Annotated in this window: 214 protein-coding genes, 3 tRNA genes, 1 other RNA gene, 2 pseudogenes, 1 riboswitch and 1 other annotated feature (2 of these 222 only partly in view); of the genes and pseudogenes, 122 read left to right on the plus strand and 98 right to left on the minus strand. The window is 55.6% G+C overall.

Features of this window, described 5'->3' with window-relative positions; genetic code table 11:
• The 12 genes from garR to AOY23_RS02135 all read left to right on the plus strand — a co-directional run.
• A protein-coding gene (gene garR / locus AOY23_RS02085) for a 2-hydroxy-3-oxopropionate reductase (RefSeq protein WP_054178193.1) crosses the window boundary here: on the plus strand, positions 1 to 427 show its end. The gene continues 464 nt to the left of window position 1, outside the view; 427 of the gene's 891 nt are visible here — the last part of the coding sequence; its start codon lies off the left edge, out of view; its stop codon occupies positions 425 to 427.
• Positions 428 to 522: 95 nt separating this feature from the next.
• The gene (gene garK, locus AOY23_RS02090; protein WP_054178194.1) at positions 523 to 1,668 is read left to right on the plus strand and encodes a glycerate 2-kinase; all 1,146 of its coding nucleotides are present in this window, start codon (positions 523 to 525) and stop codon (positions 1,666 to 1,668) included.
• A gap of 32 nt (positions 1,669 to 1,700) precedes the next feature.
• Positions 1,701 to 2,077: RNase P RNA component class A (rnpB, locus tag AOY23_RS03575), an RNA gene on the plus strand.
• 640 nt (positions 2,078 to 2,717) lie between these two features.
• The gene (gene tdcA / locus AOY23_RS02095; protein WP_054178195.1) at positions 2,718 to 3,656 is read left to right on the plus strand and encodes a transcriptional regulator TdcA; all 939 of its coding nucleotides are present in this window, start codon (positions 2,718 to 2,720) and stop codon (positions 3,654 to 3,656) included.
• Positions 3,657 to 3,759: 103 nt separating this feature from the next.
• Positions 3,760 to 4,749, plus strand: coding sequence for a bifunctional threonine ammonia-lyase/L-serine ammonia-lyase TdcB (tdcB, locus tag AOY23_RS02100; RefSeq protein WP_054178196.1), 990 nt, complete (start codon positions 3,760 to 3,762; stop codon positions 4,747 to 4,749).
• Positions 4,750 to 4,771: 22 nt separating this feature from the next.
• Positions 4,772 to 6,103, plus strand: coding sequence for a threonine/serine transporter TdcC (tdcC, locus tag AOY23_RS02105; protein WP_054178197.1), 1,332 nt, complete (start codon positions 4,772 to 4,774; stop codon positions 6,101 to 6,103).
• Positions 6,104 to 6,144: 41 nt separating this feature from the next.
• Entirely contained in the window at positions 6,145 to 7,353 is a 1,209-nt protein-coding gene (gene tdcD, locus AOY23_RS02110; RefSeq protein WP_054178198.1) for a propionate kinase, read from the plus strand.
• A gap of 20 nt (positions 7,354 to 7,373) precedes the next feature.
• Complete coding sequence (pflB, locus tag AOY23_RS02115) at positions 7,374 to 9,671, plus strand: formate C-acetyltransferase (RefSeq protein WP_054178199.1); 2,298 nt, start codon at positions 7,374 to 7,376, stop codon at positions 9,669 to 9,671.
• Positions 9,672 to 9,685: 14 nt separating this feature from the next.
• Positions 9,686 to 10,078, plus strand: coding sequence for an enamine/imine deaminase (locus AOY23_RS02120; RefSeq protein ID WP_054178200.1), 393 nt, complete (start codon positions 9,686 to 9,688; stop codon positions 10,076 to 10,078).
• 82 nt (positions 10,079 to 10,160) lie between these two features.
• Positions 10,161 to 11,525 (plus strand): L-serine ammonia-lyase, encoded by a 1,365-nt coding sequence (tdcG, locus tag AOY23_RS02125; protein ID WP_054178201.1) that lies wholly within the window; start codon positions 10,161 to 10,163, stop codon positions 11,523 to 11,525.
• Positions 11,526 to 11,830: 305 nt separating this feature from the next.
• Complete coding sequence (locus AOY23_RS02130) at positions 11,831 to 13,162, plus strand: SLC5/6 family protein (RefSeq protein ID WP_054178450.1); 1,332 nt, start codon at positions 11,831 to 11,833, stop codon at positions 13,160 to 13,162.
• Positions 13,163 to 13,192: 30 nt separating this feature from the next.
• Positions 13,193 to 14,503: an L-cysteine desulfidase family protein gene (locus AOY23_RS02135; protein WP_054178202.1), complete on the plus strand. Its 1,311-nt coding sequence runs from the start codon at positions 13,193 to 13,195 to the stop codon at positions 14,501 to 14,503.
• Positions 14,504 to 14,525: 22 nt separating this feature from the next.
• On the opposite strand, the gene AOY23_RS22855 is transcribed toward AOY23_RS02135, so the two are convergent.
• Together AOY23_RS22855 and AOY23_RS02140 are read right to left on the minus strand one after the other, a co-directional pair.
• On the minus strand, positions 14,526 to 14,696 hold the full coding sequence (locus tag AOY23_RS22855; RefSeq protein WP_162838549.1) for a hypothetical protein: 171 nt from the start codon (positions 14,694 to 14,696) through the stop codon (positions 14,526 to 14,528).
• Between the two features lie 25 nt (positions 14,697 to 14,721).
• Positions 14,722 to 15,423: pseudogene (locus AOY23_RS02140) on the minus strand (pirin family protein).
• Between the two features lie 104 nt (positions 15,424 to 15,527).
• On the opposite strand from AOY23_RS02140, the gene AOY23_RS02145 reads away from it, so the two are divergent.
• From AOY23_RS02145 to AOY23_RS02155, 3 genes are all read left to right on the plus strand, one after another.
• A complete protein-coding gene (locus AOY23_RS02145; RefSeq protein ID WP_054178204.1) occupies positions 15,528 to 16,427 on the plus strand; it encodes a LysR family transcriptional regulator in 900 nt (299 codons plus the stop codon).
• A 171-nt stretch (positions 16,428 to 16,598) separates the two neighbouring features.
• The gene (locus tag AOY23_RS02150) at positions 16,599 to 16,940 is read left to right on the plus strand and encodes a helix-turn-helix domain-containing protein (RefSeq protein WP_054178205.1); all 342 of its coding nucleotides are present in this window, start codon (positions 16,599 to 16,601) and stop codon (positions 16,938 to 16,940) included.
• Complete coding sequence (locus AOY23_RS02155) at positions 16,930 to 18,270, plus strand: type II toxin-antitoxin system HipA family toxin (RefSeq protein WP_054178206.1); 1,341 nt, start codon at positions 16,930 to 16,932, stop codon at positions 18,268 to 18,270. The genes AOY23_RS02150 and AOY23_RS02155 overlap by 11 nt, the downstream gene beginning before the upstream one ends.
• A gap of 145 nt (positions 18,271 to 18,415) precedes the next feature.
• Here the strand turns inward: AOY23_RS02155 and AOY23_RS02160 are convergent, their stop codons facing one another.
• The 10 genes from AOY23_RS02160 to AOY23_RS02205 form a co-directional block, all read right to left on the minus strand.
• The gene (locus AOY23_RS02160; protein ID WP_054178207.1) at positions 18,416 to 19,402 is read right to left on the minus strand and encodes a glutathione S-transferase family protein; all 987 of its coding nucleotides are present in this window, start codon (positions 19,400 to 19,402) and stop codon (positions 18,416 to 18,418) included.
• A 79-nt stretch (positions 19,403 to 19,481) separates the two neighbouring features.
• Positions 19,482 to 19,874 (minus strand): DoxX family protein, encoded by a 393-nt coding sequence (locus AOY23_RS02165; protein ID WP_054178208.1) that lies wholly within the window; start codon positions 19,872 to 19,874, stop codon positions 19,482 to 19,484.
• Positions 19,875 to 20,103: 229 nt separating this feature from the next.
• Positions 20,104 to 20,403, minus strand: coding sequence for a YqjK-like family protein (locus tag AOY23_RS02170; protein ID WP_054178209.1), 300 nt, complete (start codon positions 20,401 to 20,403; stop codon positions 20,104 to 20,106).
• Entirely contained in the window at positions 20,400 to 20,798 is a 399-nt protein-coding gene (locus tag AOY23_RS02175) for a phage holin family protein (RefSeq protein ID WP_054178210.1), read from the minus strand. Before AOY23_RS02175 ends, AOY23_RS02170 begins: the two co-directional genes overlap by 4 nt.
• Positions 20,798 to 21,103, minus strand: a complete 306-nt coding sequence (locus AOY23_RS02180; protein ID WP_054178211.1) for an ElaB/YgaM/YqjD family protein — start codon at positions 21,101 to 21,103, stop codon at positions 20,798 to 20,800. The genes AOY23_RS02175 and AOY23_RS02180 overlap by 1 nt, the downstream gene beginning before the upstream one ends.
• A 29-nt stretch (positions 21,104 to 21,132) precedes the next feature.
• A complete protein-coding gene (locus tag AOY23_RS02185; RefSeq protein ID WP_054178212.1) occupies positions 21,133 to 21,501 on the minus strand; it encodes a DUF1090 domain-containing protein in 369 nt (122 codons plus the stop codon).
• A gap of 147 nt (positions 21,502 to 21,648) precedes the next feature.
• On the minus strand, positions 21,649 to 22,032 hold the full coding sequence (gene mzrA, locus AOY23_RS02190) for an EnvZ/OmpR regulon moderator MzrA (RefSeq protein WP_054178213.1): 384 nt from the start codon (positions 22,030 to 22,032) through the stop codon (positions 21,649 to 21,651).
• Entirely contained in the window at positions 22,022 to 22,696 is a 675-nt protein-coding gene (gene yqjA, locus AOY23_RS02195) for a DedA family general envelope maintenance protein YqjA (RefSeq protein WP_054178214.1), read from the minus strand. Before yqjA ends, mzrA begins: the two co-directional genes overlap by 11 nt.
• A 324-nt stretch (positions 22,697 to 23,020) precedes the next feature.
• Positions 23,021 to 23,797, minus strand: coding sequence for a transcriptional regulator ExuR (gene exuR / locus AOY23_RS02200; RefSeq protein WP_054178215.1), 777 nt, complete (start codon positions 23,795 to 23,797; stop codon positions 23,021 to 23,023).
• 124 nt (positions 23,798 to 23,921) lie between these two features.
• A complete protein-coding gene (locus tag AOY23_RS02205) occupies positions 23,922 to 25,220 on the minus strand; it encodes an MFS transporter (protein ID WP_054178216.1) in 1,299 nt (432 codons plus the stop codon).
• A 471-nt stretch (positions 25,221 to 25,691) separates the two neighbouring features.
• Between AOY23_RS02205 and uxaC the strand changes: the two genes are divergently transcribed.
• A complete protein-coding gene (gene uxaC, locus AOY23_RS02210) occupies positions 25,692 to 27,104 on the plus strand; it encodes a glucuronate isomerase (RefSeq protein WP_054178217.1) in 1,413 nt (470 codons plus the stop codon).
• Between the two features lie 18 nt (positions 27,105 to 27,122).
• Positions 27,123 to 28,610, plus strand: coding sequence for a UxaA family hydrolase (locus tag AOY23_RS02215; RefSeq protein WP_054178218.1), 1,488 nt, complete (start codon positions 27,123 to 27,125; stop codon positions 28,608 to 28,610).
• 55 nt (positions 28,611 to 28,665) lie between these two features.
• On the opposite strand, the gene sstT is transcribed toward AOY23_RS02215, so the two are convergent.
• The 4 genes from sstT to AOY23_RS02235 all read right to left on the minus strand — a co-directional run bounded on the left by sstT (position 28,666) and on the right by AOY23_RS02235 (position 32,965).
• A complete protein-coding gene (gene sstT, locus AOY23_RS02220) occupies positions 28,666 to 29,910 on the minus strand; it encodes a serine/threonine transporter SstT (RefSeq protein ID WP_054178219.1) in 1,245 nt (414 codons plus the stop codon).
• A gap of 232 nt (positions 29,911 to 30,142) precedes the next feature.
• Positions 30,143 to 31,114: a TerC family protein gene (locus AOY23_RS02225; RefSeq protein ID WP_054178220.1), complete on the minus strand. Its 972-nt coding sequence runs from the start codon at positions 31,112 to 31,114 to the stop codon at positions 30,143 to 30,145.
• A 278-nt stretch (positions 31,115 to 31,392) separates the two neighbouring features.
• A complete protein-coding gene (locus AOY23_RS02230; RefSeq protein ID WP_054178221.1) occupies positions 31,393 to 32,391 on the minus strand; it encodes a Gfo/Idh/MocA family protein in 999 nt (332 codons plus the stop codon).
• Between the two features lie 73 nt (positions 32,392 to 32,464).
• Entirely contained in the window at positions 32,465 to 32,965 is a 501-nt protein-coding gene (locus AOY23_RS02235) for a M48 metallopeptidase family protein (protein WP_152958359.1), read from the minus strand.
• Positions 32,966 to 33,031: 66 nt separating this feature from the next.
• Here AOY23_RS02235 and rlmG point away from each other — a divergent pair, with 66 nt between their 5' ends.
• On the plus strand, positions 33,032 to 34,162 hold the full coding sequence (rlmG, locus tag AOY23_RS02240) for a 23S rRNA (guanine(1835)-N(2))-methyltransferase RlmG (RefSeq protein ID WP_054178223.1): 1,131 nt from the start codon (positions 33,032 to 33,034) through the stop codon (positions 34,160 to 34,162).
• Between the two features lie 52 nt (positions 34,163 to 34,214).
• Here the strand turns inward: rlmG and AOY23_RS02245 are convergent, their stop codons facing one another.
• Positions 34,215 to 36,236, minus strand: coding sequence for an NADPH-dependent 2,4-dienoyl-CoA reductase (locus AOY23_RS02245; protein ID WP_054178224.1), 2,022 nt, complete (start codon positions 36,234 to 36,236; stop codon positions 34,215 to 34,217).
• 235 nt (positions 36,237 to 36,471) lie between these two features.
• On the opposite strand from AOY23_RS02245, the gene AOY23_RS02250 reads away from it, so the two are divergent.
• Positions 36,472 to 37,317: a YPO3983 family protein gene (locus AOY23_RS02250; protein WP_407829999.1), complete on the plus strand. Its 846-nt coding sequence runs from the start codon at positions 36,472 to 36,474 to the stop codon at positions 37,315 to 37,317.
• Positions 37,314 to 37,787 carry a DUF943 family protein gene (locus AOY23_RS21445; RefSeq protein ID WP_072170901.1) on the plus strand — a complete coding sequence of 158 codons (474 nt, stop codon included), beginning with the start codon at positions 37,314 to 37,316 and terminating at the stop codon, positions 37,785 to 37,787. Before AOY23_RS02250 ends, AOY23_RS21445 begins: the two co-directional genes overlap by 4 nt.
• A gap of 72 nt (positions 37,788 to 37,859) precedes the next feature.
• Here AOY23_RS21445 and lsrK read toward each other — a convergent pair whose 3' ends face one another.
• Together lsrK and lsrR are read right to left on the minus strand one after the other, a co-directional pair.
• A complete protein-coding gene (gene lsrK / locus AOY23_RS02255; protein WP_054178226.1) occupies positions 37,860 to 39,449 on the minus strand; it encodes an autoinducer-2 kinase in 1,590 nt (529 codons plus the stop codon).
• 35 nt (positions 39,450 to 39,484) lie between these two features.
• A complete protein-coding gene (gene lsrR / locus AOY23_RS02260) occupies positions 39,485 to 40,456 on the minus strand; it encodes a transcriptional regulator LsrR (protein ID WP_038155969.1) in 972 nt (323 codons plus the stop codon).
• A gap of 217 nt (positions 40,457 to 40,673) precedes the next feature.
• Between lsrR and lsrA the strand changes: the two genes are divergently transcribed.
• From lsrA to lsrG, 6 genes are read left to right on the plus strand one after another with little or no spacing between them, the layout of a single operon-like run.
• Positions 40,674 to 42,161, plus strand: a complete 1,488-nt coding sequence (gene lsrA, locus AOY23_RS02265) for an autoinducer 2 ABC transporter ATP-binding protein LsrA (RefSeq protein ID WP_054178227.1) — start codon at positions 40,674 to 40,676, stop codon at positions 42,159 to 42,161.
• A complete protein-coding gene (gene lsrC / locus AOY23_RS02270; protein ID WP_054178228.1) occupies positions 42,158 to 43,192 on the plus strand; it encodes an autoinducer 2 ABC transporter permease LsrC in 1,035 nt (344 codons plus the stop codon). Before lsrA ends, lsrC begins: the two co-directional genes overlap by 4 nt.
• On the plus strand, positions 43,193 to 44,185 hold the full coding sequence (lsrD, locus tag AOY23_RS02275) for an autoinducer 2 ABC transporter permease LsrD (protein WP_054178229.1): 993 nt from the start codon (positions 43,193 to 43,195) through the stop codon (positions 44,183 to 44,185).
• 1 nt (position 44,186) lies between these two features.
• Positions 44,187 to 45,200 carry an autoinducer 2 ABC transporter substrate-binding protein LsrB gene (gene lsrB / locus AOY23_RS02280; RefSeq protein ID WP_054178230.1) on the plus strand — a complete coding sequence of 338 codons (1,014 nt, stop codon included), beginning with the start codon at positions 44,187 to 44,189 and terminating at the stop codon, positions 45,198 to 45,200.
• Between the two features lie 11 nt (positions 45,201 to 45,211).
• Positions 45,212 to 46,099 (plus strand): 3-hydroxy-5-phosphonooxypentane-2,4-dione thiolase, encoded by an 888-nt coding sequence (gene lsrF, locus AOY23_RS02285; RefSeq protein WP_054178231.1) that lies wholly within the window; start codon positions 45,212 to 45,214, stop codon positions 46,097 to 46,099.
• Positions 46,096 to 46,392 carry a (4S)-4-hydroxy-5-phosphonooxypentane-2,3-dione isomerase gene (gene lsrG / locus AOY23_RS02290; RefSeq protein ID WP_054178232.1) on the plus strand — a complete coding sequence of 99 codons (297 nt, stop codon included), beginning with the start codon at positions 46,096 to 46,098 and terminating at the stop codon, positions 46,390 to 46,392. Before lsrF ends, lsrG begins: the two co-directional genes overlap by 4 nt.
• Before the next feature lie 41 nt (positions 46,393 to 46,433).
• Here the strand turns inward: lsrG and hpaA are convergent, their stop codons facing one another.
• The 8 genes from hpaA to hpaG form a co-directional block, all read right to left on the minus strand.
• Positions 46,434 to 47,324 (minus strand): 4-hydroxyphenylacetate catabolism regulatory protein HpaA, encoded by an 891-nt coding sequence (gene hpaA / locus AOY23_RS02295; protein ID WP_054178233.1) that lies wholly within the window; start codon positions 47,322 to 47,324, stop codon positions 46,434 to 46,436.
• A 9-nt stretch (positions 47,325 to 47,333) separates the two neighbouring features.
• The gene (gene hpaX, locus AOY23_RS02300) at positions 47,334 to 48,686 is read right to left on the minus strand and encodes a 4-hydroxyphenylacetate permease (protein WP_054178234.1); all 1,353 of its coding nucleotides are present in this window, start codon (positions 48,684 to 48,686) and stop codon (positions 47,334 to 47,336) included.
• 21 nt (positions 48,687 to 48,707) lie between these two features.
• On the minus strand, positions 48,708 to 49,505 hold the full coding sequence (hpaI, locus tag AOY23_RS02305; protein WP_054178235.1) for a 4-hydroxy-2-oxoheptanedioate aldolase: 798 nt from the start codon (positions 49,503 to 49,505) through the stop codon (positions 48,708 to 48,710).
• 10 nt (positions 49,506 to 49,515) lie between these two features.
• A complete protein-coding gene (gene hpaH, locus AOY23_RS02310; RefSeq protein ID WP_054178236.1) occupies positions 49,516 to 50,319 on the minus strand; it encodes a 2-oxo-hept-4-ene-1,7-dioate hydratase in 804 nt (267 codons plus the stop codon).
• A gap of 102 nt (positions 50,320 to 50,421) precedes the next feature.
• Entirely contained in the window at positions 50,422 to 50,802 is a 381-nt protein-coding gene (locus AOY23_RS02315; RefSeq protein ID WP_054178237.1) for a 5-carboxymethyl-2-hydroxymuconate Delta-isomerase, read from the minus strand.
• A gap of 9 nt (positions 50,803 to 50,811) precedes the next feature.
• Entirely contained in the window at positions 50,812 to 51,663 is an 852-nt protein-coding gene (gene hpaD, locus AOY23_RS02320; RefSeq protein WP_054178238.1) for a 3,4-dihydroxyphenylacetate 2,3-dioxygenase, read from the minus strand.
• 1 nt (position 51,664) lies between these two features.
• A complete protein-coding gene (gene hpaE, locus AOY23_RS02325) occupies positions 51,665 to 53,131 on the minus strand; it encodes a 5-carboxymethyl-2-hydroxymuconate semialdehyde dehydrogenase (protein ID WP_054178239.1) in 1,467 nt (488 codons plus the stop codon).
• Complete coding sequence (gene hpaG, locus AOY23_RS02330; RefSeq protein WP_054178240.1) at positions 53,128 to 54,429, minus strand: 4-hydroxyphenylacetate degradation bifunctional isomerase/decarboxylase; 1,302 nt, start codon at positions 54,427 to 54,429, stop codon at positions 53,128 to 53,130. The genes hpaE and hpaG overlap by 4 nt, the downstream gene beginning before the upstream one ends.
• Before the next feature lie 274 nt (positions 54,430 to 54,703).
• On the opposite strand from hpaG, the gene hpaR reads away from it, so the two are divergent.
• Complete coding sequence (hpaR, locus tag AOY23_RS02335) at positions 54,704 to 55,147, plus strand: homoprotocatechuate degradation operon regulator HpaR (protein WP_054178451.1); 444 nt, start codon at positions 54,704 to 54,706, stop codon at positions 55,145 to 55,147.
• Between the two features lie 3 nt (positions 55,148 to 55,150).
• Here hpaR and AOY23_RS02340 read toward each other — a convergent pair whose 3' ends face one another.
• The 4 genes from AOY23_RS02340 to AOY23_RS02355 all read right to left on the minus strand — a co-directional run bounded on the left by AOY23_RS02340 (position 55,151) and on the right by AOY23_RS02355 (position 58,388).
• On the minus strand, positions 55,151 to 55,396 hold the full coding sequence (locus tag AOY23_RS02340) for a putative Se/S carrier protein (RefSeq protein WP_054178241.1): 246 nt from the start codon (positions 55,394 to 55,396) through the stop codon (positions 55,151 to 55,153).
• Positions 55,396 to 56,160, minus strand: coding sequence for a putative 2-hydroxyacyl-CoA dehydratase activator YjiL (gene yjiL, locus AOY23_RS02345; RefSeq protein WP_054178242.1), 765 nt, complete (start codon positions 56,158 to 56,160; stop codon positions 55,396 to 55,398). Before yjiL ends, AOY23_RS02340 begins: the two co-directional genes overlap by 1 nt.
• Before the next feature lie 9 nt (positions 56,161 to 56,169).
• Positions 56,170 to 57,321, minus strand: a complete 1,152-nt coding sequence (locus AOY23_RS02350) for a double-cubane-cluster-containing anaerobic reductase (protein ID WP_054178243.1) — start codon at positions 57,319 to 57,321, stop codon at positions 56,170 to 56,172.
• 140 nt (positions 57,322 to 57,461) lie between these two features.
• Positions 57,462 to 58,388 carry a LysR family transcriptional regulator gene (locus AOY23_RS02355; RefSeq protein ID WP_054178244.1) on the minus strand — a complete coding sequence of 309 codons (927 nt, stop codon included), beginning with the start codon at positions 58,386 to 58,388 and terminating at the stop codon, positions 57,462 to 57,464.
• Between the two features lie 225 nt (positions 58,389 to 58,613).
• On the opposite strand from AOY23_RS02355, the gene AOY23_RS02360 reads away from it, so the two are divergent.
• Both AOY23_RS02360 and metC read left to right on the plus strand, forming a co-directional pair.
• On the plus strand, positions 58,614 to 59,846 hold the full coding sequence (locus AOY23_RS02360; RefSeq protein ID WP_054178245.1) for a dicarboxylate/amino acid:cation symporter: 1,233 nt from the start codon (positions 58,614 to 58,616) through the stop codon (positions 59,844 to 59,846).
• Between the two features lie 39 nt (positions 59,847 to 59,885).
• Positions 59,886 to 61,076 carry a cystathionine beta-lyase gene (gene metC, locus AOY23_RS02365; protein ID WP_054178246.1) on the plus strand — a complete coding sequence of 397 codons (1,191 nt, stop codon included), beginning with the start codon at positions 59,886 to 59,888 and terminating at the stop codon, positions 61,074 to 61,076.
• A 30-nt stretch (positions 61,077 to 61,106) separates the two neighbouring features.
• On the opposite strand, the gene mdtM is transcribed toward metC, so the two are convergent.
• The 5 genes from mdtM to AOY23_RS02390 all read right to left on the minus strand — a co-directional run bounded on the left by mdtM (position 61,107) and on the right by AOY23_RS02390 (position 67,141).
• Entirely contained in the window at positions 61,107 to 62,339 is a 1,233-nt protein-coding gene (gene mdtM, locus AOY23_RS02370) for a multidrug efflux MFS transporter MdtM (RefSeq protein WP_152958375.1), read from the minus strand.
• A 66-nt stretch (positions 62,340 to 62,405) separates the two neighbouring features.
• Positions 62,406 to 63,686 (minus strand): DUF445 domain-containing protein, encoded by a 1,281-nt coding sequence (locus tag AOY23_RS02375; protein ID WP_054178248.1) that lies wholly within the window; start codon positions 63,684 to 63,686, stop codon positions 62,406 to 62,408.
• A 58-nt stretch (positions 63,687 to 63,744) separates the two neighbouring features.
• The gene (yjiA, locus tag AOY23_RS02380) at positions 63,745 to 64,701 is read right to left on the minus strand and encodes a GTPase (RefSeq protein ID WP_054178249.1); all 957 of its coding nucleotides are present in this window, start codon (positions 64,699 to 64,701) and stop codon (positions 63,745 to 63,747) included.
• 10 nt (positions 64,702 to 64,711) lie between these two features.
• On the minus strand, positions 64,712 to 64,915 hold the full coding sequence (locus tag AOY23_RS02385; protein ID WP_003856610.1) for a YbdD/YjiX family protein: 204 nt from the start codon (positions 64,913 to 64,915) through the stop codon (positions 64,712 to 64,714).
• A gap of 72 nt (positions 64,916 to 64,987) precedes the next feature.
• Positions 64,988 to 67,141, minus strand: coding sequence for a carbon starvation CstA family protein (locus AOY23_RS02390; protein ID WP_054178250.1), 2,154 nt, complete (start codon positions 67,139 to 67,141; stop codon positions 64,988 to 64,990).
• Between the two features lie 375 nt (positions 67,142 to 67,516).
• On the opposite strand from AOY23_RS02390, the gene AOY23_RS02395 reads away from it, so the two are divergent.
• Positions 67,517 to 68,368, plus strand: a complete 852-nt coding sequence (locus AOY23_RS02395; protein WP_054178251.1) for a LysR family transcriptional regulator — start codon at positions 67,517 to 67,519, stop codon at positions 68,366 to 68,368.
• A 720-nt stretch (positions 68,369 to 69,088) separates the two neighbouring features.
• On the opposite strand, the gene AOY23_RS22460 is transcribed toward AOY23_RS02395, so the two are convergent.
• Positions 69,089 to 69,421: a hypothetical protein gene (locus AOY23_RS22460; protein ID WP_152958361.1), complete on the minus strand. Its 333-nt coding sequence runs from the start codon at positions 69,419 to 69,421 to the stop codon at positions 69,089 to 69,091.
• 80 nt (positions 69,422 to 69,501) lie between these two features.
• On the minus strand, positions 69,502 to 69,714 hold the full coding sequence (locus tag AOY23_RS02405; RefSeq protein ID WP_054178253.1) for a hypothetical protein: 213 nt from the start codon (positions 69,712 to 69,714) through the stop codon (positions 69,502 to 69,504).
• A 124-nt stretch (positions 69,715 to 69,838) separates the two neighbouring features.
• On the opposite strand from AOY23_RS02405, the gene AOY23_RS02410 reads away from it, so the two are divergent.
• The 3 genes from AOY23_RS02410 (at position 69,839) to tsr (ending at position 72,421) form a co-directional block, all read left to right on the plus strand.
• Positions 69,839 to 70,222, plus strand: a complete 384-nt coding sequence (locus AOY23_RS02410; protein WP_054178254.1) for a putative holin — start codon at positions 69,839 to 69,841, stop codon at positions 70,220 to 70,222.
• Between the two features lie 12 nt (positions 70,223 to 70,234).
• On the plus strand, positions 70,235 to 70,627 hold the full coding sequence (locus AOY23_RS02415) for a M15 family metallopeptidase (RefSeq protein ID WP_200906030.1): 393 nt from the start codon (positions 70,235 to 70,237) through the stop codon (positions 70,625 to 70,627).
• Positions 70,628 to 70,765: 138 nt separating this feature from the next.
• Positions 70,766 to 72,421: a methyl-accepting chemotaxis protein gene (tsr, locus tag AOY23_RS02420; RefSeq protein WP_054178256.1), complete on the plus strand. Its 1,656-nt coding sequence runs from the start codon at positions 70,766 to 70,768 to the stop codon at positions 72,419 to 72,421.
• Between the two features lie 38 nt (positions 72,422 to 72,459).
• On the opposite strand, the gene AOY23_RS02425 is transcribed toward tsr, so the two are convergent.
• The gene (locus AOY23_RS02425) at positions 72,460 to 72,993 is read right to left on the minus strand and encodes a GNAT family N-acetyltransferase (RefSeq protein WP_054178257.1); all 534 of its coding nucleotides are present in this window, start codon (positions 72,991 to 72,993) and stop codon (positions 72,460 to 72,462) included.
• A 37-nt stretch (positions 72,994 to 73,030) separates the two neighbouring features.
• On the opposite strand from AOY23_RS02425, the gene AOY23_RS02430 reads away from it, so the two are divergent.
• Positions 73,031 to 73,843: a GNAT family N-acetyltransferase gene (locus AOY23_RS02430; protein WP_054178258.1), complete on the plus strand. Its 813-nt coding sequence runs from the start codon at positions 73,031 to 73,033 to the stop codon at positions 73,841 to 73,843.
• Between the two features lie 27 nt (positions 73,844 to 73,870).
• On the opposite strand, the gene opgB is transcribed toward AOY23_RS02430, so the two are convergent.
• The 6 genes from opgB to AOY23_RS02460 form a co-directional block, all read right to left on the minus strand.
• Entirely contained in the window at positions 73,871 to 76,162 is a 2,292-nt protein-coding gene (gene opgB, locus AOY23_RS02435; RefSeq protein WP_054178259.1) for a phosphatidylglycerol--membrane-oligosaccharide glycerophosphotransferase, read from the minus strand.
• 219 nt (positions 76,163 to 76,381) lie between these two features.
• On the minus strand, positions 76,382 to 77,119 hold the full coding sequence (dnaC, locus tag AOY23_RS02440) for a DNA replication protein DnaC (protein ID WP_054178260.1): 738 nt from the start codon (positions 77,117 to 77,119) through the stop codon (positions 76,382 to 76,384).
• Positions 77,116 to 77,661 (minus strand): primosomal protein DnaT, encoded by a 546-nt coding sequence (gene dnaT, locus AOY23_RS02445; protein ID WP_054178261.1) that lies wholly within the window; start codon positions 77,659 to 77,661, stop codon positions 77,116 to 77,118. Before dnaT ends, dnaC begins: the two co-directional genes overlap by 4 nt.
• Positions 77,662 to 77,791: 130 nt before the next feature.
• A complete protein-coding gene (locus AOY23_RS02450) occupies positions 77,792 to 78,220 on the minus strand; it encodes an organic hydroperoxide resistance protein (protein ID WP_054178262.1) in 429 nt (142 codons plus the stop codon).
• 96 nt (positions 78,221 to 78,316) lie between these two features.
• On the minus strand, positions 78,317 to 78,790 hold the full coding sequence (locus AOY23_RS02455) for a threonine/serine exporter (protein ID WP_054178263.1): 474 nt from the start codon (positions 78,788 to 78,790) through the stop codon (positions 78,317 to 78,319).
• Positions 78,781 to 79,557 (minus strand): threonine/serine exporter family protein, encoded by a 777-nt coding sequence (locus tag AOY23_RS02460; RefSeq protein ID WP_054178264.1) that lies wholly within the window; start codon positions 79,555 to 79,557, stop codon positions 78,781 to 78,783. The genes AOY23_RS02455 and AOY23_RS02460 overlap by 10 nt, the downstream gene beginning before the upstream one ends.
• Before the next feature lie 431 nt (positions 79,558 to 79,988).
• Between AOY23_RS02460 and AOY23_RS02465 the strand changes: the two genes are divergently transcribed.
• Positions 79,989 to 80,708 (plus strand): helix-turn-helix transcriptional regulator, encoded by a 720-nt coding sequence (locus AOY23_RS02465; RefSeq protein ID WP_054178265.1) that lies wholly within the window; start codon positions 79,989 to 79,991, stop codon positions 80,706 to 80,708.
• Positions 80,669 to 81,352 (plus strand): DNA-binding transcriptional activator BglJ, encoded by a 684-nt coding sequence (bglJ, locus tag AOY23_RS02470; RefSeq protein WP_072170902.1) that lies wholly within the window; start codon positions 80,669 to 80,671, stop codon positions 81,350 to 81,352. The genes AOY23_RS02465 and bglJ overlap by 40 nt, the downstream gene beginning before the upstream one ends.
• Positions 81,353 to 81,364: 12 nt before the next feature.
• Here bglJ and AOY23_RS02475 read toward each other — a convergent pair whose 3' ends face one another.
• Complete coding sequence (locus AOY23_RS02475; RefSeq protein ID WP_054178266.1) at positions 81,365 to 81,823, minus strand: YbaK/EbsC family protein; 459 nt, start codon at positions 81,821 to 81,823, stop codon at positions 81,365 to 81,367.
• Between the two features lie 325 nt (positions 81,824 to 82,148).
• Between AOY23_RS02475 and AOY23_RS02480 the strand changes: the two genes are divergently transcribed.
• On the plus strand, positions 82,149 to 83,492 hold the full coding sequence (locus AOY23_RS02480) for a PTS sugar transporter subunit IIC (protein WP_054178267.1): 1,344 nt from the start codon (positions 82,149 to 82,151) through the stop codon (positions 83,490 to 83,492).
• 39 nt (positions 83,493 to 83,531) lie between these two features.
• Here AOY23_RS02480 and fhuF read toward each other — a convergent pair whose 3' ends face one another.
• Both fhuF and AOY23_RS02490 read right to left on the minus strand, forming a co-directional pair.
• Positions 83,532 to 84,320: a siderophore-iron reductase FhuF gene (gene fhuF, locus AOY23_RS02485; RefSeq protein WP_054178268.1), complete on the minus strand. Its 789-nt coding sequence runs from the start codon at positions 84,318 to 84,320 to the stop codon at positions 83,532 to 83,534.
• Between the two features lie 101 nt (positions 84,321 to 84,421).
• Positions 84,422 to 85,486: a GGDEF domain-containing protein gene (locus AOY23_RS02490; RefSeq protein ID WP_054178269.1), complete on the minus strand. Its 1,065-nt coding sequence runs from the start codon at positions 85,484 to 85,486 to the stop codon at positions 84,422 to 84,424.
• Between the two features lie 254 nt (positions 85,487 to 85,740).
• Here AOY23_RS02490 and AOY23_RS02495 point away from each other — a divergent pair, with 254 nt between their 5' ends.
• Positions 85,741 to 85,980: a DUF1435 domain-containing protein gene (locus AOY23_RS02495; RefSeq protein ID WP_038156033.1), complete on the plus strand. Its 240-nt coding sequence runs from the start codon at positions 85,741 to 85,743 to the stop codon at positions 85,978 to 85,980.
• 34 nt (positions 85,981 to 86,014) lie between these two features.
• On the opposite strand, the gene AOY23_RS02500 is transcribed toward AOY23_RS02495, so the two are convergent.
• From AOY23_RS02500 to rsmC, 4 genes are all read right to left on the minus strand, one after another.
• Positions 86,015 to 86,101 (minus strand) — tRNA-Leu (locus AOY23_RS02500).
• A gap of 30 nt (positions 86,102 to 86,131) precedes the next feature.
• Positions 86,132 to 86,218: transfer RNA gene (locus AOY23_RS02505), tRNA-Leu, on the minus strand.
• Positions 86,219 to 86,246: 28 nt separating this feature from the next.
• Positions 86,247 to 86,333 (minus strand) — tRNA-Leu (locus tag AOY23_RS02510).
• Positions 86,334 to 86,468: 135 nt separating this feature from the next.
• Positions 86,469 to 87,497, minus strand: coding sequence for a 16S rRNA (guanine(1207)-N(2))-methyltransferase RsmC (rsmC, locus tag AOY23_RS02515; RefSeq protein WP_054178270.1), 1,029 nt, complete (start codon positions 87,495 to 87,497; stop codon positions 86,469 to 86,471).
• Between the two features lie 103 nt (positions 87,498 to 87,600).
• On the opposite strand from rsmC, the gene AOY23_RS02520 reads away from it, so the two are divergent.
• From AOY23_RS02520 to AOY23_RS02555, 9 genes are all read left to right on the plus strand, one after another.
• Positions 87,601 to 88,014 (plus strand): DNA polymerase III subunit psi, encoded by a 414-nt coding sequence (locus AOY23_RS02520; RefSeq protein ID WP_054178271.1) that lies wholly within the window; start codon positions 87,601 to 87,603, stop codon positions 88,012 to 88,014.
• On the plus strand, positions 87,983 to 88,429 hold the full coding sequence (gene rimI / locus AOY23_RS02525) for a ribosomal protein S18-alanine N-acetyltransferase (protein ID WP_054178272.1): 447 nt from the start codon (positions 87,983 to 87,985) through the stop codon (positions 88,427 to 88,429). The genes AOY23_RS02520 and rimI overlap by 32 nt, the downstream gene beginning before the upstream one ends.
• Before the next feature lie 16 nt (positions 88,430 to 88,445).
• A complete protein-coding gene (gene yjjG / locus AOY23_RS02530; protein WP_054178273.1) occupies positions 88,446 to 89,123 on the plus strand; it encodes a pyrimidine 5'-nucleotidase in 678 nt (225 codons plus the stop codon).
• Between the two features lie 91 nt (positions 89,124 to 89,214).
• Entirely contained in the window at positions 89,215 to 90,804 is a 1,590-nt protein-coding gene (prfC, locus tag AOY23_RS02535; RefSeq protein WP_054178274.1) for a peptide chain release factor 3, read from the plus strand.
• Positions 90,805 to 91,080: 276 nt separating this feature from the next.
• Positions 91,081 to 91,695, plus strand: a complete 615-nt coding sequence (gene osmY, locus AOY23_RS02540) for a molecular chaperone OsmY (protein WP_054178453.1) — start codon at positions 91,081 to 91,083, stop codon at positions 91,693 to 91,695.
• Positions 91,696 to 91,821: 126 nt separating this feature from the next.
• Entirely contained in the window at positions 91,822 to 91,983 is a 162-nt protein-coding gene (locus AOY23_RS21450; RefSeq protein WP_007373037.1) for a DUF1328 domain-containing protein, read from the plus strand.
• A 114-nt stretch (positions 91,984 to 92,097) separates the two neighbouring features.
• Positions 92,098 to 93,153: a patatin-like phospholipase family protein gene (locus tag AOY23_RS02545; RefSeq protein ID WP_054178275.1), complete on the plus strand. Its 1,056-nt coding sequence runs from the start codon at positions 92,098 to 92,100 to the stop codon at positions 93,151 to 93,153.
• Positions 93,150 to 93,929 (plus strand): TatD family hydrolase, encoded by a 780-nt coding sequence (locus AOY23_RS02550; protein WP_054178276.1) that lies wholly within the window; start codon positions 93,150 to 93,152, stop codon positions 93,927 to 93,929. Before AOY23_RS02545 ends, AOY23_RS02550 begins: the two co-directional genes overlap by 4 nt.
• A 149-nt stretch (positions 93,930 to 94,078) precedes the next feature.
• A complete protein-coding gene (locus AOY23_RS02555) occupies positions 94,079 to 95,356 on the plus strand; it encodes a NupC/NupG family nucleoside CNT transporter (protein ID WP_054178277.1) in 1,278 nt (425 codons plus the stop codon).
• Here the strand turns inward: AOY23_RS02555 and AOY23_RS02560 are convergent.
• Together AOY23_RS02560 and AOY23_RS02565 are read right to left on the minus strand one after the other, a co-directional pair.
• Positions 95,351 to 96,214, minus strand: coding sequence for a YjjW family glycine radical enzyme activase (locus AOY23_RS02560; protein ID WP_054178278.1), 864 nt, complete (start codon positions 96,212 to 96,214; stop codon positions 95,351 to 95,353). The two genes, AOY23_RS02555 and AOY23_RS02560, sit on opposite strands and share 6 nt — an antisense overlap.
• The gene (locus AOY23_RS02565; RefSeq protein WP_054178279.1) at positions 96,186 to 97,724 is read right to left on the minus strand and encodes a YjjI family glycine radical enzyme; all 1,539 of its coding nucleotides are present in this window, start codon (positions 97,722 to 97,724) and stop codon (positions 96,186 to 96,188) included. The genes AOY23_RS02560 and AOY23_RS02565 overlap by 29 nt, the downstream gene beginning before the upstream one ends.
• A gap of 230 nt (positions 97,725 to 97,954) precedes the next feature.
• Here AOY23_RS02565 and deoC point away from each other — a divergent pair, with 230 nt between their 5' ends.
• From deoC to deoD, 4 genes are all read left to right on the plus strand, one after another.
• A complete protein-coding gene (deoC, locus tag AOY23_RS02570) occupies positions 97,955 to 98,734 on the plus strand; it encodes a deoxyribose-phosphate aldolase (RefSeq protein ID WP_054178280.1) in 780 nt (259 codons plus the stop codon).
• Between the two features lie 72 nt (positions 98,735 to 98,806).
• Positions 98,807 to 100,129 (plus strand): thymidine phosphorylase, encoded by a 1,323-nt coding sequence (gene deoA, locus AOY23_RS02575; protein WP_081005581.1) that lies wholly within the window; start codon positions 98,807 to 98,809, stop codon positions 100,127 to 100,129.
• A 54-nt stretch (positions 100,130 to 100,183) separates the two neighbouring features.
• Entirely contained in the window at positions 100,184 to 101,407 is a 1,224-nt protein-coding gene (deoB, locus tag AOY23_RS02580) for a phosphopentomutase (RefSeq protein WP_054178282.1), read from the plus strand.
• Between the two features lie 73 nt (positions 101,408 to 101,480).
• The gene (gene deoD / locus AOY23_RS02585; RefSeq protein WP_054178283.1) at positions 101,481 to 102,200 is read left to right on the plus strand and encodes a purine-nucleoside phosphorylase; all 720 of its coding nucleotides are present in this window, start codon (positions 101,481 to 101,483) and stop codon (positions 102,198 to 102,200) included.
• 58 nt (positions 102,201 to 102,258) lie between these two features.
• Here deoD and lplA read toward each other — a convergent pair whose 3' ends face one another.
• Both lplA and AOY23_RS02595 read right to left on the minus strand, forming a co-directional pair.
• On the minus strand, positions 102,259 to 103,275 hold the full coding sequence (gene lplA / locus AOY23_RS02590) for a lipoate--protein ligase LplA (RefSeq protein ID WP_054178284.1): 1,017 nt from the start codon (positions 103,273 to 103,275) through the stop codon (positions 102,259 to 102,261).
• A gap of 35 nt (positions 103,276 to 103,310) precedes the next feature.
• Positions 103,311 to 103,958 (minus strand): YtjB family periplasmic protein, encoded by a 648-nt coding sequence (locus AOY23_RS02595; protein ID WP_054178285.1) that lies wholly within the window; start codon positions 103,956 to 103,958, stop codon positions 103,311 to 103,313.
• Positions 103,959 to 104,062: 104 nt separating this feature from the next.
• Here AOY23_RS02595 and serB point away from each other — a divergent pair, with 104 nt between their 5' ends.
• From serB to nadR, 3 genes are read left to right on the plus strand one after another with little or no spacing between them, the layout of a single operon-like run.
• On the plus strand, positions 104,063 to 105,034 hold the full coding sequence (gene serB / locus AOY23_RS02600; RefSeq protein ID WP_054178286.1) for a phosphoserine phosphatase: 972 nt from the start codon (positions 104,063 to 104,065) through the stop codon (positions 105,032 to 105,034).
• 9 nt (positions 105,035 to 105,043) lie between these two features.
• Entirely contained in the window at positions 105,044 to 106,426 is a 1,383-nt protein-coding gene (gene radA / locus AOY23_RS02605) for a DNA repair protein RadA (protein ID WP_054178287.1), read from the plus strand.
• A gap of 33 nt (positions 106,427 to 106,459) precedes the next feature.
• Entirely contained in the window at positions 106,460 to 107,692 is a 1,233-nt protein-coding gene (nadR, locus tag AOY23_RS02610) for a multifunctional transcriptional regulator/nicotinamide-nucleotide adenylyltransferase/ribosylnicotinamide kinase NadR (protein WP_054178288.1), read from the plus strand.
• A gap of 47 nt (positions 107,693 to 107,739) precedes the next feature.
• Here the strand turns inward: nadR and ettA are convergent, their stop codons facing one another.
• Entirely contained in the window at positions 107,740 to 109,407 is a 1,668-nt protein-coding gene (gene ettA / locus AOY23_RS02615; RefSeq protein WP_054178289.1) for an energy-dependent translational throttle protein EttA, read from the minus strand.
• A 181-nt stretch (positions 109,408 to 109,588) separates the two neighbouring features.
• Here ettA and sltY point away from each other — a divergent pair, with 181 nt between their 5' ends.
• Complete coding sequence (gene sltY, locus AOY23_RS02620; protein WP_054178454.1) at positions 109,589 to 111,526, plus strand: murein transglycosylase; 1,938 nt, start codon at positions 109,589 to 109,591, stop codon at positions 111,524 to 111,526.
• A 90-nt stretch (positions 111,527 to 111,616) separates the two neighbouring features.
• Entirely contained in the window at positions 111,617 to 111,946 is a 330-nt protein-coding gene (trpR, locus tag AOY23_RS02625; protein ID WP_038155773.1) for a trp operon repressor, read from the plus strand.
• On the opposite strand, the gene yjjX is transcribed toward trpR, so the two are convergent.
• Positions 111,937 to 112,452: an inosine/xanthosine triphosphatase gene (gene yjjX / locus AOY23_RS02630; RefSeq protein WP_054178290.1), complete on the minus strand. Its 516-nt coding sequence runs from the start codon at positions 112,450 to 112,452 to the stop codon at positions 111,937 to 111,939. The genes trpR and yjjX overlap by 10 nt on opposite strands.
• Before the next feature lie 53 nt (positions 112,453 to 112,505).
• Between yjjX and gpmB the strand changes: the two genes are divergently transcribed.
• Positions 112,506 to 113,153, plus strand: a complete 648-nt coding sequence (gene gpmB / locus AOY23_RS02635; protein ID WP_054178291.1) for a 2,3-diphosphoglycerate-dependent phosphoglycerate mutase GpmB — start codon at positions 112,506 to 112,508, stop codon at positions 113,151 to 113,153.
• Positions 113,154 to 113,159: 6 nt separating this feature from the next.
• Here the strand turns inward: gpmB and robA are convergent, their stop codons facing one another.
• Positions 113,160 to 114,029, minus strand: a complete 870-nt coding sequence (robA, locus tag AOY23_RS02640) for an MDR efflux pump AcrAB transcriptional activator RobA (protein ID WP_054178292.1) — start codon at positions 114,027 to 114,029, stop codon at positions 113,160 to 113,162.
• Positions 114,030 to 114,238: 209 nt separating this feature from the next.
• Between robA and creA the strand changes: the two genes are divergently transcribed.
• From creA to creD, 4 genes are read left to right on the plus strand one after another with little or no spacing between them, the layout of a single operon-like run.
• On the plus strand, positions 114,239 to 114,712 hold the full coding sequence (gene creA, locus AOY23_RS02645) for a protein CreA (protein WP_054178293.1): 474 nt from the start codon (positions 114,239 to 114,241) through the stop codon (positions 114,710 to 114,712).
• Between the two features lie 11 nt (positions 114,713 to 114,723).
• On the plus strand, positions 114,724 to 115,413 hold the full coding sequence (creB, locus tag AOY23_RS02650; RefSeq protein WP_054178294.1) for a two-component system response regulator CreB: 690 nt from the start codon (positions 114,724 to 114,726) through the stop codon (positions 115,411 to 115,413).
• Complete coding sequence (gene creC, locus AOY23_RS02655) at positions 115,413 to 116,837, plus strand: two-component system sensor histidine kinase CreC (RefSeq protein ID WP_054178295.1); 1,425 nt, start codon at positions 115,413 to 115,415, stop codon at positions 116,835 to 116,837. The genes creB and creC overlap by 1 nt, the downstream gene beginning before the upstream one ends.
• A 58-nt stretch (positions 116,838 to 116,895) precedes the next feature.
• Complete coding sequence (gene creD, locus AOY23_RS02660) at positions 116,896 to 118,248, plus strand: cell envelope integrity protein CreD (protein WP_054178296.1); 1,353 nt, start codon at positions 116,896 to 116,898, stop codon at positions 118,246 to 118,248.
• Between the two features lie 45 nt (positions 118,249 to 118,293).
• Here the strand turns inward: creD and arcA are convergent, their stop codons facing one another.
• The gene (gene arcA / locus AOY23_RS02665; protein WP_038155765.1) at positions 118,294 to 119,010 is read right to left on the minus strand and encodes a two-component system response regulator ArcA; all 717 of its coding nucleotides are present in this window, start codon (positions 119,008 to 119,010) and stop codon (positions 118,294 to 118,296) included.
• Between the two features lie 95 nt (positions 119,011 to 119,105).
• Here arcA and yjjY point away from each other — a divergent pair, with 95 nt between their 5' ends.
• The 6 genes from yjjY to thrC all read left to right on the plus strand — a co-directional run bounded on the left by yjjY (position 119,106) and on the right by thrC (position 125,373).
• Entirely contained in the window at positions 119,106 to 119,246 is a 141-nt protein-coding gene (yjjY, locus tag AOY23_RS22465; RefSeq protein WP_152958365.1) for a YjjY family protein, read from the plus strand.
• A gap of 401 nt (positions 119,247 to 119,647) precedes the next feature.
• Complete coding sequence (locus tag AOY23_RS02670; protein WP_054178297.1) at positions 119,648 to 120,334, plus strand: tRNA/rRNA methyltransferase; 687 nt, start codon at positions 119,648 to 119,650, stop codon at positions 120,332 to 120,334.
• 208 nt (positions 120,335 to 120,542) lie between these two features.
• Positions 120,543 to 120,611 carry a thr operon leader peptide gene (thrL, locus tag AOY23_RS21460; protein ID WP_072170912.1) on the plus strand — a complete coding sequence of 23 codons (69 nt, stop codon included), beginning with the start codon at positions 120,543 to 120,545 and terminating at the stop codon, positions 120,609 to 120,611.
• Positions 120,550 to 120,666 (plus strand) — a sequence feature (Thr leader region). Its footprint overlaps the gene before it by 62 nt.
• Positions 120,667 to 120,690: 24 nt before the next feature.
• On the plus strand, positions 120,691 to 123,153 hold the full coding sequence (gene thrA, locus AOY23_RS02675) for a bifunctional aspartate kinase/homoserine dehydrogenase I (protein ID WP_054178298.1): 2,463 nt from the start codon (positions 120,691 to 120,693) through the stop codon (positions 123,151 to 123,153).
• Between the two features lies 1 nt (position 123,154).
• On the plus strand, positions 123,155 to 124,087 hold the full coding sequence (gene thrB, locus AOY23_RS02680; protein WP_054178299.1) for a homoserine kinase: 933 nt from the start codon (positions 123,155 to 123,157) through the stop codon (positions 124,085 to 124,087).
• A complete protein-coding gene (gene thrC, locus AOY23_RS02685) occupies positions 124,087 to 125,373 on the plus strand; it encodes a threonine synthase (protein WP_054178300.1) in 1,287 nt (428 codons plus the stop codon). Before thrB ends, thrC begins: the two co-directional genes overlap by 1 nt.
• A 39-nt stretch (positions 125,374 to 125,412) precedes the next feature.
• On the opposite strand, the gene yaaA is transcribed toward thrC, so the two are convergent.
• Together yaaA and AOY23_RS02695 are read right to left on the minus strand one after the other, a co-directional pair.
• Complete coding sequence (gene yaaA / locus AOY23_RS02690; RefSeq protein WP_054178455.1) at positions 125,413 to 126,189, minus strand: peroxide stress protein YaaA; 777 nt, start codon at positions 126,187 to 126,189, stop codon at positions 125,413 to 125,415.
• A gap of 66 nt (positions 126,190 to 126,255) precedes the next feature.
• Positions 126,256 to 127,686: an alanine/glycine:cation symporter family protein gene (locus AOY23_RS02695; RefSeq protein WP_054178301.1), complete on the minus strand. Its 1,431-nt coding sequence runs from the start codon at positions 127,684 to 127,686 to the stop codon at positions 126,256 to 126,258.
• Positions 127,687 to 127,889: 203 nt separating this feature from the next.
• On the opposite strand from AOY23_RS02695, the gene tal reads away from it, so the two are divergent.
• The 3 genes from tal (at position 127,890) to AOY23_RS02710 (ending at position 130,968) form a co-directional block, all read left to right on the plus strand.
• Positions 127,890 to 128,843 (plus strand): transaldolase, encoded by a 954-nt coding sequence (tal, locus tag AOY23_RS02700; protein ID WP_054178302.1) that lies wholly within the window; start codon positions 127,890 to 127,892, stop codon positions 128,841 to 128,843.
• Positions 128,844 to 128,954: 111 nt separating this feature from the next.
• Entirely contained in the window at positions 128,955 to 129,542 is a 588-nt protein-coding gene (mog, locus tag AOY23_RS02705; protein WP_054178303.1) for a molybdopterin adenylyltransferase, read from the plus strand.
• A gap of 112 nt (positions 129,543 to 129,654) precedes the next feature.
• Positions 129,655 to 130,968 (plus strand): MFS transporter, encoded by a 1,314-nt coding sequence (locus AOY23_RS02710; RefSeq protein WP_054178304.1) that lies wholly within the window; start codon positions 129,655 to 129,657, stop codon positions 130,966 to 130,968.
• Here AOY23_RS02710 and satP read toward each other — a convergent pair whose 3' ends face one another.
• Entirely contained in the window at positions 130,969 to 131,535 is a 567-nt protein-coding gene (gene satP / locus AOY23_RS02715) for an acetate uptake transporter (RefSeq protein ID WP_054178305.1), read from the minus strand.
• 291 nt (positions 131,536 to 131,826) lie between these two features.
• Here satP and dnaK point away from each other — a divergent pair, with 291 nt between their 5' ends.
• Positions 131,827 to 133,743 (plus strand): molecular chaperone DnaK, encoded by a 1,917-nt coding sequence (gene dnaK / locus AOY23_RS02720; protein ID WP_054178306.1) that lies wholly within the window; start codon positions 131,827 to 131,829, stop codon positions 133,741 to 133,743.
• Between the two features lie 84 nt (positions 133,744 to 133,827).
• Positions 133,828 to 134,970 (plus strand): molecular chaperone DnaJ, encoded by a 1,143-nt coding sequence (dnaJ, locus tag AOY23_RS02725; protein WP_054178307.1) that lies wholly within the window; start codon positions 133,828 to 133,830, stop codon positions 134,968 to 134,970.
• Between the two features lie 58 nt (positions 134,971 to 135,028).
• Here the strand turns inward: dnaJ and AOY23_RS02730 are convergent, their stop codons facing one another.
• Complete coding sequence (locus AOY23_RS02730; protein WP_054178308.1) at positions 135,029 to 135,487, minus strand: winged helix-turn-helix domain-containing protein; 459 nt, start codon at positions 135,485 to 135,487, stop codon at positions 135,029 to 135,031.
• 358 nt (positions 135,488 to 135,845) lie between these two features.
• Here AOY23_RS02730 and AOY23_RS02735 point away from each other — a divergent pair, with 358 nt between their 5' ends.
• The 3 genes from AOY23_RS02735 (at position 135,846) to nhaR (ending at position 139,958) form a co-directional block, all read left to right on the plus strand.
• Positions 135,846 to 137,675, plus strand: a complete 1,830-nt coding sequence (locus tag AOY23_RS02735; protein ID WP_152958377.1) for a glycoside hydrolase family 18 protein — start codon at positions 135,846 to 135,848, stop codon at positions 137,673 to 137,675.
• Positions 137,676 to 137,828: 153 nt separating this feature from the next.
• Positions 137,829 to 139,004: a Na+/H+ antiporter NhaA gene (nhaA, locus tag AOY23_RS02740; protein ID WP_054178310.1), complete on the plus strand. Its 1,176-nt coding sequence runs from the start codon at positions 137,829 to 137,831 to the stop codon at positions 139,002 to 139,004.
• A gap of 54 nt (positions 139,005 to 139,058) precedes the next feature.
• Positions 139,059 to 139,958 carry a transcriptional activator NhaR gene (nhaR, locus tag AOY23_RS02745; RefSeq protein ID WP_054178311.1) on the plus strand — a complete coding sequence of 300 codons (900 nt, stop codon included), beginning with the start codon at positions 139,059 to 139,061 and terminating at the stop codon, positions 139,956 to 139,958.
• Between the two features lie 64 nt (positions 139,959 to 140,022).
• Here nhaR and rpsT read toward each other — a convergent pair whose 3' ends face one another.
• Positions 140,023 to 140,286: a 30S ribosomal protein S20 gene (gene rpsT / locus AOY23_RS02750; protein WP_049849781.1), complete on the minus strand. Its 264-nt coding sequence runs from the start codon at positions 140,284 to 140,286 to the stop codon at positions 140,023 to 140,025.
• 118 nt (positions 140,287 to 140,404) lie between these two features.
• Here rpsT and AOY23_RS22935 point away from each other — a divergent pair.
• The 8 genes and pseudogenes from AOY23_RS22935 to AOY23_RS02785 form a co-directional block, all read left to right on the plus strand.
• Positions 140,405 to 140,608 (plus strand): annotated as a pseudogene (locus AOY23_RS22935) (DUF2575 domain-containing protein); the annotation flags it as partial.
• Between the two features lie 7 nt (positions 140,609 to 140,615).
• Entirely contained in the window at positions 140,616 to 141,560 is a 945-nt protein-coding gene (gene ribF / locus AOY23_RS02755) for a bifunctional riboflavin kinase/FAD synthetase (protein ID WP_054178312.1), read from the plus strand.
• 30 nt (positions 141,561 to 141,590) lie between these two features.
• Positions 141,591 to 144,407: an isoleucine--tRNA ligase gene (gene ileS, locus AOY23_RS02760; RefSeq protein WP_054178313.1), complete on the plus strand. Its 2,817-nt coding sequence runs from the start codon at positions 141,591 to 141,593 to the stop codon at positions 144,405 to 144,407.
• A complete protein-coding gene (lspA, locus tag AOY23_RS02765) occupies positions 144,407 to 144,907 on the plus strand; it encodes a signal peptidase II (RefSeq protein WP_038155744.1) in 501 nt (166 codons plus the stop codon). Before ileS ends, lspA begins: the two co-directional genes overlap by 1 nt.
• 117 nt (positions 144,908 to 145,024) lie before the next feature.
• Entirely contained in the window at positions 145,025 to 145,474 is a 450-nt protein-coding gene (fkpB, locus tag AOY23_RS02770; protein WP_038155742.1) for an FKBP-type peptidyl-prolyl cis-trans isomerase, read from the plus strand.
• Entirely contained in the window at positions 145,475 to 146,425 is a 951-nt protein-coding gene (gene ispH / locus AOY23_RS02775; RefSeq protein ID WP_054178314.1) for a 4-hydroxy-3-methylbut-2-enyl diphosphate reductase, read from the plus strand.
• A gap of 127 nt (positions 146,426 to 146,552) precedes the next feature.
• A complete protein-coding gene (locus AOY23_RS02780) occupies positions 146,553 to 147,116 on the plus strand; it encodes a glucose-6-phosphate isomerase family protein (protein WP_054178315.1) in 564 nt (187 codons plus the stop codon).
• Complete coding sequence (locus AOY23_RS02785; protein ID WP_054178316.1) at positions 147,109 to 147,879, plus strand: glucose-6-phosphate isomerase family protein; 771 nt, start codon at positions 147,109 to 147,111, stop codon at positions 147,877 to 147,879. The genes AOY23_RS02780 and AOY23_RS02785 overlap by 8 nt, the downstream gene beginning before the upstream one ends.
• Positions 147,880 to 147,912: 33 nt before the next feature.
• Here AOY23_RS02785 and AOY23_RS02790 read toward each other — a convergent pair whose 3' ends face one another.
• From AOY23_RS02790 to AOY23_RS02810, 5 genes are read right to left on the minus strand one after another with little or no spacing between them, the layout of a single operon-like run.
• Complete coding sequence (locus tag AOY23_RS02790; protein WP_054178317.1) at positions 147,913 to 148,731, minus strand: PTS system mannose/fructose/sorbose family transporter subunit IID; 819 nt, start codon at positions 148,729 to 148,731, stop codon at positions 147,913 to 147,915.
• Positions 148,731 to 149,528, minus strand: a complete 798-nt coding sequence (locus AOY23_RS02795; RefSeq protein WP_054178318.1) for a PTS mannose/fructose/sorbose/N-acetylgalactosamine transporter subunit IIC — start codon at positions 149,526 to 149,528, stop codon at positions 148,731 to 148,733. The genes AOY23_RS02790 and AOY23_RS02795 overlap by 1 nt, the downstream gene beginning before the upstream one ends.
• Before the next feature lie 10 nt (positions 149,529 to 149,538).
• The gene (locus tag AOY23_RS02800; protein ID WP_054178319.1) at positions 149,539 to 150,033 is read right to left on the minus strand and encodes a PTS sugar transporter subunit IIB; all 495 of its coding nucleotides are present in this window, start codon (positions 150,031 to 150,033) and stop codon (positions 149,539 to 149,541) included.
• A gap of 10 nt (positions 150,034 to 150,043) precedes the next feature.
• Positions 150,044 to 150,472 carry a PTS sugar transporter subunit IIA gene (locus tag AOY23_RS02805; RefSeq protein ID WP_054178320.1) on the minus strand — a complete coding sequence of 143 codons (429 nt, stop codon included), beginning with the start codon at positions 150,470 to 150,472 and terminating at the stop codon, positions 150,044 to 150,046.
• A gap of 2 nt (positions 150,473 to 150,474) precedes the next feature.
• Positions 150,475 to 152,223, minus strand: coding sequence for a class I mannose-6-phosphate isomerase (locus tag AOY23_RS02810; protein WP_054178321.1), 1,749 nt, complete (start codon positions 152,221 to 152,223; stop codon positions 150,475 to 150,477).
• A gap of 188 nt (positions 152,224 to 152,411) precedes the next feature.
• Here AOY23_RS02810 and AOY23_RS02815 point away from each other — a divergent pair, with 188 nt between their 5' ends.
• Positions 152,412 to 153,419, plus strand: coding sequence for a LacI family DNA-binding transcriptional regulator (locus AOY23_RS02815; RefSeq protein WP_054178322.1), 1,008 nt, complete (start codon positions 152,412 to 152,414; stop codon positions 153,417 to 153,419).
• 134 nt (positions 153,420 to 153,553) lie between these two features.
• Positions 153,554 to 154,375, plus strand: coding sequence for a 4-hydroxy-tetrahydrodipicolinate reductase (gene dapB / locus AOY23_RS02820; protein WP_054178323.1), 822 nt, complete (start codon positions 153,554 to 153,556; stop codon positions 154,373 to 154,375).
• Between the two features lie 84 nt (positions 154,376 to 154,459).
• On the opposite strand, the gene AOY23_RS21470 is transcribed toward dapB, so the two are convergent.
• Complete coding sequence (locus AOY23_RS21470) at positions 154,460 to 154,765, minus strand: hypothetical protein (RefSeq protein ID WP_072170903.1); 306 nt, start codon at positions 154,763 to 154,765, stop codon at positions 154,460 to 154,462.
• A gap of 65 nt (positions 154,766 to 154,830) precedes the next feature.
• Between AOY23_RS21470 and carA the strand changes: the two genes are divergently transcribed.
• The 6 genes from carA to folA all read left to right on the plus strand — a co-directional run bounded on the left by carA (position 154,831) and on the right by folA (position 162,958).
• Complete coding sequence (gene carA, locus AOY23_RS02825; protein WP_054178324.1) at positions 154,831 to 155,979, plus strand: glutamine-hydrolyzing carbamoyl-phosphate synthase small subunit; 1,149 nt, start codon at positions 154,831 to 154,833, stop codon at positions 155,977 to 155,979.
• Positions 155,980 to 155,997: 18 nt separating this feature from the next.
• Entirely contained in the window at positions 155,998 to 159,222 is a 3,225-nt protein-coding gene (gene carB, locus AOY23_RS02830; protein ID WP_054178325.1) for a carbamoyl-phosphate synthase large subunit, read from the plus strand.
• 145 nt (positions 159,223 to 159,367) lie between these two features.
• Positions 159,368 to 159,601: a YgdI/YgdR family lipoprotein gene (locus AOY23_RS02835; protein ID WP_038155712.1), complete on the plus strand. Its 234-nt coding sequence runs from the start codon at positions 159,368 to 159,370 to the stop codon at positions 159,599 to 159,601.
• Positions 159,602 to 159,893: 292 nt separating this feature from the next.
• On the plus strand, positions 159,894 to 160,424 hold the full coding sequence (gene kefF / locus AOY23_RS02840; protein WP_054178326.1) for a glutathione-regulated potassium-efflux system oxidoreductase KefF: 531 nt from the start codon (positions 159,894 to 159,896) through the stop codon (positions 160,422 to 160,424).
• On the plus strand, positions 160,417 to 162,282 hold the full coding sequence (gene kefC / locus AOY23_RS02845; RefSeq protein WP_054178327.1) for a glutathione-regulated potassium-efflux system protein KefC: 1,866 nt from the start codon (positions 160,417 to 160,419) through the stop codon (positions 162,280 to 162,282). The genes kefF and kefC overlap by 8 nt, the downstream gene beginning before the upstream one ends.
• Before the next feature lie 196 nt (positions 162,283 to 162,478).
• A complete protein-coding gene (folA, locus tag AOY23_RS02850; RefSeq protein ID WP_054178328.1) occupies positions 162,479 to 162,958 on the plus strand; it encodes a type 3 dihydrofolate reductase in 480 nt (159 codons plus the stop codon).
• A 33-nt stretch (positions 162,959 to 162,991) separates the two neighbouring features.
• Here folA and apaH read toward each other — a convergent pair whose 3' ends face one another.
• Genes apaH through lptD form a run of 6 tightly spaced genes read right to left on the minus strand, consistent with a single transcriptional unit; the run spans position 162,992 to position 169,758 of the window.
• A complete protein-coding gene (gene apaH, locus AOY23_RS02855; RefSeq protein WP_054178329.1) occupies positions 162,992 to 163,843 on the minus strand; it encodes a bis(5'-nucleosyl)-tetraphosphatase (symmetrical) ApaH in 852 nt (283 codons plus the stop codon).
• Positions 163,844 to 163,847: 4 nt separating this feature from the next.
• Positions 163,848 to 164,225 (minus strand): Co2+/Mg2+ efflux protein ApaG, encoded by a 378-nt coding sequence (gene apaG, locus AOY23_RS02860; RefSeq protein ID WP_049849807.1) that lies wholly within the window; start codon positions 164,223 to 164,225, stop codon positions 163,848 to 163,850.
• A gap of 3 nt (positions 164,226 to 164,228) precedes the next feature.
• Positions 164,229 to 165,050, minus strand: coding sequence for a 16S rRNA (adenine(1518)-N(6)/adenine(1519)-N(6))-dimethyltransferase RsmA (rsmA, locus tag AOY23_RS02865; protein WP_054178330.1), 822 nt, complete (start codon positions 165,048 to 165,050; stop codon positions 164,229 to 164,231).
• Positions 165,047 to 166,030: a 4-hydroxythreonine-4-phosphate dehydrogenase PdxA gene (pdxA, locus tag AOY23_RS02870; RefSeq protein WP_054178331.1), complete on the minus strand. Its 984-nt coding sequence runs from the start codon at positions 166,028 to 166,030 to the stop codon at positions 165,047 to 165,049. The genes rsmA and pdxA overlap by 4 nt, the downstream gene beginning before the upstream one ends.
• On the minus strand, positions 166,030 to 167,316 hold the full coding sequence (gene surA / locus AOY23_RS02875; RefSeq protein ID WP_054178332.1) for a peptidylprolyl isomerase SurA: 1,287 nt from the start codon (positions 167,314 to 167,316) through the stop codon (positions 166,030 to 166,032). Before surA ends, pdxA begins: the two co-directional genes overlap by 1 nt.
• A 54-nt stretch (positions 167,317 to 167,370) precedes the next feature.
• Positions 167,371 to 169,758, minus strand: a complete 2,388-nt coding sequence (gene lptD, locus AOY23_RS02880; protein ID WP_054178333.1) for an LPS assembly protein LptD — start codon at positions 169,756 to 169,758, stop codon at positions 167,371 to 167,373.
• Between the two features lie 223 nt (positions 169,759 to 169,981).
• Between lptD and djlA the strand changes: the two genes are divergently transcribed.
• Positions 169,982 to 170,797, plus strand: coding sequence for a co-chaperone DjlA (gene djlA / locus AOY23_RS02885; protein WP_054178334.1), 816 nt, complete (start codon positions 169,982 to 169,984; stop codon positions 170,795 to 170,797).
• 29 nt (positions 170,798 to 170,826) lie between these two features.
• On the opposite strand, the gene rluA is transcribed toward djlA, so the two are convergent.
• From rluA to araB, 6 genes are all read right to left on the minus strand, one after another.
• On the minus strand, positions 170,827 to 171,486 hold the full coding sequence (rluA, locus tag AOY23_RS02890; RefSeq protein ID WP_054178335.1) for a bifunctional tRNA pseudouridine(32) synthase/23S rRNA pseudouridine(746) synthase RluA: 660 nt from the start codon (positions 171,484 to 171,486) through the stop codon (positions 170,827 to 170,829).
• 11 nt (positions 171,487 to 171,497) lie between these two features.
• Positions 171,498 to 174,404, minus strand: a complete 2,907-nt coding sequence (rapA, locus tag AOY23_RS02895; RefSeq protein ID WP_054178336.1) for an RNA polymerase-associated protein RapA — start codon at positions 174,402 to 174,404, stop codon at positions 171,498 to 171,500.
• Between the two features lie 128 nt (positions 174,405 to 174,532).
• The gene (polB, locus tag AOY23_RS02900; protein ID WP_054178337.1) at positions 174,533 to 176,890 is read right to left on the minus strand and encodes a DNA polymerase II; all 2,358 of its coding nucleotides are present in this window, start codon (positions 176,888 to 176,890) and stop codon (positions 174,533 to 174,535) included.
• Positions 176,891 to 176,967: 77 nt separating this feature from the next.
• Complete coding sequence (gene araD / locus AOY23_RS02905; RefSeq protein WP_054178338.1) at positions 176,968 to 177,663, minus strand: L-ribulose-5-phosphate 4-epimerase; 696 nt, start codon at positions 177,661 to 177,663, stop codon at positions 176,968 to 176,970.
• 44 nt (positions 177,664 to 177,707) lie between these two features.
• Entirely contained in the window at positions 177,708 to 179,210 is a 1,503-nt protein-coding gene (gene araA / locus AOY23_RS02910) for an L-arabinose isomerase (RefSeq protein WP_054178339.1), read from the minus strand.
• 10 nt (positions 179,211 to 179,220) lie between these two features.
• Positions 179,221 to 180,912: a ribulokinase gene (gene araB / locus AOY23_RS02915; RefSeq protein ID WP_054178340.1), complete on the minus strand. Its 1,692-nt coding sequence runs from the start codon at positions 180,910 to 180,912 to the stop codon at positions 179,221 to 179,223.
• Positions 180,913 to 181,251: 339 nt separating this feature from the next.
• On the opposite strand from araB, the gene araC reads away from it, so the two are divergent.
• Together araC and AOY23_RS02925 are read left to right on the plus strand one after the other, a co-directional pair.
• Positions 181,252 to 182,097, plus strand: a complete 846-nt coding sequence (araC, locus tag AOY23_RS02920; RefSeq protein WP_054178341.1) for an arabinose operon transcriptional regulator AraC — start codon at positions 181,252 to 181,254, stop codon at positions 182,095 to 182,097.
• Positions 182,098 to 182,233: 136 nt separating this feature from the next.
• Positions 182,234 to 183,001 (plus strand): DedA family protein, encoded by a 768-nt coding sequence (locus AOY23_RS02925; RefSeq protein WP_054178342.1) that lies wholly within the window; start codon positions 182,234 to 182,236, stop codon positions 182,999 to 183,001.
• On the opposite strand, the gene thiQ is transcribed toward AOY23_RS02925, so the two are convergent.
• The 4 genes from thiQ to sgrR all read right to left on the minus strand — a co-directional run bounded on the left by thiQ (position 182,998) and on the right by sgrR (position 188,064).
• Positions 182,998 to 183,696 (minus strand): thiamine ABC transporter ATP-binding protein ThiQ, encoded by a 699-nt coding sequence (gene thiQ, locus AOY23_RS02930; protein WP_038155672.1) that lies wholly within the window; start codon positions 183,694 to 183,696, stop codon positions 182,998 to 183,000. The two genes, AOY23_RS02925 and thiQ, sit on opposite strands and share 4 nt — an antisense overlap.
• Positions 183,680 to 185,290: a thiamine/thiamine pyrophosphate ABC transporter permease ThiP gene (gene thiP / locus AOY23_RS02935; protein WP_054178343.1), complete on the minus strand. Its 1,611-nt coding sequence runs from the start codon at positions 185,288 to 185,290 to the stop codon at positions 183,680 to 183,682. Before thiP ends, thiQ begins: the two co-directional genes overlap by 17 nt.
• Positions 185,266 to 186,249, minus strand: a complete 984-nt coding sequence (gene thiB, locus AOY23_RS02940; protein ID WP_054178344.1) for a thiamine ABC transporter substrate binding subunit — start codon at positions 186,247 to 186,249, stop codon at positions 185,266 to 185,268. Before thiB ends, thiP begins: the two co-directional genes overlap by 25 nt.
• Before the next feature lie 31 nt (positions 186,250 to 186,280).
• A riboswitch (TPP riboswitch) is annotated at positions 186,281 to 186,373 on the minus strand.
• A gap of 35 nt (positions 186,374 to 186,408) precedes the next feature.
• Positions 186,409 to 188,064: an HTH-type transcriptional regulator SgrR gene (gene sgrR / locus AOY23_RS02945; RefSeq protein WP_054178345.1), complete on the minus strand. Its 1,656-nt coding sequence runs from the start codon at positions 188,062 to 188,064 to the stop codon at positions 186,409 to 186,411.
• Between the two features lie 87 nt (positions 188,065 to 188,151).
• On the opposite strand from sgrR, the gene sgrT reads away from it, so the two are divergent.
• Both sgrT and AOY23_RS02950 read left to right on the plus strand, forming a co-directional pair.
• Positions 188,152 to 188,307, plus strand: coding sequence for a glucose uptake inhibitor SgrT (gene sgrT, locus AOY23_RS21480; protein WP_072011932.1), 156 nt, complete (start codon positions 188,152 to 188,154; stop codon positions 188,305 to 188,307).
• Between the two features lie 103 nt (positions 188,308 to 188,410).
• On the plus strand, positions 188,411 to 189,589 hold the full coding sequence (locus AOY23_RS02950) for a sugar efflux transporter (RefSeq protein ID WP_054178346.1): 1,179 nt from the start codon (positions 188,411 to 188,413) through the stop codon (positions 189,587 to 189,589).
• A gap of 43 nt (positions 189,590 to 189,632) precedes the next feature.
• On the opposite strand, the gene leuD is transcribed toward AOY23_RS02950, so the two are convergent.
• From leuD to leuA, 4 genes are read right to left on the minus strand one after another with little or no spacing between them, the layout of a single operon-like run.
• The gene (leuD, locus tag AOY23_RS02955; protein ID WP_054178347.1) at positions 189,633 to 190,238 is read right to left on the minus strand and encodes a 3-isopropylmalate dehydratase small subunit; all 606 of its coding nucleotides are present in this window, start codon (positions 190,236 to 190,238) and stop codon (positions 189,633 to 189,635) included.
• Positions 190,239 to 190,249: 11 nt separating this feature from the next.
• The gene (gene leuC, locus AOY23_RS02960) at positions 190,250 to 191,650 is read right to left on the minus strand and encodes a 3-isopropylmalate dehydratase large subunit (protein ID WP_054178348.1); all 1,401 of its coding nucleotides are present in this window, start codon (positions 191,648 to 191,650) and stop codon (positions 190,250 to 190,252) included.
• A 2-nt stretch (positions 191,651 to 191,652) separates the two neighbouring features.
• Positions 191,653 to 192,744 carry a 3-isopropylmalate dehydrogenase gene (leuB, locus tag AOY23_RS02965; RefSeq protein ID WP_054178349.1) on the minus strand — a complete coding sequence of 364 codons (1,092 nt, stop codon included), beginning with the start codon at positions 192,742 to 192,744 and terminating at the stop codon, positions 191,653 to 191,655.
• Positions 192,744 to 194,315, minus strand: a complete 1,572-nt coding sequence (gene leuA, locus AOY23_RS02970) for a 2-isopropylmalate synthase (RefSeq protein WP_054178350.1) — start codon at positions 194,313 to 194,315, stop codon at positions 192,744 to 192,746. Before leuA ends, leuB begins: the two co-directional genes overlap by 1 nt.
• Positions 194,316 to 195,105: 790 nt before the next feature.
• On the opposite strand from leuA, the gene leuO reads away from it, so the two are divergent.
• From leuO to mutT, 23 genes are all read left to right on the plus strand, one after another.
• Positions 195,106 to 196,071 carry a transcriptional regulator LeuO gene (gene leuO, locus AOY23_RS02975; protein WP_072170904.1) on the plus strand — a complete coding sequence of 322 codons (966 nt, stop codon included), beginning with the start codon at positions 195,106 to 195,108 and terminating at the stop codon, positions 196,069 to 196,071.
• Between the two features lie 374 nt (positions 196,072 to 196,445).
• Positions 196,446 to 198,170 (plus strand): acetolactate synthase 3 large subunit, encoded by a 1,725-nt coding sequence (ilvI, locus tag AOY23_RS02980; protein WP_054178352.1) that lies wholly within the window; start codon positions 196,446 to 196,448, stop codon positions 198,168 to 198,170.
• 2 nt (positions 198,171 to 198,172) lie between these two features.
• The gene (ilvN, locus tag AOY23_RS02985) at positions 198,173 to 198,664 is read left to right on the plus strand and encodes an acetolactate synthase small subunit (protein ID WP_049849829.1); all 492 of its coding nucleotides are present in this window, start codon (positions 198,173 to 198,175) and stop codon (positions 198,662 to 198,664) included.
• 180 nt (positions 198,665 to 198,844) lie between these two features.
• The gene (cra, locus tag AOY23_RS02990; RefSeq protein WP_054178353.1) at positions 198,845 to 199,849 is read left to right on the plus strand and encodes a catabolite repressor/activator; all 1,005 of its coding nucleotides are present in this window, start codon (positions 198,845 to 198,847) and stop codon (positions 199,847 to 199,849) included.
• A 568-nt stretch (positions 199,850 to 200,417) separates the two neighbouring features.
• Positions 200,418 to 200,876: a division/cell wall cluster transcriptional repressor MraZ gene (gene mraZ, locus AOY23_RS02995; RefSeq protein ID WP_038155647.1), complete on the plus strand. Its 459-nt coding sequence runs from the start codon at positions 200,418 to 200,420 to the stop codon at positions 200,874 to 200,876.
• Positions 200,877 to 201,818: a 16S rRNA (cytosine(1402)-N(4))-methyltransferase RsmH gene (gene rsmH / locus AOY23_RS03000; protein WP_054178354.1), complete on the plus strand. Its 942-nt coding sequence runs from the start codon at positions 200,877 to 200,879 to the stop codon at positions 201,816 to 201,818.
• Entirely contained in the window at positions 201,815 to 202,180 is a 366-nt protein-coding gene (ftsL, locus tag AOY23_RS03005) for a cell division protein FtsL (RefSeq protein ID WP_038155644.1), read from the plus strand. Before rsmH ends, ftsL begins: the two co-directional genes overlap by 4 nt.
• A gap of 15 nt (positions 202,181 to 202,195) precedes the next feature.
• Positions 202,196 to 203,962 carry a peptidoglycan glycosyltransferase FtsI gene (gene ftsI / locus AOY23_RS03010; protein ID WP_054178355.1) on the plus strand — a complete coding sequence of 589 codons (1,767 nt, stop codon included), beginning with the start codon at positions 202,196 to 202,198 and terminating at the stop codon, positions 203,960 to 203,962.
• Positions 203,949 to 205,436 (plus strand): UDP-N-acetylmuramoyl-L-alanyl-D-glutamate--2,6-diaminopimelate ligase, encoded by a 1,488-nt coding sequence (gene murE / locus AOY23_RS03015; RefSeq protein WP_054178356.1) that lies wholly within the window; start codon positions 203,949 to 203,951, stop codon positions 205,434 to 205,436. The genes ftsI and murE overlap by 14 nt, the downstream gene beginning before the upstream one ends.
• Positions 205,433 to 206,791, plus strand: a complete 1,359-nt coding sequence (gene murF / locus AOY23_RS03020) for a UDP-N-acetylmuramoyl-tripeptide--D-alanyl-D-alanine ligase (RefSeq protein ID WP_054178357.1) — start codon at positions 205,433 to 205,435, stop codon at positions 206,789 to 206,791. Before murE ends, murF begins: the two co-directional genes overlap by 4 nt.
• Entirely contained in the window at positions 206,785 to 207,867 is a 1,083-nt protein-coding gene (gene mraY, locus AOY23_RS03025) for a phospho-N-acetylmuramoyl-pentapeptide-transferase (protein ID WP_038155638.1), read from the plus strand. The genes murF and mraY overlap by 7 nt, the downstream gene beginning before the upstream one ends.
• A 2-nt stretch (positions 207,868 to 207,869) precedes the next feature.
• The gene (gene murD, locus AOY23_RS03030) at positions 207,870 to 209,186 is read left to right on the plus strand and encodes a UDP-N-acetylmuramoyl-L-alanine--D-glutamate ligase (protein ID WP_054178358.1); all 1,317 of its coding nucleotides are present in this window, start codon (positions 207,870 to 207,872) and stop codon (positions 209,184 to 209,186) included.
• Positions 209,186 to 210,430 carry a cell division protein FtsW gene (gene ftsW, locus AOY23_RS03035; RefSeq protein WP_054178359.1) on the plus strand — a complete coding sequence of 415 codons (1,245 nt, stop codon included), beginning with the start codon at positions 209,186 to 209,188 and terminating at the stop codon, positions 210,428 to 210,430. Before murD ends, ftsW begins: the two co-directional genes overlap by 1 nt.
• On the plus strand, positions 210,427 to 211,494 hold the full coding sequence (murG, locus tag AOY23_RS03040) for an undecaprenyldiphospho-muramoylpentapeptide beta-N-acetylglucosaminyltransferase (RefSeq protein WP_054178360.1): 1,068 nt from the start codon (positions 210,427 to 210,429) through the stop codon (positions 211,492 to 211,494). Before ftsW ends, murG begins: the two co-directional genes overlap by 4 nt.
• Positions 211,495 to 211,551: 57 nt before the next feature.
• Positions 211,552 to 213,027: a UDP-N-acetylmuramate--L-alanine ligase gene (murC, locus tag AOY23_RS03045; protein ID WP_054178361.1), complete on the plus strand. Its 1,476-nt coding sequence runs from the start codon at positions 211,552 to 211,554 to the stop codon at positions 213,025 to 213,027.
• Entirely contained in the window at positions 213,020 to 213,940 is a 921-nt protein-coding gene (locus AOY23_RS03050; RefSeq protein ID WP_054178362.1) for a D-alanine--D-alanine ligase, read from the plus strand. Before murC ends, AOY23_RS03050 begins: the two co-directional genes overlap by 8 nt.
• Before the next feature lies 1 nt (position 213,941).
• Positions 213,942 to 214,775 carry a cell division protein FtsQ gene (gene ftsQ, locus AOY23_RS03055; RefSeq protein WP_054178363.1) on the plus strand — a complete coding sequence of 278 codons (834 nt, stop codon included), beginning with the start codon at positions 213,942 to 213,944 and terminating at the stop codon, positions 214,773 to 214,775.
• Positions 214,772 to 216,028: a cell division protein FtsA gene (gene ftsA / locus AOY23_RS03060; protein WP_049849838.1), complete on the plus strand. Its 1,257-nt coding sequence runs from the start codon at positions 214,772 to 214,774 to the stop codon at positions 216,026 to 216,028. The genes ftsQ and ftsA overlap by 4 nt, the downstream gene beginning before the upstream one ends.
• Positions 216,029 to 216,136: 108 nt before the next feature.
• Complete coding sequence (ftsZ, locus tag AOY23_RS03065) at positions 216,137 to 217,288, plus strand: cell division protein FtsZ (RefSeq protein ID WP_038155625.1); 1,152 nt, start codon at positions 216,137 to 216,139, stop codon at positions 217,286 to 217,288.
• Positions 217,289 to 217,388: 100 nt separating this feature from the next.
• Positions 217,389 to 218,306: a UDP-3-O-acyl-N-acetylglucosamine deacetylase gene (lpxC, locus tag AOY23_RS03070; RefSeq protein WP_054178364.1), complete on the plus strand. Its 918-nt coding sequence runs from the start codon at positions 217,389 to 217,391 to the stop codon at positions 218,304 to 218,306.
• A 263-nt stretch (positions 218,307 to 218,569) separates the two neighbouring features.
• On the plus strand, positions 218,570 to 219,076 hold the full coding sequence (gene secM, locus AOY23_RS03075; protein ID WP_072170905.1) for a secA translation cis-regulator SecM: 507 nt from the start codon (positions 218,570 to 218,572) through the stop codon (positions 219,074 to 219,076).
• Positions 219,077 to 219,137: 61 nt separating this feature from the next.
• A complete protein-coding gene (secA, locus tag AOY23_RS03080) occupies positions 219,138 to 221,843 on the plus strand; it encodes a preprotein translocase subunit SecA (RefSeq protein WP_054178365.1) in 2,706 nt (901 codons plus the stop codon).
• A 58-nt stretch (positions 221,844 to 221,901) separates the two neighbouring features.
• A complete protein-coding gene (mutT, locus tag AOY23_RS03085; RefSeq protein ID WP_054178366.1) occupies positions 221,902 to 222,294 on the plus strand; it encodes an 8-oxo-dGTP diphosphatase MutT in 393 nt (130 codons plus the stop codon).
• On the opposite strand, the gene yacG is transcribed toward mutT, so the two are convergent.
• The 3 genes from yacG to coaE are packed head-to-tail and all read right to left on the minus strand — an operon-like array spanning position 222,291 to position 223,858.
• Positions 222,291 to 222,485, minus strand: a complete 195-nt coding sequence (gene yacG, locus AOY23_RS03090) for a DNA gyrase inhibitor YacG (RefSeq protein WP_054178367.1) — start codon at positions 222,483 to 222,485, stop codon at positions 222,291 to 222,293. The genes mutT and yacG overlap by 4 nt on opposite strands.
• A gap of 9 nt (positions 222,486 to 222,494) precedes the next feature.
• A complete protein-coding gene (zapD, locus tag AOY23_RS03095; protein ID WP_054178368.1) occupies positions 222,495 to 223,238 on the minus strand; it encodes a cell division protein ZapD in 744 nt (247 codons plus the stop codon).
• Positions 223,238 to 223,858, minus strand: coding sequence for a dephospho-CoA kinase (gene coaE / locus AOY23_RS03100; RefSeq protein ID WP_054178369.1), 621 nt, complete (start codon positions 223,856 to 223,858; stop codon positions 223,238 to 223,240). The genes zapD and coaE overlap by 1 nt, the downstream gene beginning before the upstream one ends.
• 228 nt (positions 223,859 to 224,086) lie before the next feature.
• Between coaE and AOY23_RS03105 the strand changes: the two genes are divergently transcribed.
• On the plus strand, positions 224,087 to 225,130 hold the full coding sequence (locus AOY23_RS03105) for a GMP reductase (RefSeq protein ID WP_054178370.1): 1,044 nt from the start codon (positions 224,087 to 224,089) through the stop codon (positions 225,128 to 225,130).
• A gap of 35 nt (positions 225,131 to 225,165) precedes the next feature.
• On the opposite strand, the gene hofC is transcribed toward AOY23_RS03105, so the two are convergent.
• The 4 genes from hofC to nadC form a co-directional block, all read right to left on the minus strand.
• Complete coding sequence (gene hofC / locus AOY23_RS03110; protein ID WP_054178371.1) at positions 225,166 to 226,368, minus strand: protein transport protein HofC; 1,203 nt, start codon at positions 226,366 to 226,368, stop codon at positions 225,166 to 225,168.
• Positions 226,358 to 227,743 (minus strand): type II secretion system protein GspE, encoded by a 1,386-nt coding sequence (gene gspE / locus AOY23_RS03115; protein ID WP_054178372.1) that lies wholly within the window; start codon positions 227,741 to 227,743, stop codon positions 226,358 to 226,360. The genes hofC and gspE overlap by 11 nt, the downstream gene beginning before the upstream one ends.
• A gap of 11 nt (positions 227,744 to 227,754) precedes the next feature.
• The gene (gene ppdD / locus AOY23_RS03120; protein WP_054178373.1) at positions 227,755 to 228,192 is read right to left on the minus strand and encodes a prepilin peptidase-dependent pilin; all 438 of its coding nucleotides are present in this window, start codon (positions 228,190 to 228,192) and stop codon (positions 227,755 to 227,757) included.
• 191 nt (positions 228,193 to 228,383) lie between these two features.
• Complete coding sequence (gene nadC / locus AOY23_RS03125) at positions 228,384 to 229,277, minus strand: carboxylating nicotinate-nucleotide diphosphorylase (protein WP_054178457.1); 894 nt, start codon at positions 229,275 to 229,277, stop codon at positions 228,384 to 228,386.
• A 140-nt stretch (positions 229,278 to 229,417) separates the two neighbouring features.
• Here nadC and ampD point away from each other — a divergent pair, with 140 nt between their 5' ends.
• Entirely contained in the window at positions 229,418 to 229,981 is a 564-nt protein-coding gene (gene ampD, locus AOY23_RS03130; RefSeq protein ID WP_054178374.1) for a 1,6-anhydro-N-acetylmuramyl-L-alanine amidase AmpD, read from the plus strand.
• A protein-coding gene (gene ampE / locus AOY23_RS03135; RefSeq protein WP_054178375.1) for a beta-lactamase regulator AmpE crosses the window boundary here: on the plus strand, positions 229,978 to 230,686 show its 5' portion. Its footprint extends 146 nt past the window's final position; only the first 709 of its 855 coding nucleotides appear in the window; the start codon lies at positions 229,978 to 229,980; the stop codon falls past the right edge of the window. Before ampD ends, ampE begins: the two co-directional genes overlap by 4 nt.

Consider the following 230,686-nt stretch of genomic DNA (forward strand, 5'->3'; position numbering starts at 1 on the left):
GGCGGGCTCGGTGGTGCATACCGGCGACATCGGCGCGGGCAACGTCACCAAACTGGCAAACCAGGTCATCGTCGCGCTGAATATCGCGGCCATGTCTGAAGCGCTGAGCCTGGCGACAAAAGCGGGCGTTAACCCGGATCTGGTCTATCAGGCGATCCGCGGCGGACTGGCGGGCAGCACCGTGCTGGATGCGAAAGCACCGATGGTGATGGATCGCAACTTCAAACCGGGTTTCCGTATTGATCTGCATATTAAGGATCTGTCGAATGCGCTGGACACCTCGCACGGTGTTGGCGCCCAGTTGCCGCTGACCGCCGCCGTCATGGAAATGATGCAGGCGCTGCGTGCCGATGGTCTTGGCACCGCCGACCACAGCGCGCTGGCGTGCTATTACGAAAAACTGGCAAAAGTGGAAATTACTCGCTAAGCGCGAGAGGCCCGGTAAAGCAGCTTTTACCGGGTCAGCAGCCAGGTCGGAAAAGTAAAACGCCTTTCGGCGTTGTGTGGTAACAGGCTACTACTATGAAAATCGTCATCGCCCCAGACTCGTATAAAGAAAGCCTTTCTGCCACTGAGGTAGCGCAGGCAATAGAAAAAGGATTTCGGGAAATCTTTCCTGATGCACAGTATGTCAAAGTGCCGGTCGCCGATGGTGGGGAAGGTACCGTCGAGGCGATGATAGCCGCCACGCAGGGTACTGCAATGACCGCGCACGTCACCGGCCCGCTGGGCGAACCCGTGGAGGCGATGTGGGGCATTTCCGGCGACGGGCATACGGCGTTTATTGAAATGGCGGCCGCCAGCGGACTGGCACTGGTGCCGCCCGCGCAACGTAACCCGCTACTTACGACGTCGCGCGGAACCGGAGAACTCATTTTGCAGGCGCTGGATCATGGCGCGCAGAACATCATCATCGGTATTGGCGGCAGCGCCACCAATGACGGTGGCGCAGGCATGATGCAGGCGTTAGGCGCGTCGTTGTGCGATGCAAACGGGACGGCGATCGGCTTTGGCGGCGGTTGCCTGATGAGCCTGAATGCGATCGATCTTTCGCAGTTAGATGCCCGGCTGAAAACCTGTTCGATCCGCGTGGCCTGCGACGTGACCAACCCGTTGATCGGCGATCGCGGCGCATCGCGGATCTTTGGCCCGCAGAAAGGGGCTTCCGAGGCGATGATCGCCGAGCTGGATCGCAATCTTGAACACTATGCGGAAGTGATCAAAAAATCGCTGCGCATTGATGTGAAAGAGGTGCCCGGCGCCGGTGCGGCAGGCGGCATGGGCGCGGCGCTGATGGCGTTTTTAGGCGCCGAACTGCGAAGCGGCATTGAGATTGTCACCCAGGCGCTGAACCTGGAAGAGCACATTCATGACTGCTCTCTGGTGATTACCGGCGAAGGCCGTCTCGACAGCCAGAGCATTCATGGCAAAGTGCCGGTGGGCGTGGCGAGCGTGGCGAAAAAATACCACAAGCCGGTGATCGGCATTGCGGGCAGCCTGACGCACGATGTGGGCGTGGTGCATCAGCACGGCATCGATGCGGTGTTCAGCGTTTTAACCAGCATCAGCACGCTGGAGGAGGCGTTCCGAGGGGCATTTGATAACATTTATCGCGCGTCGCGTAATATCGCCGCCACGCTGCGCGTAGGGATGATGACAGAAGGGTGACATTGGCGTGCAAACCCTCTATACTGCGCGCCGAAGCTGACCAGACAGTCGCCGCTGTGTCGTCGTCCTTTCGGGGAGACAGGCGCAGGGGAGGAAAGTCCGGGCTCCATAGGGCAGGGTGCCAGGTAACGCCTGGGGGGCGCAAGCCCACGACCAGTGCAACAGAGAGCAAACCGCCGATGGCCCGCGCAAGCGGGATCAGGTAAGGGTGAAAGGGTGCGGTAAGAGCGCACCGCGCGGCTGGCAACAGTTCGCGGCACGGTAAACTCCACCCGGAGCAAGGCCAAATAGGGGTTCACAAGGTACGGCCCGTACTGAACCCGGGTAGGCTGCTTGAGCCAGTGAGCGATTGCTGGCCTAGATGAATGACTGTCCACGACAGAACCCGGCTTACCGGTCAGCTTCGAACATTTGAAAACCCGCTTCGGCGGGTTTTTCATTTTCCCCTTCAGACTTTTTGCCGCATTTGCGACAAACTCCACAAATCTGTCGTCAACGCATTCTTTCGCAGTTTCTTATTCTGCAGGCCAGCAAAGTAACCTTGAGAATTACCTTAAAATGCCAAAAAAACAGGTGTTACGTTTTTGTTCGCGTTGTTTCGGTTTTGTTGGGTGAATTCATAGCCAAATGATAATGACATATTAACTTGAATGTATATTTAACAATTTTATGTGACCTGTGGCTAATTTAATCGTCGCGGCTGTCATATTTTCTTAGATTATTTTATAAATTAAAAAATAAATGCACTCAAAACCGCTTAGGAATTATACGATAATCGATTGAAATATGGCCTTCTTTCCTTGTTGCAAATATAGTTTCGGCGGTGAGCGTTATTGCCATAAAATAAAGTTATTCCCGCTATTTTTATTGATAAAAGTCAGGCAAAAGTCATTTAGAAAATAATTCAAACAATTGATATTAAAGCATTTAATTGATTTTTTAAACGCGGGATAAACATGTGTTCCGGCAAATTGTGAGTGATCGCACATACCCACGCCTGTTTAATTTAATAGAATTCCGGCCGAAATATGAAATATAGGAAGAGTGACATGGATAATGTTCTTCTGCCAAAGACACAACACCTTGTTGTTTTTCAGGAAGTCATTAGAAGCGGCTCAATTGGCTCGGCGGCAAAACAGCTTGGGCTGACTCAACCTGCGGTCAGTAAGATCATTAACGACATCGAATCCAATTTCGGTATCGAGCTGATGATCCGCAAAAATACCGGCGTAACGCTGACCAGTGCCGGGCAGGTGTTGCTGTCTTACTCGGAGTCCATTACCCGAGAGATGAAGAACATGGTGAGTGAAATGAACAGCCTCAGCTGCAGCAGCGTGGTTGACGTGTCGTTTGGCTATCCGTCACTCATTGGTTTTACGTTTTTGTCCAGCATGATGAAGACGTTTAAAGAGGTGTTCCCGAAAGCGCAGGTTTCGATGTATGAAGCCCAGCTGTCGTCCTTCCTGCCCGCGCTGCGCGACGGGCGGCTGGATTTCGCTATCGGGACGTTAAGTGAAGATATGCAGTTGCAGGATCTTCATGTCGAGTCGCTGTTTGAATCGGAGTTTGCCGTGGTGGCCAGTCAGTCCCGAACATGCACCGGTACGACCTCACTGGAGTCGTTAAAAAACGAACAGTGGGTCTTGCCGGACACTAATATGGGATACTACAAAGAACTGCTCACCACCCTCCAAAGCCATCACATCAGCACCGACAACATAGTAAAAACCGATTCCGTCGTCACTATCTATAACCTGGTTCTCAATGCCAATTTCCTGACGGTGATCCCGTGTGATATGACCGCGCCTTTTGGATCGAATCAGTTTATTACTTTACCCGTTGAGGACGAATTACCCGTAGCACGTTATGCAGCAATATGGTCCAAGAATTACCGAATTAAAAAATCAGCATCAGTATTAGTTGAATTAGCAAAACAATATTCAGCGCAGGATTGCACAAGGCGAAGGCGATTTGCAGAAAGCATTTAATTAATTTTTTTTAAAACAACACCCCCCGCGGAGATCTCTGACTGATCTCCGACGGCCCGGTATTATCTGAATTTAGTGTCACTCTGTATGAGTAGAGGATGAAATGCATATTACATACGATCTCCCGGTCACTCTTGATGATATTCAAACAGCAAAACAAAGACTCGCAGGCAAAATTTATAAGACAGGTATGCCGCGTTCTAATTACCTGAGTGAACGTTGTAAAGGTGAAATATATCTCAAGTTTGAGAACATGCAGCGCACGGGATCTTTTAAAATTCGTGGTGCATTCAACAAACTGAGCTCACTGACCGAAGCCGAACGTCGTAAGGGCGTGGTCGCATGCTCGGCGGGCAACCATGCGCAGGGGGTTTCCCTCTCCTGCGCGATGCTCGGCATTGATGGCAAAGTGGTGATGCCGAAGGGCGCGCCGAAGTCGAAAGTGGCGGCGACACAGGATTACTCCGCCGAAGTGATCCTGCACGGCGACAGCTTCAACGACACCATCGCCAAAGCCAGTGAAATCGTCGAAATGGAAGGCCGGATCTTCATTCCGCCTTACGACGACGCGCACGTGATTGCAGGTCAGGGAACGATCGGTCTGGAAATCCTGCAGGACCTGTATGACGTCGATAACGTCATTGTGCCCATCGGCGGCGGCGGTTTAATTGCCGGTATTGCGACGGCGATTAAATCCATAAACCCGACGATTAAAATTATTGGCGTCCAGTCAGAAAACGTTCATGGCATGGCGGCGTCATTCTATGCCGGTGAAATAACTAATCATCGTACCACCGGCACATTAGCGGACGGTTGTGATGTGTCACGTCCGGGTATTTTACCGTTCGAAATTGTGACTGAACTGGTTGACGATATTGTTCTGGTCACCGAAGACGAAATTCGCGACAGCATGATTGCACTTATTCAGCGAAATAAAGTAATTACCGAAGGGGCTGGTGCACTGGCGTCTGCGGCATTACTGAGTGGTAAACTTGACGATTATATTCAGAAACGTAAAACCGTCAGCATTATTTCCGGCGGTAATATCGATCTGTCCCGCGTTTCACAAATTACCGGTTTTGTTGGTGCTTAATTATTATTGCTAAGGACTCGATATGAGTAACTCAGAAACTATTATTGCCAGCCAGGCAAGGCCCTCGGCTTGGCGAAAATCAGATACGACCTGGACTTTAGGCCTGTTCGGTACCGCTATCGGCGCCGGGGTTTTATTCTTCCCGATTCGCGCAGGCTACGGCGGTTTAATTCCGATTCTTATTATGCTGGTGCTGGCGTATCCGATTGCGTTTTTATGCCACCGCGCGCTGGCGCGTCTGTGTCTGTCAGGGGCGAACCCTTCTGGCAACATTACTGAGACGGTAGAGGAGCACTTCGGCAAAACTGGCGGTGTGGTGATTACCTTCTTGTATTTCTTCGCAATCTGTCCATTGCTGTGGATTTACGGTGTCACCATCACCAACACCTTCATGACGTTCTGGGAAAACCAGTTGGGTTTCGCCGCCCTCAACCGTGGCGTAGTGGCGCTGTTCCTGCTGCTCCTGATGGCATTCGTCATCTGGTTTGGTAAGGATCTGATGGTTAAGGTCATGAGCTATCTGGTCTTCCCGTTCATTGCCAGTCTGGTGCTGATTTCGCTGTCGCTGATCCCTTACTGGAACTCTGCGGTCATCGATCAGGTGAGCCTGAGTGATATCTCCTTTACCGGTCATGACGGCATTCTGGTCACGGTCTGGCTGGGGATTTCCATCATGGTCTTCTCCTTTAACTTCTCACCGATCGTCTCTTCTTTCGTGGTGTCCAAGCGTGAAGAGTATGAGCAGGATTTCGGCAGAGAGTTCACCGAGCGTAAATGTTCCCAGATCATCTCTCGCGCCAGCATGCTGATGGTCGCGGTGGTGATGTTCTTCGCGTTCAGTTGCCTGTTCACGCTGTCTCCGGCCAACATGGCGGAAGCCAAAGCGCAGAACATTCCGGTGCTGTCTTACCTGGCGAACCACTTCGCGTCGCTGTCCGGCACGAAATCCACGTTTGCCACCGTGCTGGAGTTCGGTGCGTCAATCATTGCGCTGGTCGCTATCTTCAAATCGTTCTTCGGCCACTATCTGGGGACGCTGGAAGGTCTGAACGGTCTGATCCTCAAGTTCGGCTATCAGGGCGACAAAACCAAAGTGTCGATGGGCAAACTGAACACCATCAGCATGATTTTCATCATGGGCTCCACCTGGGTCGTGGCGTACGCCAACCCGAACATTCTCGACCTGATTGAAGCCATGGGCGCACCAATTATCGCCTCCCTGCTGTGCCTGCTGCCGATGTATGCCATCCGTAAAACCCCGGCGCTGGCGAAATTTAAAGGCAGAGCGGACAATATTTTCGTCACCATTATTGGTCTGCTGACCATCCTGAATATTGTCTACAAACTGTTTTAATTAACCGAAAAGCTCAGTATCTGGATGAGCGGAGAAGTAAAATGATGGAATTCCCTGTCGTACTGGTCATTAATTGTGGTTCATCGTCAGTTAAATTTTCGGTGATTGATGTAGAAACGCAGGATGTATTGCTGACGGGTATTACAGAAGGTATCAATTCTGAAAAGGCATATTTACGCGTTAATGGAGGTGAGCCGGCATTGCTGGCTCACCAGAATTACGAATGTGCTTTGAAAGCGATTACCTTCGAACTGGAAAAACGCAATTTAATGAACAGCGTGGCCTTAATTGGTCACCGAATTGCTCACGGCGGCAGTATATTTAACGAATCGGTAGTGATCACCGATGAGGTCATTGAACTGATTCGCCAGGTTTCACCCCTGGCGCCGCTGCACAATTTCGCCAACCTGCGCGGCGTGGAATCCGCTCAGCAACTGTTTCCGGGCGTGAAGCAGGTCGCGGTATTTGATACCAGTTTCCACCAGACCATGGAGCCGGAAGCCTATCTGTATGGTTTACCGTGGCGCTATTTTGAGGAGCTTGGCGTTCGCCGCTATGGCTTCCATGGCACATCGCACCGCTATGTCGCGCAACGCGCGCATCGTCTGTTGCGCCTGTCAGAAGAGGATTCCGGCGTAGTGATTGCTCACCTCGGCAATGGCGCCTCCATTTGCGCGGTGCGCAACGGCAAGAGCGTGGACACGTCCATGGGCATGACGCCGCTGGAAGGGCTGATGATGGGCACTCGCTGCGGCGATGTCGATTTCGGCGCCATGGCGTGGATTGCCAGCCAGACCGGGCAGACGCTCGGCGACCTCGAACGGGTGGTGAATAAAGAGTCCGGCCTGTTAGGTATTTCCGGGTTGTCATCCGATTTACGGGTGCTGGAAAAAGCCTGGCACGAGGGGCATTACCACGCACGGTTAGCCATTAAAACATTCGTACACCGTATTGCGCGCCATATTGGTGGACACGCCATGGCGCTGCATCGTCTCGACGGCGTTATTTTCACTGGCGGCATTGGTGAAAACTCCACGCTTATTCGCCAGCTGGTTGTCGAACATTTACAGGTTTTCGGCATCGAACTGGATCATGAAAAGAATCAATTACCGGGCAGTGCCGGTGAGCGAATTATTTCTGCGCCACATTCGCGAATTGCCTGCGCGGTTATTCCTACCAATGAAGAGAAAATGATTGCGCTTGATGCCATTCATTTAGGAAAAATTAACGCGACAGCTGAATACGCTTAATTTCTAAAGAGAGTAATTTCATGAAGGTAAATATCGATACCAGCGATATGCTGTATGCCGACGCCTGGCAGGGATTTAATGGCTCTGAATGGAAACACGACATCAACGTTCGCGATTTTATTCAGAATAACTATACGCCGTATGAAGGCGATGAAACATTCCTTGCTGACGCGACCCCGGCGACCGTTGCGCTGTGGGAAAAAGTCATGACGGGCATCCGGACGGAAAACGCCACGCATGCGCCGGTCGATTTTGATATCAACGTGGCGACCACGATTACTGCCCATTCACCAGGGTACATTGAAAAAGATCTGGAAAAAATCGTCGGCCTGCAGACCGACAAACCGCTGAAACGTGCGCTGCATCCGTTTGGCGGCATCAACATGATTAAAAGTTCGTTCGACGCCTATGGCCGTGAGATGGACCCGCAATTTGAGTATCTGTTTACTCACTTACGTAAAACCCATAACCAGGGCGTCTTTGATGTTTATTCGCCGGAAATGCTGCGCTGCCGTAAATCGGGCATCCTGACCGGGCTGCCGGACGGGTACGGTCGCGGCCGCATCATTGGCGACTATCGCCGCGTGGCGTTGTATGGCATTCGTTATCTGGTGCGCGAGCGTGAACAGCAGTTTGCTGATTTGCAGTCCCGCCTGGAGCGCGGTGACGATCTCGAAGCCACCATCCGCCTGCGCGAAGAACTGTCCGAGCATCGCCGCGCGCTGCTGGAGATCCAGCAAATGGCGGCGAGCTACGGCTGTGATATTTCACGCCCGGCGCGTACGGCGCAGGAAGCGGTTCAGTGGCTCTACTTCGCCTATCTGGCGGCAGTAAAATCACAGAATGGCGGGGCGATGTCTCTGGGGCGTACCGCGTGCTTCCTCGATATCTACATCGAACGCGACATGCGGGCGGGCGTGCTGACGGAAACGCAGGCGCAGGAGCTGGTCGATCACTTCATTATGAAGATCCGCATGGTGCGCTTCCTGCGTACGCCGGAATTTGACTCGCTGTTCTCCGGCGACCCGATCTGGGCGACGGAAGTGATCGGCGGGATGGGGCTGGATGGCCGCACATTGGTGACCAAAAGTGCGTTTCGTTACCTGCACACCCTGCACACCATGGGGCCAGCGCCGGAGCCAAACCTGACCATTCTGTGGTCGGAAGCGTTACCGATCGCCTTTAAGAAATACGCGGCGCAAATGTCGATTGCCACTTCATCGTTGCAGTATGAAAACGATGATCTGATGCGTGCGGATTTCAACAGCGATGACTACGCCATTGCCTGCTGCGTCAGCCCGATGGTGATCGGCAAACAGATGCAGTTCTTCGGCGCCCGCGCCAACCTGGCGAAAACACTGCTGTACGCGATCAACGGCGGGGTGGATGAAAAACTGAAAATCCAGGTCGGGCCGAAAACCGCGCCGTTGATGGATGATGTGCTGGATTTCACCACCGTGATGAACAGCCTGGATCATTTCATGGACTGGCTGGCGGTGCAGTACATCAGCGCGCTGAATCTCATTCACTACATGCATGACAAATACAGCTACGAAGCATCGCTGATGGCGCTGCATGACCGTGATGTTTACCGCACGATGGCCTGCGGTATCGCCGGGTTGTCCGTGGCGGTGGATTCACTTTCCGCCATCAAATATGCGCGCGTAAAACCGGTGCGTGATGAGAACGGGCTGGCTGTCGATTTTGAAATCGACGGCGAGTATCCGCAGTACGGCAACAACGACGATCGCGTGGACAGCATCGCCTGCGATCTGGTCGAACGGTTTATGAAGAAAATTAAAGCGCTGCCGACGTATCGTAACGCGGTGCCGACGCAGTCGATCCTGACCATCACCTCCAACGTGGTGTATGGGCAGAAAACCGGCAACACGCCGGATGGTCGCCGCGCCGGTACACCGTTTGCACCGGGCGCGAACCCGATGCACGGTCGTGACCGCAAAGGGGCGGTGGCCTCGCTGACCTCGGTCGCCAAACTGCCGTTTACCTACGCCAAAGACGGGATCTCCTACACCTTCTCTATTGTTCCGGCGGCGCTCGGCAAAGATGACGGCGTACGGAAAACCAACCTGGTCGGTCTGCTGGATGGCTACTTCCATCATGAAGACGCCACGGTCGAAGGCGGGCAGCATCTCAACGTCAACGTCATGAACCGCGACATGCTGCTGGATGCTATCGAACACCCGGAAAACTATCCCAACCTGACGATTCGCGTGTCGGGTTATGCGGTGCGTTTTAACGCACTGACGCGCGAACAGCAGCAGGATGTCATTTCGCGCACCTTTACCCAGGCGATTTGAAAAAGGAAATGAACATGAAAAAAGTGATTGAAACCACGCGCGCGCCGGGGGCCATTGGCCCCTATGTGCAGGGCGTTGATCTCGGCGCGATGGTCTTTACGTCCGGTCAGATCCCGGTGGATCCGGAAAACGGCACGGTGTCGGATGACGTCGAAGTACAGGCCCGGCAGAGTCTGGAAAACGTGAAAGCCATCGTGACTGCGTCCGGCCTGAGCGTGGGAGACATTGTGAAAACCACCGTCTTCATCACTGACCTGAATGATTTTTCAGTTATCAATGAGGTCTATAAGCAGTTTTTTGATGAGCACGATGCGGTATATCCGACGCGCAGCTGCGTGCAGGTGGCTCGCCTGCCGAAAGATGTGAAGCTGGAAATTGAAGCGATCGCTTTTCGCGGTGAACGCTAGACACGCGTCAGCCTGCAGGCCGTCACCGTGACGGCCTGTCCTGAAGTCGGGTTTCCCCATACTTTTTGAGCGGGTGCTGAAGATGATTAGCTCATTCGACATTTTTAAAATTGGCATTGGACCCTCCAGTTCTCACACCGTTGGCCCGATGAACGCGGGCAAACAGTTTATTGATGAACTGGAAAGCCTGGGATGGCTTTCGCAAACCGGACGCATCAGCGTTGATCTGTATGGTTCACTGTCTCTGACCGGCAAAGGCCATGCCACCGATACCGCGGTGATCATGGGGCTGGCGGGCAACAGCCCGCAGGACGTCAAAATTGACACCATTGCGGGATTCATTCAGCAGGTGGCCCGCAGCGGGCAACTGCCGGTGGCGAACGGCAAAGCACTCGTCGCCTTCCCACTGCCGGAAAGCGTGGCGTTCCACAATACCGTGCTGCCACGGCATGAAAACGGTATGCGGATCACCGCCTGGCGCGATAACGAGCCGCTACTGGAGAAAACCTATTACTCCATCGGCGGCGGGTTTATCGTCGAGGAGTCGCAGTTCGGCCAGAACCATAACATCGAACAACCGGTGCCGTACCCCTTCAGCTCAGCCAGCGAACTGCTGTCGTTGTGTAAACTGCACGGCTTGTCCATTTCCGGACTGATGATGCAAAACGAACTGGCGCTACGTAGCAAAGAGGAGGTTGACGCGGGGTTTGAGCGCATCTGGCAAACCATGACCACCTGCATTGAGCGCGGGATCAACACCGAAGGCGTCCTGCCCGGTCCGCTGACGGTGCCGCGTCGTGCCGTGGCGCTGCGGCGGATGCTGGTGTCGAGCGATCGCGTCTCGCAGGATCCGATGAACGTGATCGACTGGATCAACATGTTCGCGCTGGCGGTCAGTGAAGAGAACGCTGCGGGCGGACGTGTCGTCACCGCGCCGACAAACGGCGCCTGCGGGATCGTCCCGGCGGTGCTGGCGTACTACGATAAATTCCGCCGGACGGTGAACGCCAATTCCGTCTCGCGCTATTTCCTCGCCGCTGGCGCCATCGGCGCGCTGTACAAAATGAACGCCTCGATTTCTGGCGCCGAAGTGGGCTGTCAGGGTGAAGTGGGCGTGGCCTGTTCAATGGCGGCGGCCGGGTTAGCCGAGCTGCTGGGCGGCAGCCCGCAGCAGGTGTGCGTGGCGGCGGAAATCGCCATGGAGCATAACCTCGGACTGACCTGCGATCCGGTGGCTGGTCAGGTGCAGATCCCCTGCATCGAGCGTAACGCCATCAACGCGGTGAAGGCGGTGAACGCCGCACGAATGGCGCTGCAACGCACCAGCGAAGCGCGGGTGTCGCTCGATAAAGTCATCGAAACGATGTATGAAACCGGCAAAGACATGAACGACAAATATCGTGAAACCTCCCGTGGTGGTCTGGCGATAAAAGTGGTGTGTGATTAAATCGATAAGCCCGGCTGTTGATTCCTGCTCTGGCCCTGGTGTTTTACCGGGGCTTTTTTCTGCCTCGTCATCCTGAATGTGATATCTCTCTCATTTCTATTCTGCGTAGTAATTTTTTCTCCTTTTGTTGTTCATATGGCAATTTTATTTCTTTAAAAGGCCATATGAATAAAAATGTTGTGAATTTTTTCTCCGTTGTCGGCGGTATGATTTTTCACAATAAAACCAGAACTCGCCTGCAGTTACGTACCGAACATCGCATCGAAATAATTAAAAAAACTTCTACCTACACAAGCGAGAACGTAATGGAAACGGCTTCAAACAGCAGCGTAATACTGGACGATACATCGCCTGCCCGGCTGGCAAATATGACGGAAAGCGAATGGCGGGAAGCGATAAAATTCGACAGTACCGATACCGGCTGGGTCATTATGAGCATCGGGATGGCTATCGGCGCAGGGATTGTTTTTCTTCCGGTTCAGGTTGGTCTGATGGGGTTATGGGTATTTTTACTCTCTTCGGTGATTGGCTACCCGGCAATGTATCTTTTTCAGCGGCTTTTTATTAACACCCTGGCGGAATCGCCGGAATGCAAAGACTACCCGAGCGTGATCAGCGGCTATCTGGGTAAAAACTGGGGAATACTGCTCGGCGCACTTTATTTTGTGATGCTGGTGACCTGGATGTTTGTTTATTCCACCGCCATCACCAACGACAGCGCTTCCTATTTACATACCTTCGGGGTGACGGACGATTTGCTGTCTGACAATCCCTTTTACGGCCTGGTCTTGATTTGCATCCTGGTGGCTATTTCGTCACGCGGTGAGCAACTGCTGTTTAAGGTATCGAGCTTTATGGTGTTGACCAAATTGCTGGTTGTCGCCGCGCTGGGGCTGTCAATGATCGGCCTGTGGCATTTGCATAATATCGGTGCGCTGCCGCCGATGGGGCTGCTGATTAAAAACGCCATTATTACGTTACCGTTTACCCTGACGTCGATTCTGTTTATTCAGACCTTAAGCCCGATGGTGATCTCCTATCGTTCGCGCGAAAAATCAGTCGCCGTCGCGCGCCATAAGGCTTTGCGGGCAATGAATATTGCGTTTGGCGTACTGTTTGTCACCGTCTTTTTCTACGCTGTGTCGTTTACGCTCGCGATGGGGCATGACGAGGCGGTGAAGGCTTACGAACAGAATATTTCCGCGCTGGCGATTGCCGCGCAGTTTATCAGCGGTGACGGTGCGGCGTGGGTCAAAATCGTCAGCGTTATTCTCAATATTTTTGCTGTCATGACTGCTTTCTTCGGCGTTTATCTGGGCTTCCGGGAAGCGACGCAGGGCATCGTGATGAATCTGTTACGCCGCAAATATGCGACGGAAAACATCAATGAAAAAGTCGTTCAGCGCGGGATCATGCTGTTCGCCATTCTGCTGGCCTGGAGCGCCATTGTGCTCAACGCGCCGGTGCTGAGTTTTACCTCAATTTGTAGCCCTATTTTTGGCATGGTGGGTTGCCTGATCCCGGCATGGCTGGTTTACAAAGTGCCTGCGTTACATAAATACAAAGGCGCCTCGTTATTGCTGATTATCGTGACGGGTTTGCTGTTATGCGTCTCGCCGTTCCTCGCATTCTCCTGATGCATATAAATACGTACTAAGGTTGTGATTATGTTGAGCCCTGAAAAACAGTCATTGTGGAAAAAACTCATCTGCGCCGTGCAGAAAGAAGTAAAACCGGCGCTGGGGTGTACCGAGCCGGTTTCACTGGCACTGGCCTGCGCCACCGCGGCGGCGCAGCTGGACGGGCGCGTGGATCGCATTGACGCCTGGGTGTCGCCAAACCTGATGAAAAACGGGATGGGGGTGACGGTGCCGGGTACGGGCATGACCGGGTTGCCCGTCGCGGCAGCGCTCGGGGCGATCGCGGGTGATGCCGACGCCGGGCTGGAAGTGCTCAACAAAGCCACAGCGGAGGACGTTGCCCGCGCCCGACAGATGCTGGAAAGCGGTGCGGTGCGCGTGATGCTGGAAATCCCCTGTGACGAGATCCTCTCTTCGCGGGCGAAAGTGTATGCGGGCGACATGTGGGCCAGCGTCACCATTGCGGGCGGGCATACCTGCATTACCCGCATTGAAAAGCAGGGCGACGTGCTTTTCGCACTCGATGACGCGGTGCCTGCGGAAGAAGAAGCATGTCCGCTGGAGGTGCTGGAACAGACCTCATTGCAGGACATTTTTGAATTTATCAATCAGGTGCCGTTTGAGGATATCCGTTTTATTCTCGATGCCGCGCATCTTAACGACGCCTTATCGCGTGAAGGGTTGCGCGGGCAGTGGGGCTTACACATTGGCGCGACGCTGGACAGGCAATGCCAGCGCGGGCTGATGACCCGCGATCTGTCGAGCGACATCGTTATCCGCACCAGCGCCGCATCGGACGCACGGATGGGCGGCGCGACACTGCCCGCCATGAGCAACTCCGGCTCCGGTAATCAGGGCATCGCCGCGACGCTGCCGGTCGTGGTGGTGGCGGAACATTTCAACGCCAGTGAAGAGAAACTGGCCCGCGCGCTGATGCTGTCGCATCTCTGCGCTATCTACATTCATTTCCAGTTACCACGACTGTCAGCGCTGTGCGCCGTCACCACGGCGTCAATGGGCGCGGCGGCTGGCATGGCCTGGCTGGTGGACGGGCGTTATGAAACGCTGGCGATGGCGATCGGCAGCATGATTGGCGATCTCAGCGGCATGATTTGCGATGGCGCGTCAAACAGCTGCGCGATGAAAGTCTCGACCAGCGCGTCAAGCGCCTGGAAAGCGGTGCTGATGGCGCTCGATGATACCGCCGTGACGGGTAACGAAGGGATTGTGGCGCATGATGTCGAACAGTCTATTGCTAACCTGTGCGCGCTGGCGCGTCAGGCGATGCAGCAGACTGATCTGCAAATCATTGAGATAATGGCGAAGAAGGCGTCTTAAGGCACAGGTCTGAACTGACCCCTCAGGCCAGTTCAGTCTCCTGGATCAGACGGATTTCGGCTTCGGCGACGATCGCTTCCAGTTCGCTCAGCATATCTTCATAGCCGAAGGCGACCGGGACGGCGACGTTGCCGTTCTCTGCAGGGGCGCTGATGATGTCAGGCGCCGTTTTAGGCTGTCGTTTTTTGCTCACGTGCATCTTCCGCTGTTGCTTCTGTCTATACCGGTAAATCTATCAGCAAAGCGCGAAGCGGCGTATCTGCGACCAGCGTTATGTTAGCTTCGTCACGAATAAAAGCGCCGTCGCCGCAGGTCAACGACTGTTGCTCTTTTTACATACATTGGGCGTGGACGGTGCCGTGAATTGACTGCAAATAAGCGCGCGGGCCGTGGAGCTGGAAGCTCAACTGCTCGCCCTTTGCAATATCAATATGATGGATCCACACCTGCTGGCGTAGCATCAGGCTACCGTTGCTGCCATCGGGTGACGCCAGCAATTGCGTGGCGACATTATCGAGGCTGACTTTCTGCATCAATGGGTTTTCCCGCTCCGGGCAGGCGTCCAGCCATAGCTGCATCCGGGTCAGAGAATGCTCTTTGCTCAGGTTGTGCTCGCTGTAGCTCACGCCGGGTTGCGTGGCGATGAGCAGCGCTTCACCGGCTTTCGCCTGGACATGGTTGCCATCGCTGTCACGGTACTCTGCTTCACCTTCCAGAATCAGGTTCAGAATATCGACTTTCGGGTAGGAGCGCGGCTGGAATGACGCACCGGGCGCCAGCACTTCCTGATTCAGTACACGCAGGGAGGCATAGCCCAACAGCTTCGGGTCAAAGTAGTGTCCAAAGGAAAAAGTGTAACGTGCCTGCAGCCAACCGAAATCGGCTTTGCCACATTGACTGGCGGTACGGGTAGTAATCATAGTTCTTGACCTCTCTTTACTTCCTTTTATGTTAAGGGGCTGGACGCTGCATTGTTAGCCAGATATTCTGCCAGGTATGTTCAAATTTACTGAATGAGAGTGCGATGGCTAAAGAAAGAGCATTGACGCTGGAATCGCTGAGGGTGATGGACGCGATCGATCGCCGTGGTAGTTTCGCCGCCGCCGCGGATGAGCTGGGGCGCGTACCTTCCGCACTGAGCTACACCATGCAAAAGCTGGAAGAAGAACTGGATGTGGTGCTGTTCGATCGTTCCGGTCACCGGACGAAATTCACCAACGTCGGTCGTATGCTGCTGGAGCGTGGGCGCGTGTTGCTGGAGGCCGCCGATAAACTGACGACCGATGCGGAAGCGCTGGCCCGTGGCTGGGAAACCCATTTAACCATCGTTTCCGAGGCGCTGGTCCCGACGGCGGATCTGTTCCCGCTGGTCGACAGACTGGCGGCGAAAGCGAACACCCAGATGGCGATCATCACCGAAGTGCTGGCGGGTGCCTGGGAGCGGCTGGAGCAAGGAAGGGCGGATATCGTTATCGCCCCGGATATGCATTTTCGTTCGTCGTCTGAAATCAACTCACGCAAACTCTATTCGGTGCTGAATGTTTATGTCGCCTCGCCGGATCACCCGATTCATCAGGAGCCGGAGCCGCTTTCAGAGGTTACGCGGGTGAAGTATCGCGGCGTGGCAGTGGCGGATACCGCCCGCGAGCGCCCGGTTTTAACCGTACAGTTGCTCGATAAACAGCCGCGTCTGACGGTCAGCACCATTGAAGACAAACGCCAGGCGCTGTTGGCCGGGCTGGGCGTCGCGACGATGCCGTATCCGCTGGTGGAACAGGATATCGCCGACGGGCGGCTGCGCGTGGTGAGCCCGGAATACACCAGCGAAGTGGATATCATCATGGCCTGGCGACGCGACAGCATGGGCGAAGCCAAATCCTGGTGCCTGCGCGAAATCCCCAAACTTTTCGCCGCGAAAAAATAGCAATAAAAAAGCATCGAAAAATGTAATGCCAGTCAGTAAAGCAACTGACTGGCTGTTTTATGTGGCTTTTCTGATGATATGCCATTGCAGCCAGGTTATGTCTGTTTGAAAAATAGTCTAATGCACCTTAAAATGAGCATTAAGTCTTTAGTGCGTGTTTTAAGGTGCAATATGAAGCGTACACAGCAGGATTTATTACCTTCTGATTTAAGCCGCCAGCTATCTGAGCTGGGCTATGTTCTGGCGCAAAGTCGCATTGCGCGAAAAATGCCGCAGGCAGAAGTCGCGGTGCGCGCCAATATCAGCCGTAATACCGTCAGTCGGATAGAGAATGGTGATGCAGGCGTCGCTATCGGTCAGATTCTGCGGTATCTCAGTGTTGTTCGGCCCGGCGCAACGCTTGCCGATGTTATTGGGAAGAAGGATCACGCCGTACAGGCGGTTAAGCGTCTTCAACGTCCCCGGCGCGCACGACCACTGAGCAACAAGGAGTTGGAAGAATATGATTTCTGAGAGCGCGTTGCTGGTACATGCATTTTTACCTGGCGCAACGGAGTCTGTCCCGGCCGGAAAATTGCATTTACAGGAAGATGGTGCTGACCTTCTGGCCTCGCGTTTTGTCTATGGCCTTAAATACCTGAAAAGAAACGGAGCAATTGAAATCGATCCTGTTGGGCTGGGTATGTTGCAGGGCCAACAGGTAGCAAAACAGGCGCTATTTGCGCAGGAGTCAACACTGTTTGGTGGGATCCGGGATGCCGCGCCAGATGCCTGGGGACGCCGGGTTATTGAAGCTAAAAAACGTGTTCCGGCGAACTCATTACCTGAATCGGTATATCTGCTGGAGGCCGGGCCAAACCGGACGGGGGCTTTGGATATCACCCATGATGGGCTGCCATCCAGAGATCTTGATACCTCCACGGATATAAAATTCCTGGGATACCTGTTTGATGCCGCGGAGAGAATCGAGAATGGCGCGCCTTTACCTGCCAACCTGCATGGGATATTTGATGCGGGTTCCAGTATGGGGGGGATGCGGCCAAAAGCGACGGTGGTTGTAGAGGATGAGAGCCATTGGCTGGCGAAGTTCTCTTCCCGTACCGATCGCGGATTTTGCTACCCGGCAATCGAACACGCGACGTTGCGTCTTGCTGATGCGGCGGGGCTTCACGTCCCTGAAACGCGTCTTGAAGAGATTGGACCGGGGCGTTTCGCCATGCTGATCAAACGTTTTGACCGCGTGGGTCAGGGAGACAATACCGGCAGGCGTCATTTTGTCTCCGCGCTCACCTTGATGAACATTCACGAAATGGCTTCGGTCGAAAGCAGTTATGCGGAACTGGCGGATGCGATGCGCAGACATCTCGGTGCTGACAATCTCTCAGACGACCTGCGGGAGCTATTCTGCCGAATGGTATTTAATATCCTGGTTAATAATGATGATGATCACCTGCGTAACCATGGTTTTGTGCTGATGGAATCACCAGCACAGGATCCAGTGAGAGGGGCTCAGGAACCGCAGGGCGATGTTGCTTTGGCATGGCGAATCAGTCCGCTTTATGACGTGGTTCCTCGTCCGGTGCATTCTCATCATCGTCGACTTCACTTAGGGGTTGGTGCAAATGGCAAAGAAGCCACGCTGGGTAATGCCGTTTCCTGGTGTGAGCGCTTTGGATTAAGCCGTGCTGATGCTAGTGCAGAGATTGATCGAATCTGGCGAGTGGTCAGGGAGTGGCGTAACCATTTTGAGGCATGCGGTGTAACAGGAGGCGATATTGATGCCGTAAGTTCTGCGTTTTTGCACGCCCGTTATTTGGGAGGAACTGATGTTGGAATTACTTAACTGCACCTTAAAACGTGCATTAACCGAATAGTGCGCGTTTTAAGATGCATTAAGTGAGTTTAAAAAATGGCAAAGTAACACTCAGGGTTGACTTTGCCAAAAATATCAACTGATCGGCATTACATCGAAAGATGCCCTTTTGCTTTTACCGGAACCGGCTGTCGCGGCCGTGAGGCTCGTTGAGATCCTGCCACGGGCCGATGGAGATAATTCCCGTCGGGTTAATGGTCTTGTGGCTGCGATAATAGTGGTTGCGGATATGGGCGAAATCGACCGTTTCGGCAATTCCCGGTATCTGATAGATATCGCGCAGGAAACCGTACAGGTTCAGATAATCGCTGATGCGATGCTTGTCGCATTTAAAATGGGTGACATACACCGGATCAAAGCGTACCAGCGTGGTCCACAGGCGAATGTCCGCTTCCGTCAGGCGATCACCAGTCAGATAACGATGCTGGCCGAGAATTTGTTCGATACGTTCCAGCGATTCAAACACCTTCGTCACGGCTTCATCGTAAGCCTGTTGGCTGGTGGCGAAACCGGCTTTATAGACGCCGTTATTGACGTTGTCGTAAATCCAGCTGTTCAGCTCATCGATCTGGCTGCGTAATTCTGTCGGGTAGTAATCCCCCGCTTTCGCGCCCAGACTGTCGAATGCGGTATTGAACATACGGATGATTTCCGCAGATTCATTGCTGACGATAGTGTGGTTCTTTTTATCCCACAGTACCGGCACGGTGACGCGCCCGGTGTAGTGCGGGTCGGCGTGCAGATAAAGCTGATACAGAAATTCATGCTGGTACAGCGAATCGCCGGTCGCTGCCGGGAAATCGTCATCAAATGTCCAGCCATTTTCCAGCATCAGCGGGTTCACCACCGACACTGAAATAAACGGCTCCAGCCCTTTCAGTTTGCGCAGGATCAGCGTGCGGTGCGCCCACGGGCAGGCAAGGGAAACATAAAGATGATAGCGATCTTTTTCGGCGGCAAAACCGCCCTCGCCGGTCGGGCCGGGAGCGCCATCCGCGGTCAGCCAGTTGCGAAAGGCCGAAACGGAACGTTTGAAACGTCCCCCGGTTGATTTTGTGTCATACCAGGTGTCATGCCAGACGCCGTCAATCAGTTGTCCCATAACAATCTCCTTTCTTGATTCGCGGATAGCCAAAGCGAGGAGAACGCTCCTCGCCTTGAACTTTATTCAGTATAAGCGCTTACCACTTTTTGTTCAGCGCACGGTCGATGCTGATAGCGCCCGGACCGGAGATAGCCAGCAGCAGGAAACCGCCTGCGATGGTCAGGTTTTTCATGAACATCAGCGAGTTCACGCCTTCCGCAAAGTTGCTGTGGAACAGCAGGGCGGTCAGGATGGTGAAGATGGCCGTGATCAGCGCCGTGGTACGGGTCAGGAAACCGAACAGAATCGCCAGACCGCCGCCAAACTCAAGCAGAATGGTCAACGGCAGCAGTGCGCCCGGAACACCCATGGCTTCCATGTATTGTTGCGTGCCGGCATAGCCAGTGATTTTTCCCCAACCTGCGGTGATAAACAGGATCGGCATCAGAATACGCGCTACCAGAACACCAACATCTTCTAATTTTTTCATTTTACTCTCCAGAAAACCCCATGGGCGGCTGTGTTGATTTAGTGTGCAATTTCGCGGGGATACCGCGTTGTTGCTGTCGATGGAGGGGAGTGTAAACGTGACGAAGATCGAATGTAAGCAAGGAAAACTGTCGATCTCTTTCAAAGAATCTGAGCAACCGGAACGGCGTGCATAAAAAGGCCCGATAAGCGATGCGCTATCAGGCCTGAAGGGGAAGGGCTGAGGGGTTTTAGCCGCGCAACTGCTGCTCGCGCACGGTGGCTTTGATGAGACGCCAGGCGCTCCAGATGCCGAGGCCGCGTTTCGCCCAGCGCACCAGGAATCGCGGATGGCGAACAGTCCAGATGGTTGCGACGCTGCTGCCGACCAGTATCCATGAACGCAGGTTTAACACTGTGTTCCAGCCGCGATCATAACTGTGAGTAGCATCCAGCCAGTCACGGCGGCTGGCGGACAGGTCCAGCCGCTGTTGCTGAATGCGACTCAGCAGCCGCGCTTTGCGCCGCTGAAGCTCCAGTTTGTGACTCATGATCTTTCATCCTCAAGCAGTTCACGATCGTTCGCCAGCTCTTTGCGCGTATGGCGCAACAGCGTGGAACGACGTGCTTTGCGAAGGGTCCAGATCCCGCCGATGAGCGCGGCCAACAGCAGAACGACTGTCGTGGCGATCATGGCATTCAGGCGATATTGCGGATCGATGGCCCAGATCACCAGCACCATCAGACTCATCAACCCAAACGCCGCGAACAGCATGGTCAGTCCAAGCATCAACAGCATCTGGAAGAGATTGGCCTTCTCCTCTTCCAGCTCGAGCACCGCCAGTCGCAGACGGGTTTCGACCATCTCGACCACCAGCGTGACGATGCGCTGTCCAATGCCCAGAATGCTTTTGCCGGGGCCTTGTGCGTGTGGTTCAGCCATCATCAGCGACGCGTCAGCAGAACGCCCAGCACCACCCCAACCGCTGCGCCGATGCCGACGCCCGTCCACGGGTTATCACGCACGTATTCGTCGGCGCGGGCCGCGGCTTCGCGGGTCTGTTTGGCGATGGCATCTCCGGTTTCCCCAAGACGATGGCGGCTGTCGTGTAAAGCCCGCTCTGCTTTGCTGCGCAGCTTGCTGATCTCTTCTTTCGATTTATCGCTGGAGGAGTTCAGCACTTCTTCCAGGGTATCCGCCAGGGATTTCAGTTCAGCACGTAGATTTTCTGCAGTGGTATCTTTAGCCATGATGCTCTCCTGTTCGTCGTTCCATTAAATCAGTAATCACGCGACTCCAGCGCTTTCAGCTCGTCCTGCGCCTCGTTGAGTTTGCGTTCACGTTTGTCGATTTTGTCCGCATCGCCTTTCTGTTTAGCTTCATTCAGTTCCTGCCGACGCTCAGCCACTTCATCCTTCTGTCTGGCGATTTTTTTCTGATGATCAGCAAGCACCTGACGATCACTACAGTGAGCATTCACCTCGTTCAGCGCTTTTTTCAGGCCGTTGATCCTGTTCTGGTTGTGATGCTTTTCGGCATAGCTGATTTCACGCTGTATATTCTGTGCCTTTTCCTGACAGGGAGAAGCAGCCCAGGCACCTGCGCTAAGAGAGACGAGTGCTAATGCAATGACGATGCGGTATTTCATGTCTGAAACCTTCCATTGTTATGGGCCGTTTTACGACATAGCCCGTTCCAGTGAATCAATGACTTCTGGCGTCTTCCGCATACAAAGCATAGTAACTATACGGTAAATCACCAAAAAACAGGGTGCGTTTCGGAATCCTCTAAGGAATCAGCCGAGACGGTGTGCGTTATCACGCAGGCGGGAAATCCACAGCGACGCGGGGGTGTCATCGTCCAGTTGCGCCACGATATACCCCTGTGGCAATGAGCGATCCAGCACCTCTTTTGCCGCGCTGCTTTGCGCTCTGGAATCAAATTTAATCAACAGGGTATCGTCTTTTGGCGTGATGCTTTTGAAGCGAATGCCGTTGGCGTCAAGGTGATGCCAGATGAAAAAACCGTCCGGCATACTGGCGCCCTGACCCGACGGGCGAATCGCCAGCGTCGATTCACGATGCTGGAGCGCCGCCCATACACAGATGGCGAGCAGGAGCAGAATGACGGCGCCAGTCCCGAGGGAAAACCAGCGCAGCGTGTGACGGTTAATCACCATGATTGGCCAGTTTTCCGTATTTCTTTTTCCACAGGACGATCAGCGAACCGAGCAGACCAATAACCAACAGCACCACCGGCAGCAGCATCAGACAGGACATCAGCGCGTCTTCGTACTTCTGGAATACCGGCGTTTTGCCCAGCGCGAAGCCGAGCGTGGTCAGAATCAGCACCCACAACAGGCCGCTCATCCAGTTAAAAAACTGGAAACGGGCGCTGCTGAGACCGGACAGCCCGGCGATGGTCGGCAGCAGGGTGCGGACGAAGGCGATAAAACGGCCAATCAGCAGGGCGGAAAGGCCATGTTTATGGAACAGATGGTGCGCGCGCTGGTGGTAATGCGCGGGCAGATGGGAAAGCCAGTTTTGTACAATTCGCGTATTGCCCAGCCATCGCCCCTGAATATAACTGAGCCAGCAGCCGAGACTCGCGGCGACGGTCAGCAGAAGGATGGTGTGCGGATACCCCATCGCGCCTTTGGCGATCAGCACGCCAACCAGCACTAATAAACTGTCGCCAGGCAAAAAGGCGGCAGGCAGTAACCCATTCTCAAGGAACAGGATCATAAACAGCACAAAGTAGAGCATGCCGATCATGGAGGGATTCGCCAGAGTTTCGAAATCCTGGTTCCATAACGCATGCAATAATTGGGTAAATAGTTCCATTCAGGTTTCCCGGTACATCGATTAACGTCGCGTTTGAACGCGGTTTCAGGATTCGGCGACATCGTCATTTTAATTATGGTCGCAGCAACGCGTTCCAACTAATCCATGTTTTAGGTCTGAGCCAGCAAAAACTGCCTCAAGGAACGACAAAAAGCATCTAATTGTAACAAAGCTACTCAAGTCTCGTCAGAGATTTTGCAGTTTGTTGAGGATAGATTTTGCGGGTTGTGGGGGAACGTGGCGAGGGTATTTACACAGGCTGACATTATTTATATTTAACTGACGCGCAAGGCACAGCGGCGTGCGCGTCAGTCAGTAAATGGTTTATTTTACGCCGCTGGTCGCGGTATCGAGATGGACCACCGGATTTTCCGCGAACAAGTAACGGTCGGCATTGAATTCAAAGTCATCGCTGGTCTCGTTAAACAGCATCAGCTTGGTGTTTTCCAGATGCTGCCACATCGCCAGTTTCGCCGCGTGCGGATCTTTACGAATCAGCGCCTTAAGGATTTGATCGTGATCGTCGCACCAGTTATCAACGGTGCGCAGATCGATGTGATCGTGCAGTTTTTTCCAGTACGGGTTATGAACGCGCTGAGTCCACATTTTTTCAACGATAGCGGCCAGAGCGGTGTTCTGGGTAGCGAGCGCCACCTGCACATGGAACTGGAGATCCCATTCGGAGTCGCGGAAGCATTTCTCTTTGCGCGCATTCTCCTGGATTTCCATCAGTTTCATGATGTCCTGCTTGGTGACCTGCGTGGCGGCAAATTCGGCGATATTGCTTTCAATCAGCTGGCGCGCCTGCAGCAGTTCGAAGGGGCCGTAGCTGGCGAATTCAAGGGATTCGTCCGGCGCCTGGTAATATTTAGGCTGGCTGGAAATCACGTGGATCCCCGAGCCTTTACGCACTTCGACGTAGCCTTCAACCTCAAGCATGATAATCGCTTCACGCACCACCGTTCGGCTGACGTTTTTCTCATCGGCAATAAAACGTTCAGCAGGCAGCTTATCGCCAACCAGATAAACTCCTTGCTCAATGCGGCTTTTTAGCTCGGCAGCGAGTTGTTGATACAAACGGCGTGATTCTGTGACTTCCATATGCGCTCCAGGCAAGGTACGGCACCATTGATTTGTTATACCACTTTTGTTGCCTGTGCTCCATTATTCTTGTCACGAAAAAGCCGTCATAAAGACGGCTTTTGTCGGGAAAACGCTGCGTTCGCTAGCTTTGCGTCGCGGTATCTCCCACACCACTATTCGGAGTTTCCGCCGCTGGTCTGTTTTGCAGCACCGTCCAGATCACCAGCGCACCCAGCAGATCAAACACCGCCAGCACAGCAAACAGCGGGCTGAAACCGATGGTATCCGCCAGCGCACCGACCACCAGTGCGAATAGCGTACTGGCTGTCCATGCCGCCATACCGGTCAGGCCGTTAGCGGTCGCCACTTCGTTACGACCAAAGACGTCGGAAGACAGAGTGATTAATGCGCCTGACAGCGACTGGTGAGCGAAGCCACCAATACACAGCAGCATAATCGCGACGTACGGGCTGGTGAACAGACCGATCATGCCTGGGCCAATCATCAGCAGCGCGCCCATGGTCACCACCATTTTACGGGAGACGATCAGGTTGACGCCAAACCAGCGCTGGAACAGCGGCGGCAGATAACCCCCGATGATACAACCGAGATCCGCAAACAGCATGGGCATCCAGGCGAACATCGCAATCTCTTTCAGGTTAAAACCATACACTTTAAACATGAACAGCGGGATCCACGCATTGAACGTCCCCCATGCGGGTTCTGCGAGGAAACGCGGCAGGGCGATACCCCAGAACTGACGGGTGCGCAGGATCTGCCACGGCGACATTTTCTTCGCATTGTTGGTCTGGTGCTGTGCTTCCTGACCATTGATAATGTACTCGCGTTCTTCTGTGGATAATTTTTTCTGATCACGCGGGTGTTTGTAGAAAATCAGCCATGACATGGCCCACGCAAAGCTCAGCACACCAGAGATGATGAATGCCATCTGCCAGCTATGCATCACAATCGCCCACACCACCAACGGCGGCGCAATCATCGCACCAATAGAGGAGCCGACGTTGAAATAACCCACCGCGATCGAACGTTCTTTTGCCGGGAACCATTCAGACGTGGCTTTCAGACCTGCGGGGATCATTGCCGCTTCCGCTGCACCGACCGCACCACGCGCCAGTGCCAGGCCACCCCAGCTGCCTGCCAGTGCTGTCGCGCCGCAGAAAACGGCCCAGAAAACAGCAAACATGGCGTAGCCAATTTTGGTGCCGAGAATGTCCAGCACATAGCCAGCAACCGGCTGCATAACGGTGTACGCAGCAGAGTAGGCTGCAATAATGTATGAATACTGCTGGGTAGAGATGTGTAGCTCTTCCATCAGCGTTGGCGCTGCGGCCGCCACAGTGTTACGGGTCAGGTAACCCAGCACGGTGCCCAACGTCACCAGTGCGATCATGTACCAACGTAACCCTTTAATTTTACGCATGTAAAACCTCATCGTTATGTTATATCCGCATCCTGCGCGACCATCATCCATTCCAGGGCGAAGGAGGTGATGTAACGGTGGGCGAAGCCGAAAAAAAATCCGGTACGGCCCGAACCTTGCCATCAGTGCTTGTGCTTAATTCGGTATCCGTACCGGTGAGTCCGATCAAAGACGTCTCGGAAATGCATTCCGTCGGCTTATATGTTGCGACGGCAGAACGATAACTTGTCATACAACTTTAAAAGGTGAGTGACATCACAAATGCTGGAATCTTAATGTGGTCTTTCAGCATGGCTCTGCAAGCCAGAGCTGGCGCGGCTTGCCATGCAAATTACCACTTTCGGAGTGGTTTTTTTGTCAGGGTTTATTGATCTAACTCACGAAAAAATTCTCTGGCGCTGGAAATTGGTGTGATAACTTTGTCAGCATTACAGATAAATATCTGACGCACTCGTTTAGAGGAAGACGCAAATGATGCCGTTTATGACTGAAGATTTTCTGCTTGATACCGAATTTGCCCGCCGTCTGTACCATGACTACGCGAAAGACCAGCCGATTTTCGATTATCACTGCCATCTGCCGCCGCAACAGGTCGCGGAGAATTATCGCTTCAAAAACCTGTATGACATCTGGCTGAAGGGCGATCACTACAAATGGCGCGCGATGCGCACCAACGGCGTGCCGGAGCGCCTGTGCACGGGCGATGCTTCCGATCGTGAGAAGTTTGACGCCTGGGCCGCGACAGTGCCGCACACGATCGGTAATCCGTTATACCACTGGACGCATCTCGAACTGCGTCGTCCGTTTGGTATTACAGGTAAGCTGCTTTCGCCGTCCACCGCGGACGAAGTCTGGAATCAATGTAACGACCTGCTGGCACAGGACAAATTCTCCGCCCGTGGGATCATGAAGCAGATGAATGTGAAGATGGTCGGCACGACCGATGATCCTGTTGATTCGCTGGAACATCACGCGGCCGTCGCCAAAGACAGCAGCTTTGACATCAAAGTGCTGCCGAGCTGGCGTCCGGACAAAGCCTTTAACATCGAACTGGCGACCTTCAACGACTACATGCACAAACTGGGTGAGGTCTCTGACACCGACATCCGCCGCTTTGCCGATTTGCAGACCGCGCTGAGTAAACGTCTGGATCACTTTGCCGCCCACGGCTGTAAAGTGTCTGACCACGCGCTGGACGTGGTGCTGTTCGCCGACGCGACCGACGCAGAGCTGGACAGCATTCTCGCCCGCCGTCTGGCCGGTGAAACACTTAGCGAGCACGAAGTCGCCCAGTTTAAAACTGCCGTGCTGGTCTGGCTGGGGGCAGAATATGCCCGTCGCGGCTGGGTGCAGCAGTACCACATCGGTGCGCTGCGCAACAACAACCTGCGTCAGTTCAAGCTGCTGGGGCCGGACGTGGGCTTTGACTCCATCAACGACCGCCCGCTGGCGGAAGAGTTGTCAAAACTGCTCAGCAAACAGAACGAAGAAAACCTGCTGCCGAAAACCATTCTCTACTGCCTGAACCCGCGCGATAACGAAGTGCTGGGCACCATGGTCGGCAACTTCCAGGGCGAAGGTATGCCTGGCAAGATGCAGTTTGGTTCCGGCTGGTGGTTTAACGATCAAAAAGACGGTATGGAACGTCAGATGACGCAGCTCGCGCAACTGGGTCTGCTGAGCCGCTTTGTTGGCATGCTGACTGACAGCCGCAGTTTCCTTTCCTATACCCGCCATGAATACTTCCGCCGTATTCTGTGCCAGATGATTGGCCGCTGGGTTGCTGCAGGTGAAGCACCGGCGGATATCCAGCTGTTGGGTGAGATGGTGCGTAATATTTGCTTTAACAATGCGCGTGATTACTTCGCCATTGAACTGAACTAAGCCCTGAGGTTGGTTGATATGCAATACATTAAGATCCATTCGCTGGATAACGTTGTTGTCGCGCTGGCTGAGATGGCCGAGGGCACAGTGGTGACGGTTGACGGGCAGACAGTAACGCTGCGTCAGGACGTCGCCCGTGGCCACAAGTTTGCGCTGCGTGAGATAGCGAAAGGGGAAAACGTCATTAAATATGGTCTGCCGATTGGTCATGCGTTGATGACTATCGCGCCCGGGGAACATATTCACTCCCACAATACGCGAACCAATCTGAGCGATCTGGACGAGTATAGCTATCAACCTGAAACGCTGGCGGCCATTGCGCCGTCGGCGGATCGCGATGTGCAGATCTACCGTCGCGCCAGTGGCGATGTCGGCGTGCGTAACGAACTGTGGATCCTGCCGACGGTGGGCTGCGTTAACGGTATTGCGCGGCAGATCCAGAACCGCTTCCTGAAAGAAACCCACGATGCCGAAGGCACCGATGGCGTCTTTCTCTTCAGCCACACCTATGGCTGCTCGCAACTGGGCGACGACCATGTGAATACCCGAACCATGTTGCAGAACATGGTGCGTCACCCGAATGCGGGCGCGGTGCTGGTGATTGGTCTCGGTTGCGAAAACAACCAGGTCGATGCGTTCCGCGAAACGCTGGGTGAGTACGATCCTGAGCGCGTGCACTTCATGGTATGCCAGCATCAGGACGATGAAGTGGAAGCAGGGTTAGAACATCTGCATCAGTTGTACGAAGTGATGCGTCACGACGTGCGTGAGCCGGGGAAACTCAGCGAACTGAAGTTTGGTCTGGAATGTGGCGGCTCTGACGGGCTGTCCGGCATCACCGCCAACCCGATGCTGGGCCGTTTCTCCGACTATTTGATCGCAAACGGCGGCACCACCGTGTTGACGGAAGTGCCGGAGATGTTTGGCGCTGAACGCATTCTGATGAGTCATTGCCGTGATGAATCCACGTTTGAAAAAACGGTCACCATGGTGAATGACTTCAAACAGTATTTCATCGCCCATAATCAGCCCATTTACGAAAACCCGTCGCCGGGCAACAAAGCCGGTGGCATTACCACGCTTGAGGAGAAATCCCTCGGCTGCACGCAAAAAGCGGGCTCAAGCGAGGTGGTTGACGTGCTGCGTTATGGCGAGCGCCTGAAAACGCGCGGTCTGAATCTGCTGAGCGCGCCAGGCAACGACGCGGTAGCGACCAGCGTATTAGCGGGAGCCGGCTGCCATATGGTGCTGTTCAGTACCGGTCGTGGCACGCCGTACGGCGGTTTTGTCCCAACAGTAAAAATCGCCACCAACAGCGAGCTGGCGGCGAAGAAAAAGCACTGGATCGATTTTGATGCCGGACAGTTGATCCACGGTAAACCGATGGCGCAACTACTGGAGGAGTTTGTCGATACGATCGTTGATTTCGCTAACGGCAAACCAACCTGCAATGAGCGGAATGACTTCCGCGAACTGGCGATCTTTAAGAGTGGTGTAACACTTTAAATCTGTTGCCGGGAAAATGTAGGCCGGGTAAGCGTTAGCGCCACCCGGCTTTTTCTTAGCTACGTAATGCGTTTTTCGCCAGACGCTCATCTTCCGCCATACAGGCCGCTGCGGTGAACAGCACATCTGTCGATGAGTTCAGCGCGGTTTCGCAGGAATCCTGCAGTACCCCGATGATAAAGCCAACCGCCACGACCTGCATGGCAACATCGTTCGGAATACCGAACATGTTACAGGCCAGCGGGATCAGCAACAGTGAACCACCCGCCACGCCGGACGCGCCACAGGCACACAGCGACGCCACCACGCTCAACAGCAGCGCCGTCGGGATATCCACCGGAATATTCAGCGTATGCACCGCCGCCAGCGTCAGCACGGTGATTGTGATAGCCGCGCCCGCCATGTTGATGGTCGCACCCAGCGGAATGGAAACGGAGTAGGTATCGCGGTCCAGATTCAGCTTTTCCGCCAGCGCCATGTTGACCGGAATGTTGGCCGCGGAACTGCGGGTGAAGAAGGCATACACGCCACTTTCACGCAGACAGGTAAGCACCAGTGGATACGGGTTGCGACGAATACGCCAGAACACCAGCAGCGGGTTGATCACCAGCGCCACCAACAGCATGCAGCTTACCAGTACCAGCAGCAGTTGCGCGTAACCCCACAGCGCGTCGAAACCGGTAGTCGCCAGCGTCGATGACACCAGCCCAAAAATACCAATCGGCGCGAAGCGAATCACCAGTTTCACCATGAAGGTAACGGCGTTCGACACGTCGTTCACCAGGTTTTTGGTGGTTTCGTTACCGTGGCGCAGCGCAAAGCCCAGGCCAACGGCCCACACCAGGATCCCAATATAATTGGCGTTCAACAGCGCGTTGATCGGGTTTGCCACGGTGCTCATCAGCAGGTCACGCAGCACTTCCACAATGCCTGACGGCGGCGTGATGTCGCCCGCGCCGGTGGAGAGATGCAGCTCTGACGGGAACAGGAAACTGAACAGCACGGCGGTCAGCGCCGCGGAGAAGGTTCCCAGCAGATAAAGAAACAGGATCGGGCGAATACTGGTTTTCTGGCCCTGCTGGTGGTTGGCGATGGACGCCATGACCAGCATCAGCACCAGTACCGGTGCAACGGCTTTCAGGGCGCCTACGAAAAGCGTACCCAACAGGCCTGTCGCTTCTGCGGCAGGTTTAGAGATCAAGGCCAGCAGAATACCGAGCACCAGACCAACGAGGATTTGTTTGACCAGGCTGCCTTGCGCGAGGCGCTGCAGTAGACCCTGAGGAGCGGATTGCGTCATGAATTGTTCCTTGAAAGATGTTGCGTTCCATCACGGTACGTACTCTTTTGTTACGTTTATGTCCGGATGTAAACAAAGGTGTTTGCCTGGTCGAGTATAAAGAAAGATTTCAGGGCTGAAAGCGAGAAATTCTGGATTTTCTGCTTATGTCTAATTTTTAAAACTGCGGGATTGCCATCGCGCGCTATGCATGCAGGGCCCGGCGGCATGATGCTACCGGGCCATGTAGTGCTTATTGGTTAAGCGACTTTTTATTATCATTCAATCGGTTAACGATGGCGTTAATCATTAGCGTACCGATAAGAATACCGCCCACCACACCCAGCGAAACGGCGATCGGGATGTGGAAGAAATCGACAATCAACATCTTGATGCCGATAAACACCAGGATCACCGACAGGCCGTATTTCAGCATGGAAAACCGCTCCGCCACGCCCGCCAGCAGGAAGTACATCGCACGCAGACCGAGGATCGCGAACAGGTTTGAGGTCAGCACAATGAACGGATCGGTAGTGACAGCGAAAATGGCCGGGATGCTGTCGACCGCAAAAATCACGTCGCTCAGCTCCACCAGAATCAGTACCAGCAGCAGTGGCGTGGCGTACAGCAGACCGTTTTTGCGCACAATGAAGTGTTCATTCTCGATCTTATCAGTCAGACGCAGGTGACTGCGTAGCCAGCGCACCAGCGGCTTGTCGCCAATCCCTTCGTTATCTTCTTTCGCCAGCGCCATTTTTACGCCGGTAAACAGCAGGAAGGCACCGAAGATATACAGCAACCATGAGAACTGCGAGATAAGCCAGCTACCGGTGAAGATCATGATGGTTCGCAGCACGATCGCGCCCAGCACGCCATACACCAGTACGCGGCGCTGCAACGCGGCAGGCACGGCGAAGTAGCTGAAGAGCATCAGCCAGACAAAGACGTTATCCACCGCCAGCGCTTTTTCGATCAGATAGCCGGTCAGGAAGGCCAGCGCCTGCGGGTCAGCCACCTCACGCCCTTGCGTCGTCGCCAGATACCACCAGAACGCGGCATTAAACAGCAACGACAGCGTAACCCACAGCATTGACCAGCCTGCCGCCTGCTTCATCGACATAGCGTGCGGGCCGCGGCGCCCCTGAAGCAGCAGGTCGATAGCCAGCATAACCACCACCACCATGGCGAATCCGCCCCATAACATCGGTGTGCCGACACTATTCATAAACTTTCCTTTCTCTTACATGCAAAAAAAAACGGCTACCGTCGAAAGACGATAGCCGTTGTACTGTTTTTGCACGGACCTCGCCTTTCGGCAAGGTCTCACTTACAACAAGAAAACCGGATAGTGCGATGTGGCTTTCTTGTTGCCCGGTAACCGGGTGTGGTTTTACACACCGTAATGACGATCCACCGGCAAGGAAGTTACTCCCCTTTGCTCGTTACAAAGTATTACAGGCCATTGATTCCGTCAATGGCCTGTAACAACCCATTTACTCAGCTTTACGCCAGCACGTCGACGCTCAGATCGTCCGCCGGGAATTTGACCCCAGTCTGACGACGAATTTCCGTCAACAGCTTCGCCGTGGTACGGCTGACGGCGAGTCCCGGGTGATTCACCTCACCGGTTTCGACCAGGCGGGCAAAGGTTTCTGCTTCGTACAGCATCGTATTTATGTGCTGTGGCTGCGTCAGATCCTGCGCTTTTCCGCCGCGCGGAATAAAGCTCAGCTTCTGACATTCAGAAATTTTCTCGATCACCAGTGAGCCTGCTTCGCCCTGGATTTCGCTCGGTTGCACGGAATCGCTGACTTTCGAGTGGTGCAGGGTGACGTCAAAATCGCCATAGTGGAGAACGACGGTGCCGTGCGCATCCACACCGCTCTCGAGCAGGGTCGCGCTGGCCTGAACGCTATGCGGCTCACCCCACAACGCCACGGCGGAAGCGAGGCAGTAGAAACCGATATCCATGATCGAGCCGTTGGAAAACGCCGGATTGAAGGTGTTCGGATTCTCGCCGTCCAGATAACGCTGGTAGCGTGAGGAATACTGGCAGTAATTCAGAAACGCTTTGCGCAGCTTGCCCACTTTGCTGAGGGACTGTTGCAGCGTCAGGAAATTCGGCAGGCTGGCGGTTTTGAAAGCTTCAAACAGCACCACCTGGTTTTCGCGCGCCAGGGCGATGGCACTTTCGACTTCACGCAGATTCGAGGCCAGCGGCTTCTCGCAAATCACATGTTTTTTATGGCTCAGAAACAGACGCGTCTGGGGATAGTGCAGCGAGTTCGGACTGGCAATATACACCGCGTCAATCGCATCGCTCTGCGCCATCTCCTCAAGCGAGGTGAACAGATGTTCAACAAGGTAATCGTTCGCGAAAGTCTGCGCCTGTTCAAGGCTGCGGGAATAGACGGCGGTGAGCTTGTATTTGCCGGTTTCATGGGCGGCATCGACGAACTGTCGGGTGATCCAGTTCGTTCCAATGACAGCAAAACGTATCATAAACGTTCACGTACTCCGTAGCTGGGGATCTTTTGTCACTGTAGCATGCAATGATGACAAAACGAGTGCGCTATCACGCAGAACGATTTAATGAAAGGTGTGTCAGCCACAGCCGGGTATCAAATTCCAGCTGATGGTACTGCGGCTCCATATAGCAGCAGAGCTGGTAAAACGCCTTGTTATGATCCTTTTCTTTCAGGTGCGCCAGCTCATGCACCACTATCATTTTTAAGAAGGCTTCCGGCGCATTGCGAAACACAGTGGCGACGCGGATCTCCGCTTTTGCTTTCAGCTTACCACCCTGCACGCGCGACACGGCGGTGTGCAGGCCGAGCGCATTTTTCAGCACGTGGATTTTGTTGTCATACATCACTTTGTTGACCGGCGCCGCACCGCGCAGGAACTGATTTTTCAGATCCTGGGTGTACTGGTACAACGCTTTGTCCGTGGTGATGTCATGATGACCCGGATAGCGTTTTTCCAGCACCTCGCCGAGGCGGTTCTGGTCGATAAGCGTTCTGACCTGCGTCAGCAGGGATTCAGGGTAACCCTGCAAGTAAGTGAGCATAATAATAAAAAGGTTTACATATGTGGGTAATTAAGCGATAAAACGCGCGAATTTTAGCATCCCGGAGGGGCGATGAGCCAGGCAGAGTTAAACGGTGAGTTTTTCACGTTAGATCGTTTTCCACCCAATGTGGAGGATCCATCGTTACAGGCGTGGGACGCCGCCGATGAGTATCTGCTCCAGCAGGTGGGCGACACCGGGGGCCTGACGCTTATCCTCAATGACAGTTTCGGCGCGCTGGCCTGTGCGCTGGCTGAACGCCATCCGGTCAGCATTGGCGATTCTTACATCGCTGAACTGGCGACCGGCCACAATCTGCGGATGAACGGCATTGATGAGTCCAGCGTAACATTTCAGGACAGCCTGTCGCCGCTGCCATCTGCACCAGCACTGGTACTGATTAAAGTACCGAAGCAACTGGCACTGCTCGAACAACAACTGCGTGCTCTGCGCGAGGTGGTGACCCCGGAAACCCGCATCATCGCCGGAGCGAAAACGCGCGATATCCATAATTCCACCCTGGCGCTGTTCGAAAAGATCCTCGGCCCGACCACCACGTCGCTGGCATGGAAAAAAGCCCGGCTGATCCACTGCACGTTCAGTGCGCCAGCGCTTAAAGAGGCGTCAGACATTTTCAGCTGGCCGCTCGACGGCACGGATTTCACGATTCATAACCATGCGAATGTCTTTTCCCGCAGCGGGCTGGATATCGGCGCGCGGCTGTTCCTGCAGCATCTGCCGGAAGGGATTGACGGGGAGATGGTGGATCTAGGCTGCGGCAACGGCGTGATTGGCCTGCAGTTGCTGGCGAAAAACCCGCAGGGGCGCGTGCTGTTTGTCGACGAATCTCACATGGCGGTGGCGTCGAGCCAGCTGAATGTTGAGCGTAATCTGCCAGAGGCGATCGCGCGCAGCGAATTTATGGTCAACAACGCGCTGGCGGGCGTCGAACCGGACCGTTTCGACGCGGTGTTCTGTAACCCGCCGTTTCATCAGCAGCATGCGATTACCGATCATATCGCCTGGCAGATGTTCAACGATGCCCGCCGTTCGCTGAAATATGGCGGGGCGCTGTACATCGTCGGCAACCGTCATCTGGACTATTTCCGCAAGCTGAAGCGCGTGTTTGGCAACTGCACCACTATAGACACCAACAACAAGTTTGTGGTGCTGAAAGCGGTGAAAGTACGCAAGACGCGCTAGAATTGCGTCTCCAGTAGGCCCGGTAAGCGAAGCGCCACCGGGCAAAATGCCCTTAAATCTCCAGCGCCAGTTTCGTTCCCTGTGCAATCGCCCGGCGCGCGTCCAGCTCCATCGCCACGTCGCAGCCGCCGATCAAATGCACCCTTTTGCCTTTCTCACGCAGCGGCTGCGCTAACTGGCGTCGCGGTTCTTGCCCGGCGCAGATCACCACATGATCGACCGCCAGCAGTTGCGGTTCGCCGCCGATCAGCACATGCAGCCCGTCGTCGTCGATCTTCTGATAACTGACCGCCGGGATCATTTTCACCCCGCGCGACAGCAGGGTGGTGCGGTGGATCCAGCCGGTGGTTTTACCCAGACCCTCACCCGGCTTACCGGCTTTGCGTTGCAGCATCACGATCTGTCGCGGGCTTTTCGGCAACTGAGGCCCTTCCGGGCGCAGTCCGCCCGCAGTGTTCAGACTGGTGTCGATTCCCCATTCCACGCAGAATTCCGCAATGTTCTGGCTGGTGGGCTCACCCGGCTGGCTTAAATACATCGCCGTATCGAAGCCGATACCGCCACAGCCGATGATCGCCACGCGCTGCCCGACCGGGGTTTTATCGCGCAGCACGTCGAGGTAACTCAATACTTTCGGATGATCAATGCCGTCAATTTCCGGGATCCGCGGTTCGATGCCGGTCGCGAGGATAACCTCGTCAAACATCCCCAGTTGATCAGGCGAAACGGTGCGGTTGAGCTGCACATCCACGCCGGTGATGTCGAGCATCCGGCGGTAATAGCGCAGCGTTTCGTAAAACTCCTCTTTGCCGGGGATCTGTTTGGCGATATTAAACTGACCGCCAATTTCCGCCGCGGCGTCAAACAGGGTCACCTGATGGCCACGCGCAGCGGCATTCACGGCAAACGCCAGCCCCGCCGGGCCTGCGCCGACCACCGCCAGCAGCTTGCGACGCATCGTTGGGTGGACGGGCATTTTCGTTTCGTGACAGGCGCGCGGATTCACCAGACAGGAAGTGACTTTTCCGGCAAAGATCTGATCGAGACAGGCCTGATTACAGCCGATACAGGTGTTAATTTCATCGGCACGATCCTGTTGCGCTTTGCTCAACAGTTCGGCATCCGCGAGGAACGGGCGCGCCATCGACACCATATCGGCATCGCCTCGCGCCAGAATATCGTCCGCCACCTGCGGATCGTTAATGCGGTTGGTGGTGATAAGCGGGATCGACACGCTGCCTTTCAGCTTGCGCGTTACCCAACTGAACGCCCCGCGCGGCACCGGCGTGGCGATAGTGGGGATGCGGGCTTCGTGCCAGCCAATGCCCGTATTAATGAGCGTGGCCCCCGCCGCTTCCACCGCACGCGCCAGCTCGACAGCTTCGGCAAAAGTGCCACCACCCTCGACAAGATCGAGCATCGACAGGCGGTAGATAATAATGAAATCCTCACCCACCCGCTGGCGAACCGCACGGACCACTTCCACGGCAAAGCGCATCCGGCGCGGATAATCACCGCCCCATTCATCAGTGCGCTGGTTAGTGCGAGCGGCGAGAAATTCGTTAATCAGATAGCCTTCCGACCCCATCACCTCAACGCCGTCATACCCCGCTTCGCGGGCGAGCTGCGCGCAATGCGCAAAGTCTTCAATCAGTGTCAGGATTTCATCGTGTGTGAGCTCATGAGGTTTAAAGCGGTTTATCGGTGCCTGAATCGCAGAAGGCGCTACAGGATGCGGCTGGTAGCTGTAGCGCCCGGAGTGCAGGATTTGCAGCGCGATTTTGCCGTCTTCCTGATGTACCGCGTCAGTAATGAGACGGTGATGCGGCAACTGGCTGGCATCGTTAAGCACTGCGGCACCCTCCATCGTCACCCCGGAAAGCGTCGGCGCAATGCCGCCAGTCACAATCAGCGCCACACCATGACGCGCGCGCTCAGCATAAAACGCCGCCAGCCGCTCCGCACCGTCCGGGCGTTCTTCCAGACCAGTATGCATCGAGCCCATTAACACGCGGTTTTTAAGCGTAGTGAAGCCCAGGTCAAGCGGGGCGAATAGCGACGGATAGCGGCTCATAAACGTGTCCAGTATGTAAAATTATTGTTATGTGGTCGGATGAGTTACTAATTTAGCCAGTCGCAGGCAAAAGGGAAAACAGGGGAGGTTGTGATTGTGATGGGAATCAAAGAACTGATCCATCAGGGTGACGTCCTGAAGAATGTGACAATGTGCGTGTTTTTTGCAGGCTGTTTATTCTACTGTTTTGCGCTGACTATTCGTAACCTATTGATTATTAATAAGGTAAATGGAAGTGGTAAATGATTTCAGCGCATCAATGTATCTTCCTGATACTGTCTTTGAAACGGTGAAAAGCTTCAATGATTCCTCTGCCAACGACATGCAGTGTGGTGATATGAGCGATCAGGATCTGTTTTCGCTTGGTCTGAGAGATATATCAGCAAAAGTGGATCCTTACCGCCTGATTCGCTACGACATTCCCGACACTACTCCTGTCGATGGGATTTCATGGGCAACGGTACGGGGTACAAAAATATCCTATGAAGAATGTGTCGATATTTTATTTGCCGAAATGAAAGCGCTTTCGCAATTATTTTCTTTTCAGGGTGAATATAAAATGGTTATTGGAGAGTTGATTGACCATTTCAGATATGGGAATGGTAGTGGATTTTATAGCCAGCGGTTGAATTTAGCGTTCCATGACAGGATAAATAAATTCACTCTTAATAACCCACTTGCAATTATGAAAGATACGATTCAAAAACACTTTGATTCAAACGGTTCAGTTTACCCTTCAGATCTTATGCATGAAATGAAGATAAGACTGTTTGGTTCAATGCTTAATAAATTTAACGAAAATGAAGACAAGATTAATGGTCTTGGGATTAGTATCCATGATATTGCGGCCCAAAAAATAACGCTTGTAAATCTGCAAAAATACGCAATGGGGTGGGCTGCTACAATATATTTCGATGCTCAGGATCATTTTGGACTTGATGTGTCAGATATTAAAGATAACTTCTACAGGCAACTTCGATTTTTCCGTATATGGTTTTTTCTGCAGCGGCATAGAGATTTTGCATTCAAGCCTTTTTTTACGAATTTTTATTCGGTAGAAAGGGTTGGGAATTACTTATGAAAAACAAATTCTCATTTGTTATGTTATGCTTGTTCCTGACAGGAGGGTTTTATAATTTATGGACACTACGCCCTGTTAAAATACTTTATGTATATTCGGATGCGGGTTGGACGGTGACTATGGTGGTGGATCATTTACCGTGGACCGACAGAGATAAAATTGGTTGGTACCTGGCTCATCGGGAAGAGATGAAACGCAAATATCCATTATTTGATGATACATGGCATACCTATAATATTATGGGCGTTGGCAATGGATTCACCAATTATGATAGCAGCCCTGATGAGGATTTGCTGTGTTTTCCGACTATAAAAAATGATAATAGTTGTATTGCGAGAAATTATCTTTTAATCATCAATGAATATACAGACAGTAATACCCGTTTATATGTGCCTGATAGTGATGTTGTGTATCAACTTACTTCAGAAAATAAGTTAGAAGTTGTTCCTCCTCCTGATGGATCGGGATGATTATTTCGATGAAAAATAAACCCTGGAAATAATTTTGTAGGCCGGATAAGCGCAGCGCCATCCGGCATTTGTTCACCGCGCAGCTAAAGGTTCCGCGCGCACTAACCCCGGTGCCTGCCACATCGACGTGGTCAGGCCGCTGTCTACCAGGCCCAGTTGTTCGGTGTAGACTGCCTGCCATTTCTGCATCATGCCGTCATACAGTTCACGATGGGTGGGATTGGGTGTAAATTCCCGGCTCCAGCTTACCAGCCGTTCGCCGGTGGAGGCCATGTCGCTGAACATTCCGGCCCCCGCGCCTGCGGCTATTGCGCAGCCCAGCGCGGTGGCTTCTTTCACTTCGGGAACGCGCACCGGCAAACCAGTGACGTCGCTTAAAATCTGGCTCCACAATGCGCCTTTGGCACCGCCACCGGCGAAGACGAGACTGTCAAACTGCACGCCGGAGAAGCGGGAGATCTGCGCCAGGTTGCAGGCGGAGACGATAGCGGCGTTCTCTTCCAGTGCACGGAACAGCGTCGCTTTGTTGCATTTTTCCGGGTCGATGGAGAGGTTAATAAACGACGGCGCGGCGTGATACCACTGCTTAAAATGCATCGCGTCGGAGAAAATCGGCATCACGCCATGGGAGCCTGCCGGCACGCGGCTGGCCATCTCTTCCAGCAGTGAATAGGTGTCGACGCCGAGCCGTTCGGCAATCAGTTTTTCTTCCGCACAGAATGCGTCGCGGAACCAGCGCATGGTTAAGCCAGTGAAAAAACTGATCGACTCCGCCTGTGCCATGCCCGGGATCACGTGCGGATTGACGCGAATATTCATGTCCGGATCGGTACGCACCTGCGGCAGGTTCACTACCTGCTGCCAGAAAGTGCCGCCGAGGACGGCAGTTTGCCCGGCGCGTACCACGCCCAGCCCCAGACAACCCAACTGCACATCGCCGCCGCCCATCACCACCGGGGTGCCTTCCCGCAGGCCGCTTTGCTGCGCCGCTGCTTTGGTCACGGCGCCGAGTACGGTACCGGTCTCTTTCACCGGTGAGAGAATGTCCGCGCGCAGCCCGGCCATATCCAGCAGCGCCGGACGCCAGTCACGGGTGAAGAGATCGAGCATGCCGGTGGTGCCTGCATTGGAAGGGTCAACTGCCAGTTCGCCGGACAGCTTCGCCGCCAGCCAGTCGCTGATCATCGTCACCGTCGCCGCCTTGCGGTAAATATCGGGGCGATGGTGCGCCAGCCACAACAGACGCGGCATGGCGCTCAGCGCCAGCGTCTGACCGGAGACGTCATACACTTCGGATTCAAAACGATAGTCATGGATCTCTTTTAGCTCCGCCACTTCACGGCTGGCGCGGGCATCGACGTTAGCACAGGCCCAGATGGCATCACCGTTGCGGTCATAGAGCACAATCCCTTCGCGCATCGAGCAGCAGGCGACGGACTGAATATCTGCCGCCGTCAGTCCGGCTCGCTCCAGTGCCTGACGCACGCACTGACAGGCCAGCTGCCAGTTGGTATCAAGATCGAACTCCATCGAGCCGGGGACGTTCTCCACGCTCAGGTGCTTCCACTCGGCCTGTCCAACGGCAATCTGCCGACCATTCAGGTCGAAGATCACGGCGCGAATGCTGCCTGTCCCTGCATCTAACGCTAAAAGGTAACTCATGACCAACGCCTCGCTATGTTTGCGCGGCGGCGCAGCTATTGCGCCAGAGCCAGTACCGCGCGGGCTGTCATCTCTTCCGTCACCAGGCCATTGATACGGCGACCCTTCAGTGCGGCATAAATCGCTTCTGCTTTTTCTTCGCCTCCGGCGACGCCCAGGATGGTGGGTAACTGCGCCAGCTCATCAAGGGTTACGCCCAGTAATTCGCGGTGGATCTCTAATCCTTCCACCTTTTCCCCTTCGGCATTAATGAAGTAGCCGAGGATGTCGCCTACCGCGCCTTTGCGGGCATACATCAGTTGTTCGCCTTCGCTGATATAACCGGAGCGCAAAATGGTGGCGTCACGGCGCTGATTCACCGAGCCGATGCCGACGACGGCAACGTCCGCGGCGGTGGCGGCGAGGATCACATCCTGAACGCTCGACTCGTGCTTGAGGATGTTTGCCACCTCAGCCGATGACACGCGCAGCGGGGCAGGGATCATGCTGACGTTACAGGCCGCGTCGAGCTGGCCGATGCCAGTCATATACGGGCCAACGCCCCCGGAGAGCGTCACCAGGCGCACCTGTTGCGAGCCGATAAACCCGCTCAAATGTTGCAGACAACTCATGGTCGCTTCGCCAAAACCGACAGCGAGCAACTGGTCCGGTTGCAGGACGCCCATCAGCGATTGTGCAGCACCAATACCCAGACGAACGTTCATTGCCGGGGTGTTCAGCGCAGGGAGAACGCGGGTGATCTTCAGACCAAACCGTTGTTGAAGTTCGGTTTCCAGCGACAGGCAGCCCTCGTAGCGGGAGTTGATCTGTACGCGGATCACCCCGGACTGACGGCCTTTTTCCAGCAGGCGCGAGATTTTCAGTCGTGGCAGTCCGAGACGCTCGCCGATGTCATTCTGCGTTAAGCCATCGTGGTAGTAACACCAAGCCACCCGCGCCACCAGCTCTTCTTCCGCCAGCGCCAGGCCAGCAAAACGTCCCTCATCCATTGCTCTTTTTTCGCTCATAACTGAACTCTTATAAAAATTTAGATCATATGTTCATCATTGTGCGCGCAGAAAGTGTGAACCGCGTGGCAAAAGTGAACTTTTGGCGAGAAGTTAACCATTCCTGAGACGCTAATGGCTAAAAGTGTGATCGCCGCACGATAATAATTATAGATCCCCGACTACGATTTTGAACATTATTAAATTAAAAAATCATTTGTTCAAATGCGGAGCGATGATGACCCCACTGATAGAAGCGAAAGCTATCCGAAAGGCGTTTTCAGGTGTGCCGGTCCTGAAGGGCATTGATTTCACATTGCTTTCGGGTCAGGTACATGCGCTGATGGGCGGCAACGGCGCCGGAAAATCGACGTTGATGAAGATCATCGCCGGTGTCGAAACACCAGACAGCGGCGAGCTCAGCATCAATGGCAAAGCCTTTTCCCGCCTGAAACCCGGTCAGGCCCACCAGTTGGGGATCTATCTGGTACCGCAGGAGCCGATGCTCTTTCCCAACCTGACCGTGCGGGAAAATATTCTCTTCCGTCTGCCCCGTACCGCCAACACCGACACGTTGCTCGCTGAAAAGCTGCAACAGCTTAACTGCCAGCTCAATCTACAAGCCGCGGCCAGCACACTTGAGGTGGCTGATCAGCAGATGGTTGAGATCCTCCGCGGACTGATGCGTGAGGCACAGATCCTGATCCTCGACGAACCTACCGCGTCGCTGACACCAGGGGAAACGGATCGTCTGTTCAGCCAGATCCGCGCATTGCAGGGGCTGGGCGTGGGCATTGTGTTTATCTCCCACAAGTTACCGGAGATCCGCCAGCTCGCCAGCCACGTTTCGGTGATGCGCGATGGGGCGGTGGTCCTGAGCGGCGAGACGGCGCAATTCGACAATAATGCGCTGATCGCCGCCATGACCCCGGCCAGCCGCGAGCATGCGCTCAGCGATACGCAAAAACTGTGGCTGTCGTTGCCCGGCAACCGCCGCACGCAGGCACAGGATTTCCCGGTGTTGCGGGTGGAGGATCTGACCGGTGAAGGGTTTATCGATCTCAATCTTGAGGTGTATGCCGGGGAGATCGTCGGGCTTGCCGGGCTGGTCGGCTCCGGCCGTACTGAGTTTGCCGAAACGCTTTACGGGCTGCGTCCGGTGCGCGCGGGCAGGATCTGGCTGGAAAATCAGGAGATCAACCGCGAATCCACGGCGGCTCGTCTGGCGCGCGGTCTGATTTACCTTCCCGAAGACCGCCAGGTCTCCGGGTTGTTTCTTGATGCGCCGGTCCGCTGGAACACCGTGGCGCTGAACGAGCCATCCGTCTGGCAGCAGCGTCAGCGTGAATCGGCCGTGGTGGATCGCTATCACCGGGCGCTGGGGATCAAGCTCAACAGCACCGAACAACCGCTGCGGACGCTCTCCGGCGGCAACCAGCAAAAAGTGCTGCTGGCGCGTTGTCTGGAGGCGAACCCATTACTGCTGATTGTCGATGAGCCGACGCGCGGCGTGGATGTCTCCGCCCGCGCCGATATCTACCAGTTGCTGAAAAGCGTGGCGGCGCAGAACGTTGCTGTGCTGATGATTTCCTCGGATCTGGATGAGTTCCCGGGGCTGGCGGATCGGGTGCTGGTGATGCATCAGGGCGTGCTGAACGGTGAACTGTCGCAACAGGCGATCAGCGTCGATCGCATGATGGCGCTCGCGTTTGGAGGTCATGCATGAAAACGTTGTTTAAAAACCGCGAGCTGAGCGCGTTCCTCGCCATTCTGGCGCTGTTTGCCGTTCTGGTGGCGCTGAACCCGGCGTACTTCAGTCTGCAGACGTTGGGCATGATTTTCGCCAGCAGCCAGATCCTGGTGTTGCTGGCGCTCGGCGCCACGATGGTGATGCTGACGCGCAATATCGACGTGTCGGTCGGCTCTACCGTCGGCCTGTGCGCGATTGCCGTCGGGGTGGCGCTGAACAGTGGTTACAGCCTGCCGCTGGCGATGGGCTTTGCCCTGGCGATTGGCGCGGTGGCTGGGGCGTTTAACGGCCTGCTGGTGGTCGGGTTGCGGGTGCCCGCGATTGTCGCCACCCTCGGCACGCTCGGTTTGTATCGCGGCGCCATGTTGCTGTGGACGGGCGGGAAATGGATTGAAGGATTACCGGCCAGCCTGAAATCGCTGTCGGAGCCGGTGGCGCTGGGGATTTCCCCTCTCGGTTACCTGGTGTTGTGTCTGGTGGCCCTCGGCGCGTGGGTGCTGTCGCGCACCGCCTTTGGCCGTGATTTTTACGCGGTCGGCGATAACCTCGCTGCCGCCCGTCAGCTCGGCGTGGCGGTCAACCGTACGCGGATGCTCGCCTTTACCCTCAACGGCATGCTGGCAGCCTGCGCCGGGATTGTCTTTGCCGCACAAATCGGTTTCGTACCCAACCAGACCGGCAGCGGGCTGGAGATGAAAGCCATCGCCGCCTGCGTGCTCGGCGGGATCTCCCTGCTCGGCGGCACCGGCACGCTGATTGGCGCGTTTCTCGGCGCCTTCTTCCTGACGCAAATCGACACCGTGCTGGTGCTGTTCCGCTTACCCGCCTGGTGGAACGATTTCATTGCCGGGCTGGTGCTGCTGGGCGTGCTGGTGCTTGATGGTCGCCTGCGTCAGGCGCTCACGCGACACCAGCGGGCGCTGAAATACAGCCGTTTTCAGCCCGGCAACAAAGGCGGGAAAAAGGTTTCCCCCTTTCCAAAGCGTAAAAACAGAGAGGTGGCGTAAATGAAGCTTAACTGGGAAAGCGCGCTACTGATCCTGTTGGTGCTGGAGATCCTGTTGTTCGGCGCCATCAACCCGCGGATGCTCGACATCAATATGCTGCTGTTCAGCACCAGCGATTTCATCTGCATCGGTATCGTCGCGCTACCGCTGACGCTGGTGATCATCAGCGGCGGGATCGACATTTCGCTTGGTTCGACGATTGGCCTGTGCGCCATTGCGCTGGGGGTGATGATGCAGTCGGGATTGCCGATGAGCCTTGCCGTACCGCTGACGCTGCTGCTGGGGCTAGTGTGCGGCTTGTTTAACGCGGCGCTGATCCATTACACCGGCATCAACCCGCTGGTGATCACCCTCGGCACACTCTATCTCTACGGTGGCGGCGCGCTGCTGCTTTCCGGCATGGCCGGAGCGACCGGATATGAAGGCATTGGCGGCTTCCCGGACAGCTTCACCGCGTTCGCCAATCTGACCGTGTTTGGCCTGCCGGTACCGCTGGTGATGTTCGCGCTGATTACCCTCTTTTTCTGGGTGATTACCCACCGCGGTCGCTTTGGCCGCCATCTGTTTCTCATCGGCCAGAACCCACGGGCGGCGCGCTATGCCGCACTGTCGGTGAACGGCATGCCCTACGCGCTGTACGGCATGGTGGGCGTGGCGTCGGCGATTGCGGCGCTGGTGATGGTCTCCTATTTCGGCTCGGCGCGTTCGGATCTCGGTCGCGACCTGCTGATGCCTGCGCTGACAGCCGCGGTGCTGGGCGGGGCGAATATCTACGGTGGTTCAGGTTCTGTGCTGGGTACGGCGCTGGCAGCGTTGCTGGTGGGGTATCTGCAACAGGGTTTACAAATGGTCGGCATCCCCAACCAGGTGTCGAGCGCGTTGTCAGGTGCGCTGTTGGTGGTGGTGGTGATGGGACGCTCGCTGAGTCTGCACCGTGAATGGGTGCGCACGGCATGGCGTCGGGTTATCTCGCGAAAAACAATCGGAGCATGAGATGAAAGCAAAACTGATGGTGCAACTGAGTGCGCTGGCGCTGGCCATGAGCGTGGCAACCGCCCAGGCCGCAGATCGTATCGCCTTTATTCCAAAACTGGTGGGGGTAGGGTTCTTTACCAGCGGCGGCAATGGCGCGAAAGAGGCGGGGAAAGCGTTGGGCGCGGATGTGACCTACGACGGCCCGACCGAGCCGAGCGTGTCCGGTCAGGTGCAACTGATCAATAACTTCGTCAACCAGGGTTACAACGCCATTATCGTCTCCGCCGTGTCACCGGATGGCCTCTGCCCGGCGCTTAAGCGCGCCATGCAGCGCGGCGTGAAGGTGCTGACCTGGGACTCAGACACCAAACCGGAATGCCGCAGCATTTATATCAACCAGGGCACGCCGGAACAACTGGGCGGCTTGCTGGTCGACATGGCGGCAAAACAGGTCACCAAACCGGCGGCAAAAGTCGCGTTTTTCTACTCAAGCCCGACAGTGACCGATCAGAACGCGTGGGTAAAAGAGGCGAAAGCCAAAATCGCCAAAGATCACCCGCAATGGCAGGTGGTGGCAACGCAGTTCGGCTATAACGATGCGACGAAATCGCTGCAGACCGCCGAAGGGATCCTGAAAGCGTATCCGGATCTGGACGCCATCATCGCCCCGGACGCCAACGCGCTGCCCGCCGCGGCACAGGCGGCAGAAAACCTGAAGCGTGAAGGGGTGGCGATTGTCGGTTTCAGTACACCGAATGTCATGCGTCCGTATGTTGAACGCGGCACGGTGAAAGCCTTCGGTCTGTGGGATGTGGTACAGCAGGGCAAAATTGCGGTCAACGTCGCCGATCATCTGCTGAAAAAGGGCGATCTTAACCCTGGCGACAGCGTTGAAGTGAAAGACATCGGTACGCTGAAAGTCGAGCCAAACAGCGTACAGGGTTATCAGTATGAAGCGAAAGGCAACGGCATTGTGCTGCTGCCGGAGCGGGTGGTGTTCACCAAAGAGAACATCAATAACTACGATTTCTGATGGGGGAGAAGATGGCTGATTTAGACGACATCAAAGACGGGAAAGATTTTGGCATTGGTACGCCGCAGAAAAACGCGCTCTACACCCTGAAAGGCTGCGGTTCGCTGGACTGGGGGATGCAGTCGCGACTGGCGCGTATTTTTAACCCGAAAAGCAACCGAACCGCGATGCTGGCGTTCGATCATGGCTATTTTCAGGGGCCAACCACCGGGCTTGAGCGTATCGATCTCTCCATTGCGCCGCTGTTCCAGGAAACCGACGTACTGATGTGTACGCGCGGCATTCTGCGCAGCCAGGTACCCGCGGCGACCAACAAACCGGTCGTGCTGCGCGCGTCGGGCGGTAACTCGATTCTGACCGAGCTGTCCAACGAGTGCGTGGCGGTGGCGATGGAAGATGCGTTGCGCCTCAACGTGTGTGCGGTGGCGGCGCAGGTCTATATCGGCAGCGAACACGAGCATCAGTCGATCAACAACATCATCAAACTGGTGGATGCCGGTAACCGTTACGGTATGCCGGTACTCGCGGTCACCGGTGTGGGTAAGGAGATGGCGCGCGATGCCCGCTATTTCTCTCTCGCCAGCCGTATCGCTGCGGAAATGGGCGCGCAGTTCGTGAAAACTTACTATGTGGAAGAGGGCTTTGAAAAAGTCACCGCCAGCTGCCCGGTGCCGATTGTGATTGCCGGTGGTAAAAAACTGCCGGAACACGAGGCGCTGGAAATGTGCTGGCAGGCGATCGATCAGGGCGCTTCCGGGGTGGATATGGGACGCAACATCTTCCAGTCCAGTGCGCCGTTGTCGATGCTGAAAGCGGTGAAAAAAGTGGTGCACGAGAACATGAGCGCCCGTGAAGCGTTCCAGTTCTGGCAGGAGGAAAAACAGGGAGAAGGCAAATGAATGTGACGCTGGTGGAAATCAACATTAAACCGGAACGGGTGGACGAATTTCTTGCGGTATTTCGCGCCAACCATGAAGGCGCGCTGACGGAGCCGGGCAACCTGCGTTTCGACGTATTGCAGGATCCCGAGGTCAACACGCGCTTTTACATCTACGAGGCCTACAAAGATGACGCGGCCGTGCTGGCTCACAAGAAAACCCCGCACTATCTGGCCTGCGTGGAAAAACTGGAAGCGTTGATGTCCGAACCGCGTAAAAAACGGAGCTTTATTGGATTGTTACCGGAAGTGTAGTGATTCCCTTCACCTGACCCTCTCCTCCGGGAGAGGGTTTCCTACGACACCGGCACCTGTTTTGCGCGATACGCACTCGGCGAGCAGCCCGTCAGGCGGTTAAAGAAGCGGGCGAAATAGGCCGGATCTTTAAAGCCCAGTTGCCAGGCGATTTCATTTACCGCGCTGTCGGAGAACAGCAGCAGTCGTTTGGCTTCGCGCATTTGCCGGTCGAAGATCAGCCGCTTGGGCGGGCGGTTGGCGAAACGACGACAAATATCGGTCAGCCGCGATTCAGTGATGTGCAGTTCACGGGCGTAATCCGGCAGCGTCCAGTGCTGGTGGTAGTGCACGTCAATCAACTGAGTGAATCGCTGGAACAGCTTCAATTCGCCACGCATACCGCTGGCGGCGTGGTCGTCGAGTTTCGCATTACGCAGCAACAGGGTGAACACCGCCTGCGCCAGCAACACAAGCGTGTGCTCGCGCCCCGGCAGTCCGGCGGTGGATTCCCGTTTAATCAATTGCCAGTAATGTGCCAGCGCCGCCAGCTCTTCGGGCTTATCGGCGAGCGACAGGCAGATCCCCGGCAGGCCGAACGTTTCCCGCGTGCCGGGGTAGAGCACTTCCAGCAGCGGCCAGACCAGATCTTCGCGTACCGTCAGTACGTGACCGTCGCTGTCCGATTCAGTGATAAACGCGTGCGGTACCGACGGCGGCGTCAGCACAAACAACGGCGCCTGCACCGAATAGCGATGATCATCAAGTTGTAGCTCAATCTGCCCGGTATCAAGAAAGTGCATCTGAAAAAACTGGTCGTGGCGATGTGCCTGCATGTCGCGGCCAAAAAAGGCCGCCATGCGGGCAAACGACTGATAATGCACATCTTCACTGCCCAGACTTTCATCGTAATCTTTACTGATGTCGATGTTGGCGATGGTCGGCTGGCACATGGCGGCTCCTTAGTGGATCTTCTGTGGTGCCATGCCTGCTGCACGTTGATGGCTTTCCCGCTGCGTCATCGGAATGCGCGTCAGCACCAGCGCCCCCACAATCAGCAGACCGGCAACGAACCACAACCCTGAACTGAAGCTGCCGGTCGCATCACGCAGAATACCAATTAGCAACGGACTGACGGAGGAACCCACGTTACCGATGGCGTTGATCACCGCCAGTGCCACTGCGCGGGACGACAGGCTAATCACCTGATCCGGCGTGGTCCAGAATATCGCCATGGCGGTAAACGATCCGGTTGAGGCCATAATGATACCCAGCAACTGGATCAGGCTGTGATCGGTGGCCGAGGCCAGCAGCCATCCCGCTGCGGCGAACAGATAGGGCAGGATGGTGTGCTTTTTTCGCTCTTTTAACCTGTCCGAACGACGGCTCCACCAGATCATGCCGAGGATAGTGCAAAACTGCGGAATAGCCGCCAGCAGACCAATCACAATATTGCTGCTGCCGGTGTTAAAGCTTTGCAGGATCTGCGGCGTCCAGATGTTGATGGCGCTGAGCGTATTGGTCAGGCAAAAATAGGCCAGCGTATAGAGCAGCACGGCGGGCGTCAGCACTTCGCGCAGGGTGGAGCGCGCCGCGAACGACGGCGAAACCGCCACTTCCTGTTCGCGGGCGATCATTGTTTTAAGCGTCTGTTTCTCCTGCTCATCGAGCCAGGTCGCCTGATCCGGCGTATCGTTGAGGAAAAACCAAGTCACCACGCCGAGCACGACAGACGGTAATCCTTCCAGCAGGAACAGCCATTGCCAGCCTTTCAGATTCCACAGTCCATCGAGCGCCAGAATATAGCCGGAGAGGATCGAACCGAGCATCATCGTCACCGGCATGGCGATCATAAACAACGCGTTGGCGCGGGCGCGGTGATAAGCCGGGAACCACCATGTCAGGTAGACCAGGATGCCTGGCAAAAAACCGGCTTCCGCAATGCCCACCAGCATGCGCAGGATGTACAACGTATGCGGGCTGGTGGCGAACATCGTGCAGGTCGACGCGATGCCCCACACCACCATGATCCCGGCTATCCATCGGCGTGCGCCGACTTTGGCCAGCATGATGTTGCTCGGGATCCCGCACAGCACATAGGTGACGTAAAACAACGTCGCCGCCAGGCCAAACATGGTGGACGTCAGACCCAGATCTTTGCCCATCGTCAGCCCGGCGAAGCCGATGTTAATGCGATCGAGAAACGAAAAAACAAACAGAATAAAAAGAAAAACGATCAAACGACGGAACAGCTTATTAATAACGCGATGCTCAACAGCTTTATTATCATTAGTTTGCAGGGTAGAGGTCGTCATGATGCGCTCCACATCGTACGGTTAGTAGACGGATTTATTGTTATTGCCTGACATAACCGGTGTATCGATAAAACGCGCCGCTAACGCTTCAGCGGCGCGGGCGAGCAGTGTGGTATCCACACCGACGGCGACAAACAGCGCGCCGAGTTCAAGGTAACGTTTTGCCATCGCTTCATTAGCCATCAGAATGCCCGGCGCTTTGCCGGCGCTCAGGATCTGCGCGATGGCGCGCTCAATGGCGGCCTGCACTTCAGGATGCTGCGGGTTACCGGCAAAGCCCATGTCGGCGCTGAGATCCGCCGGACCGATAAACACCCCGTCCACACCATCAACGTCGAGAATTTGCGGCAGGTTTTTCAGTGCTTCCCGGGTTTCGATTTGCACCAGCACGCACATGGCGTCGTTGGTGTGTTGCAGATAATCCGGGATGCGGTTCCAGCGTGATGCCCGCGCCAACGCACTGCCCACACCGCGAATCCCGGCGGGCGGATAACGGGTGGCGCGAACTGCCAGCCTGGCTTCGTCAGCGTTTTGTACCATCGGCACCAGCAACGTCTGCGCGCCAATATCCAATAACTGTTTGATCTGTACCGGATCGTTCCACGACGGGCGCACCACCGGCTGGCTGCGGTATGGCGCGACCGCCTGCAACTGAGTTAATACCGTCTGTACATTGTTGGGCGCATGTTCTGCGTCGATCAGCAGCCAGTCAAAACCGCTACCGGCTAACAGTTCGGCGCTGTAGCTGCTGCATAATCCCAGCCACAGGCCGATTTGCGGGCGACCCGCTTTCAGTGCGTCTTTAAAGGCGTTATTCATGCGCATCTCCTTACACAAAGCGGCAACTGATGGCGCCCATGTTGCCGTAATCGACATGGAAGGTATCGCCCTTACGCGCCGGTACCGGGCGGGTAAACGAACCGCCGAGAATGATCTGCCCGGCTTCCAGTTGTACGTCGTGCGGCGCCAGTTTGTTGGCCAGCCACGCCACGCCGTTGGCCGGGTGATTCAGCACGCCCGCGGCGACGCCGGTCTCTTCAATGACGCCGTTGCGATAGAGCAGTGCGGAGATCCAGCGCAGATCCAGTTCGTCAGGTTTAACCGGACGACCGCCGAGGATCACTCCGGCGTTGGCGGCGTTATCGGAGATGGTGTCGAACACTTTGCGCGGGCGCTGGGTTTCGGGATCGACGTTGTGGCAGCGGGCGTCGATCAGCTCCAGCGCCGGGATCACGTAATCGGTGGCGTTGTAGACGTCGAACAGTGTGCAGTTGGGGCCGCGCAGCGGTTTCGCCAGCACAAACGCCAGCTCGACTTCGATGCGTGGCACGATAAAACGATCGGTCGGAATGTCGCTGCCATCATGAAAAAACATGTCGTCAAGCAGCGCGCCGTAATCCGGTTCGCTGATCTGCGAGCTGGCCTGCATCGCTTTGGAGGTCAGGCCGATTTTATGCCCCTTCAGCACACGCCCTTCGGCAATTTTGAGGTCAACCCATTCACGCTGTACGGCATAGGCGTCTTCAATGGTGATGGTCGGGTAATCGAGCGAGATCGCACGGATTTGCTCACGCTGTTTTTCGGCCTGATTCAACCGCCGTGCGATCAGGGTTCGGGTCTGTTTATCGAGCATAGAGATTCCTGTGGCAGTGCCGGATGGCGCGTTGCTTATCCGGCCTACATTCGAAGCCGTTGTAGGCCCGGTAAGCGCAGCGCCACCGGGCGAGAAAGTGTGCTACTTAAACAAGGCGTGCACGTTGTTCTGCTTGTAATTCAGTGTCGGGTGCAGCTCTTCGATTTCGAAGGAGAGCGCCAGATAGCGGCTCGCCATCAGTGCGGCAAAATGGGCGTTTATCAGCGCGAACAACTGCTCGCCAACCTGCTGGCGGCTCTCCAGGCTGCGGCCTGCACCGATTTTCAGTGTCATGTGAACGAAGGCATAGTCATGCTTGCCGTCGGCCATTTGCCAGGTATCGAGCCACAGCGCGCGGCTGCGAATACCGCCGATCGGGAAAATGCCGGTGGCGGCGAGCGCGTCGTTCACTTTGGCGAACAGACCCGGTAAGTCGGCCTGCTCGCGAATGTTCTCGGTACATTCAGCGATAAAATGCGGCATGATTTTTCCTTACGCAGACAGCGGGAAAACGGCGTTCACCTGCCCGGTGCCGGAGCTGGGGAACAGGTCGGTGATGAACTCCACCTTGCCGTCGTAGTTATCCCAACCCAGCAGGCCGAGCAGCATCACGGTGTCGTGCATATTGCCTTCGCCGTAGCAGTAATCGGCGTATTCCGGCAGCATGCTGCAGAACTCCTTAAATTTGCCCTCGCGCCACAGCTTCACCACGCGTTCGTCCATCTGGCGGTCGAATTCACGGGTGTAGCTGTTCATCCCTTCTTCCGCGCGCTGGTCGTCGATGAACCGGTGCGACAGCGAGCCGCTGGCGAGCACCGCCACGGTACCGTCGTACTTTTCGATAGCGCTGAGAATGGCCTCGCCCAGTTTGCGGCTGTCGGCAAAATCATGAACGGTACAGAACGCCGAAATCGAGATCACTTTGAAATGCCGGTCGCTGTTCATGTAACGCATCGGCACCAGCGTGCCGTACTCCAGCTTCAGGCTCGGGATGTTGTGCGCTTTGGCGCGCACGCCACGCGCAATGGCTTCGTCGGCGATAAGCTGGCCGAGTGCCGGGTTGCCGTCGTATTCGTAGGTCAGATCGCGGATAAAATGCGGCAGTTCGTTGCTGGTGTAGACTCCCGCAAAATGTTCCGCGCAGTTGATGTGATAGGCGCTGTTGACCAGCCAGTGGGTGTCGAACACGATGATGGTATCGACGCCCATTTCGCGGCAGCGCTTGCTGATCTCTTTATGCCCGTCGATTGCCGACTGACGGCAGCCGTGGTTTTTCCCCGGCAGCTCAGAAAGATACATCGACGGAACGTGAGTGACTTTGGCGGCTAACGCTAACTTTCCCATCTCAGACTCCCCATTTGGGGATCGGGTGATCACCCATGGAAATGCAGACATTTTTCATTTCGGCGAACACTTCAAAGCTGTATTCGCCCCCTTCGCGCCCGGTACCGGACGCTTTCACGCCACCGAACGGCTGGCGCAGGTCGCGCACGTTTTGCGTATTAACGAACACCATTCCGGCTTCAATACCGCGCGCCAGGCGCAGCACTTTGCTGACGTCCTGGGTCCAGATGTAGGAGGCGAGACCGTACTCCACGTCGTTCGCCAGCCGCAGCCCTTCGGCTTCGTCTTTGAACGGCAGCAGGCAGGCCACCGGGCCGAAAATCTCTTCCTGCGCCACGCGCATGCGGTTGTCGACATCGGCCAGCACCGTCGGGCGCAGGAAATTGCCGCCTTTAAGATGTGCAGGCAGATCGGTCGGTTTGTCCGGTCCGCCCGCCAGCAGCGTCGCGCCTTCTTCAATGCCGAGGCGGATGTAGCCGGAGACTTTGTCCCAGTGCTGCTGGCTGATAAGCGCCCCAACCTGGGTGTTCGGATCAGTCGGGTCGCCCACTCGCAGACGGTTGGCGCGTTCGGCAAAGCGCTTCACAAATTCCGGGTAGATGCTTTGCTGAATGAAAATGCGCGACCCGGCGGTGCAGCGTTCGCCGTTGAGCGAGAAAATGGTGAACAGCGCGGCGTCCAGCGCACGTTCGATGTCGGCGTCTTCAAACACCAGCACCGGCGATTTGCCACCCAGTTCCATTGAGTATTTTTTCAGTCCGGCGTTTTGCATAATGCGGCGACCCGTCGCGGTGCCACCGGTGAACGACACGGCGCGGACATCGTGATGACGGACCAGCGCATCGCCCGCCGTGGCGCCATACCCCTGCACCACGTTCAGCACACCTGCCGGAATGCCTGCTTCCAGCGCCAGCTCGCCCAGACGATCAGCGGTCAGCGGCGACAGCTCAGACATTTTCAGCACCGCGGTATTGCCGAGCGCCAGGCACGGCGCGACCTTCCAGGTGGCAGTCATAAACGGCACGTTCCACGGCGAGACCAGCGCACAGACGCCGACCGGCTGCACCAGGGTGTAGTTCAGCATCTTGTCGTCGACCGGGTAGGTTTTGCCGTTCATCTGCTGGCACACTTCGGCGAAAAACTCGAAGTTGTGCGACGCACGCGGGATCAGCACGTTTTTGGTCTGGTGGATGGGCAGTCCGGTGTCAGCGGTTTCCATCGCCGCGATGTCCGGCACGTTTTCGTCGATCAGTTCGCCGAGGCGACGCATCAGGCGTGCGCGCTCTTTCATCGGCAGATTGGCCCATGTCGGGAACGCCGCTTTTGCTGCCGCCACCGCCTCGTTGATTTCCGCTTCTCCGCCGGACGCCACCTCAGCCAGTACCTCGCCGGTGGCCGGATTGATCGAGTGGAAATAGTCGTTACCGGCGACGTTTTTGCCGTTAATCCAGTGATTTATCTTTTTCATTTCAGCGTCTCCTCATACGTCTGCTGGCTGATAATGCGGTTGACCAGGCGGCCCACGCCTTCCACTTCCACCACCACTTCGTCGCCCGGCACCACGTCAGACAGCCCTTTCGGCGTGCCGGTGGCGATCATGTCGCCCGGTTGCAGCGTCATAAAATCGCTCAGGTACGCAATCAGGAAGGGGATGTCGAAAATGAGATCAGCCGTGGTGCCCTGCTGGCGCAACTCGCCGTTAACCCAGGTGCGCAGGGTCAGGTTATGCGGATCGGGAATCGCGGATTTATCGACGATCCACGGGGCGATGGGCGTCAGCGTGTCGCGGCTTTTCACCCGCAGATTCGGGCGGTAATAATTTTCCAGGTAGTCGCGGATGGCGTAGTCGTTGCAAAGGGTGTAACCGGCAACGTAATCCATCGCCGTCTCACGACTGACGTGGTGAGCCGTTTTGCCGATGACCACCACCAGTTCGGCTTCGTAATGCATGTAATCAACGTTGTCCGGGCGTACGGAGACCTGGTTGTCGCCGGTAAACGAGTTGGCGGCTTTGATAAAAATCAGCGGCTCTTCCGGCGGCTTAAAATCCAGTTCGCTGGCGTGATCGGCATAGTTCAGACCGAGCGCAAACAGCGTGCCGTTGGGGTGCGGACGTGGCTCAACAGTGCGAACATCCGTGATGTCGCGTTCGTCCACCACCGGGTTTTCCAGCGGCGGAAAGCCTTCGGCGAGAATGCGTACGCGATCGCCAGGCTTAAGCGCCACACGCTGTTGCGGCGTGCCGAGCAGAATGGCGTCGCCGGGTTGCAGGGTGGCGAACTCACTCAACGCGCAGAGCAGTTCCGCGGCATTGCGCTGTAAATCCGCCGTGCTCCAGCGGTCCGCTTCACGGCCGTTGATGTCAGTAATGATGGTCAGATTGTCGACGTTGTTAAGCGCTGTCATTTCACCCAACGGGCAGAAACCGTCACGGCACTTCGCTTTGATCGCCGGGCGGTAAAAGCTCTCTTCCGGCAGGCTGACCTCGTTGGCCAGCGCATAACCCGCGATGTACTCCGGCGCATCGGCGACGCTTACTTTGCTGGCGGTTTTACCGACGATCAGCGCGACAGTGGCGCCGCTCAGCACCGTTTCACCCACAGGATGCGGGATCGCCTCGCCGCCACGGATCACCGTGTTGTGCGGTTTGATAAACCACACCGCCGTTTTTGGCGGCGCGTTGTAAGGGGCTTGCCGGAATGCCTGCTGCCAGGCGTCAATCTGGCTGCGATGGTTGAGCGCAACGGCAAAAACAGTGCCTTTCATTCACCACTCCTCAAATCCGTTCTGTTAATTCATTAATATGTTAATGATCATCTTTTATGCCGCTGGCCTCTTTTTGGCAACTAAAGGTGAATGATTTGTGATCTGTTTAACGAAAAATTTACATGCGAAAAGAGTAGTCGTTATTTTTCAACGGATTAATATTTTTTTTCATAAATCTGGTACACTTCTCAGCCTGAAGCAGGCTGCTGAAAAAAGCACCGTTGCTGAATTATTTACTTATTAATGATGGCTGGAATTTTACGGGATGGCAGCAATGCATGACTCGTTAACCATTGCGTTGTTACAGGCGCGGGAAGCGGCGATGGGCTATTTTCGCCCGATCGTCAAACGGCATAACCTTACCGAGCAGCAGTGGCGCATTGTCCGCGTGCTGGCGGAAAACCCGTCGATAGATTTTCACGACCTGGCGTTTCGCACCTGTATTTTGCGCCCGAGCCTGACCGGCATTCTGACGCGCATGGAGCGCGATGGCCTGGTGTTGCGCCTCAAGCCGGTGACCGACCAGCGCAAGCTGTATGTGTCGCTGACCAAAGCGGGTTATGCGTTATACGAACATGCGCAATCGCAGGTGGAAGAGGCGTACCGGCAGATTGAAATGGCGTTTACGCCGGAGAAAATGCAGCAACTGACCGCGCTGCTGGAGGAGTTTATCGCGCTGGGCAACCCGCAGGCTGCCGAACGCGATGAAGAGGAATAACGTTCACACTGCCGGAAACTGCGCGACGGGGTGAAAATGCTCCTCGTCGCAACGGTAAATGCTCTCCGTCAGGCCGGGGATTACCCAGCGCGTGGGATCTTCACCGTGCAGATGAATACACAAACCACAACCGCCGCGCAGACCGCGCGGAATATCCTTCACCGTAAACGGCTCGCCAGCTTCCTGCAGTTTTTTGCGGGTCTGAACCACGCCGAGCGTTGAGTGAAACAGCAGAATGTAATGCGCCATTATCGCCCTCGCTGCCGCTGACCAATCAACGCCGCCCCTATCGCCCCGGCAAACTGCGCGTCGGGGTGGGTATTAACGTCCGCGCCCAGATGCGTGGATAGCATTCGCGTAAATGCCTGGCAATGGCTGACGCCACCGGTAAACAGCACCGGCCCCTGTGATGTCAGGCGCGAGATAAAGTTGGCGCTGCGCCGCGCCATGGCGTTGATCACACCCGCCAGAATCGCTTCGGGCGCAATGCCTGCCGAGCGCAGGCTTATCACCTCTGACTCAGCAAACACCGTGCACATGCTGGTGATGGCGTGGGGCTCAATGCCCGCGACCAGTGCATCCAGCTCCTCGACACTGGCGCCCAGCGTGCGGGAAATGACGTCAAGAAAACGCCCGGTACCGGCGGCGCATTTGTCGTTCATCAGAAAATCGGTAAGGTTGCCGTCCTCATCCAGTTGAATGACTTTGCTGTCCTGGCCGCCAATATCAATCACCGTGCGGGTGTCCGCCATCAGCAGACGAGCGCCGAGACCGTGACAGGAGATTTCGGTCACCTGTTTGTCGGCAAAATCGACCAACTGGCGCCCGTATCCTGTGAGCGTCAGAAACGGGCGTTCCGCGAGATCGTCGCTCAGCTCATGCCACGCCTGTTCTATCGCCAGCGCCGGGCGAAAGGGCGTCGGGCAGAGGAAGCGCCGCAGCAGGGTATTCCCCTCCAGCAGCACGCCCTTGGTGGCGGTGGAGCCGGAATCTATGCCTACCGTCAGTGACATTCCCGCTCCTTACAACATTTCAATGAACGCGGCGACACGCGTGCTGAGCTGACCGATATCGGCGGTGGAGTAATCCGTCTCGATAGCCATGTAGGGAATGTTGTGCTGCTGACGGACGTGACGTTTGATCGCCAGCGATTCCACGGCGTAGGTGTGGCAGGCCTGCAGGATCACGTCGATCACGCCGTCCGCCTGATATTCCTCAACCATCTGGCTCAACAGGGTTAATCGCTGAGTATTTGGCGACAGGCACGAGCAGCCGATCGCCAGATATTTATCCGCCAGCGCTTCCCAGACATCGCCCGTTTCCGCCACGTTGCGCTCAGTGGCTTTGGCGCCAGTGCAGTTTTCATAACCGACCACCCAGCCGCCGTTGTCCTCAATAGCGCGCACCACTTTTTCCGCCGCGCCGCCAATCGGGCAGCCGGTGATGAGGATGCGTGGACGGGCGTCGAGCCGTTTCCCGGCCAGCCAGTCGGCTTTCACCCGGGCGGTCATCGTGTCCAGTTCGGTAATCAGCGCTTCTTTGTCAAAACGGAAGGTGGCGCCGTAGACCACTTTCAGCAGATCGACGCCGCTCAGCGCGGGTGGATTGAGCTGACCGAGGCGATAGAAATCCGCCAGTGCGCGGCGTTCACGGTTTTTCAGCACAATGGCGTCGCGCAGCGCAGACTCGTCAATCGTCGTGCCGAAACGCGCTTCAACGGCCTGTTGCAGACGGCGCATTTCCGCTTTCCACAGCGCGCGCGAGGCGGCATCGTCAGCGCTGTTAGGCAACTGCATGACGTGAACCGGTTTGAAGTCTGCCATGTACTCGTACATCTTTTTCTTGCCGTCGCAGGTGGTTTCGCCGACCACCAGATCAGAAAAGTAAAAGTAGGGGCATTTGTCGGTCTTGCCAAAACCGTAACTGCTTTTAATCAACGGGCAGAGGTTGCGCGGGAGATCTTTTTCCGCTTCTTCGATGGTTTCATCGGATGTGGAGCACAACGAAACCACCACGGCGCCTGCGGCCATCGGGATCTCCTGCGGCATAAACGTGCAATAAGTGCCGACCAGCGGAATACCGCGATCCTTCAGTTCCATAACGGTGAGAAAGCCTTTCTGGCGAGCTTCTGAGAATTGATCGAACAGGGCGGGTAATTCGGTGATGAGTGACATGCTTTTTCCTTCCCCGTAACACGGGAGATGATGAAAAGAGCAAACATTATAACCTTAACTAATTTGTGGTTATGTTGATCTGCGACGGGATTCAGAAAACAAAAAAAGCCGCTGAAAACAGCGACTTTTTATTTCCGTTCTCACCCCGGTATCCAGCTGTCCCAGGCGGGGATCGGCGCCAGTTCTTCTACCAGGAAATCGATAAACGCGCGCACTTTGGGGTTGCTGTATTTGCTGGGGAAATAGAGTGCATAGAGTTCATGGGTTTCGCAGGTGATATTGCCGTCCAGCATCAGCGGGGTGATTTCCTCTTTCTGAATATGATCGCCAATCAAATAGGTGGGCAGATACGCGACGCCTTGATCTTCGAGCACGGACTTCAACAATACCAGACTGCTGTTCGCCTGAATGGGCATCCGTACTTTCAACTGGTGCAGCCGATCCTGCTCGTCCGCCACTTTGAGCACTGGCGTCAGACCCGGGTAAACCAGACAGTCGTGTTCGACGAGATCAACACGCCGTTGCGGGATGCCTTTTTTACGCAGATACCCTGGCGACGCACAATACGCCCACCGGATGGGCGCGAGTTTACGCATGGCATAGTTTTGCGGCGGCGCCATGGAAATTCGCAGGGCGATATCGTAATCCGCTTCATTCAGGTTCACAAAATTGTCATTCAGATCAATATATAAATTCACGTCCGGACACAGGCTGCGGAATTTATCCACCAGATTGACCAGTCGCGCGTATCCGAAAGCAATCGAGCAGGTAATGCGTAATTCTCCCTGCGGATTCTGATAATAACCGGTGGTGGTATTTAACGTTTCATCAAATTCTTTTAGTAATTTATTGGCGCGATTAAAAAGATATTGCCCGGCGTCGGTAAGGGTAATGCTTCTCGTTGTGCGTTTAATTAACGTAGTACCCAGAATATCTTCCATTGCGGTCAGGCTTTTACTGACGGCGGAGGGGGAAACATTTAATTGTGAGGCCGCTTCAGATAATCCGCCACATTCGACAATCCTGACGAAAAATTCCAGATGCTTTAGCGAAATGGGGGTGCTCATTGTTTCCTTCCATTCACAAGTGATTTGCGAAAACGGTACGAATCGCCCGTTACAATCCCATTTGAAACATGCAACTATTGAATCACAGGAAATGAGTTCCTGACAAAATGAAAATATGACAACTTAAGTGAAGTGCGTCACAAAATAAAAGGAAGTCGCATCAGAGATAATAAAAGTGTGAATGTTATCTCAGTTCATAATATTTAAATTAAAAAGGTGCCTGTTATGTGGTCACGACTCGAACCCTACAGATCGTCCATTATTTTATTACTGGCTTTGATTGCCGGCGGCATTCTGGGAATTTACGCGCCAACGTTTGCCGCAAAACTACAACCCCTGGGGCAAATTTTCCTTAACCTGTTATTTATGATCATCGTCCCGCTAGTGGGTATCAGCGTGATGTCATCCATCGCCAGAATGACCGACCTGAAACGTCTGGGTCGTATTATGGCGATTATTTTTATTGTCTCGATCGCCATGGCGCTTATTCCGGCGGCAGGGATTGTCGCGCTTGCATTGTGGTACAACCCGGCGCAGGGCGTGACGATTGACCTGTCGAAAACCGTGGAAGCGGGCAGCGGCAAGATGGATTTTGTCAGCATGATCACCACCCATGATTTCGTTGGGCTGTTCTCAAAATCCAACATTCTGGCGCTGATTGTGATGGCGATTATCGCCGGGATCGCGATTGGTCAGTCTGAAAATGCGGGCCGACGCATCGCTTCGCTGCTGGAAGATGCCAACACGGTGATCATGAAAGTGGTTTCCATCATCATGACGGTCGCGCCCGTCGGGTTGGGCTGCTACTTCGCCGCAACGATGGCCAGTCAGGACTCCGGTATTCTGCTCACCTTTGCCCGCGCCATCATTCTGTTTATGGCGGCGACAGTGATCTACTACGTGCTCGGCTCGATTGTCTATTCCTGGATTGGCGGCGGCATGCCTGCGGTGAAAGCCTTCTGGCGCAACGCGATCCCTCCTTCCGTGACCGCGCTGGGCACCTGTTCTTCTCTCGGAACGCTGCCGGTCACCATTCGCGCCGGTAAAGCGATGGGGATCAACCCGGAAATCGTCGATGTCTCTCTTCCGTTACTGGTGAACCTGAATAAGGGCGGCGTGGCGATGATTGCGGCACTGAAAATCGTCTTCATCTACTCGGTGCTGGGGATGGAATTCACCACGGAGACCTTCTTCCTCACCATGCTGATTGCCGTGCTCTCCGCGATTATCGTCGGCGGCGTGCCTGGCGGCGCGTTCCTCGGTGAGATTTTCATCGTCACCACGCTGGGGTTGCCGATGGAGACCATACCGATGCTGGTGGTGCTCGGCACCATTACCGATGCGCCTGCCACGCTGATTAACGTTATTCACGATTTGAATGCGGCGCAAATCATCGAACGCTTCACCGGCAAAAAACAGCCTGCTTCTGAAGCCTCTCAGACGGCCGCAGCAGTATAAATTTCCCAAACGGATTAAAAGGATGTCACAGGAGACGTTATGAAAGATTCCCTCAGACTCGAAACACAGTTAGTGATCGCCGGGCGCGATAAACGCTACACCCAGGGCGCGGTTAACCCGGTGATCCAGCGCGCCTCTTCGCTGGTGTTCGATTCGGTGAAAGAGAAGAAATTCGCGACCGCCAACCGGGCGAACGGTGAGCTGTTTTACGGGCGACGCGGAACTTATACCCATTTTGCTTTCCAGAAAGCGATGAGTGAACTGGAAGGGGGTGTCGGATGTGCGCTGTATCCGTGCGGCGCGGCGGCAGTGACCAATGCGATTCTGGCGTTCGTTGCGAGCGGCGATCATATCCTGGTGACCGGTGCAGCGTATGAACCTACGCAGGATTTTTGCACGAAGATCCTCAGCAAGTTTAACGTGGAAACAACGTACTACGATCCGATGATCGGTGCTGGCATTGTCGATCTTATCCGTCCCAATACCAAAGTGGTGTTTCTGGAATCGCCCAGTTCGATCACCATGGAAGTCCAGGACGTACCGGGGATGGTGAAGGCGATCCGCGCGGTTAACCCGGAGATCGTCATTATGATCGACAACACCTGGGCGGCGGGCGTGCTCTTTAAAGCGCTGGATTTTGGCGTCGATATTTCGATTCAGGCAGGCACCAAATACACCATCGGCCATTCGGACGGGATGCTTGGCACGGCGGTATCCAATGCCCGCTGCTGGGATCGTCTGCGGGAAAACTCCTACCTGATGGGTCAGACGCTGGATGCCGACACCGCTTACAACGGCAGCCGTGGCCTGCGTACGCTGGCGATTCGCCTCAGGCAGCACGAGGAGAGCAGCATCGAAATCGCTCGCTGGCTGATGAACCGGCCGGAAGTGGCGCGCGTTAATCACCCGGCGCTGGCGCAGTGCCCAGGGCATGAATATTTTCAGCGTGATTTCTCTGGCAGTTCCGGGTTGTTTTCCTTTGTGCTGAAAAAGCGCCTGAGTGACGAGCAACTGGCGCATTTCCTCGACAACTTCACGTTGTTCCACATGGCCTATTCCTGGGGCGGTTTTGAGTCGCTGATTCTGGCAAACCAGCCGGAAGAGCTGAACGAGATCCGTCCGGCGGGGGCAGTAGACTTCACCGGCACGCTGGTTCGGGTGCACATCGGGCTGGAGGCAGTGGAGGATCTGATTGCTGATCTGGATGCCGGATTCGGGCGTATCGCTTAAAAAAATGGCCCCGCGTTGTGGGGCCTGTTTTTATTTCTCCGTCGCCGGAAGCGACGCATTATGCTGCCGGACGCGTCGCAGCAATCCTGCCAGCGCAAACACCACGGCAATCCCCGCGATTACTGCCAGCAGATGGAACGGGATCCGTCCGCCGTTAAACCACAGCCAGCGGGCGCCCTCAACAGCCAATGCCATTCCGCTCAGAATAGTGATATTCAGTGAGGCGGACACCGTGCCTTTCGGCAGATCGTTTGAGAAGAGCGTAAAGCGGAACAGCGTAGGGAAAATCAGCCCGATGCCGAATGCATACAGGCTGGTGCCGGTGACCGACCACAGCCAGACGTGCGGCCACAGCAGATTGCCGGCGATGAGCAGCAACAGACCGAACAGCTGGATGGGGATCGCCCGCCAGATGAACCGCGGCTCGGTGGGATCTTTCACGAATCGCGCTACCACCATGTTGGCGACAATCACCGCGCCGAACACCGGCACCTGCGCCCAGGCGAACTCTGCGGTCGTCATGCCGCCTGCGTCGATCAGAATGACCGGCGACACCGCCACCCATGTCATCATCGGAATGTAACTCAGGGTGATCACCGCCGCGCCAAGCTGGAAAACCCGGTTGCGAAAAACATTGCGGAAATCGCGCAACACGCCGCTCACGCTTAACGGTACGACGCCCCGTTGCACGGTTTCCGGCATCGCCAGCAACAGGCCGAGCCAGCCCAGAAAACCGAGGAAAGCGATAATGCCGAACAGCGCTTTCCAGTGCATAAAATGCATCAGCGCCGCGCCGGAGAGCGGGCCGATGACTGGCGCAATCAGCACGATCGAGGTGATGATCGCCATCAGCTTAATGCCCTTCGTCTGACCGAACGCTTCCTGGATGGTCACGTAGCCGACGGTGGCGATAAAGCAGATGCTGGTGCCCTGCACGAACCGCGCCACCAGAAACTGCTCCATGGAGGTGGTAAACAGCGTGGCGGTGCAGGCGAGGGTAAAAATCAGCGCGCCGGTGATGAGCACCGGACGGCGACCAATCCTGTCCGAGAGCGGTCCGAGCAGCCATTGCAGCGCCATGCCGCCCGCCAGATAGAGGCTGACAGACGCCGGGGCGAGACTGACATCGGCGTTAAAATCACGTACCACATTGATAATGCCTGGCTGGATTAAATCCGTCGTCAGATAAGCGGCAAAATCATAAATAATCAACGCCATCGGAAAGAACAGCGTGGCGGCATGGCGACGAAAAAAAGACAACATCCATTGCATAAAAAACGTACTCCTTGTGCGGGGAAAACAGCCAGGGCGGGATCTGTTGCGGTTTTTTTACCCGACCGGTATGGCGATCAGCGCAGGAATTTGTGATACCAGCCAGAGAATCAACCCGATACTGCCGCCGACCAGTGTCCCGTTAATGCGAATAAACTGCAAATCTTTGCCGATGTTGAGTTCGATCTGCTGCGACATCTCGCGGGCATCCCAGCTTTTAACGGTATCGCTGATGTGGCGGGTGAGGAAGGCGGCGAAGTCCGGCGCGGCGCGGCGGGCAGCTTCCTCAAGGTGCTCATTCAGCGAGGTGCGCAGTGCGCTATCCGCCACCAGCGTTTCGCCAAACCATTGCCCGGCTTCGGCGACGCGCTGCCGGACGCGGGAGTCTTCGGTGTTGAGATCATCCTTCAGCCAGCGACGCAGATCAGCCCACAGTCCGCCGAGATAGCCGTTAAACGCCGCATCGTTTTTCAGGTAACGCTTGATGTCGTCGGCGCGCTGCGCCAGTTGCGGATCGCTTTTCAGCGACTCGATAAGCCTCAGTACCGCGCGGTCAAACGCCTGGCGAATCTGGTGCGTGCTGTCGACGGTCACTTCATCCAGCAACGTATCCACTGCTTCAGAGACCAGTTCGGCACTGTGCTCGCCAAGCCATTCGGTGGGTAACACTTTGGCTTTCAGCGGATGCTCAGTTTGCAGCCAGTGGACAATCTGCTTCGCAATAAAACGCCGCGTGCTGTCGCGGTGGATCAACACCATCAACTGGGCGATCAGCGCGTCCAGCAGCGTCTGATGGCGGTTATCTTTGGTCATGCTTTCGAGCATCAGGGCGCTGGTGCCGGTGAGATCCACTTTGTCGATCGCCTTATGCACCGCGCGTTTCAGCAGGCCCTGAATGCGCGCATCGTCGGTCAGTTCGAGAAAACCGCCCATTACGGTCATCAGATGATGCCCGACTTTCTGCGCGTTTTGCGGCTGGCTGAACCAGGTACCGATCATCATCGCCGGTTCGTGGCGCTGGATCAGCGTCACCAGCGATTGCGTATCGAGAAACTCTTCCTGCACGAAACGGCCGAGATTGTCGCCAATCCTGTCCTTATTGCGGGGAATGATCGCCGTATGGCGGGAGATAAAGGGAATAGGGATGCGACGAAACAGCGCGACGACCGCGAACCAGTCAGCCAGCGCGCCGACCATAGCCGCTTCTGACATCGCTTTGAGCGCGCTCACCCACCAGGCCGGTGGCAGAAATAACGTCGTGACAAAAATCGCCGCCGCTACCAGCAGCAGCGACAGCGCCAGCCGCCGGGCGCGTTTGAGTTCAGCTAATTTATCCATCCGGTAAGCATAGAGCGCCGCAGGGAATTTTTGTAGTGACGGCTTCGGTGCTCACATCCTACTTCTTCAGCCCGGCAAAGGCGGCGCGGATTTCGTCTTCCGGCAACTGGACGCCGATAAACACCAGCGTGCTGTGCGGTGTTTCGTCGCCCCACGGGCGGTCCCAGTCGGCGCTGTACAGGCGCTGAACGCCCTGAAACAGCAGGCGGTTTGGCTCGCCATCAATCCACAGCATGCCTTTGTAGCGCAGCAGTTTATCGGCAAACGACAGCAGCAGATTTTCCATCACTCGCGATACGTCGCTGATATCGACCGGGTAATCCAGTTCGACCACGATGGAGGCGATGTCGTTTTGCTTGTCAGCGATAAAGTGGAAACGTGGCGTCGGTTGCACGACGTTCTCTTCCAGCATAAAGCCGTTGGTATCGAACAACAGTGCGAGGTCGATATCGCCGTGTGTCACGGTATACACTGGCGCGCGGGCGTTAATGCGCGCAATGCGCTCACGCAGTTTTTCGCTGTCGCCTGCGACGTCGGTTTTGGTCAACAGAATGCGGTCTGCATAGCCGATTTGCGACTGCGCGAGCGTGAACTGATTCATTTGCTCATTGGCGTGGACGGCATCCACCAGCGCGATCACGCCGTCCAGCAGGTAGCGCTGGCAAAGGATTTCATGGGAGAAAAAGGTCTGAATGATTGGGCCGGGATCGGCCATGCCGGTGCACTCAATCACCAGCCTGTCGAAGTGGATGTCGCCGCGATCGAGGCTGTCGAGCAGATCCAGCAGCGCGTCTTCCAGTTCGTTAGAGCGACTGCAGCAGATGCAACCGTTGGTCAGGGTTTTGATCTGCGTGGCGCGATCGCCGATGAGCTGATCGTCCACCGACACTTCACCAAATTCGTTTTCGATAACAGCGATTTTGTAGCCGTGCTGTTCGTTGAGGATATGGCGCAACAGCGTGGTTTTGCCCGCGCCGAGAAAGCCGGTGAGCAGGGTGACTGCAACAGGTGTCATGTTCTCTCCTTTAGCAACAGCGTACGCCGCCTTCTCCACTCCCGCCGTAGCGCGCTTCCTGACGCTCGCGGAAGAATTCGGTGTAGGTCATATACGGTTTGTCCGGATGGTTGGTCTTCATGTGCTCGACATAGTTGTCGTAATCCGGGATACCAATCAGCATCTTTGCCGCCTGACCGAGATATTTTTTGGCTTCACCTAAGTTACCAAACATTTTGCCATCCTGATAAGAAAAAGCCCGGTGGCACTACGCTTACCGGGCCTACAGAGACTGACGATTACCGTATCAATGGTGTGAAGAGGTCTTCACGCCGCCTTCCGGTACCGGAACGTATGGCGTCTCTTTATCAGTACGCGCGTCGATAGCGCGTGCTTTCAGCCACGTTTTGATACCGTAGAAGATGATGCTGTACACCACCACCAGGAACAGAATGCTCAGACCCGCGTTGGTGTAGTTGTTCACCACAATGTGGTTCATGTTAGCAATTTCCTGCGCGGTGAGGTTTGCGCCGCCAGCAGCAATCTTCTCTTTGTACTGGTTAGCCATGAAGAAGAAGCCTTCCAGCGACGGGTTGGTGCTGAACAGTTTCAGACCCAGCGCCCAGGAGGTGCAGAGCAGCAGCCACAGCGCCGGTAGCACGGTGACCCAGACGTATTTGGCGCGTTTCATCTTCACGAGGACGACGGTGCCGAGCACCAGCGCGACGGCAGCCAGCATCTGGTTAGAGATACCGAACAGCGGCCACAGGCTCTTCACGCCACCCAGCGGATCGACCACGCCCTGATACAGCAGGTAACCCCACAGGCCAACACAGCCCGCGGTGCCCAGCACGCCAGCCACCAGCGAGTCGGTTTTCTTCAGGAACGGCACGAAGTTGCCGAGTAAGTCCTGCAGCATAAAGCGACCCGCACGGGTACCGGCGTCCAGCGCGGTCAGGATGAACAGCGCTTCAAACAGAATACCGAAGTGGTACCAGAAGCCCATGTCCGCCATCGGCAGCACTTTGTGGAATACGTGAGCGATACCCACGGCCAGTGTCGGTGCGCCACCCGCACGGTTCAGGACGGACGGTTCGCCAATGTCCTTCGCAGTCTGCATGATCTGCTCAGGTGAGATCACGAAGCCCCAGGAACTGACAGTCGCGGCCGCATGGGTACTGACGTCTTTCAGCTGTGCCAGAATCATTGCGGCGTTGTCACCACCCATTTCATGCAGGTTTGGCATGGTGATGCCAAGGCCCGCAGGCGGGGTGTTCATCGCAAAATAAAGACCCGGTTCGATGATCGATGCCGCCACCAGCGCCATGATCGCGACGAAGGATTCCATCAGCATGGCGCCGTAACCGATAAAGCGGGCGTCGGTTTCGTTTGCCAGCAGTTTTGGCGTGGTGCCGGAGGCGATCAGCGCGTGGAAGCCAGAGACGGCGCCACAGGCGATAGTGATAAACAGGAACGGGAACAGAGCCCCTTTCCACAGCGGACCAGTACCGTCGATGTACTGGGTTACCGCAGGCATTTTCAGATCCGGGTTGAGGATCACGATGCCGAGCGCCAGACCGACGATCACGCCGATTTTCAGGAAGGTGGCGAGATAGTCACGCGGCGCCAGAATCAGCCATACCGGCAGCAGCGCGGAGATAAAGGCGTAGCCCACCAGCGCAAAGGTGATGGTGGTGTCTTTAAAGGTCAGCGCCGGGCCCCAGTACGGGTCGTGCGCAATCACGCCACCAAACCAGATGGAGGCGACCAGCAGCACAATACCAATCACCGACACTTCACCCACGCGGCCCGGGCGGAGAAAGCGCATGTAAATGCCCATGAACAGCGCAATCGGCACGGTCGAGCAGACGGTGAACACGCCCCACGGACTTTCCGCCAGCGCTTTCACGACAATCAGCGCCAGCACCGCGAGGATGATTATCATGATCAGGAAGCAGCCGAACAGGGCAATCGAGCCCGGTATGCGACCCATCTCTTCTTTGACCATTTCGCCAAGTGACGAACCGTTACGGCGCGAGGAGATAAACAGCACCATAAAGTCCTGCACCGCTCCCGCCAGCACCACGCCCGCCAGCAGCCAGAGCGTACCCGGCAGGTAGCCCATCTGCGCCGCCAGCACCGGACCCACCAGTGGGCCAGCACCGGCAATGGCCGCGAAGTGGTGACCAAACAGCACGTAACGGTTGGTTGGCACGTAGTTCAGGCCGTCATTGTTAATGACCGCCGGTGTTGAGCGGGTTGGGTCGAGCTTCATCACCCTCTGGGCGATGTACAGACTGTAGTAGCGATAGGCCACCAGATAAACCGATACCGAGGCGACGACTATCCACAGTGCGCTGACGTGTTCACCGCGGCGTAGCGCCACGACGGACAAACAGAAAGCGCCGATGATCCCGAGGATGGCCCAGGGTACGTGCTTAAGAAATTTTTTCGTATCCATAGTGAGACCTGGTTTTTATAAATGAAAATTGGATCAGTACTTGTTGTTGGGGAGGTAGTGACGGTAATGCACAGGCGATCTTGCCAGAAAGAACAGCGGCTACCGGTGGGGAAAAGGGTCAGTGGTCGTATGGCGCCTTAAGCGGTTGTGTTTATGAATAAGCGGTTGAGTAAAATCTTAACAGTGGTTTATTTTGTGATAGGTGTCACGTATTTTTAATATATCGGCTTAGGCATGAAAAGCCGTATTTGATTTTAATCAATTATGTAACTTTTCATAAAGTGAACAAGATTGTCTCTTTTTTAGCACATTGTTGAAAGTGAATCAGTGTCTTATATTGTATTAAGTATACAAACACGAATTAAAGAGCGACCTATGGGATATCTGCTGTCGAAAAAAATGCGTTATTTTATGGTAACGATGGAGTTAAGAAATTTCGCGAAAGCAGCAGAAGCGCTCTGCATTACGCGATCACCACTGAGTAAAGTGATATGTGAGCTGGAAGATTACCTCGGTGGAATTCTGTTTAAGAGAAAATACAATGAGTTAGAGCCCACAGAACTGGCCTGGGAATATTATAATAAATTTCGCTCTGTTTACACGCAGCTTATGGATCTGGAAAACGAGATTCAGAATAAAGAGATGGCGAAAGAACTGACGATTTTATTCGACGTGACGTTTCCGGAACTGGTCTTTAAACATATCGTGATGGTCATTGAGTCCTCTGGCCTGAAGGCGCGTTGTGAGAGAGGCGTGGTCGACCCGGCGGACATTAATAATCTTCGCTATAACGCAAACTGCATTATCTTTTCATTGCGCGACATTTCGTTGTCCTACTCGGTACAGCGCGATGAGTGGTTCAGCGGAAATTTAGTGCTGCTGGCGCCAAAAGATCGTGATCCAGAAAGCGCAATGAAATTGTTCGTCTGGAAAGATGCCAATGTGCATTATTCAAAAGAAATCTTCAAAAATTTACTGGCGGATAAATTCAGCAATATTGAATTCATCGAACATAACTGGGAATTTCTGAGTATGCTGTATAATATCCATTCGGGGAAAGGATGCTGCATCATGACAGAAAAATTCGCGACTTTGTTTAGAGTGGATGGCGTTGACATTATTCCGCTAAAAAATGTGAATTTAAAAATCCGAGCTTATCACTGTCTCAAACCTGAGTATGCCAATGAGAAAGAGAAAGTCAAAGGCATACTCAACGCCTTCATTTAATGCGCGGCTTCACATCAGTCGCTAACAAACAAACAGTGCAGGAGAGGGTTCAGGTAACTCTTCTGCCCGTTCTCAAACTCATAGACAAAGTTGAGTCTATGATCATAGGCCGGGATGGAGACAATCTGGCTATTTTCTAATTTGAAAATAAACGCCAGAACGTCCCTGTCTAGATCGTGGCCTGACATGTCCAGAAACAGGCCAAAATATCGATTGTTAATAAATATCTTCTTGTGTTTGGCGAGAGATATTGCGCTTGTTTCATAATATTCTGAAATTGAAATCATCGTTTTCTATATCCAGTAATTATTATTGGGACGGCAAGGAAATTGTAGCATAAGCTGTTGATTATGATCGATTTTTAAGTATCTATCACTATGCTTCATGTAAGCTATTGAAAAAGATCAAATTATTTATAATAACGTAAGTATTACTGCTCCTTTATTTAACAACAATACTTAACGATGTGTTTGTGAGTGACTTCATGAAAAAGAATAGCGCTGGAATGGCTGTTTCACATAACCCTATGAAGAACGTGAATATTTATTGAGAAACATAACGGGATGGCTGATGACTATCAGTCCTGGTCTCGTTAGTGGTTGTTGTTAAGGATTATCGTGGTAGGGAAAGACGCTATGAGGATATACAAGCTCAGCAGGAAATTTTGCGGAAATGAGTACGCACGGGTAACCATTTCCGGCTAAATGTATTATTGGTTAATTATAGTTTCGGGTTATTAAGACCTGATAAAGGCAATAATTCATCCATCAGTTTATCGGCTCCGGCGATACTTCGCTTGAAGGCCATATGCCGACCATAGGCGACGCGAGGTAATTCGTGAAACTCCAGTGAACTGCCTCCTGATGCCCCCATTTCACTCGTGCTGGCTTGTGCGACTGAATTTCCGCCTTCGAGTAGCGTTTCGCTGTAATTAACATTGATTTCGCCGCTACTCTCGTTGAGTGCGGTTCTGTTAGCTTTGCGAGACAACCCGCGCAGTTTGTTGCGAATTTTTGGAGCGACGGCTTCTGCTGTACCCACTGCAGCCGCCACGCCGGATACCCACACTGAGCACAGTGGGTATCAGCCAGGTAATCAACCCATGACCACTGGGATCGGTGTTGTTAATCGGGTCAGTCCAGCTTAAAGGCAACGTTGGGGTTCTTTGTGCGATTACTGAAGTAGAAGTACTCAATGACATAATCGAAATTGCCTGCCTTTAGATTGGCTTGCAGTGCTGTATGATTCGGCTCGTACACCTCGCAATAGGCTCCGGCATTGCCTGCGACCAGATATTTGAGGCTGCCACCATCTTTGTTATTAATCACAGTTAATGCTTTTTTCACTTTCAGGAAATAGATCGAAAAAAGTTAACTGTGTTTGTTTTTTGCTCAATCTGTATTCTTGCCCGATTTTAGAATTTCCTTAAGCAAAAGGTTCTTCGATTTATTTCTTTTTTTGAGGTGGTTTATGGTCAGTGAAGAGAGAGTACTGGCGGCTTTATCGCTGGTGGAGAAATATGTTATGCAGACTGAGGTTACGACCTTTAAAAGCCCGCACATTATTATGGCGGCGCTTGCCGGAAGTATTGTTTTTACCGTGACGGCAAAAGATTTCAATACTAAAGCACGTCTGGCGTTATTTACTGCGTCTTTTATTGTCGGCGTATTATCAGCCCATTTTGTCGCTGGACTAGTAGGCGTCCTGCTTCAGGACTTTCTGAAAATTACCCTGGAGGTTCCCGATACCATCGGTGCGTTAATTGGTGCCGTGGTGTCCGTCCGTCTTTTGAGTTTTTTCTGTGAAAAACCTGAAAAGACAACATCCATTTTTGATCTGCTGAAACGCAAATAAGTTATTGAGGTTATTATGCAAAGCTTTAAATTTAGTACTCGCAGTGTGAAAAATCTGCAGGGTGTGCATCCGGATCTGGTCGCTATTTGCCAGAAAGCGCTGGATCTGACATTGATTGATTTCGGTATTACCGAAGGTCTGCGCACTATCGAAAAACAGAAAGAGATGGTAAAAACCGGTAAATCGCAAACGATGAACAGCCGTCATCTGACTGGACATGCGATTGATGTTTTCGCTTATCCGACGCCAGCAGGCTCCTGGGATTTCGCCGATTATGAGCTTATTTCCAACGCCTTTAAGCAGGCGGCGAAAAGCCTCGGGCACAGCATTGAATGGGGCGGTGACTGGAAAACCCTAAAAGACGGTCCGCATTTTCAGTTAACCTGGAGCGAATACCCTGCCTGACCTTCGCGATCGTCTCTTTCCGCCAGCGGGAGAGAGGCGACCGTCTTTTCCTTCCCCGCATTTCCAGCACGAATACCCGTAAAGTTTTTCCTCCTCAGGCCGAAAATACCGTCATCTGTCGAAAGGAAAGAGAAAAACATGTTAAACCGTATCAGGATTGTCACCAGTCTCGTACTGGTGCTTATGCTATTTGGACTTTTGCAACTGACGTCAGGCGGGCTGTTCTTTAACGCGCTCAAGCATGACAAAGAGAACTTCACCGTATTGCAGACCATCCGCCAGCAGCAGTCTACGCTGAACGCCAGCTGGGTGGCATTGCTGCAGACCCGTAACACGCTGAACCGCGCGGGCATCCGTTACATGATGGATCAGAGCAATATCGGCAGCGGCGCGACCGTCAAGGATCTGATGCAGATCGCCTCGAAATCTCTGGTGGAAGCGGAAAAACGCTGGACTGAATATGAAGCGCTGCCGCGCGATCCACGGCAAAGCGAAGCCGCTGCACTGGAAATCAAACGTAATTATGATATCTACCATGGCGCGCTGGCGGAGCTGATCCAGCTGTTGGGTGCAGGTAAAATCAACGAGTTTTTCGATCAGCCAACCCAGGGCTACCAGGACGGTTTTGAGAAACAGTACGTTAATTACCTGACGCAGAACGATCAGTTGTATGAAATTGCGGTTAACGACAGCAGTAACTCTTATTCGCAGGCCATCTGGGTGCTGATTAGCGTGCTGATCGTCGTTATGGTGGTGATCATTGCGGTCTGGCTGGGTATTCATAAAACGCTGTTGGGGCCGCTGAACCGTCTGATCGGCAGCATTCGTCATATCGCCAGCGGCGATCTGGTGAAACCCATCGATGTGGAAGGCACCAACGAAATGGGGCAACTGGCGGATTCTCTGCGTCATATGCAGAGTGAACTGGTACGCACCGTGGGTGAAGTGCGTCACGGTGCAGATGCTATCTACAGCGGCGCCAGCGAAATCTCCATGGGCAACAACGATCTCTCTTCACGTACGGAAGAGCAGGCCGCGTCTCTGGAAGAAACTGCCGCGAGCATGGAACAACTGACGGCAACCGTGAAGCAGAACGCCGAGAATGCGCGTCAGGCCAGCAATCTGGCGCTGAGCGCGTCCGAAACGGCGCAGAAGGGCGGCAAAGTGGTGGATAACGTGGTGCAGACCATGCGCGACATCGCTGGCAGCTCACAGAAAATTGCTGACATTATCAGCGTCATCGACGGCATCGCCTTCCAGACCAACATTCTGGCGCTTAACGCGGCAGTTGAAGCAGCGCGTGCCGGTGAGCAGGGGCGTGGTTTTGCGGTGGTGGCCGGTGAAGTTCGTAACCTCGCGCAGCGCAGTGCGCAGGCGGCGCGTGAGATTAAGAGCCTGATTGAAGACTCCGTCAGTCGTGTGGATGTGGGTTCTACGCTGGTCGAAAGCGCCGGTGAAACCATGGATGAGATCGTCAATGCGGTGACCCGCGTGACTGATATCATGGGCGAAATCGCCTCCGCGTCCGACGAGCAGAGCCGAGGCATTGACCAGGTGGGTCTGGCCGTGGCTGAGATGGATCGCGTGACGCAGCAGAACGCCTCGCTGGTGGAAGAATCCGCTGCTGCGGCTGCCGCGCTGGAAGAGCAGGCAAGCCGTCTGACGCAGGCCGTCGCGGTGTTCCGTATTCAGCAGCAGGCGAAACAGACGACACCCGCGAAATCGCTTCCGGCACCGGCGCAACTGAAAAAAGTGGCAGTGACGGACAACGGCGACAGCTGGGAATCCTTCTGATTGACTGACCGATGCCCGGCGGCATTTGCCCGCCGGGTCTACACATTACGGCGCATGGCGCACCGCAATTCTCGCGGTATCCCATGCGCCGTTTCGTTTTCGCGTTTTGCCGCCAGCCCTGGCGGTAATGCCGCATCATCGATAATCTCAAAGCCCAGCTTCGCATAGAATGGCGCATTCCACGGCACCTCGCGAAAAGTGGTCAGCGTTAACGCCGGATAACCCGTGTCACGGGCGTGGTCGCTGATGAAGTGCAGAAAGCGACGGCCAATGCCTTTCCCCTGCCACGCCTGATGCAATGAAAATTCGGCGATATACAACGCGTCATCCAGCGGCTCCGTCAGTAAAAAACCGATTGGCTGTTGCTGATGGATGGCTACCCAGCTTTGACCGTGCTCTGCAAACTGGCGATGCGTTGCCGCGTCCACAATGTCGTCCTGTGCCAGCCAGGCCAGCGACGGAATGGTTAAAAACGTTTGCGCCGCCGACCGCTCAATCACGGGAAGCGCGGGGACATCATCGTTTTGCGTACGACGAAACAGTATCGCTTCCTGAAAGGTGTTAGTTTTCATCGTGTAAGCCTGTCCTTGTTGAATTAAGGAGAATTCTATGCCAGTTACCGCCGTCCCGGCGATCCGTTTTAGCTGCGAACAGCTTACCGCCATGCTTGGCGACTGCTTCGAAGGCTACAGCATTCCTTTTTCATTACCGGTTCCGGTGTTTGCTCAGCGCTTTGGCTCGGAAGGGCTCAGTCTGGTGGATTCCTGCGTCTGGATGGACGGCGATAATCACGTTGCTGTGGCGATCATCACCCGACGCGGGCAGTCGGCGCGGCTGGCGGCGTTTGCCATTCGTCCGGCGTACCGCGGCAAAGGGTTTGGCAAAAAACTGCTGGCGCCACTGATGGCAGCGCTGAGTAACGAGGGCGTGCAGGAGATGTGGCTGGAGGTGATCAGTGATAATCAACCCGGCGTGGCGCTGTACAAATCGCTCGGCTTCACTATAACGCAAGGGTTGTTTGGTTATCAGGGGATGCAGCCGGGTCAGGTTACTGCGCGGTCTCTGAAGGAAACCGAGGTAATGCCGCTGGTGCGTACGTTGATGTCGGCATCGAAAGAAAGATTGCCGTGGTTGATGGATCCGGCGACGTTTATCACTCTGCCGTGCCGCGCGTTTGTGCATCAGCAGGCCTGTGCGGTGGTCTCATTTCTGGCGGATAAACCGCAGTTGCGGATGATTTATGTCGCCCCGGAATGGCGTCAGCGCGGGCAGGGGCGCGAGATGTTGCGGGCGTTGAATCAGCAATTCCCGGCGCTGGCGACGGTGGTGTCGGTGCCTGAGTCGTTTGCCACGCTGTTTGCTTCGGCGGGATACATGACGATGCCGATCAGTCAGTATGAAATGCGGGCGGCGCTGATATAAAAAAGGGGAGCGTTTGCTCCCCCGGTTTTACCCTTCGGTTTTCACCACTTTAATTTCCACCATACCGATCCCCAGCTTGCGCGGCGAATGGCCGAGGATATTGCCCTCGTTGGTGGATTGCGGATCCGGCGGCACAATCTGCAGCAGGTTGCTGCGCGACGGGTTTTCAAAATGCAGTGTGGTGGTGGTGAGCGTGTTGCTGAGTGTGAGTAACTGCTCGCTATCACCGACGCGTACCGGAATCGGTTTGTTGGCGTTCGGCCCGAAGGCTTTCGCGGTGATCACCAGGTCGAATTTTTCCGGCAACGGCGCGTTGTATTCAATTTTCACGTCGTCACCGAGCTGCGCGTTAGACCAGCGGCCCCACAGTTCCGGGCGTGAAATACCGCTGAACTGTTTCACCTCTTCGGGGGCGCCCGCCACGTTGAAGATAAAGCTGTCGGCTTTGTAGCGAATGTTGTCGTCGACGATTTTCAGCGTATCCACGTTACCTTTGTAGCGCGTCATGTCGATAACCGTATCTTTAAACGCGGTTTTGCCTTTCCACTGCGCTTTGTCGACATGCTGGACTTTCTGCTCGCCGCCCAGTTGCCCCTGCGAGACGCACCAGTCGGTCGAGAGCGCCATCTCCGACGCCCACAGCTGGCCCATCTTGTAGCAGCGATCGATCCAGACGAAGTTATCGCGTGGGGCGAAATCCGCCAGCTGGTAGCGCAGCGGGGCGGAATATTCGCTTTCCGGCAGCGGCTCAACGCGGGAATCGGAGACGCGCAGCAATAGCGGCAGGCGGAAATGGGTGCCGGAGAAGGCGATCATCCCTTTATCCGTGTCGATGGTGAAATCTTTCATCTCTTTCGGGAAATTCCACAGGCGGATGATGTCCGGCTTCCACGCCAGCACTTTCTCTTTCATGTTCAGGAACACTTCAGACAGCGACTGGCCGGACAGGCTGCTGCGCCCGAGGCCGATAAAGTTATCGCCGCCGAGGATATCCAGCACCGTCGCGCCGTTATCCATGGTGCTGCGCTTAGTGCCCACTACTTCCTGTTGCGGCTGATCGCCACGAATGATGAAAAACAGATTATTGCGATCCTGCTTGTTGAGCTGATCCCAGGCGGTATTTTTCATCGCCAGATGATCCGATGACACCACAATCACCGTATTTTTGAACCACGGCGACGCTTTGATCTTGCTGATCAGCGCGGCGACGTGCTCCTGACTGCAACTGACGGCGCTGAACGACTGGTTAGCTTTGCCGTTGATGTCGTAGCGTTTGCGCTGGCAGGTGCGCGAGATAAAACCGTCCGGGTGGTGAGTATCCACCGTCAACGCGAACAGCGAAAAACGCTTGCCCGAACGGGAAAGTTCCTCGAATTTCTTCCAGGTTTCATCCAGCACGGTATCGTCGTAAAAACCCCAGTCGTTGCGATAGTTCGGGTCATCGACCACGGTTTTCAGCTCTTCCGCGCCGTACAGGTTGTCGAAACCGTGGGACTTCAGGAATACGTCCTTGCCCGCGAAACGCAGGTTGGCGCCCTGCACGAAGTAGTTTTCATAGCCGGAATTTTTCAGGATATCGCCAAGGCAGATATTCTGCGGGAAAAAGCTGGAGACGGAGGCCGAGGCGTTACCTTCGAACGGCGCAAACAGAGGAATGCCGCACTGCGACGCCACCATGCCTGCGATGGTGTAATCCGTGCCCGGCAACTGGGTGGTATGGCTGAAATCGATGCTGTCGTCTTTCTGTTTATTCAGCTCCGGCGCCAGATCCGGGAAAGCCGTGTTGTCGAAATAGGTGCGCTCAAGGCTTTCGCCGTAGATGTACACCAGGTTCAGTTTTGGATTGGGGATCGTTTTCGACGGCTCTTTGTAGTACGCGGCAAAGTCCGGGTCGCCATCGCGGGACTGCGACTTCACCAGCTCGCTGAGCTGATGAAACGCCGGGCTGGCATCAACGGAAGCCAGCGCCAGTAGCAGCGCCGCCAGGCTGTAACCAAAATGGTGAGGAAGATGTTGGCGGCGGCGTAAAAGCCAGCCCAGCGCGCCAAAAACCAGCACCAGCGCCACAATCAGCCCGGCACCCGGAAGGATATATTTGCTGATACCCGCGCCGGTCAGGCTGTTGGTGAGGGTGTAGAGCACAGCGTCGTTAATGCCGTCGCCGGTAAAATAATCGCTGGCATACAGCGTGATATTGAGCACGATGAACAGACCGAGCACGGTCAGGGTGGCGGCAAACCACCAGCGGTTACGACCCGCTTTCCAGGCATAAATGCCCGCAGAAGCAAGAAAAAGAGCGATGGATAGCAACTCTGACACAACGCACCCTCAATAGCGCCAGCCGCACGCTGGCCAGTCAGCACAATTTTCCGAGTCACACTTTAATTGTACCGTCACCTTAGTGCAATTTTACTGTCATCGAATTGTGCTGTGGTTCAGAATTGGTTTAGAAAAGATCTTTTTTGATCGGGCTCACACCCGGCGGGATGGGAAAAGGGGAGGCACGTCTGAGCACGGTGAGGCTCAGACGCGTTGTTATTAATACTCTTTACCGGTGACGCGCGGGCGGAAACTCGGCCAGTCGAAGGTGACGAACAGGCTGTTGCCGAGGCGCATGCGGTCCATCACGCGCTCACCTAACAGGCGGGTCATTTCCTGTGAATTATGGTTGCTCAGCATGCCGGTAGGGCGTTTGGAGGAGGAGCGACGATCGACGATCTGGTTGATGATCACCTGCTCATAACGGGATTCGTTCTGCATGCCGATCTCGTCGATCACCAGCAAATCCACATTGCTGAGATCGCTCAACAACTGCTCTTCGCTGACATCGCGATTGCCAAAGGTGCCTTTCATGGCGGACATGATATCGGCCACAGTGATGATCAGCACCGATTTGCCCCGCAGCAGCAGCTCGTTACAGATGGCCGCCGCAAGATGATTTTTGCCGGTGCCGGGTTTGCCGGAAAAGATAAAGCTGGAGATGCTGTCGTTAAATTCTTCGACATACTGGCGCGCCAGATTGAGCGCATCCAGTTGTCCCTGGCATTCCACCGTGTAGTTATCAAAGGAGCAGTTCTGATGCAGCGGGCGAATACCCGAGCGGTTAAACGTGCGCTGCATTTTCATCGCCCGGTTTTCACGGGCGATGGCCGCTGAGCGAATTTCCCCCTGCGCTTTCTGCCAGGCGAGCAGTTCTTCCCCGGTTTTAAACGCGGGTTCAATATGCGCGGGCATCACCTTTTGCAGGCGTTTCATTAAGTCGCCAAGGTTTTTCATTTTGCTCCCCTGAATCCAAACGGAATCGATTTATCCGGCTCTGACATCATGCTGTTATCGCGGGGCGGTTGTCCACCGCTGCTGGCGCGGCCTGTCTGAATGCTGCGGGCCAGCTTTTGCTGCCATTGCACGTGGTGGAACACTTTTCCTTCCGCCTGCCAGTAGGTGATGAACGACGCCAGCTCTTCCGGCGTCGCCGGGGCGCTCAGCGCAATGCCCCACAGTGCGGCGAGACGCGGAAAATCGTCATCAGGACGCCAGTCGGGATACATGGCGAATTTCCCCATCGGCACGGCAACCGGCACCGGCGCGGGGTCGGCAAACAACTGCGCATCCAGCGTGACATCGCTACCGGGGCGCGACAACTTTTCTTCCAGCGCCAGCAACTGCGCCAGACGTTCAGGCGTCAGCGCATAAAACGCGGGGGCGTTATTGGCGAAAACCGCAATGGCGCCGCCTTCAGCCTGTGCCAGTATCGTGGCGTGATTATCCACTAAGGCGTCAATACCGATGACCTCGGAAGTCAAAATACGAGAAGTCATATCACCATCTCAACACAGAAAGATAACGGAGAAGACGCGGAGAGTCCGCAACTGAATACTGGCACATAGTAGCACAGAGAGAAGGGGAACCGGCACACCCTCTCTGTGCGAGAGGGTGGCGGGAAGAACGTCAGGCGATGATATTCAGGGTCACATCGATATTATTGCGGGTGGCGTTGGAGTACGGGCAAACGATATGCGCGGCATCCACCAGTTTTTTCGCCTCAGCTTCGTCCATGCCAGGCAGATGAATATTCAGTTTGGCTTCAATACCAAAACCGGTCGGCAGCGGTCCGATACCCACTTCGCCTTCAATAAACGCGTCTTTGGGTATGGCGATTTTGTCGCGCCCGGCAACGAATTTCATTGCCCCGAGGAAGCAGGCGGAATAACCCGCGGCGAACAGCTGTTCCGGGTTGGTGACTTCGCCGCCTGCGCCGCCCATTTCTTTCGGCACGCCCAGTTTCACGTCTAACACGCCGTCAGAGGAGACAGCACGACCATCACGCCCTCCGGTCGCTTTAGCTTTGGCGGTGTAGACCACTTTTTCTAATGACATAACAGGTTCCTCATTGCATGTTGAACAGAAGATCGATCCCATTTTTATGGATTGTTAACATGTAATGATAGTCCCTGTGTGCGATGCTGCCGCCCGTCAGACGCGCGGACGTTTCCGGTAAAGCCATAGCCCAGGCACGGAAAGCCCGATGGACAGGGCGCCGACGATGGATGAGGCTTTCAGAAAATTACTGATTAAAAGTTCCATCAGCTCAGGCGAATAGCCAAAGTGGCTGATTTTCACCGCTGACACCATCGCGGTATACGCAGAAATACCGGGGAACATCGGGATCACCGCGGCGACGGTAAAAATTTTCGGATGCGCGAGATACCAGCGGGACCACTGAATACCGATGCTGCCAACCAGCATCGATGACACAAACGTGGACCACTCGATGTTAAACCCGGCGGTCATCATTACCATGCGTGAGCTGTGACCAATCGCCCCCAGCAGTGCGCACCAGGGTAGCGCGCGTTGTGGCACGTTGAACACCAGCGCGAAACCCACGGCGGGGATCGCCGACAGGACGATGTCCTGCGCCAGTGCGAGCAGAAAATCAATTACGCCCATCCCGGAAGCCCCCATAACGTCATCGACATCACGACGCCAATACAGGTCGCCAGTGTCAGCAGGCTGGCAATCGCCCAACGCGCCAGACCGGTGTTGATGTGCCCTTTAAACATATCCGCCACCGCGTTAATCAATGGAAAACCGGGGACGAGCAGCAATACGCTCGCCGCCATCGCAATGGTCGGCGTATGCGCAAAAAGGGGAAGTCGCAGCAGCAACCCCGAGACAGTGGTGGCGACAAAAGCGGTAATACAGAAGCTGATTTGCGGATGGATGGCGTGTTTGGTCAGAAGTCTGCGGGCGTACATTGCGACGGTACTGGCGAAGAAGGTAATCACCGCGCCATCCCAGCCGCCGTTGTTCAGCTTACAGAAACAGGCGCAGGAGAGACCCACCATCAACACCACCAGCCAGCCGGGGTAACGTAGTGGGCGAATATTCGCAAAGCGCTTTTCAACGTCTTTATAGTCCAGCAGGTTATGCTCGGCCATGATGACGATGTGCTGTACCTCCGTGACGATGTGCATGTTAATGCCGCGATCGGTATTTTTGCGGGTGGAGGTCAGACAATGCCCGTCTTTAATCGTGGCAAGGACGATGGCATTCGCGGAAATCGCGCTTTCCACGCTGTCCATACCGAGCGCCAGCCCCAGACGGGTGGATAGTTCTTCGACCAGCGCGCTTTCCGCGCCGTGCTGCAATAAAAAAAGGCCGCACTGGATACACAAGCGCGTGACCTGTCGCTGTTCATCTTGCTCAACTTCCATGACTCACTCTGCCGTCAGGCGCGCTGGGGAGGTGCGCGCAATGGAATACTTTTACCTGAAGCGCCGCAGACGGTCTTCTGGTTGAGATCAAACAATGTGCAAAAAACGCGGTTGTGCCATGACGGAACACGTCTTATCCGCAATAAACGCATCTTTTACACTTTCCCTTAATATATATCGGCTGAGAATTAACTGACAAATGAGGATATTTAATTTTACTAATTATCGTTTTTATATTTTCTAATCCGTACACGATTAATTTTTTATCCCCGATGTGAGATAGTGCCTGGGCGATTCTCTCAGAGATTCAGCCATTATTTTATTTATTCACTAAATAAATGATTCATTGCACATGTTGTGCAATGTGTTGTTCTTCTTTTCTGGTTATATGTCCTTAATGTTGCAAAAAATGTGCGGGAGGCGGAGATTTTATGCGAGCGGGATGCTGCAATTACGGAATTATTATTAGTAAATCACCGGTCGTTCAGGTGGGGCTGCACGGCATTATTCGTGACAACTTACCCGACTACGAAATGACGTACTGTGGCTCACACGAGGAACTGACGCTGCTGCAACTGCGGCGCGCCATGCTGGTGGTGGTTGAGCTGACGGGCGATAGCCATCAGGCGCGCAGCCTTTGCGCCCAATATTATTCGCTGATTTCCCAGTACCGGGACATCCACTGGGTTTTCCTGGTATCGCGCACCTGCTACCCCTTCGCGGTGGAGTATTTGCTGCGCCCGGAAAGCACGTTGCTGTCTGATGCGGAACCGGTGGAGCAACTGGCGCGGGTGTTTCGTGGCGGACTGGCTTCTGCGGAACGGATCAGCCAGACGCTGCTCAGCCCTGCGGAAACAGACGAATACGATGATGACGAGCAGGACGTCCTGACGATTTCCGAACGCAAAGTGTTGCGTCTGCTGGCAAAGGGGTGGTGCATCAACCAAATCGCCTCCCTGTTGAAGAAAAGCAACAAAACCATCAGCGCGCAGAAAAATAGCGCCATGCGCCGTCTGGCTTTGCGCAGTAATGCGGAAATGTACGCATGGATTAACAGCTCGCGAGGAATGAAGGAGCTGAATTTATTCGCTGTTTATGGAGAACAGGAAGAATGGAAAATGACGCACACCAGCGACATGTCGCTATCGTAGAACGCTGTACTTTGACCGAAGCGGGTCTTTGCCATTTATTCCACCAGTCATCCGATGGCCGTTACGTTATCCATCTTTTTCGTACGGTTGAGGCTCTCAACGCGGCGCTGGCCCGACAACCGTTCTGGGCCGTCATTTACTCGCTCTCCGGGGGGCGAGAGTTGCGTCAGGAAAGCTTGCTGTGCCTGAACGCCGTCTCACAATCACACCCCGAGACGAAACGCATTGTGCTGACCAATAACGCCGACGAAGCGCTGCTGATCCGCCATCTGTCTCCCTCGGGGTTGCATGGCATTTTGAGTAAATCAGAGTCGGTCGCCTGGTTAAGCGAGCGGCTGCTTGCGCTGCTCAACGGCACGCGTCAGGAGAGCGACGACGATCTTAACCAGTGGGTCATGAGTCACAATGGTTGTCTGAGTCCGACGGAGCTCGCCATTCTGCGCTATATGACGTACGGCTATTCGATGCCGGAAATCGCCACGCAACTGGCGCGTAATATCAAAACGATACGCGCGCATAAGTTTAATGCGATGGCCAAGCTGGGCGTAAATTCTGATATGGGGCTGTTAAGCGCGGCCGATATCATCATGCATTTACCCGCCAGCAACGCGGAAGGTCCACGCGGTCTGGCGGCTAAACTTTAACGCTCTGTCAGCTTACAGGCAGACGTCAATCCAGGTGGCGTGTGTCAGTTCCGCCATCCGCTCTGGCGAAATCCGCACCGCGCTGTGGATGCCACCCGCGGCGGGCAGCACTTCCTGATACTGTCTGAGGGACACATCACAGTAGACCGCGAGCGGCGTTTCCAGGCCGAAAGGGCAGACGCCGCCGACCGGATGCCCGGTACTGGTGACGACTTCGTCGCTGCTCAGCATGCGGGCTTTTGCGCCAAACGTTGTTTTTAGTTTTTTGTTATCCAGCCGGGCATCCCCTTTCGCCACCACCAGGATCACCTGATCTTTCACTTTCAGGGACAGTGTTTTGGCAATCTGACCGGGCGCGACATGATGAGCGGCGGCCGCGAGAGCGACAGTGGCGGTACTCTGGTTGAGTTCTATAATTTCAATTTCGGGGGCGTGTTCAGCGAAAAATTGCCTTACGGACTGCAAACTCACGTTTTTATCTCCATAAAAAGGTTATCGCAAATCTGGCACAAGCGGATAGTCGCTGTAAATATCCGTCGTAATAATTCCATAACATGCCGATTTCTCGATCCTCTTCACAATCGCTGCAACCGGTTACAGTAACCGGTTGCAGTCAGCGCCGCGGCGATTAATACTCATTCTGTAACTTCCTCTGTAATCACATAATTAGAGCCGTGTATGAAACGTAACCTACTGAGCATTACCGCCGGGTGGTCCGGCGTGCCAGGCAGTTCACCGCATGGCAATAAACTATTAATCGCTGTGCTACTGCCTATGGCCTGTCAGGAGAGCTGCTATGTCTGCTAACCATGCTGCGTTTAATCTGATATTCCGGTTTGTTGAAAATTACGTCAGTCCCGTCGCCGGTCGTATTTCGTCCCAGCGCCATGTCATGGCGATCCGTGACGGCTTTATTTCCGCGATGCCATTCATGATTGTGGGTTCCTTCCTGTTGGTCTTTGCCTATCCGCCGTTTTCCCCGGACACCACCTGGGGTTTCGCCCGCGCGTGGCTGGATCTGGCGAAAGAGTATGAAGGGCGCATCCTCACACCGTTCGATATGACAATGGGGATCATGTCCATTTATATTTGTGCTGCCATCGCTTACAACCTCGGCAAGCACTATGAAAAATCGCATCAACTTGATCCCTTCATGTGCGCCATGCTGTCGATTATGGCGTTTTTGCTGGTGGCCGCGCCGAAAACCAACGGTACGCTGCCGGTAGACAGCCTCGGCGGGACGGGGATTTTCACCGCTATTCTGGTGGCGCTCTATTGCGTGGAAATGATGCGTTTCCTGCGCGTGCGCAATATTGGCATTCGCCTGCCGGACCAGGTGCCGCCGATGATCAAAAACTCTTTTGATTTGCTGATCCCGGTGCTGGTGGTGGTGTTGACGCTGTACCCGTTGAGTCTGCTGATTCAGAGCCAGTTTGGCATGCTGATCCCGCAGGCCATCATGGCTATCTTTAAACCGCTGGTCGCCGCGGCCGATTCGCTGCCAGCTATTTTACTGGCGGTACTGATTGGTCACCTGCTGTGGTTCGCGGGCATCCACGGGGCGGCGATTGTCTCCGGTATGCTGCAGATGTTCTGGCTGACCAACCTGGGTATGAACCAGACCGCACTGGCGCAGGGCGCGCCGCTGCCGCACATCTTTATGGAAGCCTTCTGGACCTTCTTCATCGTGGTTGGCGGTTCCGGCGCGACGATGGGGCTGGTGATCTGTTACCTGCGCAGTCGCTCGGTACATTTACGATCCATCGGTCGTCTGAGCGTGGTGCCCAGTATTTTTAATATCAACGAACCGGTCATTTTCGGTACGCCAATCGTCATGAACCCGGTGTTCTTTATTCCGTTCCTGTTAGCGCCAATGATCAACGCCATCATCGCCTGGGCCGCGATGAAACTGGATCTGATTGGTCGGGTAATTTCCGTGGTGCCCTGGACGGCGCCAGCGCCGATTGGCGGGGCGTGGGCATTAGGCTGGGATTTCCGTGCGGCGATTCTGGTAGTGATTCTGGCCTGCGTGTCCGCAGTCATTTATTACCCGTTCTTTAAGGTTTATGAGAAACAACTGCTGGCGCAGGAAGACGCCGAAGCACAACGTGCCGAAGAAGAGAACCAACAGGCGGCATAAACGAGATATCCGGCGGCAGGGTGGCTGCCGGGTGTTGGGTTATTTCAGCGTACAGTCACCGCACTGCTGGACATCCGGCAGGCGGTAACGCTGGCAACAGGTGCGGCGAACCAGCAAACCGTCGCGCGGTACAACGGTGCGCCAGAGCGGGTTGTCCTGCCCGTCAGAGAGCTGTTTTTCAAAGAAGCAGCGATGACGCAGCGTATCAAGCAATGCATCACCCAACAGAGTTTTCATTTCCCCCAGATACCAGTGGATCAGATAACCGGTATTGCTCCAGATAAGCTTCGCGTTAATCTCACCGGTGGCTGCCAGCGCATCAACCACGGGCATCAGTGCGCGCGTGATCAGCGTCTCCAGACGATCGGCAGGCGATAACAGGCTGGTGAAACGATCGTGGTGCACGTCAATCCAGAAACAGGCCGCACGGCCGGTCTCATGAAATTCGACATGGAAATGTTCCGGGGCGAGCGAGAGAGTCTGCTCTTCGGTGAGTAGCGCCAGCATCAGCGGCGGTACCAGCAGGCCGATGTACCATTGCGCCCAGAGCGAAATCAGCGGTTTGTTTTCGCGGGTGAGCGTCGGCTGGTTACGGTAAATATGGTCAGAATAGGTCGCCAGCAGGGAGCTCAGTTCGCCAGGGCGAGTCCACTGCGCCAGGGTTTTCGCCTGATGCGGCGGCGTTTCATCAAGACGGATGAAATCCAGCAAATGCGGGCGCAGTTCGGTGATTTTTTCCCGCACGGAAACCGCCAGCGCGCTTTCCGGTGAAGGAAGTGGCGTTCGCCAGATGATGTCGGCTGCGAGGGTCGCGGAACGAAATGCCATAGGATTGCTGGATACAAATCTAAATGATAATGATTGCCAATCCTAGCTATAGATAATAACAATCGCAAGGCTTTTATCGCCAGCGCGTGACGGGGCTGTTGTCACGCGGGGGTGAACTGCTCGCTGGTGAGGATACTGTTGCGACCCAGGTGCTTGGCTTCGTACAGCGCCCGGTCGGCATTTTCCAGCGCGAGATTCACGTTGTTGGCAATCAACGGCGCGATGCCAATGCTGATGGTCACGTTAGTCGCCACGCTCTCATTGAACATATGCGGGATTTTCAGATCGTATACTTGTTGGCGGATCCGTTCGGCGGTACGCATCGCGCTCTGCGCGTCACTTTGCGGCAGCAGCACCATAAACTCTTCCCCACCGTAGCGGGCGACGATATCCCGGGAACGCACCGCGTCGCGGATCGCCGTAGACACGCGGATCAGCGCCTTATCGCCCATCATATGACCGTAGTGATCGTTATAGGCTTTGAAATGATCGATATCGAGCAACATCACATAGTGATCTTTCGCGTTCTGTGCCAGTTGCTCATCCAGACGGTGTTGCAGCCCGCGGCGGTTGTACAGGCCGGTCAGCGGGTCGAGCATGCTGAGATCGTTGAGCGTTTCGCGTTCAGCAATAAGCTGATACATCAGCTGCTGGGCAAACTTGTCATAACGTTTCTGAATCACGCAATGGATGGAAACGCCCACCAGCGGCAGAGCAAAGCAGTAGAGCATACGGACCCACTGCTCACCGTGGCTGACAATCAGACAGATAATGACCACGGGCAGCGAATTCAGCGTAAAGGCTCTGATGTTATTAGAAAAAGAAATGGTTCCAATAAAGAGAATCGTTAATAACGCGATGATCACATAACTGGTATTATTCGTCGGAAGCTCGAGCGTTTTTACCCCGACATGCCACGCCCATAAACAACCTGCTGCTAACGATATCAATAAAATGTTTATTTTCTTTTGTGGAAAGCGCCAGTGGCATAACAATATCACGCCGCTGCCTACAGCGATCACGATCACCGGCAGGGTGCTGCTGTACAGGCTATAGAGCGGGCTCAGCAGAGAAAAGAACGCTGAAAATAAATTAAGAAATAAAAATAACCGCAGGGAGAGCTGATATTTTTTGGTGCGCAGTGATTGCCAGGCGTGTGCTGTCATAGAATATATCGTTTATTAATCTGAATATTAAAAAATCCACGGCGCCAAAGATGAAGAAAGCCGCCATGCAAATAAGAGGCATGGCAAAACATTAGAGAATCAAATGTATTTTTGTCAGGTGCACAATTTATCACCTTCATGAAGAACTGTCATTACCGCTAACGAAAAGTTAAGCAGCATTGCATCTTAAACTGACAAATGATAAAAATTATCATATGCTATTGGTTATCATTATCGGTGTGAGAGGCAAAACCATGTTGCAGCGCGCATTAGGAAGTGGTTGGGGCATGCTGATCCCGGGAGGCATCATCGCCGCGCTCGGGTTTGCGGATCTTTCTGCGGAGACCTGGCGTGGGCTTATCGTCGTGGGGTTACTGCTGACATCGTCGATGATCTGGCACCACAAGCTGCGCCATTACGTTCTGTTGCCGTCGTGCGTCGCGCTGATTGGTGGCATGATGCTGATCATGCTGAATATGAAACTGCTGGGATAAAACATAAGAAAGGAAAAGCAGGAGATAAGATAATTGGTGCGAGGGGGGGGACTTGAACCCCCACGTCCGTAAGAACACTAACACCTGAAGCTAGCGCGTCTACCAATTCCGCCACCTTCGCACAGTCATCTTATTGTGAATATCGCCTCGTTGGTGCGAGGGGGGGGACTTGAACCCCCACGTCCGTAAGGACACTAACACCTGAAGCTAGCGCGTCTACCAATTCCGCCACCTTCGCACAGTGCGAGCGATATTTGCGTGGTTTATGGTGCGAGGGGGGGGACTTGAACCCCCACGTCCGAAAGGACACTAACACCTGAAGCTAGCGCGTCTACCAATTCCGCCACCTTCGCATACCATCGACTCTATGAAAGAATCGTTACCACGGAGGCGCATTCTAGTGGTTTTCCGCTATTCGTCAATAGTTAATTACCGGGGTTATGCCGATCGCTGCAAAAATGGGCGATCGGCCCCGTTACGCTGAAACCTTACTTTTTCGCCTGACGGGTCATGATGGCGCGGTAAACTTTGAAGCGCCCGGTCTGGGCGATGACCTCGTGAAAACCAAAGGTTTCGTCCAGCACCTTCGGGTAAGGAAGGAAGGCGTTGGCGACAATGCGCAGCTCGCCGCCGCTGTTCAGATGACGCACCGCACCGCGAATCAGCGTTTGTGCGGCATCAAGGCTGGTCTGCAGGCCATCGTGGAACGGCGGGTTGGAGATGATCATGTCAAAGCGACCGTTCACTTCAGAGAAAACGTTGCTGGCGAACACGTCGCCTTCAATGCCGTTTGCGCTCAGGGTCGCTTTACTGGCTTCCACCGCCGGTGCGCTGACATCGCACAGCGTTAAGCGCACTTTCGGCGAGTGGCTGGCGAGTGCCGCGGCCAGTACGCCTGCACCACATCCGATATCCAGCACTTTGCCTTTGGTATGCGGCGTCAGTGTGGAGAGCAGCAACTGGCTGCCGACGTCGAGACCATCACGGCTGAAAACGCCCGGCAGGGTTTTAATCGTCAGATTTTCGAGGTGATATTCTCCCCAGAAAGCGTTAGCGTCGAACGCAGGTTGGGTTTCGAGACGGCCGTGATACAGACCACAGCGTCGTGCGCTGTCGATTTTGCCGAGCGGCGCGACCCCGGCCAGCATCTGCTCGGCGCTGCGTACGCCACTGCGGTTTTCACCGACGACAAAAATATCGCTGCCCACTGGCAGCAGCGACAGTAGGTTCATCAACTGGAACTGCGCTTCGGGCTTGTTTTTTGGCCAGTAATAGACGAGCGTATCGCAATCCGCCACATCGGCCGCTTCCGCCACCAGGCTAAAGCGAACGTTATCGCCCATCTGGCGGTTCAGCACCTGCCAGTGGTGAAACTGCTGGGTATGCGCGCGGCTGGCGGCGGTTTCAAGGCGTGCGGGGAGATCATCCTGCAGATCACCGGCAAACAGAATACGGCGTTGTTCGAAATCATCACTGTGACGCAGCAAGACTTCACTTGCCGGGGTAAAAGCAGACATGGCTAAATCCTCAATTAACGACGGCGGCGATTATAGTGGTTTGTTGGCGCAAGTTCGACGAATTTGCTATATTTCGGCGCCTGACAGACAGGAGAATGGCGTGATGACATCCCGACGAGACTGGCAATTACAGCAACTGGGTATTACTCAGTGGTCGCTGCGTCGCCCGGGCGCGTTGCAGGGGGAGATTGCGATAGCGATCCCACCGCATGTGCGGCTGGTGATGGTGGCTGAAACGCTGCCCGATCTCGCGGATCCGTTCATCGGCGATATCCTTCGCGCGTTAATGCTCTCACCCGATCAGGTGTTGCAGCTGACGCCGGAGCGCGCTGAAATGCTGCCGCAGGGCAGCCGCGCCAACAGTTGGTTGCTGGGCGCGTCCGCCGCCGTTTCGCTGGAGGGGGCGCAGGTCTCGACGCCTGCATTCGATGAATTACGGGCCAGTGCGGAAGCGCGCATGGCGCTATGGCAACAAATTTGTGCTCATGAACATGATTTCTTCCCTCAGCACGGCTGATTTACCCCGCGCGTGGCAGATTGAAAAACGCGCTCACGCCTTTCCGTGGAGCGAACAAATCTTTGCCAGCAATCAGGGCGACCGTTATTTCAATCTCAAACTGGAAACGGAAAACGAGATAGCGGCATTTGCGATCACTCAGGTCGTGCTGGATGAAGCTACCCTGTTTAATATCGCGGTGGATCCCGCCTACCAGCGCCGCGGGCTGGGGCGGACGCTGCTGGAATATTTGATCGACGCGCTGGAAAAACGCGGCGTCGTCACGCTGTGGCTGGAGGTTCGTGCGTCTAACGTCGCCGCCATCGCACTCTATGAAAGCTTAGGCTTCAACGAGGCGACCATTCGCAAGAACTATTACCCCACCGCAGAAGGACGCGAAGACGCCATTATTATGGCTCTGCCAATAAGTATGTAAGACACAAGGTGATACGATGAAGTGGGACTGGATTTTCTTTGATGCCGATGAAACGCTGTTTACGTTTGACTCTTTTACCGGCTTACAGCGGATGTTTCTCGACTATAGCGTGACCTTTACCGCCGAAGATTTCCAGGATTACCAGGCCGTCAATAAACCGCTGTGGGTCGATTATCAGAATGGCGCGATCACGTCGTTGCAGTTGCAGCACCAGCGCTTTCAGGACTGGTCTGAGCGCCTGAACGTGCCGCCGGGCGATCTCAACGATGCGTTTATGAACGCCATGGCGGAGATTTGCGCGCCGCTGCCGGGTGCGGTTTCGCTGCTCAATGCCCTGCAGGGCAAGGTGAAAATGGGGATCATCACCAACGGTTTCACCTCGCTACAGCAAATCCGGCTGGAGCGTACCGGGCTTCGCGATCACTTTGATTTACTGATCATTTCCGAAGAAGTGGGCGTCGCGAAACCGGATCCCCGCATCTTTGATTACGCGCTGGAAAAAGCGGGTCATCCCGATCGCTCTCGGGTGCTGATGGTGGGCGACACCGCGGCGTCAGACATTCTCGGCGGTATCAATTCCGGTCTCGCGACCTGCTGGCTGAATGCCCATCATCGCGAACAGCCGGAAGACATCCAGCCGACGTGGACGGTCAGCACCTTAAATGAACTGGAGCAACTCCTGTGTAAACAATGATTGTCTGACCTCCGGTCTTGAGTAAAATAGCCGCATTTTTCGATTCTCGTGCGCGGCCTGACGCCGTGTGCTTACACAGAAGACTTTAACTATGACGTTGTCTCCTTATTTGCAAGAGGTGGCGAAACGCCGCACTTTTGCCATCATCTCCCACCCGGATGCCGGTAAAACGACCATCACTGAAAAAGTATTACTGTTCGGACAGGCCATTCAGACGGCGGGTACGGTCAAAGGCCGCGGCTCCAGCCAGCATGCGAAATCCGACTGGATGGAGATGGAAAAACAGCGTGGTATTTCTATCACCACGTCTGTAATGCAGTTCCCGTATCACGACTGCCTGGTCAACCTGCTCGACACGCCGGGGCACGAAGACTTCTCGGAAGATACCTATCGTACGCTGACCGCGGTGGACTGCTGCCTGATGGTTATTGATGCGGCGAAAGGTGTTGAAGACCGGACCCGTAAGCTGATGGAAGTTACCCGTCTGCGTGATACGCCGATCCTGACCTTCATGAACAAACTCGACCGCGACATTCGTGATCCGATGGAACTGCTGGATGAAGTGGAAAACGAGCTGAAGATTGGCTGTGCGCCGATCACCTGGCCTATCGGCTGCGGCAAGCTGTTTAAAGGCGTTTATCATCTCTACAAAGATGAAACCTACCTCTATCAGACCGGTAAAGGCCACACCATTCAGGAAGTGCGCATCGTCAAAGGGCTGAACAACCCGGATCTCGACAAGGCCGTCGGTGAGGATCTGGCGCAGCAGTTGCGTGATGAACTGGAGCTGGTGCAGGGCGCGTCCAACGAATTCGACAAAGAGCTGTTTCTGGCCGGGGAAATCACACCGGTCTTCTTTGGGACCGCGCTGGGTAACTTCGGCGTTGATCATATGCTCGACGGTCTGGTGGAATGGGCACCTGCGCCGATGCCGCGTAAAACCGACACCCGTGAAGTGGAAGCCAGAGAAGAGAAATTCACCGGCTTTGTCTTTAAAATTCAGGCCAACATGGATCCGAAACACCGTGACCGCGTGGCGTTTATGCGTGTAGTGTCCGGGAAATACGAAAAGGGCATGAAGCTGCGTCAGGTGCGGACGGGCAAAGACGTGGTGATTTCCGATGCGCTGACCTTTATGGCGGGCGACCGCTCGCACGTTGAAGAAGCGTATCCGGGCGACATCATCGGTCTGCATAACCACGGCACCATCCAGATTGGCGATACCTTCACCCAGGGTGAAACGATGAAGTTCACCGGTATTCCGAACTTCGCGCCGGAACTGTTCCGCCGTATTCGCCTGAAAGATCCGTTAAAGCAGAAACAGCTGCTGAAAGGGCTGGTTCAGTTGTCGGAAGAGGGCGCGGTACAGGTGTTCCGCCCGATTTCCAACAACGATCTGATCGTTGGCGCGGTCGGTGTGCTTCAGTTTGACGTGGTGGTTGCGCGTCTGAAGAGCGAGTACAACGTTGAGGCGATTTACGAGTCCGTCAACGTGGCGACCGCACGCTGGGTGGAATCCACCGACGTGAAGAAATTCGAAGAATTTAAGCGTAAGAACGAAATCCAGCTGGCGCTCGATGGCGGCGACAATCTGACTTACATCGCGCCGACGATGGTTAACCTGAACCTCACGCAGGAGCGTTATCCTGACGTGCAGTTCCGCAAAACCCGCGAACATTAATCCTTCCCGCCAGGCACGGCGCCCGCTGTGCCTGGTTATTTCCAGTTTTATTAATCCCTTGCAGATTGTTCTTAAATCCCCTCGCATTGCGCAATTGTGATCTATATTTAACATTGTGATGACAAATTCACTGGTTTAATACCCTAATCAAATCGTGTTTAGTAGCTTGTTAAACCATCGAATTTTATCATCGCGACATTAACAGCTGACCAGAGGCGCAATTTTGCGGCTCAGCAACAGCCTGGCTGATTGCGAGCAAACCACAGGACAGGAGCGATCATAATGATAAAACTGAAAAATTCGAAAACTCTGCTGGCAGTGATGCTGGGTACTGCCGTGATGAGCGGTTCCGCGCTGGCTGAATCAACGACCAGCAAAGCGGAATCCGCTGCCGATAGCGCAGGGCAAAAAATCGACAGTTCGATGAATAAGGTCGGAAATTTCATGGATGACAGCGCAATCACGGCGAAGGTGAAAGCCGCGCTGGTCGATCATGAATCGATTAAGAGTACCGATATCTCCGTTAAGACTGAGAAGAGCGTCGTCACCCTGAGCGGGTTCGTTGAGAGCCAGTCTCAGGCCGAACAGGCGGTGAGCGTCGCCAAAGGTGTTGAAGGCGTTGCTTCCGTCAGCGACAAACTGCACGTCCGCGACAGCAAATCACAATCGGTGAAAGGCTATGCGGGTGATGCGGCGACCACCAGTGAAATCAAGGCCAAACTGCTGGCTGATGATGTCGTTCCGTCGCGCAAAGTGAAAGTTGAAACCACCGATGGCGTGGTGCAACTGTCCGGGACCGTTGAGTCTCAGGCGCAAAGTGAACGCGCGGAAAGCATCGCCAAAGCGATCGATGGCGTGAAGAGCGTCAAGAACGATCTCAAAGTGCAGTAATTAGTTCTCAGAATATGCGCCCCGGACAAGTGTGTGGGGCGCATGTACCACAAGAAAGCGATCTACTGTGAGTCGCCTGAGCACTCATAGCCACGTATGACACTTACTATGGTAAAGGAGAATCGTATGTTTCGTTGGGGCATTATCTTCCTGGTTATCGCATTAATTGCCGCCGCGCTGGGCTTTGGTGGCCTGGCCGGTACAGCGGCAGGTGCGGCGAAAATTGTCTTTATCGTCGGTATCATCCTGTTCCTGGTGAGCCTGTTTATGGGACGCCGGCGTCCATAGCACACGTTAATCTGTTGTAACAAAAGCCAGTCCTTGTGACTGGCTTTACTGGTTTAAGGCGAGAAAAAACTGCGTTATGGTGAAGGAATAACAACACAAAACAGGAAGGCAGAGGTGGGGCAGCGAATTCCCGTAACGCTTGGCACGATTGCGCCATTAACCGTGAAGTCCTTTCAGCCGGGGCCGCTGGCGCTGGTGTGTGAAGGCGGCGGTCAACGCGGTATTTTTACGGCCGGGGTGCTGGATGAGTTTATGCGCGCGCAGTTTAACCCCTTCAACCTCTACTTTGGCACTTCCGCCGGGGCACAAAACCTTTCCGCTTATTTGTGTAACCAGCCGGGGTATGCCCGCAAGGTGATCACCCGCTATACCACCTCCCGCGAATTCTTTAATCCGATGCGCTTTGTGCGTGGCGGCAATCTTATTGATCTCGACTGGCTGGTGGCTGAGACTGCCAGCAAAATGCCGCTGGCGATGGACTACGCTGCCGGGCAGTTTGAACTTGGCAAAGCGTTTTATATGTGCGCCTGCCGGGGTGATGATTACACGGCCAGTTATTTTTCGCCGACCAGTAAAACATGGCTGGATCTGATCCGCGCTTCCAGCGCCATCCCCGGGTTTTACCGCAGTGGCGTATTGCTGGATGGCGTTAATTATCTCGATGGCGGAATCAGCGATGCCGTCCCGGTACAGGAGGCTGCGCGACGTGGCGCGAAAACCATTGTTGTGATCCGCACCGTCCCGTCGCAAATGTATTACACGCCGCAGTGGTTCAAACGGATGGAACGCTGGCTGGGCGACAGCAGCCTGCAACCGCTGGTGAATCTGGTGCAGCAGCATGAAACCTCTTATCTCGCCATGCAGAAGTTCATTGAGAAGCCGCCAGGCAAGCTGCGGATTTTCGAAATTTATCCGCCGAAACCGCTGAACAGCATGGCGCTGGGCAGCCGCCTTCCGGCGCTGCGCATGGACTACAAAACGGGTCGCTTATGTGGGCGCTACTTTTTAGCGACAGTGGGCAAACTGCTGGCAGAGCAACCGCCGCTGCATCGCTATAAGCCGCGCATTGTTGTTCCGGCGCCAGTGGCAAATGAGACGCTGGCGGTTCCGCCGTTGCTGGATATCCCGCAGGCCAACGATGCGAGCTTTGATAACGAGGATCTGGCGTGACTTACCGTTTTATCGACACCCACTGTCATTTCGATTTTCCGCCGTTTACCGGCGACGAAGCGCGTAGCCTGCGGCGCGCTGCGGAGTCGGGCGTCGGCAAAATCATCGTGCCTGCAACGCAATCGTCCCGCTTTGCCGGGGTGCTGCGGCTGGCGGAACAGCACGAGCCGGTGTACGCCGCGCTGGGGCTGCATCCGATCGTCATTGAACAACATACCGATGCCTGCCTGGCGTCGCTGGAATCGCTGCTGGCTTCCCGGCCTGAAAAGCTGGTCGCCGTCGGTGAAATTGGTCTTGATCTTTACCGCGAAGATCCGCAATTCGCGAAGCAGCAGGCGCTGCTGGATGAACAGCTGAAACTGGCGAAGCGCTTTGATTTGCCGGTTATTCTTCACTCGCGCCGTACGCACGATAAGCTGGCGCTGCACCTTAAGCGCCACAACTTACCGCGAACCGGCGTGGTGCATGGGTTTTCCGGCAGCCTGCAACAGGCCGAACGGTTTGTCTCTCTCGGCTACAAAATTGGCGTCGGCGGCACCATTACTTACCCGCGGGCCAGTAAAACGCGGAATGTGATCGCCCGGTTGCCACTCAGCGCACTGCTGCTGGAAACCGATGCCCCCGACATGCCGCTGAATGGCTTTCAGGGGATGCCGAACCGCCCTGAACAGGCGGCCCGCGTATTTACCACCCTGTGCGAATTGCGCCCCGAACCGCCGCAAATCATTGCTAATACATTGATTAGTAACACGGAAGCGTTATTCGCTGGCCTATGAGCGCTTTGTTAAAGTGATGTAGATCTCATTCTCAAGTATTGATCGCATATTGTTGCGTCAATTATGTGAGATAAGACAAGCAGGATTGTAACGGATCGTTATAATCGGCGGGTTCGCTGATAACACAATCCAATCTACAGGGACTCTGTATGCAAATCCTCATGGGACTCGTTGGCATGGTGGCGCTGCTTGCTATCGCTGTGCTCCTCTCCAGTAACCGAAAAGCCATTAATCTGCGTACCGTGCTGGGCGCATGGTTAATTCAGGTCGGCATCGGTGCGTTGATCCTCTATGTACCTGCCGGACGTCGTGTGCTGCTGGCCATGTCTGAAGGCGTGGCGAATGTCATCGCATACGGCAATGAAGGGATCAGCTTCCTGTTTGGCGGTCTGGTTTCTGACAAAATGTTCGAACTCTTTGGCGGCGGCGGTTTCATCTTTGCCTTGCGCGTGTTGCCGGTCATTGTGTTCTTCTCGTCACTTATCGCCGTGCTGTACTACCTCGGCATTATGCAACTGGTGATCCGCATCCTCGGCGGAGCATTGCGTGCAGTGCTGAAAACATCGCGTACCGAATCGCTTTCCGCTACCGCAAATATCTTTGTCGGGCAGACTGAAGCACCGCTGGTGGTACGTCCGTATATCGCGACCATGACCCGTTCTGAGCTGTTTGCGGTCATGTGTGGCGGGCTGGCGTCCGTCGCGGGCTCGGTGCTTGCCGGGTATGCGCAGATGGGCGTACCGCTGGAGTATCTGATTGCCGCGTCGTTTATGGCGGCGCCGGGTGGTCTGTTGTTTGCCAAAATCATGTTGCCGGAAACTGAAACCCCGAACGATGCGCCAGACCTCGACACGCAGGGCAACGATAGTGATCGTCCGTCTAACGTGCTGGATGCTGCCGCATCCGGGGCGGCGTCAGGTATGCAACTGGCGCTGAACGTGGGTGCTATGCTGCTGGCGTTTGTTGCGCTAATTGCCCTGTTGAACGGGATCCTCTCCGGCATTGGCGGCTGGTTTGACTATCCGCAACTTTCCATGCAATTGCTGCTTGGCTGGCTATTTGCGCCGATCGCCTGGCTCATTGGCGTGCCGTGGCATGAAGCCACTGTTGCCGGGTCATTTATCGGTCAGAAGCTGATCATCAACGAGTTTGTGGCTTACATGAACTTTGGTGAATACCTGAAAGAGGATGCTGCCGTCGCGGCGGCGGGTCTGCAGGTGATTTCCGCTCACACCAAAGCCATCATCTCTTTTGCGCTGTGTGGTTTTGCTAACCTGTCGTCTATCGCCATTCTGATTGGCGGCCTGGGCAGCATGGCGCCAAACCGTCGCCATGATATTGCCCAACTGGGGCTGAAAGCCGTGGCGGCGGGAACGCTCTCCAACCTGATGAGCGCCACTATCGCCGGGGTGTTCCTCGCACTATAAGTACAGCGCCGGGTGGATAAGCCGCGTTATCCCCCTGGCCTGCAGCGCGTCGGCCAGCGCCTGAATGTCGTCTGGCCGGGCGCTACGCCAGTTTTTCGCCTCGCCAGATACCCCATGTGTATGAAACGCATTAAGGCGCACGGGCACGTCGCCCAGCGTAGCAATAAACGCGCTCAGCGGTTCAATCGATGACAGATAATCACTGTATTCCGGGATCACCAGCAGGCGCAGTTCGCTCAGCCGCTGATGCTGTGCGAGCCAGCGGATACTGGCTTTGATTCGCGCATTGTCGCGCCCGGTCAGCCAGCGGTGGCGATCATCATTCCAGGCTTTGAGATCCACCATCACGCCATCACACACCGGGTGCAGTTTTTCCCACCCGGAAAGGCTCAGTTCGCCATTGCTGTCGATAAGACAGGTCAGATGGCACAGAGCTGGCGTCTGCTTAACACGCTGAAACAGGGTTTCCACAAACGGAAGCTGAGTCGTCGCTTCACCGCCGCTGACGGTGATCCCTTCAATAAACGGCTCAGCAGCAGCGATGTGATTGATGACAGTTTCCACATTGATGTTTTTCGCCATCGGCGTGACTTGCTGCGGGCACAGTTGCAGGCAGGTGTCGCACTGCTGACAACGTGATTCCTGCCAGACCACCCGGCCCGCCTGCAGGGAGAGGGCCCCGTGCGGACAGTGCGCCACACATTCTCCGCAATCATTACAGCGGCCGATGGTCCACGGATTGTGGCAGTTCCGGCAGCGTAAATTACAGCCCTGCAGGAACAGCGCCAGACGGCTCCCCGGCCCGTCAACGCAGGAAAAGGGAAGGATTTTACTGACTAAAGCGCATCTGCTGCTCATGGCTGATCACCCGCGGTTGTCGTTCCAGGATCCGCGTATTGCGCGCCGCTTCTTCACCGAGCCAGGTGGTATTACTGCGGGAGCCTTCAGCGCGGTATTTCTCAAGGTCTGACAGGCGCACCATATAACCCGTGACGCGTACCAGGTCATTACCACTGACGTTCGCCGTAAACTCGCGCATACCGCATTTGAATGCCCCGAGACACAGTTGCATCACCGCCTGAGGATTGCGTTTAATGGTTTCGTCGAGGGTCAGAATGTCGCTGATCCCGGCCGGATACCAGGCATGATGCGGCGCAACAGTGCGCAGATGGGTTACCGGATCCGGCTCATCGCCATAAGGCAATCGCGCGCCCGGCGTGGTGCCAACGTCAGAACTGATGCCGGACTGTGCATGGAGCAGGGCGCGCTGCTGCCAGCCATATTTCACCGGCGTATTTTCAACGAACGCCGCCAGTTGCGCGCTGATGCGGTAACCCAGCGCATTGGCCGTCTCGTCTTTACCGTAACGCCCGGCAAGGCCCTCTTTTTCGCACAACACGTTGACCGCTTCGGCCAGGGAATAGATGCCAAACATCGGCACAAAACGGTCAGGGTCGATCAGCCCTTCGTGCACCAGGAAGCTATGCTCAAAGAAGTGTGATTGCTGATAAAGAAATTCACAGCGGGCATCAATCACGGCGATTTGCTGCTGGCAATACCAGGGCAACGTGCGGGTGAAGAAATCATCAATGGAGTTGCTGCGCAGGGCAACCTGTTGCAGATTCAGGCGCACCAGCGTGCTGCCACCACCTGCCAGCGGCAGCGAGTTGTAACAGCTGACCACACCATACTGGCCTTTTGTGAAAATTTTATCATTTTGCGGGCCATTGGCTATGTGCGGCTTACTGCACTCGCAGATATTTTTTGCCACCTGCAACAGCAGATCGTCCGGGGTGATTTGTGGATCGTAGATAAAGGTCAGATTCGGCGCCGTCTGCTTCAGCTCTGCGTCCGCCCGCAGAATGGCACGCGTCACCGGCGTGTCGGCAGGGCCGATGTTCACGTGTGTAAAGGCATCCGGCAGGGTTCTGTCGAGATAGCGCCAGAAACGTTTTATTCGAATATCGATCGCGTCTTGTGTTAGAATTCTAACATATGGTTGCAGCAACGTATCAAGATGACCGAGATAGACCGGTAATGACGTGACGGAAGGGACGTGGTGGTAAAGGATCGTCAGAAGCGACAGCGCGTCATCCAGATCCTGCGCGCCTTCCAGCTCCAGCCATTCTGAACCGTTCGCCAGAAAGCGTTCGTAATCAGGCAGAACGTAGCGTGGTTTAAACGGTGCGTGGCCTTCGAACATATCGCAGATCACCCCGTCATCCAGTGCCGCGCGGGCCTCTGCCGGAAGGGCCGGGTAGGGCAGCGCGTTTTCCGCCTCCAGCGCTAAAAAATGGCGTTTTTGTTCGGGGGATAAACGTAAGCTGGTCACAATCTGCTGGCATCGTTGCTCAAAAGAGTCAGACATAGCGGTTCCTCAGACGCATGGGCGATGGGGAGCATTGTAGGAAAAAGGCCTGGCGGGACTTTTGATCCAGTTCCGCCCAAAGGGCAATAAATAGTGATCTGCATCGCGTTATGAAAATGCAATGATGAATGTAAGTTTCACTAACTGTGATGAAGATCGATGTGTAATAGTGGGTCAGTGTTAGAATTATCACAGACCCGCATGGTGAAAATTGAAATCCGGAGATAAACATGACCGACTTAACTGCAAGCAGCCTGCGCGCGTTGAAACTGATGGACCTGACCACCCTGAATGAAGACGACACCGATGCGAAAGTGATCGCCCTGTGTCATCAGGCGAAAACGCCAGTGGGCAACACCGCGGCTGTCTGCATCTACCCGCGTTTTATTCCTGTGGCGCGTAAAACCTTAAACGCGCAGGGCACGCCGGATGTGCGTATCGCGACCGTCACTAACTTCCCGCACGGTAACGACGACATCGACATTGCGCTGGCGGAAACCCGCGCGGCTATCGCTTACGGTGCTGATGAAGTGGATGTGGTTTTCCCGTATCGTGCGCTGATCGCAGGCAACGAACAGGTCGGTTTTGATCTGGTGAAAGCCTGTAAAGACGCCTGTGCGGCGGCAAACGTACTGCTGAAAGTGATCATCGAAACCGGTGAGCTGAAAGAAGAAGCGTTGATCCGCAAAGCGTCTGAAATTGCGATCAACGCCGGGGCTGATTTTATCAAAACCTCTACCGGTAAAGTGCCGGTGAACGCCACCCCGGAAAGCGCGCGCATCATGATGGAAGTCATCCGCGATATGGGCGTACAGAAAACCGTCGGTTTCAAACCGGCGGGCGGCGTACGTACCGCGGAAGACGCACAGAAATTCCTGGCGATTGCCGACGAACTGTTCGGTGCTGACTGGGCGGACTCCCGCCACTACCGCTTTGGCGCGTCCAGCCTGCTGGCAAGCCTGCTGAAGGCGCTCGGTCACGGTGACGGCAAAAGCGCAAGCAGCTATTAAGCCTTAATTGCCGGGTGGCGCATTGCTTACCCGGCCTGCAATGGCCTTCTACTCTTTCCCCTGGGGGTTACCTTGTTTCTCGCACAAGAAATTATTCGTAAAAAGCGTGATGGTCACGCACTCAGCGATGAAGAAATTCGCTTTTTCATCAACGGTATTCGCGATAACACCATTTCGGAAGGGCAGATTGCCGCGCTGGCAATGACCATCTTCTTCCACGATATGACCATGCCGGAACGTGTCTCGTTGACCATGGCGATGCGAGATTCAGGAACCGTGCTGGACTGGAAAAGCCTGAACCTCAACGGTCCGATTGTGGACAAACACTCCACCGGCGGCGTGGGCGACGTGACGTCTCTGATGCTCGGCCCGATGGTTGCGGCCTGTGGCGGCTACATCCCGATGATCTCCGGGCGCGGCCTGGGGCATACGGGCGGTACGCTCGATAAACTGGAAGCGATCCCGGGGTTTGACATTTTCCCGGACGACAACCGTTTCCGCGAGATTATTAAAGACGTCGGTGTGGCGATTATCGGCCAGACCAGCTCGCTGGCACCGGCGGACAAACGTTTTTATGCCACCCGCGACATTACCGCGACGGTGGATTCCATTCCGCTGATCACCGGGTCGATCCTCGCCAAAAAACTGGCGGAAGGGTTGGATGCGCTGGTGATGGACGTGAAAGTCGGTAGCGGCGCGTTTATGCCGACCTACGAACTTTCAGAAGCGCTGGCGGAAGCGATTGTTGGCGTCGCCAATGGCGCAGGCGTACGCACCACGGCGCTGCTGACTGACATGAACCAGGTGCTGGCCTCCAGCGCCGGTAACGCGGTTGAAGTGCGTGAAGCGGTGCAGTTCCTGACGGGTGAATACCGCAACCCGCGCCTGTTTGACGTCACCATGGCTCTGTGCGTTGAGATGCTGATCTCCGGCAAGCTGGCGAAAGATGACGCCGACGCGCGTGCAAAACTGCAGGCGGTGCTCGACAACGGCAAAGCGGCAGAAACCTTCGGTCGCATGGTGGCGGCACAGAAGGGCCCGACTGATTTCGTGGAAAATTATGGTAGCTACCTGCCGACAGCAACGCTGAGCAAAGCAGTCTACGCTGATACTGAAGGGTTCGTGAGTCAGATGGATACCCGCGCGCTGGGTATGGCCGTCGTGTCGATGGGCGGGGGACGTCGTCAGGCGTCTGACACCATCGACTACAGCGTCGGCTTCACAGAGATGGTACGTCTGGGCGATCGCATCGACGGACAGCGTCCGCTGGCCGTGATCCACGCGACAGACGAAACCCGCTGGCAGGAAGCGGCGAAAGCCGTAAAAGCGGCTATTAGCGTTGGTGAAAAAGCACCAAAAGAGACACCCACAGTCTATCGCCGCATTACCGAATAACGATATACTGATCTGATCGCTTTTTTGCAGCGCATAGAGTACGGAGAAAGATTGATGAAACGTGCATTTATTATGGTGCTGGACTCCTTCGGCATTGGTGCTACTGAAGATGCCGACCGCTTTGGCGACGTGGGTTCAGACACCCTCGGCCATATCGCGGAAACCTGTGCCAGAGGGGACGCTGACAACGGCCGTAAAGGTCCGCTGAATCTGCCGAACCTGACCCGTCTGGGCCTGGCGAAAGCCCATGAAGGCTCAACCGGTAAAATCGCTGCGGGCCTTGATGGCAATGCGGAAGTCATTGGCGCGTACGCCTGGGCGCACGAGCTCTCTTCCGGTAAAGATACCCCGTCGGGGCACTGGGAAATCGCCGGTGTGCCGGTGCTGTTTGACTGGGGATACTTCTCCGATCAGGAAAACAGCTTCCCGCAGGAACTGCTCGATAAGCTGGTGAAACGCGCGAATCTGCCGGGTTACCTCGGTAACTGCCACTCTTCCGGGACGGTGATCCTCGACCAGCTCGGCGAAGAGCACATGAAAACCGGGAAACCGATTTTCTATACTTCCGCAGACTCGGTGTTCCAGATTGCCTGCCACGAAGAGACCTTTGGCCTCGACAGACTGTATGAACTGTGCGAAATCGCCCGCGAAGAGCTGACCGAAGGCGGCTACAACATTGGTCGTGTGATTGCGCGTCCGTTTATCGGTGACAAACCGGGCCACTTCCAGCGTACCGGCAACCGCCACGATCTGGCAGTAGAGCCGCCTGCACCGACCGTGTTGCAGAAACTGGTCGACGAGAAAGACGGCCAGGTGGTTTCGGTGGGTAAAATCGCCGACATTTACGCTAACTGCGGCATCACCAAAAAAGTGAAAGCCACCGGACTGGACGCGCTGTTTGACGCCACGATCAAAGAGATGAAAGAGGCGGGTGACAAGACCATTGTCTTCACCAACTTCGTCGATTTCGACTCCTCCTGGGGTCACCGTCGCGATGTCGCGGGCTATGCCGCCGGTCTGGAACTGTTCGACCGCCGTCTGCCGGAGCTGATGGAACTTGTCGGTGAAGATGACATCCTGATCCTGACCGCTGACCACGGCTGCGATCCGACCTGGAAAGGCACCGACCACACCCGTGAGCATATTCCGGTGCTGGTTTACGGCCCGAAAGTGAAAGCGGGCTCTCTGGGCCACCGCGAAACGTTTGCTGATATCGGTCAGACGCTGGCGAAATACTTTGGCACGTCTGCCATGGAATATGGCAAAGCCATGTTTTAAGGTCATTGCGATTTTGTAGGCCGGGTAAGGCACAGCCGCCACCCGGCATAAATAACTCATAAGGGAATTAAGAATGGCTACCCCACACATTAACGCAGAAATGGGTGATTTCGCAGACGTCGTACTGATGCCTGGCGATCCGCTGCGTGCGAAGCATATTGCAGAAACGTTCCTCGAAAACTTCCGCGAAGTGAACAACGTTCGCGGCATGCTGGGCTACACCGGTACTTACAAAGGCCGCAAAATCTCCGTGATGGGCCACGGCATGGGTATCCCATCCTGCTCCATCTACACCAAAGAGCTGATCACCGATTTCGGCGTGAAGAAAATCATTCGTGTGGGTTCCTGCGGCGCGGTGCGTCCGGATGTGAAACTGCGTGATGTGGTCATCGGCATGGGTGCCTGCACCGATTCCAAAGTGAACCGCCTGCGTTTCAAAGATCATGACTTTGCTGCTATCGCGGACTTCGGCATGGTGCGTAACGCGGTAGATGCAGCGAAAGCGCTGGGCGTTGATGCCCGCGTCGGCAACATCTTCTCTGCCGACCTGTTCTATACGCCGGACCCGACCATGTTTGACGTGATGGAAAAATACGGCATTCTGGGCGTGGAAATGGAAGCAGCGGGTATTTACGGCGTGGCGGCGGAATTCGGTGCGAAAGCACTGACCATCTGCACCGTGTCCGACCATATCCGTACTCACGAACAGACCACGGCGGCTGAACGTCAGACCACGTTCAACGACATGATTAAAATCGCGCTGGAATCCGTTCTGCTGGGCGATAAAGAGTAGTTTTAGTGTCAGTGCCGGGTGGCGGCTTCGCCTTACCCGGCTTACTGGTCAACGCTTTTTACCGCACGGCCCCGGCAATCCACGCCGATAACTCCCGCAACTCGTTTTCCTGCTCCGGAAAATCACCTAATAGCGCATCGCACTCCTGTTGCAGCATATCTGCCCGGTAAAGACAGCCCTGCAACCGTGCCGCCAGCGCTTCTAACGGCGCCGGGTTAAGGCTGTCGGTAAACACCTGCGTCCGGGTGATGTGACCTTTCTCGACATCAAAATGCAGTTCGACGCCGCCCCAGGTAAAACGCTCATCCAGCAGATGCGAAAACGCGGGCGCCTGACCGAAGTTCCACTCCCAACTGCTCTGGCGGGCAAAGGTCTCAGCGAAATTAGGCAGATCGGGCGTCTTGTCCGGGGAGATGATTTCCGCGTCCACGCGCTCACCGTAGTGGGCGAAAAAGGCCTCGGTCACTGCCTGGCAAATCTGTTCGTGGGTGATCCCCGGCAGCAATTCGATAAGATTCGCCACACGACCGCGCACAGAGGTTATCCCCTTCGCCTGCAGCTTTTTCTTATCAGGATTCAGGTAGTTGGCCAGTCGGCTGAGATCCGCATTCAGCAACAACGTGCCGTGGTGAAAGCCGCGATCTTTGGTTTCCCGGTAAGCGGAGCCGGAGACTTTGCGATCGCCGTCCGGCGTTTTGACCACCAGATCGTTACGCCCGGAGGCATCCGCTGTCACGCCGAGCGCGTTGAGGGCGTCGAGCACGATAGCGGTGGAAATGGTTTTATCGTATTCCGGTTTCCCCGCCATAAAGGTAAAGCAGGTATTACCGAGATCATGGAACACCGCGCCGCCGCCACTGCTGCGACGCGCCAGGCGCACGTTATCTTCTTCCATGCGCCGTGTGTTGCACTCTTTCCACGGGTTCTGCGCGCGACCAATGACCACGGTATCGGCGTTGCGCCACAGGAACAGCACCCGCTGAGTGGCGGGCATCTGGCGGAAAATACACTCTTCCACCGCAAGGTTAAACCAGGGATCATAAGAGTCTGAAATAAGCAGACGGAGCGTCGACATGGCAGATTTCCTTTCTGAAACGAAATCTGATTCTATCATCCTTCTTTCTTCTCGCTCTCATCCTCTTCCGGCACCGACTTGTTGGCGGTGAGCAGGAAAGGGGACTGCTGCCAGCGGGTACGTTTGCCGCGCAGCAACGTACGCGCCAGCACCACGCCAATCGCCAGTGACAGCAACAGCATCAGCCGAAGAATATTGGTGGTGTTATCCACCTGACGGGCTTCCGTCGGCAGCGTGTGGGTATCCAGCGTCAGGCGCAGATAGCCGAGCGGGCCGTTTTTGCCCTGTACCGGCTCGACAATTTGTTGATTGAAATAGCCGCCCGCTTTTTTGCCATCCAGCGCCAGCCGGTCGCGCACGTCGACGCCTTCCCCGGCACGGGCCACGAGATCGCCCTCTCCGTCGTAGACGCCCGCATCAAGAATGCGGCTTTCCGTCGTCAGTTGCGTCAGCAAATGGGTGATCTTTTTTTCATCCGGATTATCCGTTCGCATCAGCGGCGCCAGATTCTGCGTCACCTGGCGGGCCAGCGTCCGCGCCAGCTCTTCCATCTGCGGATTACGCTGCCGCTGGTGGTTCTGGCTGAACCAGGACGCCCCCTGCATCAGGGCAACCAGCAGGGCGAGACATATCAGAACGATCACGGCGCGATGCAGCCGGAATTTCAGTTTTGCGCGAACCATATTCCACCTTTGAAAATTTGCAGCTTAATGTTGCCAGAAGCGCTGGTTACAAGGTAGCCTCATGCGTTATTTTCCTTACCTGTTTGTTGATGCGTGGAGCTGTAATGCCGAACAGTCTGACCTGGTGCGATCTCCCTGAAGACGTCTCTCTGTGGCCCGGATTGCCGCTTTCATTAAGTGGCGATGAAGTGATGCCGCTTGATTATCATGCTGGCCGCAGTGGCTGGCTGCTGTACGGCCGCGGCCTGAATAAAGAACGTCTGACGACCTATCAGAGCACGTTAGGGGCGGCGATGGTGATCGTCTCCGCCTGGTGCGTGGAAGATTATCAGGTCATCCGCCTGGCCGGTTCGCTGACGCCACGCGCCACGCGTCTGGCTCACGATGCCGGGCTGGACGTCGCGCCGCTGGGTAAAATTCCACACCTTAAAAGCCCAGGCCTGTTGGTGATGGACATGGATTCGACGGCCATTCAGGTTGAATGCATCGACGAAATCGCCAAACTGGCCGGTACCGGCGACATGGTGGCGGAAGTCACCGAGCGCGCCATGCGCGGCGAGCTGGATTTTGCCGCCAGCCTGCGCAGCCGTGTGGCCACGCTGAAAGGGGCCGACGCCGCTATTCTACGCCAGGTTCGTGACGATTTGCCGTTGATGCCGGGGCTGACGCAATTAGTGCTGAAGCTACATGCGCTGGGCTGGCATGTGGCGATCGCGTCCGGCGGCTTTACCTTTTTTGCTGAATACCTGCGCGATAAACTGCATCTCAGCAGCGTGACCGCCAACGAACTGGAAATCATCGACGGCAAGCTCACTGGTCACGTGATTGGTGATATCGTCGATGCGAAGTATAAAGCCAATACCCTGAAGCGTCTGGCGGCAAAATTTGAAATCCCGGAAGGGCAAACGGTCGCCGTGGGTGATGGCGCCAACGATCTGCTGATGATCAAAGCCGCCAGTCTTGGCATCGCCTACCACGCTAAACCGAAAGTTAATGAACAGACGGAAGTGTCCATCCGTCACGCTGACCTGATGGGGATCTTCTGCATTCTCTCCGGCAGCCTGAATCAAAAGTAAGAGGTCTCTGTGGCGAAAGCACCGAAACGCGCATTTGTCTGTAACGAGTGTGGTGCGGATTATCCGCGCTGGCAGGGGCAGTGCAGCGCCTGCCATGCCTGGAACACGATCACCGAAGTGCGTATTGCCGCTTCGCCCACGGTGGCGCGTAACGAGCGTCTGAGCGGCTATGCGGGCAGCGCTGGCCCGTCGAAAGTGCAGAAGCTGTCAGACATCAGCCTGGAAGAGCTCCCGCGCTTCTCCACCGGTTTCAAAGAATTTGACCGCGTGCTGGGCGGCGGCGTCGTGCCGGGCAGTGCGATCCTGATTGGCGGTAACCCCGGCGCGGGGAAATCCACGCTGCTGCTGCAGACGCTGTGTCGCCTCGCCGAGCAGATGAAAACCCTGTACGTCACCGGCGAAGAGTCACTGCAACAGGTGGCGATGCGCGCGCACCGTCTCGGCCTGCCAACGGCAAATCTGAATATGCTGTCCGAAACCAGCATTGAACAAATCTGTCTTATCGCTGACGAAGAACAACCGCGCCTGATGGTCATCGACTCCATCCAGGTGATGCATATGGCCGATATCCAGTCATCGCCCGGCAGCGTGGCGCAGGTGCGTGAAACCGCGGCTTATCTGACGCGGTTTGCCAAAACGCGCGGCGTGGCGATCGTGATGGTCGGGCATGTGACGAAAGACGGCTCGCTGGCCGGGCCGAAAGTGCTTGAGCACTGCATCGACTGTTCCGTGTTGCTCGACGGCGACGCCGATTCCCGCTTCCGTACGCTGCGCAGCCATAAGAACCGCTTTGGCGCGGTGAATGAGCTGGGTGTATTCGCCATGACCGAGCAGGGGTTGCGCGAAGTCAGCAACCCGTCGGCGATTTTCTTGAGCCGTGGCGATGAAGTCACGTCCGGCAGTTCGGTGATGGTAGTGTGGGAAGGCACGCGTCCGCTGCTGGTCGAGATTCAGGCGCTGGTGGATCATTCCATGATGGCTAACCCGCGCCGCGTGGCGGTGGGGCTGGAGCAGAACCGACTGGCGATCCTGCTGGCGGTGCTGCATCGCCACGGCGGCCTGCAAATGGCCGACCAGGACGTTTTCGTCAACGTGGTCGGCGGCGTGAAAGTCACCGAAACCAGCGCTGATCTGGCACTGCTGCTGGCGATGGTTTCCAGCCTGCGTGACCGACCCTTACCGCAGGATTTAGTCGTCTTTGGCGAAGTCGGTCTGGCGGGCGAAATTCGTCCGGTACCGAGCGGTCAGGAGCGTATTTCCGAAGCGGCAAAACACGGTTTCCGTCGGGCGATCGTCCCGGCCGCCAACGTGCCGAAAAAAGTCCCGGAAGGGATGCAAGTCTTTGGTGTGAAAAAACTCTCTGATGCGTTAAGTGTCTTTGACGACTTATAATACAAAGCACAACTTCAACTCAGAGGGGCATTCATGTCGTCATTTGACTATCTGAAAACCGCCATCCGTCAGAAAGGCTGTACCCTGCAGCAGGTGGCGGATGCCAGCGGCATGACCAAAGGCTATTTAAGCCAGCTGCTGAATGCCAAAATCAAAAGCCCCAGCGCGCAAAAGCTGGAAGCCCTGCACCGTTTTCTGGGGCTTGAGTTTCCGCGTCGTGAGAAAAACATCGGCGTGGTGTTTGGTAAGTTTTATCCGCTGCATACCGGTCATATCTACCTGATCCAGCGCGCCTGTAGTCAGGTCGATGAGCTGCACATCATCATGGGTTATGACGACACGCGCGACCGCGCGCTGTTCGAGGACAGCGCCATGTCCCAACAACCGACAGTATCTGACCGTCTGCGCTGGTTGCTGCAAACTTTTAAATATCAGAAGAACATCCGTATTCATGCCTTCAATGAAGAGGGAATGGAGCCCTATCCACACGGCTGGGACGTCTGGAGCCGGGGCATTCATGCCTTCATGGAGGAGAAAGGGATCACGCCGAACTGGATCTACACCTCCGAAGAAGCGGACGCACCGCAGTACCTGAAGCATCTGGGCGTTGAAACGGTGCTTATCGATCCGAAGCGTACCTTCATGAACATCAGCGGCGCGCAGATCCGTGAGAACCCGTTCCGCTACTGGGAATACATCCCGACGGAAGTAAAACCGTTTTTCGTGCGCACGGTAGCGGTGCTGGGGGGCGAGTCGAGCGGTAAATCGACGCTGGTGAACAAACTTGCCAACATCTTCAATACCACCAGCGCCTGGGAATATGGTCGCGATTATGTCTTTTCGCATCTTGGTGGCGATGAGATGGCGCTGCAGTATTCTGATTACGACAAGATCGCGCTCGGTCATGCGCAATATATTGATTTCGCGGTGAAATATGCGAATAAAGTCGCGTTTGTTGATACTGATTTCGTCACAACGCAGGCGTTCTGTAAAAAATACGAAGGGCGCGAACACCCGTTTGTGCAGGCGCTGATTGATGAATACCGTTTCCACCTGGTTATCCTGCTGGAAAACAACACGCCGTGGGTGGCGGACGGTCTGCGCAGCCTCGGCAGCTCGGTTGATCGCAAAGAGTTTCAGACGCTACTGGTGGAGATGCTCAACGCCAACAACATTGAGTTTGTGCATGTGAAAGAGCCGGATTACGACGGGCGTTTTCTGCGCTGCGTGGAGCTGGTGAAAGAGATGATGGGCGAGCAGGACTGAGACAGACATGCCGGATAAGCGTAGCGCCATCCGGCATGTCGCGTTAATTACTTCGCAATACGTTTGTACTTGATACGCTTCGGCTCCAGCGCATCGGCGCCGAGGGTGCGTTTCTTGTACTCTTCGTACTCGGTAAAGTTACCTTCAAAGAATTCGACCTTACCTTCGTCCTGGTAATCCAGAATGTGGGTCGCGATACGGTCGAGGAACCAACGGTCGTGCGAGATAACCATCGCGCAGCCTGGGAACTCCAGCAGGGCGTTTTCCAGCGCGCGCAGGGTTTCGATATCCAGGTCGTTGGTTGGTTCATCGAGCAGCAGTACGTTACCGCCCACCTGCAGCAGTTTCGCCAGATGCAGACGACCACGCTCACCACCGGACAGTTCACCGACGCGTTTACCCTGATCAGTGCCTTTGAAGTTAAAGCGACCAACGTAGGCGCGGCTCGGCATTTCAGTGTTGCCGATCTTCATGATATCCAGACCGCCGGAGACCTCTTCCCATACGGTTTTGCTGTTGTCCATGCTGTCACGGAACTGATCAACCGAGGCCAGCTTCACCGTTTCACCGAGGGTGATGCTGCCGCTGTCCGGCTGTTCCTGACCTGACATCATGCGGAACAGCGTGGATTTACCCGCGCCGTTCGGACCGATGATGCCGACAATCGCGCCTTTCGGTACCGAGAAGCTCAGATCGTCGATCAACACGCGATCGCCGTAGGACTTACGCAGATTGCTGACTTCCACGACTTTGTCGCCCAGACGGGTTCCCGGTGGAATAAACAGTTCGTTGGTTTCGTTACGTTTCTGGTATTCAGTGTTGTTGAGTTCTTCAAAGCGAGCCAGACGCGCCTTGCCTTTCGACTGACGGCCTTTCGCACCCTGACGTACCCACTCCAGCTCTTTCTCGATGGATTTACGGCGAGCCGCTTCGGCAGAGGCTTCCTGCGCCAGACGCTGGTCTTTCTGCTCCAGCCAGGACGAGTAGTTGCCTTCCCACGGAATGCCTTCGCCACGGTCGAGTTCGAGGATCCAGCCTGCGACGTTATCCAGGAAGTAACGGTCGTGGGTAATCGCCACCACGGTGCCTTCGAAGTCGTGCAGGAAGCGTTCCAGCCAGGCCACCGACTCGGCGTCGAGGTGGTTGGTCGGTTCGTCGAGCAGCAGCATGTCTGGTTTTTCCAGCAGCAGGCGGCACAGCGCCACTCGGCGGCGCTCACCCCCGGACAGGTTAGCGATTTTCGCCTCCCACTCCGGCAGACGCAGCGCATCAGCGGCGCGCTCCAGTTGCACGTTCAGGTTATGACCGTCGTGCGCCTGGATAATTTCTTCGAACTTACCTTGCTGCGCGGCGAGCTTGTCGAAATCGGCGTCCGGTTCAGCGTATTTCGCATACACCTCGTCCAGACCCTTCAGCGCATTCACCACCTCGGAAACCGCTTCTTCTACGGATTCACGCACGGTATGCTCGGGATTCAGCTGAGGTTCCTGCGGCAGGTAGCCGATTTTAATGCCAGGCTGCGGACGGGCTTCGCCCTCGATATCAGTATCGATGCCCGCCATAATGCGCAGCAGGGTGGACTTACCGGCGCCGTTCAGGCCAAGGACACCGATTTTTGCGCCAGGGAAGAAGCTCAGCGAGATATTTTTCAAAATATGACGTTTCGGCGGAACCACTTTGCCGACACGATGCATGGTATAAACGAATTGAGCCACGTTGGACTTCGCCTCTTTTATTTTGATCAGAAGTTTTCAAAGGCGAAGTGTAGCCTTTTTCGCTGGCTAAGCCCAGCAAGGTAAAAAAGTGTCCGGAACATGGCGAATTCGGTAATGTCTTATTAGCATAAAAGAGGTCCTGAGCGGCACGATGCTGCATTTTTATATTGAGGAAGAGCTTGTGGAAAGAGCCAAAAACCTGGCCTGGCGTTTGCTGGCCGCCAGCGTCTGCCTGCTGACGGTAAACAGCCTGGCGCATGCCGATTCACTGGATGAACAGCGCAGCCGCTATCTCCAGGTTAAACAGGCATGGGATAACCGGCAAATGGATGTGGTGGCGCAACTGATGCCCACGCTGAAAGACTACCCGCTGTATCCCTATCTCGAATATCGTCAACTCACTGACGATCTGATGAACGAACCCGCGATCACCGTGACCAATTTTGTCCGCGCCAATCCGACGTTACCCCCGGCGCGTACGCTGCAAAACCGCTTTGTGAATGAACTTGCCCGCCGTGAAGACTGGCGTGGACTGCTGGCTTTCAGCCCGGAAAAACCAGGTACCACGGAAGCGCAATGTAATTACTACTACGCCAAATACAGCACCGGGCTGACACAGGACGCCTGGAACGGGGCGAAAGATCTGTGGCTGACCGGCAAGAGCCAGCCGAACGCCTGCGACAAGCTGTTCAGCGCCTGGCGCGCGTCAGGAACCCAGGATCCGCTCGCCTGGCTGGAACGTATTCGCCTGGCGATGAAAGCGGGCAACACCGGGCTGGTGAAAGCGCTGGCGGCACAGATGCCGGGCGACTATCTCACGATGGCGGCGGCGGTAACCGATCTCGCGAGCAACCCGCAGAACGTACTGACCTTCGCCCGCACGACCGGTGCGACGGATTTCACCCGCCAGATGGCGGCGGTCGCCTTTGCCAGCGTGGCGCGGCAGGATGCGGAAAACGCGCGCCTGATGATCCCGTCGCTGGTGCAGGCACAACAGCTCAATGACGCGCAGACGCAGGAACTGCGCGACATCGTGGCGTGGCGTCTGATGGCCAATGACATCACCAGCGAGCAGGCGCGCTGGCGTGACGACGCCATTATGCGTACGGAATCCACCTTGTTGCTGGAGCGCCGTGTGCGCATGGCGATTGGGTCCGGCGATCGCCGCGGCCTGAATACCTGGCTGTCGCGGCTGCCGATGGAAGCAAAAGAAAAAGACGAATGGCGCTACTGGCAGGCGGATCTGCTGATGGAGCGCGGACGTGACGCTGAAGCGAAAGAGATTTTACATTCGCTGATGCAACAGCGTGGTTTCTACCCGATGGTCGCCGCGCAGCGGCTGGGTGAAGATTACCCGCTTCGCGTGGAAAAGGCGGAGGGTACCATTGCGCCACTGCTGGTCAACGGTCAGGAAATGGCGCGGGTGCGCGAACTGATGTTCTGGGGGCTGGATAACACCGCCCGCAGCGAATGGGCCAACCTGGTCAGTAGCCGGACGAAAAACGAGCAGGCGCAACTGGCGCGTTATGCCTTTGACCGGGACTGGTGGGATCTTAGCGTCCAGGCGACGATCGCCGGGAAACTGTGGGATAACCTGCAGGAGCGCTTCCCGCTGGCCTACCGGGATCTGTACGTGCGCTATACCAGCGGCAAGGACATTACACAAAGCTATGCGATGGCGATTTCGCGTCAGGAGAGCGCCTGGAACCCGAAAGTGCGTTCGCCGGTCGGCGCGACGGGTCTGATGCAACTGATGCCAGCGACAGCAGCCCATACGGTGAAAATGTTTAACATCCCCGGTTATAGCAGCCAGAGCCAGTTGCTTGACCCGGAAACCAATATCAATATCGGCACCAGTTATCTGCAATACGTCTATCAGCAATTTGGGAATAACCGTATCTACGCCTCTGCCGCGTACAACGCGGGCCCGGGTCGCGTGCGGACGTGGCGCAGCAACAGCGCGGGTCGCCTTGATGCGGTGGCGTTTGTCGAGAGCATTCCGTTCTCAGAAACCCGCAGCTATGTGAAGAACGTACTGGCTTATGACGCCTACTATCGCTACTTCATGGGTGACAAACCGGTGATTTTGAGTGATTCAGAATTCCGCCAGCGTTACTGATTCGAAGCGAGTATGTTATGCTTTGTACTCGTTGAAGAGTACAAATAGTGGGCAGCACTCTCGCTGCCCACCCTGACATGGTGGCCTGACATGAATCAGCAATCCCCTTATTCAGCGGCGGTGACCGAACAGCGTAATCAGGAATGGCTTCGTTTTGTGGAACTGCTTCGCCAGGCGTACAGCGCCGATCTGCATCTTCCGCTGCTCAGCCTGATGATGACCCCCGATGAACGCGAAGCGCTGGGCACCCGAGTGCGCATTATTGAGGAACTGTTGCGCGGCGAAATGAGTCAGCGCGAGCTGAAAAGCGAGCTTGGCGCGGGCATTGCCACCATCACTCGTGGGTCGAACAGCCTGAAATCCGCGCCTGCCGAGCTGCGTCAGTGGCTCGAACAGACGCTGCCACACACTCAGCGATAAACCGCGTTGTGGAACGGGCTGAGCGCCAGTACCACGGCCTGATGGTAAACGCTGCTGCGAGTCAGGGTGCCAGCGGTAAACACGCCAATGGCGCCTTCTTTGCGGCCAATCTCGTCAATGCCGGTGTAATGTGACATCACCGGCCCCAGCGCCTCACCGGCGAGCACTTTCTCCAGAATGACCTTTGGCAATGGAAGCGTGGCGGAACGCGCTTCGCCGCGCTGCTCGCGGTTATCGATCACCACCCAACTGAAGGTGCTGCCCTCGTCGATACCGGCTTCAATCGCCACCCAGAAGTCAGCTTCCGGGCGCGCAAGACGGGCATTGTCGACACGATTACGTGCGCCAGCGCGTGTTTCGTCACTCCCGAGCGGCTGTTCCGGCACGCCGCTCTCGACGGAGATAGCCTCAATATGGCAGGATCCTTCGCCGAAAATCCCGGAAAAAGCGGCAAGAATCGCCTGAATTTTGGCGGGATTGGTGGTTGCTGAGACAACATAGTGCATAATCAGGATATCATTACAAAGAAATTGTCATCGCAGTATAACGGATAAAAAGCATGTTACAGGTATACCTTGTTCGCCACGGTGAAACGCAGTGGAACGCCGAGCGACGCATTCAGGGCCAGTCCGACAGTCCGCTGACCGAGAAAGGTGAGCAACAGGCCTGGCAGGTGGGTGAACGCGCCAGAACATTAGGCATCACTCATATCATCTCCAGCGATTTAGGGCGTACGCGCCGCACGGCTGAGATCATCGCCGAAGCCTGCGGGTGTCCTGTTACGCTGGACGCCCGCCTGCGTGAGCTGGACATGGGCGTGCTGGAAAAGCGCAGAATTGAATCGCTGACCGAAGAGGAAGAGGGCTGGCGTCGCCAGCTGGTCAACGGCACGCCGGACGGCCGCATTCCTGATGGCGAGTCGATGCAGGAGCTGGGCAACCGCATGCAGGCGGCGTTGCTTTCCTGCCTCGAACTGCCGGAAGGGAGCCGTCCGTTGCTGGTCAGCCACGGTATGGCGCTGGGCTGCCTGGTCAGCACCATCCTCGGGCTGCCGGCGTATGCCGAGCGTCGCCTGCGCTTACGCAACTGTTCGATTTCCCGCGTGGATTATCAGCAGAGCCCGTGGCTGGCGTCAGGATGGGTAGTAGAAACCGCAGGGGACGTTTCGCATCTTGATGCCCCTGCGTTGGATGAGCTACAGCGTTAAGACCGGTTAGCGGCGTACGGGGATCAGGTATTCGCAGCGCAGATGAATGGGCGCTTCCTGTCCCTTTACGTCGTCTTCAGGATAGAAACGTTCGATATCCAGACCCCGGCGACGCGTCAGGTTGAGCATCGGCATGCAACTGCCGTACACCGTCAGGATAAATTCCTGCAGCCCGGTGCCCAGGCCGTCGTAGGTGAACATCACATATTCACCACCTTCCAGCACAACCGGATGGGTATTCTGTACGTGCCCGTTTGCCATCTCCGGCGTCAGCGCGGTGGTGTAGAACACCTCCTGCTCGTCGTCTTTATCCTGGCTTGGACGCGGTTCATGTAAACCGTACAGCATCGGCGGGACAGACGGCGTATTGCTGAGGAATTCACGCCAGAACTGAATGCGCATCTGATGGCGGAAATCGGAGATCTCTTCCAGTTTGCAGGTATAGCTTTGGGTGACGCCGACAAGACGTGTTTCCGGCAACGTCAAAAACTCATACTTCGGCATCGTGAATTCGCCAAGACGCAGCGGCGGACGTATGCCGAACGCGCTCCAGTCCGGCGAACGGCGATACAGCGCGGGCGTCTGGTTGAACTGTTTTTTGAAGGCGCGGGTAAAGGTTTGCTGCGAATCGAAGCGGTACTGTAAGGCGATATCAAGGATCGGACGCGCCGTCAGGCGCAGGGCAACGGCGGATTTGGACAGACGGCGCGCGCGGATATAGGCGCCAATAGCATGGCCAGTCACGTCCTTGAACATCCGCTGCAAATGCCACTTGGAATATCCCGCCTTGGCTGCCACATTATCCAGTGACAACGGTTGATCCAGGTGGCCCTCCAGCCAGGAAAGGAGATCGCGAATAATTCCTGCCTGATCCATATAAATTCCTCGTCCTTAATCGCAGATACCTGATGATAAGGTAGCGGATAATAGCATTGTTTGATGTTTTAGCATTCAGTGTTTTTTTTGTTCTTAAGTGCGATTATGGAGATAATTCGGGCATAATATTCCTAACACTGTGATCTCTATATATTTTCTGCTGAAATGTTGAATAGTTGCGCAGCTAAAATTTTAAAAATGGTAACAATATGAAATATAAGAGTTTGATCGTAGCAATAATACTTTGCGTTATGGGCCAGGCCGCGCAGGCGGAACAGATAGGTTCCGTCGATACCGTCTTTAAGATGTTTGGCCCGGACCATAAGATTATTGTCGAAGCGTTTGATGACCCTGACGTTAAAAATGTCACCTGTTACCTGAGCCGCGCCAAAACCGGCGGTATTAAAGGGGGATTAGGGCTGGCAGAAGATACGTCTGACGCGGCAATTTCCTGCCAGCAGGTCGGGCCCATAGAAGTCAGCGACAAGATTAAAAACGGCAAAGCGCAGGGAGATGTGGTTTTCCAGAAACGGACTTCCCTGGTCTTTAAAAAACTGCAGGTGGTACGTTTCTTTGATGCCAAACGTAACGCGCTGGTCTACCTGACTTACTCAGACAAGGTCGTCGAAGGCTCACCGAAAAACGCGCTCAGTGCCGTGCCGATCATGCCGTGGTCCAGATAACGGAATAGTGTATGGAACAACCCCTGATCTGGCTGGTTGAGGATGAAATCGCCATTGCCGATACGCTGATGTATATGCTTCAGCAGGAAGGTTTTCAGGTAAAAGCATTCGAACGCGGCTTACCTGTGCTGGACGCGGCGCGACAGTCGCTGCCGGAACTGGCGATCCTCGATGTGGGGCTGCCGGATATCAGCGGGTTCGAGCTGTGTCGGCGGTTGCTGGCGCAGGCGCCGGGTCTGCCGGTACTGTTTCTGACTGCGCGCAGTGATGAAGTCGACAAGCTGTTGGGGCTGGAAATCGGCGCCGATGACTATGTCGCGAAACCCTTTTCGCCACGCGAGGTGTGCGCCAGAGTGCGTACCATTTTGCGCCGTCTGCAAAAGTTCTCGACGCCGCCGCCAGTGGTGCGTATCGGCCAGTTTGAGTTGAATGAAGCGGCAGCGCATGTCGACTGGTGCGGGCAGCCGCTGCAACTGACGCGCTACGAATTCCTGCTGCTGAAAACGCTGTTACAGTCGCCCGGGCGCGTTTTCTCCCGCCAGCAACTGATGGACAGGGTCTGGGGCGACGATCAGGAAAGTTTCGATCGTACCGTGGATACCCACATCAAAACGCTGCGCGCCAAGCTCCGCGCGATCAATCCGGATCTCTCGCCGATCAGCACCCATCGTGGTCTCGGCTACAGCCTGGGGTTGCACTGATGCGGATCGGGATGCGGCTGTTGCTGGGGTATTTCCTGATTGTGGCGATTGCCGCCTGGTTTGTGTTGTTCATCTTCGTTGAGGAGATCAAACCGGGCGTGCGACGCGCTACGGAAGGCACGCTCATCGACACCGCGACGCTGCTGGCCGCACTGGCGCGGGAGGATTTGCAATCCGGCGATCCGGCACACGGCAGGCTGGCGAAGGCATTCAATGAATTACAGGACCGTCCGTTCCGCGCGAATATTGGCGGTATCAATAAAGTTCGCAACGAATATCACGTCTACATGACGGATGAAAACGGCATTGTGGTGTTTGATTCCGCAGGCAAGGCTGTCGGGCAGGATTATTCCCGCTGGAACGACGTCTGGCTGACGCTGCGGGGGAAATATGGCGCCCGCAGCACCGCGCGCGATCCCGCCGATCGCGACAGCTCGGTGATGTATGTGGCGGCGCCGGTGATGGAAAACCGCCGTATCATTGGCGTGATTTCGGTGGGTAAACCGAACAGCGCAATGGCACCGGTGATCAGGCGCAGCGAGCGCCGCATGCTGTGGGCGGGCGGCGCGTTGCTGGGTATCGCGCTGCTGGTCGGTGCGGGCATGGTGTGGTGGATCAACCGTTCGATCGGCAAGCTCTCGCGCTATGCTGATTCGGTCACGCAAAATAACGCGTTGCCGTTACCGGATGTGGGCAGCAGCGAGCTGCGTAAGCTGGCGCAGGCGCTGGAGAGTATGCGGCTGCGTCTGGAGGGCAAGAATTACATCGAACAGTATGTCTACGCCCTGACCCATGAACTGAAAAGCCCGCTGGCCGCCATTCGCGGAGCCGCGGAGATCCTCAAAGAATTGCCGCCGCCGGAAGTTGTCACCCGGTTTAGCGAAAATATTCTGGTGCAAAATACGCGCATGCAGTCGCTGGTGGAGAAACTGCTGGCTCAGGCGCGGCTGGAGAATCGTGCTGACATCCCGCAACTTACCGTCGACATTGAACCGCTGTTTGCGCGTCTTGCCCGGTCACGCAGCGTGGCGCTGGAAGCGAAGGCGATAACGCTCCAGTGCGATATCTCCGCGAGCGAGGTGACTGCCGAGGAAGATCTGCTGGAGCAGGCGCTGGGGAATCTGCTGGATAACTCCATCGACTTTACCCCGGAGGGAGGAACCATCACGCTGCGCGCCGAAACGCAGGGTGACGAGGCCTGGCTCAGCGTTACCGACACCGGCAGCGGGATCCCGGATTATGCCCTTGAGCGCATTTTTGAACGCTTCTATTCTTTGCCGCGTGAAAATGGTCAGAAGAGCAGCGGGCTTGGGCTGGCATTCGTTCAGGAAGTGGCGCGTCTGCATCAGGGCGACATCCGGTTGACCAACCTGCCGGAAGGCGGCGTCAGAGCAACGCTGCGACTTCACCGTCCCTTCACATAACTTCAAATTCTCCCCACATAGCCCCGATATCCTGCCAGCATCAAAAAAGGAGAAGGCTATGTTTAAATCCCCCCTGTTTTTCAAAATTGCCACCCTGATAGGGTGCGTCGGTCTGTTACTGGTGCCATTGATGATGGTGAGTGATCTGGTGGTGGAGCGCGCCAGCTATCGTTCTCTGGTGGAAGACAGTTTGCGTCAAAGCACCAGCGGACCACAAAAGCTGATTGGCCCGTTGATTGCCATTCCGGTAAACGAAATTTACACCGTGGTTGAGGACGACAAAAATGTGCTGCGTAAGCGTTCGTATTTCCGCTACTGGCTGCCGGAATCCCTGACCGTTGAGGGGCAACAAAACGTCGAGTCCCGGGAGATTGGCATCTATGAAGGGCAAATCTGGCATTCCGCGCTGACGGTAAAAGCGCAGTTCGATCGCAGTAAGCTGGATGCACTGACCCAGGCGGAAGAGAATGTGACGCTGGGCGAACCGTTTCTGGTGATGTCGGTGGGTGATTCACGCGGGATTGGCGTGGTCGAAGCACCACAATTGAACGGAATGCCAGCCATGGTTGAGCCAGGCAGCGGGCTCTACAGTAATTTACCGGGATTGCATATGCCGCTTTCCCCGGCGATGCTCGACGCTAAAACGTTGTCACTGTCGATGACGTTAAATCTGAACGGGACGGGGAGTTTTTCCGTCGTTCCGATCGGGCGCAACAGCGAACTGGCGCTGACCAGCAACTGGCCGCATCCAGGATTCCTCGGCGATTTCCTGCCTGTTCAGCGTGAGATCACTGACAAAGGGTTCAACGCCCGCTGGCAGAGCAGCTGGTTTGCGACGGATCTGGGCAGTCAGTTTGACCGTGACTACCGCGTTGACTGGGACGCGCTGCCCGCGTTCAAAGTCTCGGTAGCCACTCCGGCGGATCAGTATCAGCTGACGGACAGGGCAATCAAATACGCGATTTTGCTGATTGCGCTGACGTTTATGGCGTTCTTCGTGTTCGAAACCCTGACGGCGCTGCGTCTGCACCCGATGCAGTATCTGCTGGTGGGGCTGTCGCTGGTGATGTTCTATCTGGTGCTGCTGGCGTTGTCTGAGCATATCGGCTTTACCGGCGCGTGGATCACCGCCAGCCTGACCGGGGCGTTCATCAACGGAATTTACCTGCAGGCGGTGCTGAAAGGGTGGCGTAACAGTCTGCTGTTCACCGCTGCGCTGCTGGCGCTGGATGGCGTGATGTGGGTGCTGCTGCGTTCCGAGGACAGCGCGCTGCTGCTGGGCACCGGCGTTCTGCTGGTGGCGCTGTGTGCAGTGATGTTCCTGACGCGTCATTTCGACTGGTATTCGCTGTCGAAACCCAAAGCGAAACCCGCGGTGCCTGAAGGCGATGAGTTACGCGTGTGGAAATAAAAAAAGGCGCCATCTGGCGCCTTTCTTCTTAATGTAAATGCAGGATTATTCCTGTAAGTCACCGCAGAAACGATAACCTTCGCCGTGAATGGTGGCGATAATTTCCGGGGTGTCCGGCGTGGATTCGAAGTGCTTACGAATACGGCGGATGGTGACATCAACGGTACGGTCGTGCGGTTTCAGCTCACGGCCAGTCATTTTCTTCAGCAGTTCAGCACGTGACTGAATCTTGCCCGGGTTTTCACAGAAGTGCAGCATCGCGCGGAATTCGCTACGCGGCAGTTTGTACTGATCGCCATTAGGGCTAATCAGCGAACGGCTGTTGATATCCAGCTCCCAGCCGTTGAATTTGTAGCTTTCAACGCTGCGGCGCTCTTCGCTCACGGTACCGAGATTCATGGTACGGGAAAGCAGGTTGCGGGCACGGATAGTCAGTTCGCGTGGGTTAAACGGCTTAGTGATGTAATCATCGGCGCCAATCTCAAGGCCGAGGATCTTATCGACTTCGTTGTCACGACCGGTGAGGAACATCAGCGCGACATTCGCCTGCTCGCGCAGTTCGCGCGCCAGCAGAAGACCATTTTTCCCGGGGAGATTGATATCCATGATCACCAGGTTGACGTCATTTTCAGATAGGATCTGATGCATTTCCGCGCCATCGGTCGCTTCGAAAACATCGTAGCCTTCTGCTTCGAAAATACTCTTTAACGTGTTGCGTGTTACCAACTCGTCTTCAACGATAAGAATGTGCGGGGTCTGCATGTTTGCTACCTAAATTGCCAACTAAATCGAAACAGGAAGTACCAAAGTCCCTGACCTGCCTGGTACATGTCGCAAATTAACATGAACGGCGTAACATGACTAAAGTACGTAATTGCGTTCTTGATGCACTTTCCATCAACGTCAACAACATCATTAGCTTGGTCGTGGGTAGTTTCCCTCTGGACCCGACAGTGTCAAAAACGGTTGTCATCCTAACCATTTTAACAGCAACATAACAGGCTAAGAGACACAGGACACCCAATAAAACTACGCTTCGTTGACATATATCAAGTTCAATTGTAGCACGTTAACACTCTAGTGAAATCCTTGCAGCAAAATGCTATCGGTTATCACAATTTTTCAACATTCTAACTAGTTGCACTGGCTAACTAATTAAGCGGACAACACCAATCCGTGGTTTTCGGAATTTCTGACAATGTCATTAGTAAACATAGGGATATATCGCTTCTGTTAACATTATATCCCGGAATACACTGAGATAATAGTTTAGCGTTTTTTATATGTTAAGAAACGCTATTTCAGTGATTTTTGTTGCAATTATGTAAATTCGCGCTGCGCAATATGTTGAGCTACATCACATTTTTAACGCGGTGTAAAAAACGCAGAGAACGGAAAAATGCATTTATCCATCGTGCTGGTGGCTCCAGCAAGAGCAGAAAATATTGGCGCGGCCGCAAGGGCGATGAAAACCATGGACTTCCACGATCTCCGCATCGTCGACAGCCAGGCGCATCGCGAACCTGCCGCACAGTGGGTCGCGCACGGTTCCGGCGATATCCTAGAAAATATAACCACTTATGCCACGCTTGCCGACGCGTTGCAGGGTGTGGATTTCACCATTGCCACGACAGCGCGCAGCCGGGCGCGCTTTCACTACTACGCAACGCCGCAGGAACTTGTCCCGCTTTTGCAGGAAAAATCGCAGTGGATGCGCCATGCTGCGCTGGTGTTCGGGCGCGAAGATTCTGGTCTGACCAACGACGAATTGGCGCTTGCCGATGTACTCACCGGCGTGCCAATGGCGGCCGATTACCCGTCATTAAATTTGGGCCAGGCGGTAATGGTGTATTGCTATCAGCTCTCCGCATTGACGCATAATTCATCAGCGCCGGTAACGTCTGGCGATGAAAATCAGCTTCAGGCATTACGTTCGCGCGCACAGGAGTTGCTCGAACGTCTTGGCGTGGCGGACGACGTCAAACTGGCCGACTGGTTGCATCAACGTCTGGGGCTGCTTGAACAACGCGACACGGCAATGTTGCACCGTTTGCTCCATGATATTGAAAAAAATCTCACAGCGTAAAATGTTGCTGAATTGTGTCTGTCTGGCGATATGGTCTGTCTGCAAGACATGATTTCGCACAATGCGGTTAAATATCAGGTGAGACTCAGCGGAAACTGAAGTGATTACGGAACGTGACAAATCTAAAAATTCGTTGACTTGGGCAGGCAGATACTTTAACCAATATAGGTACTGCACAGACAGATAACTATACAGAGCACACAACAACATGATTCGCATCAGCATGATGACCACCATTATCACCACCACCATTACCACAGGTAACGGTGCGGGCTGACGCGTACAGAAATAAAGAAAAAAGCCCGCACCTGAACAGTGCGGGCTTTTTTTTCGACCAAAGATCAAGGGGTATGACCATGCGAGTGTTGAAGTTCGGCGGTACATCAGTGGCGAATGCGGAGCGTTTTCTCCGGGTTGCCGATATTCTGGAGAGCAACGCCAGGCAGGGGCAGGTAGCCACCGTGCTCTCTGCCCCGGCCAAAATCACCAACCACCTGGTGGCGATGATTGAAAAAACCATTGGCGGCCAGGACGCTCTTAACAATATCAGCGACGCCGAACGCATTTTTGCCGAACTTCTCCAGGGCCTTGCCGATGCCCAGCCAGGATTTCCGCTGGCACAACTGAAACTCTTTGTCGAACAAGAATTCGCTCAGATTAAACACGTTTTGCATGGTATCAGCCTGCTCGGGCAGTGCCCGGACAGCGTGAATGCGGCGATCATCTGCCGTGGCGAAAAACTCTCTATCGCGATTATGGCGGGCCTGCTGGAAGCGCGCGGTCACAACGTGACGGTGATCGACCCGGTGGAAAAATTGCTGGCGGTCGGGCATTACCTTGAATCGACGGTTGATATCGCGGAATCCACACGCCGTATCGCCGCAAGCCAGATCCCCGCCGACCATATGGTGCTGATGGCGGGTTTCACGGCGGGCAATGAAAAGGGCGAACTGGTGGTGCTGGGGCGTAACGGCTCCGACTACTCTGCGGCGGTGCTGGCGGCCTGCCTGCGCGCCGATTGTTGTGAGATCTGGACGGATGTCGATGGCGTTTATACCTGCGATCCGCGCCAGGTGCCGGATGCGCGCCTGCTGAAATCGATGTCTTACCAGGAAGCGATGGAGCTTTCCTATTTTGGCGCCAAAGTGCTGCATCCGCGGACGATCGCGCCGATCGCCCAGTTCCAGATCCCCTGTCTGATTAAAAATACCGGCAATCCTCAGGCGCCGGGAACACTGATCGGCGCCAGCCGTGACGAAGACGGTCTGCCGGTGAAGGGGATTTCAAACCTCAACAACATGGCGATGTTCAACGTCTCGGGGCCTGGCATGAAAGGCATGGTCGGAATGGCGGCGCGCGTGTTCGCCACCATGTCGCGCGCACGCATCTCCGTTGTGCTGATTACCCAGTCCTCCTCTGAATACAGCATCAGCTTCTGCGTTCCACAGGGCGATTGTGCCCGCGCGAAAAAGGCGATGGAAGATGAGTTCTACCTTGAGCTGAAAGAGGGCGTGCTGGAGCCGCTGTCGATCATGGAACGTCTGGCGATCATCTCCGTGGTGGGTGACGGTATGCGTACCCTGCGCGGGATCTCTGCCAAATTCTTCGCGGCGCTGGCCCGCGCCAATATCAACATCGTTGCCATTGCCCAGGGCTCGTCGGAGCGTTCTATCTCCGTGGTGGTTAACAACGACGATGCCACGACGGGCGTGCGCGTGACGCACCAGATGCTGTTCAATACCGATCAGGTAATTGAAGTGTTTGTGATTGGTGTCGGCGGTGTCGGCGGCGCGTTGCTGGAGCAGCTTAAACGTCAGCAAACCTGGCTCAAGAACAAGCATATCGATCTGCGCGTTTGCGGCGTGGCGAATTCAAAAGCGCTGCTGACCAGCGTGCATGGCCTGAATCTGGAAAACTGGAAGGGCGCGCTGGCCGAGGCGAAAGAGCCGTTCAACCTCGGGCGACTGATTCGGCTGGTGAAAGAGTACCATCTGCTGAACCCGGTGATCGTCGATTGTACCTCCAGTCAGGCGGTCGCGGATCAATACGCGGATTTCCTGCGCGAAGGTTTCCACGTGGTGACGCCGAACAAAAAGGCGAACACCTCTTCCATGAATTATTACCATGAGCTGCGCCAGGCGGCAGCAGGTTCACGGCGTAAATTCCTCTATGACACCAACGTCGGCGCCGGGCTGCCGGTCATTGAAAACCTGCAAAACCTGCTGAACGCGGGCGATGAGCTGCAGCGTTTCTCCGGCATTCTGTCAGGATCGCTGTCGTTTATTTTCGGCAAACTGGACGAGGGCATGAGCCTCTCTGCGGCCACGGCGCTGGCGCGTGAAATGGCTTATACCGAGCCGGATCCGCGTGATGATCTGTCCGGCATGGACGTGGCGCGTAAACTGCTGATCCTCGCCCGTGAAACCGGACGCAGTCTCGAACTCAGCGATATCGTGGTGGAACCGGTTTTACCGGCAGGATTTGACGTGACAGGCGATGTCGACAGCTTTATGTCGCGCCTGCCATCACTGGATTCTGCCTTTGCGGCGCGCATTGAAAAAGCGCGTGATGCCGGGAAGGTCCTGCGCTATGTTGGCAACATTGAAGAAGATGGCGTCTGCCGGGTGAAAATCGCGGAAGTCGACGGCAACGATCCGCTGTACAAAGTCAAAAACGGCGAAAACGCGCTGGCCTTCTACAGCCACTATTATCAGCCGCTGCCGTTGATCCTGCGCGGTTATGGTGCGGGCAATGACGTGACGGCGGCCGGTGTGTTTGCCGATCTGCTGCGCACCTTATCATGGAAGTTAGGAGTTTAAGATGGTGAAAGTCTATGCCCCGGCCTCCAGTGCCAATATGAGCGTGGGGTTTGATGTGCTTGGCGCGGCCGTGACGCCGGTCGACGGTACGCCGCTCGGCGACAATGTTTCCGTCGAGGCCGCAGATCATTTCAGTCTGATCAATGCGGGCCACTTTGCCAGTAAGCTGCCGGCTAATCCGCAGGAAAACATCGTCTGGCAGTGCTGGGAGCGCTTCTGTCAGGAGATTGGCAAAACAGTGCCGGTGACCATGACGCTGGAAAAAAATATGCCGATCGGCTCGGGTCTTGGCTCCAGCGCCTGCTCGGTGGTGGCGGCGCTGGTGGCGATGAACGAATACTGCGGTAAGCCGCTGAATGAACACCGCATGCTGGCGCTGATGGGCGAGCTGGAAGGGCGTATCTCCGGCAGCATTCATTACGACAACGTCGCGCCGTGCTATCTGGGCGGCATGCAGTTGATCCTCGAAGAGGGCGGCATTATCAGCCAGCAGGTGCCAGGCTTTGATGAGTGGTTGTGGGTGCTGGCCTATCCGGGCATTAAAGTGTCGACCGCCGAAGCGCGGGCGATTTTACCGGCGCAGTATCGCCGCCAGGATTGTATCGCCCACGGGCGGCACCTGGCGGGTTTCATTCACGCCTGCTACTCACGCCAGCCGCGACTGGCGGCGGCGTTGATGAAGGACGTGATTGCCGAGCCATATCGCACCAAACTGTTGCCGGGCTTCGATGCCGCACGACAGGGCGTCGCGGAAATTGGCGCGCTGGCCTGCGGGATTTCCGGTTCCGGGCCGACGCTGTTTGCGCTCTGTGATAAACCGGAGACCGCGCAGCGGGTGGCTGACTGGCTCAGCAAACACTATCTGCAAAATCAGGAAGGCTTTGTTCATATTTGTCGGCTGGATACAGCGGGCGCACGCGTGGTGGAAAATTAATGAAACTCTACAACTTAAAAGATCATAACGAGCAGGTCAGTTTCGCCCAGGCCGTGACGCAGGGGTTGGGCAGAAATCAGGGGTTATTCTTTCCGCATGATCTGCCGGAATTCAGCCTGACGGAAATCGATGAGATGCTGAAGCAGAATTTCATCACCCGCAGCGCCAAAATTCTCGCCGCGTTTATCGGTGATGAGATCCCACAGGAGTTGCTGGAAGAGCGCGTACGCACCGCGTTCGCCTTCCCGGCGCCGGTGAAAAAAGTGCAGGAGGACGTCGGTTGCCTCGAACTGTTCCACGGCCCGACGCTGGCATTTAAAGATTTCGGCGGGCGCTTTATGGCGCAGATGCTGGGCCATATCAGCGGCGATAAGCCGGTCACCATTCTGACAGCGACTTCTGGCGATACGGGCGCGGCGGTCGCACACGCCTTTTATGGCATGAAAAATGTGCGCGTGGTGATCCTCTATCCGCGCGGCAAAATCAGTCCGTTGCAGGAAAAACTGTTCTGCACGCTGGGCGGCAACATTGAAACGGTAGCCATCGACGGTGATTTCGATGCCTGCCAGGCGCTGGTGAAACAGGCGTTCGATGATGAAGCGCTGAAAAAAGCACTGGGGCTGAACTCGGCAAACTCAATCAACATCAGCCGTCTGCTGGCGCAGATTTGCTACTACTTCGAAGCGGTGGCGCAGTTGCCGCAAGAAGCGCGCAACCAACTGGTGATCTCGGTGCCGAGCGGCAACTTTGGCGATCTGACCGCGGGTCTGCTGGCGAAATCGCTGGGGCTGCCGGTGAAGCGTTTTATCGCTGCCACCAACGTCAACGATACGGTGCCGCGCTTCCTGAAAGAGGGCGAGTGGAAACCCAATGCGACGCAGGCCACGCTGTCCAACGCGATGGACGTCAGCCAGCCGAATAACTGGCCGCGCGTGGAAGAGCTGTTCCGCCGTAAAATCTGGCGTCTGAAAGAGCTGGGCTACGCCACGGTGGACGACGAAACCACCAAAGCGACGATGCGTGAGCTGAAGGCGCTGGGCTACGTGTCAGAACCGCATGCCGCGGTGGCCTGGCGTGCGCTGCGTGATCAGTTAAACCCCGGCGAATACGGACTGTTCCTCGGTACGGCGCATCCGGCGAAATTCAAAGAGAGCGTGGAAGCGATTCTGGGTGAGCCGCTGGCGCTGCCGAAAGAACTGGCCGAACGTGCGGATTTGCCGCTGCTGTCGCATAACCTGCCTGCCGATTTCGCGGCGCTGCGTCAGTTGCTGATGAGCAAAGCGTAATCACTGTCCCCGGCAGTCAGCGCGCTGCCGGGGTTTTTTTTACTGCTGTTCGTGGCGTTTGAACACCAGTTCGCCGTTTGCGGACGCGTCCCCGTCAAAGAAATATCCTTCACTGTTAAACCCGGTTAACTGCTCTGGTTTCGTCAGGCGGTTTTCGATGATGTAACGGCTCATCAGACCGCGCGCTTTCTTGGCGTAGAAGCTAATCACTTTGAATTTGCCGTTTTTCTCATCGAGGAAAACAGGTTTGATGATGCTGCCCTTCAGCAGTTTCGGCTTCACGGATTTAAAGTACTCGTCTGAGGCAAGGTTAATGACGATGTCGTCGCCTTGTGCGTTCAGTGCCTCGTTGAGTTTGCTGGTAATGGTATCGCCCCAGAACTGGTAGAGATCTTTCCCCTTCTTATTTTCCAGGCGGATGCCCATTTCCAGACGGTAGGGTTGCATCAGATCCAGCGGGCGCAGCACGCCGTACAGACCGGAAAGCATTCGTAAATGCTGCTGAGCAAAATCAAAATCGGCGTCGCTGAATTTCTCCGCCTGCAGGCCGGTGTACACATCGCCTTTAAACGCGAGGATCGCCTGGCGCGCATTCTGCGGCGTGAAATCCGGGTGCCAGTCATGGAAACGGGTGGCGTTGAGATCGGCGAGCTTGTCGCTGATGCCCATCAGCCTGGCAATCTGCGGCGCAGAAAGCTTCCGCGCTTCACGGATCAACTGCTGAGAGTGATCCAGCAGTTCTGGCTGAGTATAGCGGTCGGTCGCCAGCGGGCTTTGATAATCGAGCGTTTTAGCAGGTGAAATAAGAATCAGCATATCCAGTCCTTGCAGGCATTTTTGCAGGATTTTAACAAAAAACGCCTGCGAAGTGATCAATGACAGCTATTGGCGCGGCGTATCATCCCAGCTTTCCGGCGCCAGTTGCTGCTGGATATCGGGGTAGCGCGCCGGATTAAACACCGGCCGCACGCCCAGTTTACGCTGGCGCAGGTAATCGCTGGCGATAATTCTCACCACTGGCGACAGCAGCAGGATTGCCGTCAGGTTAGTGATTGCCATCAGCGCCATAATCACATCGGCCAGTTGCCAGACGACAGGCAGGCTGAGCAGCGTTCCGGCCATCACCATCAGCAGTGTGACCGCTCGCAACAGCCAGATATTTCGCGGCGTGTGCAGCCGCAAAAAGAAGAGATTATTCTCGGCATACAGGTAGTTGGCGACGATGGAGGTAAAGGCAAACAACGTCACCACGAAGGCGACAAAACTGGCACCCCAGTTCCCGATCAGATCTTCCATGGCATGCTGCACGAGCGTGATCCCGGCAATGCCACTCAGCGATGTTTCATGGCCTGCCAGCAGAACCACCATCGCGCTGGCCGTACAAATCACCATCGTGTCGACGAAAACGCCGATCATCTGCACAATCCCTTGTGCCGCCGGGTGGGGCGGGAAAGAGGCTGCCGCGGCTGCCGCATTCGGGGTGGAGCCCAGCCCGGCTTCGTTAGAGAACATGCCGCGCTGGATACCGCTGGTCAGCGCCTGGCTGAGGGTGTAACCGACCGCGCCCGCCGCCGCTTCCTGCCAGCCAAAGGCGCTGCGAATGATGCGCTCGAGGATAACGGGCAGTTGTTCCACATGCCACAGGCTGATTATCACGCTGGCGATAACCCAGATCAGCGCCATACACGGCACCATCCACTGCAACAGCCGTGCGACGCCACGCAGGCCGCGTATGATGCACAGCAGCGTGAATGCCACCAGTCCGAGGCCCGTTGCAAAGGTCGGAAGCTCAAAGGCATAGCTGACTGCCAGCGCGACCGAATTGGCCTGAACGGTATTGAAAATCATCCCGTAGGCCAGCAGCAGGAATACAGAGAAGAGGACGCCCATCCAGCGCATACCGAGGCCGCGCGCCATGTACCACGCTGGCCCGCCACGGAACTGCCCCTGGCTGTCGCGCTCTTTATAGAGCTGCGCCAGCGAACATTCGGCAAAGCTGGTAGCCATCCCGATGATGGCGGAAACCCACATCCAGAAGACTGCGCCCGGGCCGCCTGCGGTGATAGCGAGCGCAACGCCTGCGAGGTTTCCGCTACCCACACGCGCTGCCAGACTGGTACAGAGCGCCTGAAACGAGGTCAGACCACCCTCCTGTGGACTGAAACTGCCTTTCAGACTTTTCCCGAATTGTCGGACATAGCGGAACTGAATATAGCCAGTCCGCCATGTGAACCACATGCCTGCGCCGAGCAACAGGTAAATCATTACCGAGCCCCAAAGCATGTCGTTGATAAAAGAAAGAAAATCAGGCATTAAACGTCCTCTTGTACATGCCGACTTACTGAAGTAAGCGCTACTATTTTCGGGATAATCCCTTATCTCTCATAAGATTAATCGTCCTAGTTTATCATACTCTGCGGTCTTTCACGGTCCAGGTTGCGCTGACCCCACGTCGTGTTATCATCAAGAAAGACCGATTACATCCCCCTAACACGCTGTTTAAAGAGATACACAATATGACGGATAAATTGACCTCCCTGCGTCAGTACACCACCGTAGTCGCTGACACCGGAGATATTGCCGCAATGAAGCTTTACCAGCCTCAGGATGCGACAACGAACCCTTCTCTGATCCTGAATGCGGCGCAGATCCCTGAATATCGCAAACTGATCGACGACGCGGTTAACTGGGCGAAAAGCCAGAGCAGCGATCGCGCTCAGCAGGTGGTTGATGCCACCGACAAACTGGCAGTGAATATTGGTCTGGAAATCCTTAAGCTGATCCCGGGCCGTATCTCTACCGAAGTTGACGCGCGTCTTTCTTATGACACTGACGCCTCTATCGCCAAAGCGAAGCGTTTGATCAAACTGTACAACGACGCGGGCATCGGTAACGACCGCATTCTGATCAAACTGGCGTCCACCTGGCAGGGCATTCGCGCCGCTGAGCAGCTGGAAAAAGAAGGCATCAACTGTAACCTGACGCTGCTGTTCTCCTTCGCGCAGGCGCGTGCTTGTGCCGAAGCGGGCGTTTTCCTGATCTCTCCTTTCGTTGGCCGTATCCTCGACTGGTACAAAGCCAACACCGACAAGAAAGAGTACGCACCGGCAGAAGATCCGGGCGTGGTGTCTGTAACGGAAATCTATGAGTACTACAAACAGCACGGTTATGAAACCGTGGTGATGGGCGCAAGCTTCCGTAACGTCGGCGAGATCCTCGAACTGGCGGGCTGCGATCGCCTGACTATCGCCCCGGCGCTGCTGAAAGAACTGGCAGAAAGCGAAGGCGCGATTGAGCCGAAACTGACCTTTAAAGGTGAAGTGAAAGCGCGTCCGGCACGCATCACGGAATCTGAGTTCCTGTGGCAGCACAACCAGGATCCGATGGCTGTCGACAAACTGGCGGACGGTATCCGTAAGTTTGCCGTTGACCAGGGCAAACTGGAAAAAATGATCGGCGAACTGCTGTAATCATGTCTGGCGTGACCGGCTCCCGGTCACGCTACCTTTTCTCAAACCTGTCTGTCTTCCCCCTCAACGTGTATCATTCCGCATAACGGTTTTATTGTTAACGGAACACATATGAACACCTTACGCATTGGCTTAGTTTCCATTTCTGACCGCGCCTCCAGCGGTGTCTATCAGGATAAAGGCATTCCGGCACTTGAAGCGTGGCTGGAAAGCGCGCTGACGACGCCGTTTGAGGTGCAGACGCGACTCATTCCTGACGAGCAGGCCATCATTGAGCAGACACTGTGTGAGCTGGTGGATGAAATGGGTTGCCATCTGGTGCTCACCACTGGCGGCACCGGCCCGGCGCGTCGTGACGTAACGCCTGACGCGACGCTGGCGGTTGCTGATCGTGAAATGCCTGGCTTTGGCGAGCAGATGCGCCAGATCAGCCTGCATTTTGTGCCGACGGCGATCCTCTCCCGCCAGGTCGGGGTGATCCGCAAACAGGCGCTGATCCTCAATCTGCCCGGGCAGCCGAAGTCGATTCAGGAGACGCTCGAAGGGGTGAAAGCAACGGATGGCAAGGCGGCGGTGACAGGGATTTTTGCCAGCGTTCCGTATTGCATTCAACTGCTGGATGGGCCGTACGTGGAGACCGATCCGCAAGTGGTAGCAGCTTTCCGCCCGAAAAGCGCACGTCGCGAAACAATCTCCTGAATACCAGTTTTTTGTGACATAACCTGTGCATGTCATGGCGCATTAACAGCGTTACGGTATATTAACATTTCATTTACACTACCGATAACTCTGGCTGAACAAACGGTCCGCTATGACACTGCACGCACGCCCTCTGAATCGACAGGATTATAAAACCCTGACACTGGCCGCCCTTGGCGGTGCGCTGGAGTTTTACGACTTCATTATTTTCGTCTTCTTCGCTGCGGTTATCGGTGAGCTGTTCTTTCCGGCGGATATCCCGGAGTGGCTGCGTCAGGTGCAGACTTTCGGCATTTTTGCTGCCGGTTACCTGGCCCGGCCGTTGGGCGGCATCGTCATGGCCCATTTCGGCGATCTGGTCGGGCGCAAGAAGATGTTCACGCTCAGTATTCTGTTGATGGCCATCCCGACGCTGGCGATTGGTCTGCTGCCAACGTATGTCACGGCGGGGCTTGTCGCGCCGTTATTATTGCTGCTGATGCGTATTCTGCAGGGTGCGGCTATCGGCGGCGAAGTGCCCGGTGCGTGGGTGTTTGTGGCTGAGCATGTGCCGACGCGCCGCATTGGCATCGCCTGCGGCACGCTGACCGCCGGGCTGACCGTGGGGATCCTGCTCGGTTCGGTCGTGGCGACGTTGATCAATACCTCGATGACCCAGCAGGCCATTCACGACGGCGGCTGGCGTATTCCTTTCCTGCTTGGCGGCGCCTTTGGCCTGGTGGCGATGTATCTGCGCCGCTGGTTGCAGGAAACGCCCATTTTTATCGAACTGCAGGAACGTAAAGCGCTGGCGGAAGAGATGCCTGTGAAAACGGTGGTGACGAAACACCGACAGGCGGTGGTGATCTCCATGCTGCTTACCTGGCTGCTGTCCGCCGGAATTGTAGTGGTGATTTTAATGTCGCCGGTGTGGCTGCAAAAACAGTACGGTTTTGCCCCGGCATTAACGCTGCAGGCCAACAGTATTGCCACCATCATGCTCTGTTTCGGTTGTCTGATCGCGGGCTTCGCCGCGGATCGCTTCGGCTCGGGGCTTACGCTTATCGTCGGCTCATTATTGTTGATCGGCGCGAGCGGGGCGTTCTATCACGGGGTCGGTACGCATCCTGAACTGCTGATGCCGCTGTATGGCCTGGTCGGGCTGTGCGTGGGTGTGGTGGGATCGGTGCCTTATGTGATGGTGCGGTCGTTCCCGGCGGAAGTGCGTTTCACCGGTATCTCGTTTTCCTACAACGTGTCGTATGCGATTTTTGGCGGTCTGACGCCGATTGCAGTCACCATGCTGATGGTCGTGTCGCCGCTGGCACCTGCGTGGTATGTGCTGGCGTTGTCGCTGATGGGAATGGGGATTGGATTCTGGTTACGGCGGGATAACTACCGTCTGCGTGGCCCGGCAAGCGAGGCGCCGCCGGGCACAAACGGCTAATTAGTGTTTCTCACCAATCGGCAGTACGGTGCGGCCGTACTGCGCGTTCAGCACTTCACCCATCGCCAGATAAATCGCGCTCGCTCCGCAAACGATACCCACCCAACCGGCAACGTGAACAATGCTCTCGCTATCTGCCAGATGACCCACTGCCAGCAGCGCAAACAGTACCGTCAGGCTCAGGAAAACGAACTGCAGCATGCGCGCGCCGGTCAGCGTTCCAAAGAACATGAACAGCGTGAACACGCCCCACAGCCCGAGGTAAACGCCGAGGAAATGCGGGTTCGCCGCATCGGTCAGGCCCATTTTCGGCATCACCAGGATAGCGACCAGCGTCAGCCAGAACGAACCGTAAGACGTGAATGCCGTTAAGCCAAAGGTATTGCCTTTTTTATACTCCAGCAGTCCCGCGAAGATTTGCGCGATACCGCCGTAAAAAATGCCCATTGCCAGGATAATGCCATCAAGCGGGAAAAGACCGATGTTATGCAGGTTCAGCAGAACCGTGGTCATGCCGAAACCCATCAGACCCAGCGGAGCCGGATTAGCCAACGTTGTGTTGCCCATAATTCCTCAAAAATCATCATAAAATGGTGAAATATCAATTCCCCTCGCCACTCCTCGGGCTGCGGGGCGCGGCATCATAATCAGGCCCACAAAGTGTGTCCATGATCTCACTGCGGGTAATTTAAAATATTTTCACCTGACCCCTTGATGCCCGGCGATGCGACCCCATCTAGTAGTCAACCGCAGTGGTGAACCTGAAAAAAAACGATTCAGGGAGCTTGAAACCGCACGTTTCGCCCTTATTACAGGTTCACAACCACATGTTGACGAATTTTTAGTGGAGACGTTTAGATGGGTAAAATTATTGGTATCGACCTGGGTACAACCAACTCTTGTGTAGCGATTATGGACGGCACGACGGCACGTGTGCTTGAGAACGCCGAGGGCGATCGCACCACGCCTTCTATCATTGCTTATACCAACGATGGTGAAACTCTGGTTGGTCAGCCGGCTAAACGTCAGGCAGTGACGAACCCGCAAAATACGCTGTTCGCGATCAAACGCCTGATTGGCCGTCGCTTCCAGGACGAAGAAGTTCAGCGTGACGTTTCTATCATGCCGTACAAAATCATCGGCGCCGACAACGGCGACGCATGGCTTGATGTGAAAGGTCAGAAAATGGCACCGCCGCAGATTTCTGCTGAAGTGCTGAAAAAAATGAAGAAAACGGCAGAAGATTACCTGGGTGAACCGGTAACTGAAGCGGTTATCACCGTACCGGCGTACTTTAACGATGCTCAGCGTCAGGCAACCAAAGACGCTGGCCGTATCGCGGGTCTGGAAGTCAAACGTATCATCAACGAACCGACCGCCGCCGCACTGGCTTACGGTCTGGATAAAGAAGTTGGCAACCGCACTATCGCGGTTTACGACCTCGGTGGTGGTACCTTCGATATCTCTATTATCGAAATCGACGAAGTTGATGGCGAAAAAACCTTCGAAGTGCTGGCAACCAACGGTGATACCCACCTTGGTGGTGAAGACTTCGATACCCGTCTGATCAACTATCTGGTCGACGAATTCAAGAAAGATCAGGGCATTGACCTGCGTAACGATCCGCTGGCGATGCAGCGTCTGAAAGAAGCGGCTGAAAAAGCGAAAATCGAGCTTTCTTCCGCTCAACAGACCGACGTCAACCTGCCGTACATCACTGCAGATGCGACCGGTCCGAAACACATGAACATCAAAGTGACTCGCGCGAAACTGGAAAGCCTGGTGGAAGACCTGGTTAACCGTTCCATCGAGCCGCTGAAAGTGGCGCTGCAGGATGCTGGCCTGTCCGTATCTGACGTGCAGGACGTGATCCTGGTCGGTGGTCAGACACGTATGCCGATGGTGCAGAAGAAAGTGGCTGAGTTCTTCGGCAAAGAACCGCGTAAAGACGTTAACCCGGACGAAGCCGTGGCTATCGGTGCTGCGGTTCAGGGCGGCGTACTGACCGGTGATGTAAAAGACGTGCTGCTGCTGGACGTTACTCCGCTGTCGCTGGGTATCGAAACCATGGGTGGCGTGATGACCTCGCTCATCAACAAAAACACCACCATCCCGACCAAGCACAGCCAGGTGTTCTCTACTGCGGAAGACAACCAGTCTGCGGTGACCATCCATGTGCTGCAGGGTGAGCGTAAACGCGCTGGCGATAACAAGTCTCTGGGGCAGTTCAACCTGGACGGCATTAACCCGGCGCCGCGCGGCATGCCGCAGATCGAAGTCACCTTTGACATCGACGCTGACGGTATCCTGCACGTTTCCGCGAAAGACAAAAACAGCGGCAAAGAGCAGAAGATCACCATTAAGGCTTCTTCTGGTCTGAACGAAGATGAAATCGAAAAAATGGTTCGCGAAGCGGAAGCTAACGCTGAGTCTGACCGTAAATTCGAAGAGCTGGTTCAGACCCGCAACCAGGGTGACCATCTGCTGCACAGCACCCGTAAGCAGGTTGAAGAAGCAGGCGACAAACTGCCGGCTGATGATAAAACCGCTATCGAGTCTGCACTGACCGCGCTGGAAACTGCGCTGAAAGGTGAAGATAAAGCCGACATCGAAGCGAAAATGCAGGCACTGGCGCAGGCTTCCCAGAAACTGCTGGAAATTGCTCAACAGCAGCACGCCCAGCAGCAGGCGGGTGGCGCTGACGCTTCTGAGAACAACGCGAAAGACGACGACGTTGTCGACGCTGAGTTCGAAGAAGTGAAAGACAAAAAATAATCGCCCTTTGAACGGGTAAAGACTGGCACGGGCGAAGAGGTTTCCTCTCCGCCCGTGCTCGCATGTTAAGGGCAATGAAAAGAGATGGCTAAAAGAGACTACTACGAGGTTTTAGGCGTTTCCAAAACCGCGGAAGAGCGTGAAATCAAAAAGGCGTACAAGCGCCTTGCCATGAAATTTCACCCGGACCGTAACCAGGGTGATAAAGACGCTGAAGCCAAATTTAAAGAGATCAAGGAAGCTTACGAGATCCTGACCGACGATCAGAAGCGCGCCGCGTATGATCAGTACGGCCATGCCGCGTTTGAACAGGGCGGTATGGGCGGCGGCGGATTCGGCGGCGGTTTTGGCGGTGGCGCTGATTTCAGTGACATCTTCGGTGACGTGTTTGGCGACATTTTTGGCGGCGGACGTGGCCGTCAGCGCGCAGCACGCGGCGCGGATTTGCGCTACAACATGGATCTGACGCTGGAAGAAGCGGTGCGCGGCGTCACGAAAGAGATCCGTATCCCGACGCTGGAAGAGTGCGACGTTTGCCACGGCAACGGCGCGAAACCTGGCACCCAGCCGCAGACCTGTCCGACCTGTCACGGCTCCGGCCAGGTGCAAATGCGCCAGGGCTTCTTTGCGGTACAGCAGACCTGTCCGCACTGTCAGGGTCGCGGTACGCTGATCAAAGATCCGTGCACCAAGTGCCACGGTCATGGTCGCGTTGAGAAATCCAAAACGCTGTCGGTGAAAATCCCGGCGGGCGTGGACACCGGCGATCGTATCCGCCTGAGCGGTGAAGGTGAAGCCGGTGAGCATGGCGCACCAGCAGGCGATCTGTACGTTCAGGTACAGGTAAAACAGCATCCGATCTTCGAGCGTGAAGGCAACAATCTGTACTGCGAAGTGCCGATTAACTTTGCCATGGCTGCGCTCGGAGGGGAAATCGAAGTACCGACGCTGGATGGCCGCGTGATGCTGAAAGTGCCGCATGAAACGCAGACCGGCAAACTGTTCCGCATGCGCGGTAAAGGTGTGAAATCCGTTCGCGGCGGTGCGCAGGGTGATCTGCTGTGTCGCGTGGTGGTGGAAACCCCGGTCGGCCTGAATGAAAAGCAAAAACAACTGCTGAAAGATCTGCAGGAAAGCTTTGGTGGCCCGACGGGTGAGAAAAACAGCCCGCGCTCCAAAAGCTTCTTCGATGGCGTGAAAAAGTTCTTCGATGATTTGACGCGCTAAACGCAGAGCATGCCGAATAAAACCCGAAAGGCATATACCTTTCGGGTTTTTTTATTCATTAACTCGCTGAAATAGCCTGAAATAAACCCACCGTTGCCAGTAATGAAAGCAGGCAAAGCAACGTGGAAATCAGTACCGTCTCTGATTTGATTTTCTTCTCTTTTGCCAGAGACTGTGGCGCTGCAATCGCAGCAATGAGTATTTCCTGATTCACCCGGATACCCATGCGCGGAACCGTAATAATAAAATCATTGATACCTACATCACGAAGGTCTTTACGCAACAGATAGAGCAACTGGGTCAGATTGGCATCGGTAATAAACTGACCGCGAGTTCCCCATAGTTCAGTGGTGATGGTTCCTTTATCGATCACTTTTTCTGCACGTTTTTCAATCAAGAAGCTCAGGCAGCGTGCACGCATTGGCGTCATTTTTATCTTTTTGGCATTTTCCTGATTTTCAATTTCCAAACTGTCTTCGCTAAAAATACAATTTTCGTTGAGTATATAGCGGCTCATAGCAATACCTTAATCAATAAATGATGTGATAAATAATGACACAGCCAATGATTTCTTCTGACTATTTCATGAGCAACATTGTCTTTTTTTTGAAATAATGGAATATATAATATATAAAAAACACTCCATCTCATTGATATTTATATTTTTTATGATTTTTTTATTTTAAATTTAGAATGATTTATATCTTATTTCTACTATTATTTAGAGGTATCGTATCGAATGATATAAATTGAGTTCATCAGCGCGGTAGCCTGTGTTTTATTGTTATTACTCTTGATTACCCTGATTTCTGAAATCGTGGGAGTGTATGTCCACAGCACATCGCTGTTCACATTCGACGAAAATTCACGAGGTAATTAGAATGTCTAAATTAATTAAAGGCGACAGCCACACTGAACAAAGTAATGCTGTAGACGGTTTTAACCCTGCTACTGAAACTGAAAAATATAGCTATACTTCCGCTCGCGTTGCGACGCCTGTGTATAACCGCTACAAGAAAGCCAACAAGCCGAAAGTATTTGGTTATTACACTGACTGGTCTCAGTATGACGGTCGTCTGCAGGGCCAGGATACGCCGGAAAGCCGCGGTCGCGGTTATGATCTGGCGAATGTTGCGCCTACCGCTTATGACAAAATCATTTTTGGTTTCCTGGGTATCGTTGGCGATCAGGGCGAAAAACAGTCTACCATCAATAACGCCGCTTCTCAGACCGGCAAAGTCACGAACGAGCCGACCTTCCTCGACCCGTGGGGTGATTTTCAGTCCAATGTAAACTGCAACCTGAAAGACAGCGGCTGGGATGTTGATCCGAAAACGGTGACTGAATCCAACACGCATGGTCTGCTGGGCGGTCTGCGCGATCTGCAGGCGAAAGCCAAAACCATGGGGCATGATCTGGTACTCTCCATGAGTATCGGCGGCTGGACCATGAGTAACGGTTTCCACGAAATGGCGAAAACCGACGCGTCCCGTAAAGTGTTTGCCGCAGGCGTCGTGAAACTGTTCAAACAGTTCCCGATGTTCAGCGAAGTGGATATCGACTGGGAATACCCGAACAACGCTGGTAACGGTAACCCGCATGGCCCTGAAGATGGCGCGAACTATGCCATGCTCATCAAAGAGCTGACAACGCAGCTGAATGCGGCAGGCCGCAGCGATGTGAAAGTGTCTATCGCCAGCTCCGCCGTGGTTGATGTGCTGGGCTACTCCAACGTGAAAGCGCTGATGGACGCCGGTCTGTATGGCATCAACGTCATGACCTATGACTTCTTCGGTACGCCGTGGGCGGCAGAACTGACTCACCACACCAACCTGACCCCGCTGAGCGAAGGTGGCTGGAGTGTTGAAGCGGTGGTTGATTATCTGATCGCCGAAGGTTTCCCGTCAGATCGTATCAACATCGGTTATGCCGGTTATACCCGTAATGCCCGCAACGCAGAGATCACCTCTTTCTCTCCGCTGAAAGGGACTTACAACCCGGGCCAGGGCACTACGATTGGTACCTTCGAGTCTGGTTGCACCGAATGGTATGACACTATCTATAACTACCTGGATCTGGAAAACCAGAAAGGTCGTAACGGCTTTAACGTCTATACCGATAAAGTGGCCAATGCTGACTTCCTGTTCAACCCGAACACCGGTGTCTTCATGTCTCTCGATACCCCGCGTTCTGTCAAAGTGAAAGGCGAATATGCAGCGGAACGTAACCTCGGTGGTCTGTTTACCTGGACTATCGACCAGGACAACGGCGTACTGCTGAACGCGGCGCGTGAAGGTCTGGGTTATGAAATGGAAAGTGAAGTGGTGGATATGGCGCCGTTCTACTTTGAAGGGATCAACGCGGCTGACGAAGATGACGCTTCTGCTGAAGAACCGGTGGTGCCGGATGAAGATCCGATTGATGTTGAGCCGGTAGATGACGAACCCGTCGACGACGAGCCCGTCGACGACGAACCCGTTGATGACGAGCCGGTAGATGATGAACCGGAAGAAGACGATACTCCGGTATCTGTCGGCGATACCTGGGATGCTAATACCATCTACTACGGTTTTGACGCGGGCAGAGAAGGTGAGATCGTGACTTACAAAGGTCGCACTTATCAGGCTCAGTGGTGGAGCCAGGGTATGGAACCTGATCTGAATTGCGGCGAAGGTCAGCCGTGGCACGATTTAGGGGCGATTTAATCTCTCGCGAATTCCTTCCTGCAAAAGACGCTCATTGAGCGTCTTTTTTCGTTTTTTACGAATTATTAAGCAGAAATAAGCTGCTTTTTTCGAGTCAATCAACCCGGTATCCTTTCCATTATTCTGTTTTATCGAAGTGAATCGGGATTTAGCATGAAATATCTACATCGTTTTTTTAACAGCGATGCGTCCGGCGGCATCGTCCTTATTATTGCCGCCGTACTGGCGATGCTGCTGGCGAACACCAGTGTGACCAGCGGTATTTATCACTCATTTCTGGAAACCCCCGTGCAGTTGCGGGTGGGCGCGCTGGAAATCAATAAAAACATGTTGTTATGGATTAACGACGCCCTGATGGCGGTGTTTTTCCTGCTGATTGGCCTTGAGGTCAAGCGTGAACTGTTGCAGGGATCGCTCGCCAGTCGCCGTCAGGCCGTGTTTCCGGTGATTGCCGCGCTGGGCGGCATGCTGATGCCCGCGCTGGTCTATCTGACGTTTAATGCGCAGGACCCGATTGCCCGCGAAGGCTGGGCGATCCCGGCCGCGACGGATATCGCGTTTGCGCTGGGTGTGCTGGCGTTACTCGGCAGCCGGGTGCCGTCAGCGCTGAAAATCTTTCTGATGGCGCTGGCGATTATCGACGATCTTGGGGCGATTGTGATTATCGCGCTGTTTTACACTAACGATTTGTCGCTGTTGTCACTGGGCGTTGCCGCGGCGGCAATTGTGGTGCTGGTGGCGTTGAACCTGAGCGGCGTGCGTCGGACGGGCATCTATATTCTGGTAGGTGCGATTCTCTGGACGGCGGTGCTGAAATCCGGCGTTCACGCGACGCTCGCCGGGGTGATTGTCGGTTTCCTGATCCCGTTAAAGGAAAAGGCCGGGAAGTCACCGGCGAAGCAGCTTGAGCACGTTCTGCATCCGTGGGTCGCGTTTTTGATTTTGCCGTTATTCGCCTTTGCCAACGCCGGGGTTTCTCTCAACGGCGTAACCCCCGAAGGGCTGACGTCGCTGCTGCCTTTAGGCATTATTGCGGGTCTGTTTATTGGGAAACCGCTGGGCATTGGTTTATTCTGCTGGCTGGCGCTGAAGCTGAAATGGGCGAACTTGCCGGAAGGCACCACCTGCAGGCAGATCCTGGCGGTGGGCGTGCTGTGCGGAATCGGCTTCACGATGTCGATTTTCATTGCCAGCCTGGCGTTTGGCGGTGTGGCACCGGCGCTGATTAACTGGGCGAAACTGGGCATTTTGATTGGCTCCATTGCCTCGGCTGTTGTCGGTTATTGTCTGCTACGCTTCCAGATGCGTGGCGACGTCAGAACCGCCTGAATGAAAAAGAGCCCTGCGGGGCTCTTTTCACGACATTGATCAGGGAGCGAAAGCATGTCTCATATCAATTACAACCACCTCTATTATTTCTGGCACGTTTATAAAGAGGGATCTGTCGTAGGCGCGGCAGAAGTCCTTTACCTGACACCGCAAACCATCACCGGGCAGATCAAAGCGCTCGAAGAACGCCTCCAGGGGCGCCTGTTCAAACGCAAGGGCAGGGGGCTTGAGCCGAGCGAACTGGGGGAACTGGTGTTCCGCTACGCGGACAAAATGTTCACGCTCAGCCAGGAGATGCTGGACATCGTCAACTATCGCAAAGAGGCGAATCTGTTGTTTGACGTCGGCGTCGCGGACGCGCTGTCGAAACGGCTGGTGAGCGGTATTCTGGATGCCGCCGTGGTGGAAGATGAACAGATCCACCTGCGTTGCTTTGAATCCACGCACGAGCTGCTGCTGGAGCAACTCAGCCAGCACAAGCTGGACATGATTATCTCCGATTGTCCCATCGACTCCACGCAGCAGGAAGGGCTGTTTTCGGTCAAAATCGGCGAGTGTAGCGTCAGTTTCTGGAGCATGAGCCCGCCGCCGCAAAAACCGTTTCCGGCCTGCCTCGAAGAGCGGCGCCTGCTGATCCCGGGGCGGCGTTCCATGCTGGGCCGCAAGTTGCTGAACTGGATCAACACGCAGGGGCTAAAAGTGGAGATCCTCGGCGAGTTCGACGATGCCGCGCTGATGAAAGCCTTTGGTGCCGCGCACAATGCTATTTTTGTCGCACCGACGCTGTATGCCAGCGATCTCTACGCCGATGAAAACATTGTCGAGGTGGGGCGCCTGGACAATGTGATGGAAGAGTATCACGCCATTTTTGCTGAGCGGATGATTCAGCACCCGGCGGTGCAGCGCATCTGTCATCGTGACTACAAGTCCCTGTTTACGCTGCCGAAACGCTGAATGACAGGCATAAAAAAACCCGCGCTAAGCGGGCTTTTTTACAAAGCGGACAACACGCAGGCAATTAAGCCAGTTTGTTGATCTGAGCAACCAGGTTCGCCTTATGACGAGCCGCTTTGTTTTTGTGGATCAGACCTTTAGAAGCCTGACGGTCCACGATTGGTTGCATTTCGTTAAATGCTTTCTGTGCAGCAGCTTTGTCGCCAGCTTCGATAGCTGCGTATACTTTCTTGATGAAAGTACGCATCATAGAGCGACGGCTAGCGTTGTGCTTGCGAGCCTTTTCAGACTGAACGGCGCGCTTCTTAGCTGATTTGATATTAGCCAAGGTCCAACTCCCAAATATGATCTATATGGACAATTCAAAGGCCGAGGAATATGCCCTTTTAGCCTTCTTTTGTCAATGGATTTGTGCAAATAAGCGCCGTTAATGTGACGACACTTGATTACGTAGTGATGGCGCAGGATTCTAACAGCTTGCGCCTGCCGAATACAGCTTTTCTGGCACAAAAATCGCAGCATAACGGCAGTTTTTCTCGCCATAACCGTCAAGGTTGATGAAATCCTTATCTCTTTCTGTTGCGGAGTGTAATCGCGGGTTAACCTTGACTGCTGTACAAGGTATACTCGGACGATTTTCACTGTTTTGAGCCAGACATGAAGCTGATACGCGGCATACATAATTTGAGTCAGGCCCCGCACGGGTGTGTGCTGACCATTGGTAATTTTGACGGCGTGCATCGTGGGCATCAGGCGTTGCTGCAACGTTTACGCGAAGAAGGCCGTGAGCGTGGCGTCCCGGTGGTGGTCATGATTTTTGAACCGCAGCCGCTTGAGCTTTTTTCGGCGGAAAAAGCCCCCGCGCGTCTGACGCGCCTGCGTGAAAAACTGCGCTATCTGGCCGAAAGCGGCGTTGACTATGTGTTGTGCGTTCGCTTCGACCGTCGTTTTGCCGCCCTGACGGCACAAACGTTTATCAGCGATCTGCTGGTAAAACGTCTTGGTGTACAGTATCTCGCCGTAGGCGATGATTTCCGCTTTGGCGCGGGTCGCCAGGGGGATTTCGTGTTATTACAAAAGGCGGGCGCGGAGTTCGGCTTCAGCGTCACCAGTACGCAAACCTTCTGTGAGGGGGGCGTGCGTATCAGCAGTACCGCGGTGCGTCAGGCGCTGGCGGAAGACGATTTGCTCCAGGCAGAGAAATTGCTGGGCCATCCTTTTGTTATTTCTGGCCGCGTGGTGCATGGCGATGAGCTTGGGCGCACCATCGGTTTCCCGACGGCGAACTTACCGCTGCGCCGTCAGGTCTCCCCGGTAAAAGGGGTGTATGCGGTGGAAGTCGCAGGATTAGGCAACACGCTCCTGCCTGGCGTCGCTAATATTGGCACCCGGCCCACGGTGTCTGGCGTACGTCAACAGCTCGAAGTACATCTGTTAGACGTTGCAATGGACCTCTACGGTCGCCATATAGATGTATTACTGCGTAAAAAGATACGCAATGAACAGCGATTCGCGTCGCTGGATGAACTAAAAGCGCAGATTGCGCGTGATGAATTAACCGCCCGTGATTTTTTTGGGCTATCCACCCGGCGTAATGCCTGAACGAGTTTTAAATACGGAACCGAGAATCTGATGAGTGACTATAAATCGACCCTGAATTTGCCGGAAACAGGGTTCCCGATGCGCGGCGATCTCGCCAAGCGCGAACCGGGAATGCTGGCGCGTTGGACCGATGATGACCTGTACGGCATCATCCGTGCGGCGAAAAAAGGCAAAAAAACCTTCATTCTGCATGATGGCCCTCCTTATGCGAATGGCAGCATTCATATTGGTCACTCAGTCAACAAGATTCTGAAAGACATTATCGTGAAGTCCAAAGGACTCGCGGGCTATGACTCGCCGTATGTGCCTGGCTGGGACTGCCACGGTCTGCCTATTGAACTGAAAGTCGAGCAGGAATTCGGTAAACCTGGCGAGAAGTTCACCGCCGCTGAGTTCCGCGCCAAATGCCGTGAATACGCCGCAGGCCAGGTTGATGGCCAGCGCAAAGACTTTATCCGTCTTGGCGTGCTGGGCGACTGGTCGCATCCGTACCTGACGATGAACTTCAAAACCGAAGCCAACATCATCCGTGCGCTGGGCAAAATCATCGGTAACGGCCACCTGTTGAAAGGGGCGAAGCCGGTGCACTGGTGCGTGGACTGCCGTTCTGCGCTGGCAGAAGCGGAAGTCGAATACTACGACAAAACGTCTCCGTCTATCGACGTGGCGTTTGAAGCGGTCGATCAGGACGCCATCAAGGGCAAATTCGGTCTGCCTGGCGTCAGCGGTCCGATCTCTCTGGTGATCTGGACCACCACGCCGTGGACCTTACCGGCAAACCGCGCGATCTCCCTGTCAGCGGAGTTTGACTATGCGCTGGTACAGGTTGAAGGTCAGGCGCTGATCCTGGCGAAAGATCTGCTGGAAAGCGTGCTGAAACGCGCGAATATCACCGATTACACCGTGCTTGGTACTGTCAAAGGCGAAGCGCTGGAGCTGATGCGCTTTAAGCACCCATTCCTCGATTTCGACGTACCGGCGATCCTCGGCGATCACGTGACGCTGGAAGCGGGTACCGGTGCGGTACATACCGCTGGTGGTCACGGTCCGGACGACTACAGCATCAGCCTGAAATACGGTCTGGAAATCGCTAACCCGGTCGGCCCGGACGGTTCCTTCCTGCCAGGTACCTACCCGGCGCTGGATGGCATCAACGTCTTCAAAGCGAACGACATCATCGTTGATATTCTGCGTAACAGCGGCGCGCTGCTGCATGTGGAAAAACTTCAGCACAGCTACCCGTGCTGCTGGCGTCACAAGTCGCCGATCATCTTCCGTGCCACCCCGCAGTGGTTCGTGAGCATGGATCAAAAAGGCCTGCGCGCGCAGTCGCTGGCGGAAATCAAAGGCGTGCAGTGGATCCCGGACTGGGGCCAGGCGCGTATCGAATCAATGGTTGCCAACCGTCCTGACTGGTGTATCTCGCGTCAGCGTACCTGGGGCGTGCCGATGTCGCTGTTCGTGCATAAAGAAACGCAGGAACTGCACCCGCGCACGCTGGAACTGATGGAAGCCGTGGCGCAACGTGTTGAAGTCGACGGTATCCAGGCGTGGTGGGATCTCGACCCGCGCGACATCATGGGTGATGACGCCGACGTTTACGAAAAAGTACCGGATACGCTCGATGTGTGGTTCGATTCCGGATCCACCCACGCGTCCGTCGTGGACGTGCGTCCGGAATTTGCCGGTCATGCCGCGGATATGTATCTGGAAGGTTCTGACCAGCATCGCGGCTGGTTCATGTCCTCACTGATGATCTCCACGGCGATGAAAGGCAAAGCGCCGTATCGCCAGGTGCTGACTCACGGTTTCACCGTCGATGGTCAGGGGCGCAAAATGTCCAAATCCATCGGCAACACCGTGAGCCCGCAGGATGTGATGAACAAACTGGGCGCGGATATTCTGCGTCTGTGGGTGGCGTCCACCGACTACACTGGTGAAATGGCGGTCTCTGATGAGATCCTCAAGCGTGCTGCCGACAGCTATCGGCGTATCCGTAACACTGCGCGTTTCCTGCTGGCGAACCTGAACGGGTTTGATCCGGTAAAAGACATGGTGAAACCGGAAGAGATGGTGGTGCTGGATCGCTGGGCGGTGGGCTGCGCGAAAGCGGCGCAGGAAGACATCGTGAAAGCGTACGAGTCTTACGATTTCCACGAAGTGGTGCAGCGCCTGATGCGTTTCTGCTCCATCGAAATGGGCTCGTTCTACCTCGACATCATCAAAGACAGACAGTACACCGCGAAAGCCGACAGCGTCGCGCGTCGCAGCTGCCAGACCGCGTTGTTCCATATTGCGGAAGCGCTGGTGCGCTGGATGGCGCCGATCATGTCCTTCACCGCTGATGAAATCTGGGGCTACCTGCCGGGCTCTCGTGAGAAGTATGTGTTCACTGGTGAATGGTACGACGGGCTGTTTGGCCTGGCGACAACCGAGCCAATGAACGATGCTTTCTGGGATGACCTGCTGAAAGTCCGTGGTGAAGTGAACAAGGTTATCGAACAGGCGCGTGCTGATAAGAAAGTGGGCGGTTCTCTGGAAGCGGCGGTGACGCTGTTTGCCGAACCGGAACTTTCTGCGAAGCTCACCGCGCTGGGTGATGAATTGCGATTTGTCCTGTTGACCTCCGGCGCGAAAGTTGCGGATTATGCCGGGGCGACGGCAGACGCTCAGCAGAGCGAACTGCTGAAAGGGCTGAAAATCGCCCTGAGCAAAGCCGAAGGTGAGAAATGCCCGCGCTGCTGGCATTACACCACCGATGTCGGTCAGGTGGCGGAACACGCAGACCTCTGCGGACGCTGTGTCAGCAACGTCGCCGGTGACGGTGAAAAACGTAAGTTTGCCTGATGAGTAACTCTGTCTGTTCTACCGGACTGCGCTGGCTGTGGGTGGTCGTCGCGGTGCTGATTATCGATTTAGGCAGCAAGTACCTGATCCTCCAGAATTTTGCGCTGGGGGATACCGTCTCGCTGTTTCCGTCGTTGAATCTGCACTATGCACGCAACTATGGCGCGGCGTTCAGCTTCCTCGCCGACAGCGGCGGCTGGCAGCGTTGGTTCTTTGCTGGTATCGCTATCGGCATTTGCGTGGTGCTGACGGTACTGATGTACCGCGCAAAAGCCACGCAGAAGCTGAATAACATCGCCTACGCGTTAATTATCGGCGGGGCGCTGGGCAACCTGTTTGACCGACTGTGGCACGGCTTTGTTGTCGACATGATCGATTTCTACGTCGGCGACTGGCACTTTGCGACCTTTAACCTCGCCGATACCGCCATTTGTATCGGCGCGGCGCTGATTGTGCTGGAAGGTTTTTTGCCGAACGCGGCCGCGAAGAAACAAGCGTAAGCAGAAATGCCGGGTGGCGCTATGCTGACCCGGCCTACAGAATGACGGCCTGACGTAGGCCCGGTAAGCGAAGTGCCACCGGGCAAACCGATGAGGCAAAACCACAGGCAAATTTGAATGTCTAAATCCGTACAGAGCAATAGCGCCGTGCTGGTGCATTTCACGCTGAAACTCGACGACGGTTCAACGGCCGAGTCGACCCGCAGCAATGGCAAACCGGCGCTGTTTCGTCTCGGCGACGCGTCGTTGTCAGAAGGGCTGGAACAGCACCTGTTGGGGCTGAAAGAGGGGGAGAAAAAATCCTTCTCGCTGGAGCCGGATGCCGCCTTTGGCGTTTCCAGCCCGGACCTCATCCAGTATTTCTCGCGCCGCGAATTTATGGATGCTGGTGAGCCGGAAATCGGCGCGATTATGCTCTTTACCGCAATGGATGGCAGCGAAATGCCTGGTGTGATCCGCGAGATTAACGGTGATTCCATTACGGTGGATTTCAACCATCCGCTGGCAGACCAGACCGTCCATTTTGATGTTGAAGTGCTGGAAATCGATCCGGCGCTGGAGGTTTAAATGCAGATTCTGTTGGCCAACCCGCGCGGTTTCTGCGCCGGTGTAGACCGCGCTATCAGCATTGTGGAAAACGCGCTGGCAATTTACGGCGCGCCAATTTACGTCCGTCACGAAGTGGTGCATAACCGCTACGTGGTCGACAGCCTGCGTGAACGCGGGGCGATTTTTATCGAGCAGATCAGCGAAGTGCCGGACGGCGCGATCCTGATTTTCTCTGCACACGGAGTTTCGCAGGCGGTACGCAACGAAGCGAAAAGCCGCGATCTGACCGTGTTCGACGCCACCTGCCCGCTGGTGACCAAAGTCCATATGGAAGTTGCCCGCGCCAGCCGTCGTGGTGAAGAATCGATCCTCATCGGCCACGCCGGACACCCGGAAGTGGAAGGGACGATGGGCCAGTACAGCAACCCGGAAGGGGGCATGTACCTGGTGGAATCCCCGGACGATGTCTGGAAACTGGACGTCAAAAACGAAACCAAACTGTCGTTTATGACTCAGACCACGTTGTCAGTTGATGATACCTCGGACGTGATTGACGCCCTGCGTCAGCGTTTCCCGAAAATCGTCGGCCCGCGCAAAGACGACATCTGTTATGCCACTACCAACCGTCAGGAAGCGGTGCGCGCGCTGGCGGAACAGGCTGATGTCGTGCTGGTGGTCGGCTCGAAAAACTCCTCTAACTCCAACCGTCTTGCCGAACTGGCGCAGCGGATGGGCAAAACCGCCTTTCTTATCGACGACGCGACCGACATTCAGGAAAACTGGGTGAAAGGTGCAAACTGCGTTGGCGTCACGGCTGGTGCCTCGGCACCGGATATCCTGGTACAGAACGTGATTGTCCGTTTGCAGGAACTGGGCGGCGGTGAGGCGGTTCCGCTGGAAGGCCGCGAAGAAAATATCGTTTTCGAAGTGCCGAAAGAGCTGCGGATGGACATCCGCGAAATCCAGTAATTCCCTTTCCTGAAAGACAACAGTCACCCTCGTGGTGACTGTTGTGGCAAAGCGTCGATTCCGTCACAAGGTTAATCGATTAATCTGCTATGCTTGGTTTGTTGTTCTCCTCGGGCCGGAGAAAAACATGAAACCTGTTCTGTCTCAGCCGCCGCATGTCGACTGGCTGGCGGGGGCGTTTTCGCGCACCCCGTTACTTCGCAAAACTACCCGTCTCGCCGATCTCCCCGGCGTCTTCGCTGATCTTTCCGGCTGGCAGCATGCCGATCCCCAACACATTGTTTATGACGTTGAAATGCTGGATACCCCGTCCGGTTCGGGAGAGCTGTTTACGGGCGTGACCCACCTTTACCCCGGAAAAGTCGGTAACGAATATTTTATGACCCGCGGTCATTTCCACGCCCTGCGTGAACAGGGGGAAGTCTATTTTGGCCTGCGCGGTGAGGGTTTGCTGTTGTTGCAGGATGAGCAAGGAGAGATGCGCCTCGAACCAGTGTCCGCCGGTTCGGTGCACGTCATTCCGGGTTATACCGCGCATCGCCTGATCAATACCGGCACGGAGATCCTCTCGGCGCTGGCGGTCTGGTCGTCCACCGCCGGGCACGATTATGCCGCGCTGGCAGGCGGATTCGCCTGGCGCGTGGTGGAAGACAGCCAGCAGGTACAGGTCAGGGAGGTGCAGAATGGCTGAATACGGCCTCGACATGACCATCCATCACCAGCCGATGGGCTTCAGTTATGGCGATGATGTCACCGGCCCGATGCCGGAGATCCGCTCTCTCGATCAGATCCGCCCGTCGCTGCGCGATCCACAGTGCGACGGGCCTCAGGAGGTGTATGCCATTGCGATGGACGTGGCGCGCATCCAGGATCGTGAAGAGCTGCAAAAACGGATGCTGCTGTTTGGCGTGGTGACTTACGCCGCCGGGCAACTGGGCGAAGAGCCGATCCGCAGCCAGGGGCATGTGCATCGCATCAGCCAGCACAGTGGCTGGTCGCCACCGGAGCTGTATGAAATCTGGCAGGGGAAAGCGATTATCTACATGCAGGAATATGTTGAGGATGATCCGGGGCGCTGTTTCGCGGTGATCGCCGGGCCGGGAGACAAAGTGCTGGTGCCGCCGGGCTGGGGCCATGCCACCATTTCCGCGAGCCCGGACGAGCCGCTGACCTTCGGCGCCTGGTGCGATCGGGAATATGGCTTTGAGTATGACGCGGTGCGCGCGCATAAAGGGCTGGCGTGGTATCCGCTGGTGCAGGAATCGCAGATCGTCTGGCTGCATAATCCGCATTATGTGCCAGGCCGGTTACAGGTGATAGCCCCCCGGCAGTATGAGGAGTTTGGCATTACATCGGCACCGATTTACCAGCAATTCATCGACGATCCCGCCCGTTTCCAGTTCATTTCACGGCCGGATAAAACCGCCGCGCTGTGGCAAAACTTCCATCCCTGACAGACCGGGGCGTGCGCCCCGGTTTTACTGTGGTTACCCGGCAAACAATCCACTGGCGACGCCAATCGCCGCCAGTACCAGCAGCAGAAGCATCGCTTTCACCGGCGACACGCCACGTTTCGCCATCAGATACCAGGTCCCCAGCACCACCACCAGCGGCAGCAGTTGCGGGAAGATACCGTCGAGCATCTGCTGAACGTGAATATTGACGCCGTCTTTAGTGATGAATTCCAGTCCGGTGCCAAGCTTCACGTAGCTCGCCGCCACGCCGCCCATCACGAATACCCCGAGCAACGACAGCGCTTCACGCAGGCGGGTGGATTTGCTGCTCACCAGGATTTCCACCGAGCCGGAGCCCATCTCGTAGCCTTTTAAAAACAGATACCAGGAGCCGGGGACGATGATCGCCAGCCAGGCGACGATATAAAACAGCGGGCCTAAGATGCTACCGCCTGCCGCCAGCGCCATCCCGATACTGAGCAGAATCGGGATCAGCATGCCAGGGATCATTGAGTCGCCGATCCCGGCGAGCGGCCCCATCAGGCCGACTTTCAGCGTGTTAATGGTGTCACCGTCGACAGGCTCGCCATTGGCCTTTTTCTCTTCCAGGCCCAGTGCCATCCCGTTCACGATGGCACCGATTTGCGGCTCGGTGTTGTAGAAGGAGGCGTGGCGGCGCAGCATTTCGGTGCGCCCGGCGGCATCCGGGTAGAGTTTGCGGGCGACAGGCAACATGCTCAGGCAGAAGCCGAACGATTCCAGACGCTCGAAGCTCATCGAAGACAGGTTGTGCATCATCCACGCGCGCCAGCAGCGGCGCAGATCTTTACGGGTCAGTTTACGCTCTTCCATCAGAATTCATCCTCATCATCAGCCACCGGGGCAGAAGGCGCAGTCTGAGGCGCTTCCGGTTTATAGTTGTAATGAATCAGCGCCAGCAGCGCGCCGACAATCACCAGCGCGACCATGTTCAGCTTCAGGAAAACGATGCACACGAAGCCCACGAGAAAGTAGATCAGCATGGTGTAGTTTTTAATGATTTGCTTGAGCAGAATCGCAATACCCACCGCTGGCAGAATGCCGCCCAGCACGTTCATAATGGAAAGCACCACTTTCGGCAGGCTGTCCATAAACTCGCTGATGTACTGTGCGCCGAAATACACCGCGATAAACGTCGGCACAAAACGCAGCAGGAAGTTGGTGGCTTGCGGCCAGATGGCGCTGTTGAGGTAAATACCGCGTTCGTCGCCACGCTCCAGCGCGGTATCGGCGCGGTGGTTCCAGAAAGAGTTCAGTACCATCATGGCGTTGAACAGAATGGTTCCCGCGATACCGATGGTCGCAGCCAGCGCCACCGCCACTTCCGGCCCTTTGCCGGAAAGAATGCCCAGCGCAATGGCCGGAAAGGCCACAAAGTTAAGATCGGCAGGCATCGAGCCGCCGGGGGTCACCATGGCGATATACACCGCCTGCACCGCCACGCCAATCATGATCCCGGTTTTGATATCACCGAGGATCAGCCCCACCAGCATGCCGGAGACCAGCGGGCGGGTGATGAGATACCAGCCGCCCGTCAGGCCAAACAGCCAGGGACTACTGAGCGCGCCCAGATAGCAGAGCACGCCAATTAATGCCGCTTCGATAAACATCGTCTGCTCCTTATTTCATTTTTTGTCGGGCGTCCTGCCAGCTGTAATGACTGGCATCCGGTACCAGACGGAATTCAATGTGATGACCATGCGCGCTTAACCAGTCGAAAGCGGCGATTTCTCCGGCATTGACTGACTGGTTGGGACCGATGGTGACCGTGTCAGCGCGGGCGCTCATCGGGCCAACGTTGATTTTGCCGTTGCTGTTTTTGAGGCTGATGCCTGCCTGTTCTATTTTTTGCAGCGTGACCGGTGACTTGCCGATGACGAAATAGCGCTTGTCGCTGGCAATGACTTTGGGCAGTTTCTCGATCGCGGTGGCAGTATCAAACAGCCACACTTTGGTATCAGACACCGCCCCTTTCATCACCGAAGAGAGCAGAGGATCGGCCGCGACGGCATCATCTATCGCCACGATGCCATCGCAGGGCAGCTCTTTGGCCCAGCGTGTGACGAGCTGCCCATGAATGACGCGGTCGTCAATACGTACAAATGAAATGCTCATAATGGGCTCCTTAAAAATCGTCAGACTGGGCGCTGGCGTTGATTTCGGCCACCACCAGAGTCGGTTGCGTCAGGGCGAGCAATTGCGCCGCGGCTGCGTTAACGTCCCGAAAATCCAGTATCTCGTCGGTCTGCAGCAGCATCGGAAGATTGACGCCGCCAATGACACTTACCGGCGGCGACACCTCAGGAGAAAACGCATACTGGCAGGCGACGTTCCACGGCGTACCGCTTTGCATATCGCACAGCACCAGTACGCCGTCAGCGCCCTGGCTGGCGGTAGTCAGCACACGGGCGAAATCCTGTTTAAAGCCTTCAATGCCGGTTTCGCCCGTCAGTGTCACCGTAAAAACGTGCGGCAATGCGCCGTACACCATTTCGGCGCTCTCCCGCATCGCCGTTGCCAGCGGGCCGTGCGAGGCCACCATCACATGAATCATTGTTATCCCCTTACCCAGGCTTTTACTGTCGCCAGTTGCTGACCAGCCCCTTTACCCCACGGCGTGATGCGATATTCGCCCACGCTCGCCGGAATGATGAACGTCTCGGCGTAATGCACCACAAAAGGCTCGAAAGCGCCGTTCGGGCTTTCAACTCGCGCTTCCGCGCCCTCCACCAGATTGAGGACGTTCACACCGCCGTCAGTATGGTGGGTGACCGGGCCGGTAAACCAGTGGCGGCGCGTTTCAATAAATTCGCGTTCGTGCAGCCCGGTTCGTTCTTCGCGCCAGTCGTCGCCCTCCGCCAGCACGTCAATGCGGTTCACCAGATGCTGATGCACCCACTCGGTATCGCGCTGCCAGTCGATGACCTGCTCGCCGTGATCGAGATGTACCGGGCGCGGCAACCCGTCGAGGCCGAGGCGTCCCCAGTCCCAGAGCTTGAAGGTGAAAATGTACGGCGTGGCGCTGATCTCCAGCACCATCGTACCTGCGCCGGAACAGTGGACGGTTCCCGCCGGGATCAAAAAGTGGTCGTGTTTGCAGGCCGGGATTTGATTAACGAAACGCGCGTCGTCAAACGCTTTTTCGCCCCGCGCCGCCTGGCGCAGATCATCAAACATCGCCTGCGGTTCAGTGCCACTGCGTACCCCGAGATAGACCACCGCGCCGGGCTCCGCGTCGAGAATGTAATAACTCTCGTCCTGGGTGTAGTGCATGCCAAACTGCTGCTGAATGTATTCCGTCAGCGGATGCACTTGAAAACTCAGATTTTGCCCGCCAATGGTGTCGAGAAAATCAAAGCGAATCGGAAATTCCGCGCCGAAGCGGGCGTGGACTTTTTCGCCCAGCAGTGTGCGGGGGTGCAGCAGCACCAAATCCAGAGAGGGGATCTCGATCCGCACGTCGCCAAACCGCATCAACAGGCTGTTTTCCTCGGGCACGCAGTCAAAACACCATGCGTAGTTGGGTTTCATGGGATCGAGATCGAATTGTTGTTTCATCCACTGGCCGCCCCAGACGCCGGGGTCGAAGAACGGCACGACGCGGAACGGGCGACGGGTGAGTTGTTCCAGCCCGGCACGCAACGCCTCGCCGCTGACCATTGCTGGCGCATTCGCCACGGTGGTATCCAGCAGGTAATCGGCGCGCTTAAGCAGCGGGGTTTTATGGCGATCGAACACCCGCCATTCGATGAAAAAGGCGCGCTTGTAGCGGCGCAGGATATCTTCGTTGTAATTTTCCACGCCCCAGTTGCCCAGTTCGCCGCTGCGCATCCGCAACTGAATCTCCCAGCGCGGCAAATCGGCATACACCAGCACGTCGCCGGGGTGCACCAGGGCAGCGCCCGGCCCACAGACAATCACCAGCGCTTCCGGAGCGCTCTGTACTTGTTTTTGCAGGTCGGCGAGGGCCTGAGGGTCGAAAAACTCAGGCAACTGGTGGCAGGAGAGCACGCCGAAAACGCGATCGTCAGTCAGGTTGCGGGCCAGCAGGGCATGTAACGCCTGCTCGTCCCGGCGCGCGTTCTCCGCGTTGATCCAGCGGGCGGTACTGAATTCAGCCCGCAATGCCTGCTCCAGCTCTTCGAGCCGGACGCCAGGATAGCAGTCGATCACCAGCACGGTTTTCGTTTTCCCGGCAATCCGCTGGCGAAGTTCAGCGATAATCGCGTCCCAGCCGCGGCAGGCGTGGTGATCGTAGCCCTGCACGGTCACTTCAGGGTATTTATCGTAAGTGGTCTTTTTCATTAGCGAACTCCCTCTGCGTTAAATTAAGATTAATCGATTAACCTCAATGTGGAAGAGTGGTTAACGCGATTAACCTGTCAAAACCCGCAGGAAATGGCCTCCTGAAACAGAGAGTGTGAAGTGCTTCACAAGGAAAAATGCAATTTACAGGTTATTCGATTAATCTGGAGGGGACGAAGGAGGAAGTTATGACCACAGTGACGCTGGCGCAGGTCGCCGGGATAGCGGGAGTCTCAACGGCCACGGTATCGATGGTGCTGCGCAACCGCGGGCGTATCTCGCAGGCCACCCGGGAACGGGTGCTGAAGGCGCTGGATGAATCCGGCTACGTCTACAACCAGACCGCCGCCAACTTACGCAACCGCAGCAGCAATCAGGTCGGTTTGTTGCTGCACGACATCACCAACCCCTTTTATGGTGAGATGACGGCAGGGTTAAGCCATGAAATGGAACGCCATGAGATGTTGCTGTTTCTGGCCAACAGCGAAGAGTCGGAAGAGCGGCAGCAAAAGTTTGTTGATTCCCTGATGCGTAATAACGCCTGTGGCATGGTGCTGTGCGCCGCCCGGGAAACTCCGCAGGCGTTTTTTGATGGGCTCAAGCGGCGCAATATTCCGGCCATCATGGTGGTGCGCCCGTTAAACGATCCTGATTTCGATTTTGTCGGTACTGATAACTTTCTCGGTACCCAGATGGCGACCGCGCATTTGCTGCGACTGGGGCACCGCCATATCGCGTTTATTGGCGGCAGCCTCAATTCCGGCACCCGTTCGCAGCGTATTGGCGGTTACACCAGTAAGTTGCTGGAGAGCGGCATTTCGCCCAATCCTGACTGGATTGTCACCTCGCAGGCCAGCCAGAGCGACGGCGCGCGCGTAGCAGAAATGCTGTTCAGCCAGTACCCGCAGATCACCGCTGCCGTCTGTTATCAGGACATCGTCGCGCTGGGCGTCATGCAGGCGCTGCGCAAAATGGGGCGGGAAGTGGGGCGCGATTTTGCGCTGGTGGGCTTTGATGACATCACCGAAGCCGCGCTGGTGCAACCGGCGCTGACCACCGTTTCGGTGGCGGCAAAAGAGATTGGCCGTAAGGCGGGAGAGCTGCTTTTCAGTCGGATTCAGGGCAATGATGAGCCGCCGAAACGCATTATTCTGCCACCGGCCCTGGTGATCAGGGAATCCTGTGGTTTTCGCTGAGAGTGATGTTTTTTACTGATATCTCCCGTCACATAACGTTAAATTCTAATTACTGGCGTTTTCAGATGGCGGCCCCGGCGGAGGCTGGTTACTCTGAAAAACGGTTTACCTGAAATCAACACAAGAGAATAGATATGCATGATGCACAAATCCGCGTCGCCATTGCGGGCGCGGGCGGACGTATGGGGCGTCAGTTAATTCAGGCGGCGGCACAACTGGATGGCGTTCAACTGGGCGCGGCGCTGGAGCGTGAAGGATCTTCCCTGCTGGGAAGTGATGCGGGCGAACTGGCGGGCACGGGCAAAACCGGCATTATCGTGCAAAGCAAACTGCAGGCGGTAAAAGACGATTTTGATATTTTTATCGATTTCACCCGCCCGGAAGGCACACTGGCGCATCTGGCGTTCTGCCGGGAAAACGGCAAGGGGATGGTCATCGGCACCACCGGCTTTGATGACGCCGGAAAACAGGCCATTCAGGATGCGGCGCGGGATATCGCCATCGTATTTGCCGCCAATTTCAGTGTTGGTGTCAACGTGATGCTCAAGCTGCTGGAAAAAGCGGCAAAGGTGATGGGCGATTACACCGATATTGAAATCATCGAAGCACACCATCGTCATAAAGTGGATGCGCCGTCAGGTACGGCACTGGCGATGGGCGAGGCCATTGCCCACGCGCTGGATAAAGACCTGAAGGACTGTGCGGTTTACAGCCGGGAAGGGCACACGGGTGAGCGCGTTGCTGGCACCATCGGTTTCGCCACCGTCCGCGCGGGCGACATTGTCGGTGAACATACCGCGATGTTTGCTGATATCGGCGAACGCATTGAGATCACCCATAAGGCGTCCAGCCGCATGACTTTCGCGAATGGCGCGGTTCGTTCGGCATTATGGCTGAAAGGCAAGAAAAATGGCCTTTTTGATATGCGCGACGTGCTAGATTTGAATAATCTGTAAGGGTTTGTACCGTTCGTGATGTGGTATTAGCAGTCATAAGCAGTTGATTGCGTAGGGCAATAGTTTTATTGCCCTTTTATTTTTCTAGTTTTGTTTCTCTTTTTGCATTAACCGCTTATTACTCTGTGTTTTCTTTCCTATTTGTGTTGATGAATTGTAAATTTTGACCAGATGGTCTACTTTTTTACTTTCTGTCGGCATGAATGACATTCTTTTTGTCGCGCAAGCGTTTTCTGTGTGAAGTTTGCTGATCATTTTGCCTGTTAAAAGCGGATAACTTGTCCAGTGGCGCAAAATAACACGCAAAATTGGTGTTTTGAGTTGACTTTTACCCCCCGAATCTCCAGAATGCCGCCGTTTGCCAGAAATTCGCGGGCAGCAGATTTGCATTGATTCATCCGGTAGTTGTGAATTAATATGCAGATAAAGTGAGTGAATATTCTTTGGAGGGTGTTTTGATAAAGTCAGCGCTTTTGGTTCTGGAAGACGGAACCCAGTTTCACGGTCGGGCCATAGGGGCAACGGGCACGGCGGTTGGGGAAGTCGTTTTCAATACTTCAATGACCGGTTATCAAGAAATCCTCACTGATCCTTCCTACTCCCGCCAAATCGTCACTCTTACTTATCCCCATATCGGCAATGTCGGCACTAACGCCGCTGATGAAGAATCCTCTCAGGTTCATGCGCAAGGTCTGGTCATTCGCGACCTGCCGCTGATTGCCAGCAACTTCCGCAACACCGAAGACCTCTCGTCGTACCTGAAACGCCATAACATCGTGGCAATTGCTGATATCGATACCCGTAAGCTGACGCGTTTGCTGCGCGAGAAGGGCGCCCAGAACGGCTGCATCATCGCCGGTGATAACCCTGATGCCACGCTGGCGCTGGAAAAAGCCAACGCGTTTCCGGGCCTGAACGGCATGGACCTGGCGAAAGAAGTGACCACTGCTGAAAACTACAGCTGGACGCAAGGCAGCTGGACGCTTGCCGGCGACCTGCCGGAAGCGAAAAAAGAAGACGAGCTGCCGTTCCACGTCGTGGCCTACGACTTCGGTGCCAAGCGCAACATCCTGCGTATGCTGGTGGACAGAGGCTGCCGCCTCACGGTGGTTCCGGCGCAGACCCCGGCGGAAGAGGTGCTGAAGATGAACCCGGACGGCATTTTCCTCTCCAATGGCCCTGGCGACCCGGCACCGTGCGATTACGCTATCGCCGCGATTAAACAGTTCCTCGACACCGATATTCCGGTCTTTGGCATCTGCCTCGGCCATCAGTTGCTGGCGCTGGCGAGCGGTGCGAAAACTGTCAAAATGAAGTTCGGCCACCACGGCGGCAACCACCCGGTGAAAGATATCGACAACAACACGGTGATGATCACCGCGCAAAACCACGGTTTTGCGGTGGACGAAGCGTCGATGCCTGCCTGCCTTCGCGTCACGCATAAATCGCTGTTTGACGGTACCCTGCAGGGGATCCATCGCACCGACAAACCGGCGTTCAGCTTCCAGGGTCACCCTGAAGCCAGCCCGGGCCCGCACGATGCGGCGCCGCTGTTCGATCACTTTATCGAACTGATTGAGACCTACCGTAAGACCGCTAAATAATCAGGAGCTGAGAGAACCATGCCAAAACGTACCGATATTAAAAGCATCCTGATCCTCGGCGCTGGCCCGATTGTTATCGGCCAGGCCTGCGAATTCGACTACTCCGGTGCCCAGGCGTGTAAAGCGCTGCGCGAAGAGGGTTACCGCGTCATTCTCGTCAACTCCAACCCGGCGACCATCATGACCGACCCGGAAATGGCTGATGCCACCTACATCGAGCCGATTCACTGGGAAGTGGTGCGCAAAATCATTGAGAAAGAGCGCCCGGACGCAGTGCTGCCGACCATGGGCGGCCAGACGGCGCTGAACTGCGCGCTGGAGCTGGAGAGTCAGGGCGTGCTGGCGGAGTTTGGCGTCACCATGATTGGCGCCACCGCTGATGCGATTGATAAAGCCGAAGACCGCCGCCGTTTCGACGTCGCCATGAAAAAAATCGGTCTCGACACCGCGCGTTCTGGCATCGCCCATACGATGGAAGAAGCACTGGCTGTGGCGGCTGACGTGGGTTACCCGTGCATCATCCGTCCGTCCTTTACCATGGGCGGCACCGGTGGCGGTATCGCTTACAACCGTGAAGAGTTTGAAGAGATCTGCGAACGCGGTCTCGATCTTTCCCCGACCAACGAGCTGCTGATTGATGAGTCGCTGATTGGCTGGAAAGAGTATGAAATGGAAGTGGTGCGCGATAAGAACGACAACTGCATCATCGTCTGTTCCATCGAAAACTTCGACGCCATGGGCATTCATACCGGTGACTCCATCACCGTCGCCCCGGCGCAGACCCTGACCGACAAAGAATATCAAATCATGCGTAACGCCTCGATGGCGGTACTGCGTGAGATCGGCGTTGAAACCGGCGGGTCGAACGTACAGTTCGCGGTGAACCCGAAAAACGGTCGCCTGATTGTGATCGAAATGAACCCGCGCGTTTCCCGCTCTTCGGCGCTGGCCTCCAAAGCGACCGGCTTCCCGATTGCCAAAGTGGCAGCGAAACTGGCCGTGGGCTACACCCTCGACGAACTGATGAACGACATCACCGGCGGTCGCACTCCGGCGTCGTTTGAGCCGTCCATCGACTACGTCGTGACGAAAATTCCGCGCTTCAACTTCGAAAAATTCGCTGGTGCCAATGACCGCCTGACCACCCAGATGAAATCGGTCGGGGAAGTGATGGCGATTGGCCGTACGCAGCAGGAATCAATGCAGAAAGCGCTGCGTGGTCTGGAAGTGGGCGCCACCGGTTTCGACCCGAAAGTGAGCCTCGACGACCCGGAAGCGCTGACTAAAATTCGTCGCGAGCTGAAAGACGCGGGCGCCGAGCGTATCTGGTACATCGCCGATGCGTTCCGCGCCGGGCTGTCCGTTGACGGCGTATTCAACCTGACCAACATTGACCGCTGGTTCCTGGTGCAGATTGAAGAGCTGGTACGCCTGGAAGAGAAAGTGGTGGATGTCGGCATCAACGGCCTCGACGCTGATTTCCTGCGCCATCTGAAGCGCAAAGGCTTTGCCGATGCGCGTCTGGCAAAACTGGCGGGCGTGCGCGAAGCGGAAATCCGCAAGCTGCGCGACCAGTACGACCTGCACCCGGTCTACAAACGCGTCGACACCTGTGCGGCGGAATTCGCCACCGATACCGCGTACATGTACTCCACTTATGAAGACGAGTGTGAAGCGAACCCGTCTGTCGACCGCGAAAAAATCATGGTCCTCGGCGGCGGCCCAAACCGTATCGGCCAGGGCATTGAATTCGATTACTGCTGCGTACACGCCTCGCTGGCGCTGCGCGAAGACGGTTACGAGACCATCATGGTCAACTGTAACCCGGAAACCGTCTCCACCGACTACGACACCTCTGACCGCCTGTACTTCGAGCCGGTCACTCTGGAAGACGTGCTGGAAATCGTCCGCATCGAGAAGCCGAAAGGCGTCATCGTGCAGTATGGCGGCCAGACGCCGCTGAAACTGGCGCGTGCGCTGGAAGCGGCGGGCGTCCCGGTAATCGGCACCAGCCCGGATGCCATCGACCGTGCCGAAGACCGCGAGCGTTTCCAGCATGCGGTTGAACGCCTGAAGCTGAAACAGCCTGCCAACGCCACTGTTACAGCCATTGAGCAGGCCGTTGAACGAGCGAAGGAAATTGGTTATCCGCTGGTGGTGCGTCCGTCTTACGTGCTGGGCGGCCGTGCGATGGAAATCGTCTACGACGAAGCGGATCTGCGCCGCTACTTCCTGACAGCGGTCAGCGTTTCCAACGACGCGCCGGTACTGCTGGATCACTTCCTTGACGACGCGGTTGAAGTGGACGTTGACGCCATCTGCGACGGCGAAACGGTGCTGATTGGCGGCATTATGGAGCACATTGAGCAGGCGGGCGTGCATTCCGGCGACTCCGCATGTTCGCTGCCCGCGTACACCCTGAGCCAGGAAATCCAGAACGTGATGCGCCAGCAGGTGCAGAAACTGGCCTTCGAACTGCAGGTGCGCGGTCTGATGAACGTGCAGTTTGCGGTGAAAGACAACGAAGTGTACCTGATTGAGGTCAACCCGCGTGCGGCGCGTACCGTGCCGTTCGTCTCCAAAGCCACCGGTGTTCAACTGGCGAAAGTGGCGGCGCGCGTGATGACAGGCAAGACGCTGGCTCAGCAGGGCGTGACCAAAGAGGTCATTCCGCCGTACTACTCGGTGAAAGAAGTGGTGCTGCCGTTCAACAAATTCCCGGGCGTTGACCCGCTGTTAGGGCCGGAAATGCGCTCTACCGGGGAAGTGATGGGCGTGGGCCGTACCTTCGCCGAAGCGTTCGCCAAAGCGCAGCTTGGCAGTAACTCGACGATGAAGAAAAACGGTCGCGCGCTGCTCTCTGTTCGCGAAGAAGACAAAGAGCGCGTGGTGGACCTGGCAGCCAAGCTGCTGAAGCAGGGCTTTGAGCTGGATGCCACCCACGGCACGGCGATTGTGCTCGGTGAAGCCGGTATCAACCCGCGTCTGGTGAACAAGGTGCATGAAGGGCGTCCGCACATTCAGGACCGTATCAAGAATGGCGAGTACACTTACATCATCAACACCACCGCAGGGCGTCAGGCGATTGAAGACTCCAAACTGATTCGCCGCAGCGCGCTGCAGTACAAAGTGCATTACGACACCACGCTGAACGGCGGTTTCGCCACCGCTATGGCGCTGAACTCCGATGCCACTGAGAAAGTGGTCTCCGTTCAGGAAATGCACGCGCAAATCACCCGCTAAGTAATCCCCCCGGCGGCAGGTGTTCGCCGGGGTTTCCCCGATTGCCCCTCTTCAGAGTGTTCTGGTTTTCCCGCTTGATAGCGTCAGCTAGCCTAAAATGATTAGACAGATCATTATTTTTAACGCAAAAGCAGGGGGAAACACCATGCGTAATACACTATTGATCAGTTCTGTTCTGGCTGCTGCGGCGCTGTTTACTGTGGCGGGTTGTTCGTCAAATCAGGCGATGAAAACCACCGACGGCCGTACGATTGTGACCGACGGTAAACCGCAGGTGGATGACGATACCGGTCTGGTCTCGTACAAAAATGCTGAAACCGGCCAAACGGAACAAATTAACCGCGATCAGGTTAAAACCATGGGTGAACTGGACAATTAACCCTGTGCAGTGGCGTTTGCCACTGCATTCTTTCGTTTGACGACACAAATCACCTTGTGGCTTCTTTATTATTTTTCCAATAACCTTACTGATCCCTAATAACCTTGCCGGTCGCGGCTGCCAGGGCCAGCGTCTGGTCAAAGGGAAGAAAATCTGCTCCGCATTCTATTCCCGCCTGAGACCCCTCATCTGACAAAAGAGGTGGTCTGTAACAACGCGACGCGCTTTCATGTCGTTTTCAGCGGCAATCGCTTATGATTAACATCATGCGTTAAAGCCAGCTGAGAAAGTCATGATTCTAATTATTTATGCCCATCCTTATCCGCATCATTCGCATGCGAATAAACGGATGATTGAGCAAATCAGGGAGCTCGACGGCGTCGAAATCCGTTCGCTTTATCATCTTTACCCCGATTTTAATATCGATGTTGCTGCCGAGCAGGAGGCGATTTCCCGCGCTGACCTGATCGTCTGGCAACATCCGATGCAATGGTACAGCATCCCGCCGCTGCTCAAACTGTGGATCGACAAAGTCCTCTCTCACGGCTGGGCCTACGGTCACGGCGGCAAGGCGCTGCACGGTAAAAGCCTGATGTGGGCGGTGACCACCGGCGGCGGTGAAAGCCATTTCGATATCGGTTCCCATCCCGGGTTTGACGTGCTGGCGCAGCCGTTGCAGGCGACGGCGCTTTATTGTGGCCTGAAATGGTTGCCGCCGTTTGCCATGCACTGCACTTTTGTCTGCGACGACGAAACGCTGCAGGCGCAGGCGCGACACTTCAGACAGCGGCTCATCGACTGGCAGGAGGCGCATCATGGATAGCCATACGCTGATACAGGCGCTGATTTATCTGGGGTCGGCGGCGCTGATCGTGCCGATTGCCGTCCGTCTGGGGCTGGGATCGGTGCTCGGGTATTTAATTGCCGGTTGCATTATCGGCCCGTGGGGGCTGCGTCTGGTGACGGATGCGGAGTCGATTCTCCACTTCGCGGAAATCGGCGTGGTGCTGATGTTGTTCGTCATCGGCCTGGAGCTTGATCCGCAGCGGCTGTGGAAACTGCGCGCCTCGGTGTTTGGCGGTGGCGCGTTGCAGATGGTCGCCTGTGGCGTGCTGCTCGGCGGCTTCTGCATACTGCTCGGCCTCGACTGGAAAGTGGCGGAACTGATCGGCATGACGCTGGCACTCTCCTCCACGGCTATCGCCATGCAGGCGATGAATGAACGTAACCTGACCCTGACGCCCATGGGGCGCGGCGCTTTTGCGGTTCTGCTGTTTCAGGATATCGCCGCCATTCCGCTGGTGGCGATGATCCCGCTGCTGGCCGCCAGTGGCGCGTCAACGACCCTTGGCGCTTTCGCGCTGTCGGCGCTGAAAGTGGCAGCGGCGCTGGTGCTGGTGGTTCTGCTGGGCCGCTACGTGACCCGTCCGGTGCTGCGCTTTGTTGCCCGCTCGGGTCTGCGGGAAGTGTTCAGCGCCGTGGCACTGTTTCTGGTGTTTGGTTTCGGCCTGTTGCTTGAAGAGGTCGGACTGTCAATGGCGATGGGCGCGTTTCTCGCCGGTGTGCTGTTAGCCAGCTCGGAATACCGTCATGCGCTGGAAAGCGATATCGAACCGTTTAAAGGGCTGCTGCTGGGGCTGTTCTTTATCGGCGTCGGCATGTCTGTTGATTTCGGTACGCTGGTGACGCATCCGCTGCGGATCCTTATTTTGCTCGCCGGATTCCTGCTGATTAAGCTGCTGATGTTGTGGCTGGTGGCGCGTCCGCTGGGTGTACCGAAAGCGCAACGCCGCTGGTTTGCCGTGCTGTTGGGGCAGGGCAGTGAGTTCGCCTTTGTGGTGTTTGGTGCGGCGCAAATGGCGAATGTGCTGGATCCCGAATGGGCCAAAGCACTGACGCTGGCGGTAGCGCTGTCGATGGCGGCGACGCCAGTCCTGCTGGTACTGCTGAATCGTCTTGAGAAATCCGGTAGCGGCGAAGAGCGCGAAGCCGATGAGATCGACGAAGAACAGCCGCGCGTGATCATCGCGGGATTCGGGCGTTACGGGCAGATTGCCGGTCGTTTGCTGCTCTCCAGCGGCGTGAAAATGGTCATTCTCGACCACGATCCCGACCATGTGGATACCCTGCGTAAATTCGATATGAAAGTCTTTTACGGCGACGCGACGCGGGTCGATTTGCTCGAATCGGCGGGAGCGGCGAAAGCCGAAGTGTTGATTAACGCCATTGACGATCCGCAGGCCAGCCTGCAACTGACGATGCTGGTGAAAGAGCACTTCCCGACGCTGAAAATCATCTCCCGCGCCCGCGATGTGGATCATTACATTCAGTTGCGCCAGGCGGGCGTGGAAGCGCCAGAGCGTGAAACCTTCGAAGGAGCGCTGAAGTCCGGTCGCATGACGCTGGAAGCGCTGGGGCTTGGCCCGTACGAAGCGCGCGAACGTGCTGACCTGTTCCGCCGTTTTAATGAACGGATGGTGGAAGAGATGGTGGACATTGCAGAAGAGGACGATGCTTCCTTTGCCGCCGCGTATAAGCGCACCAGTGCGATGCTGACCGATATTATCAATGAAGATCGCAATCATCTGTCGATTATTCAGCGCCACGGCTGGCAGGGAACGGAAGAGGGGAAACATACCGGTAAGGCAGAGGACGAACCGGAAAGCAGACCGACTGCCTGACGTAAAAGTGTGATGTTACGCACACTTTACGGCTAACGTTTTGTTTCTTAACCACTGTAATGCTGGCGGTCCATTTCCGGGACGTGGACTCGCCAGCAAATTGAGAATTTTTCGCTTTCTTTACCCTGGCGCCAGTCGACGAAAGATTTTGCTTTCCGTATAGTGGCGGCAATTTTTTGCATCCGGGAAACTTTCAATGATCAGTCTGATTGCGGCGTTAGCGGTAGATCGCGTAATTGGTATGGAAAACGCCATGCCGTGGAATTTGCCAGCCGATCTCGCCTGGTTCAAACGTAATACCTTAAACAAGCCGGTGGTAATGGGTCGCCTGACGTGGGAATCCATCGGTCGTCCATTGCCAGGGCGCAAGAACATTGTCATCAGCAGCCAGCCGGGCACTGACGACCGCGTGCAGTGGGTGAAATCGGTGGATGAGGCCATCGCCGCCTGCGGTGACGTTGAAGAGATCATGGTGATTGGCGGCGGGCGCATCTACGCGCAATTCCTGCCGAAAGCCCAGCGGCTTTATCTGACGCATATTGACGCTGAAGTGGAAGGCGATACCCATTTCCCGGATTACGATCCGGATGAATGGGAATCGGTCTTCAGCGAATTTCACGACGCCGATGGCCAGAACTCGCACAGCTACTGCTTCGAGATCCTGGAACGTCGTTGAGGAATCTCCCTCTCCCGGCCGGGAGAGGGGTCATTATGAGGCGACGGCTTCGTCGTCTTCACCCAGATCCATCTGGCGATTCGACGGCTGTATGAAGTACGCTTTGTCTTCCCAGCGCAGGCAGGTCAACACGCCACCCCAGCAACAACCGGTATCCAGACCGTAAATCCCTTCCGGCGTCCCCTGGCCTTCCAGCGACGCCCAGTGACCAAACACCACGCTGTATTCATCCGTCACCGGCCCTTTCAGGGCAAACCACGGTTTCAGCGGCGCCGGAACATTTTCCGGCGACTCTTTGCTGTACATGTCTAACTGCCCGTTAGGGAAGCAATAGCGCATGCGGGTCAGGGCATTGGTGATGAAACGCAGCCGCGCGAGACCGCTCAGCTCCGGCGACCAGTGGTTGGGCAGGTCGCCATACATCGCATCCAGGAAGAAGGGGTAAGAATCGCTGCGCAGCACCGCTTCTACGTCGCGGGCACACAGCTTTAGCGTGTCGATATCCCACTGCGGCGTGACGCCCGCGTGGACCATCAGTAGCTTCTTCTCTTCATCGATTTGCAGCAACGGCTGGCGACGCAGCCAGTTAATCAGCTCGTCGGCGTCTGGTGCTTCCAGCAACGGCGTCAGGCGGTCTTTCGGCTTGTTGCGGCTGATCCCGGCAAAGATAGCCAGCAGGTGCAGATCGTGGTTACCGAGCACCATACGCACGCTGTCACCGAGCGATTTAACAAAACGCAGAACTTCTAACGAACCAGGGCCACGAGCAACAAGGTCGCCAGTCAGCCAAAGGGTGTCACGTTCAGGTGAGAAATCTACCTGTTTCAACAATGAGATCAGTTCATCGTAGCAACCATGAACGTCACCGATTAAGTATGTCGACATTGTATTAGTGAATTTGAGTTGGTACAGCCAGACGGAATACGGGAATGTCTATCTGGAAGGCGTTCCCGTGTAAATCGACCATCTCATAATGGCCTTGCATGGTGCCCAGTGGCGTCTCGATGACGGCGCCGCTGGTATATTGAAATTCTTCGCCAGGGGCGATATGCGGCTGTTCGCCGACGACGCCTTCGCCCTGGACTTCGGTTTCACGACCGTGGCCGTTGGTGATTAACCAGTAACGGCCCTGAAGCTGGACAGACGATCGCCCCAGATTGCGGATGGTGACGGTATAAGCGAAAACGTAGCGGTCTTCGTCCGGGGAGGACTGGGATTCGATGTAGACGCTTTGCACCTGCACACAAACAAGGGGCTTATCGTTCATACTTTAGCTCTCTTTCGTGGGGGCATTGTCGGTCAGCCAGTTTGCCAGCAGGCAGTACTGCGCGACCGAAATATTCTCGGCGCGCATGGCCGGATCGATTCCCAACTCAGTCAGAACCTCAACGCTGAAGACATTCCCCAGACTGTTGCGGATCGTTTTACGGCGCTGGTTAAACGCTTCGGTGGTGATGCGGCTCAGGGCGCGCACCTCTTTCACCGGATGCGGCATTACCGCGTGAGGTACCAGACGCACCACGGCGGAATCCACCTTTGGTGGCGGCGTAAACGCGCCAGGCGGCACTTCCAGCACCGGGATAACCTGACAGTAATACTGCGCCATGACGCTTAATCGACCATACGCCTTACTGTTTGGTCCTGCAACCAGACGATTAACCACCTCTTTTTGCAGCATGAAATGCATGTCCGCAATCGCATCAGTATAGCTAAACAGGTGGAACATCAGCGGTGTGGAGATGTTATAGGGCAGGTTGCCAAAGACGCGCAGCGGTTGACCCAGCTCCTGCGACAGCTTACCGAAGTCCATGGTCATGGCGTCCTGCTGGTAAATCGTCAGCTTCGGCCCGAGGAACGGATGCGTTTTCAGGCGTGCCGCCAGGTCGCGGTCAAGCTCGATAACGGTGAGTTTATCCAGCCGTTCGCCGACCGGTTCCGTCAGCGCCGCGAGACCCGGGCCGATTTCAACCATCGCCTGGCCTTTCTGTGGATTGATCGCCGAGACGATACTTTCGATCACAAACTGATCGTTGAGGAAGTTTTGCCCGAAACGTTTACGGGCTAAGTGGCCCTGATGGACTCGATTATTCATTGAGAGTTAACAATCATTTTGATGGCGAGATTAAGCGCCGTAATAAAACTGCCGACTTCCGCTTCGCCTTTGCCCGCCAGATCAAGCGCGGTGCCGTGGTCAACGGAAGTTCGAATAAAAGGTAGACCCAGCGTAATGTTTACGCCACGGCCAAAGCCCTGGTATTTTAGCACGGGCAGGCCCTGATCATGGTACATTGCGAGCACGGCATCCGCATGGTCGAGATACTTCGGCTGAAAGAGCGTATCGGCAGGTAGCGGACCGCTCAGGTGCATTCCCTTCGCGCGCATCTCTTCAAGCACCGGAATGATGGTGTCTATCTCTTCCGTACCCATATGGCCGCCTTCACCGGCGTGTGGATTCAGACCGCACACCAGCACGTGCGGCTGCGCAATACCAAATTTGTTTTGCAGATCGTCATGCAGAATGGTGATCACGTCGCGCAGCAGATCCGGCGTGATGGCGTCGCTGATGGCTTTCAGCGGCAGATGCGTGGTCGCCAGCGCCACCCGTAATTCTTCGGTCGCCAGCATCATGACCACTTTGCTGGCCCGCGAACGTTCTTCAAAGAACTCGGTATGGCCGGTAAACGCGATCCCCGCATCGTTGATGATCCCCTTATGCACCGGGCCGGTGATCAACGCGGCAAACTCGCCGCTCACCGCGCCATCACAGGCGCGCGCCAGTGTTTCGACCACATAGGGGCCGTTGAGCACGTTGAGCACACCAGGTTCCGTGGGAGCATGCAGGGCGACAGGCAGAAGGGTTAGCGTGCCCGCGCGCTGCGGGCGTGCGGGTTGCCCGGGGGAATAGGGCAGGAGCGTCAACGGCAAACCGAGCGTTGCCGCCCGGTTTATCAGTAAATCGCCATCGGCACAAACGACCAGCTCGACCGGCCAGTCGCGTTGTGCGAGCTGGGCGACGAGGTCCGGGCCAATCCCGGCAGGTTCGCCGGGAGTGATTACGACACGATATGTCATTAGTTGCTCAGAATTTTCACATACGCGCTGGCGCGTTGTTCCTGCATCCAGGTGGCGGCTTCTTCCGCAAACTTACGGTTCATCAGCATGCGGTAAGCGCGGTCTTTCTGCGCCGCGTCGGTTTTATCAACGTTGCGGGTATCCAGCAGTTCGATCAGATGCCAGCCGAAGGAAGAGTGAACCGGGCCGCTCATCTGGCCTTTGTTCAGTTTAAGCAGCGCATCACGGAACGCCGGATCGTACATATCTGGCGCGCCCCAGCCCAAATCGCCGCCCTGGTTAGCCGAACCGGGATCCTGAGAGAACTCTTTCGCCGCGTCAGCAAAACTGGTTCTGCCGCTCTTGATATCCGCCGCGATTTGTTCAAGCTTCGCACGTGCCTGGTCGTCGCTCATGATTGGCGATGGCTTCAGCAGGATGTGGCGGGCATGCACTTCGGTGACCGAAATGCTTTGCGACTGACCGCGCAGGTCATTCACTTTCAGCACGTGGAAACCGACGCCGGAACGGATAGGGCCAACCACATCGCCTTTCTTCGCGGTGCTCAGCGCCTGAGCGAAGATAGACGGCAGTTCCTGAATACGACCCCAACCCATCTGGCCGCCTTTCAGCGCCTGCTGGTCAGCAGAATATGTGATCGCCAGTTTGCCGAAGTCCGCGCCGTTACGCGCCTGATCGACAATAGAACGCGCCTGCGTTTCGGCTTCGTTGACCTGATCGGAGGTCGGGTTTTCCGGCAGCGCGATCAGGATATGGCTCAGATTCAGCTCTGTGCTGGCATCGTTCTGGTTACCCACCTGCTTCGCCAGCGACTCAACTTCCTGCGGCAGCACGGTAATGCGGCGACGCACTTCGTTGTTACGCACTTCAGAGATGATCATCTCTTTGCGGATCTGGTTGCGGTAGGTGTTGTAGTTGATCCCGTCATAGGCCAGACGGCTGCGCATCTGATCCATCGACATATTGTTCTGTTTGGCAATATTGGCGATCGCCTGATCGAGCTGCTCGTCAGTGACCTTGACGCCCATTTTCTGGCCCATCTGCAAAACAATCTGGTCCATAATCAGACGTTCGAGGATCTGATGGCGCAACGTGGCGTCATCCGGCAACTGTTGCCCGGCCTGACCGGCGTTAAGTTTCACCGATTGCATCAAACCATCAACGTCGCTTTCCAGCACGACGCCGTTATTGACGACGGCAGCTACTTTATCGACAACCTGCGGGGCCGCGAAGCTGGTATTCGCTATCATAGCGAGACCGAGAAGCAGCGTTTTCCAGTTCTTCATACTTTTTCCATTTTTACCCGCCCTAATGGCGGTTTTCGTTGCAAATTAATGTCATTACAAGGAACTACGGTACGGCAGAATATTCGAGCGCAGCATCTGCTGTGTGCCCAGGCCGTAGTTGGAGCTGAGGCCACGGAGCTCGATGTTGAAGCCAATAACGTTGTCGTATTTGCTCTGGTTGTTTTGTGAATCCCAGCCGTTAAGTTTGCGCTCGTAACCGACGCGGATCGCATAACAGCAGGAGTTGTACTGCACGCCCAGCATCTGGTCGGCAGGTTTGTTTGTATTGGTGTCGAAGTAGTAAGCGCCGACGATTGACCAGCGGTCAACCAACGGCCAGCTTGCCACCGCGCCCACCTGAGAAATCCCGTCTTTGTACTGGGCAGACTCCCAGGTCAGATCTTGCGGGTTTTTCGGTAACGTCGCCTGGATATATTCCGGGCTGGCGTAGCGATAGTTAAACTGAATCAGACGGTCTTCATCACGACGATATTCAATGGTCGCGGAGCTGTTGGCGATATTGTCCAGACGGGTATCGTACTGTACACCGCCACGCAGACCCCAGCGATCGGAGATGCGCCAGTAAGTATCGCCCGCCCACACCAGCGAGCCGGTTTTATTGTCTTTTTCCCAGTTGATATTGTCATCACCGGTACGAGACTCGGTGAAATAGTAAATTTGACCTACTGAAACGTTAAATTGTTCAACGGCAGCGGCATCATAAACGCGAGTTGTGACGCCGGTCGTGACCTGGTTGGCTGACGCGATACGGTCGAGACCACCGTAGGTGCGGTCGCGGAACAGGCCGCTGTAGTCAGACTGCAGCAACGAGGAGTCGTAGTTATTGATATTGCTCTGGTCTTTATACGGCACGTACAGGTACTGCACGCGCGGTTCCAGCGTCTGGGAATAGCCTTCTTCCCAGTTCATGTCACGTTCAAAGACCATTTTGCCATCGGCTTTAAACTGCGGCAGTACGCGACTCACGGACTCATCAAGCTGGTTGTTTATGTTGTCGCTGTTTCCGTTCCATGTTTCGAGGTTGCTCTGCTGGTAGTGCGTCGCCATCAGCTTGGCCTCGGTGTTGAGGCTGGCCCACTCGTTCGACAGCGGCAGATTGATGACCGGCTCGAGGTGAACTCGGGTCGCTTCCGGCATGTTCGATTGGGTATTCACAAAGTGAACCGCCTGACCGTAAATGCGCGTGTCGAACGGCCCGACATCGTTCTGGTACCAGTTGACGTCCAGTTGCGGTTCCGCAGAATAGCTGCTACGGGACGAACTGCTGAACACCTGGAATTGCTTGGTCGACACCGTGGCGTTGAAGTTCTGCAACGCATAGCCGACGCTGAATTTTTGCGTCGCGTAGCCATCGGTACTGGAGCCATATTTTGAATCGAAATTGTTAAAGTAGTCGGAGTCGCTGACTTTGGTGTAGTCGACGTTGAAGCGCCACACCTGATCCATCACGCCCGCATGTCGCCAGTAGAACAACCAGCGGTGCTTGCTGTCTTCGCCCGGATGCTGCCCGGCGTTGTATTCGTCCTGATACACGCTGTCCGAAGGCAGATAATCAAATTCGACCAGACCTGAACCGGCCTGCGTCAGATAGCGGAATTCGTTCTGCCACTGGATATTGCCGCGTTTGTGGATGTAGTGCGGCGTAATGGTGGCATCGAAGTTCGGCGCGATGTTCCAGTAATACGGAAGATAAAACTCGAAATAGTTGGTGGTGCTGTACTTCGCGTTAGGGATCAGGAAGCCTGAACGACGCTTGTCACCCACCGGCAACTGCAGATAAGGGCTGTAAAAGACCGGAACCGGACCGAGTTTAAAACGCGCGTTCCAGATTTCCGCGACCTGCTCTTCGCGGTCATGAATGACTTCGCTACCCACCACGCTCCAGGTATTCGACCCCGGCAGACAGGAGGTGAACGTGCCGTTATCCAGAATGGTATAGCGGTTTTCGCCACGCTGTTTCATGACGTCAGCGGTACCACGCCCCTGACGCCCCACCATCTGGTAATCGCCTTCCCAGACGTTAGTGTCTTTGGTGTTCAGATTCGACCAGGCTTTCGGACCTTTCAGGATTACCTGATTGTCGTCGTAGTGTACATTGCCCAGTGCGTCGACCGTGCGCACAGGGTCAACCTGGCCTTCTGCCTGTTTCTGATGAAGCTGGATCTCATCCGCCTGCAGGCGACTGTTCCCCTGATTCACATCGACATTGCCGGTAAATACCGCGTTATCGGGGTAATCCCCTTTTGCATGATCGGCATTAATAGTGACCGGCAGATTGTTCGTATCGCCTTGCACCAGAGGACGGTTATAACTTGGTACGCCCAGCATACATTGTGATGCGAGATCGGCAGCCAGACTCTGCTGACTGTATAAAGCGCTGGCAATCATGGTCGCCAGTAGGGTGGGAATACGTTTTTTCATACGTTGTATTTGTTGTTCCGTCATCTGTGGCATTGCTGGCAAACGGTCAGAGACTAACGTACTCATCATCATGACGCTAGTCTTTATCCTCGCCATCGGCATCCAAATGATGCTGTATATATGTCCGTTTCACGCCGGAGGTGTTAGGCACCGTGTCGAATGACGAGTATGATAATGCAAATTTTAGCCGCTGGCATGACGAATTGGACGATTTGGGGAGTATATGCAGTATTGGGGAAAAGTGATTGGTGTTGCTATCGCACTGATGATGGGTGGCGGCTTCTGGGGTGTCGTACTCGGTTTTCTGGTCGGACACATGTTCGATCAGGCTCGCGCACGCAGATTACATGGTTTTGCTAATCAGCAGGCACGCCAGTCGTTATTCTTTGCGACCACCTTTGAAGTCATGGGACACCTGACCAAATCGAAAGGTCGCGTCACCGAAGCGGATATCCATATCGCCACGCAGTTAATGGATCGCATGAACCTGCATGGCGAATCCCGCGAGGCGGCACAGCAAGCGTTTCGCGTCGGCAAAGCGGATAATTATCCGCTGCGGGAAAAGATGCGCCAGCTGCGCAGCGTCTGTTTTGGGCGCTTTGATTTAATTAGGATGTTTCTGGAAATTCAAATCCAGGCCGCTTTCGCGGACGGTAATTTGCATCCGAACGAGCGCGAGGTGTTGTATGTCATCGCCGACGAGCTCGGGATCTCCCGCCAGCAGTTTGACATGTTCCTGCGCATGATGCAGGGCGGCGCTCAGTTTGGTGGCGGCTATCAGCAGCAGTCGCAGGGCGGCGGCTGGCAACAGGCCCAGCGCGGGCCGACGCTGGAAGATGCCTGCAACGTCTTAGGCGTGAAACCAACGGATGATAACGCCACGATCAAACGCGCTTACCGCAAGCTGATGGCGGAACATCACCCGGATAAGCTGGTGGCGAAAGGTTTACCGCCGGAAATGATGGAAATGGCGAAACAAAAAGCGCAGGAAATTCAGAAAGCGTACGAACTGATTAAAGAGCAGAAAGGGATTAAATAATTCTCACGCCCCGGCAAAGGGGCGTGCATTCAGAAATCGACCGGCGCTTTAAACGTCATGCTGTTGCCGTAGGCCGGATGGGTGATCGTCAATGTTTCCGCATGCAGCAGCAGACGCGGCGCCATCGCCAGCGCTTGCGGAGACGCGTAGAAGCGATCGCCAAGAATAGGATGCCCGAGTGCCAGCATATGCACGCGCAGCTGATGGGAGCGCCCGGTTATCGGTTTCAGCACCACGCGGGCGGTGTTATCGCTCGCATATTCCACCACCTCATACCCGGTTTGCGCCGCTTTCCCCGTTTCATAACACACCTTCTGCTTTGGCCGGTTCGGCCAGTCGCAAATCAGCGGTAAATCCACGATCCCTTCGACGTTTTCAGGGTGCCCCCACACGCGCGCCACATACTGTTTTTTCGGCTCGCGTTCGCGGAACTGGCGTTTCAGCTCGCGTTCCGCGTTTTTGGTCAGGGCGACGACAATCACGCCACTGGTCGCCATATCCAGACGATGCACTGACTCCGCCTGCGGATAATCACGCTGAATGCGGGTCATGATGCTGTCTTTATGTTCGTCCAGGCGGCCGGGCACGGACAGCAACCCGCTGGGCTTGTTGACCACCATGATATGGTCATCCTGATAGAGGATGACCAGCCAGGGCTCGGTTGGCGGATTATAGTTTTCCATTCCCATAGGGGCTCCTGTTACTGGTGCGTTACCACAACCAGACGCAGCGCATCCAGACGCCAGCCAGCCTGTGACAGGCTTTCCAGCACCTGCTGACGGTTGCTTTCGATCGCCGCCAGTTCGTCGTCACGGATGTTCGGATTGACGGCTTTCAGCGCTTCCAGACGCGACAGTTCAGCGCTCAGCTTATCATCCGCTTCGCGACGGGCCGCATCAATCAGCGTGCGGGCGGCTTTTTCCACCTGAGCTTCACCCTGTTGCAGGATCGCATGCACGTCCTGCTGCACGGCATTCACCAGCTTGCTGCCGGTATGGCGATTCACTGCGCTCAACTGACGGTTGAAGCTTTCAAACTCCACCTGACCGGCCAGGTTATTGCCGTTCTTATCGAGCAGCATACGCACCGGCGTTGGCGGCAGGAAGCGGTGAAGCTGCAACTGTTTCGGCGCCTGCGCTTCGACGACGTAAATCAGCTCCAGCAGCAGTGTTCCCACTGGCAAGGCTTTGTTTTTTAACAGCGAAATGGTGCTGCTACCGGTATCGCCGGAGAGGATCAGATCAAGACCGTTGCGGATCAGCGGGTGCTCCCAGGTGATGAACTGCGCGTCTTCACGGGACAGCGCGACGTCACGCTCAAACGTGATGGTGCAGCCATCTTCCGGCAGGCCAGGGAAATCCGGCACCAGCATGTGATCGGACGGCGTCAGAACAATCATATTCTCGCCGCGATCGTCCTGATTGATGCCGATAATGTCGAACAGGTTCATGGCGAAGTTAATCAGTCCGGTATCGTCATCCTGCTGTTCAATGCTCTCCGCTAACTGCTGCGCTTTTTCGCCGCCGTTGGAATGAATTTCCAGCAGGCGATCGCGGCCCTGCTCCAGTTGCGCTTTCAGGGCATCATGCTGTTCGCGGCAGGATTTGATCAGATCGTCAAAACCGTCGCTCTCTTCCGGCGCCGCCAGATAGCTAATCAGCTGGCTGTAAACGCTGTCGTAAATCGCCCGACCGGTCGGGCAGGTGTGCTCGAATGCATCCAGGCCTTCGTGATACCAGCGTACCAGTACTGACTGGGCGGTTTTTTCTAGATACGGAACGTGGATCTGAATGTCGTGCGCCTGACCGATACGGTCAAGACGCCCGATGCGCTGCTCCAGCAGATCCGGGTTAAACGGCAGATCGAACATTACCAGGTGGCTGGCAAACTGGAAGTTGCGGCCTTCAGAACCGATTTCGGAACACAGCAGCACCTGCGCACCGGTATCTTCTTCGGCAAACCAGGCGGCAGCGCGGTCGCGCTCGATAATCGACATCCCTTCGTGGAAGACGGCAGCGCGAATGCCTTCACGCTCACGCAGCACCTGTTCCAGCTGGAGCGCTGTGGTGGCTTTGGCGCAAATCACCAGTACCTTCTGTGAACGATGGCTGGTCAGGTAGCCCATCAGCCATTCGACGCGCGGGTCGAAGTTCCACCAGGTGCCGCTGTCACCTTCAAATTCCTGATAGATCTGTTCCGGGTAGAGCATGTCGCGGGCGCGCTCTTCAGCACTTTTTCGCGCGCCCATGATGCCGGAGACTTTAATCGCCGTCTGATACTGTGTCGGCAGCGGCAGTTTAATCGTATGCAGTTCGCGTTTCGGGAAACCTTTCACGCCGTTGCGGGTGTTACGGAACAACACGCGGCTGGTGCCGTGTCGGTCCATCAGCATGGTGATCAGCTCCTGACGCGCGTCTTCGGCACCGTCGCGATCGCTGTTCGCCATCTGCAGCAACGGTTCAATATCCTGCTCGCCAATCAGATCGCCAAAGGTATTCAGTTGTTCGTCATTCAGACGCGTGCCCGCCAGCAGCAATGCAACGGCATCGGCGACCGGGCGATAATTTTTCTGTTCGGCGACAAACTGGGCGAAGTCGTGAAAACGGCCTGGATCCAGCAGGCGCAGACGGGCGAAGTGGCTTTCCATCCCGAGCTGTTCAGGGGTTGCCGTCAACAGCAGCACACCCGGTACACGGGCAGCCAGTTGCTCAATGGCCTGATATTCACGGCTCGGCGCAGCTTCGCTCCACACCAGATGGTGGGCTTCATCGACCACCATCAGATCCCATTCGGCGTCGCACAGGTGTTCCAGACGCTCTTTATTACGGCGCACGAAATCGAGAGAGCAGATAACCAGTTGTTCAGTCTCAAACGGGTTGTCAGCATCGTGCTGAGCTTCGGCGTAGCGTTCGTCGTCAAACAGCGCAAACCGCAGGTTGAAGCGACGCAGCATTTCGACAAGCCATTGATGTTGCAGGGTTTCCGGCACGATAATCAACACGCGCTCGGCGGCACCAGACAGCAATTGCTGATGCAGCACCATCCCGGCTTCAATGGTCTTGCCGAGACCGACTTCATCCGCCAGCAGTACACGCGGCGCGTGGCGACGGCCGACGTCGTGGGCGATGTGCAACTGATGCGGGATCAGGGATGTGCGCTGACCGCGCAGACCGCTCCACGGCATCCGGTACTGCTCGCTCTGGTATTTACGGGCACGGTAGCGCAGGGCGAAGCGATCCATCCGGTCAATCTGCCCGGCGAACAGGCGATCCTGCGGTTTGCTGAACACCAGTTTGCTGTCGAGCAGCACTTCGCGCAGTGTGACGTTGGTTTCCTGCGTGTCCTGGCGGGTACCGATATAGGCCAGCAGGCCTTTTTCTTCAATAACTTCATCAACGAGGAGCTGCCAGCCGTCGTGGCTGGTGACGGTGTCGCCCGGGTTAAACATGACGCGGGTGATAGGGGAGTCGTTGCGTGCGTACAGACGGTTTTCACCTGTCGCCGGGAAAAGAAGGGTCACCATGCGCGTATCCAGCGCTACGACGGTTCCTAATCCCAGTTCGCTCTCTGTATCGCTAATCCAGCGTTGACCAAGTGTAAAAGGCATAAGTGTTCGGCTCTATCTTTAATTGCAGGCAATAGTTCATCACCGTCGGTACTGCTGACGGTAATCAAAATTGGGGCCAGGAATGGAAAGGGCGCTATGGTACTGGAAGCCGATGACTTAGTCACCTGTCAAAACAGCCCCATTTGCCCTGTCAGTATTGTAGCAAAGTCGTCGTCGACGAAAGGGAGTATTCCATCCGCAACGGGTTGTAATTGTTTTGACAAATAGTGCTCATAATCGAGCGGCGACTGCTGATAGGCCACTGGCTCAGGGCCGCTGGTCGTCCAGACGTACTTGATGGAGCCGCGACGCTGATACTGCAACGGGCGGCCCAGTCGGGCGTTGTGTTCATCCGCCTGTCGCGCCGCGCGCACATGTGGCGGCACGTTGCGCTGATACTCTGCCAGCGGACGCCGGAGCTGCTTACGGTAGACCAGCTGTTCGTCCAGCTCGCCAGCCATCAGCTTATCGATCGTTTCACGAATGTAGTCGCGATAAGGTTCATTGCGGAAGATGCGCAAATAGAGCGTCTGCTGGAACTGCTGCGCCAGCGGCGTCCAGTCAGTGCGCACGGTTTCCAGCCCTTTAAATAGCATGCGCTGGCTGTCGCCTTCCTGAATCATGCCCGCGTAACGCTTTTTACTGCCGGTTTCGGTACCGCGAATGGTTGGCATCAAAAAGCGACAAAAATGGGTTTCGAACTCCAGCTCCAGCGCGCTGGTCAGCCCCTCTTTTTGCAGTTCCGTTTCCCACCATGCATTGACATGTTTCACCAGTTGCTGGCCGATCTGTGCCGCATCTTCTTCCGTATGCGCGCGTTTGAGCCAGACGAAGGTGGAATCGGTATCGCCATAAATCACGTCATAACCCTGCGATTCGATCAGCGCTTTTGTCTGGCGCATGATCGCATGGCCGCGCATGGTGATCGACGACGCCAGTCGCGGGTCAAAAAAGCGGCACGCGCTGGTGCCCAGCACGCCGTAAAAGGCGTTCATGATGATCTTCAGCGCCTGTGACAGCGGCTTGTTTTTATGCTGTTTCGCCTCGTCCCGGCCGTGCCAGATCTGGCTGACGATCCCCGGCAGACAATGCTTTTCTCGTGAAAACCGAGCACCGAGAAACCCTTCCGTACTGTGCTCAGGATCCGGCTGCGCCATCCCCTCGACTAACCCGACAGGATCGATGAGAAAGGTGCGGATAATGGACGGGTACAGACTTTTGTAATCAAGCACCAGCACCGAATCATAGAGACCGGGCCGTGAATCCATCACATACCCGCCGGGACTGGCCTGCGGCGGCACTTCACCCAGATTGGGAGCGACATACCCCAGGCGGTGCATGCGCGGAAAATAGAGATGGCTGAAGGCGGCGACAGAACCGCCGTGACGATCGACCGGCAAACCATTGACGGTGGCGCGTTCCAGTAAAAACGGCATGATGTCCGTTTTATGGAAAATGCGCGTGACCAGTTCACAGTCTTTCAGGTTATAAGTGGCCAGCGCGGGTTTATCTTCGGCGAAACGGCGGTCAATTTCATCCATCCTGTCCCACGGGTTATCGATGGATTTGCCTTCGCCGAGCAGTTCCTGGGAAACGGCTTCCAGAGAAAAGGAGGAGAAGCTCCAGAACGCCGATTTCAGCGCTTCGATGCCGTCGATAATCACCCGTCCATCGGCCTGGGCAAAGAATACGCCATTTTTAAAACCGTGTTCCCGCCACTCGATTTCGCTGCCATTGCGGCCCAGCAGAAGCGGGACGCGGTAACGCTCGGCATGCTTTTGCAGAACGCGTAAATCGAACTGCACCACGCTCCAGCCGATAAGAACGTCCGGATCGTGTTCGGCAAACCAGGCGTTAAGTTTTTCCAGCAGTTGCGGGCGGCTGTTGACATATTCCAGCCGGAAATCCAGCCCGGATGGATCGCCATTTTGCGGGCCGAGCATATACACCGTGCGCTGGCCGCAGCCTTCGAGCCCGATGCAGTAGAGCTCGCCGTGACGGTTGGTTTCGATATCCAGCGAGACCCATTTCAGCGGCGGGCGATAGTGCGGACTGGGTTTCATTCGGACGTTGACCAGCGCATCACCACGCGCCTCGCCTTCGACCCAGACCGGCGCGGTAATAAACCGCTCCATCAGAAAACGTTCCGGCGGACGAATGTCGGCTTCATAGACCGTTACGCCGTTTTCGCGCAGCAGTTTGTCGAGGCGCATCAATTGACGGTGGGAGCGACAATAAAGCCCCATCACCGGCTGACGGTGGAAATCTTTGAGTTCTAGTGGTGCGAGACGCCAGCCGTTTTCGCCGCGCAAGAGCTGGTTTACTTTTTCACTCAACCGGGCAGGGATGAACGCCACTGATTCCTGTGGCGGCAGCGTCACTTTCAGCGGGCCATGATCCGTCGCCAGCCAGAAATCAACTTCTGTGCCCTGTGGGGTATCCCGCCAGTGACGGGTGAGTAAAAAACCTTCTCGCGCCTGCGCCACGCTGCATTCTCATAAAACAAAACCAGGCGTTAGTATAACCTGGTTCAGTGTAATGCGCTGTGTTTTTATACAGGGTTTTACTGCCCGTAATACGCCTTTGCGCCATGCTTACGCAGATAGTGTTTATCCAGCAGCGTTTGCTGCATATCTGGCAGTTGTGGCGCTAACTGGCGGCAGAAAATGCCCATGTAAGCGACCTCTTCCAGCACGATGGCGTTATGCACGGCATCTTCCGCGTTTTTCCCCCATGCGAACGGGCCGTGGGAGTGCACCAGCACGCCAGGCATCTGCGCGGGGTCGAGACCGTGTTGTTTAAAGGTTTCGACAATCACGTTTCCGGTTTCCCATTCGTACTCGCCGTTAATTTCCGCATCGGTCATTTTGCGGGTGCAGGGGATAGCGCCGTAAAAATAGTCGGCATGGGTGGTGCCGGTTGCCGGGATGGGCAGTCCGGCCTGCGCCCAGATGGTGGCGTGGCGGGAGTGGGTATGCACGATACCGCCGATGGACGGAAACGCGCGGTACAGCAAACGATGGGTCGGGGTGTCTGACGACGGTTTTTTTCGTCCCTCAACCACTTCACCGCTTTCCAGGCTGACGACGACCATATCCTCCGCGGTCATCGCGCTGTACTCGACGCCGGAAGGCTTAATGATAAATACGCCATGTTCGCGATCGACCGCGCTGACATTGCCCCAGGTCAGGGTCACCAGATTGTGTTCCGGCAGCGCCAGATTGGCCTCCAGCACCTGCCGTTTCAGTTCTTCAAGCATTGTGCGCTCCTTGTGCCGGTGGCGCAGCGCCACCGGTGAGGGGGTTAGCGTTTGCTGCCGTAATACACTTCATTCCAGCGCAGCGCGTCCTTAAAGGCGGGCAGGCGAGTGTCGTTATCAATCACCGTCAGTTCGATGTCATGCAGTTCGCTGAACTGACGCATATCGTCCAGCGTTAACGCATGACTGAACACGGTGTGGTGTGCACCGCCCGCAATGATCCACGCTTCTGACGCGGTATTGAGATCCGGATGAGCCTGCCACAGCGCGTTAGCGACCGGCAGTTTCGGCAGATCGTGCGGGGTTTTGACGGTTTCGATAGTGTTGACCAGCAGGCGGAAGCGATCGCCCAGATCAATAAGGCTGGCGACAATGGCCGGGCCGGTTCTGGTGTTGAAGATCAGACGTGCCGGATCGGCTTTCCCGCCAATGCCAAGGTATTGCACATCAAGAACTGGTTTTTCAGGGGTGGCGATGGTCGGGCACACTTCCAGCATGTGCGAGCCGAGGACCAGATCGTTGCCGTTGTCGAAGTGATAGGTGTAATCCTCCATAAAGGAGGTACCGCCCTCAAGACCCGTTGCCATCACTTTCATGATGCGCAGCAGCGCGGCGGTTTTCCAGTCGCCTTCACCGGCGAAGCCGTAGCCCTGTTGCATCAGGCGCTGTACCGCGAGACCCGGCAGTTGTTTCAGGCCATGCAGATCTTCAAAGGTGGTGGTAAAGGCATGGAATCCGCCCTGCTCCAGGAAGCGTTTCATACCGAGTTCGATACGTGCGGCATCCAGCACGTTCTGGCGTTTATCGCCGTTGATTTGTGCCGCAGGCGTCAGGCGATAAAGGCTTTCGTATTCATCGACCAGCGCATTGACGTCGCCATCGCTGATGGCATTCACCACCTGCACCAGATCGCCCACCGCCCAGGTATTCACCGAGAAACCGAACTTGATCTGCGCGGCGACTTTATCACCGTCTGTGACCGCCACTTCGCGCATGTTATCGCCGAAACGCACCACTTTCAGATGACGGGTATCCTGTTTCGAAACCGCCTGACGCATCCACGCGCCGATTCGCTGGTGGGCCTGTTTGTCCTGCCAGTGGCCGGTGACCACGCTGTGCTGCTGGCGCATCCGCGCGCCGATGAAGCCGAACTCACGGCCGCCGTGCGCCGTCTGGTTCAGGTTCATAAAGTCCATGTCGATGCTGTCCCACGGCAGCGCGGCATTAAATTGGGTATGGAACTGCAACAGAGGCTTGTTGAGGATGGTCAGCCCGTTGATCCACATTTTGGCTGGCGAGAAAGTGTGCAGCCAGACCACCAGACCCGCACATTTGTTGTCGTGGTTGGCCTCGCGGCAGATCTGCGTGATCTCATCCGGCGTGGTGCCGAGCGGTTTAAGTACTAATCTGCAGGGCAGTTTTGCTTCCGCATTCAGGGCGTTGACCACATGCTCAGCATGTTGCGTGACCTGGCGTAGCGTTTCGGCGCCGTAAAGGTGCTGACTGCCAATCACAAACCACACTTCATAGTTATTAAAAATCGTCATGTTGAAATCCTTACTGGGTCAGGGCTGCCAGAGAAACGGGTTGAGTCGGAAGGTAATGCTGTTCTGCGCTGACCGCCCATTGCTGGTAGCGCTGGTAAAGCTGTTCGAAGCGTTGAGCCTCCTGCGGGCGCGGCTGAAGCGTACTTTCAACCTGGCTCGCCATTTTCTGTTGCGCGGCAGGGATATCCGCATACACGCCCGCCGCCACGGCGGCGAAGATCGCCGCGCCCAGCGCGCAACACTGATCGGATGCGACAATCTGCAGCGGACGGTTCAGCACGTCGCAGCACACCTGCATGATGACCGGGTTTTTCCGCGCGATACCGCCCAGCGCCATCACGTTGTTCACCGGGATCCCTTGAGATGTGAAGCACTCCATAATCGCTCTCGCGCCGAAGGCGGTTGCCGCAATCAGCCCGCCGAACAGCGCGGGAGCGTCGGTCGCGAGATTCAGATCAGTAATGACCCCTTTCAGACGCTGGTTGGCGTTAGGCGTACGGCGACCGTTAAACCAGTCGAGCACGACCGGCAGGTGTTCAAGAGAGGGGTTTTTCGCCCACGCGGCGGTCAGCGCAGGCAGCAGCTGTTTCTGACTGGCTTTGATTTCACTTTTCAGTTCAGGATGCTGCGCTGCCAGTTGCTCCAGCGGCCAGCCGAGAATGCGACCAAACCAGGCGTAGATGTCACCGAACGCGGATTGTCCGGCCTCCATACCGATAAAATCAGGCACCACGCTGCCATCCACCTGACCGCAGATGCCTTTCACGGTACGTTCGCCGACGCTGTGCTTATCGGCAATCAGAATGTCACAGGTGGAGGTGCCGATGACTTTCACCAGCGCGTTAGGCTGCGCACCCGCACCGACGGCGCCCATGTGGCAATCGAAAGCGCCGCCGGAAATCACCACGTTTTGCGCCAGGCCAAGGCGATCGGCCCACTCGCGGCTCAGCGTGCCGACCGGCACATCCGCGGTGTACGTATCAGTAAACAGCGGCCAGGCGAGATGCTGATTGAGGCATGGGTCGAGGGCATCAAAGAAACTTGCTGGCGGCAGTCCGCCCCAGCTTTCATGCCATAACGATTTGTGACCGGCGCTGCAACGGCCGCGGCGAAGGGCCTGCGGCGCGGTGGTGCCGGAAAGCAGGGCAGGCACCCAGTCGCACAATTCCACCCATGACGCGGCCGCGCGGGCAACGTCGTGATCCTGCCGGGTGACATGGAGGATTTTGGCCCAGAACCATTCGCTGGAATAAATACCGCCAATATAGCGGGAATAGTCGATGTTCCCTGGCGTATGGCACAGACGGGTGATTTCCTCGGCTTCTTCGACCGCAGTATGATCTTTCCACAGCACAAACATGGCGTTCGGGTTGTCGGCGAACTCCGGGCGTAACGCCAGTACTCGGCCTTCGGCATCTACCGGCGCAGGCGTGGAGCCGGTGCTGTCGACGCCGATGCCGACCACGTCCCGACGTTGTGCTTCGCTCAGCTCGGAGAGCACATTTTTCAGCGCACTTTCCATCGCCTCGATGTAATCGCGCGGATGATGGCGAAACTGGTTATTTGCCGCATCGCAATAGCGCCCCTCCTGCCAGCGCGGATACCACTCAACGCAGGTGGCGAGTTCTTTTCCGGTGGCGCATTCCACCGCCAGCGCGCGCACTGAATCACTACCAAAATCGAGGCCGATTGCTATTGCCATCGTGTAACTCCATAGAGAAAAACGGGTATGGAGAAACAGTAGATAGCGTGACTGAAAAGAGTCAGGTTGGATTCGCTAATCTTATGGACTAAATCGCTATGGGGTTGCAAAGTGTGATGTCGTGCAAATATTCAATGTGGACTTTTCTGCCGTCTTTATAGACACTTTCGTTACCCGCCAAAATGCGCCTGATTGCCGCTTCTGATGAAAAAAATGTTGAATGGAGCGGGTCTGGAAGTATCCAGCCATCGGCAACCCGGCGTAAGCGTCAGTACCGTTAACAGAAAATTCAATATGGACAATTGGTTTCCCACAATGTCCTCTGGGAGTGCTGGAATTATGGCTGAAACGCAAAACGATCCCCTGCTGCCGGGCTATTCGTTTAATGCTCATCTGGTGGCGGGTTTAACGCCCATTGATGCGGATGGTTACCTCGATTTTTTCGTCGACCGGCCGCTGGGAATGAAAGGCTATATCCTCAATCTGACGATCCGCGGCGAAGGGGTGATTAACAATCACGGCAAACAGTTTGTCTGCCGCCCCGGCGACATCGTCCTGTTTCCCCCTGGCGAAATTCACCACTATGGCCGACACGCTGACGCCAAAGAGTGGTATCACCAGTGGGTTTATTTTCGGCCGCGCGCCTACTGGCACGAATGGCTGAGCTGGCCAACCATCTTCGCCCAGACCGGGTTTTATCGCCCGGACGACGCCCATCAGGCGCGCTTTGCTGAATTATTCGGTCAGATTATTGATGCCGGGCAGGGCGCCGGGCGTTACTCCGAACTGCTGGCGATCAACCTGCTGGAACAGCTGCTGCTGCGGCGGATGGCGGCGATCAACGAATCCCTGCTCCCGCCGATGGATAACCGGGTGCGCGATGCCTGCCAGTACATCAGCGATCACCTGGCCGATCCCCATTTTGAAATTGCGCGCGTCGCCCAGCATGTTTGCCTGTCACCGTCGCGGCTGTCGCATCTGTTTCGCCAGCAACTGGGCGTCAGCGTGTTGAGCTGGCGTGAGGATCAGCGCATCAGCCAGGCGAAACTGTTGCTCAGCACCACCCGCATGCCGGTGGCAAGCGTAGGACGCAATGTCGGCTTTGAAGATCAGCTCTATTTTTCACGGGTGTTTAAGAAATGTACGGGTGCCAGTCCGAGCGAGTTTCGCGCAGGCTGTGAATAAGCCGCCAGGCAGGGAGATGTGAGGACGCGCAGGGGCGCTATGGTGTATTATTTTGTTACAGGAAAGTAACGACATAGCTTGACTCATCACCGGGTCCCTTTGAGAATCCCTGACTCCCTAAACTACCGGACGCGTTATGCAGGCACTGCTGGAGCACTTCATTACCCAATCAGCGATCTGGTCGCTCATCGCCGTCGCGCTGGTGGCTTTTCTTGAGTCGCTGGCGCTGGTCGGGCTGATCCTGCCGGGCACGGTGATGATGGCGGGGCTTGGCGCGCTGATCGGCAGCGGCGAAGTCAATTTCTGGCAGGCGTGGATGGCGGGTATCGTCGGTTGCCTGCTCGGTGACTGGATTTCGTTCTGGCTGGGGTGGCGGTTTAAAAAGCCGTTACATCGCTGGTCCTTCATGAAAAAGAACAAAGCGCTGCTCGATAAAACCGAGCACGCGCTGCATCAGCACAGCATGTTCACCATCCTGATCGGCCGTTTTGTCGGGCCGACGCGCCCGCTGGTGCCGATGGTGGCAGGCATGCTGGATCTGCCCGTCTCTAAGTTCGTGTTGCCCAACATTATTGGTTGCCTGTTCTGGCCGCCGCTCTATTTTATGCCGGGGATCCTGGCGGGGGCGGCGATCGATATTCCGTCCGATGTGCAAAGCGGCGGTTTCAAGTGGTTGCTGTTGCTGACGGCGGTGCTGCTGTGGCTGGCGGCATGGCTGTGCTGGCGGCTGTGGCGCAGCGGCAAATCGGGCACTGACCGCCTGAGCCATTACCTGCCCCGCACTCGCCTGCTGTGGCTGGCGCCATTGCTGTCAGGCATTGGCGTAGTGGCGCTGGTGGCGGCGATCCGCCATCCTTTGATGCCGGTTTATTTCGATATTCTGACCCGCGTCGTCAGCCGCTAACGGGCGATCCCGAGGAGCGACGAGGCGCTGGCTTTTCCGCTCAGTAAATCGTCCGTTGCGCCATCCCAGGCAATGCGCCCGTCGGCAACCACCAGCGAGCGCGGCGCGATCCGCGCGGCATCTTCCACACTGTGCGATACCATCAGCAACGTAATCTGCTGGCGCTGGCAGACGTTGCCGACCAGCGTCAGCATCTCCTGACGCAGCGCCGGATCGAGGGCGGAAAACGGCTCATCGAGTAACAATACCGGCTGCTCGCGCACCAGACAGCGCGCCAGTGCCGCACGCTGACGCTGACCGCCGGAGAGCTCGCCCGGCAGCCGTTCCAGCAACGATTCAATCCCCATCTGACCGGCAATCACCTCCAGCTTACGCTGCTGTTCGGCCGTCAGTCGCAGCCCCGGGTTTAACCCAAGACCAATGTTTTGCCGCACGGTCAGATGGCTGAAAAGATTATTTTCCTGAAACAGCATCGACACCGGGCGGCGTGAAGGAGGCGTGTCAGTATGCGGCTGATTTTCGATAATAATCGACCCTCGCACAGGCGTGAGAAAACCGGCGATTAAATTCAGTAATGTGCTTTTGCCCGCGCCGCTTGGCCCCAGCACCGCGACCTGCTCACCCTGCTGTACGGAGAGCGTGAAGCGCATCGGCAGATGCTGATAAAGCCAGGTGACATCATTCAGTTTTAACATCGCGCCCCGGTAGTTTTTCAATGACAGTAAACAACAGAAAACAGAGGATCAGCAGCAACAGGGCGGTGACGGCCCCGTCCTGGCTGCGGTAGGCGCCAATCTGCTGATAAAGATAATAAGGGAGCGTGCGGAATGTCTCGTTGCCGAACAGGGCCACAACGCCGAAATCGCCGATCGACAGGACGCAGGCAAACGCCAGCGCCTGGGCGACAGGGCGTTTCAGCGCCCGCAGTTCGACGATCCGCAAACGGGTGAATCCGCTGAGCCCCAGCGACTGACACAACGTGTTATACCGGGCGGTCAGGTCGCGCATCGGCGTTTCCAGCACTTTCAGGGCATACGGAATGGCCATCAGCGCGTTGGTGAAAATCACAATGCCGTCGGCAGATTCCGGCAGCCCCACTGTATTGTTGAGCAGCAGGAAGAAACCGGTCGCCAGCACGATCCCCGGCATCGCCAGGATCAGCATACCGCTGAGCTCCATCGCCTGCCCGGCCAGCGCATGGTTGCGAATGCGCAGCTCGCGGCTGCTCCACAGCAACATCAGGGTGAGAATTACGCACAATACGCCCGCCGACAGGGCGATACGCAGCGACGTCCACAGCGCGTGCCACATCACCGGCTGCGCCAGCACATCCAGTACGTTGCGGTTAAGCCCGTCGATAATCACCGCGAAGATCGGCGGCAGCAGAAGCAACAGCGCGAGAACGATCAGCGTGGTGTCGGCGATCCGGCTCCACAGCCGATCGTCCGGATCGCGCCAGCCGCTCAGTTGCGAGTGACCGACGGCGATCGCTTTGCTCAGGCGCTGGCTCAGTAACACCAGCCCCAGACAGCAGATCATCTGCAACACCGCCAGCATCGCCGCGCGTCCGGGATCATAATCAAAATTCAGCGCCTGATAGATCGCCAGTTCGATGGTGGTGGCCTGTGGGCCGCCGCCCAGCGACAGCACGGTAGCAAAACTGGCAAAGCAGAGCATGAAAATCAGCGCTGCCACAGGCGGGATTTGCCGCCGCAGCCAGGGCCATTCCACCAGACGGAAAAAATCCCTGCCGCGCATACCGAGCTGTGCGGCAATCTGCCGCTGCTCGCCGGGTATCTGCTCCAGCGCCTGAAGCAGCAGGCGGGTCGCCATCGGCATGTTGAAAAAAATGTGCGCGAGCAGAATGCCCTGCAACCCGTAAGGCGAGAACGTCCATTCCCAACCCGCAGCGTGAAACAGCCCGGTCAGCCAGCCCTGACGGCCATACACGCTGAGGATGCCGAACACCGCCACCAGCACCGGCAGGATCAGCGTCATCGCGCATAATCGCAGCAACGCGGCACGACCGGGGAAGCGCCGCCGGTACAGGGCACGAGCAAGAAAAATCGCTGGCGTGACGGACAGCACAGCAGACAGAAACGCCTGCCAGAACGAAAAACGCACCACGTGCCACAGATAGCTATCCTGCAGCAATTGTAACCAGGAGGCAGCGGGCGCATTCAGCCATAGCGCAAAAAAGGCCGCCAGCGCCACGGCGACCATAATAAACGCCGCCGTGAGCCCTGGAAGTAACCAGCCGGGAATTACTGGCTGACGGCGCGTTGCCATGCGCTGATCCACTGTTGACGCTCAGTTGCGACCTGTTGCGGCGTGAATTGCAGCGTGGTCTGCGGTTTCACCAGTTGGTCAAAACCGGCGGGCAGCGTGACATCCGTGACCGGATACATCCAGTTGCCGGTCGGGATCGCCTTCTGGAAGCCCGGCGACACCATAAATTTCAGGAACTGTTCTGCCAGTTGCGGCTGTTTGCCGGAAGCGGTGCGCGCCGCCACTTCCACCTGCAGATAGTGGCCTTCCGTAAATGCTGCTGCGGCGTAGTTGTCTTTTTTCTCTTCGATAATGTGATACGCCGGAGAGGTGGTGTAACTCAGTACCAGATCGCTTTCGCCTTTCAGGAACAGGCCGTAGGCCTCACTCCAGCCTTTGGTCACCGTGACGGTTTTCGCCGCCAGTTTCTGCCAGGCGTCCAGCGCTTTATCACCGTAGACTTTTTGCATCCACAGCAGCAACCCCAGCCCCGGGGTGCTGGTGCGCGGATCCTGGTAGATCACGCGCCATTTCTGACTGCTTTCGACCAGTTCTTTCAGGCTTTTCGGCGGGTTTTTCAGCTTGTTTTTGTCATAAACAAACGCGAAGTAGCCATAATCGAATGGCACGAAAGTGTCATCATGCCAGCCGCCCGGCACTTTCACGCTTTGTGCCGGAACGCCGCTTTTCGCGAACAGTCCGGTTTGCGTCGCCGCGGCCAGCAGGTTGTTATCAAGGCCCAGCACCACATCCGCTTTGCTGTTTTTTCCTTCCATCCGCAGGCGGTTAAGCAAGGAGACGCCATCTTCCAGCGTGACGTATTTCAGTTCGCAGTTGCAGTCGGCTTCAAAGGCTTTTTTGACCGCCGGGCCGGGGCCCCAGTCAGCGGAGAAAGAGTCGTAGGTATAAACGGTCAGTACGGGTTTGGCGAAAACGGGCGCGGCAAGCAGCGCCAGCAATGGCAGACATTTTTTTAACACTTTGCACCTCAAAGAAAGAGTGGCAAAGGATTTTGAGCAGAGCCTCAAATCCCTTCGCCGGCGTTATCCGGATCAGGTTCGACGGGTATTTTCTCAGCCTGTTTCAGCACCCCGTTGAGAACGCCTTAGTGTAATGATTTTGTAAGTATTCTGAAAGTATCAGGGCTCCGGTGGCGCAAACCAGGCCGATTTAAAGTCGAACCAGCCCAGCGTGTTCATGCGTACTCCGCGCATACTGCGCTGGCCCTGAATCATTAACCAGTGATGAATCAATGGGATAATGGCCCGCTGTTGCACCAGTTGCTGGCTCCAGTGCGCCTGATTCATTTCCCCTGCGCGCCAGCGCGCGGCTTCTTTGTCCCATTCGGCGGGAATACAGTTCTGAAACAGCGGCACTTCAAAAAGATGGGCGAACAGGGAGAAATCCAGCGGCAGCGTGAAGTTTGCGCTGTTGAGCCACATGTCGCTCACCACCTCGCCACGGTGCCACTCTTCGTAATCCAGCTCCTGAATCTCAAGCCTGACCTGATGCTGCGCCAGCAGGTGCGCCATGATATTGGCGATGTAGTGATGCTCAATATGTTCGCGGTAATAGCTGAGCGTCAGCACTTCAAGCCCGGCCGGTTTTTCGCCTTTGGCAGGGCGGGCGTGATGCCAGCGGGGCAGCATGCCGTACGCCGGAAACCAGTAGCCCTGATATTGTTCGTCAGCGTGATAAACCAGGCTGGCGGGAGAGAGGATCTGGCTTATCCATTGCCGTACATCCTGACGCGCGCCTTTTCGCGACCGCGCATCAAACAGCATGTAGTAACACCCTTCTTCCAGACGGCTTTCGACGGCTTTTTCGCCCTCGGTCGGCCCTTCCAGCGTCAACCCGCAGGTCAGCTCTTCGCTGATTTCCGGCAACACCCAGACGTTAACTTCGTCGATCAACGCCCGGTAGCCAAAGTAATCATCAAAAGCATGGATCTTAAGCTGGTTCTGGTTGTTGCGGGCGACGGCGTAGGGGCCAGTACCAACCGGAATTGAGGAGAAATGGGGCAGCGACTCCCACTCTTTCGGCAAAACCATCGCCGGGATATGCCCCAGTAGCCAGGGAAGCCAGCGGTCAGGCTGTGACAGATGAATGTCCAGCGTCCAGGCGGTGGGGGAGACAATCTGCGTGATATGGGAATAGAGCGGCAGCGTGTTGATGCGCTGAAGCGAGGTAATAACGTCGTCGATGTCCAGTTCGCGTCCATGATGAAAATGGATGCCGGGACGCAGAAAGAAACGCCAGTGCAACGGCGAAAGCTGTTGCCAGTGGTGCGCGATATCCGCTTCCAGTTCCCCGTTTTCCTCATTTATGCGCGTCAGGGCGCTGAAAATCTGCCTCGCGATATGGGTTTCCGAGCGGCGCAGCGGTGTGCCGGGCAGTAAATTGCGCATGGGGCGGTAGTACAGGACGCGCAGAATATGCCTGCCCTGACGAAAACTGCGCCCGAGGTGTGACACCAGCATCTGGCGGACAGTGGCTTTATCTCCGACCAGTTGCACGAGCTGATCGATGCGATCCTGCTCCAGCAGATCTTCTGCCCGCTGCTGCTGTAAGGCCAGCCCGGTATAGAGGAACGTCAGTCGTGAGCGTTTGCCGCGCCCGGCTTCCGCTTCCCACGTCAGCCAGCCGCGTTCTTCCATAGTGTTCAGTAGTGTGCGCATGTGACGGCGCGAACAACTGAGTAATTCAGCCAGTTCATTAAGCGTGGTTTCCTGCGATTTACCGTCGCAGCACTGCCATAAGCGAATGAACTGTTGTTGCAAGCGAGCAGAAGACATAAAAGGGGAACTCCTGACAAAAACTCAGCAATTTATTAATCCCTATATTAAGCCAATAATGGTCTTCGATGAAGCGAGGAGGTGATTATGCAGGAGTCATCCACACGCCAGTTTTATCGCCAGTATTTTTTGGCGACGCAGGGAGCGTCATGGCTGGCCCGCCAGGTAGCAGGAGCGCGGTTGAAAATGCTCGAAGAGCTGATGCAGTGGGAAGTTACAAAACCGACTTCTGATTCTCATTGACTTGCCCTTATCATGTGTGACTGAGTATTGGTGCTACATTGCCACGCCAGCAGATGTATTCTGCTGGCTTTTTTCGTACCCCTTTTTCGGTTAAGGATGATCCATGCTGTGGTTATTGACGATGGGGCGACGCCTCAACGGCGTCTATGCCGCTTTCATGCTGGTGGCATTTATGATGGGCGTTGCGGGGGCATTGCAGGCACCGACGCTGAGTCTTTTTCTGAGCCGCGAAGTGGGCGCGCAACCATTCTGGGTCGGTCTGTTTTATACCGTTAACGCCATCGCCGGGATCCTGGTCAGCCTGTGGCTGGCAAAACGTTCCGACAGCCACGGCGACCGCCGCAAATTAATCCTGTTTTGCTGCCTGATGGCCGTCGCAAACGCGCTGTTGTTCGCGTTTAATCGTCATTATCTGACGCTGATCACCTGCGGTGTGTTGCTGGCGTCGCTGGCGAATACCGCGATGCCGCAGCTGTTCGCGCTGGCGCGGGAATACGCGGATAACTCGGCGCGTGAGGTGGTGATGTTCAGTTCAGTGATGCGCGCCCAGCTGTCACTGGCATGGGTGATTGGCCCGCCGCTGGCATTCATGCTGGCGCTGAATTACGGCTTCGCCATCATGTTTTCCATCGCTGCCGCTATTTTCGCGCTGAGCCTGGTGCTGGTAGCCGTGGTACTACCGTCGGTGGCGAGAGTGGAACAACCAGCCGACGTCGCCGTGACGCAAATCAGCGGCTGGAACGACAAAAACGTCCGCATGCTGTTTATCGCTTCCACGCTGATGTGGACCTGCAACACCATGTATATCATTGATATGCCGCTGTGGATCAGCAGCGAATTAGGGCTGCCTGACCGCCTTGCGGGCATATTAATGGGCACCGCGGCGGGGCTGGAAATTCCGGCGATGATCCTTGCCGGGTATTACGTCAAACACTTCGGCAAACGGCGGATGATGATCACCGCGGTGATGGCCGGGGTTTTGTTTTATATCGGACTGATTTTGTTTCACAGCCATACGGCGCTGCTGCTGTTGCAGGGATTTAACGCCATCTTCATCGGCATTATCGCCGGTATCGGCATGCTGTGGTTTCAGGATCTGATGCCCGGGCGAGCCGGTTCAGCAACGACATTGTTTACCAGCAGTATCTCCACTGGGGTGATCCTCGCCGGGGTGATCCAGGGGGCGCTGGCGCAAAGCTACGGGCATGGCCGCGTGTACTGGGCGATTGCCGCGATTTCGCTGGTGACGCTGTTTCTCACCGCTCGCGTGAAGGATGTGTGACTCCTGGCATTTACTGGCCCGCTGTGACGGGCCAGTCATCTCATCACCCCATAAACGCAGGTTGTTTGTGCTCGTAAGCGGCGATGGCATCTTCATGTTGCAGCGTCAGGCCGATGCTGTCGAGGCCGTTCAGCATGCAGTGACGGCGGAAGTCGTCAATCTTAAAGCTGTAGGACTTATCGCCCGCTTTGACCACCTGTGCTTCCAGGTCCACTTCAAACGTAATGCCCGGATTCGCCTTCACCAGCGCGAACAGCTCATCGACCTGCGCATCGCTCAGCGTGACCGGCAGCAACTGGTTGTTGAAGCTGTTGCCATAGAAAATATCCGCGAAGCTCGGGGCGATGACCACTTTAAAACCGTAATCGGTTAACGCCCACGGCGCATGCTCGCGTGACGAGCCACAGCCGAAGTTTTCCCGCGCCAGTAAAATGGAGGCGCCTTTATATTGCGGGAAATTGAGCACGAACTCAGGATTCGGCTGCTGGCCTTTATCGTCCAGAAAACGCCAGTCGTTGAACAGGTGAGCGCCAAAGCCGGTGCGCGTCACCTTCTGCAAAAATTGCTTGGGAATGATCGCGTCGGTATCAACGTTGGCGGCATCTAAAGGAACCACCAGGCCCGTATGTTGGGTAAATTTCTCTGCCATGTGGAAGCTCCTTATTTGATGCTGCGGATGTCGGCGAAATGGCCGGAGACGGCAGCGGCTGCCGCCATTGCCGGGCTCACCAGATGGGTGCGACCACCACGGCCCTGGCGACCTTCAAAGTTACGGTTGCTGGTGGAGGCACAGCGCTCGCCCGGATTCAGACGATCGTTGTTCATCGCCAGGCACATCGAACAGCCCGGTAACCGCCACTCAAAACCCGCCTCGATGAAGATCTTATCCAGCCCTTCCGCTTCCGCCTGGGCTTTTACCGGACCAGATCCCGGTACTACCAGAGCCTGTACGCCCGGCGCGACTTTGCGCCCTTTGGCAACCTCGGCGGCGGCACGCAAATCTTCGATGCGCGAGTTGGTGCAGGAACCGATAAAGACCTTATCGATCGCCACTTCCGTCAGCGGAATGCCGGGTTTGAGGCCCATATAGGCCAGCGCTTTTTCGGCTGATGCACGTTCAACCGGATCGGCAAAAGAGGCTGGATCGGGAACAGCGTCGGTGACGGAAATTACCTGACCGGGGTTGGTGCCCCAGGTCACCTGCGGCGCAATCTCTTCCGCCTGCAGCGTCACGACGGTATCAAACTGCGCGTCATCGTCGGTTTTCAGGGTCTTCCAGTACGCCACGGCATCGTCAAAATCTTTACCTTTTGGCGCATGCAGACGTCCCTTCACATAATTGAAGGTGGTCTCATCAGGTGCTACCAGACCGGCTTTGGCACCCATTTCGATAGCCATATTGCACAGGGTCATGCGACCTTCCATGCTCAATGCCCGGATTGCCTCGCCGCAGAATTCCACCACGTGCCCGGTACCGCCTGCGCTGCCGGTTTTACCGATGATCGCCAGCACGATATCTTTCGCGGTGATCCCCGGCGCAGCTTTCCCTTTCACTTCGATCTTCATCGTCTTCGCGCGGCCCTGTTTCAGGGTCTGCGTCGCCAGAACATGTTCCACTTCAGAGGTGCCGATACCGAACGCCAGCGCGCCAAACGCACCGTGGGTGGCGGTGTGGGAGTCGCCGCACACGATGGTCATGCCTGGCAGGGTAATGCCCTGTTCCGGCCCCATGACGTGGACGATCCCCTGATACGGGTGATTCAGGTCATACAGTTCAACGCCGAATTCGTTGCAGTTTTTAATCAACTCCTGCATCTGAATGCGGGCCATCTCGCCGGAGGCGTTGATGTCTTTGGTCTGCGTGGAGACGTTATGGTCCATCGTCGCAAAGGTTTTTGCTGGCTGACGCACAGGACGGTTATGCGCACGCAGACCATCGAACGCCTGCGGTGAGGTCACTTCATGCACCAGATGACGGTCGATGTACAGCAACGGGGTTTCGTTTGTCGCCTCATAAACCACGTGAGCATCAAACACTTTTTCGTATAACGTTTTCGCCATGATTACACCCCTTCAGCGACATAGCGGGCAATAATGTCACCCATTTCATCGGTACTGACTGCCGCGCCACCGCGCGCCAGATCGCCGGTACGGACACCTTCTTCTAATGCGCGATTAATGGCATTTTCAATGGCCACTGCCGCGTCGTCTGCGCCCAGGCTGTAACGCAGCAGCAACGCCAGCGACAGGATCTGCGCAATCGGGTTGGCAATATTCTTCCCGGCGATATCCGGCGCGGAGCCACCCGCGGGTTCGTACAGACCAAAACCCTGTTCATTCAGACTGGCTGACGGCAGCATGCCCATCGAACCGGTGATCATCGCGCACTCGTCTGACAGGATGTCGCCGAACAGGTTGGAACACAGCAGCACATCAAACTGCGACGGATCTTTAATCAGCTGCATGGTGGCGTTATCGATGTACATATGCGCCAGTTCAACATCCGGATACTCGCGGGCGATTTCGTTGACGATCTCACGCCACAAAATGGACGATTGCAGTACGTTGGCTTTATCGATAGATGTGACTTTGCGGCGACGCTTGCGGGCAGATTCAAAGGCGATACGGGCGATGCGTTCGATTTCAAAACGGTGATACACCTCGGTATCGAAAGCTTTTTCATACTGACCGCTGCCTTCACGGCCTTTCGGCTGACCGAAGTAAATTCCGCCTGTCAGTTCGCGGACACACAGAATATCGAAGCCCTGCGCGGCGATATCAGCGCGCAGTGGGCAGAACTCTTCCAGACCCTGATACAGTCTGGCCGGACGCAAATTGCTGAACAGCTTAAAGTGCTTACGCAACGGCAGCAGCGCGCCGCGCTCAGGCTGTTCGGCAGGCGGCAGATGCTCCCATTTCGGGCCACCCACGGAGCCAAACAGCACCGCATCGGCATTTTCACAGCCTTCAATGGTGGCCTGCGGCAGCGGCGTGCCTTGTTTGTCGATGGCGATGCCACCGACGTCATAATGGCTGGTGGTGATCCGCATCGTAAAACGCTGGCGAACGGCATCCAGTACCTTCAGGGCTTGCGCCATCACTTCCGGGCCAATACCGTCACCCGGCAAAACGGCAATATGGTAATTCTTCGACATCACACGGTTTCCTTGTTGTTCTCATTATTCTGAGCTTTGCGTTGCAGCTCTTTTTCGACTTCAGCGGCGCGCCAGATGCTGTTCAGGACATGAACCATCGCTTTGGCGGAAGATTCCACGATGTCGGTCGCCAGACCCACCCCGTGGAAACGACGGCCGTTGTAATTCGCTACGATATCGACCTGACCCAGGGCGTCTTTCCCCTGGCCTTTGGCGCTCAGGCCATATTTGACCAGTTCGATGTTGTAGTTAGTGATGCGGTTAATGGCCTGATAGATAGCATCAACCGGACCGTTACCGTTCGCCGCTTCGGCTTTAATCTCATCACCGCAGGCCAGTTTGACGGAGGCGGTGGCAATATCGCTGGAGCCGGACTGAACGCTGAAGTAGTCCAGACGGAAATGCTCTGGCTCTTCCTGCTGCTTATTAATGAACGCCAGCGCTTCCAGATCGTAATCAAAGACCTGGCCTTTTTTATCCGCCAGTTTCAGGAACGCATCGTACAGATGGTCCATGTTGTAATCGGTCTCTTTATAGCCCATCTCTTCCATGCGATGTTTCACCGCCGCACGACCAGAGCGGGAGGTCAGGTTCAGTTGCATCTGATTCAGACCGATCGATTCCGGCGTCATGATTTCGTAGTTTTCACGATTTTTCAGCACGCCGTCCTGATGGATACCGGAGGAGTGAGCAAACGCGCCGGTGCCGACAATCGCTTTGTTGGCCGGAACCGGCATGTTGCAGATCTGGCTGACGGTCTGGCTGGTACGCCAGATTTCATGGTGATTGATGTTGGTGTGCACGTTCATGATATCTTTGCGCACTTTGATGGCCATGATCACTTCTTCCAGCGAGCAGTTACCCGCGCGCTCGCCGATGCCGTTCATCGCCCCTTCAACCTGACGTGCGCCTGCATGCACCGCAGCAATGGCGTTACCGACCGCCAGGCCTAAATCGTCATGGGTATGCACCGAGATGATCGCTTTATCGATATTAGGCACGCGCTCGTACAGGCCGGTAATAATGTTGGCGAACTCAAACGGCATGGTGTAGCCGACGGTGTCCGGAATATTAATGGTTCGTGCCCCGGCGTTAATCGCCGCTTCAACCACCCGCGCCAGATCCTCAATCGGCGTACGGCCCGCGTCTTCACACGAAAATTCCACGTCATCGGTGTAATTGCGCGCGCGCGTTACCATATAAATGGCGCGCTCAATGACCTCGTCCAGCGTGCTGCGCAGCTTGGTGGCGATATGCATGGGTGAGGTGGCAATAAAGGTATGAATGCGGAACGCTTCGGCGACTTTTAATGATTCCGCCGCGACGTCGATATCTTTTTCGACACAGCGCGCCAGCGCACAAACGCGGCTGTTTTTCACCTGGCGGGCAATGGTTTGCACCGATTCAAAATCGCCCGGTGAAGAGACCGGAAACCCGACTTCCATTACGTCCACGCCCATACGTTCGAGGGCCAAAGCAATCTGCAGCTTCTCTTTTACGCTCAGGCTCGCCTGTAATGCCTGTTCACCGTCACGTAAGGTAGTATCAAAAATAACGACTTGCTGGCTCATGATTTAGGTCCTTGATTGTCTTTGGCGCCTTGCTACGAGCATAAAAAAACCCGCGCATGGCGCGGGTTTAATTCGTTACCGGAAGATGACTTATCGCAAAACGTCGCCCACCAGACTACCGCGCGCAAAAGAGGCGTTTAGTAGTAGTAGGCTGGTGAAACGTGACGTGCGATTCATTAATGTCATACTCCAGATGAAATCGATATGCTTTTAGTGGTACTGGATACGCCGTTTGATGTCAAGCCCCGGTCGTGAAAACCAACCTGACAAATGACGGCATTCAGGGCGCTGTTTTAGCTTATTGTGCTGATGCGCCTGCTGCGCGCAGAATAACGCCAATGTTTTTTCGAGACACTTTTCATATTTTGAATCATTTTTATAGATTCGCTTGCATTTGTGGACGGGAAATATCGCGCAAGTAATAATTATATCTATATGATTCATTTAAATTTATTTGTGGAAACAATAAGTCTCAAAAAAGACTTTAATTAATTTGATAAATAGTTGTTAATTAGAAAGTGTTTTACTAAATATACATTTTAATTTTGCTAAACATTAAATGCGTTTTATGTCCGTTGATTATTAATGCCGTTTATGAGTAAACTTTGCTCATTGAGCGGAGTTATAGTTTTTAGTGTCGACATGGCAGTATTTCGCGTGCCCCGGTCTATTGGCAGTGATGTTTCTTTATGTTTTCCTAATTTTTATTATTTCTCTTTTGTAGATTTTATATGCATGGTAAATCATATTGTCAGAATTTATTATTGCATTAATGCAAAGGGAGTTTAGTGTGACTGTGGAGTTAGAAATGCCCGTGGAAAAAATTGAGCGCCAGGCGAGACAGGTGGAGATGACAAAACCACAGCTGCGCATGGTGGATTTAAATTTATTGACTGTGTTTGATGCGGTCATGCAAGAGCAAAATATTACCCGTGCGGCGCATATGTTGGGGATGTCGCAGCCCGCGGTGAGCAACGCTGTCGCGCGACTCAAGGTCATGTTCAACGATGAGCTGTTTGTGCGCTATGGTCGCGGTATTCAGCCAACGGCGAGGGCGTATCAGCTGTTTGGCTCTGTGCGCCAGGCATTACAACTGGTGCAAAATGAGTTACCGGGGTCCGAATTCGAACCTATCAGTAGCGAGCGCGTTTTTAATCTCTGTGTCTGCAGTCCGCTGGATAACTTTTTGACCTCGCTTATTTTTAATCGGGTCAGAGAAATTGCGCCAAATATCCATCTGGTATTTAAGTCATCCTTAAATAAGAATACCGAACATCAGCTCCGCTATCAGGAAATCGAATTTGTTCTGGGATATGAAGAGTTTCGCCGCCCGGAGTTTTCCTGCACACCGCTGTTTAAAGATGAAATGGTATTAGTCGCCAGTCGTAAACACCCGCGTCTGAGCGGCCCGCTTAAAGAAAGTGATGTCTATAAAGAAGAACATGCCGTCGTTTCTCTCGATCGCTACGCTTCTTTTAGCCAGCCATGGTATGACACCGCAGATAAACAAGCCTGCATCGCTTATCAGGGAATGGCATTAACCAGCGTGCTGAATGTGGTGTCGCAAACACAAATGGTGGCCGTCGCACCGCGCTGGCTGGCAGAGGAGTTTTCTGATTCACTGGATCTTCAGTTATTACCGTTACCGTTAAAACTTAATAGCCGGACCTGTTATCTTTCCTGGCATGAGGCGGCGGGTCGCGATAAAGGCCATCAGTGGATGGAAGAGCTGCTGGCGTCTATTTGTCTGCGCTAATTATCGTGACAACAAACAGAGCGCACGTTCGCTCTGTTTGTTTTGTGTGTAAGAGAATAACCAGCATTTTATTCTGTTTCTTACTGAGGGTTATCCCCGGCTCCCGACAAAAAATGGATCATTTCCTGTTCTTTTCCCGTTATCCCGAGTAATGACTATCCTCTTTTCTTATCACTGAAGCTTTTCACCATTTTCTTAACGCTTGCCTGGTATTTCTTCTTTTTCGCCAGGCGTTATCTGCGCCGGGGCGAATTGCCTGCCTGAAAGTGAGCGGTTATGTTAATTGAATATGATTATCGACGAGCGTTATCGTCTCGTCAGACGCGCGTGTGGAAATGAATTCCGCATCGCCAAACAGAGCCTGGAGGCAAGTCATGGAGATGTTGTCTGGAGCCGAGATGGTTGTCCGATCGCTTGTCGATCAGGGCGTGAAGCAAGTGTTCGGCTACCCCGGTGGGGCTGTCCTTGATATCTACGATGCGTTACATACCCTCGGCGGTATCGAACATGTGCTGGTACGGCACGAGCAGGCAGCGGTGCATATGGCCGATGGACTGGCGCGTGCAACGGGGGAAGTGGGCGTGGTGCTGGTCACTTCAGGCCCAGGTGCTACCAATGCGATCACCGGCATTGCGACGGCCTATATGGATTCAGTCCCGCTGGTGGTGCTGTCCGGGCAGGTCGCAACCTCGCTGATTGGCTACGATGCCTTCCAGGAGTGCGACATGGTGGGGATTTCCCGCCCGGTGGTGAAACACAGCTTTCTGGTTAAACAAACCGAAGATATCCCCGGCGTGCTGAAAAAGGCGTTCTGGCTGGCGGCCAGCGGTCGTCCTGGGCCAGTGGTGGTCGATCTGCCAAAAGATATCCTTAACCCGCAAAACAAGCTGCCATACGTCTGGCCGGAAACGGTGAGCATGCGCTCCTACAACCCGACGACAACCGGACATAAAGGGCAGATTAAACGCGCGTTGCAAACGCTGGTTGCCGCGAAAAGACCGGTAGTCTACGTCGGCGGCGGGGCGATCAACGCAGAATGTAGTGAGCAGCTCAAAACGCTGATTGAGAAACTCAATCTGCCGGTAGCTTCTTCATTAATGGGGCTGGGGGCGTTTCCTGGTACGCATCGTCATTCACTGGGCATGCTGGGCATGCACGGGACGTACGAAGCGAACATGACGATGCATCATTCTGATGTGATTTTTGCGGTGGGCGTGCGCTTTGACGATCGCACGACCAACAATCTGGCGAAATATTGCCCGGATGCCACCGTGTTGCACATTGATATCGATCCGACGTCGATTTCCAAAACCGTACCGGCGGATATCCCGATTGTCGGCGACGCCCGGCTGGTACTGGAGCAGATGCTTGAGCTACTGGAGCAGGAAGAGGCCGCCCAGCCGCTGGATGATATCCGCGACTGGTGGCAGCGAATCGAGCAGTGGCGCGGCCGACACAGCCTGAAATATGACACGCAGAGCCCGGCGATTAAACCGCAGGCGGTCATTGAAACCCTCTGGCGGCTGACCAAAGGTGACGCTTACGTTACCTCCGATGTCGGTCAGCATCAGATGTTTGCCGCGCTCTATTACCCGTTTGATAAACCACGTCGCTGGATCAACTCCGGCGGTCTCGGCACCATGGGCTTCGGCCTGCCAGCCGCGCTGGGCGTGAAGATGGCATTGCCTGACGAAACGGTGATCTGCGTGACCGGCGATGGCAGTATTCAGATGAACATTCAGGAGCTGTCGACGGCGCTGCAGTATGAACTGCCGGTGCTGGTCGTCAACCTGAACAACCGCTATCTCGGCATGGTGAAACAGTGGCAGGACATGATCTACTCGGGCCGCCATTCGCAATCCTATATGAAGTCCTTGCCGGACTTTGTGGCGCTGGCACAGGCCTATGGTCACGTCGGCATTCAGATCAACCAGCCCGATGAACTGGAAGCGAAGCTGGCGGAAGCGCTGGACATGGTGCGTAACCAGCGGCTGGTGTTTGTCGATGTCACTGTCGATGGAAGTGAACACGTTTATCCGATGCAAATTCGCGGTGGCGGAATGGATGAAATGTGGCTGAGCAAAACGGAGAGAACCTGACTATGCGCCGGATATTATCAGTATTACTGGAAAACGAATCGGGCGCTCTGTCGCGCGTCATTGGCCTCTTTTCGCAGCGAGGCTATAACATTGAGAGTCTGACCGTTGCGCCAACGGACGATCCGACGCTCTCCCGCATGACGATCCAAACCGTTGGTGACGAGCAGGTCATCGAACAGATCGAAAAACAGCTGCACAAACTGGTGGATGTGTTGCGGGTCAGCGAACTGGGGCAGGGGTCGCACGTTGAGCGCGAAATCATGCTGGTCAAAGTGCAGGCCAGCGGATACGGGCGCGAAGAGGTGAAACGCAACACCGAAATCTTCCGTGGGCAGATTATCGACGTCACGCCGTCCATCTATACCGTTCAACTGGCCGGTACCAGCGACAAACTGGATGCGTTCCTTGCCACATTGCGCGATGTGGCGCGCATTGTTGAAGTGGCGCGTTCTGGCGTGGTGGGTCTCTCCCGTGGTGAGAAGATCATGCGATAAGTCCTGCTGATGAATTAAAATGAAGCCTGACACCACCGGTCAGGCTTTTTTTTTGCGAATCCAGTGGGAAGAGTCAATAAAAGCGGTTGCCGCAGTTATCATTCTGCGCTTAGATGTTAATAAATTTTACCCATACCTTCGCGAAGGTTATGGATTGTACAAGTTAAGCAAGGGGCAATTGTGAAACTGGATGAAATCGCCCGGCTTGCCGGTGTCTCCCGGACGACGGCGAGCTATGTGATTAACGGTAAAGCTAAGCAGTATCGCGTTAGTGATAAAACCGTCGAAAAAGTGATGGCCGTGGTGCGTGAGCATAACTACCATCCGAACGCGGTGGCTGCCGGGCTCCGTGCAGGACGCACTCGTTCTATTGGTCTGGTGATCCCTGATCTGGAAAACACCAGTTATACCCGCATTGCAAATTACCTGGAGCGTCAGGCGCGCCAGCGCGGCTATCAGTTGCTGATTGCCTGCTCGGAAGATCAGCCGGATAACGAAATGCGCTGTATCGAGCATCTGTTACAGCGGCAGGTGGATGCGATTATCGTTTCAACGTCTTTGCCGCCAGAGCATCCCTTCTATCAGCGCTGGGCGAACGACAATTTCCCGATTGTGGCGCTGGATCGCGCGCTCGATCGCGAACACTTCACCAGCGTTGTCGGCGCCGATCAGGACGATGCCGAAATGCTGGCCTCTGAACTGCGCAAATTCCCGGCGGAAAATATCCTCTATCTTGGCGCGTTGCCGGAACTCTCCGTCAGCTTCCTGCGCGAACAGGGATTCCGCACCGCCTGGAAAGATGATCCGCGTAAAGTGGATTATCTGTACGCCAACAGCTACGAGCGCGAAGCTGCCGCGCAACTGTTCGATAAATGGCTGGAAACGAACCCGATGCCGCAGGCGTTGTTCACCACGTCGTTTGCGCTGTTGCAGGGTGTGATGGACGTAACGCTACGCCGGGAAGGCAAGCTGCCGCCGGATCTGGCCATCGCCACCTTTGGTGATCACGAACTGCTGGATTTCCTGCAATGCCCGGTGCTGGCGGTTGCCCAGCGTCACCGCGATGTCGCAGAGCGCGTGTTAGAAATTGTGCTGGCGAGCCTCGATGAACCGCGTAAACCGAAGCCGGGGCTGAGCCGCATTCGTCGAAATCTTTATCGTCGCGGCAGTCTGAGTCGTCGTTAAGCGAATAAACGATGCGGTAATGATAAAAAAGTAAGGGATTATTTGATATTCAGATAATTCCTTACTTTTTCCAGGGATCTAATTCAAATCGCGTTTAATCTCACCAGAAACGGACCACTAACTGACCAGAAAAGAATATCGATGTATTATTTTGTTACACCCGCCGTGGATTTGTCCAATTAACAAACACTTCATCGAAAAACCCATCGCCTCACACGCCTTCCCGCGGAAAAATGGCGGCTCACCATGCTCAGAAGGGCTGTTATCGTGTCGGGGAATGTCCTAAAATGCCGCGCACGTCGCAAACTGACACTTTATATTTTCGCTCGATGATATTGAGTTTCTTTTAACGAGCATGAACAGATTTGTTTTTTTTCTTGCAACTATTCATAGCGTTAATTTGCCTCGTTTGGTGGACATAAATTAAACAGGGCGAATATCTGCCGCCATTATTGGGTTTTTTAACTCTGTTAGCGTCAGTGCTGGCTTGACAAGCTTTTCCTCCGCTCCGTAAACTCTTTTAGGTGGGAATTTGTGGGTGAAAGTGGAGAAAAGGGGTGAGGCTGGCATGTTCCGTGGGGCAACGTTAGTCAATCTCGACAGCAAGGGTCGTTTATCGATACCTACGCGGTATCGCGATCGGCTGGTCGAAAACGCTTCCGGTTTAATGGTTTGCACCATTGACATCCATCACCCGTGCCTGCTGCTTTACCCACTTCCCGAATGGGAAATTATCGAGCAAAAACTGTCGCGCCTGTCGAGCATGAATCAGGCCGAGCGCCGCGTACAGCGTTTGCTGCTTGGACATGCAAGCGAATGTCAGATGGACAACGCCGGTCGTTTACTGATTGCACCGGTTTTACGGCAACACGCCGGACTGACCAAAGAAGTGATGCTGGTCGGCCAGTTCAACAAATTTGAGCTGTGGGACGAAACGACCTGGTATCAACGGGTCAAGGAAGATATAGACGCTGAGCAGTCCGCATCCGGAGAGTTGTCGGATCGGCTGCAGGATTTGTCCTTATAAATGATGGAAAACTTTAAACATACGACGGTACTGCTGGATGAGGCCGTAAATGGCCTGAATATTCGTCCTGATGGTACCTACATCGATGGCACATTTGGTCGCGGCGGTCATTCGCGACTGATTCTTTCGCAACTGGGCGCGGAAGGACGACTGCTGGCTATCGATCGGGATCCGCATGCGATCGCCGAAGCACAGCGCATTGACGATCCTCGCTTTTCCATCGTACATGGTCCTTTTTCCGCGCTGGGCGACTACGTTGCCGAACGCGAGCTTACTGGCAGGATCGACGGCATTCTTCTCGATCTTGGTGTCTCTTCACCGCAGCTTGATGACGCTGAGCGCGGTTTCTCCTTTATGCGCGACGGCCCGCTGGACATGCGCATGGATCCGACACGTGGGCAATCTGCCGCTGAATGGCTGCTGAACGCTGACGAAGCCGACATCGCCTGGGTGATCAAAACCTTTGGCGAAGAGCGTTTCGGCAAGCGCATTGCCCGCGCCATTGTGGAGCGAAACCGCGAACAGCCGATGACCCGCACCAAAGAACTGGCTGAAGTGGTCGCTGCGGCCACACCGGTGAAGGACAAATTCAAACATCCCGCGACCCGTACCTTCCAGGCGGTGCGCATCTGGGTAAACAGTGAACTGGAGGAGATAGAGCAGGCGCTAAAAAGCTCGATCGACGTGCTGGCCCCGGGTGGGCGGCTCTCCATCATCAGTTTCCACTCGCTGGAAGACCGCATTGTGAAACGCTTTATGCGTGAGCAAAGCCGCGGTCCGCAGGTTCCGGCAGGGCTTCCGATGACAGAAGAGCAACTCAGGAAGCTGGGTGGCCGTCATTTTCGGGCATTAGGCAAGATGTTGCCGGGCGAAGATGAAGTGGCAGAGAATCCACGCGCTCGTAGTTCAGTGCTGCGTATCGCAGAAAGGACGAACGCATGATCAGCAGAGTGTCAGAGGCCTTAAGCAAAGTAAAAGGATCGATTGGAAGCAACGAGCGCCATGCCTTGCCTGGCGTGATCGGTGACGATCTTTTGCGATTCGGGAAACTGCCACTCTGCTTGTTCATTTGCATCATTGTTACCGCGGTGACAGTCGTGACCACGGCGCACCATACGCGCCTGTTGACCGCGCAACGCGAACAAATGGTTCTGGAACGCGACGCTCTGGATATCGAGTGGCGCAACCTGATCCTCGAAGAGAACGCGCTCGGCGATCACAGCCGGGTTGAGCGGATCGCGACAGAAAAGCTGCAAATGCAGCATGTCGATCCGTCACAAGAGAACATCGTGGTACAGAAATAAGGATTACGGCGACGCATGAAAGCAGCGGTAAAGACGCTAAAACCGAAACGTCAGGAAGAACAGGCCAACTTTATCAGTTGGCGTTTTGCGTTGCTTTGTGGTTGTATCCTGCTGGCGCTGGCTTTCCTGCTGGGCCGCGTGGCCTGGTTGCAGATCGTTAACCCTGACATGCTGGTACGCCAGGGCGATATGCGCTCCCTGCGCGTCCAGGAAGTGTCCACCTCCCGCGGCATGATCACTGACCGCTCCGGTCGCCCGCTGGCGGTCAGTGTGCCGGTGAAAGCGATCTGGGCCGATCCCAAAGAATTACATGACGCAGGCGGAATCACCCTTGATAACCGCTGGAAGGCGCTTTCCGATGCGCTGAAAATGCCGCTGGATCAACTGGCGTCGCGGGTGAATGCGAATCCGAAAGGGCGCTTTATCTACCTGGCGCGTCAGGTCAACCCGGACATGGCGGATTACATCAAAAAACTGAAGCTGCCGGGGATTCATCTGCGTGAAGAGTCTCGTCGCTATTATCCGTCAGGCGAAGTGACCGCTCACCTCATCGGCTTCACTAACGTCGACAGCCAGGGGATTGAAGGCGTTGAGAAGAGTTTTGATAAGTGGCTGACCGGCCAGCCGGGTGAGCGCATCGTGCGTAAAGACCGCTATGGTCGCGTCATTGAAGATATCTCCTCAACCGACAGCCAGGCCGCGCACAACCTGGCATTGAGCATTGATGAGCGCCTGCAGGCGCTGGTGTACCGGGAACTGAACAACGCCGTGGCGTTCAACAAAGCCGAATCCGGCAGTGCGGTGCTGGTGGACGTGAACACCGGCGAAGTGTTGGCGATGGCGAACAGCCCGTCGTACAACCCGAACAACTTCACCGGGACGGCGAAAGACGCGATGCGTAACCGGGCGATCACCGACGTGTTTGAACCGGGCTCGACGGTGAAACCGATGGTCGTCATGACGGCGTTGCAGCGTGGGATCGTCAACGAAAACAGCGTCCTGAATACCATTCCATACCGAATTAACGGCCACGAAATCAAAGACGTGGCGCGCTACAGCGAATTAACCCTGACTGGGGTATTACAGAAGTCGAGTAACGTCGGTGTCTCCAAACTGGCGTTAGCGATGCCGTCCTCAGCGTTAGTAGATACTTACTCACGTTTTGGGCTGGGAAAGGCGACCAATTTGGGGTTGGTCGGAGAACGCAGTGGCTTATATCCTCAAAAACAACGGTGGTCTGACATAGAGAGGGCCACCTTCTCTTTCGGCTACGGGCTAATGGTAACCCCGTTACAGTTAGCGCGAGTCTACGCAACCATCGGCAGCTATGGCATTTATCGCCCGCTGTCGATTACCAAGGTTGATCCTCCGGTTCCGGGTGAGCGTGTCTTCCCGGAACCGCTCGTTCGTACCGTCGTCCACATGATGGAAAGCGTGGCACTGCCTGGCGGCGGTGGCGTGAAAGCAGCGATCAAAGGCTATCGCATCGCGATTAAAACCGGTACGGCGAAAAAAGTAGGGCCTGATGGCCGCTACATCAACAAATATATTGCTTACACCGCGGGCGTTGCGCCAGCGAGCCAGCCGCGTTTTGCGCTGGTCGTGGTCATCAACGATCCACAGGCAGGTAAATACTACGGTGGCGCCGTTTCCGCGCCGGTGTTTGGTGCCATCATGGGCGGCGTATTACGCACCATGAACATTGAACCGGATGCGCTGGCAACGGGCGAGAAAAGTGAATTTGTGATTAATCAAGGCGAGGGAACAGGTGGCAGATCGTAATTTGCGCGACCTTCTTGCTCCGTGGGTGCCGAACGCACCGGAGCGAGCACTGCGAGAGATGACACTCGACAGCCGTGTGGCGGCGTCGGGCGATCTCTTTGTTGCGGTGTTGGGTCATCAGGCGGACGGGCGTCGATATATCCCGCAGGCGATTGCGCAAGGTGTTGCTGCCATTATTGCTGAGGCAAAAGATGAAGCCGCCGATGGCGAAATCCGTGAAATGCACGGTGTTCCGGTGATCTACCTCAGCCAGTTAAACGAGCGCTTATCCGCACTTGCCGGTCGTTTTTATCACGAGCCTTCCGACCTTCTGCGTCTGGTGGGCGTGACCGGCACCAACGGAAAAACCACCACCACGCAACTGCTGGCGCAATGGGCGCAACTGCTCGGTGAAACCAGCGCCGTGATGGGGACTGTCGGTAACGGTCTGCTGGGCAAAGTGGCGCCAACGGAAAATACCACGGGTTCTGCCGTTGATGTGCAGCACGTGCTGTCAGGTCTGGCAGGGCAGGGGGCCACCTTCGCCGCGATGGAAGTCTCTTCTCACGGGCTGGTGCAGCATCGCGTGGCGGCGCTGAAATTCGCTGCGTCGGTGTTTACCAACCTGAGCCGCGACCATCTTGATTATCACGGCGACATGGAACATTACGAAGCGGCGAAATGGCTGCTTTATTCCACTCACCACTGTGGTCAGGCAATTATCAACGCCGATGACGACGTGGGTCGCCGCTGGCTGGCAAAACTGCCGGATGCCGTTGCGGTGTCGATGGAAGATCATATTAACCCGAACTGCCATGGCCGCTGGCTGAAGGCGACCGCCGTGAATTATCACGACAGCGGCGCCACCATTCAGTTTGATTCCAGCTGGGGCCACGGTGAAATTGAAAGTCGGCTGATGGGCGCGTTTAACGTCAGCAATCTGCTGCTGGCGCTGGCCACGCTGCTGGCTCTGGGTTACCCGCTGGCGACGCTGCTGAAAACGGCGGCGCGTCTGCAGCCGGTTTGCGGGCGTATGGAAGTGTTTACCGCGCCGGGGAAACCCGCGGTGGTGGTGGATTACGCCCACACGCCGGATGCGCTGGAAAAAGCGCTGGAAGCGGCGCGTCTGCACTGCGCGGGCAAGCTGTGGTGCGTCTTTGGTTGCGGCGGCGATCGCGACAAAGGCAAACGTCCGTTAATGGGGGCGATTGCTGAACAGTTTGCGGATATCGTGGTGGTTACTGATGACAATCCGCGTACCGAAGAGCCGCGGGCGATCATCAACGATATTCTGGCGGGCATGGTCGATGCCGGGCGCGCGATGGTCAAAGAAGGGCGCGCGGAAGCGGTGACCAACGCCATCATGCAGGCCAAAGAGAACGATGTGGTGCTGGTTGCCGGTAAAGGCCATGAAGATTATCAAATCGTGGGTAGCCGTCGTCTGGATTACTCCGACCGTGTGACTGCGGCGCGTCTGCTGGGAGTGATCGCATGATTAGCGTAACGCTACGTCAGCTGGCCGACATTCTGTGCGGCGAACTGCACGGGCAGGATCTGACGATTGACGCCGTGACCACCGATACGCGCCAGCTGACGGCGGGCTGCCTGTTTGTGGCGCTGAAAGGCGAGCGATTCGACGCCCACGATTTTGCCGACCAGGCGAAAGCGGGTGGTGCTGGTGCGTTGCTGGTGAGCCGTAAACTGGACTGTGATTTGCCGCAGGTCGTGGTGAAAGATACCCGCCTGGCGTTTGGCGAACTGGGCGCCTGGGTGCGTCAGAACGTTCCGGCACGCGTGGTTGCGCTGACCGGTTCATCCGGCAAAACCTCTGTGAAAGAGATGACGGCGGCGATTCTCAATCAGTGCGGAAATACGCTGTATACCGCCGGAAACCTCAATAATGACATCGGCGTGCCGATGACCTTGTTGCGCCTGACGAAAGCCCATCAGTTTGCGGTGATTGAACTGGGTGCCAACCACCAGGGCGAAATCGCCTGGACGGTGAGTCTGACGCGTCCGGAAGCGGCGCTGGTGAATAACCTGGCGGCAGCGCATCTGGAAGGGTTTGGTTCGCTGGCGGGCGTGGCAAAAGCCAAAGGTGAGATTTATACCGGTCTGTCAGAAAACGGCATCGCCATTATGAATGCTGATAACAATGACTGGCTGAACTGGCAGAGTGTGATTGGTAACCGTAAAGTCTGGCGTTTTTCCCCGAATGCGGCGAACAGCGATTTTACCGCCACCAACATTCATGTGACCAGCCACGGTACGGAGTTCACACTGCAAACGCCGAACGGCAGTATGGATGTGCTGTTGCCGCTGCCGGGTCGTCACAATATCGCTAACGCGCTGGCGGCAACCTCGCTGGCGATGGCGGTCGGTGCTGATCTCCAGGCGGTAAAAACGGGGCTGGCAAGTTTAACGTCGGTGCCGGGGCGTCTGTTCCCGATCCCGCTGGCGGAGAACAAGCTGCTGCTGGACGACTCCTATAACGCGAACGTCGGCTCCATGACGGCGGCGGTGCAGGTGTTGTCGGAAATGCCGGGCTACCGCGTGCTGGTGGTTGGCGATATGGCGGAGCTGGGCGCTGAAAGCGAAGCCTGCCATGTTCAGGTCGGTGAAGCGGCAAAAACCGCCGGTCTCGACCGTGTGCTGAGCGTAGGCAAACTGAGCCAGGCGATCAGCAATGCCAGCGGTGTGGGCGAACATTTTGCCGATAAAGCGGCGTTGATTGCCCGTCTTCGCGGCATTGTAGAAGAAAAACAAATGATAACTATTTTAGTGAAGGGTTCACGTAGTGCCGCCATGGAAGAGGTAGTACGCGCATTACAGGAGAATGGGACATGTTAGTGTGGCTGGCCGAACATTTGGTCAAATATTATTCCGGCTTTAACGTCTTTTCCTATCTGACGTTTCGCGCCATTGTCAGCCTGCTGACTGCGCTGTTCATCTCATTGTGGATGGGCCCGCGCATGATTGCCCGTCTGCAAAAACTGTCGTTTGGCCAGGTGGTTCGTAACGACGGTCCGGAATCGCACTTCAGCAAGCGCGGTACGCCAACGATGGGCGGGATTATGATCCTCACCGCGATTGTGGTGTCTGTGCTGCTGTGGGCTTACCCGTCCAACCCGTACGTCTGGTGCGTGCTGGTGGTGTTGGTCGGCTACGGCATCATCGGCTTTGTCGATGACTACCGCAAAGTGGTGCGCAAAGACACCAAAGGGCTTATCGCGCGCTGGAAATATTTCTGGATGTCGGTGATTGCGCTGGGTGTGGCGTTCGCGCTGTACCTCGCCGGAAAAGACACGCCCGCCACCGAACTGGTGGTGCCGTTCTTTAAAGACGTCATGCCGCAACTGGGGCTGTTTTACGTGCTGCTGGCGTACTTTGTCATCGTGGGTACCGGCAACGCCGTTAACCTGACCGATGGCCTCGACGGGCTGGCGATCATGCCGACGGTATTTGTCGCAGGCGGTTTTGCGCTGGTGGCGTGGGCGACCGGTAACATGAACTTCGCCAGCTACCTGCATATTCCGTATTTACGCCATGCGGGTGAACTGGTGATTGTCTGCACGGCGATTGTCGGCGCAGGTTTAGGATTTTTGTGGTTTAACACCTACCCGGCCCAGGTTTTCATGGGCGATGTTGGTTCTCTGGCACTGGGCGGCGCGCTGGGCATTATCGCCGTGCTGCTGCGTCAGGAGTTCCTGCTGGTCATTATGGGTGGTGTGTTCGTGGTGGAAACCCTGTCGGTCATCCTGCAGGTGGGCTCCTTTAAGCTGCGCGGCCAGCGCATCTTCCGGATGGCGCCGATTCACCACCACTATGAACTGAAAGGCTGGCCAGAACCGCGCGTGATCGTGCGCTTCTGGGTGATTTCGCTGATGCTGGTCCTGATTGGTCTGGCAACGCTGAAGGTACGTTAATCATGGCAGATTACCAGGGCAAAAAAGTCGTCATTATCGGTCTCGGATTGACCGGACTTTCCTGCGTCGATTTTTTCCTCTCGCAGGGCGTTACGCCACGCGTCATGGATACCCGTATGACGCCGCCTGGTCTCGATAAACTGCCGGAAGAGATTGAACATCATACCGGCAGCCTGAACGACAACTGGCTGATGGACGCCGATCTGATCGTGGCAAGTCCCGGGATCGCGCTGGCGCATCCATCTCTGATCGCCGCGGCGGAAGCGGGCGTGGAGATCGTCGGTGATATCGAACTGTTCTGCCGCGAAGCGCAGGCGCCGATCGTGGCGATCACCGGATCGAACGGCAAGAGCACCGTTACGACGCTGGTCGGTGAAATGGCGAAAGCAGCGGGCGTGAACGTTGGCGTGGGCGGTAACATTGGTCTTCCGGCCCTGATGCTGCTGGATGTCACCCGTGAACTGTACGTGCTGGAGCTGTCCAGTTTCCAGCTGGAAACCACCACCAGTCTGCAGGCAGCCGCGGCAACCATTCTGAACGTCACAGAAGATCATATGGATCGCTATCCGTTTGGTCTGCAGCAGTATCGCGCGGCGAAATTGCGTGTCTATGAAAATGCCAGCGTGTGCGTGGTGAACGCCGACGACGCGCTAACCATGCCGATACGCGGCGCCGATGAGCGTTGCGTCAGCTTTGGCGTCAATATGGGTGACTATCACCTGAACCGTCAGCAGGGCGAAACCTGGCTGCGGGTGAAAGGTGAAAAAGTGCTGAACGTGAAAGAGATGAAACTCTCCGGGCAGCATAACTACAGCAATGCGCTGGCAGCGCTGGCGCTGGCGGATGCCGTCGGCTTACCGCGCGCCAGCAGTCTGAAAGCACTGACGACGTTCACCGGTCTGCCACACCGTTTCCAGGTGGCGCTGGAACATAACGGTGTGCGCTGGATTAACGACTCCAAAGCGACCAATGTCGGCAGTACCGAAGCGGCGCTGAATGGCCTGCATGTTGACGGTACGCTGCATCTGCTGCTGGGCGGCGATGGTAAATCCGCTGATTTCAGCGCGCTGAAACAGTACCTCGGCGGCGATAACGTTCGCCTGTATTGCTTTGGCCGTGATGGCGGCGAGCTGGCAGCGCTGCGTCCTGAGATTGCGACGCAGACCGATACCATGGAACAGGCGATGCGTCTGATAGCACCGCAGGTTAAGGCGGGTGACATGGTGCTTCTGTCTCCGGCCTGCGCCAGTCTCGATCAGTTCAAAAATTTTGAGCAGCGTGGCGATGAATTTACGCGCCTGGCGAAGGAGTTAGGCTGATGCGCTTATCTCTCCCTCGCCTGAGAATGCCGCGACTGCCTGGATCAGGAATTCTGGTCTGGGTGTTCAACGCGTTAAAAGGCTGGGTGATGGGCTCGCGCGATAAAGACACCGACAGTCTGGTCATGTACGACCGCACGCTGCTGTGGCTGACGCTGGGGCTCGGGGCTATCGGCTTTATCATGGTGACTTCGGCGTCGATGCCGGTGGGGCAGCGTCTGGCGAACGATCCGTTCCTGTTCGCCAAACGTGATGGCCTGTACCTGATTCTGGCGCTGTGCCTGGGGCTGATTACTCTGCGCCTGCCGATGGAGTTCTGGCAGCGTCACAGCACCACCATGCTCATTCTGTCTATTGTGATGCTGCTTATCGTACTGGTTGTCGGGAGTTCGGTTAACGGGGCGTCACGCTGGATAGCGATTGGCCCGCTGCGCATTCAGCCTGCGGAATTTACCAAGCTGTCGCTGTTTTGTTATATCGCCAACTATCTGGTGCGTAAGGCTGACGAAGTACGTAACAACCTTCGCGGCTTCTTAAAACCGATGGGGGTGATTTTTGTGCTGGCGATCCTGCTGCTGGCCCAGCCGGACCTCGGTACCGTGGTGGTGCTGTTCGTCACCACGTTGGCGATGCTGTTCCTGGCGGGCGCCAAGCTGTGGCAGTTCATTGCCATTATCGGCATGGGGCTTTCGGCGGTAGTGCTGCTGATCCTCGCCGAGCCGTACCGTATCCGCCGCGTGACCTCCTTCTGGAACCCGTGGGAAGATCCGTTCGGCAGCGGTTATCAGCTCACCCAGTCGCTGATGGCGTTTGGCCGTGGCGAAATGTGGGGGCAGGGGCTGGGGAACTCCGTACAGAAACTGGAGTATCTGCCGGAAGCGCATACTGACTTCATCTTCGCCATTATCGGCGAGGAATTAGGTTATATCGGTGTGGTACTTGCACTTTTAATGGTATTCTTCGTCGCTTTTCGTGCGATGTCCATCGGGCGAAAAGCACTGGAGATTAACCAACGTTTTGCGGGTTTCCTCGCCTGTTCTATCGGTATCTGGTTCAGTTTTCAGGCGTTAGTGAACGTCGGTGCGGCAGCGGGGATGTTGCCGACCAAAGGTCTGACGCTGCCGCTGATCAGTTACGGTGGTTCGAGTTTGTTGATTATGTCGACAGCAATCATGTTTTTGCTGCGCATTGATTATGAAACGCGTCTGGAAAAGGCTCAGGCGTTTACGCGGGGTGTTCGATGAGTGGTCAGGCAAAGCGGTTGATGGTGATGGCGGGCGGTACCGGCGGACACGTGTTCCCGGGGCTGGCGGTCGCGCACCATTTAATGGATCAGGGCTGGCAGGTGCGCTGGCTGGGAACCGCTGACCGTATGGAAGCGGATTTAGTGCCTAAACACGGTATCGGGATCGATTTTATCCGCATTACTGGCCTGCGCGGTAAAGGCGTTAAAGCGCAGTTACTGGCTCCGGTCCGCATTTTCAATGCCTGGCGACAGGCGCGGGCGATCATGAAACGCTTCAAACCCGACGTGGTGCTGGGTATGGGCGGTTATGTCTCTGGCCCGGGCGGTCTGGCGGCGTGGTCGCTGGGCATTCCTGTCGTCCTGCACGAACAAAACGGCATTGCTGGCCTGACGAACAAATGGCTGGCGAAAATCGCGAAGAAAGTGATGCAGGCGTTTCCTGGCGCTTTCCCGAATGCTGATGTTGTCGGCAACCCGGTGCGTGTCGATGTGCTGGCGCTACCGTTGCCGGAACAGCGTCTGCCGGGGCGTGATGGCCCGATTCGTGTGCTTGTAGTCGGCGGCTCTCAGGGCGCGCGTGTGCTTAACCAGACGATGCCACAGGTGGCGGCGAAACTCGGCGACAGCATTACCGTCTGGCACCAGAGCGGCAAAGGCGCGCAGCAGACTGTTGAGCAGGCTTATGTCGATGCCGGGCAGCCACAGCATAAAGTGACTGAATTTATCGATGATATGGCAGCGGCGTATGCCTGGGCGGACGTCGTGGTTTGCCGTTCCGGTGCGCTGACCGTCAGCGAAATCGCGGCTGCAGGTCTCCCGGCGCTGTTTGTGCCTTTCCAGCACAAAGACCGGCAGCAGTACTGGAATGCGTTGCCGCTGGAAAAAGCGGGTGCCGCGAAGATTTTCGAACAGCCGCAGTTTACGGTGGACGCGGTTGCGACCACTCTCGCAGGCTGGGACAGAAAAACATTACTGGTGATGGCTGAACGCGCACGCGCGGCAGCGATCCCGGATGCCACCGAACGGGTGGCGAAAGAAGTGAGCCTGGTTGCTCAGGCTTAACCCTCGCAGCGCGTGTTGCGCTGCACGAATTTTTGAGTAGTTGATGGCGTTTAAAGAATGAATACACAACAACTGGCGAAACTGCGTTCCATTGTGCCCGAGATGCGTCGCGTCCGGCATATCCACTTCGTTGGCATCGGCGGTGCTGGCATGGGTGGTATTGCCGAAGTGTTGGCCAATGAAGGTTATCAGATCAGCGGTTCTGATCTGGCGCCAAACCCGGTTACGCAACAGTTGGCGGCGTTAGGCGCCACGATTTATTTCAACCATCGCCCGGAAAACGTGCGTGATGCGAGCGTAGTGGTGGTTTCTACGGCGATTGCTGCCGATAACCCGGAGATTGTGGCGGCGCACGAAGCCCGCATCCCGGTGATCCGTCGTGCTGAGATGCTGGCGGAACTGATGCGTTTTCGTCACGGTATCGCGATTGCCGGTACCCACGGTAAAACCACCACCACCGCGATGGTGGCCAGTATTTATGCCGAAGCCGGGCTCGATCCGACATTTGTCAACGGCGGGCTGGTGAAAGCGGCAGGCGTGCATGCGCGCCTGGGCAGCAGCCGTTATCTGATTGCGGAAGCGGATGAGAGTGATGCGTCGTTCCTGCATCTGCAACCGATGGTCGCCATTGTGACCAACATCGAAGCCGACCACATGGATACCTACCAGGGTGACTTCGAAAACCTGAAGCAGACGTTTATCAACTTCCTGCACAACCTGCCGTTTTATGGCCGTGCGGTGATGTGTGTTGATGATCCGGTGATCCGCGAACTGCAACCGCGTGTTGGCCGTCAGGTCACCACCTACGGGTTCAGCGAAGACGCCGATGTGCGTGTGGAAGATTATCAGCAGATTGGCGCGCAGGTGCATTTCACCCTGGTGCGTCACGAAAAAGACAATCTGCGCGTCATGCTGAATGCGCCGGGCCGCCATAACGCGCTGAACGCGGCGGCGGCGGTCGCGGTGGCGACGGAAGAAGGGATCGACGATGACGCGATTTTGCGCGCCATGGCCAGTTTCCAGGGCACCGGGCGTCGCTTTGATTTCCTCGGCGAATTCCCGCTCGCGGAAGTGAACGGTAAGAGTGGCACGGCAATGCTGGTGGATGATTACGGTCATCACCCGACGGAAGTCGATGCAACGATCAAAGCCGCCCGCGCGGGCTGGCCGGATAAAAATCTGGTGATGCTGTTTCAGCCGCACCGTTTCACGCGTACGCGCGATCTGTATGACGATTTCGCCAACGTGCTGACGCAGGTTGACGCGCTGCTGATGCTCGACGTTTACCCGGCGGGCGAAGCGCCGATTCCGGGAGCGGACAGCCGCTCGCTGTGCCGTACGATCCGTGGTCGCGGTAAAGTTGACCCGATCCTGGTCTCAGACCCGGCGCTGGTCGCCGAAATGTTAGCACCGGTACTGACGGGCAACGACCTGATTCTGGTGCAGGGTGCGGGAAATGTCGGCAAAATCGCGCGTAACTTAGCTGAAATCAAACTGCAGCCGCAAACACGGGAGGAAGCGCATCATGACTGATAAGATCGCAGTCCTGCTGGGCGGCGCCTCGGCGGAACGTGAGGTTTCGCTCAACTCCGGCGCTGCCGTGCTCGCCGGACTTCGCGAAGCGGGTATTGATGCGCACCCGGTCGATCCGCGAGAGGTGGATGTTACCCTGCTGAAAAATATGGGGTTTCAGAAAGTGTTTATTGCGCTGCACGGGCGCGGCGGCGAAGATGGAACATTACAGGGCTTGCTGGAACTTATTGGCATGCCTTATACCGGCAGCGGCGTGATGGCTTCCGCTATCTCGATGGATAAGCTGCGCAGCAAACTGTTGTGGCAGGGCGCGGGTTTACCGGTGCCGCCGTGGGTGGCGCTGACCCGCAGTGAATTTGCGAATGGATTAGCGGATGACGTCAAACAGCAAATTACTGCGCTCGGTCTGCCACTGATTGTTAAACCGAGCCGTGAAGGCTCCAGCGTCGGCATGTCGAAAGTCAACGAAAGCGATAAATTGCATGAGGCATTAGCGCTGGCTTTTCAGCACGATGACGAAGTATTGATCGAAAAATGGCTAAGCGGACCGGAATTTACCGTTGCGGTGCTTGGTGATGAAATTTTACCGTCAATTCGCATCCAGCCAGCAGGAACCTTCTATGATTATGAGGCGAAGTATCTCTCTGATGAGACAAAATATTTCTGCCCTGGTGTAGAAGATCCGGCGCAGGAGACGGAAATGCAGTCACTGGTCGCGAAAGCCTGGGATGTCCTCGGCTGTCGTGGTTGGGGGCGAATTGACGTCATGCAGGATAATGACGGCCAGTTTTACCTGCTGGAAGCCAATACCTCGCCAGGAATGACCAGCCATAGTCTTGTGCCGATGGCTGCACGTCAGGCAGGAATGAGCTTCTCGCAGTTAGTTGTACGGATACTGGACCTGGCGGGGTGATATGTCGCAGGCTGCGCTGAATACGCGGAACCGGGAAGAGGAACCCTCTTCACGACGCAATAATGGAACGCGTCTTGCAGGGATTATCTTCCTGCTGACGGTGTTGTGTACCGTGTTAGTGAGCGGCTGGATGGTGCTGGGCTGGATGGACGATGCGCAACGGTTACCGTTGTCGAAGCTGGTGGTGACAGGCGATCGTCACTACACGCGCAATGATGATATTCGCCAGTCGATTCTGGCGCTGGGCTCACCTGGCACCTTTATGACGCAGGACGTGAATATCATCCAGAGCCAGATTGAACGCCTGCCGTGGATCAAGCAGGCAAGCGTCAGAAAGCAGTGGCCGGACGAATTGAAGATTCATCTGGTTGAATATGTGCCAATTGCACGTTGGAATGATCAACATATGGTCGACGCAGAAGGGAACTCTTTCAGCGTACCGGCAGATCGTACCAGTAAACAAAATTTGCCGATGTTGTATGGCCCTGAGGGCAGCGAAAGCGAAGTGCTTCAGGGATACCGTGATATGGGACAAGTGCTGGCGAAGGAGAAGTTCGTTCTCAAGATGGCGGCGATGACCGCGCGCCGCTCCTGGCAGTTGACGCTGAGTAACGATATTCGGCTCAACCTGGGACGAGGCGACACAATGAAACGTCTTCAGCGCTTTGTGGAACTTTATCCGGTATTACAACAGCAGGCGCAGACCGATGGAAAACGGATAAGCTACGTTGATTTGCGTTATGACTCGGGCGCGGCGGTGGGTTGGGAACCTGCTCCCGTTGAGGATGCGAATCAACCACAGAATCAGGCACAGGCACAGGCAGAACAACAATGATCAAGGCGACGGACAGAAAACTGGTAGTTGGACTGGAGATTGGCACCGCGAAAGTTGCCGCTTTAGTAGGGGAAGTTCTGCCCGACGGTATGGTTAATATCATTGGGGTGGGCAGTTGTCCTTCCCGCGGTATGGATAAAGGCGGGGTAAATGACCTGGAATCCGTGGTGAAGTGCGTACAGCGCGCCATTGACCAGGCTGAACTGATGGCGGATTGCCAGATTTCCTCCGTCTATCTGGCGCTTTCGGGTAAGCATATAAGCTGTCAGAATGAAATCGGGATGGTGCCGATTTCCGAAGAGGAAGTGACGCAGGAAGACGTGGAAAACGTCGTCCACACCGCGAAATCCGTGCGTGTTCGTGATGAGCACCGTGTGCTCCACGTGATTCCGCAGGAATACGCGATCGACTATCAGGAAGGGATTAAAAACCCGGTTGGCTTATCAGGCGTGCGCATGCAGGCAAAAGTGCACCTGATCACATGTCACAACGATATGGCGAAAAACATTGTCAAAGCTGTGGAACGTTGTGGTCTGAAAGTTGACCAACTTATTTTTGCAGGCCTTGCCTCAAGCTACTCCGTCCTGACGGAAGATGAGCGTGAATTAGGGGTCTGCGTGGTCGATATCGGCGGTGGTACTATGGACATTGCCGTATATACTGGCGGCGCGCTGCGTCACACCAAAGTGATTCCCTACGCAGGGAACGTGGTGACCAGCGATATCGCGTATGCGTTTGGTACGCCGCCGAGCGACGCAGAAGCAATTAAAGTGCGCCATGGTTGCGCGCTGGGGTCGATTGTCGGCAAAGACGAAAGCGTCGAAGTGCCGAGCGTGGGCGGACGCCCGCCGCGCAGCCTGCAGCGTCAGACGCTGGCAGAGGTTATCGAACCGCGTTACACCGAGTTGTTGAACCTGGTGAACGAAGAAATTTTGCAGTTACAGGAACAGCTTCGCCAGCAAGGGGTAAAACATCACCTGGCGGCGGGGATTGTCCTTACCGGTGGCGCGGCGCAGATTGAAGGTCTTGCCGCTTGTGCTCAGCGGGTGTTTCACACCCAGGTGCGTATCGGCGCGCCGCTGAACATCACCGGCTTAACGGATTACGCTCAGGAGCCGTATTACTCAACGGCGGTGGGCCTGCTGCACTACGGGAAGGAGTCTCATCTCAGTGGTGAAGCGGAAGTGGAAAAACGCGTCACGGTGGGGTCGTGGATCAAACGACTGAACTCGTGGCTGCGCAAAGAGTTTTAATTTTTTTAAAGAGAGCGCAGAAAATTAGCGGTCTCAGGCGACAACAGGCACAATACACCAGTCTTTCAGGTTGCCTGAAAGAGGCAGTGTATAAGACGGAGAGAAACTATGTTTGAACCTATGGAACTGACCAACGACGCGGTGATTAAAGTCATCGGCGTCGGTGGCGGCGGCGGTAATGCTGTCGAACACATGGTGCGCGAGCGCATTGAAGGTGTTGAATTCTTTGCAGTCAACACTGACGCGCAGGCACTGCGTAAAACCGCGGTAGGCCAGACGATTCAGATCGGTGGTGGCATCACTAAAGGTCTGGGCGCCGGGGCTAACCCGGAAGTCGGTCGCAATGCGGCTGAAGAAGATCGTGAAGCGTTACGTACGGCACTGGAAGGCGCCGACATGGTGTTCATCGCTGCAGGTATGGGCGGTGGTACCGGTACGGGTGCTGCACCGGTTGTCGCCGAAGTGGCGAAAGATTTGGGTATTCTGACCGTTGCTGTGGTGACCAAGCCGTTCAATTTTGAAGGCAAAAAGCGCATGGCATTCGCGGAGCAGGGTATCACCGAGCTGTCCAAACACGTGGACTCGCTGATCACCATCCCGAACGACAAACTGCTGAAAGTGCTGGGTCGCGGTATCTCCCTGCTTGACGCGTTTGGCGCGGCGAACGACGTGCTGAAAGGCGCGGTGCAGGGTATCGCCGAGCTGATTACCCGTCCGGGTCTGATGAACGTCGACTTCGCAGACGTCCGCACCGTGATGTCCGAAATGGGCTACGCGATGATGGGCTCCGGCGTGGCGAGCGGTGAAGACCGTGCGGAAGAAGCGGCTGAAATGGCTATCTCTTCTCCGCTGCTGGAAGATATCGATCTGTCTGGCGCACGTGGCGTTCTGGTCAACATCACGGCGGGCTTCGACCTGCGTCTGGATGAGTTCGAAACCGTGGGTAACACTATCCGTGCGTTTGCCTCGGATAACGCGACCGTGGTTATCGGTACCTCTCTGGATCCGGACATGAACGACGAACTGCGCGTGACTGTGGTGGCGACCGGTATCGGTATGGACAAGCGTCCGGAAATTACGCTGGTGACGAACAAACAGTCACAGCAGCCGGTGATGGATCGCTACCAGCAGCACGGTATGTCACCGTTGACGCAAGAGCAGAAACCGGCCGCAAAAGTGGTGAACGACAATACGCCGCAAACCACTAAAGAACCGGACTATTTGGATATCCCGGCGTTCCTGCGCAAGCAAGCTGACTAAGAATCGGCTGGAATTTGGGAATCTGCGCTCTTTGTGCTAAACTGCCCTGCCGAATGTGGTGTACACTTCGGTTGGATAGTTAATTTGGCGAGATTAAACGATGATCAAACAAAGGACACTTAAACGTATCGTTCAGGCGACTGGCGTCGGTTTACATACCGGCAAGAAAGTCTCGCTGACGTTACGCCCTGCGCCGGCAAATACCGGGGTCATCTATCGTCGCACTGACTTGAATCCACCGGTAGATTTTCCGGCTGATGCCAAATCTGTGCGTGATACCATGCTCTGTACTTGCCTGGTTAATGAGCATGACGTACGGATTTCTACGGTTGAGCACCTGAATGCCGCGCTGGCGGGTCTGGGCATCGACAACATCATTGTTGAAGTTGATGCGCCGGAAATCCCGATCATGGACGGCAGTGCTGCACCGTTCGTTTATCTGCTGCTGGATGCCGGCATCGATGAACTGAACTGCGCCAAGAAATTTGTGCGTATTAAAGAAACCGTTCGCGTTGAAGATGGCGACAAATGGGCTGAATTCAAACCGTTCAATGGTTTTTCGCTGGACTTTACCATCGATTTTAACCATCCGGCGATTGATGCCAGCAACCAGCGTTATGTCATGAACTTCTCTGCGGATGCGTTCATGCGCCAGATTAGCCGTGCACGTACCTTCGGTTTCATGCGTGATATCGAATATCTGCAGTCCCGCGGCCTTGCCCTGGGCGGCAGCTTCGATTGTGCCATCGTTGTTGACGATTATCGCGTACTGAACGAAGACGGTCTTCGCTTCGAAGATGAATTTGTCCGTCACAAAATGCTGGATGCGATTGGCGACCTGTTCATGTGTGGTCACAATATCATCGGTGCATTCACGGCGTACAAATCAGGTCACGCACTGAACAACAAACTTCTGCAGGCCGTCCTGGCAAAACAGGAAGCCTGGGAATATGTGACCTACGAAGACGAAGCTGAACTGCCGCTGGCATTCAAAGCACCTTCAATGGTTCTGGCGTAAGCCTGACCATACAAAAATTCGACTGGCAACCTGGCACTCTCTCCGGTCAGGAAACCAGTCGTTTTTTATTTCTGCAATTCCTGTTTCGTCGCTTTCGCGAAAAACTCACTTCGCTAACCCGCTGATTTGATGCGTTCGCTGGTTTCTTAACCATTTTAACAGCGCGTTATCTTTCATTCCTGCTGCTGTGCTCGTCTAATAATGGTAAGATTTATGCGCAAAAATTTTCATGGTGTTGGTTTACATCAAAGGTGACGACGTAAGTGAGCGGAATACTGACGCGCTGGCGACAGTTGGGTAGACGATATTTCTGGCCGCATCTCCTGTTGGGGATGGTCGCGGCGAGTTTCGGCCTGCCTGCGCTCAGTGCGAATGCAGAAACCACTGCGCCCGCAAACACCTCCGCCAGCAACCATAACGCTTCGGCAACGGTCAATTTCACCCAGCTCGCGTTGCTGGAAGCGAACCGTCGCCCGACATTTACCGTCGACTACTGGCACCAGCACGCCATCCGGACGGTGATCCGCCATCTCTCTTTTGCGATGGCGCCTCAGGTTTTACCCAGCGCTGAAGAGGCATCTCCGCTTCAGCAGGCGCAACATCTGGCGTTGCTCGACACGCTCAGCGCGATGCTGACGCAGGAGCGCAAACCGCCGGTTATTGTTAAGCAGGTTGCCCGTAATACTCACGCTTTCCCTTCCGCATTCTACGTTGCCGCCTGGATAAGCCAGGTACAGGGCATCCGCGCCGGACCTCAACGCCTCAGCTAAAAAACGGATACCTTAACGACATTTTTTTGGCTCCGCAGCGCGGGGCGTTTGAGATTTTATTATGCTAATCAAATTATTGACTAAAGTTTTCGGCAGTCGTAACGACCGTACTCTGCGCCGCATGCGCAAAGCGGTGATTCAAATCAACGCGATGGAGCCGGAATTCGAAAAACTTTCCGACGACGAACTGAAAGGCAAAACGGCTGAATTCCGTGCCCGTCTGGAGAAAGGCGAAAGCGTTGAAAGCCTGATCCCTGAAGCCTTTGCCGTGGTACGTGAAGCCAGTAAGCGCGTGTTTGGCATGCGTCACTTCGACGTCCAGCTGCTGGGCGGCATGGTGCTGAACGATCGTTGCATCGCGGAAATGCGTACCGGTGAAGGTAAAACCCTGACCGCGACGCTGCCTGCGTACCTCAACGCGCTGTCCGGCAAAGGCGTTCACGTGGTGACCGTCAACGACTATCTGGCGCAACGTGACGCCGAAAACAACCGTCCGCTGTTTGAATTCCTCGGCATGACCGTTGGCATCAACCTGCCAGGTATGCCAGCCCCGGCAAAACGCGAAGCTTACGCGGCAGACATCACCTACGGTACCAACAATGAATACGGGTTCGACTACCTGCGCGACAACATGGCGTTCAGCCCGGAAGAGCGTGTACAACGTAAACTTCACTATGCGCTGGTGGATGAGGTGGACTCCATTCTCATCGATGAAGCGCGTACGCCGCTGATCATCTCTGGCCCGGCGGAAGACAGCTCTGAGCTGTACCGTAAAGTGAACAAAATCATTCCGCACCTGGTTCGTCAGGAGAAAGAAGACTCCGACACCTTCCAGGGCGACGGCCACTACTCTGTGGATGAGAAAGCGCGCCAGGTTAACCTGACCGAACGTGGTCTGGTGCTGATCGAAGAACTGCTGGTGAACGAAGGCATCATGGATGAAGGTGAATCCCTGTATTCGCCGGGCAACATCATGCTGATGCATCACGTTACCGCCGCACTGCGCGCCCATGCGCTGTTCACCCGCGACGTGGATTACATCGTTAAAGACGGCGAAGTCATCATCGTCGACGAGCACACCGGTCGTACTATGCAGGGTCGTCGCTGGTCCGATGGTTTACACCAGGCGGTTGAAGCCAAAGAAGGCGTGGAGATCCAGAACGAAAACCAGACGCTGGCCTCCATCACTTTCCAGAACTACTTCCGTCTGTATGAAAAACTGGCGGGGATGACCGGTACCGCAGACACCGAAGCGTTTGAATTCAGCTCCATTTATAAGCTGGATACTGTCGTCGTGCCGACCAACCGCCCGATGATCCGTAAAGATATGGCGGATCTGGTCTATATGACCGAAGCGGAAAAAATTCAGGCAATCATTGAAGATATCAAAGAGCGTACCGCCAGCGGTCAGCCGGTTCTGGTGGGTACCATCTCGATTGAAAAATCGGAGCTGGTATCGCGAGAACTCGATAAAGCAGGCATCAAGCACAACGTCCTGAACGCCAAATTCCACGCCAGCGAGGCAGAAATTGTCGCGCAGGCGGGCTTCCCGGCAACCGTCACCATCGCCACCAACATGGCGGGGCGTGGTACCGATATCGTGCTGGGTGGTAGCCTGCAGGCAGAACTGGCCGCGCTGGAAGATCCAACGCCGGAACAGATTGAACAGGTTAAAGCGGACTGGCAGGTTCGCCATGAAGCGGTGCTGAAAGCGGGTGGTCTGCATATCATCGGGACCGAGCGTCACGAATCCCGTCGTATCGACAACCAGCTGCGCGGTCGTTCCGGTCGTCAGGGCGATGCTGGTTCTTCGCGTTTCTATCTCTCCATGGAAGATGCGCTGATGCGTATTTTCGCCTCTGACCGTGTTTCCGGCATGATGCGTAAACTGGGGATGAAACCGGGCGAAGCTATCGAACACCCGTGGGTGACGAAGGCCATCGCCAACGCACAGCGTAAAGTGGAAAGCCGCAACTTCGACATCCGTAAACAACTGCTGGAATATGATGATGTGGCGAACGACCAGCGTCGCGCGATTTACACTCAGCGTAACGAACTGCTGGACGTGAGCGACGTTAGCGAAACTATCAACAGCATTCGCGAAGATGTCTTCAAAGCCACTATCGACGCGCATATTCCGCCGCAGTCGCTGGAAGAAATGTGGGATGTTCCTGGCCTGCAGGAACGCCTGAAAAACGACTTCGATCTCGACCTGCCGATCTCCGACTGGCTGGACAAAGAGCCGGAACTGCACGAAGAAACGCTGCGCGAGCGTATTTTGCAAAGCGCCATCGACGTTTATCAGCGTAAAGAAGAAGTGGTAGGCGCTGAGATGATGCGTCACTTTGAAAAAGGCGTGATGCTACAGACGCTGGATTCCCTGTGGAAAGAACACCTGGCGGCGATGGATTACCTGCGTCAGGGCATTCACCTGCGTGGTTACGCGCAGAAAGATCCGAAGCAGGAATACAAGCGTGAATCCTTCTCCATGTTTGCGGCGATGCTGGAATCACTGAAATACGAAGTGATCAGCACCCTGTGTAAAGTGCAGGTGCGCATGCCGGAAGAAGTCGAAGCGATGGAGCAACAGCGTCGTGAAGAAGCCGAGCGTCTGGCGCAGATGCAGCAACTGAGCCATCAGAATGACGACACCGCCGCCGCCGCGGCGATCGCTGCGCAAACAGGTGATCGCAAAGTGGGTCGTAACGATCCCTGCCCGTGTGGCTCTGGTAAAAAATACAAACAGTGCCATGGCCGTCTGAGCTAAGGTTTCTGATAAAAGCACAAAGGCGCAGACATCTGCGCCTTTTTTATGGAAAGACGATATGAAAAAACTGCAAATTGCCGTGGGGATCATTCGCAATCCGCAGGGCGAAATATTTATTACTCAGCGTGCCGCGGATGCTCACATGGCCAATAAATGGGAGTTTCCCGGCGGTAAAATTGAGGAGGGCGAAACGCCGGAACAGGCGGTCGTACGCGAACTGGCGGAAGAAGTCGGCATTGACGCCGCGATGCCGGTGCTCTTCGATAAGCTGGAATATCAGTTCCCTGACAGACACATCACGCTGTGGTTCTGGCTGGTGGAAAGCTGGCAGGGCGAACCCTGGGGAAAAGAGGGGCAACCCGGTCGCTGGGTGGCGCAGAAAGCGTTGCTGGCAGACGCGTTTCCGCCTGCCAACGAACCGGTTATCGCAAAACTGATTGCGCAGGCTTAGTTCTGCTGCTCGCTCCAGTCATCACTTTCAGACAGGTCCCCGCTGCTGGGGATCCTTTTCTCTTCCGCGGCCCACTCGCCTAAATCAATTAACTGACAACGTTTGGAACAGAAGGGGCGGAATGTGCTCTGTTCATTCCAGATAACAGCTTTGCCGCAGGTCGGGCAATCAACAATAGTTTCTTCAGACATGCACGCTCCTTAGCAACAGGCCAGTTCAAAATCCAGACGCTCAGGCACGAGGCCATTTTCACTGTCCAGTGGTAAAAAACGAATCGCAAAACGGCTCTTGTGGCCGGAAATTTGCGGATAAAGCTGATCATCCAGCGCCAGTTGCAACCGTAAAAGATCGGCATCGTCGCCGTTATCCTGAAAGAAACCATTCAGGCTGGTTTGCTTGCGAAACGGGGCGGAGTTGCGGATGAGATCAAGAATGAGCGTCAGCGCCTGATTCAGCGGTTGCAGGCTGTCCATCCAGCGTTGCACCTGGGCGTCGCGTTGTTGTTGCGAGGTATGCAGCCAGATATGCAGCGTCGGGAGATCGAAACTACAACAGCCGCCGGGAATGCTCAGGCGCTGGCGGACGAGGCCAATCAGCCGGTCTTCACGCAGTATCTGCCCCATGCGCGGGGCGGACATTAAAATGGCGCCGCAGCCTTTCAGTTGCTGACGCAACGCCTCAATGCGGTTTTGATCCACACCAGGCACTTCCACCCACGCCTGCAGTTTTCGCTGCTGTCGCTCCAGCTCTTTCAGCAGGTCCGTACGGACGTCGCCACGCTCAAATACGTCCAGCAGATCACCGGCATTGCGGAAAAAATGCAGCGCACTGGCGTGATCGTCAATGTGCAGCGAGCTTTCCAGTTGCTGAATTAAAAATTCTATACGCAGCCAGGTACGCATCTTTTCGTTAAGAGGATGTTCAAAAAGGACGTGGGTGTGCATTACGATTTTTCCTGTAAAACAGCCTGACGCGCATACTGTAAATAGTGCGCATGCAGACGGGCAACATCCGATGCAATCGCATCTGGTGCGCCATTGTTATCAATAATATCGTCGGCCGCGGCGAGTCGCGCTTCACGCGAGGCCTGAGCGGCAAGAATATGCTCCGCATGCTCTCGCGTAACATTATCGCGCTGCATGGTGCGGAAAATCTGTGTCTCAGGCGTGACATCCACCACCAGAACACGGTCGGCTTTATCAAAAAGCCGGTTTTCAACAAAGAGAGGAACAACCCAGAGCACATACGGCGAGGTGGCTTTTTCCCGCTGACGCTGGGTTTCCTGCTGGATCAGCGGGTGCAGCAGTGCATTAAGCCAGCGTTTATCGTCCGGGTGCGCAAACACGCGCTCGCGTAACGCACGACGATCCAGAACACCGTCGGCGGTCAACATGTGTGAACCAAAGTGTTCTGCGATGGCTTTCAGCGCGGGTGTTCCGGGCTCCACCACCTGGCGGGCGATAATATCTGCATCAATAACGTTAACCCCGAGGCGAGAAAACGCCTCTGCCACCGTACTCTTGCCACTGCCGATGCCGCCGGTTAACGCTACCGTATACTTCATAAGACCCTTTTGCTGGATTAATAAGCCACACAAATCAATTGGTTAAAAAGAATGCCGCCTTCACCTCAGATGGCGAGTGTTAACAACACCTTTCGCCAGGTAAATTTATAGGATTGTAGCGTAAAAAAAGTGAAAATCGCAGTCTTGCGAAGCCCTGATTACTGCGTATGATAACGTCACTGGAGTTGTGCTTAGTTCATTTTTGCCTCTAACCCCAGGAATCCGCACATGCGTATTGAAGAAGATCTGAAATTGGGTTTTAAAGACGTTCTTATCCGCCCGAAACGTTCTACCCTCAAAAGCCGTTCCGATGTTGAGCTGGAACGCGAATTTACCTTTAAGCATTCCGGTCAGCGCTGGTCTGGCGTGCCAATCATCGCAGCGAACATGGATTCCGTGGGCACTTTTTCCATGGCGGCCGCGCTGGCGGAGTTCGATATTCTCACCGCGGTGCATAAGCACTACAGCGTCGATGAGTGGAACGCGTTTGTTCAGGAAACCTCAGAGAAGGTGCTGAAACACGTCATGGTTTCCACCGGCACTTCCGATGCTGATTTCGAGAAGACCCAACAGATTCTCGATCAGAACCCACAACTGAATTTCGTTTGTATTGATGTCGCCAATGGTTATTCCGAGCATTTCGTGCAGTTTGTGTCGAAAGCGCGTCAGGCGTGGCCGACAAAAACCATTTGCGCGGGCAACGTGGTGACCGGCGAAATGTGTGAAGAGCTGATCCTTTCCGGCGCTGATATTGTGAAAGTCGGCATCGGCCCGGGCTCGGTCTGTACCACGCGTGTCAAAACCGGCGTGGGTTATCCGCAGCTTTCTGCGGTGATCGAATGTGCTGATGCGGCGCACGGTCTGGGCGGCATGATCGTCAGCGATGGCGGTTGTACTATGCCAGGTGACGTGGCGAAAGCCTTCGGCGGCGGTGCGGACTTCGTCATGCTCGGCGGCATGCTGGCTGGTCATGAAGAGAGCGGCGGCAGCATCGTCGAAGAAAATGGCGAGAAATTCATGCTGTTCTACGGCATGAGTTCTGAGTCCGCGATGAAGCGTCATGTTGGTGGCGTGGCAGGGTACCGTGCCGCAGAAGGTAAAACCGTGAAATTGCCGCTGCGTGGCCCGGTAGAAAACACCGCGCGCGACATTCTCGGCGGTCTGCGTTCCGCCTGTACTTACGTCGGGGCTTCACGCCTGAAAGAGCTGACCAAACGCACCACCTTTATCCGCGTTCAGGAACAAGAGAACCGCGTGTTCAACAGTCTGTAAGCACAATGGCTGGCGTGTTCTGCGCCAGCCTTTCTCTAGCCCATTCCGCTAATCGCATCCCCCAGGTGGAAGACGGGCAAATACATGGCGATCACCAGCGTCCCGATAATTATCCCTGTCACTAACAGCATCACCGGCTCCAGTAACATTGCCAGGTCATCCGCCAGTTGTTCTGTTTTTTGGCGATGATAGCGAGAAAGATTATCGAGCATGCGATCCAGCGAACCCGAGGCTTCACCGGTTCTGACCAGTTGCAGGCACAGCGGCGTAAACGCGGACGTTTTTTCGAGCGCCTGCCAGATGGGATTACCGTGTGTAATCGCCAGCCGTGCATCCTGAAGGATCTCCCGCCACCAGCCGTTTTCCAGCGTTTCCTCGACGCTCTCCAGCCCCTGCAAAAACGCAATACCGGCGTTTTGCGTCAGCGACAGCACAGTGAAAATCTGACTGAGTTTTTGCCCTCGCACCAGCGCACCCGCCACCGGGATACGCAGCAATTGTTTCTGGCGAAAACGCTGCCAGCGGGCATGGTGGCGATATCGCTTTGCCAGAAAAAAGAGGATGAACAGGCAAACCAGCAGTGGGAGTAATCCCTGATGCAGCAGATTCGCCGTCGCCATGACGCCGCGCGTCAGCGCAGGGAGCGGCGTATTAAACGTCTGGTAAATAGCAGCAAATTCAGGTAGCACAAACCACAGCATCGCCATCACCACCAGCAACGCCACCGACAGCACAATCAGCGGGTAACGCAGCGCTTTTTTGACCTTCAGTGCCAGCTGATGCTGCGCATTCTGTTGCGCGGCGAGATGCAGGCAGCACACATCCAGTTTTCCGGTCAGCTCACCGGTATGGATCATCGACACAAACAGCGGAGGGAAGACGGCTGACCACTGTTTTAATGCCTCTGAGAAAGCGATGCCCTGGCGTAATTCCTCAGCCAGGGCGAACAACAACGCCTGCCACTGCGCGCTGGGGTGCTGTTCTGCCAGTAATGTCAGTCCTTCGGACAGCGACAGCCCTGCCTGCAACAGCGTTGCCAGTTGTGCGACGATTTCCGTGCTGCGTTGGGTGTTCCAGTGCGCAGTGTTCACGCGACAGCGCGTGACATCCAGTGGCGTGATTTGCCTCGCCTGTAGCTCAAACAACACCGCTGTGCGATGTGCCGCCCATAGCGTGCCGCTGGCGCTTTCACCCTCGGCATTGAGGCCACGCCAGCGCCAGAGCGGGTTATTCTGCATGTGGCATGCCCAGCACGCGTAGCAGTTCCTCCATGGAGGTTAATCCCTGCTCAACCGCCTGACAGCCGCTCTCCCACAGGGTGGTCATTCCAGCGTGGCGTGCCTGTTGTTCAATGTCAGAGGTTGTTGCGCCGGTTGCAATCAACTGGCGCATTTCAGGGCTGGCAGGCAACAGCTCGAACAGCGCCATCCGGCCATAGTAGCCGTGGTAGCAGCGTTCGCAGCCCGGAGCCTGCCAGTGAGGGAGCGGTCGAGGCCAGAGCGTTGCGGGCAGCGTGATGGTGTCGGGCGCTGGCGTGCGGCAGTACGGGCATAGCTTGCGCACCAGTCGTTGCGCCACGACCAGCAACAGGGCTGATGAGATCATCCACGGCGCAATGCCCATCTGTTGCAGACGGATCAGGGTTTCGCTGGTGGAGTTGGTATGCAGCGTCGACAGCACCAGATGCCCGGTTTGCGCGGCGTTAATGGCAATCTCCGCGGTTTCGCCATCGCGAATTTCCCCCACCATGACGATATCCGGATCCTGGCGGAGCAGGGCGCGCAGCACACTCTGAAACGTGAGGCCCGCGCGCGGGTTGATCTGGGTCTGGTTCAGCCCGGCAATGGGAATTTCCACGGGATCTTCGACGCTACAAATATTCACGTCCGGGGTATTGCGCTGCTGCAACGCGCTGTACAGCGTCACGGTTTTACCGCTCCCCGTGGGGCCGGTCACCAGGATTAACCCCTGCGGGTTCTCCAGCGCCTGCGTGAACATCGTCAACTGCGCGGGCGACATCCCAGAGGCCTGAAGATCCAGTGCCTGCTCCTGGCGATGCAGCAAACGCAGCACGATTTTTTCGCCACTGCGACAGGGTAGCGTCGCGATGCGAAAAGCGAGCGCTTTTCCGGACAGCGTCACAGTGAACTGCCCGTCCTGCGGTAAACGCCGCTCAGCGATGTCCAGATTTCCCAGCACTTTCAGGCGCGCAATGAGCGTCGGCGCCAGTGAGGCGGGAACGCGCGGGAGCGTATGCAGTACGCCATCGACCCGCAGGCGAATGCGCAGGTGGTCGTCGTCCGGCTCAAAGTGAATATCAGAGGCCCGTTGTATCAGCGCCTGCTCCAGCGTTTGATTGATCAGTTCAACGGCATTGCCGCCTTCGTCGGTGACCGCCGGAAGCCGGGTTTGCGAGGCCATCTGCAGATGCTTATCCATCTGCTCCTGGCTCCAGCATTCAATATCGACCCGCTTTTGTGTGGCGAACCGCAGGGCTTCGACCAGTTCCGGCGAGGGGTTTTCTACCACGGCGATGCTGAGCATTCGCTCGTTGCTGCCCAGCAGCACCGCTTCGTGACGTTTGCACAGCGCGTCCAGCTGTTCCTGTTTCATGGCAACTCCTTTTACTGCGCGTCAAAGCGGAAGACATCTTCACACGCCTGCTGCAACGCACCGTCGTTCTGTACATCGCAGACACGTTGCCAGCCAGTAATACCATTGGCGTTATCCCAGCGCGGGGTCATCACCACGGTGAGGCCGTTAAGACTCTCCTGTCCGCTGAGCGTGACGACGCCCTGCGCAACGCTCATGGCAGAGACATAGCGGCTGGTAGCGGGCGAGGGAATACCGTTTGTACTGCCGTCGCAGCCGGAAATGCCACCGTGATCCAGCGCGCAAAGCTCGATGGCGGTGCGATAGGGGATAAACACCTGCAGCATGTCGGTCAATGCCGCCTTGCGCAGGTAGTTCTGATACGCCGGAATACCGATGGCGCTGAGAATGGCAATAATGCCAATCACCACCATCAGTTCAATTAACGTGAATCCATGTTGTCTGCTCATACGCTGCTCCTGTTTTTTGTCGTCGCCACTCTGTCAGCAACAGCGCACCGGTGCGACGGGCAAAATAAAAAACAGGACAGCGGATTCCGCGTTTTTTTCGGGTGTGCAGTGGGGTTGCGAAAAAATACGAGGAGGATCGAAGAACGGAGCGGGCATCCCCTCCCTGGTGGAGAGGGGACGCGATGGCGGGATTATTTAAACCGCATGGAGAGATCGAGCGCGCGGATGTGTTTGGTCAGCGCGCCGACGGAGATGTAATCCACGCCGGTTTCAGCAAATTCACGCAACGTTTCGAAAGTCACATTGCCGGAGACTTCCAGGCGCGCCTGGCCGTTGGTCAGCTTCACCGCGGCTCGCATCTGTTCGGTGGTGAAGTTATCCAGCATGATGATATCCGCGCCCGCTTTCAGCGCATCGCTTAGTTCATCCAGCGTTTCGACTTCCACTTCCACCGGCACATCCGGGTGCAGCCAGAAGGCTTTCTCGATAGCCTGACGAACAGAGCCCGAGGCGATGATGTGGTTTTCTTTGATCAGGAAGGCATCTGACAGCCCCAGACGGTGGTTGGCACCACCGCCGCACAGCACGGCATATTTCAGTGCGGTACGCAGCCCAGGCAATGTTTTTCGCGTGTCGAGCAACTGCGTTCTGGTACCTTCCAGCAGGGTGACATAGCGGCGAACCTCGCTGGCAACGCCGGAGAGGGTTTGCACAAAATTGAGCGATGTACGTTCACCGGTCAGCAGGACGCGCGCCGGGCCCTGCAACTCAAACAGCGGCTGGTTGACGGTGATATGATCGCCATCCGCCACATGCCAGGTAATGGAGACCTCATCGCCAGCAAGCTGGAGAAAGACCTCTTCCACCCAGCGCTTGCCGCAGAAAATGCCCTCTTCACGGGTGATCACCACCGCATGCGCAGGCGTGTTTTCCGGCAATAACTGCGCGGTAATATCGTTACTGGCATCCACCTCTCCCCCTAAATCTTCACGCAGGGCCAGGGCGACAGCGGCGGGAATATCACGATTGATGCGTTCGAGCAGCGCGTCACGTCGTTGCTCGGGGTTATAGCGGCGAGGCGGCATGATAAAACTCCAAAATGGTAACGAATCATAAGATTGAAACATGCTACTCTGAACCGGGTATCAGTACCATACAGACTTCATCCTTCACATCGCCCCGACGCATCCTGAATGATGTTGTGTATGAATGAGGAGATTTTTGCATGCAGTTAGAAGAAGGATGGCTGGTGGGCGCGCGACGTGTGCCGTCGCCACACCAGGATTGCCGTCCTGACGATGAAGCTCCGTCGTTGCTGGTGGTGCACAATATCAGCCTGCCGCCGGGTGAGTTTGGCGGGCCGTGGATTGACGCACTATTCACCGGAACGATAGATCCTGCCGCGCATCCCTTTTTTGCCGAAATCGCTCACCTGCGGGTGTCCGCACACTGCCTGATCCGCCGTGATGGCGAAATTGTGCAGTACGTCCCTTTTGACAAGCGTGCCTGGCATGCTGGCGTGTCGAGTTATAAAGGCCGTGAGCGCTGTAATGATTTTTCGATTGGCATCGAGCTGGAAGGGACAGATACGCTGGCGTTTACCCCGGCGCAGTATCAGCAACTGGCGGCGGTCACGAAATTATTAATCCATGTTTACCCGGCGCTCGCCGATAATATGACAGGCCATAGTGATATTGCGCCAGGACGCAAAACCGATCCCGGTCCGGCGTTTGACTGGGCGCGGTTTCGTGCACTGGTCACCCCTTCGTCAGATAAGGAGATGACATGACGCTGTTTACTACGTTGCTGGTGCTGATCGCCGAGCGATTGTTCAAGCTGGGCGAGCACTGGCAGCTCGATCACCGACTGGAAGTCCTGTTCCGCCGTGTTAAGCGTTATTCCCTCTTCCACACGCTGCTGATGGCGATTGTCGCGATGGCGGTGGTGTATCTGGTGCAGCGCGCGTTGTACGGTCTGCTGTTTAACGTGCCGCTGTTGATCATGTGGATTTTGCTCGGCCTGCTGTGTATCGGCGCAGGAAAAACGCGGATGCATTATCACGCTTATCTGAAAGCCGCGGCGCGCAAAGACAGTCATGCCTGCGATTCGATGGCGAGCGAGCTGACGCTGATCCACGGTGTGCCGCCGGGGTGTGACGAGCGGGAATACCTTCGCGAGCTGCAAAACGCCCTGTTGTGGATTAACTTCCGTTTCTACCTCGCGCCGTTGTTCTGGTTTGTGGTCGGTGGACCGCTCGGCCCGGTGACACTCACCGGTTACGCCTTTCTCCGCGCCTGGCAGACCTGGCTGGCGCGTTATCAGACGCCGCACCACCGTTTGCAGTCGGGAATCGACGGTATTCTGCATGTGCTCGACTGGGTGCCGGTGCGACTGGTGGGCGTGGTCTATGCCCTGCTGGGCCACGGTGAGAAAGCGCTGCCCGCATGGTTTGCCTCGCTGGGCGATCGCCATACCTCGCAGTATCAGGTGCTGA

The organism is Trabulsiella odontotermitis (genome assembly GCF_001297775.1).
GTDB lineage: Bacteria > Pseudomonadota > Gammaproteobacteria > Enterobacterales > Enterobacteriaceae > Trabulsiella > Trabulsiella odontotermitis.

Coding starts and splice junctions, on each gene's coding strand:
- garK (WP_054178194.1), top strand. CDS start 523: ATGAAAATCGTCATCGCCCCAGACTCGTATAAAGAAAGCCTTTCTGCC.
- tdcA (WP_054178195.1), top strand. CDS start 2,718: ATGGATAATGTTCTTCTGCCAAAGACACAACACCTTGTTGTTTTTCAG.
- tdcB (WP_054178196.1), top strand. CDS start 3,760: ATGCATATTACATACGATCTCCCGGTCACTCTTGATGATATTCAAACA.
- tdcC (WP_054178197.1), top strand. CDS start 4,772: ATGAGTAACTCAGAAACTATTATTGCCAGCCAGGCAAGGCCCTCGGCT.
- tdcD (WP_054178198.1), top strand. CDS start 6,145: ATGATGGAATTCCCTGTCGTACTGGTCATTAATTGTGGTTCATCGTCA.
- pflB (WP_054178199.1), top strand. CDS start 7,374: ATGAAGGTAAATATCGATACCAGCGATATGCTGTATGCCGACGCCTGG.
- AOY23_RS02120 (WP_054178200.1), top strand. CDS start 9,686: ATGAAAAAAGTGATTGAAACCACGCGCGCGCCGGGGGCCATTGGCCCC.
- tdcG (WP_054178201.1), top strand. CDS start 10,161: ATGATTAGCTCATTCGACATTTTTAAAATTGGCATTGGACCCTCCAGT.
- AOY23_RS02130 (WP_054178450.1), top strand. CDS start 11,831: ATGGAAACGGCTTCAAACAGCAGCGTAATACTGGACGATACATCGCCT.
- AOY23_RS02135 (WP_054178202.1), top strand. CDS start 13,193: ATGTTGAGCCCTGAAAAACAGTCATTGTGGAAAAAACTCATCTGCGCC.
- AOY23_RS02145 (WP_054178204.1), top strand. CDS start 15,528: ATGGCTAAAGAAAGAGCATTGACGCTGGAATCGCTGAGGGTGATGGAC.
- AOY23_RS02150 (WP_054178205.1), top strand. CDS start 16,599: ATGAAGCGTACACAGCAGGATTTATTACCTTCTGATTTAAGCCGCCAG.
- AOY23_RS02155 (WP_054178206.1), top strand. CDS start 16,930: ATGATTTCTGAGAGCGCGTTGCTGGTACATGCATTTTTACCTGGCGCA.
- AOY23_RS02160 (WP_054178207.1), bottom strand. CDS start 19,402: ATGGGACAACTGATTGACGGCGTCTGGCATGACACCTGGTATGACACA.
- AOY23_RS02165 (WP_054178208.1), bottom strand. CDS start 19,874: ATGAAAAAATTAGAAGATGTTGGTGTTCTGGTAGCGCGTATTCTGATG.
- AOY23_RS02170 (WP_054178209.1), bottom strand. CDS start 20,403: ATGAGTCACAAACTGGAGCTTCAGCGGCGCAAAGCGCGGCTGCTGAGT.
- AOY23_RS02175 (WP_054178210.1), bottom strand. CDS start 20,798: ATGATGGCTGAACCACACGCACAAGGCCCCGGCAAAAGCATTCTGGGC.
- AOY23_RS02180 (WP_054178211.1), bottom strand. CDS start 21,103: ATGGCTAAAGATACCACTGCAGAAAATCTACGTGCTGAACTGAAATCC.
- AOY23_RS02185 (WP_054178212.1), bottom strand. CDS start 21,501: ATGAAATACCGCATCGTCATTGCATTAGCACTCGTCTCTCTTAGCGCA.
- mzrA (WP_054178213.1), bottom strand. CDS start 22,032: ATGGTGATTAACCGTCACACGCTGCGCTGGTTTTCCCTCGGGACTGGC.
- yqjA (WP_054178214.1), bottom strand. CDS start 22,696: ATGGAACTATTTACCCAATTATTGCATGCGTTATGGAACCAGGATTTC.
- exuR (WP_054178215.1), bottom strand. CDS start 23,797: ATGGAAGTCACAGAATCACGCCGTTTGTATCAACAACTCGCTGCCGAG.
- AOY23_RS02205 (WP_054178216.1), bottom strand. CDS start 25,220: ATGCGTAAAATTAAAGGGTTACGTTGGTACATGATCGCACTGGTGACG.
- uxaC (WP_054178217.1), top strand. CDS start 25,692: ATGATGCCGTTTATGACTGAAGATTTTCTGCTTGATACCGAATTTGCC.
- AOY23_RS02215 (WP_054178218.1), top strand. CDS start 27,123: ATGCAATACATTAAGATCCATTCGCTGGATAACGTTGTTGTCGCGCTG.
- sstT (WP_054178219.1), bottom strand. CDS start 29,910: ATGACGCAATCCGCTCCTCAGGGTCTACTGCAGCGCCTCGCGCAAGGC.
- AOY23_RS02225 (WP_054178220.1), bottom strand. CDS start 31,114: ATGAATAGTGTCGGCACACCGATGTTATGGGGCGGATTCGCCATGGTG.
- AOY23_RS02230 (WP_054178221.1), bottom strand. CDS start 32,391: ATGATACGTTTTGCTGTCATTGGAACGAACTGGATCACCCGACAGTTC.
- rlmG (WP_054178223.1), top strand. CDS start 33,032: ATGAGCCAGGCAGAGTTAAACGGTGAGTTTTTCACGTTAGATCGTTTT.
- AOY23_RS02245 (WP_054178224.1), bottom strand. CDS start 36,236: ATGAGCCGCTATCCGTCGCTATTCGCCCCGCTTGACCTGGGCTTCACT.
- AOY23_RS21445 (WP_072170901.1), top strand. CDS start 37,314: ATGAAAAACAAATTCTCATTTGTTATGTTATGCTTGTTCCTGACAGGA.
- lsrK (WP_054178226.1), bottom strand. CDS start 39,449: ATGAGTTACCTTTTAGCGTTAGATGCAGGGACAGGCAGCATTCGCGCC.
- lsrR (WP_038155969.1), bottom strand. CDS start 40,456: ATGAGCGAAAAAAGAGCAATGGATGAGGGACGTTTTGCTGGCCTGGCG.
- lsrA (WP_054178227.1), top strand. CDS start 40,674: ATGACCCCACTGATAGAAGCGAAAGCTATCCGAAAGGCGTTTTCAGGT.
- lsrC (WP_054178228.1), top strand. CDS start 42,158: ATGAAAACGTTGTTTAAAAACCGCGAGCTGAGCGCGTTCCTCGCCATT.
- lsrD (WP_054178229.1), top strand. CDS start 43,193: ATGAAGCTTAACTGGGAAAGCGCGCTACTGATCCTGTTGGTGCTGGAG.
- lsrB (WP_054178230.1), top strand. CDS start 44,187: ATGAAAGCAAAACTGATGGTGCAACTGAGTGCGCTGGCGCTGGCCATG.
- lsrF (WP_054178231.1), top strand. CDS start 45,212: ATGGCTGATTTAGACGACATCAAAGACGGGAAAGATTTTGGCATTGGT.
- lsrG (WP_054178232.1), top strand. CDS start 46,096: ATGAATGTGACGCTGGTGGAAATCAACATTAAACCGGAACGGGTGGAC.
- hpaA (WP_054178233.1), bottom strand. CDS start 47,324: ATGTGCCAGCCGACCATCGCCAACATCGACATCAGTAAAGATTACGAT.
- hpaX (WP_054178234.1), bottom strand. CDS start 48,686: ATGACGACCTCTACCCTGCAAACTAATGATAATAAAGCTGTTGAGCAT.
- hpaI (WP_054178235.1), bottom strand. CDS start 49,505: ATGAATAACGCCTTTAAAGACGCACTGAAAGCGGGTCGCCCGCAAATC.
- hpaH (WP_054178236.1), bottom strand. CDS start 50,319: ATGCTCGATAAACAGACCCGAACCCTGATCGCACGGCGGTTGAATCAG.
- AOY23_RS02315 (WP_054178237.1), bottom strand. CDS start 50,802: ATGCCGCATTTTATCGCTGAATGTACCGAGAACATTCGCGAGCAGGCC.
- hpaD (WP_054178238.1), bottom strand. CDS start 51,663: ATGGGAAAGTTAGCGTTAGCCGCCAAAGTCACTCACGTTCCGTCGATG.
- hpaE (WP_054178239.1), bottom strand. CDS start 53,131: ATGAAAAAGATAAATCACTGGATTAACGGCAAAAACGTCGCCGGTAAC.
- hpaG (WP_054178240.1), bottom strand. CDS start 54,429: ATGAAAGGCACTGTTTTTGCCGTTGCGCTCAACCATCGCAGCCAGATT.
- hpaR (WP_054178451.1), top strand. CDS start 54,704: ATGCATGACTCGTTAACCATTGCGTTGTTACAGGCGCGGGAAGCGGCG.
- AOY23_RS02340 (WP_054178241.1), bottom strand. CDS start 55,396: ATGGCGCATTACATTCTGCTGTTTCACTCAACGCTCGGCGTGGTTCAG.
- yjiL (WP_054178242.1), bottom strand. CDS start 56,160: ATGTCACTGACGGTAGGCATAGATTCCGGCTCCACCGCCACCAAGGGC.
- AOY23_RS02350 (WP_054178243.1), bottom strand. CDS start 57,321: ATGTCACTCATCACCGAATTACCCGCCCTGTTCGATCAATTCTCAGAA.
- AOY23_RS02355 (WP_054178244.1), bottom strand. CDS start 58,388: ATGAGCACCCCCATTTCGCTAAAGCATCTGGAATTTTTCGTCAGGATT.
- AOY23_RS02360 (WP_054178245.1), top strand. CDS start 58,614: ATGTGGTCACGACTCGAACCCTACAGATCGTCCATTATTTTATTACTG.
- metC (WP_054178246.1), top strand. CDS start 59,886: ATGAAAGATTCCCTCAGACTCGAAACACAGTTAGTGATCGCCGGGCGC.
- mdtM (WP_152958375.1), bottom strand. CDS start 62,339: ATGTTGTCTTTTTTTCGTCGCCATGCCGCCACGCTGTTCTTTCCGATG.
- AOY23_RS02375 (WP_054178248.1), bottom strand. CDS start 63,686: ATGGATAAATTAGCTGAACTCAAACGCGCCCGGCGGCTGGCGCTGTCG.
- yjiA (WP_054178249.1), bottom strand. CDS start 64,701: ATGACACCTGTTGCAGTCACCCTGCTCACCGGCTTTCTCGGCGCGGGC.
- AOY23_RS02385 (WP_003856610.1), bottom strand. CDS start 64,915: ATGTTTGGTAACTTAGGTGAAGCCAAAAAATATCTCGGTCAGGCGGCA.
- AOY23_RS02390 (WP_054178250.1), bottom strand. CDS start 67,141: ATGGATACGAAAAAATTTCTTAAGCACGTACCCTGGGCCATCCTCGGG.
- AOY23_RS02395 (WP_054178251.1), top strand. CDS start 67,517: ATGGGATATCTGCTGTCGAAAAAAATGCGTTATTTTATGGTAACGATG.
- AOY23_RS02410 (WP_054178254.1), top strand. CDS start 69,839: ATGGTCAGTGAAGAGAGAGTACTGGCGGCTTTATCGCTGGTGGAGAAA.
- tsr (WP_054178256.1), top strand. CDS start 70,766: ATGTTAAACCGTATCAGGATTGTCACCAGTCTCGTACTGGTGCTTATG.
- AOY23_RS02425 (WP_054178257.1), bottom strand. CDS start 72,993: ATGAAAACTAACACCTTTCAGGAAGCGATACTGTTTCGTCGTACGCAA.
- AOY23_RS02430 (WP_054178258.1), top strand. CDS start 73,031: ATGCCAGTTACCGCCGTCCCGGCGATCCGTTTTAGCTGCGAACAGCTT.
- dnaC (WP_054178260.1), bottom strand. CDS start 77,119: ATGAAAAACCTTGGCGACTTAATGAAACGCCTGCAAAAGGTGATGCCC.
- dnaT (WP_054178261.1), bottom strand. CDS start 77,661: ATGACTTCTCGTATTTTGACTTCCGAGGTCATCGGTATTGACGCCTTA.
- AOY23_RS02450 (WP_054178262.1), bottom strand. CDS start 78,220: ATGTCATTAGAAAAAGTGGTCTACACCGCCAAAGCTAAAGCGACCGGA.
- AOY23_RS02455 (WP_054178263.1), bottom strand. CDS start 78,790: ATGGGCGTAATTGATTTTCTGCTCGCACTGGCGCAGGACATCGTCCTG.
- AOY23_RS02460 (WP_054178264.1), bottom strand. CDS start 79,557: ATGGAAGTTGAGCAAGATGAACAGCGACAGGTCACGCGCTTGTGTATC.
- AOY23_RS02465 (WP_054178265.1), top strand. CDS start 79,989: ATGCGAGCGGGATGCTGCAATTACGGAATTATTATTAGTAAATCACCG.
- bglJ (WP_072170902.1), top strand. CDS start 80,669: ATGGAAAATGACGCACACCAGCGACATGTCGCTATCGTAGAACGCTGT.
- AOY23_RS02480 (WP_054178267.1), top strand. CDS start 82,149: ATGTCTGCTAACCATGCTGCGTTTAATCTGATATTCCGGTTTGTTGAA.
- fhuF (WP_054178268.1), bottom strand. CDS start 84,320: ATGGCATTTCGTTCCGCGACCCTCGCAGCCGACATCATCTGGCGAACG.
- AOY23_RS02490 (WP_054178269.1), bottom strand. CDS start 85,486: ATGACAGCACACGCCTGGCAATCACTGCGCACCAAAAAATATCAGCTC.
- AOY23_RS02495 (WP_038156033.1), top strand. CDS start 85,741: ATGTTGCAGCGCGCATTAGGAAGTGGTTGGGGCATGCTGATCCCGGGA.
- rsmC (WP_054178270.1), bottom strand. CDS start 87,497: ATGTCTGCTTTTACCCCGGCAAGTGAAGTCTTGCTGCGTCACAGTGAT.
- AOY23_RS02520 (WP_054178271.1), top strand. CDS start 87,601: ATGACATCCCGACGAGACTGGCAATTACAGCAACTGGGTATTACTCAG.
- rimI (WP_054178272.1), top strand. CDS start 87,983: ATGAACATGATTTCTTCCCTCAGCACGGCTGATTTACCCCGCGCGTGG.
- yjjG (WP_054178273.1), top strand. CDS start 88,446: ATGAAGTGGGACTGGATTTTCTTTGATGCCGATGAAACGCTGTTTACG.
- prfC (WP_054178274.1), top strand. CDS start 89,215: ATGACGTTGTCTCCTTATTTGCAAGAGGTGGCGAAACGCCGCACTTTT.
- AOY23_RS21450 (WP_007373037.1), top strand. CDS start 91,822: ATGTTTCGTTGGGGCATTATCTTCCTGGTTATCGCATTAATTGCCGCC.
- AOY23_RS02555 (WP_054178277.1), top strand. CDS start 94,079: ATGCAAATCCTCATGGGACTCGTTGGCATGGTGGCGCTGCTTGCTATC.
- AOY23_RS02560 (WP_054178278.1), bottom strand. CDS start 96,214: ATGAGCAGCAGATGCGCTTTAGTCAGTAAAATCCTTCCCTTTTCCTGC.
- AOY23_RS02565 (WP_054178279.1), bottom strand. CDS start 97,724: ATGTCTGACTCTTTTGAGCAACGATGCCAGCAGATTGTGACCAGCTTA.
- deoC (WP_054178280.1), top strand. CDS start 97,955: ATGACCGACTTAACTGCAAGCAGCCTGCGCGCGTTGAAACTGATGGAC.
- deoB (WP_054178282.1), top strand. CDS start 100,184: ATGAAACGTGCATTTATTATGGTGCTGGACTCCTTCGGCATTGGTGCT.
- deoD (WP_054178283.1), top strand. CDS start 101,481: ATGGCTACCCCACACATTAACGCAGAAATGGGTGATTTCGCAGACGTC.
- lplA (WP_054178284.1), bottom strand. CDS start 103,275: ATGTCGACGCTCCGTCTGCTTATTTCAGACTCTTATGATCCCTGGTTT.
- AOY23_RS02595 (WP_054178285.1), bottom strand. CDS start 103,958: ATGGTTCGCGCAAAACTGAAATTCCGGCTGCATCGCGCCGTGATCGTT.
- serB (WP_054178286.1), top strand. CDS start 104,063: ATGCCGAACAGTCTGACCTGGTGCGATCTCCCTGAAGACGTCTCTCTG.
- nadR (WP_054178288.1), top strand. CDS start 106,460: ATGTCGTCATTTGACTATCTGAAAACCGCCATCCGTCAGAAAGGCTGT.
- trpR (WP_038155773.1), top strand. CDS start 111,617: ATGAATCAGCAATCCCCTTATTCAGCGGCGGTGACCGAACAGCGTAAT.
- yjjX (WP_054178290.1), bottom strand. CDS start 112,452: ATGCACTATGTTGTCTCAGCAACCACCAATCCCGCCAAAATTCAGGCG.
- gpmB (WP_054178291.1), top strand. CDS start 112,506: ATGTTACAGGTATACCTTGTTCGCCACGGTGAAACGCAGTGGAACGCC.
- robA (WP_054178292.1), bottom strand. CDS start 114,029: ATGGATCAGGCAGGAATTATTCGCGATCTCCTTTCCTGGCTGGAGGGC.
- creA (WP_054178293.1), top strand. CDS start 114,239: ATGAAATATAAGAGTTTGATCGTAGCAATAATACTTTGCGTTATGGGC.
- creB (WP_054178294.1), top strand. CDS start 114,724: ATGGAACAACCCCTGATCTGGCTGGTTGAGGATGAAATCGCCATTGCC.
- creC (WP_054178295.1), top strand. CDS start 115,413: ATGCGGATCGGGATGCGGCTGTTGCTGGGGTATTTCCTGATTGTGGCG.
- creD (WP_054178296.1), top strand. CDS start 116,896: ATGTTTAAATCCCCCCTGTTTTTCAAAATTGCCACCCTGATAGGGTGC.
- arcA (WP_038155765.1), bottom strand. CDS start 119,010: ATGCAGACCCCGCACATTCTTATCGTTGAAGACGAGTTGGTAACACGC.
- yjjY (WP_152958365.1), top strand. CDS start 119,106: ATGACTAAAGTACGTAATTGCGTTCTTGATGCACTTTCCATCAACGTC.
- AOY23_RS02670 (WP_054178297.1), top strand. CDS start 119,648: ATGCATTTATCCATCGTGCTGGTGGCTCCAGCAAGAGCAGAAAATATT.
- thrA (WP_054178298.1), top strand. CDS start 120,691: ATGCGAGTGTTGAAGTTCGGCGGTACATCAGTGGCGAATGCGGAGCGT.
- thrB (WP_054178299.1), top strand. CDS start 123,155: ATGGTGAAAGTCTATGCCCCGGCCTCCAGTGCCAATATGAGCGTGGGG.
- thrC (WP_054178300.1), top strand. CDS start 124,087: ATGAAACTCTACAACTTAAAAGATCATAACGAGCAGGTCAGTTTCGCC.
- yaaA (WP_054178455.1), bottom strand. CDS start 126,189: ATGCTGATTCTTATTTCACCTGCTAAAACGCTCGATTATCAAAGCCCG.
- AOY23_RS02695 (WP_054178301.1), bottom strand. CDS start 127,686: ATGCCTGATTTTCTTTCTTTTATCAACGACATGCTTTGGGGCTCGGTA.
- tal (WP_054178302.1), top strand. CDS start 127,890: ATGACGGATAAATTGACCTCCCTGCGTCAGTACACCACCGTAGTCGCT.
- mog (WP_054178303.1), top strand. CDS start 128,955: ATGAACACCTTACGCATTGGCTTAGTTTCCATTTCTGACCGCGCCTCC.
- AOY23_RS02710 (WP_054178304.1), top strand. CDS start 129,655: ATGACACTGCACGCACGCCCTCTGAATCGACAGGATTATAAAACCCTG.
- satP (WP_054178305.1), bottom strand. CDS start 131,535: ATGGGCAACACAACGTTGGCTAATCCGGCTCCGCTGGGTCTGATGGGT.
- dnaK (WP_054178306.1), top strand. CDS start 131,827: ATGGGTAAAATTATTGGTATCGACCTGGGTACAACCAACTCTTGTGTA.
- dnaJ (WP_054178307.1), top strand. CDS start 133,828: ATGGCTAAAAGAGACTACTACGAGGTTTTAGGCGTTTCCAAAACCGCG.
- AOY23_RS02730 (WP_054178308.1), bottom strand. CDS start 135,487: ATGAGCCGCTATATACTCAACGAAAATTGTATTTTTAGCGAAGACAGT.
- nhaA (WP_054178310.1), top strand. CDS start 137,829: ATGAAATATCTACATCGTTTTTTTAACAGCGATGCGTCCGGCGGCATC.
- nhaR (WP_054178311.1), top strand. CDS start 139,059: ATGTCTCATATCAATTACAACCACCTCTATTATTTCTGGCACGTTTAT.
- ribF (WP_054178312.1), top strand. CDS start 140,616: ATGAAGCTGATACGCGGCATACATAATTTGAGTCAGGCCCCGCACGGG.
- ileS (WP_054178313.1), top strand. CDS start 141,591: ATGAGTGACTATAAATCGACCCTGAATTTGCCGGAAACAGGGTTCCCG.
- lspA (WP_038155744.1), top strand. CDS start 144,407: ATGAGTAACTCTGTCTGTTCTACCGGACTGCGCTGGCTGTGGGTGGTC.
- fkpB (WP_038155742.1), top strand. CDS start 145,025: ATGTCTAAATCCGTACAGAGCAATAGCGCCGTGCTGGTGCATTTCACG.
- ispH (WP_054178314.1), top strand. CDS start 145,475: ATGCAGATTCTGTTGGCCAACCCGCGCGGTTTCTGCGCCGGTGTAGAC.
- AOY23_RS02780 (WP_054178315.1), top strand. CDS start 146,553: ATGAAACCTGTTCTGTCTCAGCCGCCGCATGTCGACTGGCTGGCGGGG.
- AOY23_RS02785 (WP_054178316.1), top strand. CDS start 147,109: ATGGCTGAATACGGCCTCGACATGACCATCCATCACCAGCCGATGGGC.
- AOY23_RS02790 (WP_054178317.1), bottom strand. CDS start 148,731: ATGGAAGAGCGTAAACTGACCCGTAAAGATCTGCGCCGCTGCTGGCGC.
- AOY23_RS02795 (WP_054178318.1), bottom strand. CDS start 149,528: ATGTTTATCGAAGCGGCATTAATTGGCGTGCTCTGCTATCTGGGCGCG.
- AOY23_RS02800 (WP_054178319.1), bottom strand. CDS start 150,033: ATGAGCATTTCATTTGTACGTATTGACGACCGCGTCATTCATGGGCAG.
- AOY23_RS02805 (WP_054178320.1), bottom strand. CDS start 150,472: ATGATTCATGTGATGGTGGCCTCGCACGGCCCGCTGGCAACGGCGATG.
- AOY23_RS02810 (WP_054178321.1), bottom strand. CDS start 152,223: ATGAAAAAGACCACTTACGATAAATACCCTGAAGTGACCGTGCAGGGC.
- AOY23_RS02815 (WP_054178322.1), top strand. CDS start 152,412: ATGACCACAGTGACGCTGGCGCAGGTCGCCGGGATAGCGGGAGTCTCA.
- dapB (WP_054178323.1), top strand. CDS start 153,554: ATGCATGATGCACAAATCCGCGTCGCCATTGCGGGCGCGGGCGGACGT.
- AOY23_RS21470 (WP_072170903.1), bottom strand. CDS start 154,765: ATGCAAATCTGCTGCCCGCGAATTTCTGGCAAACGGCGGCATTCTGGA.
- carB (WP_054178325.1), top strand. CDS start 155,998: ATGCCAAAACGTACCGATATTAAAAGCATCCTGATCCTCGGCGCTGGC.
- AOY23_RS02835 (WP_038155712.1), top strand. CDS start 159,368: ATGCGTAATACACTATTGATCAGTTCTGTTCTGGCTGCTGCGGCGCTG.
- kefF (WP_054178326.1), top strand. CDS start 159,894: ATGATTCTAATTATTTATGCCCATCCTTATCCGCATCATTCGCATGCG.
- kefC (WP_054178327.1), top strand. CDS start 160,417: ATGGATAGCCATACGCTGATACAGGCGCTGATTTATCTGGGGTCGGCG.
- folA (WP_054178328.1), top strand. CDS start 162,479: ATGATCAGTCTGATTGCGGCGTTAGCGGTAGATCGCGTAATTGGTATG.
- apaH (WP_054178329.1), bottom strand. CDS start 163,843: ATGTCGACATACTTAATCGGTGACGTTCATGGTTGCTACGATGAACTG.
- apaG (WP_049849807.1), bottom strand. CDS start 164,225: ATGAACGATAAGCCCCTTGTTTGTGTGCAGGTGCAAAGCGTCTACATC.
- rsmA (WP_054178330.1), bottom strand. CDS start 165,050: ATGAATAATCGAGTCCATCAGGGCCACTTAGCCCGTAAACGTTTCGGG.
- pdxA (WP_054178331.1), bottom strand. CDS start 166,030: ATGACATATCGTGTCGTAATCACTCCCGGCGAACCTGCCGGGATTGGC.
- surA (WP_054178332.1), bottom strand. CDS start 167,316: ATGAAGAACTGGAAAACGCTGCTTCTCGGTCTCGCTATGATAGCGAAT.
- lptD (WP_054178333.1), bottom strand. CDS start 169,758: ATGAAAAAACGTATTCCCACCCTACTGGCGACCATGATTGCCAGCGCT.
- djlA (WP_054178334.1), top strand. CDS start 169,982: ATGCAGTATTGGGGAAAAGTGATTGGTGTTGCTATCGCACTGATGATG.
- rluA (WP_054178335.1), bottom strand. CDS start 171,486: ATGGGAATGGAAAACTATAATCCGCCAACCGAGCCCTGGCTGGTCATC.
- rapA (WP_054178336.1), bottom strand. CDS start 174,404: ATGCCTTTTACACTTGGTCAACGCTGGATTAGCGATACAGAGAGCGAA.
- araD (WP_054178338.1), bottom strand. CDS start 177,663: ATGCTTGAAGAACTGAAACGGCAGGTGCTGGAGGCCAATCTGGCGCTG.
- araA (WP_054178339.1), bottom strand. CDS start 179,210: ATGACGATTTTTAATAACTATGAAGTGTGGTTTGTGATTGGCAGTCAG.
- araB (WP_054178340.1), bottom strand. CDS start 180,912: ATGGCAATAGCAATCGGCCTCGATTTTGGTAGTGATTCAGTGCGCGCG.
- araC (WP_054178341.1), top strand. CDS start 181,252: ATGGCTGAAACGCAAAACGATCCCCTGCTGCCGGGCTATTCGTTTAAT.
- AOY23_RS02925 (WP_054178342.1), top strand. CDS start 182,234: ATGCAGGCACTGCTGGAGCACTTCATTACCCAATCAGCGATCTGGTCG.
- thiQ (WP_038155672.1), bottom strand. CDS start 183,696: ATGTTAAAACTGAATGATGTCACCTGGCTTTATCAGCATCTGCCGATG.
- thiP (WP_054178343.1), bottom strand. CDS start 185,290: ATGGCAACGCGCCGTCAGCCAGTAATTCCCGGCTGGTTACTTCCAGGG.
- sgrR (WP_054178345.1), bottom strand. CDS start 188,064: ATGTCTTCTGCTCGCTTGCAACAACAGTTCATTCGCTTATGGCAGTGC.
- sgrT (WP_072011932.1), top strand. CDS start 188,152: ATGCAGGAGTCATCCACACGCCAGTTTTATCGCCAGTATTTTTTGGCG.
- AOY23_RS02950 (WP_054178346.1), top strand. CDS start 188,411: ATGCTGTGGTTATTGACGATGGGGCGACGCCTCAACGGCGTCTATGCC.
- leuD (WP_054178347.1), bottom strand. CDS start 190,238: ATGGCAGAGAAATTTACCCAACATACGGGCCTGGTGGTTCCTTTAGAT.
- leuC (WP_054178348.1), bottom strand. CDS start 191,650: ATGGCGAAAACGTTATACGAAAAAGTGTTTGATGCTCACGTGGTTTAT.
- leuB (WP_054178349.1), bottom strand. CDS start 192,744: ATGTCGAAGAATTACCATATTGCCGTTTTGCCGGGTGACGGTATTGGC.
- leuA (WP_054178350.1), bottom strand. CDS start 194,315: ATGAGCCAGCAAGTCGTTATTTTTGATACTACCTTACGTGACGGTGAA.
- ilvI (WP_054178352.1), top strand. CDS start 196,446: ATGGAGATGTTGTCTGGAGCCGAGATGGTTGTCCGATCGCTTGTCGAT.
- ilvN (WP_049849829.1), top strand. CDS start 198,173: ATGCGCCGGATATTATCAGTATTACTGGAAAACGAATCGGGCGCTCTG.
- mraZ (WP_038155647.1), top strand. CDS start 200,418: ATGTTCCGTGGGGCAACGTTAGTCAATCTCGACAGCAAGGGTCGTTTA.
- rsmH (WP_054178354.1), top strand. CDS start 200,877: ATGATGGAAAACTTTAAACATACGACGGTACTGCTGGATGAGGCCGTA.
- ftsL (WP_038155644.1), top strand. CDS start 201,815: ATGATCAGCAGAGTGTCAGAGGCCTTAAGCAAAGTAAAAGGATCGATT.
- ftsI (WP_054178355.1), top strand. CDS start 202,196: ATGAAAGCAGCGGTAAAGACGCTAAAACCGAAACGTCAGGAAGAACAG.
- murF (WP_054178357.1), top strand. CDS start 205,433: ATGATTAGCGTAACGCTACGTCAGCTGGCCGACATTCTGTGCGGCGAA.
- mraY (WP_038155638.1), top strand. CDS start 206,785: ATGTTAGTGTGGCTGGCCGAACATTTGGTCAAATATTATTCCGGCTTT.
- murD (WP_054178358.1), top strand. CDS start 207,870: ATGGCAGATTACCAGGGCAAAAAAGTCGTCATTATCGGTCTCGGATTG.
- ftsW (WP_054178359.1), top strand. CDS start 209,186: ATGCGCTTATCTCTCCCTCGCCTGAGAATGCCGCGACTGCCTGGATCA.
- murG (WP_054178360.1), top strand. CDS start 210,427: ATGAGTGGTCAGGCAAAGCGGTTGATGGTGATGGCGGGCGGTACCGGC.
- murC (WP_054178361.1), top strand. CDS start 211,552: ATGAATACACAACAACTGGCGAAACTGCGTTCCATTGTGCCCGAGATG.
- AOY23_RS03050 (WP_054178362.1), top strand. CDS start 213,020: ATGACTGATAAGATCGCAGTCCTGCTGGGCGGCGCCTCGGCGGAACGT.
- ftsQ (WP_054178363.1), top strand. CDS start 213,942: ATGTCGCAGGCTGCGCTGAATACGCGGAACCGGGAAGAGGAACCCTCT.
- ftsA (WP_049849838.1), top strand. CDS start 214,772: ATGATCAAGGCGACGGACAGAAAACTGGTAGTTGGACTGGAGATTGGC.
- ftsZ (WP_038155625.1), top strand. CDS start 216,137: ATGTTTGAACCTATGGAACTGACCAACGACGCGGTGATTAAAGTCATC.
- lpxC (WP_054178364.1), top strand. CDS start 217,389: ATGATCAAACAAAGGACACTTAAACGTATCGTTCAGGCGACTGGCGTC.
- secA (WP_054178365.1), top strand. CDS start 219,138: ATGCTAATCAAATTATTGACTAAAGTTTTCGGCAGTCGTAACGACCGT.
- mutT (WP_054178366.1), top strand. CDS start 221,902: ATGAAAAAACTGCAAATTGCCGTGGGGATCATTCGCAATCCGCAGGGC.
- yacG (WP_054178367.1), bottom strand. CDS start 222,485: ATGTCTGAAGAAACTATTGTTGATTGCCCGACCTGCGGCAAAGCTGTT.
- zapD (WP_054178368.1), bottom strand. CDS start 223,238: ATGCACACCCACGTCCTTTTTGAACATCCTCTTAACGAAAAGATGCGT.
- coaE (WP_054178369.1), bottom strand. CDS start 223,858: ATGAAGTATACGGTAGCGTTAACCGGCGGCATCGGCAGTGGCAAGAGT.
- AOY23_RS03105 (WP_054178370.1), top strand. CDS start 224,087: ATGCGTATTGAAGAAGATCTGAAATTGGGTTTTAAAGACGTTCTTATC.
- hofC (WP_054178371.1), bottom strand. CDS start 226,368: ATGCAGAATAACCCGCTCTGGCGCTGGCGTGGCCTCAATGCCGAGGGT.
- gspE (WP_054178372.1), bottom strand. CDS start 227,743: ATGAAACAGGAACAGCTGGACGCGCTGTGCAAACGTCACGAAGCGGTG.
- ppdD (WP_054178373.1), bottom strand. CDS start 228,192: ATGAGCAGACAACATGGATTCACGTTAATTGAACTGATGGTGGTGATT.
- nadC (WP_054178457.1), bottom strand. CDS start 229,277: ATGCCGCCTCGCCGCTATAACCCCGAGCAACGACGTGACGCGCTGCTC.
- ampD (WP_054178374.1), top strand. CDS start 229,418: ATGCAGTTAGAAGAAGGATGGCTGGTGGGCGCGCGACGTGTGCCGTCG.